The 227,159-nt window shown below is 71.8% G+C and carries 202 protein-coding genes (1 of these 202 cut by a window edge); 72 read left to right on the top strand and 130 right to left on the bottom strand.

Going from position 1 to position 227,159, the window contains the following annotated elements:
- Positions 1-39 precede the first annotated feature (39 nt).
- The 5 genes from ACJ5H2_RS05355 to ACJ5H2_RS05335 form a co-directional block, all read right to left on the bottom strand.
- A complete protein-coding gene (locus tag ACJ5H2_RS05355; RefSeq protein WP_408898538.1) occupies positions 40-3,126 on the bottom strand; it encodes a lamin tail domain-containing protein in 3,087 nt (1,028 codons plus the stop codon).
- A 135-nt stretch (positions 3,127-3,261) separates the two neighbouring features.
- On the bottom strand, positions 3,262-3,747 hold the full coding sequence (locus ACJ5H2_RS05350; RefSeq protein ID WP_408898537.1) for a TspO/MBR family protein: 486 nt from the start codon (positions 3,745-3,747) through the stop codon (positions 3,262-3,264).
- Positions 3,748-3,772: 25 nt separating this feature from the next.
- Complete coding sequence (locus ACJ5H2_RS05345) at positions 3,773-5,026, bottom strand: acyl-CoA dehydrogenase family protein (RefSeq protein WP_408898536.1); 1,254 nt, start codon at positions 5,024-5,026, stop codon at positions 3,773-3,775.
- On the bottom strand, positions 5,026-6,057 hold the full coding sequence (locus ACJ5H2_RS05340; RefSeq protein ID WP_408898535.1) for a phosphotransferase family protein: 1,032 nt from the start codon (positions 6,055-6,057) through the stop codon (positions 5,026-5,028). The genes ACJ5H2_RS05345 and ACJ5H2_RS05340 overlap by 1 nt, the downstream gene beginning before the upstream one ends.
- Entirely contained in the window at positions 6,054-6,812 is a 759-nt protein-coding gene (locus ACJ5H2_RS05335) for an SDR family oxidoreductase (RefSeq protein WP_408898534.1), read from the bottom strand. Before ACJ5H2_RS05335 ends, ACJ5H2_RS05340 begins: the two co-directional genes overlap by 4 nt.
- A 139-nt stretch (positions 6,813-6,951) precedes the next feature.
- Here ACJ5H2_RS05335 and ACJ5H2_RS05330 point away from each other — a divergent pair, with 139 nt between their 5' ends.
- The gene (locus ACJ5H2_RS05330) at positions 6,952-7,542 is read left to right on the top strand and encodes a TetR/AcrR family transcriptional regulator (protein WP_408898533.1); all 591 of its coding nucleotides are present in this window, start codon (positions 6,952-6,954) and stop codon (positions 7,540-7,542) included.
- Positions 7,543-7,606: 64 nt separating this feature from the next.
- Here the strand turns inward: ACJ5H2_RS05330 and ACJ5H2_RS05325 are convergent, their stop codons facing one another.
- The 8 genes from ACJ5H2_RS05325 to ACJ5H2_RS05290 are packed head-to-tail and all read right to left on the bottom strand — an operon-like array spanning position 7,607 to position 15,642.
- On the bottom strand, positions 7,607-8,962 hold the full coding sequence (locus ACJ5H2_RS05325; RefSeq protein ID WP_408898532.1) for an aldehyde dehydrogenase family protein: 1,356 nt from the start codon (positions 8,960-8,962) through the stop codon (positions 7,607-7,609).
- Positions 8,962-9,780, bottom strand: coding sequence for an SDR family NAD(P)-dependent oxidoreductase (locus tag ACJ5H2_RS05320; RefSeq protein ID WP_408898531.1), 819 nt, complete (start codon positions 9,778-9,780; stop codon positions 8,962-8,964). The genes ACJ5H2_RS05325 and ACJ5H2_RS05320 overlap by 1 nt, the downstream gene beginning before the upstream one ends.
- Positions 9,780-10,493 (bottom strand): type 1 glutamine amidotransferase, encoded by a 714-nt coding sequence (locus tag ACJ5H2_RS05315; protein ID WP_408898530.1) that lies wholly within the window; start codon positions 10,491-10,493, stop codon positions 9,780-9,782. The genes ACJ5H2_RS05320 and ACJ5H2_RS05315 overlap by 1 nt, the downstream gene beginning before the upstream one ends.
- Positions 10,493-11,425, bottom strand: a complete 933-nt coding sequence (locus tag ACJ5H2_RS05310; RefSeq protein WP_408898529.1) for a TIGR03619 family F420-dependent LLM class oxidoreductase — start codon at positions 11,423-11,425, stop codon at positions 10,493-10,495. The genes ACJ5H2_RS05315 and ACJ5H2_RS05310 overlap by 1 nt, the downstream gene beginning before the upstream one ends.
- Positions 11,426-11,452: 27 nt before the next feature.
- Complete coding sequence (locus tag ACJ5H2_RS05305; protein ID WP_408898528.1) at positions 11,453-12,313, bottom strand: fumarylacetoacetate hydrolase family protein; 861 nt, start codon at positions 12,311-12,313, stop codon at positions 11,453-11,455.
- 23 nt (positions 12,314-12,336) lie between these two features.
- Positions 12,337-13,296, bottom strand: coding sequence for a catechol 1,2-dioxygenase (locus ACJ5H2_RS05300; RefSeq protein WP_408898527.1), 960 nt, complete (start codon positions 13,294-13,296; stop codon positions 12,337-12,339).
- Positions 13,289-14,797, bottom strand: a complete 1,509-nt coding sequence (locus tag ACJ5H2_RS05295; protein ID WP_408898526.1) for an aldehyde dehydrogenase family protein — start codon at positions 14,795-14,797, stop codon at positions 13,289-13,291. Before ACJ5H2_RS05295 ends, ACJ5H2_RS05300 begins: the two co-directional genes overlap by 8 nt.
- A complete protein-coding gene (locus tag ACJ5H2_RS05290) occupies positions 14,794-15,642 on the bottom strand; it encodes an acetoacetate decarboxylase family protein (protein WP_408898525.1) in 849 nt (282 codons plus the stop codon). The genes ACJ5H2_RS05295 and ACJ5H2_RS05290 overlap by 4 nt, the downstream gene beginning before the upstream one ends.
- A 148-nt stretch (positions 15,643-15,790) precedes the next feature.
- Between ACJ5H2_RS05290 and ACJ5H2_RS05285 the strand changes: the two genes are divergently transcribed.
- Positions 15,791-17,056: a cytochrome P450 gene (locus ACJ5H2_RS05285; protein ID WP_408898524.1), complete on the top strand. Its 1,266-nt coding sequence runs from the start codon at positions 15,791-15,793 to the stop codon at positions 17,054-17,056.
- Between the two features lie 232 nt (positions 17,057-17,288).
- Entirely contained in the window at positions 17,289-17,696 is a 408-nt protein-coding gene (locus tag ACJ5H2_RS05280; RefSeq protein WP_408898523.1) for a hypothetical protein, read from the top strand.
- A gap of 262 nt (positions 17,697-17,958) precedes the next feature.
- On the opposite strand, the gene ACJ5H2_RS05275 is transcribed toward ACJ5H2_RS05280, so the two are convergent.
- From ACJ5H2_RS05275 to ACJ5H2_RS05260, 4 genes are read right to left on the bottom strand one after another with little or no spacing between them, the layout of a single operon-like run.
- Positions 17,959-18,987 (bottom strand): Rieske 2Fe-2S domain-containing protein, encoded by a 1,029-nt coding sequence (locus tag ACJ5H2_RS05275; RefSeq protein WP_408898522.1) that lies wholly within the window; start codon positions 18,985-18,987, stop codon positions 17,959-17,961.
- Positions 18,988-19,000: 13 nt separating this feature from the next.
- Entirely contained in the window at positions 19,001-19,966 is a 966-nt protein-coding gene (locus ACJ5H2_RS05270) for a PDR/VanB family oxidoreductase (RefSeq protein ID WP_408898521.1), read from the bottom strand.
- A gap of 28 nt (positions 19,967-19,994) precedes the next feature.
- The gene (locus ACJ5H2_RS05265; RefSeq protein WP_408898520.1) at positions 19,995-21,347 is read right to left on the bottom strand and encodes a glutamine synthetase family protein; all 1,353 of its coding nucleotides are present in this window, start codon (positions 21,345-21,347) and stop codon (positions 19,995-19,997) included.
- Between the two features lie 33 nt (positions 21,348-21,380).
- Positions 21,381-22,841, bottom strand: coding sequence for an APC family permease (locus tag ACJ5H2_RS05260; RefSeq protein WP_408898519.1), 1,461 nt, complete (start codon positions 22,839-22,841; stop codon positions 21,381-21,383).
- A gap of 196 nt (positions 22,842-23,037) precedes the next feature.
- Between ACJ5H2_RS05260 and ACJ5H2_RS05255 the strand changes: the two genes are divergently transcribed.
- Positions 23,038-23,544, top strand: a complete 507-nt coding sequence (locus tag ACJ5H2_RS05255) for a MarR family winged helix-turn-helix transcriptional regulator (RefSeq protein WP_408898518.1) — start codon at positions 23,038-23,040, stop codon at positions 23,542-23,544.
- Positions 23,545-23,557: 13 nt separating this feature from the next.
- Here the strand turns inward: ACJ5H2_RS05255 and ACJ5H2_RS05250 are convergent, their stop codons facing one another.
- Entirely contained in the window at positions 23,558-24,283 is a 726-nt protein-coding gene (locus ACJ5H2_RS05250; RefSeq protein WP_408898517.1) for a gamma-glutamyl-gamma-aminobutyrate hydrolase family protein, read from the bottom strand.
- A gap of 240 nt (positions 24,284-24,523) precedes the next feature.
- On the opposite strand from ACJ5H2_RS05250, the gene ACJ5H2_RS05245 reads away from it, so the two are divergent.
- The 5 genes from ACJ5H2_RS05245 to ACJ5H2_RS05225 all read left to right on the top strand — a co-directional run bounded on the left by ACJ5H2_RS05245 (position 24,524) and on the right by ACJ5H2_RS05225 (position 30,446).
- Positions 24,524-25,606: a response regulator transcription factor gene (locus ACJ5H2_RS05245; RefSeq protein WP_408898516.1), complete on the top strand. Its 1,083-nt coding sequence runs from the start codon at positions 24,524-24,526 to the stop codon at positions 25,604-25,606.
- Between the two features lie 121 nt (positions 25,607-25,727).
- Positions 25,728-26,861 carry a class II histone deacetylase gene (locus ACJ5H2_RS05240; protein WP_408898515.1) on the top strand — a complete coding sequence of 378 codons (1,134 nt, stop codon included), beginning with the start codon at positions 25,728-25,730 and terminating at the stop codon, positions 26,859-26,861.
- Between the two features lie 26 nt (positions 26,862-26,887).
- On the top strand, positions 26,888-27,910 hold the full coding sequence (locus ACJ5H2_RS05235) for a sugar ABC transporter substrate-binding protein (protein ID WP_408898514.1): 1,023 nt from the start codon (positions 26,888-26,890) through the stop codon (positions 27,908-27,910).
- Positions 27,911-27,915: 5 nt separating this feature from the next.
- Entirely contained in the window at positions 27,916-29,421 is a 1,506-nt protein-coding gene (locus tag ACJ5H2_RS05230) for a sugar ABC transporter ATP-binding protein (protein ID WP_408898513.1), read from the top strand.
- A complete protein-coding gene (locus ACJ5H2_RS05225; protein WP_408898512.1) occupies positions 29,418-30,446 on the top strand; it encodes an ABC transporter permease in 1,029 nt (342 codons plus the stop codon). The genes ACJ5H2_RS05230 and ACJ5H2_RS05225 overlap by 4 nt, the downstream gene beginning before the upstream one ends.
- Here ACJ5H2_RS05225 and ACJ5H2_RS05220 read toward each other — a convergent pair.
- On the bottom strand, positions 30,338-30,694 hold the full coding sequence (locus ACJ5H2_RS05220) for a hypothetical protein (RefSeq protein ID WP_408898511.1): 357 nt from the start codon (positions 30,692-30,694) through the stop codon (positions 30,338-30,340). The two genes, ACJ5H2_RS05225 and ACJ5H2_RS05220, sit on opposite strands and share 109 nt — an antisense overlap.
- 173 nt (positions 30,695-30,867) lie before the next feature.
- Here ACJ5H2_RS05220 and ACJ5H2_RS05215 point away from each other — a divergent pair, with 173 nt between their 5' ends.
- The 5 genes from ACJ5H2_RS05215 (at position 30,868) to ACJ5H2_RS05195 (ending at position 34,611) form a co-directional block, all read left to right on the top strand.
- Entirely contained in the window at positions 30,868-31,575 is a 708-nt protein-coding gene (locus tag ACJ5H2_RS05215; protein WP_408898510.1) for a helix-turn-helix transcriptional regulator, read from the top strand.
- Positions 31,576-31,588: 13 nt separating this feature from the next.
- Positions 31,589-32,347, top strand: a complete 759-nt coding sequence (locus tag ACJ5H2_RS05210; protein WP_408899588.1) for a class I SAM-dependent methyltransferase — start codon at positions 31,589-31,591, stop codon at positions 32,345-32,347.
- Complete coding sequence (locus ACJ5H2_RS05205) at positions 32,337-32,504, top strand: hypothetical protein (RefSeq protein ID WP_408898509.1); 168 nt, start codon at positions 32,337-32,339, stop codon at positions 32,502-32,504. The genes ACJ5H2_RS05210 and ACJ5H2_RS05205 overlap by 11 nt, the downstream gene beginning before the upstream one ends.
- A 130-nt stretch (positions 32,505-32,634) precedes the next feature.
- Complete coding sequence (locus tag ACJ5H2_RS05200; RefSeq protein WP_408898508.1) at positions 32,635-32,907, top strand: TolB family protein; 273 nt, start codon at positions 32,635-32,637, stop codon at positions 32,905-32,907.
- 12 nt (positions 32,908-32,919) lie between these two features.
- Positions 32,920-34,611, top strand: a complete 1,692-nt coding sequence (locus tag ACJ5H2_RS05195; RefSeq protein ID WP_408898507.1) for a putative Ig domain-containing protein — start codon at positions 32,920-32,922, stop codon at positions 34,609-34,611.
- A gap of 22 nt (positions 34,612-34,633) precedes the next feature.
- Here the strand turns inward: ACJ5H2_RS05195 and ACJ5H2_RS05190 are convergent, their stop codons facing one another.
- Positions 34,634-36,067: an APC family permease gene (locus ACJ5H2_RS05190; RefSeq protein WP_408898506.1), complete on the bottom strand. Its 1,434-nt coding sequence runs from the start codon at positions 36,065-36,067 to the stop codon at positions 34,634-34,636.
- Positions 36,068-36,183: 116 nt separating this feature from the next.
- On the opposite strand from ACJ5H2_RS05190, the gene ACJ5H2_RS05185 reads away from it, so the two are divergent.
- From ACJ5H2_RS05185 to ACJ5H2_RS05165, 5 genes are all read left to right on the top strand, one after another.
- Positions 36,184-36,816 carry a TetR/AcrR family transcriptional regulator gene (locus tag ACJ5H2_RS05185; protein WP_408898505.1) on the top strand — a complete coding sequence of 211 codons (633 nt, stop codon included), beginning with the start codon at positions 36,184-36,186 and terminating at the stop codon, positions 36,814-36,816.
- A complete protein-coding gene (locus tag ACJ5H2_RS05180) occupies positions 36,806-37,915 on the top strand; it encodes a P1 family peptidase (protein WP_408898504.1) in 1,110 nt (369 codons plus the stop codon). The genes ACJ5H2_RS05185 and ACJ5H2_RS05180 overlap by 11 nt, the downstream gene beginning before the upstream one ends.
- 35 nt (positions 37,916-37,950) lie before the next feature.
- Positions 37,951-40,797: a BTAD domain-containing putative transcriptional regulator gene (locus ACJ5H2_RS05175; RefSeq protein WP_408898503.1), complete on the top strand. Its 2,847-nt coding sequence runs from the start codon at positions 37,951-37,953 to the stop codon at positions 40,795-40,797.
- 287 nt (positions 40,798-41,084) lie between these two features.
- Positions 41,085-41,600 carry a hypothetical protein gene (locus ACJ5H2_RS05170; RefSeq protein ID WP_408898502.1) on the top strand — a complete coding sequence of 172 codons (516 nt, stop codon included), beginning with the start codon at positions 41,085-41,087 and terminating at the stop codon, positions 41,598-41,600.
- A complete protein-coding gene (locus ACJ5H2_RS05165; RefSeq protein ID WP_408898501.1) occupies positions 41,597-43,384 on the top strand; it encodes a hypothetical protein in 1,788 nt (595 codons plus the stop codon). The genes ACJ5H2_RS05170 and ACJ5H2_RS05165 overlap by 4 nt, the downstream gene beginning before the upstream one ends.
- Before the next feature lie 7 nt (positions 43,385-43,391).
- Here the strand turns inward: ACJ5H2_RS05165 and ACJ5H2_RS05160 are convergent, their stop codons facing one another.
- From ACJ5H2_RS05160 to ACJ5H2_RS05110, 11 genes are all read right to left on the bottom strand, one after another.
- Positions 43,392-44,018 (bottom strand): MazG nucleotide pyrophosphohydrolase domain-containing protein, encoded by a 627-nt coding sequence (locus tag ACJ5H2_RS05160; RefSeq protein ID WP_408898500.1) that lies wholly within the window; start codon positions 44,016-44,018, stop codon positions 43,392-43,394.
- Positions 44,019-44,022: 4 nt separating this feature from the next.
- Positions 44,023-44,739 carry a hypothetical protein gene (locus tag ACJ5H2_RS05155; RefSeq protein WP_408898499.1) on the bottom strand — a complete coding sequence of 239 codons (717 nt, stop codon included), beginning with the start codon at positions 44,737-44,739 and terminating at the stop codon, positions 44,023-44,025.
- A 5-nt stretch (positions 44,740-44,744) separates the two neighbouring features.
- Positions 44,745-48,257: a transcription-repair coupling factor gene (gene mfd, locus ACJ5H2_RS05150; RefSeq protein WP_408898498.1), complete on the bottom strand. Its 3,513-nt coding sequence runs from the start codon at positions 48,255-48,257 to the stop codon at positions 44,745-44,747.
- Between the two features lie 134 nt (positions 48,258-48,391).
- Complete coding sequence (locus ACJ5H2_RS05145; RefSeq protein WP_408898497.1) at positions 48,392-49,267, bottom strand: phosphate ABC transporter ATP-binding protein; 876 nt, start codon at positions 49,265-49,267, stop codon at positions 48,392-48,394.
- Positions 49,268-49,356: 89 nt separating this feature from the next.
- Positions 49,357-50,871: a substrate-binding domain-containing protein gene (locus ACJ5H2_RS05140; RefSeq protein WP_408898496.1), complete on the bottom strand. Its 1,515-nt coding sequence runs from the start codon at positions 50,869-50,871 to the stop codon at positions 49,357-49,359.
- Between the two features lie 76 nt (positions 50,872-50,947).
- Complete coding sequence (locus ACJ5H2_RS05135; RefSeq protein ID WP_408898495.1) at positions 50,948-51,922, bottom strand: sortase; 975 nt, start codon at positions 51,920-51,922, stop codon at positions 50,948-50,950.
- Positions 51,919-54,486, bottom strand: coding sequence for a hypothetical protein (locus ACJ5H2_RS05130; protein WP_408898494.1), 2,568 nt, complete (start codon positions 54,484-54,486; stop codon positions 51,919-51,921). Before ACJ5H2_RS05130 ends, ACJ5H2_RS05135 begins: the two co-directional genes overlap by 4 nt.
- Positions 54,483-56,057, bottom strand: coding sequence for a substrate-binding domain-containing protein (locus ACJ5H2_RS05125; RefSeq protein ID WP_408898493.1), 1,575 nt, complete (start codon positions 56,055-56,057; stop codon positions 54,483-54,485). Before ACJ5H2_RS05125 ends, ACJ5H2_RS05130 begins: the two co-directional genes overlap by 4 nt.
- Entirely contained in the window at positions 56,054-57,256 is a 1,203-nt protein-coding gene (gene pstA / locus ACJ5H2_RS05120; RefSeq protein ID WP_408898492.1) for a phosphate ABC transporter permease PstA, read from the bottom strand. The genes ACJ5H2_RS05125 and pstA overlap by 4 nt, the downstream gene beginning before the upstream one ends.
- Before the next feature lies 1 nt (position 57,257).
- Positions 57,258-58,271 (bottom strand): phosphate ABC transporter permease subunit PstC, encoded by a 1,014-nt coding sequence (gene pstC / locus ACJ5H2_RS05115; RefSeq protein ID WP_408898491.1) that lies wholly within the window; start codon positions 58,269-58,271, stop codon positions 57,258-57,260.
- A gap of 159 nt (positions 58,272-58,430) precedes the next feature.
- The gene (locus ACJ5H2_RS05110; RefSeq protein WP_408898490.1) at positions 58,431-59,777 is read right to left on the bottom strand and encodes a serpin family protein; all 1,347 of its coding nucleotides are present in this window, start codon (positions 59,775-59,777) and stop codon (positions 58,431-58,433) included.
- 108 nt (positions 59,778-59,885) lie between these two features.
- Here ACJ5H2_RS05110 and ACJ5H2_RS05105 point away from each other — a divergent pair, with 108 nt between their 5' ends.
- The 3 genes from ACJ5H2_RS05105 to ACJ5H2_RS05095 are packed head-to-tail and all read left to right on the top strand — an operon-like array spanning position 59,886 to position 64,563.
- The gene (locus tag ACJ5H2_RS05105; protein WP_408898489.1) at positions 59,886-61,124 is read left to right on the top strand and encodes an ABC transporter substrate-binding protein; all 1,239 of its coding nucleotides are present in this window, start codon (positions 59,886-59,888) and stop codon (positions 61,122-61,124) included.
- Between the two features lie 5 nt (positions 61,125-61,129).
- The gene (locus ACJ5H2_RS05100; protein WP_408899587.1) at positions 61,130-61,822 is read left to right on the top strand and encodes an ABC transporter ATP-binding protein; all 693 of its coding nucleotides are present in this window, start codon (positions 61,130-61,132) and stop codon (positions 61,820-61,822) included.
- Positions 61,819-64,563, top strand: a complete 2,745-nt coding sequence (locus ACJ5H2_RS05095; RefSeq protein ID WP_408898488.1) for an ABC transporter permease subunit — start codon at positions 61,819-61,821, stop codon at positions 64,561-64,563. The genes ACJ5H2_RS05100 and ACJ5H2_RS05095 overlap by 4 nt, the downstream gene beginning before the upstream one ends.
- Here ACJ5H2_RS05095 and ACJ5H2_RS05090 read toward each other — a convergent pair.
- From ACJ5H2_RS05090 to ACJ5H2_RS05080, 3 genes are read right to left on the bottom strand one after another with little or no spacing between them, the layout of a single operon-like run.
- The gene (locus tag ACJ5H2_RS05090) at positions 64,550-65,431 is read right to left on the bottom strand and encodes a TIGR03619 family F420-dependent LLM class oxidoreductase (protein ID WP_408898487.1); all 882 of its coding nucleotides are present in this window, start codon (positions 65,429-65,431) and stop codon (positions 64,550-64,552) included. The two genes, ACJ5H2_RS05095 and ACJ5H2_RS05090, sit on opposite strands and share 14 nt — an antisense overlap.
- Before the next feature lie 60 nt (positions 65,432-65,491).
- Positions 65,492-65,941: a DUF3817 domain-containing protein gene (locus tag ACJ5H2_RS05085; protein ID WP_408898486.1), complete on the bottom strand. Its 450-nt coding sequence runs from the start codon at positions 65,939-65,941 to the stop codon at positions 65,492-65,494.
- A gap of 55 nt (positions 65,942-65,996) precedes the next feature.
- Positions 65,997-66,770 carry an isoprenyl transferase gene (locus tag ACJ5H2_RS05080; protein ID WP_408898485.1) on the bottom strand — a complete coding sequence of 258 codons (774 nt, stop codon included), beginning with the start codon at positions 66,768-66,770 and terminating at the stop codon, positions 65,997-65,999.
- Positions 66,771-66,893: 123 nt separating this feature from the next.
- Between ACJ5H2_RS05080 and ACJ5H2_RS05075 the strand changes: the two genes are divergently transcribed.
- Positions 66,894-68,000: an AIM24 family protein gene (locus ACJ5H2_RS05075; protein WP_408898484.1), complete on the top strand. Its 1,107-nt coding sequence runs from the start codon at positions 66,894-66,896 to the stop codon at positions 67,998-68,000.
- Between the two features lie 103 nt (positions 68,001-68,103).
- Entirely contained in the window at positions 68,104-68,844 is a 741-nt protein-coding gene (trhA, locus tag ACJ5H2_RS05070) for a PAQR family membrane homeostasis protein TrhA (protein ID WP_408898483.1), read from the top strand.
- Here trhA and ACJ5H2_RS05065 read toward each other — a convergent pair.
- The 3 genes from ACJ5H2_RS05065 to ACJ5H2_RS05055 are packed head-to-tail and all read right to left on the bottom strand — an operon-like array spanning position 68,829 to position 72,580.
- The gene (locus ACJ5H2_RS05065; protein WP_408898482.1) at positions 68,829-70,004 is read right to left on the bottom strand and encodes a methyltransferase domain-containing protein; all 1,176 of its coding nucleotides are present in this window, start codon (positions 70,002-70,004) and stop codon (positions 68,829-68,831) included. The two genes, trhA and ACJ5H2_RS05065, sit on opposite strands and share 16 nt — an antisense overlap.
- 33 nt (positions 70,005-70,037) lie before the next feature.
- Positions 70,038-71,465: an APC family permease gene (locus ACJ5H2_RS05060; RefSeq protein WP_408898481.1), complete on the bottom strand. Its 1,428-nt coding sequence runs from the start codon at positions 71,463-71,465 to the stop codon at positions 70,038-70,040.
- Positions 71,462-72,580, bottom strand: a complete 1,119-nt coding sequence (locus ACJ5H2_RS05055) for a P1 family peptidase (RefSeq protein ID WP_408898480.1) — start codon at positions 72,578-72,580, stop codon at positions 71,462-71,464. Before ACJ5H2_RS05055 ends, ACJ5H2_RS05060 begins: the two co-directional genes overlap by 4 nt.
- Before the next feature lie 187 nt (positions 72,581-72,767).
- On the opposite strand from ACJ5H2_RS05055, the gene ACJ5H2_RS05050 reads away from it, so the two are divergent.
- From ACJ5H2_RS05050 to ACJ5H2_RS05035, 4 genes are read left to right on the top strand one after another with little or no spacing between them, the layout of a single operon-like run.
- Positions 72,768-73,379: a TetR/AcrR family transcriptional regulator gene (locus ACJ5H2_RS05050; protein ID WP_408898479.1), complete on the top strand. Its 612-nt coding sequence runs from the start codon at positions 72,768-72,770 to the stop codon at positions 73,377-73,379.
- 29 nt (positions 73,380-73,408) lie between these two features.
- Complete coding sequence (locus ACJ5H2_RS05045) at positions 73,409-74,140, top strand: hypothetical protein (protein ID WP_408898478.1); 732 nt, start codon at positions 73,409-73,411, stop codon at positions 74,138-74,140.
- Between the two features lie 29 nt (positions 74,141-74,169).
- Positions 74,170-75,288: a PfkB family carbohydrate kinase gene (locus ACJ5H2_RS05040; protein WP_408898477.1), complete on the top strand. Its 1,119-nt coding sequence runs from the start codon at positions 74,170-74,172 to the stop codon at positions 75,286-75,288.
- On the top strand, positions 75,285-76,208 hold the full coding sequence (locus ACJ5H2_RS05035) for a pseudouridine-5'-phosphate glycosidase (RefSeq protein WP_408898476.1): 924 nt from the start codon (positions 75,285-75,287) through the stop codon (positions 76,206-76,208). The genes ACJ5H2_RS05040 and ACJ5H2_RS05035 overlap by 4 nt, the downstream gene beginning before the upstream one ends.
- Positions 76,209-76,222: 14 nt before the next feature.
- On the opposite strand, the gene ACJ5H2_RS05030 is transcribed toward ACJ5H2_RS05035, so the two are convergent.
- Together ACJ5H2_RS05030 and ACJ5H2_RS05025 are read right to left on the bottom strand one after the other, a co-directional pair.
- Positions 76,223-76,855, bottom strand: a complete 633-nt coding sequence (locus ACJ5H2_RS05030) for a UdgX family uracil-DNA binding protein (RefSeq protein WP_408898475.1) — start codon at positions 76,853-76,855, stop codon at positions 76,223-76,225.
- A 19-nt stretch (positions 76,856-76,874) separates the two neighbouring features.
- A complete protein-coding gene (locus ACJ5H2_RS05025; RefSeq protein WP_408898474.1) occupies positions 76,875-78,287 on the bottom strand; it encodes a PLP-dependent aminotransferase family protein in 1,413 nt (470 codons plus the stop codon).
- On the opposite strand from ACJ5H2_RS05025, the gene ACJ5H2_RS05020 reads away from it, so the two are divergent.
- A complete protein-coding gene (locus ACJ5H2_RS05020) occupies positions 78,286-79,257 on the top strand; it encodes a DMT family transporter (RefSeq protein ID WP_408898473.1) in 972 nt (323 codons plus the stop codon). The genes ACJ5H2_RS05025 and ACJ5H2_RS05020 overlap by 2 nt on opposite strands.
- A gap of 1,700 nt (positions 79,258-80,957) precedes the next feature.
- Here the strand turns inward: ACJ5H2_RS05020 and ACJ5H2_RS05015 are convergent.
- From ACJ5H2_RS05015 to ACJ5H2_RS04995, 5 genes are all read right to left on the bottom strand, one after another.
- On the bottom strand, positions 80,958-86,363 hold the full coding sequence (locus ACJ5H2_RS05015) for an RHS repeat-associated core domain-containing protein (protein ID WP_408898472.1): 5,406 nt from the start codon (positions 86,361-86,363) through the stop codon (positions 80,958-80,960).
- Positions 86,364-87,151: 788 nt separating this feature from the next.
- On the bottom strand, positions 87,152-88,648 hold the full coding sequence (locus ACJ5H2_RS05010; protein ID WP_408898471.1) for an aldehyde dehydrogenase family protein: 1,497 nt from the start codon (positions 88,646-88,648) through the stop codon (positions 87,152-87,154).
- Between the two features lie 20 nt (positions 88,649-88,668).
- Complete coding sequence (locus ACJ5H2_RS05005; protein WP_408898470.1) at positions 88,669-89,556, bottom strand: DUF1353 domain-containing protein; 888 nt, start codon at positions 89,554-89,556, stop codon at positions 88,669-88,671.
- Positions 89,553-90,305, bottom strand: a complete 753-nt coding sequence (locus ACJ5H2_RS05000) for a hypothetical protein (RefSeq protein ID WP_408898469.1) — start codon at positions 90,303-90,305, stop codon at positions 89,553-89,555. The genes ACJ5H2_RS05005 and ACJ5H2_RS05000 overlap by 4 nt, the downstream gene beginning before the upstream one ends.
- A complete protein-coding gene (locus ACJ5H2_RS04995) occupies positions 90,302-92,284 on the bottom strand; it encodes a thioredoxin domain-containing protein (RefSeq protein ID WP_408898468.1) in 1,983 nt (660 codons plus the stop codon). The genes ACJ5H2_RS05000 and ACJ5H2_RS04995 overlap by 4 nt, the downstream gene beginning before the upstream one ends.
- A 385-nt stretch (positions 92,285-92,669) precedes the next feature.
- Between ACJ5H2_RS04995 and ACJ5H2_RS04990 the strand changes: the two genes are divergently transcribed.
- Positions 92,670-93,857 (top strand): C39 family peptidase, encoded by a 1,188-nt coding sequence (locus ACJ5H2_RS04990; RefSeq protein ID WP_408898467.1) that lies wholly within the window; start codon positions 92,670-92,672, stop codon positions 93,855-93,857.
- Positions 93,857-94,990: a hypothetical protein gene (locus ACJ5H2_RS04985; protein WP_408898466.1), complete on the top strand. Its 1,134-nt coding sequence runs from the start codon at positions 93,857-93,859 to the stop codon at positions 94,988-94,990. Before ACJ5H2_RS04990 ends, ACJ5H2_RS04985 begins: the two co-directional genes overlap by 1 nt.
- A gap of 114 nt (positions 94,991-95,104) precedes the next feature.
- Here ACJ5H2_RS04985 and ACJ5H2_RS04980 read toward each other — a convergent pair whose 3' ends face one another.
- The 3 genes from ACJ5H2_RS04980 to ACJ5H2_RS04970 are packed head-to-tail and all read right to left on the bottom strand — an operon-like array spanning position 95,105 to position 97,261.
- The gene (locus tag ACJ5H2_RS04980) at positions 95,105-96,208 is read right to left on the bottom strand and encodes a CU044_5270 family protein (protein ID WP_408898465.1); all 1,104 of its coding nucleotides are present in this window, start codon (positions 96,206-96,208) and stop codon (positions 95,105-95,107) included.
- Complete coding sequence (locus ACJ5H2_RS04975) at positions 96,177-96,707, bottom strand: RNA polymerase sigma factor (protein WP_408898464.1); 531 nt, start codon at positions 96,705-96,707, stop codon at positions 96,177-96,179. The genes ACJ5H2_RS04980 and ACJ5H2_RS04975 overlap by 32 nt, the downstream gene beginning before the upstream one ends.
- Positions 96,708-96,763: 56 nt before the next feature.
- Positions 96,764-97,261, bottom strand: coding sequence for a peptidase inhibitor family I36 protein (locus ACJ5H2_RS04970; protein WP_408898463.1), 498 nt, complete (start codon positions 97,259-97,261; stop codon positions 96,764-96,766).
- Positions 97,262-97,476: 215 nt separating this feature from the next.
- On the opposite strand from ACJ5H2_RS04970, the gene ACJ5H2_RS04965 reads away from it, so the two are divergent.
- Entirely contained in the window at positions 97,477-97,818 is a 342-nt protein-coding gene (locus tag ACJ5H2_RS04965) for a hypothetical protein (RefSeq protein WP_408898462.1), read from the top strand.
- A gap of 51 nt (positions 97,819-97,869) precedes the next feature.
- On the opposite strand, the gene ACJ5H2_RS04960 is transcribed toward ACJ5H2_RS04965, so the two are convergent.
- From ACJ5H2_RS04960 to ACJ5H2_RS04950, 3 genes are all read right to left on the bottom strand, one after another.
- Positions 97,870-98,247 (bottom strand): hypothetical protein, encoded by a 378-nt coding sequence (locus tag ACJ5H2_RS04960; protein ID WP_408898461.1) that lies wholly within the window; start codon positions 98,245-98,247, stop codon positions 97,870-97,872.
- A gap of 456 nt (positions 98,248-98,703) precedes the next feature.
- Positions 98,704-99,483 (bottom strand): hypothetical protein, encoded by a 780-nt coding sequence (locus tag ACJ5H2_RS04955; protein ID WP_408898460.1) that lies wholly within the window; start codon positions 99,481-99,483, stop codon positions 98,704-98,706.
- A 510-nt stretch (positions 99,484-99,993) separates the two neighbouring features.
- Entirely contained in the window at positions 99,994-100,533 is a 540-nt protein-coding gene (locus tag ACJ5H2_RS04950; RefSeq protein ID WP_408898459.1) for a YaeQ family protein, read from the bottom strand.
- A gap of 229 nt (positions 100,534-100,762) precedes the next feature.
- On the opposite strand from ACJ5H2_RS04950, the gene ACJ5H2_RS04945 reads away from it, so the two are divergent.
- From ACJ5H2_RS04945 to ACJ5H2_RS04935, 3 genes are all read left to right on the top strand, one after another.
- Positions 100,763-102,256 carry a GNAT family N-acetyltransferase gene (locus tag ACJ5H2_RS04945; protein ID WP_408898458.1) on the top strand — a complete coding sequence of 498 codons (1,494 nt, stop codon included), beginning with the start codon at positions 100,763-100,765 and terminating at the stop codon, positions 102,254-102,256.
- Complete coding sequence (locus ACJ5H2_RS04940) at positions 102,229-102,726, top strand: ASCH domain-containing protein (RefSeq protein WP_408898457.1); 498 nt, start codon at positions 102,229-102,231, stop codon at positions 102,724-102,726. Before ACJ5H2_RS04945 ends, ACJ5H2_RS04940 begins: the two co-directional genes overlap by 28 nt.
- A 346-nt stretch (positions 102,727-103,072) precedes the next feature.
- Positions 103,073-103,720: a hypothetical protein gene (locus tag ACJ5H2_RS04935; protein WP_408898456.1), complete on the top strand. Its 648-nt coding sequence runs from the start codon at positions 103,073-103,075 to the stop codon at positions 103,718-103,720.
- 314 nt (positions 103,721-104,034) lie between these two features.
- Here ACJ5H2_RS04935 and ACJ5H2_RS04930 read toward each other — a convergent pair whose 3' ends face one another.
- The 4 genes from ACJ5H2_RS04930 to ACJ5H2_RS04915 form a co-directional block, all read right to left on the bottom strand.
- Positions 104,035-105,450 carry a hypothetical protein gene (locus ACJ5H2_RS04930; protein WP_408898455.1) on the bottom strand — a complete coding sequence of 472 codons (1,416 nt, stop codon included), beginning with the start codon at positions 105,448-105,450 and terminating at the stop codon, positions 104,035-104,037.
- 246 nt (positions 105,451-105,696) lie between these two features.
- On the bottom strand, positions 105,697-106,212 hold the full coding sequence (locus tag ACJ5H2_RS04925) for a hypothetical protein (protein ID WP_408898454.1): 516 nt from the start codon (positions 106,210-106,212) through the stop codon (positions 105,697-105,699).
- Positions 106,213-106,383: 171 nt separating this feature from the next.
- The gene (locus tag ACJ5H2_RS04920) at positions 106,384-107,448 is read right to left on the bottom strand and encodes a CHAT domain-containing protein (protein ID WP_408898453.1); all 1,065 of its coding nucleotides are present in this window, start codon (positions 107,446-107,448) and stop codon (positions 106,384-106,386) included.
- A gap of 226 nt (positions 107,449-107,674) precedes the next feature.
- Positions 107,675-108,598, bottom strand: a complete 924-nt coding sequence (locus ACJ5H2_RS04915; RefSeq protein ID WP_408898452.1) for a tyrosine-type recombinase/integrase — start codon at positions 108,596-108,598, stop codon at positions 107,675-107,677.
- Between the two features lie 438 nt (positions 108,599-109,036).
- Between ACJ5H2_RS04915 and ACJ5H2_RS04910 the strand changes: the two genes are divergently transcribed.
- Positions 109,037-111,172: a P-loop NTPase fold protein gene (locus tag ACJ5H2_RS04910; protein ID WP_408898451.1), complete on the top strand. Its 2,136-nt coding sequence runs from the start codon at positions 109,037-109,039 to the stop codon at positions 111,170-111,172.
- 175 nt (positions 111,173-111,347) lie between these two features.
- On the opposite strand, the gene ACJ5H2_RS04905 is transcribed toward ACJ5H2_RS04910, so the two are convergent.
- Genes ACJ5H2_RS04905 through sfnG form a run of 5 tightly spaced genes read right to left on the bottom strand, consistent with a single transcriptional unit; the run spans position 111,348 to position 115,868 of the window.
- Positions 111,348-111,734 (bottom strand): VOC family protein, encoded by a 387-nt coding sequence (locus ACJ5H2_RS04905; RefSeq protein ID WP_408898450.1) that lies wholly within the window; start codon positions 111,732-111,734, stop codon positions 111,348-111,350.
- 49 nt (positions 111,735-111,783) lie between these two features.
- Positions 111,784-112,359, bottom strand: coding sequence for a flavin reductase family protein (locus ACJ5H2_RS04900; protein WP_408898449.1), 576 nt, complete (start codon positions 112,357-112,359; stop codon positions 111,784-111,786).
- Positions 112,356-113,528 carry an LLM class flavin-dependent oxidoreductase gene (locus ACJ5H2_RS04895; RefSeq protein ID WP_408898448.1) on the bottom strand — a complete coding sequence of 391 codons (1,173 nt, stop codon included), beginning with the start codon at positions 113,526-113,528 and terminating at the stop codon, positions 112,356-112,358. The genes ACJ5H2_RS04900 and ACJ5H2_RS04895 overlap by 4 nt, the downstream gene beginning before the upstream one ends.
- 7 nt (positions 113,529-113,535) lie before the next feature.
- Positions 113,536-114,759 (bottom strand): SfnB family sulfur acquisition oxidoreductase, encoded by a 1,224-nt coding sequence (locus tag ACJ5H2_RS04890; RefSeq protein WP_408898447.1) that lies wholly within the window; start codon positions 114,757-114,759, stop codon positions 113,536-113,538.
- Positions 114,759-115,868: a dimethylsulfone monooxygenase SfnG gene (gene sfnG, locus ACJ5H2_RS04885; RefSeq protein ID WP_408898446.1), complete on the bottom strand. Its 1,110-nt coding sequence runs from the start codon at positions 115,866-115,868 to the stop codon at positions 114,759-114,761. Before sfnG ends, ACJ5H2_RS04890 begins: the two co-directional genes overlap by 1 nt.
- 152 nt (positions 115,869-116,020) lie before the next feature.
- Between sfnG and ACJ5H2_RS04880 the strand changes: the two genes are divergently transcribed.
- Positions 116,021-116,989 (top strand): LysR family transcriptional regulator, encoded by a 969-nt coding sequence (locus ACJ5H2_RS04880; protein WP_408898445.1) that lies wholly within the window; start codon positions 116,021-116,023, stop codon positions 116,987-116,989.
- On the opposite strand, the gene ACJ5H2_RS04875 is transcribed toward ACJ5H2_RS04880, so the two are convergent.
- The 6 genes from ACJ5H2_RS04875 to ACJ5H2_RS04850 form a co-directional block, all read right to left on the bottom strand.
- Positions 116,944-117,426: a hypothetical protein gene (locus tag ACJ5H2_RS04875; protein ID WP_408898444.1), complete on the bottom strand. Its 483-nt coding sequence runs from the start codon at positions 117,424-117,426 to the stop codon at positions 116,944-116,946. The genes ACJ5H2_RS04880 and ACJ5H2_RS04875 overlap by 46 nt on opposite strands.
- Complete coding sequence (locus tag ACJ5H2_RS04870; RefSeq protein WP_408898443.1) at positions 117,423-118,874, bottom strand: hypothetical protein; 1,452 nt, start codon at positions 118,872-118,874, stop codon at positions 117,423-117,425. Before ACJ5H2_RS04870 ends, ACJ5H2_RS04875 begins: the two co-directional genes overlap by 4 nt.
- Complete coding sequence (locus ACJ5H2_RS04865) at positions 118,858-119,817, bottom strand: hypothetical protein (RefSeq protein ID WP_408898442.1); 960 nt, start codon at positions 119,815-119,817, stop codon at positions 118,858-118,860. Before ACJ5H2_RS04865 ends, ACJ5H2_RS04870 begins: the two co-directional genes overlap by 17 nt.
- A complete protein-coding gene (locus ACJ5H2_RS04860; protein WP_408898441.1) occupies positions 119,817-120,326 on the bottom strand; it encodes a hypothetical protein in 510 nt (169 codons plus the stop codon). Before ACJ5H2_RS04860 ends, ACJ5H2_RS04865 begins: the two co-directional genes overlap by 1 nt.
- A gap of 113 nt (positions 120,327-120,439) precedes the next feature.
- On the bottom strand, positions 120,440-121,192 hold the full coding sequence (locus ACJ5H2_RS04855) for an enoyl-CoA hydratase-related protein (protein WP_408898440.1): 753 nt from the start codon (positions 121,190-121,192) through the stop codon (positions 120,440-120,442).
- 10 nt (positions 121,193-121,202) lie between these two features.
- Complete coding sequence (locus ACJ5H2_RS04850; RefSeq protein ID WP_408898439.1) at positions 121,203-121,595, bottom strand: MmcQ/YjbR family DNA-binding protein; 393 nt, start codon at positions 121,593-121,595, stop codon at positions 121,203-121,205.
- 169 nt (positions 121,596-121,764) lie between these two features.
- On the opposite strand from ACJ5H2_RS04850, the gene ACJ5H2_RS04845 reads away from it, so the two are divergent.
- Positions 121,765-122,202 (top strand): hypothetical protein, encoded by a 438-nt coding sequence (locus ACJ5H2_RS04845; RefSeq protein WP_408898438.1) that lies wholly within the window; start codon positions 121,765-121,767, stop codon positions 122,200-122,202.
- Between the two features lie 80 nt (positions 122,203-122,282).
- On the opposite strand, the gene ACJ5H2_RS04840 is transcribed toward ACJ5H2_RS04845, so the two are convergent.
- A complete protein-coding gene (locus ACJ5H2_RS04840; protein WP_408898437.1) occupies positions 122,283-123,554 on the bottom strand; it encodes an oxygenase MpaB family protein in 1,272 nt (423 codons plus the stop codon).
- A 62-nt stretch (positions 123,555-123,616) separates the two neighbouring features.
- Between ACJ5H2_RS04840 and ACJ5H2_RS04835 the strand changes: the two genes are divergently transcribed.
- Complete coding sequence (locus ACJ5H2_RS04835; protein WP_408898436.1) at positions 123,617-124,210, top strand: TetR/AcrR family transcriptional regulator; 594 nt, start codon at positions 123,617-123,619, stop codon at positions 124,208-124,210.
- A gap of 24 nt (positions 124,211-124,234) precedes the next feature.
- Here ACJ5H2_RS04835 and ACJ5H2_RS04830 read toward each other — a convergent pair whose 3' ends face one another.
- A complete protein-coding gene (locus tag ACJ5H2_RS04830) occupies positions 124,235-124,486 on the bottom strand; it encodes a hypothetical protein (RefSeq protein WP_408898435.1) in 252 nt (83 codons plus the stop codon).
- A gap of 28 nt (positions 124,487-124,514) precedes the next feature.
- Positions 124,515-125,414: a mycothiol conjugate amidase Mca gene (gene mca, locus ACJ5H2_RS04825; RefSeq protein ID WP_408898434.1), complete on the bottom strand. Its 900-nt coding sequence runs from the start codon at positions 125,412-125,414 to the stop codon at positions 124,515-124,517.
- A 41-nt stretch (positions 125,415-125,455) separates the two neighbouring features.
- Here mca and ACJ5H2_RS04820 point away from each other — a divergent pair, with 41 nt between their 5' ends.
- Both ACJ5H2_RS04820 and greA read left to right on the top strand, forming a co-directional pair.
- The gene (locus ACJ5H2_RS04820; RefSeq protein ID WP_408898433.1) at positions 125,456-125,878 is read left to right on the top strand and encodes a DUF4307 domain-containing protein; all 423 of its coding nucleotides are present in this window, start codon (positions 125,456-125,458) and stop codon (positions 125,876-125,878) included.
- Between the two features lie 60 nt (positions 125,879-125,938).
- Entirely contained in the window at positions 125,939-126,445 is a 507-nt protein-coding gene (gene greA, locus ACJ5H2_RS04815; RefSeq protein WP_408898432.1) for a transcription elongation factor GreA, read from the top strand.
- Here greA and ACJ5H2_RS04810 read toward each other — a convergent pair.
- The 3 genes from ACJ5H2_RS04810 to ACJ5H2_RS04800 are packed head-to-tail and all read right to left on the bottom strand — an operon-like array spanning position 126,433 to position 131,900.
- The gene (locus ACJ5H2_RS04810) at positions 126,433-127,806 is read right to left on the bottom strand and encodes an AI-2E family transporter (RefSeq protein ID WP_408898431.1); all 1,374 of its coding nucleotides are present in this window, start codon (positions 127,804-127,806) and stop codon (positions 126,433-126,435) included. The two genes, greA and ACJ5H2_RS04810, sit on opposite strands and share 13 nt — an antisense overlap.
- Before the next feature lie 24 nt (positions 127,807-127,830).
- The gene (locus tag ACJ5H2_RS04805; RefSeq protein WP_408898430.1) at positions 127,831-129,021 is read right to left on the bottom strand and encodes a cystathionine gamma-synthase; all 1,191 of its coding nucleotides are present in this window, start codon (positions 129,019-129,021) and stop codon (positions 127,831-127,833) included.
- Positions 129,018-131,900 (bottom strand): AAA family ATPase, encoded by a 2,883-nt coding sequence (locus tag ACJ5H2_RS04800; protein WP_408898429.1) that lies wholly within the window; start codon positions 131,898-131,900, stop codon positions 129,018-129,020. Before ACJ5H2_RS04800 ends, ACJ5H2_RS04805 begins: the two co-directional genes overlap by 4 nt.
- A gap of 93 nt (positions 131,901-131,993) precedes the next feature.
- On the opposite strand from ACJ5H2_RS04800, the gene ACJ5H2_RS04795 reads away from it, so the two are divergent.
- From ACJ5H2_RS04795 to ACJ5H2_RS04780, 4 genes are all read left to right on the top strand, one after another.
- Positions 131,994-132,236 (top strand): hypothetical protein, encoded by a 243-nt coding sequence (locus ACJ5H2_RS04795; RefSeq protein WP_408898428.1) that lies wholly within the window; start codon positions 131,994-131,996, stop codon positions 132,234-132,236.
- A gap of 41 nt (positions 132,237-132,277) precedes the next feature.
- Positions 132,278-132,811: a hypothetical protein gene (locus tag ACJ5H2_RS04790; protein ID WP_408898427.1), complete on the top strand. Its 534-nt coding sequence runs from the start codon at positions 132,278-132,280 to the stop codon at positions 132,809-132,811.
- Between the two features lie 99 nt (positions 132,812-132,910).
- Positions 132,911-133,552, top strand: a complete 642-nt coding sequence (msrA, locus tag ACJ5H2_RS04785) for a peptide-methionine (S)-S-oxide reductase MsrA (RefSeq protein WP_408898426.1) — start codon at positions 132,911-132,913, stop codon at positions 133,550-133,552.
- A gap of 12 nt (positions 133,553-133,564) precedes the next feature.
- On the top strand, positions 133,565-134,911 hold the full coding sequence (locus tag ACJ5H2_RS04780; protein WP_408898425.1) for an ABC1 kinase family protein: 1,347 nt from the start codon (positions 133,565-133,567) through the stop codon (positions 134,909-134,911).
- Here ACJ5H2_RS04780 and ACJ5H2_RS04775 read toward each other — a convergent pair.
- The 10 genes from ACJ5H2_RS04775 to ACJ5H2_RS04730 form a co-directional block, all read right to left on the bottom strand.
- Positions 134,908-135,399: a DinB family protein gene (locus tag ACJ5H2_RS04775; RefSeq protein ID WP_408898424.1), complete on the bottom strand. Its 492-nt coding sequence runs from the start codon at positions 135,397-135,399 to the stop codon at positions 134,908-134,910. The genes ACJ5H2_RS04780 and ACJ5H2_RS04775 overlap by 4 nt on opposite strands.
- The gene (locus tag ACJ5H2_RS04770; protein WP_408898423.1) at positions 135,396-136,106 is read right to left on the bottom strand and encodes a VOC family protein; all 711 of its coding nucleotides are present in this window, start codon (positions 136,104-136,106) and stop codon (positions 135,396-135,398) included. Before ACJ5H2_RS04770 ends, ACJ5H2_RS04775 begins: the two co-directional genes overlap by 4 nt.
- Positions 136,103-136,477, bottom strand: a complete 375-nt coding sequence (locus tag ACJ5H2_RS04765) for a pyridoxamine 5'-phosphate oxidase (RefSeq protein WP_408898422.1) — start codon at positions 136,475-136,477, stop codon at positions 136,103-136,105. The genes ACJ5H2_RS04770 and ACJ5H2_RS04765 overlap by 4 nt, the downstream gene beginning before the upstream one ends.
- 16 nt (positions 136,478-136,493) lie before the next feature.
- Positions 136,494-137,273: a TSUP family transporter gene (locus ACJ5H2_RS04760; protein ID WP_408898421.1), complete on the bottom strand. Its 780-nt coding sequence runs from the start codon at positions 137,271-137,273 to the stop codon at positions 136,494-136,496.
- Between the two features lie 11 nt (positions 137,274-137,284).
- On the bottom strand, positions 137,285-137,821 hold the full coding sequence (locus tag ACJ5H2_RS04755; protein WP_408898420.1) for a hypothetical protein: 537 nt from the start codon (positions 137,819-137,821) through the stop codon (positions 137,285-137,287).
- Position 137,822: 1 nt separating this feature from the next.
- Positions 137,823-139,613: an alpha/beta hydrolase gene (locus tag ACJ5H2_RS04750; RefSeq protein ID WP_408898419.1), complete on the bottom strand. Its 1,791-nt coding sequence runs from the start codon at positions 139,611-139,613 to the stop codon at positions 137,823-137,825.
- The gene (locus ACJ5H2_RS04745) at positions 139,610-139,945 is read right to left on the bottom strand and encodes a hypothetical protein (protein ID WP_408898418.1); all 336 of its coding nucleotides are present in this window, start codon (positions 139,943-139,945) and stop codon (positions 139,610-139,612) included. Before ACJ5H2_RS04745 ends, ACJ5H2_RS04750 begins: the two co-directional genes overlap by 4 nt.
- A gap of 91 nt (positions 139,946-140,036) precedes the next feature.
- Positions 140,037-142,088, bottom strand: coding sequence for a vWA domain-containing protein (locus ACJ5H2_RS04740; protein WP_408898417.1), 2,052 nt, complete (start codon positions 142,086-142,088; stop codon positions 140,037-140,039).
- Positions 142,085-142,486: an OsmC family protein gene (locus ACJ5H2_RS04735; protein ID WP_408898416.1), complete on the bottom strand. Its 402-nt coding sequence runs from the start codon at positions 142,484-142,486 to the stop codon at positions 142,085-142,087. Before ACJ5H2_RS04735 ends, ACJ5H2_RS04740 begins: the two co-directional genes overlap by 4 nt.
- Entirely contained in the window at positions 142,479-143,927 is a 1,449-nt protein-coding gene (locus tag ACJ5H2_RS04730) for a magnesium chelatase (protein ID WP_408898415.1), read from the bottom strand. Before ACJ5H2_RS04730 ends, ACJ5H2_RS04735 begins: the two co-directional genes overlap by 8 nt.
- Positions 143,928-143,981: 54 nt before the next feature.
- On the opposite strand from ACJ5H2_RS04730, the gene ACJ5H2_RS04725 reads away from it, so the two are divergent.
- Positions 143,982-144,818: an adenylate/guanylate cyclase domain-containing protein gene (locus ACJ5H2_RS04725; protein ID WP_408898414.1), complete on the top strand. Its 837-nt coding sequence runs from the start codon at positions 143,982-143,984 to the stop codon at positions 144,816-144,818.
- 6 nt (positions 144,819-144,824) lie between these two features.
- On the opposite strand, the gene ACJ5H2_RS04720 is transcribed toward ACJ5H2_RS04725, so the two are convergent.
- Genes ACJ5H2_RS04720 through mshB form a run of 5 tightly spaced genes read right to left on the bottom strand, consistent with a single transcriptional unit; the run spans position 144,825 to position 149,585 of the window.
- Positions 144,825-146,009 (bottom strand): lipid-transfer protein, encoded by a 1,185-nt coding sequence (locus tag ACJ5H2_RS04720; protein WP_408898413.1) that lies wholly within the window; start codon positions 146,007-146,009, stop codon positions 144,825-144,827.
- Entirely contained in the window at positions 146,006-146,464 is a 459-nt protein-coding gene (locus ACJ5H2_RS04715) for a Zn-ribbon domain-containing OB-fold protein (protein ID WP_408898412.1), read from the bottom strand. Before ACJ5H2_RS04715 ends, ACJ5H2_RS04720 begins: the two co-directional genes overlap by 4 nt.
- Positions 146,465-146,517: 53 nt before the next feature.
- The gene (locus tag ACJ5H2_RS04710; protein WP_408898411.1) at positions 146,518-148,308 is read right to left on the bottom strand and encodes a VanW family protein; all 1,791 of its coding nucleotides are present in this window, start codon (positions 148,306-148,308) and stop codon (positions 146,518-146,520) included.
- Positions 148,309-148,317: 9 nt separating this feature from the next.
- Positions 148,318-148,659, bottom strand: coding sequence for a hypothetical protein (locus ACJ5H2_RS04705; RefSeq protein ID WP_408898410.1), 342 nt, complete (start codon positions 148,657-148,659; stop codon positions 148,318-148,320).
- 2 nt (positions 148,660-148,661) lie between these two features.
- Entirely contained in the window at positions 148,662-149,585 is a 924-nt protein-coding gene (mshB, locus tag ACJ5H2_RS04700; RefSeq protein ID WP_408898409.1) for an N-acetyl-1-D-myo-inositol-2-amino-2-deoxy-alpha-D-glucopyranoside deacetylase, read from the bottom strand.
- Here mshB and ACJ5H2_RS04695 point away from each other — a divergent pair.
- Positions 149,584-150,537: a hypothetical protein gene (locus ACJ5H2_RS04695; protein ID WP_408898408.1), complete on the top strand. Its 954-nt coding sequence runs from the start codon at positions 149,584-149,586 to the stop codon at positions 150,535-150,537. The genes mshB and ACJ5H2_RS04695 overlap by 2 nt on opposite strands.
- On the opposite strand, the gene ACJ5H2_RS04690 is transcribed toward ACJ5H2_RS04695, so the two are convergent.
- Positions 150,538-150,837, bottom strand: a complete 300-nt coding sequence (locus tag ACJ5H2_RS04690) for a hypothetical protein (protein ID WP_408898407.1) — start codon at positions 150,835-150,837, stop codon at positions 150,538-150,540.
- Between the two features lie 102 nt (positions 150,838-150,939).
- Positions 150,940-152,217, bottom strand: a complete 1,278-nt coding sequence (locus ACJ5H2_RS04685; RefSeq protein WP_408898406.1) for an HNH endonuclease — start codon at positions 152,215-152,217, stop codon at positions 150,940-150,942.
- 451 nt (positions 152,218-152,668) lie between these two features.
- Here ACJ5H2_RS04685 and ACJ5H2_RS04680 point away from each other — a divergent pair, with 451 nt between their 5' ends.
- Positions 152,669-153,742: a hypothetical protein gene (locus ACJ5H2_RS04680; protein WP_408898405.1), complete on the top strand. Its 1,074-nt coding sequence runs from the start codon at positions 152,669-152,671 to the stop codon at positions 153,740-153,742.
- Here the strand turns inward: ACJ5H2_RS04680 and ACJ5H2_RS04675 are convergent.
- From ACJ5H2_RS04675 to tdh, 5 genes are all read right to left on the bottom strand, one after another.
- On the bottom strand, positions 153,739-154,821 hold the full coding sequence (locus tag ACJ5H2_RS04675; RefSeq protein WP_408898404.1) for a threonine aldolase family protein: 1,083 nt from the start codon (positions 154,819-154,821) through the stop codon (positions 153,739-153,741). The genes ACJ5H2_RS04680 and ACJ5H2_RS04675 overlap by 4 nt on opposite strands.
- On the bottom strand, positions 154,800-155,522 hold the full coding sequence (locus ACJ5H2_RS04670) for an SDR family NAD(P)-dependent oxidoreductase (RefSeq protein ID WP_408898403.1): 723 nt from the start codon (positions 155,520-155,522) through the stop codon (positions 154,800-154,802). The genes ACJ5H2_RS04675 and ACJ5H2_RS04670 overlap by 22 nt, the downstream gene beginning before the upstream one ends.
- A complete protein-coding gene (locus ACJ5H2_RS04665; RefSeq protein ID WP_408898402.1) occupies positions 155,519-156,865 on the bottom strand; it encodes a DUF6421 family protein in 1,347 nt (448 codons plus the stop codon). The genes ACJ5H2_RS04670 and ACJ5H2_RS04665 overlap by 4 nt, the downstream gene beginning before the upstream one ends.
- Before the next feature lie 72 nt (positions 156,866-156,937).
- Positions 156,938-158,131 carry a glycine C-acetyltransferase gene (locus ACJ5H2_RS04660; RefSeq protein ID WP_408898401.1) on the bottom strand — a complete coding sequence of 398 codons (1,194 nt, stop codon included), beginning with the start codon at positions 158,129-158,131 and terminating at the stop codon, positions 156,938-156,940.
- A complete protein-coding gene (tdh, locus tag ACJ5H2_RS04655) occupies positions 158,131-159,174 on the bottom strand; it encodes an L-threonine 3-dehydrogenase (protein WP_408898400.1) in 1,044 nt (347 codons plus the stop codon). The genes ACJ5H2_RS04660 and tdh overlap by 1 nt, the downstream gene beginning before the upstream one ends.
- 89 nt (positions 159,175-159,263) lie before the next feature.
- On the opposite strand from tdh, the gene ACJ5H2_RS04650 reads away from it, so the two are divergent.
- Together ACJ5H2_RS04650 and ACJ5H2_RS04645 are read left to right on the top strand one after the other, a co-directional pair.
- The gene (locus ACJ5H2_RS04650) at positions 159,264-160,208 is read left to right on the top strand and encodes a LysR family transcriptional regulator (RefSeq protein ID WP_408898399.1); all 945 of its coding nucleotides are present in this window, start codon (positions 159,264-159,266) and stop codon (positions 160,206-160,208) included.
- An 8-nt stretch (positions 160,209-160,216) separates the two neighbouring features.
- A complete protein-coding gene (locus ACJ5H2_RS04645; RefSeq protein ID WP_408898398.1) occupies positions 160,217-160,684 on the top strand; it encodes a nucleoside deaminase in 468 nt (155 codons plus the stop codon).
- A 21-nt stretch (positions 160,685-160,705) separates the two neighbouring features.
- Here the strand turns inward: ACJ5H2_RS04645 and ACJ5H2_RS04640 are convergent, their stop codons facing one another.
- Entirely contained in the window at positions 160,706-161,353 is a 648-nt protein-coding gene (locus tag ACJ5H2_RS04640) for a LysE family translocator (RefSeq protein WP_408898397.1), read from the bottom strand.
- Positions 161,354-161,399: 46 nt separating this feature from the next.
- On the bottom strand, positions 161,400-161,993 hold the full coding sequence (locus ACJ5H2_RS04635) for a TetR/AcrR family transcriptional regulator (protein ID WP_408898396.1): 594 nt from the start codon (positions 161,991-161,993) through the stop codon (positions 161,400-161,402).
- A gap of 94 nt (positions 161,994-162,087) precedes the next feature.
- Between ACJ5H2_RS04635 and ACJ5H2_RS04630 the strand changes: the two genes are divergently transcribed.
- Positions 162,088-162,555, top strand: a complete 468-nt coding sequence (locus tag ACJ5H2_RS04630; RefSeq protein WP_408898395.1) for an SRPBCC family protein — start codon at positions 162,088-162,090, stop codon at positions 162,553-162,555.
- On the opposite strand, the gene ACJ5H2_RS04625 is transcribed toward ACJ5H2_RS04630, so the two are convergent.
- A complete protein-coding gene (locus ACJ5H2_RS04625) occupies positions 162,533-163,417 on the bottom strand; it encodes an ArgP/LysG family DNA-binding transcriptional regulator (RefSeq protein WP_408898394.1) in 885 nt (294 codons plus the stop codon). The genes ACJ5H2_RS04630 and ACJ5H2_RS04625 overlap by 23 nt on opposite strands.
- A 79-nt stretch (positions 163,418-163,496) precedes the next feature.
- On the opposite strand from ACJ5H2_RS04625, the gene ACJ5H2_RS04620 reads away from it, so the two are divergent.
- A complete protein-coding gene (locus tag ACJ5H2_RS04620; protein ID WP_408898393.1) occupies positions 163,497-164,141 on the top strand; it encodes a LysE/ArgO family amino acid transporter in 645 nt (214 codons plus the stop codon).
- Positions 164,142-164,174: 33 nt separating this feature from the next.
- Here the strand turns inward: ACJ5H2_RS04620 and ACJ5H2_RS04615 are convergent, their stop codons facing one another.
- The 4 genes from ACJ5H2_RS04615 to ACJ5H2_RS04600 are packed head-to-tail and all read right to left on the bottom strand — an operon-like array spanning position 164,175 to position 167,371.
- Positions 164,175-164,531 (bottom strand): hypothetical protein, encoded by a 357-nt coding sequence (locus tag ACJ5H2_RS04615; RefSeq protein WP_408898392.1) that lies wholly within the window; start codon positions 164,529-164,531, stop codon positions 164,175-164,177.
- A gap of 32 nt (positions 164,532-164,563) precedes the next feature.
- A complete protein-coding gene (locus tag ACJ5H2_RS04610) occupies positions 164,564-165,457 on the bottom strand; it encodes a M15 family metallopeptidase (protein WP_408898391.1) in 894 nt (297 codons plus the stop codon).
- A complete protein-coding gene (locus ACJ5H2_RS04605; RefSeq protein ID WP_408898390.1) occupies positions 165,430-166,089 on the bottom strand; it encodes a LuxR C-terminal-related transcriptional regulator in 660 nt (219 codons plus the stop codon). Before ACJ5H2_RS04605 ends, ACJ5H2_RS04610 begins: the two co-directional genes overlap by 28 nt.
- On the bottom strand, positions 166,082-167,371 hold the full coding sequence (locus ACJ5H2_RS04600) for a PspC domain-containing protein (protein WP_408898389.1): 1,290 nt from the start codon (positions 167,369-167,371) through the stop codon (positions 166,082-166,084). The genes ACJ5H2_RS04605 and ACJ5H2_RS04600 overlap by 8 nt, the downstream gene beginning before the upstream one ends.
- A 144-nt stretch (positions 167,372-167,515) precedes the next feature.
- Here ACJ5H2_RS04600 and ACJ5H2_RS04595 point away from each other — a divergent pair, with 144 nt between their 5' ends.
- The 3 genes from ACJ5H2_RS04595 to ACJ5H2_RS04585 are packed head-to-tail and all read left to right on the top strand — an operon-like array spanning position 167,516 to position 169,550.
- Positions 167,516-168,706, top strand: a complete 1,191-nt coding sequence (locus tag ACJ5H2_RS04595) for a PspC domain-containing protein (protein ID WP_408898388.1) — start codon at positions 167,516-167,518, stop codon at positions 168,704-168,706.
- A complete protein-coding gene (locus tag ACJ5H2_RS04590) occupies positions 168,703-169,011 on the top strand; it encodes a hypothetical protein (protein WP_408898387.1) in 309 nt (102 codons plus the stop codon). The genes ACJ5H2_RS04595 and ACJ5H2_RS04590 overlap by 4 nt, the downstream gene beginning before the upstream one ends.
- Positions 169,008-169,550 (top strand): YbaK/EbsC family protein, encoded by a 543-nt coding sequence (locus ACJ5H2_RS04585; protein WP_408898386.1) that lies wholly within the window; start codon positions 169,008-169,010, stop codon positions 169,548-169,550. Before ACJ5H2_RS04590 ends, ACJ5H2_RS04585 begins: the two co-directional genes overlap by 4 nt.
- Positions 169,551-169,562: 12 nt before the next feature.
- On the opposite strand, the gene npdG is transcribed toward ACJ5H2_RS04585, so the two are convergent.
- Complete coding sequence (gene npdG / locus ACJ5H2_RS04580) at positions 169,563-170,264, bottom strand: NADPH-dependent F420 reductase (RefSeq protein WP_408898385.1); 702 nt, start codon at positions 170,262-170,264, stop codon at positions 169,563-169,565.
- A 156-nt stretch (positions 170,265-170,420) separates the two neighbouring features.
- On the opposite strand from npdG, the gene ACJ5H2_RS04575 reads away from it, so the two are divergent.
- The 4 genes from ACJ5H2_RS04575 (at position 170,421) to ACJ5H2_RS04560 (ending at position 177,642) form a co-directional block, all read left to right on the top strand.
- Positions 170,421-171,467, top strand: a complete 1,047-nt coding sequence (locus ACJ5H2_RS04575; protein WP_408898384.1) for an LLM class F420-dependent oxidoreductase — start codon at positions 170,421-170,423, stop codon at positions 171,465-171,467.
- The gene (locus tag ACJ5H2_RS04570) at positions 171,467-172,615 is read left to right on the top strand and encodes an acyl-CoA dehydrogenase family protein (RefSeq protein WP_408898383.1); all 1,149 of its coding nucleotides are present in this window, start codon (positions 171,467-171,469) and stop codon (positions 172,613-172,615) included. Before ACJ5H2_RS04575 ends, ACJ5H2_RS04570 begins: the two co-directional genes overlap by 1 nt.
- A gap of 188 nt (positions 172,616-172,803) precedes the next feature.
- Positions 172,804-174,939 carry an MMPL family transporter gene (locus ACJ5H2_RS04565; RefSeq protein WP_408898382.1) on the top strand — a complete coding sequence of 712 codons (2,136 nt, stop codon included), beginning with the start codon at positions 172,804-172,806 and terminating at the stop codon, positions 174,937-174,939.
- A 111-nt stretch (positions 174,940-175,050) separates the two neighbouring features.
- Complete coding sequence (locus tag ACJ5H2_RS04560; protein WP_408898381.1) at positions 175,051-177,642, top strand: bifunctional FO biosynthesis protein CofGH; 2,592 nt, start codon at positions 175,051-175,053, stop codon at positions 177,640-177,642.
- Here the strand turns inward: ACJ5H2_RS04560 and ACJ5H2_RS04555 are convergent.
- The 3 genes from ACJ5H2_RS04555 to ACJ5H2_RS04545 are packed head-to-tail and all read right to left on the bottom strand — an operon-like array spanning position 177,639 to position 180,792.
- The gene (locus tag ACJ5H2_RS04555) at positions 177,639-178,886 is read right to left on the bottom strand and encodes a sugar ABC transporter permease (RefSeq protein WP_408898380.1); all 1,248 of its coding nucleotides are present in this window, start codon (positions 178,884-178,886) and stop codon (positions 177,639-177,641) included. The genes ACJ5H2_RS04560 and ACJ5H2_RS04555 overlap by 4 nt on opposite strands.
- Complete coding sequence (locus ACJ5H2_RS04550; protein ID WP_408898379.1) at positions 178,883-179,704, bottom strand: ATP-binding cassette domain-containing protein; 822 nt, start codon at positions 179,702-179,704, stop codon at positions 178,883-178,885. The genes ACJ5H2_RS04555 and ACJ5H2_RS04550 overlap by 4 nt, the downstream gene beginning before the upstream one ends.
- Positions 179,704-180,792, bottom strand: a complete 1,089-nt coding sequence (locus tag ACJ5H2_RS04545; protein ID WP_408898378.1) for a substrate-binding domain-containing protein — start codon at positions 180,790-180,792, stop codon at positions 179,704-179,706. The genes ACJ5H2_RS04550 and ACJ5H2_RS04545 overlap by 1 nt, the downstream gene beginning before the upstream one ends.
- Positions 180,793-180,946: 154 nt before the next feature.
- Between ACJ5H2_RS04545 and ACJ5H2_RS04540 the strand changes: the two genes are divergently transcribed.
- Entirely contained in the window at positions 180,947-182,122 is a 1,176-nt protein-coding gene (locus tag ACJ5H2_RS04540) for an ROK family protein (RefSeq protein WP_408898377.1), read from the top strand.
- A gap of 30 nt (positions 182,123-182,152) precedes the next feature.
- Here the strand turns inward: ACJ5H2_RS04540 and ACJ5H2_RS04535 are convergent, their stop codons facing one another.
- Together ACJ5H2_RS04535 and ACJ5H2_RS04530 are read right to left on the bottom strand one after the other, a co-directional pair.
- Positions 182,153-183,022, bottom strand: coding sequence for an alpha/beta fold hydrolase (locus ACJ5H2_RS04535; protein ID WP_408898376.1), 870 nt, complete (start codon positions 183,020-183,022; stop codon positions 182,153-182,155).
- Positions 183,023-183,031: 9 nt separating this feature from the next.
- Complete coding sequence (locus tag ACJ5H2_RS04530; protein WP_408898375.1) at positions 183,032-183,640, bottom strand: DUF4126 domain-containing protein; 609 nt, start codon at positions 183,638-183,640, stop codon at positions 183,032-183,034.
- A 43-nt stretch (positions 183,641-183,683) separates the two neighbouring features.
- Here ACJ5H2_RS04530 and ACJ5H2_RS04525 point away from each other — a divergent pair, with 43 nt between their 5' ends.
- A complete protein-coding gene (locus ACJ5H2_RS04525; protein WP_408898374.1) occupies positions 183,684-184,175 on the top strand; it encodes a DUF5709 domain-containing protein in 492 nt (163 codons plus the stop codon).
- 16 nt (positions 184,176-184,191) lie between these two features.
- On the opposite strand, the gene ACJ5H2_RS04520 is transcribed toward ACJ5H2_RS04525, so the two are convergent.
- Positions 184,192-185,409 carry an endonuclease/exonuclease/phosphatase family protein gene (locus ACJ5H2_RS04520; RefSeq protein ID WP_408898373.1) on the bottom strand — a complete coding sequence of 406 codons (1,218 nt, stop codon included), beginning with the start codon at positions 185,407-185,409 and terminating at the stop codon, positions 184,192-184,194.
- 159 nt (positions 185,410-185,568) lie between these two features.
- Here ACJ5H2_RS04520 and ACJ5H2_RS04515 point away from each other — a divergent pair, with 159 nt between their 5' ends.
- From ACJ5H2_RS04515 to ACJ5H2_RS04500, 4 genes are all read left to right on the top strand, one after another.
- On the top strand, positions 185,569-185,712 hold the full coding sequence (locus ACJ5H2_RS04515) for a GPGG-motif small membrane protein (protein ID WP_408898372.1): 144 nt from the start codon (positions 185,569-185,571) through the stop codon (positions 185,710-185,712).
- Between the two features lie 525 nt (positions 185,713-186,237).
- Positions 186,238-187,275 carry a tyrosine-type recombinase/integrase gene (locus ACJ5H2_RS04510; RefSeq protein WP_408898371.1) on the top strand — a complete coding sequence of 346 codons (1,038 nt, stop codon included), beginning with the start codon at positions 186,238-186,240 and terminating at the stop codon, positions 187,273-187,275.
- Between the two features lie 92 nt (positions 187,276-187,367).
- Positions 187,368-188,120: a hypothetical protein gene (locus ACJ5H2_RS04505; protein WP_408898370.1), complete on the top strand. Its 753-nt coding sequence runs from the start codon at positions 187,368-187,370 to the stop codon at positions 188,118-188,120.
- A 398-nt stretch (positions 188,121-188,518) separates the two neighbouring features.
- Positions 188,519-189,103: a recombinase family protein gene (locus ACJ5H2_RS04500; RefSeq protein WP_408898369.1), complete on the top strand. Its 585-nt coding sequence runs from the start codon at positions 188,519-188,521 to the stop codon at positions 189,101-189,103.
- 4 nt (positions 189,104-189,107) lie between these two features.
- Here ACJ5H2_RS04500 and ACJ5H2_RS04495 read toward each other — a convergent pair whose 3' ends face one another.
- From ACJ5H2_RS04495 to ACJ5H2_RS04475, 5 genes are all read right to left on the bottom strand, one after another.
- A complete protein-coding gene (locus tag ACJ5H2_RS04495; RefSeq protein ID WP_408898368.1) occupies positions 189,108-190,166 on the bottom strand; it encodes a hypothetical protein in 1,059 nt (352 codons plus the stop codon).
- Positions 190,166-191,542, bottom strand: a complete 1,377-nt coding sequence (locus ACJ5H2_RS04490) for an RNA-directed DNA polymerase (RefSeq protein ID WP_408898367.1) — start codon at positions 191,540-191,542, stop codon at positions 190,166-190,168. Before ACJ5H2_RS04490 ends, ACJ5H2_RS04495 begins: the two co-directional genes overlap by 1 nt.
- 183 nt (positions 191,543-191,725) lie before the next feature.
- A complete protein-coding gene (gene guaA / locus ACJ5H2_RS04485) occupies positions 191,726-193,309 on the bottom strand; it encodes a glutamine-hydrolyzing GMP synthase (protein WP_408898366.1) in 1,584 nt (527 codons plus the stop codon).
- 292 nt (positions 193,310-193,601) lie between these two features.
- On the bottom strand, positions 193,602-195,317 hold the full coding sequence (locus ACJ5H2_RS04480) for a GMC oxidoreductase (protein WP_408898365.1): 1,716 nt from the start codon (positions 195,315-195,317) through the stop codon (positions 193,602-193,604).
- A 67-nt stretch (positions 195,318-195,384) separates the two neighbouring features.
- The gene (locus ACJ5H2_RS04475; RefSeq protein ID WP_408898364.1) at positions 195,385-197,022 is read right to left on the bottom strand and encodes a succinic semialdehyde dehydrogenase; all 1,638 of its coding nucleotides are present in this window, start codon (positions 197,020-197,022) and stop codon (positions 195,385-195,387) included.
- A gap of 132 nt (positions 197,023-197,154) precedes the next feature.
- Between ACJ5H2_RS04475 and ACJ5H2_RS04470 the strand changes: the two genes are divergently transcribed.
- Together ACJ5H2_RS04470 and ACJ5H2_RS04465 are read left to right on the top strand one after the other, a co-directional pair.
- Positions 197,155-198,477: a hypothetical protein gene (locus ACJ5H2_RS04470; RefSeq protein ID WP_408898363.1), complete on the top strand. Its 1,323-nt coding sequence runs from the start codon at positions 197,155-197,157 to the stop codon at positions 198,475-198,477.
- A complete protein-coding gene (locus ACJ5H2_RS04465; protein ID WP_408898362.1) occupies positions 198,474-199,841 on the top strand; it encodes a PQQ-binding-like beta-propeller repeat protein in 1,368 nt (455 codons plus the stop codon). Before ACJ5H2_RS04470 ends, ACJ5H2_RS04465 begins: the two co-directional genes overlap by 4 nt.
- 40 nt (positions 199,842-199,881) lie before the next feature.
- Here ACJ5H2_RS04465 and ACJ5H2_RS04460 read toward each other — a convergent pair whose 3' ends face one another.
- From ACJ5H2_RS04460 to ACJ5H2_RS04450, 3 genes are all read right to left on the bottom strand, one after another.
- On the bottom strand, positions 199,882-201,339 hold the full coding sequence (locus tag ACJ5H2_RS04460) for an aldehyde dehydrogenase (protein WP_408898361.1): 1,458 nt from the start codon (positions 201,337-201,339) through the stop codon (positions 199,882-199,884).
- Positions 201,340-201,456: 117 nt separating this feature from the next.
- Complete coding sequence (locus ACJ5H2_RS04455; protein WP_408898360.1) at positions 201,457-202,638, bottom strand: hypothetical protein; 1,182 nt, start codon at positions 202,636-202,638, stop codon at positions 201,457-201,459.
- Position 202,639: 1 nt separating this feature from the next.
- On the bottom strand, positions 202,640-203,776 hold the full coding sequence (locus ACJ5H2_RS04450; protein WP_408898359.1) for a phosphotransferase family protein: 1,137 nt from the start codon (positions 203,774-203,776) through the stop codon (positions 202,640-202,642).
- A 96-nt stretch (positions 203,777-203,872) separates the two neighbouring features.
- Between ACJ5H2_RS04450 and ACJ5H2_RS04445 the strand changes: the two genes are divergently transcribed.
- Entirely contained in the window at positions 203,873-204,466 is a 594-nt protein-coding gene (locus ACJ5H2_RS04445; RefSeq protein WP_408898358.1) for a helix-turn-helix domain-containing protein, read from the top strand.
- A gap of 166 nt (positions 204,467-204,632) precedes the next feature.
- Here ACJ5H2_RS04445 and ACJ5H2_RS04440 read toward each other — a convergent pair whose 3' ends face one another.
- From ACJ5H2_RS04440 to guaB, 3 genes are all read right to left on the bottom strand, one after another.
- Positions 204,633-205,739: a GuaB3 family IMP dehydrogenase-related protein gene (locus ACJ5H2_RS04440; protein ID WP_408898357.1), complete on the bottom strand. Its 1,107-nt coding sequence runs from the start codon at positions 205,737-205,739 to the stop codon at positions 204,633-204,635.
- Positions 205,740-205,786: 47 nt separating this feature from the next.
- Positions 205,787-206,161, bottom strand: coding sequence for a hypothetical protein (locus ACJ5H2_RS04435; RefSeq protein ID WP_408898356.1), 375 nt, complete (start codon positions 206,159-206,161; stop codon positions 205,787-205,789).
- A gap of 102 nt (positions 206,162-206,263) precedes the next feature.
- On the bottom strand, positions 206,264-207,763 hold the full coding sequence (gene guaB / locus ACJ5H2_RS04430) for an IMP dehydrogenase (protein ID WP_408898355.1): 1,500 nt from the start codon (positions 207,761-207,763) through the stop codon (positions 206,264-206,266).
- Positions 207,764-207,821: 58 nt separating this feature from the next.
- On the opposite strand from guaB, the gene zwf reads away from it, so the two are divergent.
- Positions 207,822-209,330 (top strand): glucose-6-phosphate dehydrogenase, encoded by a 1,509-nt coding sequence (gene zwf / locus ACJ5H2_RS04425; protein WP_408898354.1) that lies wholly within the window; start codon positions 207,822-207,824, stop codon positions 209,328-209,330.
- Here the strand turns inward: zwf and ACJ5H2_RS04420 are convergent.
- From ACJ5H2_RS04420 to groES, 5 genes are all read right to left on the bottom strand, one after another.
- Positions 209,293-210,300 carry a cytochrome d ubiquinol oxidase subunit II gene (locus ACJ5H2_RS04420; RefSeq protein WP_408898353.1) on the bottom strand — a complete coding sequence of 336 codons (1,008 nt, stop codon included), beginning with the start codon at positions 210,298-210,300 and terminating at the stop codon, positions 209,293-209,295. The two genes, zwf and ACJ5H2_RS04420, sit on opposite strands and share 38 nt — an antisense overlap.
- Positions 210,297-211,712: a cytochrome ubiquinol oxidase subunit I gene (locus ACJ5H2_RS04415; RefSeq protein WP_408898352.1), complete on the bottom strand. Its 1,416-nt coding sequence runs from the start codon at positions 211,710-211,712 to the stop codon at positions 210,297-210,299. Before ACJ5H2_RS04415 ends, ACJ5H2_RS04420 begins: the two co-directional genes overlap by 4 nt.
- Positions 211,713-211,787: 75 nt before the next feature.
- Positions 211,788-212,648 carry a GNAT family N-acetyltransferase gene (locus ACJ5H2_RS04410; RefSeq protein WP_408898351.1) on the bottom strand — a complete coding sequence of 287 codons (861 nt, stop codon included), beginning with the start codon at positions 212,646-212,648 and terminating at the stop codon, positions 211,788-211,790.
- A gap of 202 nt (positions 212,649-212,850) precedes the next feature.
- A complete protein-coding gene (gene groL, locus ACJ5H2_RS04405) occupies positions 212,851-214,476 on the bottom strand; it encodes a chaperonin GroEL (protein WP_408898350.1) in 1,626 nt (541 codons plus the stop codon).
- A gap of 79 nt (positions 214,477-214,555) precedes the next feature.
- Positions 214,556-214,849: a co-chaperone GroES gene (gene groES / locus ACJ5H2_RS04400; protein WP_408899586.1), complete on the bottom strand. Its 294-nt coding sequence runs from the start codon at positions 214,847-214,849 to the stop codon at positions 214,556-214,558.
- A 187-nt stretch (positions 214,850-215,036) separates the two neighbouring features.
- Here groES and ACJ5H2_RS04395 point away from each other — a divergent pair, with 187 nt between their 5' ends.
- Together ACJ5H2_RS04395 and ACJ5H2_RS04390 are read left to right on the top strand one after the other, a co-directional pair.
- Positions 215,037-217,190: an MMPL family transporter gene (locus ACJ5H2_RS04395; protein WP_408898349.1), complete on the top strand. Its 2,154-nt coding sequence runs from the start codon at positions 215,037-215,039 to the stop codon at positions 217,188-217,190.
- 13 nt (positions 217,191-217,203) lie between these two features.
- Positions 217,204-218,379 carry a THUMP-like domain-containing protein gene (locus ACJ5H2_RS04390; protein ID WP_408898348.1) on the top strand — a complete coding sequence of 392 codons (1,176 nt, stop codon included), beginning with the start codon at positions 217,204-217,206 and terminating at the stop codon, positions 218,377-218,379.
- Between the two features lie 12 nt (positions 218,380-218,391).
- On the opposite strand, the gene tsaD is transcribed toward ACJ5H2_RS04390, so the two are convergent.
- From tsaD to ACJ5H2_RS04360, 6 genes are all read right to left on the bottom strand, one after another.
- Positions 218,392-219,456, bottom strand: coding sequence for a tRNA (adenosine(37)-N6)-threonylcarbamoyltransferase complex transferase subunit TsaD (gene tsaD / locus ACJ5H2_RS04385; protein ID WP_408898347.1), 1,065 nt, complete (start codon positions 219,454-219,456; stop codon positions 218,392-218,394).
- A complete protein-coding gene (gene rimI, locus ACJ5H2_RS04380; RefSeq protein WP_408898346.1) occupies positions 219,453-219,917 on the bottom strand; it encodes a ribosomal protein S18-alanine N-acetyltransferase in 465 nt (154 codons plus the stop codon). Before rimI ends, tsaD begins: the two co-directional genes overlap by 4 nt.
- Positions 219,914-220,537 carry a tRNA (adenosine(37)-N6)-threonylcarbamoyltransferase complex dimerization subunit type 1 TsaB gene (gene tsaB / locus ACJ5H2_RS04375; RefSeq protein WP_408898345.1) on the bottom strand — a complete coding sequence of 208 codons (624 nt, stop codon included), beginning with the start codon at positions 220,535-220,537 and terminating at the stop codon, positions 219,914-219,916. The genes rimI and tsaB overlap by 4 nt, the downstream gene beginning before the upstream one ends.
- A 29-nt stretch (positions 220,538-220,566) precedes the next feature.
- The gene (locus tag ACJ5H2_RS04370; RefSeq protein ID WP_408898344.1) at positions 220,567-221,730 is read right to left on the bottom strand and encodes a family 16 glycosylhydrolase; all 1,164 of its coding nucleotides are present in this window, start codon (positions 221,728-221,730) and stop codon (positions 220,567-220,569) included.
- Positions 221,731-221,950: 220 nt separating this feature from the next.
- Positions 221,951-222,934: a hypothetical protein gene (locus ACJ5H2_RS04365; protein ID WP_408898343.1), complete on the bottom strand. Its 984-nt coding sequence runs from the start codon at positions 222,932-222,934 to the stop codon at positions 221,951-221,953.
- 224 nt (positions 222,935-223,158) lie between these two features.
- A complete protein-coding gene (locus tag ACJ5H2_RS04360) occupies positions 223,159-224,505 on the bottom strand; it encodes a threonine/serine exporter ThrE family protein (protein ID WP_408898342.1) in 1,347 nt (448 codons plus the stop codon).
- A 41-nt stretch (positions 224,506-224,546) separates the two neighbouring features.
- On the opposite strand from ACJ5H2_RS04360, the gene ACJ5H2_RS04355 reads away from it, so the two are divergent.
- Positions 224,547-225,674 carry a glutamate--cysteine ligase gene (locus tag ACJ5H2_RS04355; protein WP_408898341.1) on the top strand — a complete coding sequence of 376 codons (1,128 nt, stop codon included), beginning with the start codon at positions 224,547-224,549 and terminating at the stop codon, positions 225,672-225,674.
- Between the two features lie 93 nt (positions 225,675-225,767).
- Here ACJ5H2_RS04355 and ACJ5H2_RS04350 read toward each other — a convergent pair whose 3' ends face one another.
- On the bottom strand, positions 225,768-227,159 hold the 3' portion of the coding sequence (locus ACJ5H2_RS04350; protein ID WP_408898340.1) for an FG-GAP-like repeat-containing protein. Its footprint extends 75 nt past the window's final position; only the last 1,392 of its 1,467 coding nucleotides appear in the window; its start codon lies off the right edge, out of view — the gene reads right to left on this strand; the stop codon is at positions 225,768-225,770.

Genomic DNA, 227,159 nt, shown 5'->3' with positions numbered 1-227,159 from the left:
CCTCGCGGTGCCGGGCTCCCCACATGCGGGTACCGAAACCTACGGTCGCGCCGCCGCGGCACTCGCCGCGGCGAGCGCCCGCTTGAGCTTCCTCAGCTTCTTCTTCAGCTTCGCGAGCTTGGCCGCCAGACGCGTGACCTTGGCGGCCTGCCTCGCCTGCTTCGCCGCCTTGAGCTTCGCCTTGACGGCGGCCACCTTCTGCTTCGCGGCGGCCACCTTGGCCGCGGCGTGCGCCAGCGCGAGCTGTGCGGCCGTCGGCGGTGTCACGCCCGGAGGCGTCACCGCCGGCGGAGCCGGTACGGCGAAGTCGGCCGTCAGGTGGCCCTCACGCAGCGAGTGCCCGTCGGTGTCGCCGTCGTCGGCCCACACGACCTCGACCATGCCGCCGACCGCGGTGCTGCGCGGCTTGATCGCCATGCCCTCGTTGTTGAGGTTCGCCATCCCGGCCGGGCGGGCCAAGGAGTGCTTCACGACGAAGGCGCCGTTCTCGACGGTCAGCAGGTTCTGGATCCCGCCGCAGCTGTCGTCGCACAGCGCCCAGAGCGCCTTTCGGTCGGCGTCGTACGCGACGTCCATCGCGAACGGGAAACCAGACGCCTCCACCTTCACCTCGACCGGCGCCGCGCCGTCCGCGAGGGAGAAGAAGTGCAGCGCGCCCGTGCCCTCGACGGCCGTGACGAACAGGCCCGGCGTCGGGTACGCCGCCGCGGTGTACGGCGCTCCCCCGACCTTCCAGCCGGCACCGACCAGGAAGCTGTCCGGCACATAGGTGATCCCTTCGAGGCCCAGGTTGGTCCCGGTGGTGACGGACCCGTTGACGTCCCACTCGCTCACGGCCGTGAGGTCGGTGGTCGCGGCGGTGACGGCGGAGACGTCGTACCGCTCGACCTTGTTGGAGGAGACGCCGCTGTTCTCGTTGTCGCGCTCGGAGGTGACGTAGACCGAGCCGTCGGGGCCGACCGTCACGCCCTCGGAGTCGACCGCGCCGGCGCCGGAGGCGAAGTGCAGCCGCTTGCCGCCCTCCCACCCGTCGACCGCGACGTAGACGCCGCCCACCTTGTGCATCTTGTGCAGGGCGTTCTTGTTCTGCACGACCCACAGGACGCTCGGGTCGGTCGGGTCGAAGGCGGCGCCCGACACGTCGCCCTCCCCGTTGCCGTCGCCGTCGCCGAAGCCGTTGACCTCGTCGACGGTCGCGACCTCCGCCGGTCCGGGCCACGTCGAGGTGGACAGGCTCGGGCAGGCGTTCGCCGCGCCCCAGGTGGCGGTCGGGGTCTCCACGTAGGAGACGTCGCCGAACAGCTCGCACCGGCTGTACGACGCGATGCCGTCCTCGTACCAGGTGTGGGCGACGGCGGAGGCCTGGTCACTGGCGCGGCGCAGGGTGAGCGCGTCCTGGCTGTCGAGGCCCGTCACGTCCTCGGCGACGTAGAACGCGCCCGGGGCGAGCGAGGTGCCTGCCGGCACGGTGTGCACGACGGCAGCGGACGCGTCGAGGAGCTGCCAGCCAGCGATGTCGACGGGCTCGCTGCCGGTGTTGAGGAGCTCGACCTTGCCGTCGAGGTTCGCGATCTCGTTGACCACGACGGGAGTCGAGAGCCGGCGCGACCTCGTCCCGCAGGACTCGGTGTTGTCGCGGCCGAAGCTGCTCTCGCGCACCCGCCAGAACTCGTCGGACGCCTCGGGGCAGGCCGCGAACGCCCGCGCGTCGGAGTCGTAGTTGTCCGACACGCCCCCGTCGCCGTCGCCGTACGCCTGCTCGTCGACGAGCTGACGGGCGGCGGGGTCGGCTCCCGGGCCGTAGACGCGGACGGCGTCACCCTCGCCGGACAGTCCCTTCTTCGAGGAGAAGGCGACGTGCCCACCGGGCGGGATCGTCATGTCGGCGGCGGGCACCAGGGCGGTGCCGTTCCAGACCTTGAGGTCCGCGACGCCCAGCAACCCGGCGCCCGAGGCGGCGCCGCTGTCGACCTGGTGCCAGCCCTCGATGCTGACCGGGCTGGTGCCCGTGTTGACCAGCTCGACGGCGTCGCCGAGGCCGGGGTTGCCGTCGTCGTCGGCGTTGAGCGACGAGATCTCGTTGATCTCGATGTCGTCCCAGTTCGGGTCCAGCACCGGCGCCTCGCCCCCTCCTCCGGGGAACACGTTGGCGGCGCCGGGGGTCGCCGTCGCCCCATTGCGCCACAGACCGGTGCCGGGGTGCAGGCGGGCCCAGGTGTTCGCGTGCTCATCGGGCAGGAGGCCCTTGAACGTCGTCGAGACCAGCGTGCCGTCGGGCTTGAAGAGGAACGCCCAGTCCGACTTGCTGAGCCCGAAGCCCGACTTCGTGCCGTTGCTGGCCGGCAGGTAGGTGAAGTCGGCGGGGATCTCGGTGTCGAGCAGCTCGGTCTCGACCGCGAGGTAGCCGCCCGGCGCGAGCGTCGCCGTGGGACCGCCCAGGGTGACCCGGTCTGCCGCGGTCGGCGTCCCGGCCCCGTCGGTGACATACCAGCCGCTCAGGTCGACGGTGCTCGCCGAGGCGTTGTGGATCTCCACGAAGTCGTGCTGGCCCTCGGCGGCGGTGCCCGCGCCGTCGGTCAGCACCTCGTTGAGGCTGACCTGAGCCTCGGCGGTCGTGGCCAGCGCGTTCGGGCCGCCCGGGGTGGGCGCCGTCGTGACGGCGAACGCGCCGCTGCCGTCGGGCACCCGCGCCACGCTGGGCGTGACGTGGCTGGTCCATGCGTGGGTGTCGATGACGGTGGCGCCGTCCGGCGAGAGCAGCGTCGCCTCGTCGGAGCTGCCCAGTCCGAACGGCTTCGGCGTGGCGCCGGGCCCACCGTCGAGGTACACGACTGCGTGGCCCTGCGGGGGGATCGTGCCGTCGAGCACGATGTCGTCCTCGGCCAGCGTCTTGTTGTCCTTGAGGTGGTAGCCGGTCAGGTCGACCGGGGCCGTTCCGCGGTTGTGGAGCTCGACGAAGTCGCCGCCGGCGAAGCCGTTGGAGCTCACCTCGTTGATCACGACGGCTCCGAGTGCGCCGGCGGGGTCAGCTGCGCGGGCGGGCGCGGCGGTGGCGAGCAGGGAGAGGCCGGAGAGGCCGAGCGCGCCGGCCGCCACGACGGCGACGGCGCGGGAGTGGGATGTCACGACAGTGGGTCCTCGGATGCTGAGATGGGTCTACAAAACCCGAGGATCGCCGCGTCAGGAGAACGCTCGGTGAACCCCGCCCGGCCCTGGACCGACCAGAGGGCGGCGGTCGGGAAGCGGCAGAGGGCCGCCGGGTCAGTTGAGCGCGACGATCGCCGCGTTCAACGCCGTCGCGAAGGCCACCCACAGCAGATAGGGCACGAGCAGCCACGCGGCGGCGCGGGACGCGCGCCCGAAGAGCACGACGACCGCCACGATCGCGACCAGCAGCGCGACGATGTCGACCAGCGCCCAGCCGTAGCGCCCCGCCGCGAAGAAGAGCGGGGTCCAGGCCACGTTGAGCAGCAGCTGGACCACCCAGGCGCCGAGGGCGAGGGGCCCGGCGCCCGCACGCCACGCGAGCCAGCCCGCGACGGCGATCGCCACGTAGAGCACGGTCCAGACCGGGCCGAACAGCCAGGACGGCGGCGCGAACGCCGGCAGGTCCAGGGCGCGGTAGGTCTGCGCCGAGCCCCTGGCGGCGAGGCCGCCGAGCACGGCGACGACCGCCACCGCGCCCGCGAAGGGCAGCAGGCCGAGCCAGCGTCGGGTGGGGCCGGGGACCGCGGTGGTCGTCGCCATGTCCTCCAGTGTGCGTCGGTGCCGGTCAGCGCCCCTCGCGCGCGGCGGCCTGGCGCCGGATCTCGGCCTTGGCGAGGGCGTTGCGGTGGACCTCGTCGGGGCCGTCCGCGAAGCGCAGGGTGCGGATGCCGGCGTACATGTTCGCGAGCGGGAAGTCCTGCGAGAGACCGCCCGCGCCGTGGACCTGGATCGCCTTGTCGAGGATCCACTGCACGGTCTCGGGGGTGGCGATCTTGATGGCCTGGATCTCGGTGTGCGCGCCCTTGTTGCCGACCGTGTCCATCAGCCACGCCGTCTTGAGCACCAGCAGCCGCAGCTGCTCGAGCCGGACCCGGGACTCCGCGATCCAGGCCCGTACGACGCCCTGGTCGGCGATCGGTCGCCCGAACGCGACCCGGGACTCGGCGCGCTCGCACATCAGCTCGATCGCGCGCTCGGCGATGCCGATCGAGCGCATGCAGTGGTGGATGCGCCCCGGGCCCAGGCGGGCCTGGGCGATCCCGAACCCGTAGCCCTCCTCCCCGATCAGGTGGGCGGCCGGGACCCGGACGTCGGTGAAGCGCAGCTCGGCGTGCCCGCCGTGCTCGTGGTCGTCGTAGCCCATGACGTGCATGGGCCGCACGACCTCCAGACCGGGTGTGTCGCGCGGGACGAGGATCATCGACTGCTGACGGTGCCGGTCCGCGGTCGGGTCGGTCTTGCCCATGACGATGAAGATCCGGCAGTTGGGGTTCATCGCCCCGGTGATCCACCACTTGCGGCCGTTGAGGACGTACTCGTCGCCGTCGCGGACGATCGACATGGCGATGTTGGTCGCGTCGGAGGAGGCCACGTCGGGCTCGGTCATGGCGAACGCGGAGCGGATCTCGCCGTTCAGCAGCGGCTCGAGCCACTGCTCCTTCTGCTCGGGCGTGCCGAAGAGGTGCAGGACCTCCATGTTCCCCGTGTCGGGCGCGGCGCAGTTCATCGCCGCCGGGGCGAGATGGCCGCTGCGTCCGGAGATCTCCGCGAGGGCGGCGTACTGGACGTTGGTCAGGCCCGCGCCCTCGACGCCGGGGTGCTCACCGGGCAGGAAGAGGTTCCACAGCCCGCGCTGGCGCGCCTCGGCCCGCAGCTCCTTGACCACCGGCGTGGAGTCCCACGCCCACCGGTCCCCCGACTGCTCGAGCTGGGCGAGCTGGTCGTGGAACACCGACTCGGCCGGGTAGACCGCCTCGTCCATGAAGGCGAGCATCGTGGCCCGCAGCTCCTCGGTGCGCGCGTCGTATCCGAAGTCCATCAGTTCTCCTTGATTGCGGTGAGGCCGGCGTCGAGCAAGGGGTGGATCGCGGCGCCGACCTGGTCGAAGCCCTCCCCGACCGTCTGGCCGGCGAGGAAGCGGTAGTGGATGCCCTCGAGGATCGCGGCCAGCTTGAAGGCCGCCAGCCCCAGGTACCAGCCGAAGCCGGACAGGTCGCGCTCGCTCGCCGCGGCGTAGCGGGCCACGATCTCCTCCTCGGTGAGGAAGCCCCGCGCGGACGAGGCGTCGGCGACCGCCGCACCCAGGGTGTCCGCGAGGCGGTGGTAGGTGAGCATGAGCGCGAGGTCGGTGAGCGGGTCCCCGAGCGTCGCCATCTCCCAGTCCAGGACGGCGGTCGCCTGGTCGGCTCCGTCGGTGGTGTCCACCAGCACGTTGTCGAGGCGGTAGTCGCCGTGCACGATGCCCACGGCCGACCCGGTCGGCACCGAGGCCGCCAACAGGCGGTGCAGCTCGTCGGCGGCCGGCAGGTCCCTCGTGTACGACGCGTCCAGCTGCTTGCGCCACCGCGCGACCTGGCGCGCCAGGAAGCCGTCGGCACGGCCGAAGTCGCCCAGGCCGACCTCGTCGGGCGCCAGCGCGTGCAGCGCCGCGAGGATGTCGACGAGCCGCTCCGAGATCGCCCTGGTGCGCTCGGGTCCGAGCACCTCGAGGTCCGCGGCGCGACGGTAGGGCGTCCCGGCGCACCGCTCCATCACGTAGAACTCCGCACCGAGCACGGCCGGGTCGGAGCACAGCGCGAAGGTGCGCGGCACCGGGACCGCGGTGCCCTGCAGCGCGGACATGACCCGGTACTCGCGCCCCATGTCGTGGGCGGTCGCCAGCACGTGGCCGAGCGGCGGTCGCCGTACGATCCACTCCGCGCTGCCGTCGGTGACCACGAAGGTGAGATTGGACTTGCCGCCCGCGACCAGCTCGGCGCTCAGTGACGACCCGGCGCCCGGGACGGCCGTCGGCAGCCAGGCGCCGAGCGCGGCGAGGTCGAGACCCGGCGGGTGCTCCCGCTCGCTCACTCGACGCCACCGGTGAGCGTGACCCCGCCGTCGACGACGACCGTCTGCCCGGTCATCCAGGCAGCGTCGTCGGAGAGCAGGAAGGCGACGACGCCGCCGATGTCCTCGGGCTCGCCGAGCCGCTTGAGCGGGTACTGCTCCGCGACCTGGTCCTCCCGCCCCTCGTAGAGCGCGGTGGCGAACCTGGTCTTCACCACCGCCGGAGCGACCGCGTTGACCCGGACGTGGGGGCCCAGCTCGACGGCGAGGAGCTCGGTCATGGAGATCATCATCGCCTTGCTGGCGCCGTAGATCCCGATGTTCGGCGCGGGCCTGACGCCGGAGACCGACGAGACGTTGACGACCGCGCCGCCGTGCTCGCGCATCCAGGCGTCGTGGACGCGCTGGGTCCACGCCAGCGCCGCCAGCACGTTGACGTCGACGACCTTGCGCGCGACGTCGAGGTCGAGGTCGATCATCGGCCCGTAGGTCGGGTTGATGCCGGTGTTGTTGACGAGCAGGTCGGCGCTGCCGAAGGTCTCGACCGTCCGCCGTACGACGTCCGCCTGGTGCGCCGCATCGTCCGCGCGGCCCGCGATTCCGAGCGCCTTCGACGGCCCGCCGAGCTCGGCGACCGCCTCGTCGAGCGCCTCCTTGCCGCGACCCGTGACCACGACGCGGGCGCCGTCCGCGACGAGGCGCCGCGCGATGCCGAGGCCGATGCCCCGGCTCGCTCCGGTGACGATCGCCGTCTTCCCCTCGAACCTCGTGCCCACGTGCGTCCGCTCCGATCATCGGGTTACTAAGCGCTTGCTTAGCGTGTAGCCTAAGGGTCACCCGCCCCCACCCGTCAAGGCCCCTCTCGCGAGCCTGTCTCGCGAGCCCGTCGCCGAGGCACCAGCCGGAGGTAGCCCGATGTCCACTGCGCCCTCTCGCGCCGAGGCCACCCGCGCGCGGCTGCTCGACGCGGCGGTGACGGCGTTCTCCGCGAAGGGCTTCCATGGCACGACCACCCGCGACATCGCGAGCGCGGCCGGGATGAGTCCGGCGGCGGTCTACGTCCACCACCGGTCCAAGGAGGACCTGCTCTTCCTCATCTCGCGCGCCGGACACCAGCAGGCGCTGGACGTCGTACGCGAGGCGCGCGCCTCGTCCGCCGACCCGGTCGCGCAGGTCGCCGCGGTCGGGCGCGCGTTCGCGGAGTTCCACGCCCACCACCACACGGTCGCGCGGATCCTCAACTACGAGCTGGCGGCGCTCAGCCCGGAGCACCGCGCGGCGATCGACGAGCTGCGCACCGGCATCGACCGCGAGCTGCGGGCGCTGGTCGCGGACGGCGTGGCGGCGGGCGCCTTCGACACGCCGGACCCGGCCCTGGCCGCGACCGCGCTCGCCTCGATGGGCATCGACATCGCCCGCTGGTACCGCGAGGACGGCGAGTGGTCGCCGGCGCAGATCGGCGACTACTACGCCGACCTGGCCCTGCGTCTGGTCGGAGCCCGCTGAGGCGGCTGGGCGCCCCACACCTCACACCTCGAGGCCCCAGAACTCACACCTCGCGCCCCGGAGGTCAGCGGGCGATGCGGATCATCTTCTTGTTGACGAACTCCTCGATGCCGAGGCGCCCCAGCTCCCGGCCGTAGCCCGAGCGGCGCACGCCGCCGAACGGCAGCTCGACCGCCTCGAGGCCGACCCCGTTGACGAAGACCATGCCCGCCTCGAGGGCGCTCGCGACCCGGTCCGCCTGCTCCGGGTCGGTCGTGTAGACGTAGGACCCGAGCCCGTACGGGGTGTCGTTCGCGATGCGCACCGCGTCCGCCTCGTCGGCGGCGCGGAAGACCATCGCCACCGGCCCGAAGAACTCCTGGTGGTAGGCGGGGTTGTCGGGGGTGACCCCGGTGAGGACCCCGACGGGATGGAAGGCGCCCTCCCGCTCCCCCGCCGACTCCAGGACCGCGCCCGCGGCCACGGCCGCCTCGACCTGGGCGGCGAGCTCCTCGGCCGCGCCGACCGAGGACAGCGGGGCGCCGGTGCCGGCGGAGGCGATCCGCTCCCGCAGCAGGTCGACGAAGGCGTCGTACAGCTCGTCGACGACCACGAACCGCTTCGCACCGTTGCACGCCTGGCCGACGTTGCCGACCCGGGCGGCGAGCGCGTCGTCGACGGCAGCGGCGAGGTCGTCGGTGGAGAGCAGCACGAAGGGGTCCGAGCCCCCGAGCTCGAGCACGCACTTCTTCAGGTGGCGACCGGCCAGCTCGCCGATGATCGAGCCGGCCCGCTCCGAGCCGGTCAGCGAGACGCCCTGGACGCGCGGGTCGGCGATCACCGCGGCGACCTGGTCACTGGTCGCGTAGACGTTCACGTAGGCCCCCGCGGGCAGGCCGGCGTCGAGGAGGATCTCGGCCTGGAGGGCCGCCGAGCGCGGGCACTGCGCGGCGTGCTTGAGGACGATCGTGTTGCCGAGGAGCAGGTTGGGCGCCGCGAACCGGGCGACCTGGTAGACCGGGTAGTTCCACGGCATGATCCCCAGCAGCGGGCCGACCGACTGCCGACGGAGCAGGGCGCGCCCCTCGCCGCCCAGCAGCTCGATCTCCTCGTCGGCGAGGAGCTCCTCGGCGCGGTCGGCGTAGAACTGGTAGATGTCGGCCGAGAACGCGACCTCCCCCTCGGCGGCCGGCAGCGCCTTGCCCATCTCGAGATGGATCGCCTTGGCCAGCTCGCCGGACCGCTCGCGGTGCAGCTCCGCGACCCGCCGGATGACCACGGCCCGCTCGGCCCCGGAGGCGCCGCGGCCCCACCGCTCGTGCGCGGCGGCCGCCGCGTCCACGGCCGCGGCGACCTCGGCGTCGGTGGCGGTCGGGAAGTTCTCGAGCACCTCCCCGGTCGCGGGGTTGCGGACGGCGTACTTGCTGACGGGCTGGGTCATCAGGACTCCTGGGTGAGGGCGATCGAGACGCGGGGGTCGAGGGCGAAGGTGCCGGGGTCGACGACGCAGGAGCCGCCGTCCACGGGCAGCACCACGCCGTTGACGTACGACGCGGCGTCGGAGAGCAGCCAGCCCACCGCGGCCGCGATCTCGTCGGGCTGGGCCGCGCGGCGCTGCGGGACCACGGCGGTGGCCAGCCGGTAGGCGTCGTCGGTCGAGAGACCGCGCTCCCTGCCGAGCTCGGCCATCTCCATGTCCCCCATCTCGGTGGCGGTCCACCCGGGGCAGATCGCGTTGGCGCGCAGCCCGTCGCGACCGTGGTCGACCGCGAGGGACTGGGTGAGCAGGAGCAGCCCGGCCTTGCTGGCGGAGTACGCCGCCATCCCGTCGCTCGCGCGCAGGGCGGCGACCGACGATACCGCGACGACCGCGCCGCGTGCGGCCAGCAGGTGCGGCAGCGCGGCGCGGACGAGGAGGAAGGGCGAGGTGAGGTTCACCCGCACGGTCTCGTCCCACTGCGCGGGCGTGACCTCGTCGACCCGGCCGACGTGGATGATCCCGTGGTTGAGGACCAGGCCGTCGAGCCGGCCGAAGGTCGCGACCGTCTCGGTGACGACCCGCTCGACGCCATCCGGCTCGCTGACGTCGGCGACGATCGCGTGGGCGCCGGTCTCGCCGGCGACCGCGCGCAGCGGCGCCTCCCGGCGGCCGCAGACGACGACCTGGTCGCCGCACGCGGCGAGCCGGCGGGCGACAGCGGCGCCGATCCCGGTGCCGCCGCCGGTGACCACGACGACCCTGCCGGTCGCTGCGGCCATCAGCTCACCGCCACCTGGTCGAGGAAGTAGTCGACGAGCGTCCCGGCGCGCCGCCGTACGTCGGCGTCGAGGGAGCGGATGTGCTCCAGCAGCACGTCGGGGTCCAGCCCGCGGTTGCGGGCCTGCTGGGCGCCCCCGTCGTCGAGCCATGCCTGCACGCTGTCCGCGTCCACCTCGGGATGGAACTGGACGGCGAGGTTGCGGCGCAGCACGAACGCCTGCGGCGCCGCCGCGTTGACGCCGACGACCGTCGCCTCCGGCGGAGGGACGAACCGGTCGTAGTGCCACTGCGTCCAGATGCCCGCCACCGCCGGCACCCCGGACACCACGTGCGGGCCGATCTCTGGCGCCGGCGAGGCGACGACCTCGCCCCCGTGGGCCTGGGCGAGCATCTGTCCGCCGAAGCAGATCCCGAGGACGGGCACGCCCGCCTCGTCGGCCGTGCGCAGCAGCTCGAGCTCGGGCTTCACCCACGACGCGACCTCGTCGTCGTAGACGCTCCACCGGGCGCCGAGCACCAGGACGGCGTCGTACGCGCGCGGGTCGGGGAGGTCGACGTCCACGCCCGGGTCGCCGAAGCGGTCGGGCGGCACGACCTGCATGCGCTCGGCACCGTAGCCGCGGTCGAGGAAGCGCTGCTCGATCCCGCCGGCCGCGAGGTAGTCGTGGCCGAGGACCAGCAGCCGCCTGCCCGCGCTGTCACGGTCGGCCATCAGGCCATCGCCTCCGCCCGCCTCATGACGTCCTTGCAGAACGTCTCCATCTCCCGCTGGTCGTCGATGTACATCGACGGCTTGATGCAGATGGTGGTGAAGCCCTGCTCGAGCTGCTCGGGGATCGAGTCCATCGACTCCCCCAGGTCGGCGAGCGAGTGGTCGTCGGGGAAGGAGTACCGCACGCCGCCCACCATCTCGAGCTCGGCCATGTCGCGCCCGGCCGCGGCCATGGCGTCCCGGATCACCTGCAGGTCCTCGGCCGTCGGGCGGCCGAACGGGTGGAAGCCGTGCCCGTACCTCACGATCCGCTCCACGACCGCGCCGTGCGCCTTCTGCCCGCCGAACCACATCCGCGGGCCCTCGGGCCGGAAGGCCTTGGGCTCGAGGTAGATGTCCTCGAAGTCGAAGTACCGGCCGTGGTGCGTCGCCGGCGACTGCCCGAACACGAGCCGCAGCACCTCGAGCTGCTCGCTGAGGATCCTGCCGCGCTCTCCGAACGGGACGCCCAGGGCGGCGTACTCGTCCTTGCTCCAGCTCACGCTCGGCTGGACCACGAGCCGGCCCTCGGAGATCAGGTCCAGCGTCCCCAGCTCGCGGGCGAGGAGCAGGGGGTGACGCAGCGGGGCGAGCACCGCCGCGCCGACCAGCCGGATCCGCTCGGTCACGCTGGCGATCGCGGAGAACAGCATCAGCGAGTTCGGCCAGGGCGTCAGCGGGTCCTGGTTGCCGGGCGCCGCATAGTCGCGAGGGTTGCCCATCACCCCCTTGTCGCTGGCGTCGGGGCCCAGCACGACGTGCTCGGAGATCATCACCGCGTCGAAGCCGGTGTCCTCGGCGATCCGGGACCAGGTGACGAGGTCGTTGAGGTTGCGGCCGTCGGTGAGCGTCCAGTTCTCGCTGAGGATCATCAGCATGCGGGGTGCGGGCACGGCACGTCCTTCCAGGGCTGCGCGGGCTCAGTGGGTGTTCGAGAGGTCGGGCTTGCGGATCCCGCGGAACTCCCAGTCGCCGCCCTGGGCGGTCGAGAGGACCTCCTCGCTCTCGGTCGGCTGCGCGCCGACGTCGCCGCGGATCGGGGTCGGGCCCTCCACGATGTGGTTGCGCAGGATGCCGAGGCCCTCGACCTCGACCTCGACGACGTCCCCGGGGTAGACGGTGCGCGAGATGGCCGGCGTACCGGACATGAGGATGTCGCCGGGCTGCAGCGTGATGGTGCGCGCGATGTCGGCGACGAGGTAGTGCATGTCCCACTTCATCTCGCTGGTGCTGCCGTCCTGGCGCACCTCGCCGTTGACGATCGTGCGGATCCGCTTGTCGCGGAAGTCCCAGCCCTCGACGATGCCGGGGCCGACCGGGCACAGCGTGTCGGCACCCTTGACCCGCAGCATCGAGCCGGAGTCGGTGTCGCGGAAGTCGTGCAGGCCGTAGTCGTTGCCGATCGAGTAGCCACGGATGTAGTCGCCGGCCTCCTCGGGCGCGATGTTGCGCGCGGTCCTGCCGATGACGATCGCGATCTCGCCCTCGTAGTTGAGCCACTTACAGCCCTGCGGGCGCACCACCGCGGACTCGTGGGCGTTGAGCGCGGAGACCGGCTTGTGGAAGTACGTGGGCGCCGGCGGGAGCTTGGTCATCATCTCCTCGACCCGGGAGGAGTAGTTGAGGTGGACGCAGACGATCTTGCTCGGCGTCACCGGCGGCAGGTGGACGGCGTCGGCGACGGCGACGGTGCGCCCGTCGCCGGCGACGAGGGTGTCGCCCTCGCGGCGGACATCGACGGCGTTGCCGTCGAGCAGGATCCGGCGGTACTCGGTGGTCATGTCTCGGAGATCCTCTCGGTGGCTCAGCCGGCGGCCGGTACGTCGGCACCGGGGCCGCGCGTCTGGCGGACGTAGTCGGGGTCGGTGGGCGTGGCCCGGGGAGCAGGGAAGCCGCCCTCCGGGCGGTCGAACCACAGGTGCACCTGGCCGGTGCCGACGGAGTTCTCGTACTCGCCGTACTGGCGGCCGGGAGCGGTGCAGTCGCCCTCGCCGAGGGCGCCGATCATCATCAGATAGTGCTGGAAGCGGGCCTCGGGCTTGAACCGGTAGAACTCGTCCATCGTGTCGAGCACACGCGCGTGCTCGCCGCGCTTGAACCAGTCGATCCGCTCGGCGTCGGCGGCAGCGGCCTCCGGGGTGAAGATGTGCTCCACGCCCGCGGCCTCGTGGTCGCGCAGCTTCCGCAGCGGCCAGAAGGTGTGGGACATGGCGCCGGAGGCGACCAGCAGGACCTTGCGGTCCGACGCGGCGATCGCCGTACCGAGGGCGCGGCCCAGGCGCAGGGCGTCCTCCTGGTCGGCGGTCTGGCACACGCCGATCGAGATCCACCGCTTGTCGGGCAGGCCCTGGCCGAGGTACTCCCACACGTTGGTGGTCGCGTAGAAGATCGGCAGCGCGTCGTCGTCGATCGCGGTGATCCACGTGCTGTGCTCGGGCGCCTTGCTGGCGACCAGGTGCGCCAGCTCAGGGTCCCCGGCGAAGTCGTAGGGCCGCTGGCTCATCCCGCGCGGCAGCTCCTCGGAGGTGAACAAGCCGCTGCGGCGCTCCTGCGCGGTCACGACCCACTCGACCGTCGTGGCCCAGTGCGAGTCGAGCACGACCACGGTGTCGTAGTCCACGACGTCGAAGACCTCGCGACGCAGCTGCTGGAGCCCCGAGACGAGGGTGCTGTCCTCCCCGCCGTTGAGCTCGCGCCGGATCGCCTCCGGCAGCACGATCGTGGGGACGTGCGCGACCAGGCCCGCGCCGACGACCTCACCCATCGGACCCACCTTCCTGTCCTGCCTGCTCCGCCCAGCCGCTCGGCGCGAACACGCTGTTCTTGATGTCGGTGTAGAAGTCGAAGGACCAGATGCCGCCCTCCCGGCCGATGCCGGAGCGACCGCTGCCGCCGAAGGGCGCGTTGAGGTCGCGGACGAAGAAGCAGTTGACCCAGACGGTGCCCGCGCGCAGCTGCCGCGAGACCCGCTCGGCACGGGCAGGATCGCCCGTCGCGAGCGTCGCGGCGAGGCCGAAGCGCGTGTCGTTGGCCTTCGCGACCGCCTCCTCCTCGGTGTCGAAGGTCTCGATCGTGACGACCGGTCCGAAGACCTCCTCGGTGAGGATCTCCGAGCCCGGCGGGGCGTCGACGAGGACGGTCGGACGGAAGTAGAGCCCGCCCAGCTCGTCGTTGGGGCCACCGCCGAGCAGCGGACGGGCCCCGTCGGCGACGGCTCGCTCGACGAAGCCGCAGATCTGCTCGAAGTGCCGGCGCGACACCAGGGCGGACACGTCCGTCGCCTCGTCGCGCGGGTCGCCCTGCACCAGGGTGCTCGCCTTCGCCACCACCCGCTGCGTGAACTCCTCGGCGAGCGAGGAGTGCACGAGCATCCGGGCCGCCTTGAGGCAGACCTGGCCGGCGTTGTCGAACTGCTCGACCGCGAGGTCGACGGCCAGGTCGAGGTCGGCGTCCTCGAAGACGAGCAGCGGTGACTTGCCGCCGAGCTCGTAGGAGAGCGGGACGATGTTGGCGGCCGCCGCCTTCGAGATCACCCCGGCGGTCGGCACCGAGCCCGTGAACGCCAGCCGGTTGATGTCGGGGTGCGCGGTGAGCGGGGCGCCCGCGTCGACCCCGGTGCCCTGGACGACGTTGAAGACCCCGGCGGGTACGCCGGCCTCGTGCATGATGTCCGCGAGCAGGCTCGCGGTCAGCGGCGCCCACTCGGGCGGCTTGACGACGACCGTGTTGCCGGCGGCGAGGGCCGGCCCGATCCGCCAGGTGGCGAGCATGAGCGGCGCGTTCCAGGGCGTGATGATCGCGACGACGCCGGCCGGGTCGTAGCTGATCCGCTCCCGATGGCCGCGGACCTCCAGGTCCGGGTGCCCCAGCTGCTGCTCGGCGAAGTCGGCGAAGGCGCGGAAGTTCATCGCCACGCGCGGCATCACGCCACGGCGGTGCGAGCGCAGCAGGGAGCCGTTGTCCCGGGTCTCGACGACGGCGAGATCCTCGATCCGAGCCTCGATGCCGTCGGCGACGGCGCGCAGGATGTCGCTGCGCTCCTTGACCGACAGCGCGGCCCAGGCGGGGAAGGCGGCGCGCGCCGCGGCGACGGCGGCGTCGACCTCGGTCGTCGTACCGGCGTGGATCTCGGCGAGCGGCTGCTCGTCGATCGGCGAGACGTCGGTGAAGGTGGTGGTGGAGGCGACCCGGTGGCCGCCGATCCAGTGGCGGGTGTCGACCTCGACGCCCTCCACCACGGCCGTGTGCGCCTGGTGCGCGCTCATCGGGTGGCTCCCTCGGGCTGGCGGTCGGGCTGGCGGTCGGGCTGGCGGTCGGTCAGGTGCGCGAGCGTGGTGCCGCCGTCCCAGACGACGCCGACCTGGCGGTAGTAGCCGCCGATGATCTCCTGCACCTCGAGCCGGTGCAGCTCCTCGGTCGGCGACGCGAAGAGCTCGAGCTCGACGTCGCCGGTCCAGGCCGGGCCCGCCTCGAAGGAGCTCGCGCCCGAGGCGATGAGCTCGGCGTACGCGTCCGGCCCGTCCTTCTCGATGCCCGGGTAGACGCGGTGATGGGCCATGGGATGGCCGTTGACGAAGCCGTTGGTCGCCGACTCCTCGCGGAGGGTCAGCACGGCCTGCGCGAGGCGGCGGTCACCGGCCGCGAGGGTCGCCCCGAAGACACCCCCGGCCGCGACCTGCGGGGCGGCGTGGGAGAACGGGTGCGGCCGGGTCTGCCACATGGAGCCGAGCTTCTTCGGGTAGCCCTGGTGCAGGCCGCGAGCGATCGCGAAGTCCTTGTCGACCCAGATGTAGACGCAGCGCGAGTAGGTGACGCCCTCGAAGGAGCACCGGACGACGACGAAGGCCTCCTTGTACTGCGAGCGCACCGGGTCCAGCAGCTCCTCGCGGCTCGACGAGCAGGACTGCCAGTCGGCCCAGATCAGCGCGACGGCGCCGGGGTCCTCAGGGGCGAGCTCGAGCGGAGCGGGCAGCAGCTCCGCGACGCGCGCCGGGTCGGTGCGGTACTCGACGGTGAGCAGGTCGCCCGAGTAGTGCCACGGCGGCGGCGGGATCAGGGATGACTGGCCGGTCGCGGTGCGGGGGAAGAAGAACCCCTTCAGGTCGTTCATCGGGCCTCAGCTCGGGTCGCGGATGTGCAGGTCGTTCGGATCCGTACGATAACCACCTCCGCAGTGAAAGACCACCCTTGCGAGGAAAGTTCTTCGGAGATATTGTTCGGATCCGAACGATTGCCCTGGACTGGATGGAGACACGCCCGTGGAGAAGCCGCCGTACGTCCCGCTGGACGAGGTCGACCTCGTCGACCTCGACCGCTTCACCGGCCCCCAGGCGTGGGGCATGCTCGACACCCTGCGCCGGGAGTCACCGGTCCACTTCCAGCGCGAGACCGACGGTGGGAGCGGCTTCTGGGCCGTGACCCGGCACGCCGACATCTGCGAGGTGGACAAGGACCCGGAGACGTTCACGTCGACGAACTTCGTGAACCTCGAGGAGGTCGACGACGACCTGCAGGAGGCCCGTCGGTCCATGCTGGAGACGGACGGCACGCGACACCGGGCCCTGCGGAAGCTGATCGCTCGCGAGTTCAGCCGTCCCAACCTCATGCGCAACTACGAGGACTTCCTGCGCGACCTCACCAAGCAGACGATCGACGCCGCGCTGCAGAAGTCGGAGTTCGACTTCGTGAAGGAGATCAGCGCGGACTTCCCGATCCAGGTGCTCGCGCGCCTGCTCGACGTACCTCAGGAGCGGACGGGGCAGCTCATCGACTGGGGCAACGAGATCATCGGCTTCTCCGACCCGGAGTACGCGAAGGTCCTCATCTCCGACGCGGAGAGCGAGCGCTACAAGCACCTGCCCTTCCGCTCCCCCGTGTCCCAGGAGGTCTTCGACTACGGCCGCCAGCTCGCCGCCGAGCGCAAGGGCGGCTCCGGCAGCGACCTGGTCAGCATGCTGGTCAACAAGATCCCCGAGGACGGCCAGGCGCTGTCGGCCTCCGAGTTCGACAGCTACTTCCTGCTGCTCGTCGTGGCCGGCAACGAGACCACTCGCCACACCATCACGCACAGCATGCTCGCGCTGCTCGAGCACCCCGAGCAGCTCGCGAAGCTGCAGGCGAACCCGGAGCTGATCCCGGACGCCGTGGAGGAGTTCCTGCGCTGGGCGTCGCCGGTCTACCACTTCCGTCGTACGGCGACCCGCGACGTCGAGCTCGGCGGCCAGCAGATCAAGGAGGGTGACAAGGTCGTCATGTGGTTCGCCTCGGGCAACCGCGACGAGGAGGTCTTCGACGACCCCTACGACTTCGACGTCACCCGCAAGGACATCGACCACGTCACCTTCGGCAAGGGCAGCCCGCACCTGTGCCTGGGCAACAACCTGGCCCGCATGGAGATCCGGCTCATGTTCGAGGAGCTGATCCCCCGCCTGAAGACCATCGAGCTCAACGGCGAGGTCCGCCGGGTCCGCAGCAACTTCGTCAACGGCATCAAGACCCTCCCCGTCCGCGTCACCACCCACTGACCACGCCCCGCGAGGTGTGCCTCATGGGGGCGCGAGGTGTGAGTTGTGGGGCCTCGAGGTGTGCCTCGTGGGGTCGCCCAGCCTTCGGGACGCAACACAAGACCCAGCCACGCCTGATCGGGTGGCAGCGACCTCACCGGATTCCTGCGCCCACGTTCATCGGGAATGACGTACGCCGGTGGCTCGTCGATATTCGGAGGCGGCGGCGTGTGCGGCATGCGACTGTCCTGGGGTGAACCACGACGAGCTATGGATCTCGGACATCCCGCGGCACGGCGTCGTACGCACTGTCGTCCGGGAAGGCCCCCACGCCGCTCGGTTCGACGACCTCAACGGCGACGGACGTGAGGTCGAGCTCACCGTCTTCGTCCGCGCGGCGGACGGATGGGTGCCGATCGCAGGTCACGACGACGCCAACTACCCCGACCTCGGCGAATCTGCGATCCGCGGCTGGTCCGACGACTCCGTTTGGGCAGTCGGACGCGCCGATCCGGGTTCGGAGATCACGGTGGAGGTCGATGACCAGTCGCACATGTTCCGGGCTGACGCCGACGGGTGGTGGCTGGCCGTCGTCGAGGTCGGTGACATCGACAGCCTCGACGTGTGGGACAGCTCCAGGGTGAGGATCAAGTACGCCTGACTTCGACCTGGGCTGCCAGCGAAAGCGGCCGCACGTACGGCGGGATCGGATCTACCTCTTGGCTGGTCCGATCCCTGCCGACACGACTTGACCGGAGTGTGACGCTCCTGAAGAGCGAGCTCGCCTCGGCGACGTCGGTACATGCCCCGCGCGAGGTGTGAGATCTGGGGCCGACCTCACACCGCGCATCCCCACAACTCACACCTCGCGGCCCCACATGGCACACCTCGCGGCCCCACACCTCACACCTCGCGGGGCGGGGTCAGCCTTCGTCGGCGACCAGGCGGCGGAGGATCTTGCGGACCTGGAGGGCGGCGAGGTCGGCGGCGACGTTGACGTCCTCGCCGTAGCCGTCGCGGTCGATGACCTGCTGCATGGTCTCGAGGATCTCGCGGACCTTGAGGTAGTAGGACTCGAAGATCGGGCGGAGGACGTCGGTCGCCGCGGCGCCCGGGGCGAAGTTGCGGCTGACCCGCCACAGGTGGCGCGTACGGCGGTCGTCCACGGGCGTCACGGCGTGGGTGAAGCGGAGGGTCTGGGGTCCGCCCTCGGCGTCCGGCAGCAGCACGTCCCAGCGGTCCGCCCACAGGCCGGGAGCCAGGAACGCCCCCTCCTCGCGTTGCGGGTACGACGCCGACGGGGACGCCCCCGAGACCTTGGCCTGCCACTCGGGCATCGGCGCGGCGGGCCAGTCGCGGTGGAAGTGGACCGTCGTCTCGGTCAGCTCGACCTCGAGTGCGGGCGCGACGCCGGCGAGCACCGGCGGCGAGATCACCGGGTCGACGACGGCCACGTGGGTGATGTCGGCGAAGTTGTCGTGGAGCAGGCGCACGTGGGCCGCGGTCTCCCACTGCCCGCCGAAGGTCTCCCAGGAGAGGTCCGTCAGCCAGGGGGTCGCGACCGGCGGACGCCGGGCGGCCAGCGACGGCTCGCCCAGCCAGACCCAGACCAGCCCGCCTTCCTCGCGCACCGGGTACGACGGGACGCGGGCGCCGTACGGGACCTGCTCCTGGGAGGGGACCCGCACGCACGCGCCGGTGCGGTCGTACGCGAAGCCGGAGTAGCCCGACACGATGGTGTCGCCGTCGACGTGGCCGAGGCTCAGCGGGTAGGGCCGGTGGGCGTCGCGGTCGCGCAGCGCGACCACGCCGCCGTCGGGTCCGGGGACCCGGAACAGCACGACGGGGGTGTCCAGCGCCCGCGTCCCGAAGGGCTCGCCCGCGATCTCGTCCGACGCGGCGAGGGCGTACCAGGCGTTGCGCGGGTAGCCCGTGGTGCCGTGCTCTCTCATCCCTGCGTCTCCCTCACAGGTCCAGCGTCAGCCGGTCGGAGCGGCACCGGGAGACGCAGATCATCATGAACTCGTTGGACTCCTTCTCCTCCTCGTTCAGGACGGAGTCGCGGTGGTCGACGTCCCCGTCGACCACCTCGGTCTCGCAGGTCCCGCACACGCCCTCGAGGCAGGAGCCGACCACGCTGACGCCGGCGGCCTTGCAGACCTCGAAGACCGAACGGTCCGCCGGCACCGTGAGGGTCAGTCCCGAGCGCTGGAGCACCAGCTCGAAGGCGGTGTCCTCGTCCTCGCCCGACGCCGCCCGCGGCGCGAACCGCTCCAGGTGGAGGCTGCCGGCCGGCCACGACGAGCAGCGGGCCTCGACCGCGTCCAGCAGCCCGCTGGGCCCGCACGTGTAGACCAGCGTGTCCGGCTGCGGTACGCCGAGCAGGGCGTCGAGGTCGGGCAGGCCCGCCTCGTCCTGCGGGAGCAGGGTGACCCGGTCGCCGTAGGCCGCCAGCTCGTCGAGGAAGGCCATCGACGCGCGCGAGCGACCGCCGTACACGAGACGCCAGTCGGCTCCCGAGGCCTCCGCCTCGGCGATCATCGGCAGCATCGGGGTGATGCCGATGCCTCCGGCGAGGAAGAGATAGCGCGGCGAGGCGACCATCGGGAAGTGGTTGCGCGGGCCGCGGACCCGCACCGTGGCGCCCTCCCCCAGCTCGGCGTGCACCGCCTTCGAGCCGCCGCGGCTGTCGGGCGTGCGCAGGACGCCGATGCGCCAGCGGTCGGCGTCGGCGGGACTGCCGCACAGCGAGTACTGGCGGACCAGGTCGTCGCCGAGCACGAGGTCGATGTGGGCGCCGGGCGTCCACGGCGGCAGCGCCGAGCCGTCGGCCGCGGCCAGAGTCAGGGTCACCACGTCGGTCGCCGCCTCGACGGCGGAGACGACCCTCAGGTCCGCCTCGAACTCACGGACGATGGGCTGCGTCGTCACGAGATCTCTCCCCCTCTCGCCGGCCACCTCACAGGTGGTAGGCGTACTCCCGGAACTCCCAGTCCGTCACGAACTGGCCGAACCGCTCGAGCTCGTTGCGCTTGTAGGCGACGAAGGTGTCGACGAACGCGGGGCCGAGAATGTCGGCGAGGTCCTTGTCCTCCTCCAGGGCGTCGATCGCGGCGCCGAGGTCGCCGGGCAGCCGGTCGGCCTTCGCGGTGTCGTAGCCGTAGCCCTCGAGCTTGGCGGGCGGGGCGAGCCTGTCGCGGATCCCGAGATAGGCGGCCGCGAGCAGGCCGGCGATCGCGAGATAGGGGTTCGCGGACGCGTCGCCGAGCCGCAGCTCCAGCCGGGAGGCACGGCCCCGCTCGGGCGGGATCCGGACCATGGCGCTGCGGTTGTCGAGCCCCCAGTCGACCAGCCACGGGGCGAGCGTGTCGGGACCGAACCGCTTGTAGGAGTTGACCGTGGGATTGTTGATCGCCGCCAGCGCCGGCGCGTGCGCGAGGACGCCGGCGATCGCGGAGCGGCCGACGTCGGACAGGCCGTCCACGCCGTCCGGGTCGTCGAACAGCGGCCTGCCCTCGGCGTCGAGGGTGCTGAAGTGCAGGTGGAAGCCGGACCCGCCCTCGTCGTTGAACGGCTTGGCCATGAAGGTCGCCATCTTGCCGCGCCGCCGGGCGAGCTCCTGCACGGCCGCCTTGAACCGGAACGCCCGGTCCGCGGCGTCGAGGGCCTCGGAGTGCCAGAGGTTGATCTCGAACTGGCCGCCGGAGAACTCGTGGTTGGCGGCGACGACGTCGAGGCCGTACGCCGCCAGCTCGCGCAGGGACGCGAGCAGGGTGTTCTCCGGGTCGCCCTTGAAGCCGGCGACGTACACGTTGCCGGTGGCGTCGCCGTACCGCCGCCAGCCGTGGGGCGCGGACTCGTCGGGCTCGAGCACGTAGAACTCCAGCTCGGGCCCGACGATGGGGCGCATGCCGAGCTCGGCGAACCGGTCGACGACCCGCTTCAGCACCTGGCGCGGGCTCTCCTCCGACGGCGAGCCGTCGGGGTTGTAGACGTCGCCGATGACGTGGGCGACCCCGGGCTCCCACGGCACGGGTCGCGCCGTGGCGAGGTCGGGGACGACGACGATGTCGGGCAGGCCGGCCGAGAGCCCGCCGGCGATGTCGACGACGTCCCCCATCGGCGAGGTGCCGTAGACCGAGCGGCAGAACGCGACGCCGTCCCCGACGGTGCGGTCGAACCGCTCCGCCAGGATGTCCCGGCCGCGCTCGGTGCCGATCAGGTCGCTGTAGCCCAGCCGGACGACGTCGATGCCGTCCTCGCCGAACTGCCGAGCGGCCTCGCGCAGCGCGTTCTCGTCGATGTGCTCCACGGTGTCTCCGTTCGTCTTTCTCTCAGTGATCCATCATCGGCCGGCGACGGGAGCGCTGGGGAGTCCTTCGTCGAAGCGCTCGAGGTCCGCGTTGAGCCCGTCGTAGACCGCGGGCCGGCTGCGGCGCAGGTACGCCGCCTGGGCGAGGCCGACGGCGAGCGCGAGCACCAGCAGCCAGGGCAGGCTGGTGATGGCCCTCTCCGTCGAGCCGGCGACGACGTCGAAGTGCGTCACGGCCATGACGACGATGAACGACAGGCCGACGAAGCCGATGGCGGGAGCCACGAAGGTGCTCCCGATGCGGGGGTCTGCGCCGCGGCGGAAGTGCACCACGATCGAGAGCGCGGCCAGCGCCTGGAGCACGACGATGGCCAGCGTCCCGAAGCCCAGCATGGCGGGCACCACCTGCAGGATCGGGTCGAGCCCGGCGATCCGGAACGCGGCGGCGACCAGCAGGGCGAAGCCCGCCTGGAGGGTGCCGGCGAGGATCGGCGAGCCCCCGTCGCTGGTGCGCGACAGCGCCTGCGGCAGGACCCGGGCCCGGCCGAGCGAGAAGAGATAGCGCGTCGCGGAGTTGTGGAAGGCGAGCATCGCGGCGAAGAGGCTGACGAGGAGCAGCGCCATCATCACCTTCATCATCGGCTCCCCGAGGTACTCGGCGCCGAGGCTGAACACGAGGTCGCCGCCCTCGAGGTGGTCGATGCTCGCCTGCTGTGCGCGGGCGACGCCCGTGGCGCTGACCACCGCCCACGTGGTGACGGCCAGGAGCAGGCCGATGATGGTGATGGCCAGGTAGGTCGCCCGGGGGATCGTCCGCAGGGGGTTGCGCGCCTCCTCGCTGAACAGCGAGGTCGCCTCGAAGCCGAGGAAGCCCGTGGCCGCGAGGAGGAGGCCGATCGACAGCGAGCCCGAGGTGATCGCGTCGCCGGAGAAGGCGGAGAGGTCGTAGCCCTCCTGGAAGAGCACGGCGACGTCGAAGACGACCAGGATGGCGGTCTCCAGGACGAGGGAGACGCCCAGCACCTTGGAGCTGAAGTCGATGCCCCTCACCGCCATCAGGTAGGCCACGACCATCGAGGCGCCGCCCCACACGAACCAGTCGAGGTGGATGCCGAAGAGGAAGTCGATGAGCACCATCATGAAGAAGCCGCTGGTGCCGATGGTCCCGACGACGAAGAAGTTGTAGCCCAGCGTGGCGACATACCCGGCGGCGAGGCCTGCCGGTCGTCCGAGCCCCTTGACCACGAAGGCGTAGAACCCGCCCGCGTTGACGAGCTGGCTCGACATCTTGCCGTAGCCGATCGCGAAGAGGAGGAGGATCACGGCCACCGCGAGGAACGAGAACGGCGCGCCGCCGCCGTTGCCGAACGCGATGGCGAGTGCGGCCACCACGACCATGCCGGTCAGTGGCGCTACGGCCGCGAGCACCAGGAAGACGATCGCCCCGACGCCGAGCGCATTCCTGCGGAGAGTGGTGTTGACGGTGTCCGGCATCGGGACTCCTTCGCTGTCGCGCGCGGCCGGGGCCGGCGGTCACCGGCACTCTGTCGCCGGATCGTTCGGATCCGTACGATAACCACACTGTGACCCAGGGCACCATCCCTTCGGTCCAGCTTTTCGGAAAAATGTTTGTTTCCGAACGATCTCGGCTGCGCCGATCGCCGGCGAGCCGCGCGGCTACGCTGACCGCATGCCGGACCGCCACACGCTCGAGGAGACCGAGCGCGCCATGAAGGACCACGTGGGCGAGCTCCCCCTGGACTTCGCCGCAGCGAACGCCCTGTCCAACCTGTTCCGCGCGGCCAACGCCGTGCGCAGCGAGCTGACCAACCGGGTGCTGCGCCAGCACGACATGACCTGGACCGGCTTCGTGGTGCTCTGGGTCGTCTGGATCTGGGACGGCATGGAGACCCGACACGTCGCCGAGTCGGCGGACATCTCGAAGGCCACCCTGACCGGCGTCGTGAAGACCCTCGAGGGCCGCGGCCTGATCGCTCGCGAGGGCGACGAGCAGGACCGGCGCCTGGTCCGGCTGCGCCTCACCCCCGACGGGGTCCGGCTGATGGAGCAGCTCTACCCGGAGTTCAACGCCGTGGAGTCGGAGATCATCAGCCAGCTCTCCGAGCGCAAGGTCAGCGCCTTCACCAAGACCCTGCGCGACGTGGTCAACGCCGTGGAGGGCAACGACGAGGCGTAGACCGGGCCGCCCCTCACGCCCGGGAGCAGGCCCGCAGGCGCGCCTGCTCCACCAGCGCCCCGAAGAGGCCGGCCTGTGCCGAGTCCGTCGCCGCCGTGTCCTCCGGATGCCACTGGACGCCGAGATACCAGCCCCGGGCGCCGTCGAGCTCGACCGCCTCGACGACCCCGTCGGCGGCGTGCGCGACGGCGCGGAGGCCGCGCCCGGGGCGCCCGATGCCCTGGTGGTGGTAGCACGAGATGGTCGGCGTCGTGCCGACGATCCCGGCCAGGACCGAGTCCGGCGCGACGGCGATCTCCTGGACGACGTGACGGTGGGTGCGCTCGCCCAGGTCCTGGACCAGGTCCCCGCCGAGGGCGACGTTGACGACCTGGTTGCCCCGACAGATGGCGAGCAGCGGCAGGCCGACACCGAGCGCGTGGCGGGCCACCGCGAGGTCGAAGGCGTCCTGCTCCTCGTCGACGTCGTACTCGGTCGCGTGCGCCCGCTGCCCCGCCCACCGCGCGGCCAGGTCGCCACCGCCGGGCAGCAGCACGCCGTCGGCGTACCAGAGGCGGGCGGCGACCTCCGTCGCGTCGACCTCCGCACCGGGCGCGACCGGGTGCACCGCGAGCGGCTCTCCGCCGGCGGCGTACACCGCGTGCGCCAGGGCGCGGGCGGTGACGTCCGCGGCATAGCGCAGGGCCGACGCGGACGCCGAGAAGCGCGCGGGGATCGCGATCAGCGGCCGGCGGGTCACGGCGCCACCATCGACGTCGCGCCGTCCGCCCGGACAGCGGTCATGAGAGCCCCCTCGACGAGCCGGCGACCAAGATCGTTTTGATCCAAACGATTTCATTCGCATCCGAACGTACGGCCTCTGCGGCCACCTTCGCAAGACGGTGAGCGGAAAATCCCAGGATCCGCCACGGCTCTTGTCGCGGCCGTCGCCGGTCCCTACGGTGAGTGACCTCAACCCTGTCCGCCCGCTGGGGGAAGCATGCACGCAGCCGACCGGGTGAGCACCCGGCACCCCGTCTCGGACCGCCTGATCGACCTCCTCGGCGACCTGGCCTCTCTCGACGCGCCCGACGAGGCCGCGACCGCGGCGCCACAGCTGTTGGAGCGCCTGGCCGAGGACGGCGGCGCCGCCGCCTGCCAGCTCGACACCGCGCTGACCCATGCCGACGACCTGCAGGCCCCCGCCTTCCAGACCGTCGCCAGCGTCGGCTACTCCCCCGAGGTCTCCAGCCATCTCCGCGCCGAGCTGGCCCCCTCGCCGCACGGGCGCCGGGTCCTCGCCGCCACCGGCGGGCTGCGCATCGACGAGGACGACCCGTTCCACTTCCGCGGCTCCGATCACTACCGCGAGGTCCTCCACCCCGCCGGCTACGACGACGGCATCTCGATCGCGCTGCGCGACCCGGGCGCGCGCCTGGTCGGCCTGCTGCACCTGTCGGCGCGGAGCACCCGCGACTTCGCGCCCGAGCTCGTCGGCGCCCTGGCGCCGCTGGGCCGCGCCTTCGCGCGCCTGACCACGGTCGCCACCTGCTCCTCGCCCGATGTCACCCTCCCGCCCGAGTACGCCGCCGTACGGCTCGACGCCGCAGGGCGGGCGACGCCGGTCGTCGGGCGGGCTCCGCTGCACGCCGCCCTCGACACGGAGCTGCTGGGCATCGTCCGCTCGATCCTCGGCTCGGGCACCAGGTTCGCCACCTTCCTGCACCAGCAGGCCGGGCGGCTGGTGGAGGTCCGCGTGCACTGCCCGTCCGGGCGTGCCGCGACCCATCAACCGTGCACGGTCGCGACCCGTCCCGCGGCGTCCACGCTCGGCCTGACCCTGCGCCAGCTCGAGGTGCTCACCGCGGTCGCGACCGGGGCGGGCAACCGCGAGATCGCCGACGAGCTCTGCCTCACCCAACGCACGGTCGCGGCCCACGTCGAGGCCATCCTCGCCCGGCTGGACACCCCGTCGCGGGCCGGCGCCGCCGCGAAGGCGACCGCCGCCGGAGTCCTGCTCCCCTCGGCCGACCCGGAGTCGGTGCGCTCCCTCGCCCGCGTCCTCGGCCGGCCGGTCACCTGAGCGTCAGCGGAGCCGGATCGGCGCCAAGACTGGCAGATCTGCCCATGACCCAGGTCACATCGCGGTCCCACGATGGCGGGACCGCGCCGGAACCACCGGCGCCACACCCCCGGGAGGCGCGATGGCGACCGGCTACCTGTACCACGAGCTCTTCGGCTGGCACGACACCGGAACCAACGCGGGCCTGTTCCCCGCCGACCACCGCGCCGGCATCCAGCCGCTCCAGCATTTCGAGAACGCCGAGACCAAGCGACGCATCCACGAGCTGGTCGTCGTCTCGGGGGTCATCGACCGGCTGACCCGGCTCGCGCCCCGCAAGGCCACCGACGAGGAGATCCTCGCAGTCCACACCGAGGAGCACCTCGCGCGGATCAAGGCCGGCAGCGAGGCACCCAAGGGCGGGGACTCCGGCGACGGTCTCAGCCCCTTCGGGCCCGGCGGGATCGAGATCGGGCGGCTCGCCGCGGGCGGCATGATCGAGGCGACGGCGGCGGTCGTCGAGGGCAGGGTCGACAACGCCTACGCGCTGATCCGCCCGCCCGGCCACCACGCCGAGCCCGAGACCGGCATGGGCTTCTGCATGTTCGGCAACCTCGCCATCGCGGCGCGCGCCGTGCGCCGTACCCACGGCGTCGAGCGGATCGCGGTCCTCGACTGGGACGTCCACCACGGCAACGGCACCCAGAAGGCCTTCTACGACGACCCCGACACGCTGACCATCTCGCTGCACCAGGACCGCGTCTTCCCGCCCGACTCCGGCGACGTCACCGAGCGCGGCACCGGCGCCGGCCACGGGTACGCCGTCAACGTGCCGCTCCCCCCGGGGACCGGGGCGGGCGGCTACCTCTCCGCGTTCGACCGCGTGGTGACGCCCGCCATCGACCGCTTCCGGCCGGACCTGATCCTGGTCGCGAGCGGCTTCGACGCCAACGCGGCAGACCCGCTCGCCCGGCAGGCGCTGACCAGCGGCACCTACCGCCAGATGACCGAGCGCCTGCTCGACCTCGCCGCCCGGCACTGCGAGGGCCGCCTCGCGATGAGCCACGAGGGCGGCTACAACCCGGTGTACGTCCCCTTCTGCGGCCTCGCCGTCATCGAGGCGCTGGCCGGCGTGACCGACCCACTGCCCGACCCCTACGAGCCGATCTTCGCGGGGATGGCCGGCCTGGAGCTGCAGCCGCACCAGACGGCGGTGATCGACCAGGTCGTGCCCCTCCTCGACGACATCCAGGCCGGCGTCCCCGCCGCGTCGTGACCCCTCCACCCGAACGGAGCAGCACCATGAGCACCACCGCGAAGCACCCCCTCGACCGGCGGACCTTCCTCTCCTGGACCGGCGGCATCGGGGCCGCCGTCCTCGCCTCGGCCTGCACGGCCCCCGCCACCACGAAGTCCTCCGGCGACCGGGTCGCCGGGTCCAGCAAGGACGTCGACACCGTCGCCTGGGACTACCCCTTCACCTTCCTGCCGGTCTACGCAGGGGTCGCCCGCTTCGCCAAGGCGCGGGCGAAGGAGCGGGGCGTCTCCCTCGAGCAGACCAACGACAACGGCAAGCCGGACGTGCAGGCCACGAACCTCGACACGCTGATCGCCAAGAAGGTGCCCGCGATCGTTTCCTTCCCCATGGTCTTCGAGGCGCTCGAGGCCCAGGCCGCGCGGGCCCTGTCCGCGGGCATCATCTGGGTGACCTACGGCGGCACCCTGGAGAACCAGAGCGCGTCGATCACGTTCAGCTTCGAGGAGGGCGGGCGCCAGCTCGGCGCCGATGCGGCGGCCTGGGCCCAGGAGCAGCTCGGCGGCCGCGGCAAGGTCGCCTTCCTCGTCGACGACACCATCCAGCTCGGCCGCGAGCGGACGGCGGGCATGATCGAGGCGTTCACCCAGGCCGCACCCGACATGGAGGTCGTCGGCCGTGAGCAGGCGATCGACCCGGACACCGCGCTCTCCAAGACCAAGGCGATCCTCGCCAAGCACCCGGACGTCCAGGTGGTCCTCGGCATCACCGACGGCGCCGCCTTCGGCGCCTACAAGGCGCTCGTGGAGTCGGGTCGCGCGGAGGACGACGCGCGGACCTACGTCGGCGGGCAGGACGGCGACCTCGGCTCGCTCGAGCTGATCCGGAGGGGCACCTTCTACCGCGCCTCCGCGGCCCTGCAGCTGCGCGACATCGGCAACGCGGTGATCGACGTACCGCTCGCCGTCGCGGACGGCAAGAGCGACGCCGAGGCCAGCGCCGACGTGCCGATCACCCTGGTCAAGCAGGGTGACGCGCTGCTCGACGAGATCATCGCGCAGTACGGCTGAGCGCGGTGACACTGCAGATCACCGGGCTGCGCAAGTCGTTCGGCGGCGTGCACGCCCTGCGCGGCGTGGACCTGACCATCGCCTCGGGCGAGGTGCATGCCCTCCTGGGCCACAACGGGGCCGGGAAGTCGACGCTGATCAAGGCGCTCGGCGGCGCGTTCAGCCCGGACGGCGGGACGATCGAGGTCGCGGGCCGCAGCTACGCCGGGCTCTCCCCGCGCCAGTCCATCGACGCGGGGATCGCGATCATCTACCAGCACCTCAGCCTGGTCGACTCGCTGTCGGTGGTCGACAACATCTTCCTCGGCCAGGAGCACCGGCGGCGCGGCGTCGTCGACCGCGCGGGCCAGCGCGCGGCCGCACGGGCCCTGCTGGACCGCCTCGGCGCCACCTGTGCGGTCGACCGCCGGGTCGGCGAGCTCCCGATGGGCCAGCGCCAGCTCGTGGAGATCGCCAAGGCTCTCAGCCGGGACCCCGTCGCGCTGATCCTGGACGAGCCGACGGCCGCCCTGTCGTCGCACGAGATCGGCGCCCTGGAGCGGACCGTCGGCGCGCTCCAGGAGCAGGGCCTCGCGATCTGCTACGTCACGCACCTGCTCGGCGAGGTCGAGCGGCTGGCCGACCGGATGACGGTCCTGCGCGACGGCCGGGTGCACGTGAGCACCTCGCTGCACGGCAAGTCCCGACGCGACATCATCGAGGCGATCGCCGAGCCGCCGGCGGACCTCCCACCGCGCGGCCCGGTCCATCCGGCCGATCCCCCGCAGCTGCAGGTGCGCGGGCTCACCGGGGCGGGCGTCGGTCCGGTCGACCTGGACGTCCGGCCGGGCGAGATCGTCGGCCTCTACGGCCTGATCGGTTCCGGCCGCACGCGCACCCTGGAGATGCTGTTCGGCCGCCGGGCCCGGCAGGGATCCGTCACCGTGGGCGGGCGGCGTCTCACCCGTGCCGCGCCCCGCGCCTCCCTCGCGGCCGGTCTCGCTCTCGTGCCGGGCGACCGGGCCGGCCAGGGGCTGTTCGGCTCGCTCTCGGCCCTCGACAACGCACTCCTGCCCGCCCAGGGCGCCCTCGCCCGCCTCGGGGTACGCCGGCGCGGAGCGGAGCGGCGCGCGTTCAGCGCCCTCGCGGCCTCTCTGTCCGTCCATCCGAGCACGCCCGAGGCGCCCGCACGCGCCTTCTCCGGCGGCAACCAGCAGAAGCTGCTGCTCGGCCGGTGGGTGAACGGCCTGCTGCCGACCACGGTGCTCCTGCTCGACGAGCCCACGCAGGGCGTCGACGTCCGGGCGCGCCACGAGATCTACCAGGTCGTGCGCGCCATCGCGAGCGAGCGTCGTACGGCGGTCCTCTTCGCGTCCACGGACCCCGAGGAGGTCGTCGCGCTCGCCGACCGCGCGCTGGTCATGCAGGACGGCCGGGTCGTGAGCGAGCTCGCCGGCGACGCGCTCGACGAGGACGCCCTGCTGCGCGCGGTCCACCAGTCCGACTCCGACCTCCAGGAGCACCTGTCATGAACGCATCCGCCCACCCACGCCAGCTCGCACGCTATCCGCTCATCCCGGTCATCGTCCTGATGGCCGTGGGCTTCGAGCTCGCGACCGGCAGCTTCGTCGGCAGCCAGAACCTGCTGGGCATCGCCACCGACAGCGCCACCCTCGCGATCGTCGCGGTCCCGTCCGCGCTGCTGGTCATCAGCGGCTATCTCGACCTGTCGGTCGGCTCGACGTACGCGCTCGGCGCGGTCGCCGCCGGCTGGCTCGCCTCCGAGCACGGCGGCAGCCTGCTGACCTGCGTGCTGCTCTCCCTCGTCGCGGGCCTCGCGGTCGGCGCCGTCAACGGCTTCCTGTGCTGCGTGGTCGGGCTCTCGCCGTTCATCGTCACGCTCGGCACCCTCACGGCGGTGCGCGGCCTCGCCCAGCAGTTCGCGCCGCTGCCGCTCACCAGCTTCGGCGACTCCTTCGCCTGGCTCGGCGGGGCCGAGGTCGCCGGGCTCCCCTCCCCGGTCGCGATCGCGCTGCTGGTCGTCCTCGTCGCCGGCGCCGTGCTCGCGCTCACCCCCGTGGGCCGCCACATCTACGCGATCGGCGTCTCCCGCGAGGCGGCCTACCTGTCGGGTGTCCGGGTGCGCACCGTGCCGTTCGCGCTCTTCCTCGCGACCGGCGCTTGCGCTGCGCTCGCCGGCGCGATCAAGGCCTCGGTGCTCGGCGCCGTGCAGTCCGGTACGGCGGGCACCGGCTTCGAGCTCGCCGTGCTCACCGCCGTCCTGGTCGGCGGCGTCGCCCTGACCGGTGGCTCGGGCACCCTGTTCGGCGTCGTGCTCGGCGTGGCCTTCCTCGGCATCCTGCAGAACGGGCTGACCCTGGTCGGCGTGCCGACCTTCTGGCAGCAGGTCGCCCAGGGCCTCGCGCTCGTCGTCGCCGCCGGGCTGGCCTATCTCGCGCCGCGGCTGGAGGCGCTGTCCGCCGTCCGGCCCCAGGCGAGCAGGGTCAGCGCGAGCGCTGCCGAGAGCAGCCCGGCGTCGCGCAGCGCGATGTCGTAGTACTCCCCCGTGCTCACGAGGTCGACGATGATGCCGGCCAGCCAGAGGGCGACCAGCGGGCCGCCGTAGCGCGGGGCGAAGGCGACGACGAGGCCCGCGACGACCTCGACCACCCCCACGGCGTACATCGCCTGGTCGGCACTGCCCGGCACCAGGTCGTCGACCCACGGGGCGAGGTAGACGTCCCAGTCGACGAGGACGTCGGCGAACTTGTCGAGGCCGAAGACGATCGGCGCGACGGTGAACACGGAGCGGAGCAGCAGGAACGCTCCGTCCGGACCGGTGAGGCCGCTGCGGCCGGTCGTCGTGAGGGGGCGTGGTCGGTGGTCATGGCGACCCCTTTCTCTAAAATTGAAGTTCCTTCTATTTAGACTCCTCCGACCCCTCTTGTGTCAAGTGGAGTCTGTTTTAGACTCGCCCCGTGGACGTCGACGGCCTGGGCTCCGGCGCCGCCGCGATCGGGGCGCTCGCCGACCCGACCCGGCGCGCGCTCTACGAGTACGTCGCCCGGCAGCCCGACGCGGTCGGACGCGACGCCACGGCCGCGGCCCTGGGCATCGCCAAGCACACGGTGAGCTTCCACCTCGACCGCCTCGCCGAGCAGGGGCTCCTCGAGGTCGAGTTCCGCCGGCTGAGCGGGCGCAGCGGGCCGGGCGCGGGGCGCCCGAGCAAGCTCTACCGGCGCTCGCCGCGCGAGTTCGCGGTCACCCTGCCGCCCCGGCGCTACGACCTGGTCGGCGACATCCTCGCCGGCGCCGTGGGCCGGGCCGGCGCGGGAGCGGACCTCGACGCCGCGCTCGCGGAGTCCGCCCACGCCGAGGGCCGCTCCGTGGCCGAGGAGGCGGCCGGCGTACCGTCGCCCGCCGGGCTGCCCGAGCTCGCGACGGTGCTGGCCGGGCAGGGCTACGAGCCGTCCGTCAGTCCCGACGCCGTGGCCCTGGAGAACTGTCCCTTCGACGCACTCGCCCAGAAGCACACCGCCCTGGTCTGCGGCCTCAACCGGTCCTTCGTGCAAGGCGTCGCCGACGGGCTCGGGTGCGCCGGGGTCACGGCCCGCCTCGAGCCCGACCCGGGACGCTGCTGCGTGACGGTCCGGACCGATGGACAAGCCGCCGGTCGCGGAGAATGATCGCGGCGTGGCCATGTTCGAGGTGGCGGACGCCTATGTCAGCTTCATGGGGAGGTTCTCCACTCCCCTCGCGCCGCTGTTCGCGGACCTCGGGCTGGCCGGCATCGCCCCGTCCTCGCCGGTCCTCGACGTGGGCTGCGGCCCGGGGATGCTGACCTCCGAGCTGGTACGACGCCAGGGCGCCTCGCTCGTCGCCGCCGTGGATCCCGTCGCCACCTTCGTGTCGGCCGCCGCTGCGGCCCACCCGGGGGCCGACGTCCGCCAGGCCGCGGCGGAGGACCTCCCGTTCCCCGACGAGGCCTTCGGCGCGACCCTGGCCCAGCTGGTCGTGCACTTCATGTCCGATCCCGCGGCCGGGCTGGCCGAGATGCGGCGGGTGACCCGTCCCGGCGGCCGGGTCAGCGCCTGCGTGTGGGACCACGGCGGCGGCAGCGGCGCCCTGTCGGACTTCTGGCGGGCGGTCCTGGCGGTCGACCCCTCGGTGACCGACGAGACCGGCCTTCCCGGCTCGCACGCGGGCGACCTCACCCGGCTGCTCTCCGCCGCCGGTCTCCGCGAGGTCTCCGAGGTCCCGTTGACGGTCGCCGTCGACTTCGCGTCCTTCGACGCGTGGTGGGAGCCGTACACGCTCGGCGTCGGCACCGCCGGCGTCGCCTTCGCCGCCCTCGACGCGGACCAGCAGGAGCGCGTGGTCGCGCTGCTCCGGGCCGAGCTCGGCGCCGGCCCGTTCACGGTCACCGCCACCGCCTGGGCGGCGTCCGGTGTCCGCTGAGGCCGGCGCCGCCCTCGACCGCTGGATCGCCTCCGGCGGCCACTGGGAGGTGGTCGGCGAGCGGGACGGCCTGGCGACCGTGGCCCTGATGACCTGCGACGGCGGGGAGGAGATGGACCGGGTCGTCGTACCGGTCGGCGCGCTGCCGACCTGCTGATGCCCGGCGCCCGATCGAGGTTTTCCTGCGCCTCAGCAGGACGTGTGGGAGGCTGCGGACCATCCGAAGCAGGGGCCGCTCCCGAGGGCTCGTTAGGAAATGGGGTACACACGATGGGTGGCGAGCTCTGATGAGGTGGACGCGTGTTCTGACCGGAGTGGCGCTCGCTTGCACCGGGCTGGTCGTGGTCGCCCCGGCTCCAGCCCACGCCGCCTCATGCAGCGCCCGCAACGGTCTGATCGCCTTCACCAGCGACCGCGGCGGGGTGTGGGCGATCTACGCGATGAATCCCGACGGCACCGGCTCAACCCGGCTCACAGACGTCACGGATGACGACCATCCCGCCTGGTCACCCGACGGAACCAAGATCGCCTTCGCGAGCGCCCGCGACACTCGCAACTGAGAGATCTATGTCATGAACGCCGACGGCACCGGACAGACTCGCCTCACCGAGAACTCGCACATCAGTTGGCAGCCGACCTGGTCGCCCGACGGAACGCGGATCGCGTTCGCCAGCGAGAGGGACGGGGACAGCGAGATCTATGTGATGAACGCCGACGGCACCGGACAGACCCGCCTCACCGACACCCCCTCGGTCGACTATTACCCGTCATGGTCGCCCGACGGCACGAAGATCGCGTTCGCCAGCGGCCGGGACTTCTGGGCCAGTAACGACATCTACGTCATGAACGCCGACGGCACCGGGCAGACGCGCCTGACGACGAACAGCAGCCTCGATGACATGCCCTCCTGGTCACCCGACGGAACCAAGATCGCGTTCATCAACGACCGCACCGGCAACAATCAGATCTACGTCATGAATGCCGACGGCACCGGGCAGACGCGCCTGACGACTGACGAATTCGTGAACACCTTCCCGACCTGGTCACCGGATGGCTCGAAGATCGCCTACGCCCGCTCCGCTATCGGTGGGCACTGGATCGTCAGCATGAACGCCGACGGCACCGGTCAGGCCGACCTCAACAGCTCGGGCAGCGCAAGTCGATCGTGGGCCCCCTCGTGGCAGGCGCTCCCACCAGCGTCGAGCGACGGCACCGATCCGGCCGAGTCGGCGGTTCGCACCTCTGACGTGCCCTTGCCTCCCGCTGCCATCAGCAAGCCGTACACCGCGCGGCTGGTCGCGTCGGGCGGCACCGCGCCCTACAGCTGGGCGGTGACCGACGGCGAGTTGCCCGAAGGGCTCTCCCTGACCGAGGCTGGCACTGTCTCCGGGACGCCGACCGCGCTCGGCTCCTCCTGGTTCGGGGTCACGGTGACCGACGCGAAGGGCGAAGTGGCGGAGGCCACGTACTGCATCGCGGTCTCCCCCATGGCGGTGTCGACCTTGAGCCTGCCCGACGCGTATGCCGGCAAGAGCTACGCGCAGACGCTCACGGCCGTCGGAGCATCGGGGCAGGTGAGCTGGTCGGCGACCGGATCGCTGCCGCCCGGGCTGCGCCTGGGGCCCTACGGCAACCTGGCAGGCACTCCGGCCGTCGCTGGGACCTACACATTCACGGTGAAGGCCAGGGATGCGGCCGGCAAGACGGCGGCACAGCGGTTGACCCTGCGGACGCATCCGATGACGGTCGTCACCGGCTCCTTCCCCGATGGGCTGGCCGGCGCCCCCTACCCGACAACGCGCCTTCAGGTCCTGGGCGGCCGGGCGACCCATACCTGGTCGGTCGTCTCGGGCTCACTCCCAGCGGGCCTCCGGCTCAGCGCGGGCGGCTACGTCACAGGCACCCCGGCGGGGCCCGGCTCATCGACGTTTACCGTGAAAGTGACGGACGCCAGTGTTCCGAAGCGCGAGGCGACGCGCACTCTCTCGATCGATGTCGCCCCGATGACAGTCACCACGACAGCGTTGCCGATCTCTCGCAAGGGTGTCTGGTACTCGACCTACCTCAAGGCCACGGGCGGCAGGGCGACCCGGACCTGGTCGCTGGTCGCCGGGACCCTGCCCCCAGGGCTTCGGCTCACGCTGGGCGGTGCCATCACCGGCAGGCCGACCACCTCGGGCAGCTACGGCTTCACAGTGCAGGTCGCTGATGCAAGTGTGCCGAAGAACGTCGCGCGCCAGGAGCTCTCGATTCTCGTCGAGTGACGGAGCGGGGGCTACCTGACTCTCACTCCTCCTCGATGGGCTCAGGCAGGGTCCACCGGTCGCCGCGGCGCGGGTGGATGAAGCCGAAGTAGTACGCGATGCCCACGGCCATCGTCACCAGGCTGACCGCGAGCTGCGACGGCGCGTCTCGGCCCACCTGGACGCAGACGTAGACCATGCCGGCGATCAGCAGCACGGGCGCGACCGGCCAGCCGGGCATGCGGTAGCCCCGCGAGGGTGCGATCCCCGGCCGGCGCAGGCGCAGGGCGCACGCGCCCACGACCAGGTAGACGACCGCGACGGATGCGCCGGTCGCCGTGATCAGCCACGACAGGGGAACGAACGCGGCCGCCGTCGCGGCGACGGCGCCGACGAGGAAGGTGGCGTTCATCGGCGAGCGGAAGCGTGGATGGACCCTTCCGAGGACGTCGTCCACCGGGCCGGGCCACGAGCGGTCCCGCGCCGAGGCGTACACGAGCCGCGCGATCTGGATGATGATCGCGATCACCGCGTTCACGATCGCGAGCGCGATGCCCACGCTGATCACCGTGTTGAGGGCCGAGCCGCCCCGTTCGACCAGGAAGTAGCTCATCGGCGCATCGCTGCCCAGGAGGGCGGTCATGCTCGGGGCGCCCATCACGACAGCGGCGAGCGGGACGATCTCGACGAGCGCCGTCACGGCGAGGGAGACCAGGATGACGCGGCCGATGGTGCGGTTGGCGTCCTTGGTCTCCTCCACGTAGTAGACGGCCGCGCCGTAGCCGTTGAACGCGAACAGCGCCACCGGCAGCAGGGTGATGACCGCCGCGACCCCGACGGAGTCCAGGCCGTGCTCCCCCATCGTCTGGGGAGAGAGGAAGACGCCCGGCCCGCGCTCGGCGTGCACGAAGCCGAGCACGGCGAGGACGACCAGCGCGAGCAGCTCGGTCGCGAGGAAGACGCCGGTGACCCAGGCGTTCGTGCGGATGTCGAGCGCCGCGACCACCGTCGTCGCGACGATCACCGCGACGCCGACCCACTTCCCGTCCAGCCCGGACCAGGCGGCGCCCAGGTAGTCGCCCGTGCCGAGCGCGATCACCGCGATGATCAGGATCCCGCTCACCAGCGCCAGCAGGAAGGTCGCGAAGCCGAGCGGCCGGCCGAGCAGGCGCGCGGCCCAGGTGTACTCGCCGCCCGTGACCGGATAGGTCGCGGACAGCTCGGCGTAGCAGAGGCCCACCAGCACGGCGGCGAGCGCAGCCAGGACGAGGGTGAGCACCGACGCTCCACCGACGCCGAGCAGCACCGCCGGGACGATGATGAAGACGCTCGACGCCGGCGTGACCGACGAGAGCGTGATGAGGATGTTCTCGCGCATCGTCAGCGACCGGGCGAGCTGCTGCTCGTACCGGTCCACGGACGCTGCCGGTGCGACCGGCGCCTCGATGGGCGTGCCGTGGGGGTTCAGCTCGGACATGGGTCCCCTTTCTTTGACTCCGAATCAAAGAACTGCTTCGATACCGTTGTCAATAGGCAATCTGTACCCTCGGAATTCGCTGATGGGTCGTCAGATTCGAGTGCCGAGGAGGACGGGTGGCACGGTTCAAGGACCAGGAGCGGCGGCGCGACGAGATCGTGACCGCGGCGCTCCAGGTGCTCCGCGAGTCGGGCGCCGCCGGCCTGCGGATCCGGGACGTCGCCGCCCGGGCGGGCGTCTCCTCGGGGACCGTCCACTACTACTTCGACGACGTGGAGGGGCTCCTCAACGAGGTCCACGCACGCGCGCGGAAGCGCTTCTACGACGACCGCCTCGCCCTGGTGACCCAGTACCCGGACGCTCGCGACAAGCTCGTCGCCACCATCCGCGGCGGGCTCCCGGCGACCGCCGAGGACGACCTGGTCGCCGCCCTCTACCAGCTCGACGGCCACCTGCGCCTGCGCGAGACGAACGCGGAGCTGTTCACCGCGCTGTACGACACCCAGGTCGCGATCTACGTCGGCATCCTCGAGGTCGGGGTCGCCCAGGGCCACTTCCGGCTCGCGGCCGACCCGACCGACCTCGCCCAGAACCTGGTCGCGCTCGAGGACGCCTACGGCGAGCACATCGTCGTCGGCATCCGCTCGCTGCACTACGACCGCGTCGTCGACCTGATCTGCGGCTACGCCCGCCTGGCGACGGCCTGCGCCGACATCGTCCCCGACCGAGAGGTGACCCGTGCCCACTGACCCCCGAGCCCGCGACCTGCTCGACCTGCCCGGCGAGACGGGCCCGGCCAACGCGATCACCGACGTCCCCGGCGTGACGGTCGGCGTCGAGACGCTGGTGCGCGGCACCGACGTGCGCACCGGTGTCACCGCGATCCTGCCGCGGGGACGCGACGGCGTCGGTGAGCCGTGCGCGGCCGGCTGGTACTCGCTCAACGGCAACGGCGAGCTGACCGGCACCACCTGGATCGAGGAGTCCGGCGCCCTGACGATGCCGGTCACCCTGTCCAACACCCACGCCGTCGGCGCCTGCCACACCGGCGTGGTCGCCTGGGTCAACGAGGTCCACCCCCGCCTCGCCGCCCAGTGGCTGCTCCCCGTGTGCGGGGAGACCTGGGACGGCTATCTCAACGACATCAACGGCGACCACGTGCGGCCCGAGCACGCGCGGGCGGCCCTGGACGCCGCCACCTCGGGCCCAGTGCCGGAGGGCTCGGTCGGCGGCGGCACGGGCATGAACTGCTACGCCTTCAAGGGCGGGACGGGGACCTCGTCGCGACGGGTGCGCTTCGGCGGCACGTCGTACACGGTGGGGGTGCTGGTCCAGGCGAACTTCGGCTCCCGGGAGGAGCTCGTCGTACGGGGCACCCCACTCGGGCGGACGCTGCGCGAGGACAACCCGATGGAGGACACGACCTGGTTCGAGCGCGACCTGGTGCCCGCCGGCGCCGGGTCGGTCATCGTCGTGGTCGCCACCGACGCGCCCCTGCTGCCCCACCAGTGCAAGGCCCTCGCCCGGCGGGTGCCTCTGGGACTGGCGCGGACCGGGACCGCCGGCGGCCACTTCTCCGGCGACATCTTCCTGGCCTTCTCCACCGCGCCGGCGCCGGGCCTGCGCAGCCAGCTCGCGCCGGTCCCCACGGAGCTGGCCGACCAGCAGCTGGTGCCCTGGGGAGCGATCGACCCCTTCTACACCGCCGTCGTCGAGGCGGTCGAGGAGTCGGTGCTCAACGCGCTCGTCGTCAACCGGGAGATGGTGGGCCGCGACGGCCACCGCAGCCCGGCCCTCCCCCACTCCGCGCTGCGGGCCGTCCCCGCGGCCAGGAACCCCCGGAACTGACCGCGCGCGTCGCGCGATCCCTCTACCCTTGCCCGGTGCCAGACCCCCGGGACCACGTACCGCTGCGCCTGCTGGGCCCGCTCGAGGTGCTCGACGCCGCAGGTGCGCCGGTCGATGTCGGCTCCCCGCGACACCGCGAGACCCTCGCGGCCCTGGCGGTCGACGCCGGCCGGGTGGTGTCCACCGACACCCTGCTCGACCGGGTGTGGGGCGAGAGCGCGCGCGGCGGAACCCTGGCCAACCTCCAGGCCGTCATCTCCCGGCTGCGGGCGCGCCTGCGGGCCGCCGGCGTGCCCGCGGAGATCGCGACGGCACCACCCGGCTACCGGCTCGACCTGCCGCCCGGCGCCGTCGACGCGGACCGCCTCGCCTCCGGCATCGAGGCCGCCCGCGCCGCCCGGGCCGCGGACGGCCCGCAGGCGGCCCAGGCGCACCTGGCCGAGGCGCTCGGCTGGTGGCGCGGCACCCCCCTCGCCGACGTACCGCAGCCGTTCGCCCAGACCGAGGCGCTGCGCCTGGAGGGCCTGCGGCTCACCGGTGAGGAGCTCGCCGCGGAGCTGGACATCGAGCTCGGCGGGCCGGACGCGGCGGTCGCCCGGCTGACCGGCCTGGCGCGCCAGCACCCGCTGCGGGAGTCGCTGCGCGGACGGCTCATGCGCGCCCTCTACCTCGCCGGCCGGCAGGCCGACGCGCTCGAGGAGTACGCCGACCTCCGCGCCCAGCTCGTCGACGAGCTCGGTGTCGACCCGGGCCCGGCCGTGCAGCGCCTGCACCAGCAGATCCTCGAGCAGGATCCCGCCCTCCGCCCCGCGGCCGCCTCCGCGCCCGCGGCCGTCCCACCGCCCCGCCAGGCGTCCCGCCCCAGCGCGATCCCCTCGACCGACCTGCTCGGCCCGCTGATCGGGCGCGAGCGCGACGTCGCCCACCTGGTCGACGTACTGCGCTCCCCGACCTCGCGGCTCGTCACCGTGACCGGGGTGGGCGGCTGCGGGAAGACCCGGCTCGCACTCGCCGTCGCCGCCGCCGCGGAGTCGTCCTTCGCCGACGGCGTGACGCTCGTGCCACTGGCGCCGCTGCACGACCCGTCGGCGGTGATCCCCGCCATCGCGCACGCAGTCGGCGTCGCCGAGGGCGGCGACCCGTTCACCGCGCTGCTCGACCTGCTCCGCGACGACCGCGAGCGGCTGCTGCTCCTCGACAACGCCGAGCACCTCCTCGACGCGTGGCCCGAGGTCGCCACGCTCGCCGCCGCCTGCCCGGGCCTGCGGATCCTGGTGACGAGCCGGACCCCGCTGCGGGTCCGCGGCGAGGTGCTCTTCCCGCTGCCCCCGCTCGACCTTCCCGCCGCCAGCGAGCTGTTCGCGACCCGGGCGGCCGCGACGGGAGCCGACGCACCGAGCGCGGCGGACCCGGTGGTCGCCCAGCTGTGCCAGCGCCTTGCCGGCATCCCGCTCGCCATCGAGCTCGCCGCCGCCCGGGTCCGGCTGCTCCCGCCCGCGGAGATCCTGGCCCGGCTCGACGAGGTGATGGCCGCCGAGGGCGCCCGCGACCTGCCACCGCGGCAGCGCACCATGCGCTCGGCGATCGACTGGAGCTTCGAGCTGCTCTCCCCCGTCGAGCAGGCGGCCTTCCCGCGGCTCGCCGTGTTCAGCGGTGGCTTCGGAATCGAGGCCGCGGTCGCCGTACTGGAGGGCGTGGTGGCGCGCGCCGACGTCCTCGCCCTGCTGGAGTCGCTGGTCGACCAGTCGCTGGTCGCGGTGGCCCCGGGGCCGCGCTTCCGCCTGCTGGAGCCGGTGGCGCAGTACGCCGTCACCCGGCTGACGCCCGACGCCGAGCGCGCTGCGCGCAACGCCCACCTGCGCCACTTCGGCGCCCTGGCCGCTCATTGCGAGCCGTCGCTGCGCGGCGAGGGCACGGTCGAGACGCTCGGCCGGATCGAGCAGGAGCACGCCAACCTGGTCGCCGCGATCGAGTGGTCGATCGCCTCGGGGCAGGCCGACCTCGGGGGCTGGCTGGGCTGGCACCTGTGGCTGTTCTGGTGGATCCGCGGGGCGCTGCGCGAGGGGCGGCGGCTGATGGAGGGCGTCCTCGCCGCGGACGTCGACGACCGGGTCCGCGTGCGCGCCGGGTCCGTCGTCGCCGCGCTCTCCTTCGCCCAGGGGGACCTGACGGCGGCCGCGTTGTGGGAGCAGAGCGCCGCCCTCGCGCGCCGGATCGGCGACGCCGAGGGTCTGCCCTATGCCCACGGCGGGATCGGGCTGGTCGCGCTCGCCCAGGACGACCTCGACCGCGCGGCCGCCGTCTTCGGCGAGACGATCGAGCTGTGCGAGGTCGCCGGCCTCGGCGACGACTGGCTGTGGACGCTGTCCCACGTGTGGCTCGGCACGGTCGAGCTCCTGCGCGGCGACGCCGAGGGCGCCGGTGCGCTGGTCGACCGGGCGCTCGTCGCCGCCCGGCGTCGTAGCGACCCGCTCGCGGTGTACATCGCGCTGTTCACCGCGATCCAGGTGTCGATGGCCCAGGGCGACCCCGGTCGCGCCCGCCGGCAGATCGCCGAGGGCGTGCGGCTCAGCCACGACACCGGCGACCACGCCAACCTCGCCTACCTGCTCGACGCCCTCGCCGTCGTCGAGGCGTTCTCCGCGGAGTCCACCAGCGGCGCCGGTGCGCTCGGGCGGGTCGGCGTCCTCCGCGGCGCGGCCGCGCAGCTGCGCGCGGGCTCCGGCGGCAACGTCTACGGCTACTACCGCCCCGACGAGGACCTGATCGCCCGCGCCGCCGACGCCGCCCGCGCCGCCCGCGGCGATGCCCAGTACGACGCCGACGTCGCCGCTGGGTGGGCCCTCACCGTGGACGCGATGGTGGAGCTGGCGACGGCGTGACGGATTCCTGCTGCGGGCGGGGGGCGGCGGTGCTGGGCGGGTGTCGCCGGGGGCGGATTCACCACGGGATGTAGCCCGATCCGCACTTCCCCGGTGGAGTTCCGCACGGGAACCTCGGATTCGCCTACATCCCGTGGTGAATCCGCAAGCCCCAGGCCCCGACCCCCGCGGCCAGAACTGACCACTCGACACGTCACAACTGACGACTCGACGGGTCACAACTGACGACTCAACCCCAGCAAGCGACCCACAAGCCGGCCGCAAGCGCCGGGGCCGATCCTCGACCCATGACCACTCCGCGCTCCTGGCTGCCCCCGTCGTGGGCCCACCCGACCCGGGTCGCCGTCACCGGTGACCACCACCTGCGCCCGATGGGCCCCGACGACGTCGACCTCGACCTCCCGGCGGTGCGCGCGTCGCGCGACCGCCTGTGGGGGATCTACGGCCAGGCCTGGGGATGGCCGCCGGTGGAGCTGACCCGGGAGGCCGACATCGAGGACCTCGCCCACCACGCGGCCGAGATCGACGCCCACGAGTCCTTCCTCTACGGCCTCTTCGACGCCGCTGAGACCGCGCTCCTCGGCTGCGTGTACGTCGACCCGCCGGCCAAGGTCGGCGCGGACGCGGACATCTCGTGGTGGGTCGTGGAGAGTGCCGTCGGCAGCGAGCTCGAGGCGACGCTCGACGCCTTCGTGCCGGCGTGGATCACCGCGGCGTGGCCGCTCGAGCAGCCCCGCTACGTGGGCCGCGACCTGACCTGGCAGCAGTGGCTCGCCCTGCCCGACCTCCTGGAGAACGCATGAACGCCCGCACGCTCGCCCGCCTGGCCCTCGGCGCCCTCGCCGCGCTCCTGGGTCTGGCCCCGCTCGCCCTTCCGTCCGCCGCCCACGCCGGCCAGGTGGCCGTCGCGCTGAGCATCACCGGCGCGGGCCGGGTGGACGTGGTGGAGGGATCGCTCGAGGACGGCGGCTCGTACTCCTGCGACCGCACGCACAACCTGGACCACCGGGTGACCCTCACCTGTCCGCGCATCCGCAACGAGGAGCCGCTGGAGGCGTGGATCTGGCTGCGGCCCGCGCGGTTCGGCGCTCCGGCCGGCTTCGAGTTCGTCGAGTGGCAGGGCTGCGACGAGACCCGGACCAACTCCATCGGCACCCGGGACTGCGCCGTCCACTCGGGTGCGTTCAACTCCGTGGAGAAGTACCCCCACGCGATCTTCCGTGACACCGAGCCACCGACGGTGACCGGCTTCACCGCGACCCAGCAGGTCAACGTGCAGGGCCAGTTCCGGTTCGCCTGGACGGCGAGCGGGGCGCTGCGCAGCGAGTGCCAGCTCGCCGCCGGTGACTGGGAGCCCTGTACGTCGCCGCGGATCCTCACGCTGCCCGTGGGCGCGCACACCTTCGCCGTCCGCGCGGTCGACACCTCCGGGAACCTGAGCCACACCTTCTCGACCCAGGTGTTCTCGCTCGACACGCGCTTCACGGCCACCCCGCCGAAGCTCACCAACAGCCGCGGCGCGGACTTCGCCTTCACGTCCGAGGGGAGCACCTCCTCCGACTGCACCCTCGACGGCCAGCCGGTCGTCTGCGCCAACGGCAAGGCCCATCTGCGCGACCTCCCGGACGGGACCCACACGCTGACCGTCGCCGGCCGCAACGGGAGCTGGGTCGACCCCGTCCCCGCCGGCTGGGAGTGGACGGTCGACACGACCGCACCGGACGCCGCGCTCGTCGGCGGTCCCGTCGAGGGCTCCACGACCACCGCGACCACGGCCGAGTTCACCCTGCTCGCGCCGAGCGCCGTGGCCTTCGCCTGCACGATCGACGGGCGCCCGATGGCGTGTCACAGCGGGGTCGTCCGGGTCGACGGGCTCACCCCGGGTCGGCACGTCCTCGAGGCCTCCGCACGCGACGAGGCCGGCAACTGGGACCCGAGCCCGGCGGTGAGGACCTGGACGGTGCGAGCGGTCGACACCACCGCGCCGGACACGACGGTCACCGGCGGTCCCGAGGAAGGCTCGATCGCGGTCTCGCCCGACGCCACCTTCGGGATCGGTACGACGGAGACCGGTGCGCGCGTCACGTGCACGTTGGACGGAGCCGCGCTGCCGTGCGCGCCGGGACCGCTCGCCCTGGCCGGCCTCGCGCCGGGCACGCACACGCTGTCGGTCTCCTCGACCGACGCCGCCGGCAACGCCGACCCGACCGCGGCCACGCGGACCTGGACGGTGCCCGCCCCCGCCTCCGCGCTGAAGGGCAAGAAGGGGTGGAAGCTCCGCTCCGTGGCCGGCAGCTTCGCCGGCAGCGCGCTCACGGCGAAGCGCACGGGCGCCACCGCGACCTACGCCGTCACCGATGCCCGCCGACTCGCGCTGGTCGTCAGCAAGGGGAAGGCACACGGCAAGATCAAGGTGTACGCCGGCAAGCGGCTCCTGCGCACGGTGTCGCTCAAGGGTCCCGCCGGCACTCGTCAGGTCGTCCCGGTGACGACCTTCGGCGCCCCGTACACCGGAGCCGTCCGCATCGTCGTCGCCTCGCGCGGCAGGACGGTCCGGGTCGAGGGGATCGCGGCCCCCACCCGCTGATCGCCCCTCAGGCCGGGGAGTCCCGGCCGGGCAGCCGGCGCACGGCGTCGCGCAGCGCCTGCTCGGGGTCGGTACCCGAGGCACGAGCCTCGGCGACCAGCCCGAGCAGGCGCTCGCCGATGTCCTGGCCGGGTCCGGAGGGCGGGGGCGTCGTCAGCCCCGCCCGCTCCCGGCGCGCGAGCGCCTTGTCCGCGTACAGGAGGGCGGGCAGCGCGGAGGGCAGCTCGTCGACGGTGGACGCGCCGCCGCGCTCGCCCGCCTTGATCCGCTGCCAGCGCTCGTCGACCTGCGCCGCCGTCAGCCCCTCCTCGCCGACCTCGCCACCGAAGACATGGGGGTTGCGGCGCCTCATCTTCGCGGTGATCCCGCGGGCGACGTCGTCGAGGCCGAAGTCGCCTCGCTCCTCCGCGATCACGGCGTGGAACACGACCTGGAGCAGGAGGTCGCCGAGCTCCTCGGCGAGATGGCCGTAGTCACCGCTCGTCTCGGCGTCGTCGATGGCGTCGACGGTCTCGTAGGCCTCCTCGATCAGGTAGCGCACGAGCGAGCGGTGGGTCTGCTCCTGCTTCCACGGGCACTCCGCCCGCAGCCGGCGCATCACCGCGACGAACTCGGCCACCGCGTCGTCGGCCACCGGGTCAGCCCTGGGGCGCGACCGGCGGTGCCACCGCGGGACCGCAGCGCTGCTCGGCGGGGAGCTTCGCGACCTGCTCGGGCGTGAGCGCGGCCAGGTCGTCGCCCCCCTTGGCCTCACTGCTCACCGGCACGGAGAGCGGGTCGCCACCGAAGACGCCGGCCTCCGCGTCATAGGAGCCGAAGACGGGGTTGAACGCGACGTCGTGGTCGGCGAGCCAGTCGGTGACGTGGTCGACCCCGGCGTCGATCGCCGCCTGCGGGTCCTCGCCCGACGCCTCGGACTGACCGAGCTCGGCCACCGGGTCGCCGAGACGCCGCTGGATCCAGGTCAGCCACTCGAAGGTCTCGTAGTTGTCGTCGTCGATCGTGCCGAGCCGCTCCCAGCTCTCCTCGACGGCGGTGCGGTCGATGGTCTCCGACGGCAGGGTCACGCCCTGCTCGTCGGCCAGCTCGCCGACCGCGACCGCCTGGGTCCAGCCGACGACGAACTGGGCACGGATCAACGCCGTCGGCGCGGGCGGAGCCTGCGGGTTCGCCGAGCGCAGGGCGCAGTAGTCCTCCACGGCCCGGTCCACCTTGCTCAGCGCCAGCTGACGCCCCTCCACCTCGGCGGCCACCCCGGGCCTGAGCTCGTTGTCGCTCACGCCGCACCCGCTGGCGAGCAGCGCCACGGACGCGAGGCTCACGGACAGGAACGCCGGCACGATGGATGGGCGCACAGTGCTCACTCCTTGGGGTCGATGACCGAGTCGATGACGAGTCGGGCCCATTCAAGCAGGGCAACCCCCTCGAGCGGGGTTCCCGTCCTGCCGGGGATGCCGGGGCGGGGAACCAGGATCGACTCCAGCTGGTGCTTCACGATCGACTTCGGGTAGAGCCGGTTGAGCCGGATCGTGCGCGACTCGGGCAGCACGACCGGGTGGAAGCGCACGTTCTTGCCGACGGTCGTGATCTCCTTGACCCCGGCCTGCCGCGCGCGGGCGCGGAAGCGGGCGACGAGGAGCAGCGCGGCGACGGGCTCCGGGGGCTCGCCGTACCGGTCGTCGAGCTCGGCGGCGATCTCGTCGACGTCCGCGTCGGAGCGGACCTCCGCGAGGCGCTTGTACATCTCCAGCCGCAGCCGCTCGCTCGGGATGTAGTCGTGCGGCAGGTGGGCCTCGACGGGCAGCTCGATGCGCACCTCGTCGAGCTGCTCGGGGACGGCGCCGTCGCTGCGGAAGTCGCGCACCGCCTCGCCGACGAGCCGGACGTAGAGGTCGAAGCCGACGTCGGCGATGTGGCCGGACTGCTCGCCGCCGAGCAGGTTGCCGGCGCCGCGGATCTCGAGGTCCTTCATGGCGATGGCCATGCCGCCGCCCAGGTCGGAGTGCTGGGCCAGGGTGGCGAGCCGCTCGTGCGCGGTCTCGGTCAGCGGCTTCTCGGTCGGGTAGAGGAAGTAGGCGTAGGCGCGCTCGCGCGAGCGGCCCACGCGGCCGCGCAGCTGGTGCAGCTGGGAGAGGCCGAGGGTGTCGGAGCGCTCGATGATCATCGTGTTGGCGTTGGAGACGTCGATGCCGGACTCGACGATGGTGGTGCAGACGAGCACGTCGAAGTTCTTCTCCCAGAAGTCGAGCATGACCTGCTCGAGCTGGTGCTCGCCCATCTGGCCGTGGGCCGTGGCCACCCGCGCCTCGGGCACGAGCTCGCGGATCTTCGCCGCGGCCTTCTCGATCGAGCTCACCCGGTTGTGGATGTAGAACACCTGCCCGTCGCGCAGCAGCTCGCGACGAATCGCCGCGACCACCTGGCGGTCCTCGTAGCCGCCGACGTAGGTCAGCACCGGGTGCCGCTCCTCGGGCGGCGTGGTGATCGTGGACATCTCGCGGATGCCGGTGATCGCCATCTCGAGAGTGCGCGGGATCGGGGTGGCGCTCATGGAGAGGACGTCGACGGAGGTCCGCAGCCGCTTCATCGCCTCCTTGTGCTCGACGCCGAAGCGCTGCTCCTCGTCGACGATGATCAGGCCGAGGTCCTTGAACTTCGTGTCGGCGTTGAAGAGGCGGTGGGTGCCGACCACGATGTCGACGGTGCCGTCGGCGAGCCCGGCGATGGTCTCGGCCGCCTCCTTGTCGGTCTGGAAGCGGCTCAGCGCCTTGAGGACGACCGGGAAGCCGCTCATCCGCTCGCTGAAGGTGTCGAGGTGCTGGTTGACGAGCAGCGTCGTCGGGACGAGGACGGCGACCTGCTTGCCCTCCTGCACGGCCTTGAACGCCGCACGCACCGCGATCTCGGTCTTGCCGTAGCCGACGTCGCCGCAGATGAGGCGGTCCATCGGGACCGTCCGCTCCATGTCGGCCTTGACCTCGTCGACGGTGGTGAGCTGGTCGGGGGTCTCGTGGAACGGGAAGGCGTCCTCGAGCTCCCGCTGCCAGGGGGTGTCGGGGCCGAAGGCGTGGCCCTGGGTGGCCTGGCGGGCGGCGTACAGCTTGATCAGCTCGGCCGCGATCTCGCGGACCGCCTTGCGGGCCTTGTTCTTGCGCTTGGTCCAGTCGCCGCCGCCGAGCCGGTCGAGGCTCGGCTGCTCGCCGCCGACGTAGCGGGTGACCTGGTCGAGCGTGTCGGCCGGCACGAAGAGCCGGTCCGGCGGGCCGCCGCGCTTGGACGGGCCGTACTCCAGGACGAGGTACTCCCGCACCGCGCCCTGCACCTCGCGCTGCTTCATCTCGACGAAGCGGCCGACGCCGTGCTGCTCGTGGACGACATAGTCGCCGGCCTTGAGCTCGAGCGGGTCGATCTGCCGCTTGCGGCGCACGGGCATGGCGCCCTTGTCCCGCGTGGACGCCTTGGCGCCGACGATGTCCTCACCGGTGAGGACCACGAGTCCCCGGTCGGTGTCGACCAGGCCGTGGCCCAGGTTGCCGCAGGTGATGGTGACGACGGCCGGGTCGAGCACGTGCCCGGACGGCAGGTCGTCGACCAGCCGCGCCGGCACGTCCTGCTCGCCGAGCGCCTCGACCATGCGCTGCGCCGGTCCGTGGCCGACGTGCACGACGGCGACGGCGTGCCCCTCGGCGCGCCATCGGGCGATGTCGGCGAAGGCCTTCGCCACGTCGCCGCGGTACGTCGGGGCCGGCTGTGCCGAGCTCGGCACCTCGTCGTCGAGGCCGAAGGGGCTGAAGGTCCACCAGCTCTGGCCGAGCTCGCGGGCGTGGGCGCGGACGTCGCCGAGCGACTGGTACGACGCCGCCTGCAGGTCGACCGGCGCCTGACCGCCGCTGGCCGCGGTCGCCCACGACGCGGCGAGGAACTCCTCGCTCGTCGCCACCAGGTCGTGGGCCCGCGCGCGGGCGCGCTCGGGGTCGAGGACGAGCACGCGGGTGTCCGCGGGCATCAGGTCGACGAGCAGCTCGAGCTCGTCGACGAGCGCGGGGATGAGCGCCTCCATCCCCTCGACGGCGATGCCCTGGGCGAGCTTGTCGGTGATCTCGAGGAGCTGCGGATGGGTGCGGCCCAGCTCGGCAGCCCGGGCCCGGACCTCGTCGGTGAGCAGCAGCTCACGGCACGGCGGCGCCCAGAGCCGGTCGACCTTCTCGATGGTGCGCTGGTCGGCGACGGCGAAGCTCCGGATCTCGTCGACCTCGTCGCCGAAGAACTCCACGCGCAGCGGGTGCTCCTCGGTGGGCGGGAAGACGTCGACGATGCCGCCGCGGACGGCGAACTCGCCCCGCTTCTCGACCAGGTCGACCCGGGAGTACGCCGCGCCGACGAGTCCCGCGACGACCTCCTCGATCTCGGCCGTCGTACCGGTCGCGAGCTCGACGGGGGCGAGGTCGCCGAGGCCCTTCACCTGCGGCTGCAGGACGCTGCGGACCGGGGCGACGACGACCTGGACCGGCCCGGTCGACGCGTCGCTGCCCGGGTGGCACAGCCGACGGAGGACGGCGAGCCGACGACCGACGGTGTCACTGCGCGGGCTGAGCCGCTCGTGGGGCAGGGTCTCCCAGCTCGGGTAGTAGGCCACGCCGGAAGGGTCGAGCAGGTCGCCGAGCTCGGCGACCAGCTGCTCGGCCTCGCGGGTCGTCGCGGTGACGACGAGCACCGGGCGCCCGGCGCGCGCCAGGCCGGTCACCAGGAACGGGCGCAGCGCCTCCGGTCCGGTCAGCTCCCCGGTGGGCTGGGTGCCGTCGACGGCACCGGCCAAGGCGGCGGACAGGGTCGGGTCGGCGAGGACGGCGTCGGCGAGGCCGGCGAGACTCACGGGGGCACACCTTCGGTCGAGGGACAGCACGAGCGCCCCCGGTCGACGGAGGACCGGGGGTGCGGGATCAGCCTACGCCGGGGCGCCGACAGCGCGGCCGGGTGATCGGCGGGCCCGGTCCGCGAGGGGTCGGCTCAGCCGAACCGTCCGTTGACGTAGTCGTAGGTCCGCGGGTCCTGCGGGCTCTGGAACATGGCCGGGGTGTCGCCGTGCTCGACGATCACGCCCGGCTGTCCCTGGGCGGCGAGGAAGAACGCGCACTGGTCGGACACGCGCGCGGCCTGCTGCATGTTGTGGGTGACGATCACGATGGTGACCTCGCGGGCGAGCTCGAGCATGGTCTCCTCGATCACCCGCGTCGAGGTCGGGTCGAGTGCCGAGCAGGGCTCGTCCATGAGCAGCACGCGCGGCCGGATCGCGAGGGACCGGGCGATGCACAGCCGCTGCTGCTGGCCCCCGGACAGGCCGCCGCCCGGCGCGTCGAGACGGTCCTTGACCTCGTTCCACAGCCCCCCCTTGACCAGGCAGGACTCGACGAGGTCGTCCTTGTCGCTCTTGCGCATCCGGGTGCCGGTGAGCTTGAGCCCGGCGAGGACGTTCTCCCGGATCGACATCGCCGGGAACGGGTTGGGCTTCTGGAAGACCATCCCGATGGCACGGCGGGCGTCGATGAGGCGCTTGCCGGGGTCGTAGATGTCCTCGCCGTCGAGGAGTACCTCACCGGCCAGCTGGGCCGAGGGGACCAGCTCGTGCATCCGGTTGAGGATGCGCAGGAAGGTGGACTTCCCGCAGCCGGAGGGACCGATCAGGGCGGTCACTCCCCCGGCCGGCATGGTGAGGGAGACCCGGTCGAGCACCTTGTGGTCGCCGAACCATGCGGTGATGTCCCGGGCCTCGAGCTGGGCCAGGCCCGCCGGGTCGGGGGCGTCGACGGGGACGGCGGGGTCGAGCCGGGGTACGTCGGCGCCGACCGCCGGGATGACGGTCGTGTGGTCGGCGTTGAGGTCCATGGTGGTTCTTCCTGTCGGAGCGCGGTGCCGGGCGGCGCGCAGGCCGCCCGGCACCGGTGCTGCGTGGTGCGGAGCCGTCGAGCGAGGCGTCAGGACGCCGCGGCGACCGCGGCGGTGGCGGCGGCGACGGCCTGCTTGGCCTTCTTCAGCTTCTTCTTGAGCTTGACCTTCTTCGCGCCGGTCGCCTTCTTGATCTTCTTCTTCAGCGTCGCGACCTTGGCCTTCGCCGCGTCGAGCTGCGCCTGCGCGGCGACGAGGGCCGGCGAGGGGCCGGCAGCCGGCGGGGCGTAGCTCACCGAGACGGTGGCCTCGGAGCCCAGGAACTTCGCGTTGTTCGGCGTGAACACGGCCTTGTAGGTGTGCGCTCCGGGCGTCGGGCTCGGGACCACGAAGGTCGCCTGGCCGGACACGACCGGGCTGGTCTTCAGCAGCGTCGCACCCTCGTAGAACGAGACCGAGCCGCTCGGCTGCGACGAGCCGGAGACCTTGGCGACGAGCTGCACGCCGGCGGCCACGCTGGTCCCGGTCAGGGTCGTGGTGCTGGCGACGACCTCGTTGGTCGTGAAGTTGCTCGTGGTGTCGGCGGCCGTGCCGCACACGCCGCCGTTCGCCGGGGTGGCGAGCTGGGTCAGGCCGCCGGCAGCGATCGCCCCCGCGGCGGCCGCGGAGCACAGGAAGCCGTTCTCGCCGAAGAAGGCCTGGATCTCGGGCTTGCTGATGTCGGTGGCGCGGACCGCGTTGTAGACCGCGCGCTTGAACGCGAGCTCGCCGGTCAGGAGGCGGACGGTGTTGCCCGAAAGGAGCGCGGCGCGGCCCTGCGAGATCGGGACGATGGCGTTCGCGTCGGCCTTGACCGCGGCGTCGTCGTGCTCCTGGACGCTGCTCTCGCCCGCGTCCTTGGTGCCGTTGCCGTTGGCGTCGACGTAGTCCTTGACGCAGGAGCCGTAGCTGGCGATGCCGAGCTGGGACTTGAAGAACTTCTCCGTGCCCGAGCCGCTCTGGGGCACCAGCGGCTTGATCGTGCCGGCGCTGCCGCCGAAGCTGGACCAGTCCGTGGCGCCCGCCTCGCACAGGTAGATCGACTTGAGCTGGGCCTTGGTCAACGACGCGGGGGCGTGGGACGGCGTGCTGTTGGAGACCGCCGAGACGACGGTGTCGAGAGCGAAGGGGATGCCCTCGAGCGCCTCGCCCTCGGCCTCCTTGCCCGTCCCGCCGATCCGGTCGGACGACCGGGCGAAGTCGAGGTCGCTGTACTGCGCGCCGTTCAGCAGGGCCGCCTTGCCGGCGCTGGAGCCGTTCGGCCGGGCCTGGGCGCCGTTCGTGGGAAGGTTGACCTCGCCGCCCCCGAGAGCGCTGAAGGTCGCGACGTCGTTGGACTGGCCGTGGCTCGTCCTCGCCCCGCCGTTCCAGAGCAGGGCCGCCTTGTGGAGGGCCAGCATGGTCGTGTCGGAGCCCACCCCGATCAGGTCGGCGGCGACCGGGGTCGCCTTGCTGTCCTCGGGCTGGGGGTTGTAGGCGGCGTGCGCCGGAGAGGCGACCAGCGTCACCGCCGACGTGGCGACCGCGGCCGCGAAGGTGGCCGTGAGGGTCTTGCGTACGGACATTGCGTTGCTCGACTTTCTGTGAGAGGCGTGCGGCTGCGGGCGCAGCCACGGGGAGACGCCGCCGACGGCGGCGCGTTCAGGTCAGGTTGGGCAGGAGCCGCATCACTCCGTCGGTCGTTGCCCACGCCAGGGCGATCGCGAGGGGGGCCGCGACCACCCACACGTGCACCAGCGACCATCGCTGACGGGCGGCGATGACCCCGAGCGTCAACGCCAGGAGCAGCGCGAGGTCGAGAGCCAGCAGGGGCAGCACCCCTGTGTCGAGGCCCATCGGCTCCTCCGACTCGGGCACCGTCCGTGGCAGGCCGGGCGGTGCGGGGAACGCCGAGTCCGCCTCGGCGTCGACGGACAGGACGTCGCCCGGGGCGATCGCCCGCAGCCGTCCCGCTCCCTCCGCGGTCACCAGCGTCAGCCGCGAGCGCCCGGCAGCCAGCGGCTGGGGCAGCGGGTCGCCGGTCCGGCGCAGGGCCTGCACGGTGAACACCGCGCGTCCCTGGCCGACGGTCACCTCGATCCGGTCCCCCGGCTCGAGCTCGGCGAGGTCGGCGAAGGGCGCCCCGTAGGTCGCGGCGCGGCCGAACACGACGGACGTGCCGGCCTGGCCCGGCAGCACCGTGTTGCGCAGGTGGCCCGGACCGGCGAGCAGGTCGCCCGATGCGGTGCCCTCGACGACCACCTGCTGCAGTCCGAGACGGGGGATCTCGAGCAGGGCCACCGGGGCGCCGGGCTCCGTGACCGGTCCGACCGGTGCCGTCGCGGCGGCGAGCTGCGCGCGGAGCTCGGCGTACAGCAGCGACTGGCTGCGCTCTTGGGAGACCCCGCCGAGCACCAGCAGCTGCAGCGCCATCCAGGCGGCCACGATCGCCACCATCGTGCCCGCGGCGCTGACCAGCGAGCCGGTCGTCTCCGCCCGCGTCGGCGGGGCGGCCGGCCCGGGTGCGCGCGGCGGGCGCGGGGCGCGCCGCTGCGGCGGGCGCCGTCGCAGCCGAGACAGCCGACGCGGGGCGGGCGTCTCGTCCGGGCGCACCTGCGGCTCGTCGAGGGCGGTCACCGACGGCTCCGCATCGTGACCACGCGGGAGACCGCCGTGACCAGGGAGGCGGCGAAGGCCAGCAGGATGAGCAGCGGCAGCAGGCGGCCACTGAGCTGGGAGGAGACCGCCTCGGTGGGCGGCATCGCCACGGCGCCGGCCCCGGCGGGCCCCGCCGCCGGCCCGCCGGCGGCCGGCTCACCGGCCGGCACGGCCGCCGCGGCGCCGGGGGTCACGGTCGCCCCGCCTCCCTCGGCCGGTGACGCGGGCACGCGCTGCCTCTCGATGGCCCGGGCGACGGCCTGTGCCCGGTCGAAGAGCCTCCGCGTGGCGCCCGCGTCCCGGATCGGCACGAAGCCTCCGGGCAGCTGCCCGTTGCCGCTGCCGGGGCGCTGGCCCTCGCTGGTCGCGATCCGGATGAACTGGGCGACCTTCGCCGCGTCCTCCTCGGGCAGGTTGCGCAGGCGTGCCGCGGCGTAGACGAGCATCGTCCCGGGATAGGCGTCGCCGGCCTTGCGGATCCTCGCCATGTCGAGCTCGTAGGGCGTGCGCTTGCCCTTGGCCTCCGCGAGCTCGACGGCAGCCGTGAGCGACGCCGCGGTGGGCGTGACGTAGCGGCCGGAACGGGTCTCCAGGCCGGCGGTGCGCAGGCCGTAGCGCTGGGCGTCGCCGAGGCTGACGATGCCGAGCATGAACCGCTCGCCGTAGTGCTGGCGCTCGGTGCGGCCCACCTTGTAGACCGGTGGGCTCACGCTGAGGTCGGTGTCGCAGCGGGTCTGCACGTTCGGCCAGGAGTCGAGCAGCGCCTCGGCGATCTTGCGCATCGTCGAGACCGGCGCGGCGACGGCGCTCAAGTATGTCAGGGGGTTCTTGGCGCGGCAGTCCGTGCCACCCTGCGGCACGTAGGTGTCGAGCAGCGGCCACTCGTCGCGCGGCAGCTTGACCTTCCTGTACGACGGGTTCACCCGCATCCCCCACGGATCCGGCTTGCCCTTGACGAAGTCCATCGCCGCCTTGTCGCGCGCGATGTACTCGGTGACCCGGCGGATCACGTCGGAGGAGTTGGACAGGGAGAGCAGCGTGGCTCCGGCCTCCTGGGCCTCCTGCGACAGACCCGGGTTGAGCCCGATGAACTCCGGGTCCTTCATGATCGCCCAGGGGTTCTGCTCCATCCCGGGATGTCCCGCACCGAAGCTGGAGCCCGTGTAGGACTGGGTCAGCAGCTTGGCCAGCAGGCGCGCGTTGAGGCGCAGGGTGGTGTACTCCCCCGCGTTGCCCGGCCGGTCGATGATGTAGCCGATGCCGAACCCGGTGAGCGCCACCGGCGCGTAGCCGACCGGGTCGCCGGGGCTCTCGTACTCCGACGAGACCAGTGCCGCCGCTCCCCCGCCCGACGCCATGAGCGAGAAGCCCGCCTTGTCGGGCATCTGGTTGTGCTGGAACTTGAAGCGCTTCTTGTTCAGGCAGTACGCCGGGGCCCACTGCAGCGCGGCCTGCGCCATCAGCTCCGAGCCGTAGAAGCCCGTCGGGGCCCGCGGGTCGAGGATGTCGCAGGTGTCCGGCGGGTCGCCGAAGGTCACCGGGATCACGAAGCGGTTGCGCCAGTTGGACTGGGCCCACCACAGCGCCGGCGACACGGCCTGGTCGACACCGGCGCCCGTGCTGTTGCTCGATCCCGGAGCGAACTGTCCGGTGCGGCGGCAGGACTTCTCCGCGACGGTGAGGTCTCGCTCCAGCTCCGACGACGCGGCCTCGCAGCTGATCCCGACGATGGGGATGACGACGATCGAGCACGCGACCGTCTTGCTGCACCCCAGCGACTCGTTCTCGACGTCGGTGCGGATCTCGAACTGGACGGAGCCCTTGCCGTCGGCGTCGGTGAAGGCGGCGATCTCGTTCGCGGGCAGGGCCGCGTCCGCGGCGGCCTCCGGGGGCATGGTCTTCTCGTCGCACGCCGGGAAGACCTGCCCCTTGGCGCTGACGAAGGGGACCAGCCGCGTGTAGAGCAGGCCGGTGCGGTCGACGGTCGGGCACCGGTCGGCACCGGGCACCTCGCCGGCGCTGCTGGTGACCTGCTCGGTCGCGGAGGCCAGCGCGTACAGGTCCTCGGTCCAGGTCGCGTCGCTGGCCGACTTGGAGACCTGCGAGCGCTGGCCGAAGGAGGAGGTCCAGCAGGTCTCGGGCCGTACGTCGTCGCCGGTGCCGCGGCACTGGAGGATGACGACCGGGTACTCCTGGTTGAGCCCGCCGGGTCCGAACGGGTCGTTCGCCCGTCCGCCGCTGGGCTGGGCCCCGGTCCAGGTGATGCCGACCCGCTCGCGCCCGCGCAGGTTGGCGGTGTGGTCGGCGCTCACGGTGACCCGCCACGGACCGCCGGTGGCGGGGTCGGAGATGGCGGTCGACGAGCCGTCGGCCGCGACCAGCTCGCGCTCCATCGCCTTGGTCTGGCTCCAGGCGTCGCCGGGCGCCGTCGCCCGCGGCGTCACCGGCTGCGCCCGGTCCGCCGTCGCCGGCGGGGTCAGGCCGGTGCTGGCGCTCGCCGCGACGACCAGTGCGACCAGCCCGAGCCGGAGGCCGCGCCTCATCGCAGCGTCCCGCGGGCGGCGAGCCGGCGCCGCAGGGTCGCGGCGAGCAGCCCGGGCAGGAGCACCAGGGCGAGCAGCTCGACGACGACGAGCCAGCCGAAGGGGCGGCGGTCGCCGTCCCGCTGCGCCGAGAGCGTGTCGGGTGAGGCGTAGACCGCCTGCGTCGCGTCCCCCGCGACCGGAGCGGCCACCGGCACGTCCTGCCCGGTGACCGGGTCGACCGCGGCCGGCGGCGGCGCGGCGACGGCGCCCCCGGGCGCGGCCGCGGTGTCCTCCGTCGCCGGCTCGCCCGTGCCCGTGTCGTAGCCGCACGGGCCGGCGCCCTCCTTGTCGCACTCCGGCGGCTTGGGCGCCTTCTCCGCGAGCAGGTTGCGGTTGAGGTCCTTGCCGTCGAAGGTCGGGTTGTTGCAGCTCTTGACGTCGCGGTCGGTGAGCTCGACGGCCGGGTCGGCGGCCTTCAGCTTCGCGATCTGGTCGAAGCCGGCCTGGACCAGGTTGAGCGGCAGCGAGGAGTAGCCGTAGGCGCCGGCCTTCGTCTGGCCGGTGCACAACGAGTAGTACATGAAGTCCGCGAGCGTCTGCCGCTTGGCGGTGGACATCCGGCGGTCGCCCGCGCCGGTCGGCAGGATCATGTAGGAGTACGACGAGATCGGGTACGACCGCGGGTCCTTGTGCGTGTACACCCCGTCGAGGTTCTGGGTCAGGTACAGCTGGGACGTGGTGTCCATGTTGATCTTGGCCTGGGTGAGCGCGACGGCGGTGTTGTACTGCGTCGGCTCGACGAAGTAGCCGGCCGCGTTCTTCACCTTGACCACGGGGTAGTCGGCGTTGATCGCGTAGGAGTACTCGACGTAGCCGATCATCCCGTTCCCGGAGAAGCCCTTGATCGTGTTCATGACCTGGTCCGAGCCGGCCTGGCTCACCATCCGCGACCCGGACTTCTTCGGGTAGTACGACGTCAGGCCCGACCGCCCGAAGTAGGGGCGCCAGATGTCCGGGTGCTGCTTGTCCATCCAGGTCGTGAACTGCGCCGTCGTCCCCGATCCGTCGGAGCGCACGACGGGGATGATCGGCACGGCGGGGAACTTCCGGCCGTTGTTGTCCTTGGCGATGGCCTTGTCGTCCCAGCTGGTGATCTGGTTGGTGAAGATCTTCGCGAGGGTCTCGCCCGAGAGCCGCAGGTTCTTGACCTGCTGGTTGCCCACCTTGAGCTGGTAGGTGAACGCGGTGCCGCCGGCCACGATCGGCAGGTACGAGAACTCGCGCCCCTGGCTGGTGTCGGACTGGCCCTGCTCGTCGGTGCCCTGGTAGGGAATCTCGGAGATCGCGAAGTCGACGCTGTTGTTGGCGAAGTCCTTGCGTCCCTTGGTGGAGCCGCCGCCGGTGTAGACGACCTTCATGCCGTTGGCGTTCACGTCGGCGATCCACTGCTGGACGATCAGCTCCGACCAGGTCGATCCGGTCCCCTCGATCTGTGCGTAGGGCACCGCGCCGAACGCGGCCAGGGGCAGGCTGACGCCGCACACCAGGGCCAGCAGGGCGGAGGTCAGGGCGCGTCCTCGGCGCTTCACGGGTTCTCCTTCACGGTGCGGGTCGCGGGCGCGACAGCCGTCGTCGGTCTGGTCCTCTTCGTGCTCTTCGTCCGCTTCGTCCGGGTCGGCCGCTTCGGCCGCGCCACCAGGCGCGCGAGGACGAACAGGAGCAGGACGAGGCCGAGCAGCACCGTCGCGGCGGCGAAGGCGCGGGTGATCGCCTGGGGCTCACCGCTGCGGACGGTCGTGTAGATGTAGAGCGGCAGGGAGTTCATGACCCCGTCGGTCGGCCCGACGACCATGAACGCGGCCGCCCCCGACGTCAGCAGCACCGGCGAGGTCTCCCCCACGCCGCGCGCGACGCCCAGGATCACCGCGGTCGCGAGACCGGGCCGGGCGGTCGGCAGGACGACATGCCACACCGTGCGCCACCGGCTCGCGCCCAGCGCCAGGCTGGCCTCGCGCAGGTTGCCGGGCACCACCCTCAGGACCACGTCGGCGGCACGGGCCACGATCGGCAGCATCATCACGGCCAGGGCGAGCGCGGCCGCCAGGCCCGAGCGCGGCCAGCCGGCCACCACGATCACGGTGGTGTAGACGAAGAGCCCGGCGACGACGGACGGCAGCGCGGTCATCGCCTCGACGATCGTGCGGACGAGCACGGCGAACCGGCCCCCGACCTCGGTCATGAAGATCGCGGTGCCGATGCCGAGCGGGAGCACGATCGCCAGCGCGATGCCGATCTCGATGACCGAGCCGACCGTGGCGTGGGCGATGCCGCCCATGTCGAACGGGTCCTTGGGTCCGACGCCGGCCATGTCGTCGACGAAGAAGTTGCCGTGCAGCAGGGGGCGCCAGCCCCGCAGCACGATGAACACCAGGGTGCTGACCAGCGCGGCCCCCACGACGAGGGCGCCGCCGGTGACGACGGCCGCGACCACCCGGTCGCGCACCTCCACCAGGGGCAGCGTCAGGGCGGAGAGGACGGCGGTCACCACGAGCCCGAGCACGAACCACGTGATGAGGAACCAGGCCGGGCCGGGCATCGGCAGCAGCCGCTGGGTGACCAGCCATGCCATCCCGAGCGCCGAGGCCCACGCGCCCCAGCGGACGAACCGTTCGTCGAGGCTCGGCCGGCCGAGCGCGGGTCGCGGCAGCGGCGGCGGCGCGTCCTCGTCGTACGACGGCAGCACGGTCGTGCCGCGCTGCTGGATGCCCGTGGCGGTGGAGGTGGTCATCTCAGGCCTCCGCCCCGGCGCCCGAGCGGCTGCGGCTGACGACCACGGCAGCCAGCGTGTTGACGCCGAGGGTGATGACGAAGAGCACGAAGCCTGCCGCGAGCAGCGCGGAGAGCTGGCTCGCGCTGGCGTCGCCGAAGCGGCCGGCGATGAGGGCGCTGACGCTGTTCGTGCCGATCTCGAGCGGGCGCACCTTCAGGTCGAACGCCGGCGAGATGATCAGGAGCACGGCGATCGTCTCGCCGAGCGCCCGACCGAGGGCGAGCATCGTCCCGCCGATGATGCCGCCGCGGCCGAAGGGCAGCACCACGGTGCGGATCATCCCCCAGCGCGTCGCGCCGAGCGCGAGGGCCGCCTCCTTCTCGCCGGGCGGGGTCTGGCTGAAGACCTGGCGCATCACCGCGCACGCCATCGGCAGCACCATCATCGCCACCGCGATGCCGGCGCAGAAGGCGCTGGCGGTGTAGCGGCTGGCGTCCCAGATCGCCGCGTCGGGGTCGGTGTCCCGCACGTCGAAGACGGGGATCCAGCCGAGATGACGCTGCAGGAAGGTGGCGAGCTCGGCGGCGTGCGGCATGACCAGGAAGAAGCCCCACAGCCCGTAGACGATCGACGGGACCGCTGCCATCAGGTCGACCAGGGACACGAGCGTGCCGCGCAGTCGGGCCGGGGCGTACTCGGCGATGTACAGGGCCGTGAGGAGCGCCAGGGGGAAGGCGATGACCATGGCGACCACGGCGATCTGGACCGTGCCCACCAGCACCGCGGCGATGCCGAGGACGTCGGCCTCGGGCTGCCACTGGGACTCGGTGAAGAAGCGCCAGCCGTAGCGCCGCAGGGTCGGGTAGGCCTGCCAGCCGAGGAAGAGGCCCACGCCTCCGGTGATCACGAGCACGGAGGCGCCGACCGCGCCTGAGGCGTTCACGAAGACCGCGTCGGCGCCGGTGGCTCGGCGGGAGATCCGGCGCGGCCGCGCCTCGGGCGCGCCCGGATCAACGAGGGGCAGGCTGGTCACACGTCGTCCTAGGTCGAGGCCACCCGAGAAGGCCGGTCTCGTGGCAGCGCGGAGAGGCGCGGCCTCCCGAACGTTGACGGGGGTCCGCGACCAGCCGGCGTGGAGCCGGTGAACGGGACGGGAACGGTGGAGGACGGCTCGCCGCCGTCCCGCCCTGGGCTACCCGACGCCCTGGCTGGGGTCGCTCACCCGGCCGACGAAGAGAGGCGTGCGGTGCTCGACGTCGTGGATGACGAAGAGGAAGGGACGGTCGAGCACGAGCTCCTCGGTGACGACGGCGCTCTCGACGCGCATGACCACCGCGGTCGCCGCGGCCGCCTCGGTGCCGTCCTCGTCGACGGCGATGAAGCCCTGGTGCAGCACCTCGTCGATGAGCAGGTCGAGGTCCTCGTCGGTCATCGGCGTGAAGTCGGCCGCGCCCTCGGTGAACGCGGTGGGCATGCCCAGCGCCTTCAGCACGTCCTTGAGCGGCGCTGCGGTGCGGAAGCTCCACCTCGGCATCGTCAGGTCGAGGGCGGTCGGCGTGGCCGGGCCGAGCACGGCCGCGAAGCCGTCCCGGGTGAGGCCGGCCTCGACGCGCCCGAAGGCCCCGTCGTCGGGCAGCACCACGGTCATCGCGAGCCGCTGGCCGGCGTACGGCAGCACCGCGGCCCGCCAGCCCTCACCGGTCACCAGACCTGCGCTGAGATCGGGCCTGCGCATCAGGTCGACCTCGACCTCCGAGCCGTCGGCCCGACGGAACGGGCCGCGCGCGGTCAGCTCCTTCTCGAACGGCTGCTCCCAGGGCGCCTCGAGGTAGATCGCGTTCACCAGCACCAGCCGGGTCAGCACGTCGAGCGCACCCTCGGGAACGAGGTCGACGATCCGGTCGCGGGTCTGCTCCTCGACCCACGCGTTGACCAGCTCCCGGGACCTCTTGGTCGCCCCGACGAAGTCGACGGCCCGCATCGGCGCGCCGTACTCCTTGGCCAGCAGGTCGAGGAAGTCCGCCGACCACCCGGTCTCCCGCTGCCCGAACAGCTGGTTGGCGCTCGCCAGCATCAGCTCCACCTGCGAGCCGTCGGTGCGCTCCTGCCTGCCGGCGAGCCCCTCCACGTGGGCGGTCAGCGCATTGACGCCGCGGTGCCAGCGCTCGCCGAGCGCGCCGACGCCGAGCACGTCGCGCATCTCCTCCGCCGTCGTGCCGGCGGCACCCGTCAGCGTCATGCCCAGCGCCACCAGCACCGAGTACGGCGAGAGCACCAGGTTGCCGTCGCTCGGGGCGAGCTCGCCGTACAGGCCGCCCGCGAGCCGGTCGAGCCCGCCGACGACGGCGCCGACCAGGCTCGGGTCGCCCGCCGCACGGCGTACGTCGGAGGCGACCAGCTCGATGTCGTCGGGGTCCACCGGCGGAGATCCGCCGTGCCTGCGCCCGCCGCCGGCGTCGTCGGCGCAGGCCGCGAGGAGGCCGGTGCCGAGAGCGGCGAGGGCGAGCTGGAGGGCGGTACGACGGGCCAGGGCGGTCATGCCCCTCCGACGGGCCGCGACGCCCGCCGGTTCCCCCGGGATGTGACCTGTCGCACTGAGTGGGACAGGTCACATTTGGCGAGCGCTCCCGCTCCTACCTTCCGCGCCATGACCGACCAGACCACCCGTCGCCGCCTCGGCGGCCTCGCGGCCACCTCCGTCCTGCTCGTCAGCCTCACCGCCTGCGGCGGTGGGGACGAGGAGGCCGACGGCTTCGACAAGCCCACCCAGAACGCCGACGTCACCTTCTCGGGTGACCCGATCAAGGTCATGACGTTCACGCCCTACGACACCGAGACCATCAACTTCAAGGCCGCCCTGGACGTGGCCGAGGGCGCGATGGTCGCCATCAACAATGCCGGCGGCATCGACGGCCACGAGCTGCAGGTCGTCACGTGCAACGAGGGCGCCGACCCGAACAAGGCGGCCGCGTGCGCCCGCCAGGCGGTCGACGAGGGCGTCTCCGCCGTCGTCGGGGGGTTCAGCGCCAACGGCGACACCCTCGTCCCGATCCTGGAGAAGGCCGGCATCCCCTGGATCGCACCGCCGGTCATCAGCGCCGCCGAGCTGTCCAGCGCCTACAGCTACCCGATCGTGCCGGGCGTCATCGCCCAAGCCGGCCTGGGCGCCCGAGCCGCCGAGGACGGTTGCGACAGCGTCGCCAACGTCATGTACGACACGCCCGCCACCGAGGCCGTCGAGCGCCTCGGCGACGTCGGCCTGGCCAGCCAGGGCCACGCGCCGGGGACCATCATCAAGGTGCCGCCGACGACGACCGACTTCAGCAGCATCGCGCAGGAGATCAGCGAGCACGACTGCGCGATCATGTCGATCCCGTCGGGTCCGCTCGCCGGCGTCGCCGCCGCCGGCGCGAGCCTCGGCAGCGAGACGAAGTACTACGCCTTCCCCGGCACGCTGACCGACTCGGCGATCGCCCAGGCCGGTGGGGCGCTCGACAGCGCGATCACCCTCTCGCCGTTCCCGCCGGCCGGCGACGACGTCTGGGACGACGCCCGGAAGGCCGTCGGCCCGATGACCGACGAGGAGAACGGCGGCTGGTCGTACATGTCGTACCAGAGCACCTGGGTCGGCTACCAGCTGCTCGCCACCGTCCTCGAGGGCAGCGAGGACGTGTCCGCGGCCGGCGTCAAGGCGGCCTTCGACGCGGCGAGCGCCGTCGACGGCAAGGACTTCACCCCCGACCTGGACTTCACCCGGGAGTTCCCGGCGCCAGGGCTGAACAGGGTGTTCAACCACCAGGTCGTGTTCCACGCCATCGAGGACGGCGAGCTCACCCAGGACGGTGACTACGTCGACCTCGCCGCCACCCTCACGCCCGCCGGGTGACCGCGATGGTGCAGGCGCTGGAGGCCACCGGCCTCACGGCGGGCTACGCCGGGACGCCGGCCGTGCACGGCATCGACCTGTCGGTCCGTGCCGGGGAGATCGTCGCCCTGCTGGGCGCGAACGGAGCGGGGAAGACCACGACCCTGCTCTCCCTCGCGGGCGAGCTGACCCCGATCGCGGGCTCGGTGGCCTTCCTCGGCGACGCGCGCCGGCGGCGCCTGCACCAACGGGCCCGTGCCGGCCTGGGCTTCCTCACCGAGGAGCGCTGCGTCTTCATGCAGCTGACCGGCTGGCAGAACCTGCGGATCGGCCGGGGCCGGCCGGAGAGGGCCCTCGAGCTCTTCCCCGAGCTCGAGCCGCACCTGTCCAAGAAGGTCGGCCTGCTCTCCGGCGGGCAGCAGCAGATGCTCGCGCTCGGGCGGATCCTCGCCGCCGAGCCGCGGGTGCTGCTCGCCGACGAGCTCTCCCTGGGCCTGGCCCCGCTCGTCGTGGAGCGCCTGCTGGCCGCCGTACGGCAGGCGGCGGACTCCGGCGTCGCCGTCGTCCTGGTCGAGCAGCACGTCCGCCAGGCCCTGGCGGTGGCCGACCACGTGCACGTGATGCGGCGCGGCCGCATCGTCCTCTCGGGCCCCGCAGCCGAACTCCGCGACGACGCCGAGCGCATCGCCGCCACCTACCTGAGCGAGAACCCCTCATGACCGAGCTCCTCCGCTACGCCCTGCTCGGCCTCGGCACGGGCGGCATCTACGCCCTCCTGGGCCTCGGACTCGTGGTGATCTACCGCGGCTCCGGCGTCATCAACTTCGCGCACGCGGGCTTCGCCCTCGTGGGCGCCTATCTCACCTACGAGCTGCAGACCGTGCGCGACCTGGGGCTGGGCGTCGCGCTCGGGATCGCCGTCCTGGCAACCGCACTGCTCGGCGTCCTCACCCATCACCTGGTCCTGCGACCGCTCCGCCACGCCAGCCCGCTGGCCCGGGTGATCGCGACCCTGGGCGTGCTCACCCTGCTGACCGAGGCGGTACAGCTGAAGTACGGCGCCCAGCAGCTGCAGTCCGCCTCACCCCTGCCGAACGAGGCGGTCACGGTGACCGGGGACGTCGTCGTCGGCCAGTACGCCTTCTGGCTGGCCGGCATCGCCGCGGCCGCCGCGCTGCTGCTCACCGTGGCCGGCACCCGCACCCGGGTCGGCCACGCGATCTCGGCGGCGGCGGAGAACCCGCGGGGAGCCGCCGCGCTGGGCTGGGCACCGGACCTGCTGGCGAGCATCACGTGGGCGATCGGCGGCGGACTCGCCGCACTGGCCGGCGGACTCTTCCCGTCGACCACCTTCAGCTTCGTCTCACCCACGCCCTTCGGCGTCCTCATCATCGGCGCGCTGGCGACGGCGCTGCTCGGCGGCTTCCGCTCGTACCCGCTCGCCGTCCTGGGCGGCCTCCTCCTCGGCGCGGCGCAGTCCGCGACGCGCCACTGGACCGACCAGACGGGCGTCTCGGACGCCGTGCCGTTCCTCGCGATCATCGTGGTCCTCGTGGTGCGCGGCCGCGGCCTCCCGCTGCGCGGCACCCTCACCGACCGCCTCCCCCGCGTCGGCACCGGGCGGGTCCGGCCCGGCCTGGTCGTGCTGCTGGCGGGCAGTGCGCTGCTGTGGGTCGGGCTCGGCGCCTCCGCGGACTGGTACGCGCCGACGATCATCAGCGCCACCTTCGCGCTCATCGGCCTCTCGATCGTCCTGCTCACCGGCTATGCCGGACAGCTCTCCATCGCCCAGTTCGCCCTGGCGGGCATCGGCGCGTTCGCCGCCGGCCGGTTCGCGGTCTTCCACGGCTGGCCCTTCGAGCTGGCCTTGGTGGGCGGGGTGCTGGTGGCGATGGCGGTCGGCCTGCTGTTCGGCCTCCCCGCGCTGCGCACCCGCGGCGTCAACCTGGCGGTGGTCACCTTCGGCCTGGGCTTCGCCGTGCACCAGATCGTGTTCAGCAACAGCGACTACACCGAAGGGGTGCGACCGGGCGAGGTCCGGCTGCTCGGCCTCGACATCGAGCCGATCGGGCACGCCCGCAACTACGCGCTGGTCTGCCTCGTCGCCGTCGTCCTGGCCGCGCTCGTGGTCGCCAACGTGCGGCGCGGGCGCAGCGGCCGGCGCCTGCTCGCCGTCCGCACCAACGAGCGGGCCGCGGCGGCGATCGGCGTCAACGTGTTCGAGGCGAAGCTCTACGCCTTCACCCTCTCCGCCGGGCTCGCGGGCCTCGGCGGCGTGCTGCTCGGCTTCAGCTACGCGACGATCCTCTACCCGCAGCTCTTCCAGCCCGGTGCGTCGATCTCCGTCCTGGTTCTCGTCGTCATCGGCGGCACGGGCTATCTCGCCGGTCCCTTCATCGGCGCGATCTCCGCGCCCGGCGGGCTCATCACGCTGCTCGGGTCGCACGGCCCCGCCGCGACCACCGCGGTCCAGGACGGCCTGACCTGGCAGTCCTACCTGCCGCTCGCCTCGGCGGTGCTGCTCATCGTCACCCTCATCGCGAGCCAGCACGGCGTCGCGGAGTCGGTCGAGGCGTCGACCCGCCGTCTGCGTGCCCGCATCCCCGGGCTGCGTCCCGAACGGAGCCGACGCCTGCCGGCGACCGGGCACGGCGGCGTACGGTCCGGCGTGCCGCCGCGCCGGCTCGAGGTCAGCGACCTCACCCAGCGCTTCGGCGGATTCGTCGCCCTCGACGAGGTGTCCCTGAGCGTGGCCCCGGGCCAGGTCGTCGGGCTGCTGGGACCCAACGGCGCCGGGAAGACGACATTGATCGACTGCATCAGCGGCAACAACCGGGTCAGCTCCGGCACGATCACCTGGGACGGACGGGATGTGACCCGCTGGGCGCCGTACCGCCGCGCGCGGGCGGGCCTGTCCCGCTCCTTCCAGTCGCTCGAGCTCTTCGACGACCTCACCGTCCGGGAGAACCTCCTCGCGGCCGCCGACCGGCGCGACCGCCTGGCCTACCTGACCGATCTCGTCCACCCGGGTCGCTCCCGGATGCCGGCGACGGTCGCCGCCGCGGTCGAGGAGCTCGGGCTCGAGCCCATGCTCGACCTGCGCGCCGAGGACCTCTCCTACGGTCAGCGCCGGCTGGTCGCCATCGCCCGCGCGGTCGCCAGCAGCCCCTCGGTGCTCATGCTCGACGAGCCCGCGGCCGGACTGGACGAGACCGAGAGCGCCGAGCTCGGCCGGCTCGTCCGGCGCCTCGCCGACGAGTGGGGCATGGGCATCCTGCTCATCGAGCACGACGTGGCGCTGGTCCTCGAGAACGCCGACCGGGTCGTCGTCCTCGACTTCGGACACCGGATCGCCGAGGGGACGCCGGCCGAGGTCCGCGCCGACCCCGCGGTCCGGCGGGCCTACCTGGGCGAGGAGACCGAGCCGGACACGCGGGCCGAGACGCTCAGCGTCGGATGAAGTCGGCCGCGAAGCCGCGGACGCAGTCGAGCCGGGTCTCCCGGCCCGGCTGCGGGTGACCGCGGAAGCGCCAGGGGTTCAGCCACACGTCGGTGGCTCCGGACGCGGCGAGCTGGTCGAACCCGGCGGCGTCGGCGACGCCGACGGGTGAGACGCAGACCGAGAACGGTCCGTCGGCCCTCCCCTCCTCGGCCCGCAGCTCCTCGAGCCGGGCGATGACGGGTGGCAGGTCGGCGGCGGGGAGGTTCGCCGAGATCCAGCCGTCGCCGAGGCGAGCCGCCCGGCGCAGAGCGGGCTCGGTGTGCCCGCCGACCAGGATGGGCAGCGGCCGCTGCGGCGCCGGGGCGACGATCAGCCGGTCGAAGTCGTAGTGCCGGCCGTGGAACTCGGCCCACTGCGGCCCACCGCCGGGGCAGATCGCCCGCAGGATCGCGATCGCCTCGTCGGTGCGCGCGCCGCGGGTGCGCATCTCGGTGCCGGTGAACCGGAACTCCTCGGGCATCCAGGACAGGCCGACGCCCAGCTCGAGCCGCTCGCCGGTGAGGACGGCGAGCGTCGCGAGCTGCTTGGCCAGCAGCAGCGGCTCGCGGATCGGCAGCTTGAGGACCGAGACCCGGAACCGGATCCGCTCGGTGACCGCGGCCAGCGCGGCGATGGTCACGAGGGGGTCCGGCATCTCGGTCTCGGGCGCCCACATCCGCTTGCCGTCGCCCGAGTAGGGATAGTCGGCCGAGACGTGCTCCGGGAAGAAGACCGAGTCGGGGAGGCTGATCGCGTCCCAGCCCTCCGCCTCGGCCACGCGGGCCAGCTCGGGGAGGTCGCCGGTCGGCACCATCCCCACGGACAGGGTCCAGTCGAGGTCGCTCATGGGCCGAGCCTCACGGCGGTACGACGCGGCGGGCGGCGTGCTCCCGCTGATCGGGATCGCTCAGGAGGTCGGCGGACCCACGACCAGGGCCAGGCCGGTCAGCGCGGCGACGGCAACCAGGCCGACGCCCAGACCACGCACCGGGTTCGTCAGCAGCCAGCCGACGGCACGGTCGGGCACAGAGCGGGTGGCGCCGGCCGGGAGCCGCCACTCCTCGCCCAGCCAGCCCTTGCGGACCGCCCACCACTCCAGCGGCAGGGTGGCCAGCGGCGGCACCGCGGCCACCAGTGCGAGCAGGCCGCGCCCGGCCGACCAGCGCCGGTCCACCCAGACCACGACGGTGGTCACGACGTAGGCGACGAACACGACGCCGTGGAGCATCCCGAAGACGCGGACGCCGAGCTCGGTGGTCTCGGTGCCGTACTTGAGGAACATGCCGACCAGCAGGCCGGTCCAGGTGACGGCCTCGGCGAACGCGACGGTGCGGAACAGGCGGGTCGGGGTGCTCACGGCGGTGACGCTACCCCTGTGACCCAGGGCACCCGCGGCCGGACCGGCGACCCGCTCAGGCGCCGAAGCGGCGCTCGCGCTGGGCGTAGGCCCGGATCGCGCGCAGGAAGTCGACGCGGCGGAAGTCGGGCCAGTAGGCCTCGCAGAAGTAGAACTCCGACTTGGCGCTCTGCCAGAGCAGGAAGCCGCCCAGCCGCTGCTCGCCGGAGGTGCGGATGACCAGGTCCGGGTCGGGCTGGCCCTTGGTGTAGAGGTGCTCCTCGATGTGCTCGATGTCGATCTGCTGGGCGAGCACCTCGAGCGGGGTGCCCAGCGCGGCGTGCTCGGTCAGCAGCGACCGGACGGCGTCGGCGATCTCGCGGCGCCCGCCGTACGCGACGGCGACGTTGACGATCATCCCGTCGACGTCGGCGGTCGCCTCGGCCGCCGCCTTCAGCCGCTTCGCCGCCGCGTCGGGGAGCAGGTCGAGGGCGCCCACCGGGTGCAGCCGCCAGCGGCGCTGGTCGGCCAGCGAGTCGACGGCGTCGCCGATGATCTCCAGGAGCGGCTCGAGCTCCGCGGCGGGCCGGTTGAGGTTGTCGGTGGAGAGCAGCCACAGGGTGACCACCTCGATGCCGACCTCGTCGCACCAGCCCAGCAGCGGCTCGATGTTCGCCGCCCCGGCGCGGTGGCCGTGCGCGGTGTCGCGGCCGACCGCGCGCGCCCACCGCCGGTTGCCGTCGAGCATCACCCCGATGTGCTTGGGGAGGTTGCCGGGCATCCGGCGAAGCATGCGCGCCTCGTACGCCGGGTAGAGCACCCTGCGCACACCGCGCTTCCAGTCCGCCACATCTCGATCCTAGATGAGTCCGGGCGGGCTTCCGGCGCATCCACCCGACTGACACGATGGGCGGCACACCCGCCGCCCCCGGGGTCGAGCGGACCTGAGATCCCCCGAGAGTAAGGACCACCGATGACTGCTGCCGCCTGGCACCCGGACCCGACCGGCCGCCACGAGCTCCGCTACTGGGACGGGTCCCAGTGGACCGACCACGTGTCCGACCAGGGCGTCCAGTCGACCTCGCCGCTCTACCCCACGGCCGACCCCTCCGCGGACTCCGCCGCGAACGACTCCGCCGACTCCACCGACTCCACCGACTCCGACGGCACCGCGGGCGACGCCGGTCAGGAGCAGCCGGCCGAGGAGTCCTTCTCCTTCGACGCGGCCACCGCCGTGGCGCCGCGGGCCGAGGAGCCGAGCTCGACGCAGGCACCGGCCCAGCCCTACCAGCCGGCCCAGCCGTACCAGGCGGCCCCGCAGGCCCAGCCCTTCCCCGCCGGCCAGCCGCCGGCGGGCCAGCCGCCGGCTGCGGCGTACGGCGCCCAGGCGGTCCCGTCCGACGCCTTCGCCGGCATCAGCGGCGAGCTGATCGACGGCCGCTTCAGTGAGATCAGCGGCGCCGGGGCGAGCCTGCAGAACAAGCGCCTGCTGCGGGTGCGGATCAACGAGCCGTTCATGGCCAAGCAGGGCGCGATGGTCGCCTACCAGGGCAACGTCAACTTCGCCTTCCAGGGCGGCGGGGCGGCCAAGTTCCTCAAGAAGGCCTTCACCGGCGAGGGTCTCTCGCTGATGCGCGTCGAGGGTCAGGGCGACGTCTTCCTCGCCGACGCCGCGCACGAGGTGCACATCCTGCACCTCAACAACAGCGGCCTGTCGGTCAACGGACAGAACGTGCTCGCGTTCTCCGCGTCGCTGGACTGGAACGTCGAGCGGGTCAAGGGCGGCAGCATCGCCGCCGGCGGGCTGTTCAACACCACCCTGCGCGGCACCGGGTGGGTCGCGATCACCACCGACGGCGACCCGGTCGTGCTCAACCCGGGCGAGGCGCCGACCTTCGCCGACGCGAACGCGCTGGTCGCCTGGTCCACCCACCTGCAGACCTCGATCCGGTCGACGTTCACCGCCGGCGCGCTCATCGGGCGCGGCTCCGGCGAGGCCTTCCAGGTCGCCTTCCAGGGCCAGGGCTTCGTGATCGTGCAGCCGTCGGAGGGCGGCGTCGTACCCCCGCACACGCACTGAGCGAGCGTCCTCAACGGACGGCTCGACGACGGCGGCCGGATGAGCGTGAGATCACGCTCGTCCGGCCGTCGTTGCGTCACGGTGTCGTGGGTACCCTTCCGGCATGAACCAGGCCCTCCACCACGCGAACGACAAGGTCCGCGCTCGGCTGGACGACCTCGGGGAGCAGATCAGCGACAAGGTCGCGGAGATCAAGCCGAAGCTCCGTGGCTGGATCCACCTCGTGTCGACCCCACTCGTCCTGGCCGCCGGCATCGTCCTCATCTGCCTCTCGCCGACCGCGACCACCCGGGTCGGGTCGGCCCTGTACGCCGGCTCCGCGCTGCTGCTCTTCGGCACCTCCGCGCTCTACCACCGCGGTACCTGGTCGCCGAAGGTCTGGACGATCCTCAACCGGTTCGACCACTCGAACATCTTCTTGTTCATCGCCGGCTCCTACACGCCCTTCGCGCTGATTCTGCTCGAGGGCACCTCCCGCGTCGTGATGCTCGCGACGGTGTGGACCGGCGCGCTGCTCGGCATCGCGTTCAAGCTCTTCTGGCCCGGCGCGCCGCGCTGGCTCTCGGCGCCGATCTACATCGCGCTCGGCTGGGCGGCGATCTTCTTCATCCCCGCCTTCTTCGAGGGCGCGACCGCGCTCGGCCTCGGCATCGGGATCGCCGTCTTCGTGCTCATCGCGGTGGGCGGAGCGCTCTACACGATGGGCGGCCTCGTCTACGGCTTCAAGTGGCCCGACCCCTCGCCCCGGGTCTTCGGCTTCCACGAGATCTTCCACGGCTTCACCATCGCCGCGTTCGTCGCCCACTACGTCGGCGTCTCGCTGGCGACCTACTCGCTGCGCTGAGCCGTCCGCTCGAGGAGGACCAGCACCTCGGCGTGCCCGGTCTGCGGGAACATGTCGAACAGCCGCCCCCGCACCGGCCGGTACGACACCAGGTCGGCCAGGTCGCGCGCCAGCGTCTCCGGGTTGCAGCTGGAGTAGAGCAGGTGGGCCGCCCCGGTTTCCTCGAGGCGGCGCGCCAGGTCGGTGCCGAGACCGCGGCGGGGCGGGTTCACCACAACCAGGTCGGCCTCCGCGAGGAGGCCGGCGTGCTCGGGCGCGGTCGCGTCGCCGGCGACGAAGTCGACCGCGGCGCTGGGGAGGCCGGCCTCGGCACGTGAGCGCTCGGCGCTGGCGACCGCGTCGGCGCTGATCTCGATGCCGGAGACCCGACGTCCCGGAGCAACCAGATGCAGGGCGAACCCGCCGACTCCGCAGTAGAGGTCGACGACGCGGCGCGGCCCGATCGCCGCGACCCACTGCGCGGCCTCGGCGTAGAGGGCGGTGGCAACCGGCGTGTTGGTCTGGAAGAAGCTGCGCGGACGCAGGTGCAGGGCCACGGCGCCGAGCCTCATCGGCAGCGTGTCGTCGTCGGTCAGCACGACCTCGCGGTCGCCCTCGAGGACGGCGCGGTGCTCGGGCTGCACGTTGAGGGTCACCACGCGCACGGCGGGCAGGCTCGCGCGCAGCCACGGCAGGTGCTTGCGCACCCGCGCCTCGATGGCCGTGGAGCGCACCACCAGGCGGACCATCAGCTCGCCGTCCGGCGACTCGGTCACCAGCAGGTGCTTGAGCTCGCCCCGCTGGCGCACCGGGGACGCCGACGCCACGTCGTACGGCGTCAGGTCGGCGCGCCGGACGAGCTCGGCGAGCACCGGCAGCGCCGCCACGATCCCCGGCGTGTGCAGCGCGCAGTCGCGCAGGTCGACCCCGGCGCCGTCCGGGCCGAGGATGCCGAGGGTGGGGGTCGCGGCGGTCCCGGCGACGACCATCTTGGCCTTGTTGCGGAAGCCGGCCGGCGGGCTCGTGACGGGCGGGAGCCAGCGCATGCCGGGTGCGTCGACGAGCGCTCGCGCCGACGCCTCCTTGGCGGCCACCTGGTCGTCGTAGGCCCGTCCCAGCCAGGTGCAGGACCGGCACTCCCCCGCCGCGAAGTGGGCGCAGTCGAGCACGGCGAGAGCCATGGACCCATCGTAGGGCGGCTCCCGGACGCGGCCTCAGTCCGCGGGCAGCGCCGAGGGCCGGCGGCCCCCCGCCAGGTACCCGAGGACCAGCCCCGCAACCGGGATCGTGGCCAGGACGGCGCTGAGCGCCGCGCTGCCGCCGGTCACCAGGGTGAAGTTCGACAGCACCAGCCAGCCCGAGGCGACCAGCCCGACGCTGGCCAGGGCCGGCGCGACCCGGGTCTGCCAGGTGCGCCCGCGGCGCAGGCCGGGGTGGCGAGCGAAGAACGCCAGGACGGCGAGCGAGGTCGTCAGCATCAAGATCACCATGCCGACCGTCGCGACGCCCGCCATCGAGCCGAACACGCCGACCAGCGGGTCCACCCCGGCCAGGGCGAGCACCCCCACGATGAGGGCCGCGGTCAGGCTCTGCACGAGTGACGACGCCGACGGGGAGCGGTGCCGGTCGTGGACCGTCGCCAGCCGGGCCGGCAGCAGCCCGCGGCCACCCAGCACGAACTGGTAGCGCGCGATCACGTTGTGGAAGGACAGGACGCAGGCGAAGAGGCTGCTGAGCAGCAGCACGTTGACCACGTCGCGCCCCGCCGAGCCGAGCGCCTCGCCGGTGACGTCGAGGAGCATGTTGCCCTCTCCGTCGAGCGTCCGCTGCGCGACCGCGGACACCTGGTCGGGGCCGACGGCGACCACGAAGACCCAGGTCGTGAGCGCGTAGAAACCGCCGATGATGAGGACGGCGGCGTACGTCGCGCGGGGGATGGTGCGCTGCGGGTCCCGCGCCTCGTCGCGGAACACCGCGGTGGCCTCGAAGCCGATGAAGCCGGTCAGGGCGAAGAGCACGGCCACGCCCAGGGATCCGGCGAGGAAGGTAGCCGGCGCGAAGGAGGTCATGCTGACCGCCGACGGACCGGGGTCGTGGCCGAGGACCACCAGGTCGAGCAGGAGGACGACGCCGATCTCCAGGACGAGCGCGACGCCGAGGACCCGGGCGCTGAGGTCGATGTGGCGGTAGCCGAGGACCGCGACGACGAGGAGCACGGCGAAGGCGTAGAGATACCAGGGGGCGCCGGGCCCGCCGTAGTGGCGGACGGTGTCGTCGATCGCCCAGCCGATGTAGCCGTAGATGCCGACCTGGATCGCGGTGTACGCGATCAGCGCCACGGCCGCGATGCCGGTGCCGGGCCGTCGGCCGAGTCCTCGGGTGACATAGGCGAAGAAGGCCCCCGCCTCGGGCACGTGGGGCGTCATCGCGATGAAGCCGACGCTGAACAGCAGCATCACGACCGAGGCGACGACGAAGCCGACCGGTGCCCCCGCTCCGTTGCCCAGGCCCATGGCCAGGGGCATGTTCCCGCCGATGACGGTCAGGGGCGCCGCGGCGGCGACCACCATGAAGGCGATCGCCACCGGGCCGAGCCGGCCCGTCAGGTGCCGCGGCGGTGCCGCGATGGACTCTTCCTTCATGAACGCTCTCCTCGGTGCGGCGACATGGCCTGTCGCAGTAGGTCGTGATCCAGGGCGTGGACCGTGAGACCACGCCGTCCCGTGACGGTCGTCGCAGCCACCAGCGCGTTGACGATCGCCTCCTCGGTCGCCTCGACCACGAGGTCGAAGAGACGAGTCATGAGCTGCGGGACCGCCATCCGGACGGCGAGATCGGCCCGCGGGACACCGGCGTCCTCGTCCCAGGAGTACGGCGGCAGCCCGCGGTTGGCCGTCGAGAAGGCGATCATGAGGTCGCCGCTGTACTGCTCGCCGGTGCCGCCCATGCGACCGACGGCGAGCGCGGCGCGCTGGGCCAGCCGGGTGCACTGGTGCGGCAGCAGCGGCGCGTCCGTGGCGACCACGACGACGATCGACCCGGACCCGGCCTCGTAGCCGTCGGGGAGGTCCGGGAGCGGGACGACGTCCGGCCCGATCCGCTCGCCCACGGGGACCCCGTCGACCCGCAGCCGGTCCCGGCGTCCGTAGTTGGCCTGGACCAGGACGCCGACGGTCCAGGTCTCGGGGCCCGCCGCGGTGGTGCGTGACGACGTGCCGATGCCGCCCTTGAGCTCGTGGCAGATCATCCCCGTACCACCGCCGACGTTCCCCTCGGCGACCCGGCCCGGAGCCGCGGCCGCCAGCGCTGCGCGGACGTGCTCCGCGCGGACGTGATGGCCGTTGATGTCGCTGAGCAGGCCGTCGTAGGTCTCCGCCACGACGGGCAGCGACCAGTAGGCGCCGTCCCCGCGGACCCGGACCTGCTCCTGGACCAGGGCGTCGCGCACGACGCCGACGCTGTGCGTGTTGGTGAGCCCGATGGCGGTCGTGAGCTCGCCGGACTCGCGCACCCACTCCAGGCCGGTCATCTCGCCGCTGCCGTTGAGGCGGTGGGCGCCGGCGAACACCGGCTCGGTCCAGATGTCGCGGTGCGGGAGGACCACGGTGACGCCCGTGTGCACAGCGGGATCCTCCCGCTGCAGGGTGACCTGGCCGACGAGAACCCCGGGCACGTCCGTGATCGCGTTGGCCGCGCCCACGGGGTGCGACCCGATCGTGATCCCGAGGTCCCTGGCCCGGCGCCGTCCGTCGCTCATCGTGCTGCTCAACCTGTCCGTCGGAGTTTTTTTCCGTCGACGCAAAGAATGCTCCTCGGCCTCTGTTGGCGCAAGGCCCTCGGGTGATCTGGGGCACATCCGGGTCGGGCGGACCGGCTCGCGCGGCTCGGGCACAATGGCCCCGGACCGACGCGGCCCGCGCGTCGACGAACAGGAGGGGGAGGCGATGGCACGCCCCGTCCGCCGTGCCGAGCGCCGCGAGGACATCCTCGCAGCGGCCATCGCCTTCATCGAGCGCCACGACCCGGCCACCCTGCGCCTGACGGACATCGCCGCGGAGCTCGGAGTCACGGCCAACGCCGTGCGCTACTACTTCAAGGACGTCGAGGCACTGGTCCTCGAGCTCGCCCTGCGCTCCGACGTACGGTTCAACGAGGACCGCCGCGCCACCGCCGCTACCATCGCGGACCCTCGGGAGCGGCTGGTGCGCGTGATCGAGGCGGGCCTCCCCCAGGGGCGCGAGGACGCGGAGTGGCGGGCGATCTGGCGCGCCTTCCTGGCCGCCGGCTTCGAGCTGGACCAGCGGCTCGAGGTGGCGGGCATCTTCCACCGCCAGGTCGACCTGTACGCCGAGCTGCTCGAGGACGGCGCCGTCGCCGGGGTGTTCACCCTGGCCGCCCCGGCGCACGACGTCGCCACGACCATCATGGCGATGGAGGACTACCTCGGCTACCGGATCGTCGCCCGGGACCCGGCCGTCGACCGGTCCTCGGCCCTGCGCCTGATGCACTCCTACGCCGAGCTGGCCGTCGGCACGCCGCTTCCGACGCCGGGCTGAGGGCGCGACGAGGGCCTATGCTGCGGCCCGTGGCGTCCTCCTTCGAGAAGGTCCAGGCCGCACCGGTGCTCGCCACGGTGCGCCGTCTCGAACAGCGGATCGACGCCCGCTTCCCCGGCCGCGGACTGCACCGCGTCGCCGGCGAGCTGGCCGCCCTGGTCGAGGAGGTGGCCAGCTCCACCGCCACCGCCCGCGGGCGACGGTCGTGGCTGCGCCCGCTCTCGCGGGTCGGGATCGCCGCGGTCCTTGCCGTCACCGGGACGGTGCTCGTGCTCGCGGTCCGTGCCGCCGCGGAGGACGCGCCTGACGACGGGCTGGCCTGGATCCCGCTGCTGGAGAGCGCGGTCAACGACCTCGTGTTCGCGGCCCTGGCGATCTGGTTCCTCTACTCGGTGCCCGAGCGGCTCCAGCGCGCCCGGCTGCTCGAGCTGCTCCACCGGCTGCGGTCCCTGGCCCACATCGTCGACATGCACCAGCTCACCAAGGACCCCGAGCGGCTGCGCGCGGGATTCACGCCCACCGACGCCAGCGTCGCGATGGACCTCACTCCCGACCAGCTCGAGCACTATCTCGACTACTGCTCGGAGCTGCTCAGCCTGGTCGGCAAGGCGGCGGCGCTCTGCGCCGAGGCCTCGCGCGACCCCGTCGTCCTCGACACGGTCAGCACGGTCGAGACGCTCACCGTGTCGCTGGAGCGGAAGATCTGGCAGAAGATCGCGGTCCTCAACCACGACCGCACGAGCCGCGACCCGTTTGCTTAGTCATATAAGTGTCGTTTAGTTTTCTAACTATGACGACGCTGACGCCTCGCGAGCGCGAGGTCCTGGAGCTGGTGCGCGTGCAGCCGCTCCTCGACGCGCAGGCGATCGCCGAGCGCCTCGGCAGCACCCGCGCCTCGGTCGCCATGGCGCTGTCCTCGCTCACGCGCAAGGGCGCGATCGCCGGACGCGGCTACATCGTGCGGGACGAGCCGCAGGTCGTCGTGCTCGGCGGCGCCGTGATGGACGTCAAGGCCGTCACCGACCGGGCCGCGGCCCTGCACACCAGCAACCCGTCCACGATCCACACCTCCCCCGGGGGCGTCGGGCGCAACATCGCCGAGGGGCTGGCCCGGCTGGGTCGCCGTACCTTCCTCGTCGCGGCGGTCGGCGACGACGTCTTCGGCCGCGAGCTCCTCGCGCACACCGCCGACGCCGGCGTGTACGTCGACCACGTCGTGCGCGGCCCGCAGCCCACCGGCACCTATCTCGCCACGCTCGACCACGACGGCGAGCTCGTGGTCGGGGCCTCCGACCTGCGCGCCACCGACGCGCTCACGGTGGAAGCCCTGGGGCGGGCCCGCGACCTGGTCCCCCGCGCCGACTTCCTCGTCGTCGACGGCAACCTCCCGGCCGAGGTCGTGCGCTGGGCGCTGCGGGCGGCCGCGCAGCAGGAGGTCCCTGTCCTCGTCGACCCCGTGAGCGTCGCGAAGGCCGACCGGCTGGTCCCCCTCCTCGACGGCTCCCCCGTCGACACGCTCACGCCGAACCTGGCCGAGCTCGCCGCGCTCACCGGCGCCCCGGTCGCGAACAACCGGCCCGCCATCGCCCGCGCCGCAGCGCTGCTGCACGAGCGCGGGGTACGCCGGGTGTGGGTCCGCCGCGGCGCGCGCGGCAGCCTGCTCAGCGACGAGGGGACCGTGACGACGCTCGACGCCCGGCCCGCCGAGGTCGTCGACGTGACCGGCGCCGGAGACGCCATGACCGCCGCGTACGTCGACGCGCGCACCGCCGGCGCCTCGCCGGTCGAGGCGGCGGAGCTCGGCCATCTCGCCGCCGCGCTCACCGTCGCCCATGCCGACAACGTCCGCCCCGACCTCGCCGCCGCGATCCACGGCGCCCGCACCGCCCGAACGGAGACCGCCCCGTGACCCCCCACCCCCTGCTGTCCGTCGCCCCCGAGGTCCGCGAGGCCCTGGCCGAGGGCCGTCCCGTCGTCGCGCTGGAGTCGACGATCATCAGCCACGGGATGCCGTACCCGCGCAACGTCGAGATGGCGCGCGAGGTCGAGCAGATCGTGCGGGACGGCGGCGCCACGCCCGCCACGATCGCGGTGCTCGACGGCGTCCCGCGCATCGGCCTGTCCGCGGCCGAGCTGGACGTCCTCGCCTCCGACCCCTCGGTCAGCAAGGTCAGCATCCGCGACCTCGGCTACGTCGCGGCCCGTCGCGCGCACGGCGCGACGACGGTGGCCGCGACCATGCGCCTCGCCGCCCTCGCGGGCATCCCGGTGTTCGTGACCGGCGGTCTCGGCGGCGTGCACCGCGGGGCAGAGTCCTCGATGGACGTCTCCGCCGACCTGACCGAGATGAGCCGCACCGACGTCGCCATCGTCAGCGCCGGCGTGAAGTCGCTGCTCGACATCGGGCGCACCCTCGAGGTCCTCGAGACGCTCGGCGTCCCCGTCGTGGCCTACCGCTCCGACGAGTTCCCCTCCTTCTTCTCACGGTCCAGCGGCTTCGCCGCCCCCATGCGCCTCGACGAGCCCGCCGAGATCGCCGCGATGATGCGGGCCAAGTGGGAGCTCGGGCTGGAGGGAGCGGTCTCGGTCGCCAACCCCGTGCCCGTCGAGGACGAGATCCCGCAGGCCGAGATCGAGCGGACCATCCGGCAGGCGCTCGCGGACGCGGACGCCCGGGGCGTGCACGGCAAGGACATCACGCCCTACCTGCTCGGCCGGATCGTCGAGCTGTCCGGCGGCGCCTCGCTCGAGACCAACATCGCGCTCGTACGCGACAACGCCCGCCTGGGCGCGGCGATCGCGGTGGCCTACGCCGCCCTCGTCCGCTGAGATCGGCCGGCAGGTCACCCGAGCAGCTCGGCCGCCGTCCGCAGGTCGGCCACCAGGGCGTCGTACGCCGCCTGGCGCTCGTCACGCGCCCGCAGCACCGCCGAGGGGTGGGTGGTCGCCAACACCCACCGCGGCGGCACGGCGACGGGTCGGTCCTCGGGCCAGGCGAGCTGACGACCCCGCGCCTCCCCGACCTTGAAGGACGGCCCGTAGAGCGCCTTGCCCGCCGTGCCGCCGAGCAGCACGACGCCGCGCGGGCGCAGCATGCGCAGCTCCGCGTCGAGCCAGGGCCGGCAGGCCGCGACGTGCGCCTGCTTCGGCGACTGGTGGATGCGCCGCTTGCCGCGCATCCCGGACCACCGGAAGTGCTTGACGACATTCGTCGTGTAGACCCGCTCCGGTCCGATGCCCGCGTCCGCGAGGGCGTCGTCGAGCACCCGCCCGGCCGGACCGACGAAGGGCTCTCCGGCCTGGTCCTCCTGGTCGCCGGGCTGCTCGCCGAGCAGGACCAGCTCGGCCTCGGGGTCCCCGTCGCCCATCACGCCCTGGGTGGCGTCGCGATACAGCTCGCACCCACGACACTCCTGGACCGCGGCACGCAGCCGCGGCAGCGTCGGCCGCTCCGGCACCCACTCCTCGGCTCCCACCCCCGGGGCGGTACCCCGGTCAGCCGTGCTGCAGTCCGACAGCGCGCTCGACGACCGCGGCGGCGGTCGGGTAGCCGGCCGGGTCGGGTCCGATGAAGGTCAGCCGCAGGTACGCCGCGGCCGGCTCGGCCGGGAACCACTCGTCGCCGGCCGCCACCCACACGCCCTCGGCCGCGCAGTCGCGGACCAGCCGGGCGGTGTCGGTGCCGTCGGGCAGGCGTCCCCACAGGTGCAGCCCGCCGCGCGGCACGACGTCCAGCGCGAGCGACGGGGCGTGCTCGCGCAGGGCGGCGACGAGCAGGTCGCGCCGCTCGCGCAGCTGCCCGCCCAGCCGGCGCAGGTGGGTGCGCCAGCCCGGGTCGCTGACCACCTCGAGCGCGGCCTGCTGCAGCAGGCCGCTGACGTACATCGACTCCGCGGCGCGGTCGCCGAGGATCCGGTCGCGGGCAGGCCCGCGGGCGATCACGGCCGCGACCCGCAGGGCCGGTGACACGCTCTTGGTGAGCGAGCGCAGGTAGACCACGTGGCCGCCGTCGTCGTGCGCCGCGAGGGGCCGTACCTCCGCGTCGATGCCGAAGTCGTGGGCCCAGTCGTCCTCGACCAGGAAGGCTCCGTGGGCGCGGACCGCCGCGAGGACCTGTTCGGCCCGGTCGACGTCCCAGTGGGCGCCGGTCGGGTTCGCGAAGCTCGGCTGGGCGTAGAACGCGCGGGCGCCGGTCTCGCGCAGCGAGCGGTCGACGACGTCCGGGTCCGGCCCGTCGGCGCCGCTCGGGACGGGGACGAGCTCGACGCCTGCCTGGTGCGCGGCCTGGAGCGCCCCCCAGTAGGTGGGCGACTCGATGAGCAGGGGACGTCCGGGCGCGACCAGCGCCCGGAAGATCGAGGCGAGCGCACTCTGCGAGCCGGGCGCCACGACGACGTCCCTCGCGGTCACCGCACTGAGGTGGCCGGGGGTGGCGTCGGCCAGCTCGCTCGCGAACCACGAGCGGAGCTCGGGCATCCCGGCCGCGGGCGGACGCGCGGTGGCCGCGGCGCCCCGGGCCGCCCGGCCGAGCGCGGTGCGCACGAGCCGCTCGGGCAGCAGGTCCGGGCCGGGATAGCCGGCGTGCAGGGCCTGCACCTCCGGCGGCGCCGTCTGCAGCGGACCGGCGACCCGCGCGAGCTCGGCGCGCGGCGTGCGCAGCGCGGCGGTCTGCCAGCCGAAGTCGGGCCCGCGGGCCGGCCGCACCGCGCGCACGAAGGTCCCGACCCCGGGGCGGCTCTCGACGAGCCCCTCGGCAGCCAGCCGGCGCAGCGCCCGCTGCACGGTGACCGGGCTCGCGCCGTACTCACGGACGAGGGAGCGCGTCGCGGGGAGCTGGGCGCCGGGCGCGGCGTCCCGGATCCAGGCACGCAGGCCCGTCGCGATCCGGGCACTGCTATCGTTGCTCATGTCAGCACAGAGTAGCGCTATCGTCTCCCCGCCGGAGCTGCTATCCCCGCCGCGGCGCACTGCCGGACTGGCCTGGGGCCTGCTCGGCGTCCTCGCCTTCTCCTTCACCGTCCCGCTCACCCGGGTCGCCGTCGACGGCCTCGACCCGCTCTTCATCGGCGCCGGGCGTGCCGTCGTCGCGGCGGCACTCGCGGCGACGGCGCTCGCGCTGACGCGGCAGCGCCTGCCACGCGGCGGGCAGTGGTGGCGGCTCGCCGTCGTCGCGGGCGGCGTGGTCGCTGGCTTCCCGCTGCTGACGTCCTATGCCCTGACCGAGGTGCCCGCCAGCCACGGGGCCGTCGTGATCGCGATGCTGCCCGCGACGACCGCCGTGATCGTCGTGCTCCGGACCCGGGAGCGCGTGAGCCCGCGGTTCTGGGCCTTCGCCGCGCTCGGCGCGGTGGCCGCCGTCGGCTTCGCCGTGGTCCAGGGCGGGGGCGCGGGACGGCTGCACCAGGCGGATCTCCTGCTGGTGCTCGCCGTCGTGGCCTGTGCGACCGGGTACGCCGAGGGCGGCGTGATCTCGCGCGAGCTCGGCTCGTGGCAGACCATCTCGTGGGCGCTGGTGCTCGCCGCCCCGGCGATGGCCACACTCACCGCGGTGAGCGCGGTCCGCGAGCCGCCGTCGGCCGGCCCGACGCCGTGGCTGTGCTTCGCCTATCTCGCGGGCGTGAGCATGTTCCTCGGCTTCTTCGCCTGGTACCGCGGGCTGGCCATCGGCCCGATGGCGCAGGTCAGCCAGGTCCAGCTCGTGCAGCCGGTGCTCTCCATCGCCTGGGCCGGGCTGCTCCTCGGCGAGGAGATCACCTGGCTGACCGTCGTCGGCGGCCTCGCCGTGGTCGCCTGCGCCGCGAGCGCCGTCCGCGCCCGGACCGCGCCCACGGGGCCGCCTGGCGGGGCGATCTCTGGTGCGGGCGGCGGCGTGCGCTGACGGCGCGCTGTAACTAACTGTTCGTGTCACCACCTGATCCGTCTACGGGTGGCATCATCGAGGACCTGGCGTAGATCTGGTCGCTGTGCGAGCTGAGATTCTGGAAGTTGCCGTCCTCGTCGAGGAGAAAGACCCCGCACGGCACGCTGTCGTCGTTGGGGCCATGACGTGTCGGATCAGGCGCTGGGGCGTGGCGAGGGAGTCGGCGTCGCTGTGCCAGGCCGTGAAGAGCGCGACAGCATCCGGGTCGCGTCGTCGTACCTGGCTCGCGATGTCCTCGACGAAGTTGAGCATCCCGCCGCCGCGATCGAGCCCGGGACTATGAACGATGTGGACCCGCTCCCCTCGCTTGGCCTCGTAGACCAGCCCCATGCTGTAGTTTCACGCCGCCGTTGACACGGAAGTCGAGCAGGTAGCGCTCGACCTCGACGAACGGTGCGAGTAGAGCGAGGTCGACCTCCACAGTCAGCGGATCGACCTCAGCGTTATTGCGCCTGGCGATGGCCACATAGGTTCCCCTCCCGAGATGTGAGCCAGGGCCTGCTCTCCATGAACGATGGTCCCGGAGACTGTGGCAGCGACGGATGCGATTGCAGCCGTTGAGACCGCGGGGCCCTTCAACGTGCTTGGGTCAAGGTCTCACTCGGCGGCGTCTGGGCGGAGGTCACATCGAGTTCCCGGTGATGGGGTGGGGTGGCTCGCCGCCGAAGAGACGCTGTGCCAGCGGCCGGATCGGTCGGACCGGCTGCCGGCCGGTCCGAACCAGAAGCGCTCCAAGGCCCTGTCGTCGTCCTCGACGAGGCTGCACATGTCCTGGCCGAACATGAGGATGTCGGCCGCGAGTACCTCTCGATCAGTCCGGCGGGCTTGAGGGTTGCGAGCATGGTGCGGCCGGCGGCGATGGTGTACGTGTACTCGCTGCACAGCGATGCGGCCGACCCGGCTCCGTCGGGGTCTGGGCCACACACAGCCGTGAGCTTGCTGCGGTGCAGGTGTAGTTGGCCAGAACCTTGGTCGAGACCGCGCCGGGGGTGGCGGCACCGATGACACGCTCAACGGTGGATCCCCTGGTCGGAGGTGCCGTGCCTGTGTAGGCCGCCTTGAGCGCCCTGCAGCCCTCGGTCTGGGTGGTGGTGTTACAGGTGGCCCGATCTCCCCGCTGCTCGCCGCGAGACCCCGACCCCGCGACCCGCTATCCAGAAGCCTGGAACGGGACAAGTACGACACCCGGACGATGACCCCTGGGAATGCTGCCGTGGTGTGTGGCTGTGCACTAATTCAGGTCGATGGATTCATCGTCTCGCAGCCAAAACACCCAGAATGTGAATATCACGCCGAGGACATTGAGAAGACCGAGGGCGCCATCCAGCCACCAGTTCCTGAAAGCGGTTAGACTTGCGACAAGGCCTATTCCAGCGGGAATAACCCCAAAGGGGTTTCTGAAGCCCACCGCGAAAATGGTAAGGATCGCTCCGAGCAGACAAATCCAAGGAGAACCGGCGTCCTCGCGGATGGAAACGCCGGCCAGCAGGGTGAAGACGACTAGCAGGAACAGCGATCCTCCGATGACTCTCGGTGGTCGACGCCTATAACGCCTGCCTGTCCACAGCGGTCCGCTGCTGCCAGCGTGACGAGGTTCCCCGTGCGAGCTCATCGAAAGGCCCTCTTCTGACGGTGGCTTCTGGTGACGTCAGCGACGATCATGCTAGGCGTCGGGCAAGACTGGTGGTAAACGAGTTCCACATATCCCAGACGTATCCGGCAATCACACCCAAGCCTACTCCGCCGAGTTTTCGTTTGACCGTTTCGATCATGTGCTTTCCAGTGCCAAGGCCGAGGATTTTCTTCAGAATCTTGACCACCCCGGAGCTAAAGTACCCGCCGCCGATACTCGACAAGGCGCCATTTAGTGCAGCGGTCCCTGCGCCCGACCAGCTCACGGAGGCCTTCTTCACATAGAGCTGCTCGGCTAGGTACCTGATGCCGCCGGAGATGCCGCCAGCCAAAATATCGCACCCGACCTTGAGAGTGGTGGCGGCCGCGCATGCAGCACCGAGGGCCACGTCGAGGATCTTCATCCCGACCGAGACCACCTTTCCTCTGCACCATTCGTTGCACAAGTTCGGCCACTTGCCCGAAAGGTCAGAGCCGTTCAGAGGATCTCGCGGGTAGGTGTACAAGGTGGCGTTACCGCCTGGGATGGGATCGGGTGTGAGGAACGATCCGCTCGCGGGGTTGTAGAGCCGGACGCCCATGAGGATGAGTCCGCCGAGAGCATCGGCGGATCGCTGGTCAGCGCCGTGCCACCCGTAGGGCGCCTTGGCGGAGGAGGCATCACGGGGGATGCCGTATTCGGTGGTCTCGGTGTAGTTGGTGATGCTCGAGGCGGTGCCGTCTGCGGGCGTCGTGGCGACGATGTCGCCGTGGAGGTTGGCGATTAGCACTGTCGCAGTGCCCGTTGTAGACGTGCCCGTGCCGGTCACCGTCACGCCGAGCCCGCCGAGTCCTGACACGTTGCGTGACCACGTGGTCGTGGTGCCGTCGTCACTCGTCGACCAGGAAGGGCTGTCTCCAGGACCGCCGTAGTGGTTCGACATCGTTGTCGTGATCGGGAGCGCGGGTGCGTCCGCTACCACTGTGGTGGCTTGGGTGGCGATCCGGTGGCCCGCGGGGTCGAGGGTGAAGGTGGTGGTCTGCTGATCGCCGCCGGTGCCTTGGTCGAGGGAGGCGACCATGTCGTTGGCGTGGTACTTGACGCTGAGCTGACCGGTGGCGGTGGTGTGCGTGGCGGTGCCTTGGGCGTCGCTGCCCGGAACGGTAAGCGTGCGTCCCGCAGCGTCGTAGGTGTAGGTGCCGTTGGTGATGTTGGACTGGTTGGTGATGCGGTCGGAGGCGTCGTAGGTGGAGGTCACTGTGGTGCCGCCGCTGGTTGCGCACGCTCCGTCGGCGCCCGGGCCGCGTGTGGTCAGGGTGGTGCGGTTCGAGTGGTTGTCGAACCCGTAGAGCCTGGTTGTGCACGCGGCGCTGCTACCGGCGCCGAGAGTGTCCTTGACCTGGGTCAGTCGGCCGGCGGGGTCGAAGGTGTAGTCCTGTGTCGAGGCGATAGTGCCGTTGACCTCGTTCATCGCACCTGTCACTCGGCCGAAGGCTCCGATGGTGTTGGTGAACGTGGCCCAGGTGGCCGTGCCCTTCGTGTAGGTCAGGCTTATGGGGTTGCCGGCGTTGTCGTAGGTGGTGGTTGCATCCAGTCCGCCGGGGAGACCTTGGGTGACCAGCCCTCCGCCGCTGTTGTAGCTGCCGGTGAAGGTCAAGACGCCCGAGGCGCCGGCCAAGTCAAGGTGTCCGCCGCCGTCTGTTGAGCCGCTCGAGCCGAGGGTGTCGGTGGAAGTCGGTGCGGAGGCCGCGCGCTTGGTGGTGACGAGGTCGCGGTGTTCGTCGATGGCCCCGTAGGACATGGTGGTGGCGCCCTTGGGGTCGACCGTCGATGCGAGACGGCCTGACTTGTCGTAGCCGTAGTACGTCACCGCGCCGGTGGAGTCGGTGTAGGACCTGATCTGACCGACCGCGTCGTAGCTGGTGGTGAGCACCTTCTGGCTGTCACCCGTGCCGGTGGTCTCGGTGAGGAGGGCACCGGTGGTGGGCGAGTACGCGTAGGTCACCGGTTCGACAGGGGTCTGGTTCGGAAGGTCCTGGGCGGCTCCTGCGTTGGTCGTGATCGCCTTCTTGGTCAGGCGTCCCGCCGCGTCGTAGTCGAGGGTCGTTACCCGCAGCGGACCCAGTGACGTGAAGTTCTCGACGGTCCCGGTCACCTGGCCGTACGTGTTGTAGGTGTAGGCCGTGGACGGATACTCGGTGCCCGCCTTGGTGCGGCACGGCAGCCCGGCCCACTTCAGCCCTGCGCAGGTCGTCGCGCTGTTGGTCGCTCCCCAGTAGAGGGTCTTGGTGGTCCGAGGCGTGGTGCCGGTGGTGTCGCCGGGCAGACGTTCCTCGAGAACGCGGCCCTCCGCGTCGTACACCATGGTGGTGACGAGGTCGCTCGAGGAGGCTGCGTTGTTCATCTGGGTGGTCGTAGTCGTCGCCTGGCCCAGGTTCCAGCCGTTCAAGGGCACGTCAGCGCCGGTGGGCGCCTCGGGCCACTTGGTGCCTGCGATGGTCTGGTCTCTCATCGACCCTGTGGCGTCATATCCGTAGCGGGTGATGCTGACCGCCCCGGCGGCGACGTCGCCGGTATCGGTGTTGGCCTCGACGTCGTAGGGCGCGGTCTTGACCGTGGTCGGGAGCCGATAGGGGCCTCCCGCGGGAGAGATGTTGTTGTGGGGTGCGCCTTGGTCGTAGGTGGTGGTGGTGTGCTCGCGGGCGTGGATCGTTGTGCCCGAGGGGAGTTGGACGGGATGGGTCGGGCCGTAGGTGTCGGTGACCTTGACCGGGTCCAAGGGGTCGTAGACGGTGAGGGAGGCGAGAAGGTCGGCCCGCTCAGCGCTGGCTGCCTTGCCTGCGACATAGGAGTCCGTGTCCGCGGAGGGGGCCAAGGCGTGGGCGCGGCTGCGGGCGTCGAGTGACCAGAACGTCGCACCTTGCGGTGTGTACTGGACGGAGTCGACGAGCCATTTGCCGCCTGCGCCGTTGACGGCGGTGTTGGTGATGCGGCCGTTGACGCCGAGGTAGCTGATAGTGGCGTGCTTCCAGTCGCCCTCGGCCACGGTGGCCGGTGTGGTGCCGGCCGGTTCGTGCGAGGGCGGGAAGATCGCGGTGGCCTCGCCGTTGATCGGGCGCGAGGTGGTCTGGCCCCAGGTCGCGGTGGCGGCAGCGGTCAGCGACGGCAGGCCGTTGCCGGAGTTTGGCACTCCGTAGACGACGGTGGTGGTCGCGGTCTGGTTGGTGACCCCGCTGACCGGGTTGCCGACCGGCACGGTGCGCTGCAGCTTCGAGACGCGGTGCTCGGAGTCGTAGACGAGCGTCCATGGGTTCTCACCCGGCGGCTCGATGGTCTTGAGCCTGCCGACCTGGTCTCCGGATGCGTAGTAGGAGTACTTGGTCTTGAGGGCGGGTTCGACCTGGGTGTTCCACGCCTCGACCAGACGGCCCTCGGACCCGGCGTAGGCGAAGGAAGCGATCTGGGTCTTGTTCGTGGCGCCGCTGGTGGTTGCTGCGGAGAGCTCGATCTTCATCAGCCGTCGCTGCCCCGCGTCCGCACCGCCACCTGGGTGGTCGTAGGTGAGGATCAGCGAGCGGCACCCTGGAGTGGTGTCCACGACGGACTCCTCGCACGAAGCGACTCCCTTGCCGCGCGGAGCCACGATCCGGTCGATCCGGCCATCCTGATTGGGGTCGCGGTAGGTCGTGGTCGCGACTGCCCCGAGTTCGACGACCGATGCGATCTGCCAGTCGGGATCGTCCTCTTCAGAGGCTGGCGCAGGCCGCGTCCAAGTCGTCCTGACCCCGCTGGCGTCGGTCATCACGATCTCGGTCGACGAGGTGCGGGTGACTACCGTGCCGTCGCCACCGGTGTCACCGGTGCCGGTGTAGGTGATCGGATACGCGCTGGTGGGTGACACTGCTTGGTACACCAGGATCGAGCCGTCACCAGTGCTGAACTTCAGGTAAGCAGGGGCCTGGTCGTCGTCGACGGTGAGGCCCGCTGCGCCGGCGTCGGGACCGGAGAGGTCCGCGACCCAGCCTGGTCCGAAGATGCTGTTCGCGGTCTGGTCTGGCATCGCGTTCGGTGACATAGCTGCCAGCGAGCGACCCACCGAAAGCTGGCCGAGCGCGGTAGTGATCGACGCGTCGGCCGCACCGAGCTGGAAGTTCCCCGTCGACAGCGACAGCGAACCCGGTCCCAGAGGCGCCGACGCCGTCGTGTACGCGAACTCGCCGGTGCTCAACGTCACGGACCACGGCGCACCACAGATGGTGGACGGCGCCGTTGCTGTCTCGCCATAGCAGGCCCGCACGAGGACTGTCTTGGTCGATGACGCCGCACCCAGGGTGGCGCGCATGTCCCAGGTATAGGTGACGAAGCTCGAACCGCTGGCCTGGACCGGCCATTCCCCGTCGGGTTTAGTCGACTGGTTCGGGCGTTGATCGTTGGCGTCCGTCGCGTGAGCGGGCGGGACCTCCACATACCCGTCCCCTGGGGCCTTGTACTGGTACCGCACCCACGGCCGCCCAGCCGCCGCCCCCACGTTCGAGGCCCGCAGAGCCACAGCACGGGAGGTGACGGACTGCCCGCCGACCACGACCGCATCCGGCGCCGAGTACCAGCCCTGGACGTCGAAGTACACCTGGATCGGCGCGGTGCTCGCGTTGTAGATCTTCACGCCGCCGCCATCACCGATCCGAAGAGTTGCGAAGTTCGATCGGATCCCGGCTCCGGAGTAGTTGAGGAGCGAGGTGGTGGTGTCGGCCAGATCGTCGGACCACATCTCGACGTGTCCATCGACCTGACTCGGCTGCACGACTTGGACGTTCGCAGCCACTGCATCGATGCCGGTGCCCAATGCCGGCACTCCACCGACGCCGGCGATCACCAGAGGCCGTTCCTGACCAGCGGGCACGACGAGCCCGCTCGCCAGACGAGCCGAGGCGGTGGTGAACCCAGCGACGCCGTTCGCCTCGGTGGGCGGGGTGTAGTAGCCGACGACATCGATCAGGATGTCGATCGGCTGCGCTCCCCCTCCTCCGGCGTAGACCTTGATCTTCCCAGCGTGGGCTCCGGAAGCCGCCAACGCGACCGTCGCGCCGATCGCGGTCGGTTTGCTAGCGGCGTAGTTCAGGCTCGACGCGGGCCGGGGCAGGTCGGCCGCGTACGCGGTCACGAAACCTTCGGGGGCGCCAGCGTTGGGCACGACGGTGAGGTTCAAGAAGACCGCGGTTGCGTCGGCTGGGATCCCACCGGATCCCGCGATCGGGACAGTCGTGGTTGTTCCCGGAGCCAACTTCGCCTGCGGAATCCCCTGCCCTGTCCGTGAGTCGACAACCCGTGCGGGCTCAAGCAGCGGGATGAAGCCACCTGCGGCCGTCTGTCCGGCCGTGAAATACCCCTGGATGTCGACGATGTAGTGGACGTTCGTCTCGGTCTTGACGTCGAACTTGCCGTCAGCGCTCAACCCGACGATCGCCGTGTTCGTTGCCGTGCTGCTGGTTCCAGACCCGTAGAGCAGTGCCGTGTAGGACGACGCCCCCCCCAGTGGGCCTGACGTTGACGGCGCCGGCGGAGTTCGGGGTGATCACAGTCAGGCTGATCTGGACGGCCTTGACCCCGGACGCGGGTACTCCCGCGATCCCAAGCGGCGAGTAGGGGCGCCAGGACGTCGAGTCCCAGAACGGGCCGTTGTTCCGGGTGTCAGCGAGCCGCCCGGCGGTCGGCACGAACAGCCCACCCGTGCCCGGAGGCACAGCAGCAACTGTCGCCGACGCAGTCCTGGCTGGCGGAGCCACCCGCGAGGGGGGTGTGGAAGACCCGACCGCGGGCCCCGCGACGGCAAGACCTAGGGCCGGCAGCAAGGCAGCTACCAGCGACAGCACAGTCAAACGGACAAGACGCGACATGCGACAGACACCCTCGTTCTCGAGCTCCCCGAGACGTGGCGCACGTCCCACCCGTGAGCGAGACGGTAGCGGCAGCGACGTGACCCCGCCACATGTTTGGTGACATGAGCTGTCGGCTCTCACCATCGAGAGAGGTCATCCGCCAACGCGCCGGGGGCGTTTGAGCTGAGAGCACGGCCCAGTCCTCGCGTTCGCGGAACGGCCGCACTCGCTGCGAGTGGGAGTCCATTGCGGTTAGTCGCCAAGCCGTGGAACGGGATGTCGGCGGCGTCGTGGCGCCCGACTAGCCACCGCGCCGTGCACTCGAACGGGCGACGCCATCGACCGGTCGCGGCGACCTGGCCCCCTAGCGCCTCCCGCGCCCGTACAGCGCCCGCACGACCTTCGTGAGCTGCTTCTCCTCCTTCGCCGTGCGGCGGAAGGTGGTCAGCGCGATGGCGGGCTTGAACCGCTGGCGGGCGATGGCGTGCGGGTAGGTGAACTCGCGCAGGCCGTCCGGGCCGTGGATCCGGCCGAAGCCGGAGTCGCCGACCCCGCCAAACGGCAGGGTGGGGATGCCGGCGAAGGAGATGACGCCGTTGATGGCGGTCATGCCGGCGCGCAGCCGCTCGGCGATCTCCATGCCGTGCTCCTTGGAGAAGACCGTCGAGCCGAGGGCGTAGCGGGTGCCGTTGGCGCGCTCCACGGCCTCGTCCATGCTCGCCACCCGGGTCACGGTCACAGTCGGGCCGAAGGTCTCCTCCTGCACCGCCGCCGAGTCCTCCGGTACGTCGACCAGGACGGTCGGCTGCACGAAGCGCGCACCCTCCGGCACGGGGCCCCCGACCAGGGCGCGCCCACCGCGGGCGAGGGCGTCGTCCACGTGGCGGCGGATGATGTCGACCTGCGAGGGCATGGTGATCGGGCCGACCTGCCCGCCGGGGCGGGCCTCGAGCTGGCGGGCCTGGGCGACCAGCTCGTCGACGAACTCGTCGTACACGCGGTCGTGGACGTAGACGCGCTCGACGCCGGCGCAGGTCTGCCCGGCGTTGGCGGCCGCTCCCCACAGCGCCGCCTCGGCGGCCTCGGCCACGTCGGCGTCGTCGGCGACGATCAGCGCGTCCTTGCCGCCGGCCTCGATCACGACGGGCGTGAGCGTCTCGGCGCAGGCGGCCATCACCCGCTTGCCGGTGGCGGTCGAGCCGGTGAAGGCCACCTTGTCGACACCGGCCTTGGTGAGGGCGGCGCCGGTCTCGCCGTACCCCGTCACGACCTGGAGCACGGGCCGACCGACGGCCTCCCGGAAGGTCGCGGCGAGCCACTCCCCGACGCCGGGGGTGTACTCGGAGGGCTTGAAGACGACGGCGTTGCCGGCGGCCAGGGCGTAGGCGATCGAGCCCATCGGGGTGAAGACGGGGTAGTTCCAGGGGCCGATCACGCCGATCACGCCGAGCGGCCGGTACTCCACGCTGGCCGCCTGGTTGACCATGAGCAGTCCCGGGGACACGCTGCGCCGCTTGAGGACCTTCTCGGCGTGGCTGGCGGCCCACGCGAGGTGGTCGACGGCGAGCGCGGTCTCGAGGAGCGCGTCACCGCTGGGCTTGCCCGTCTCGCGCGACATGAGCGCGGCGAGCTCCTCCATCCGGCGCGCCATCAGCTTGCGCCAGCGCGCCAGCGCCTTCCGGCGGCCGTCGAAGCCCAGCGCGCGCCACCACTCGGCCTGCCGGCGAGCCGTCGCGACCGCCGCGGCGACGTCCTCGGCGGTGTGGATCGGGTGGGTCCCGACGACCGCGCCGGTCGCGGGGTCGAGCGAGGTGAAGGTCTGCGCGGCGGGAGCGGCGGGAGCGGCGTCGGTGCTGGTCACGCTCCGAACCTACTGCGCGCTCAGGTGGATCGGAATGGGCCCAGGAACAACAGGATCAGCACCACATGGGCGGCGACCACGACGCCCGCGATCACGATGGCCGCGACCGGGCGGCGGCGCGCGACCCACTCCGCCGCCTGGTAGGCGAGCGTGATGAGGAGGAGCGCGGCGCTGACGTGGAGCAGTACGGCGAGGGCGACGCCGGTCACGACGCCGGCCACCGCGAACCGCCCCCAGGTGAGGCCGAGCAGGAAGGGTACGACGACCGCGCCGGCCAGGCCGCCGAGGAGCTCCATCGCGAAGGAGCGATGCCCCATCCAGGGCACCCCGTCGAGGACGTCGAAGAGGTCCAGGGTGGCCAGCACCCCGAGGACGGCGACCGCCACGACCGTAGCCAGCGCCGGGAGCCGGTAGCGCAGGTGGCGGGCGGGGCTCCAGGACGCCGAGCCGTGCCAGATGGTCGACAGCGTGACGGCCGACCAGATCAGCCAGCTGAGCACCGGCCCGGTGTCGGTGTCGCGCATCGCCGCCCGGAACACCCGGTCCGCCGCGACCCGGTCGAGCACGTGCCCCTCTACCGAGACATAGCTCGCCGGCTCGTCCGGCCCGTGCACGAGCCCGTCGTGCAGCAGGGCCGGCGGCAGGTGCCGCCCGGTGCGCGGCACCAGCCAGGTGAAGATCGTCGGCACCGACGTCAGGTCGCTCTCGAACGTCCCGAGGTCGGCGGGCACCAGCAGGTCGCCGTACTCCCGGTCGCGGTAGGCGATGCGGTGCATCATCCGGAACCGCTCGGTGCGCCGGTGCAGGTCGCCCGACTCGATCCGCTCCAGCACGATGCGCGGCGGGTCGTCGCTCCCCTCGTCGTGGAAGCGGCCGGGCTCGGGCCGCACGGACCGCCAGGGGCTCATCGGCACCGCCCGCGGCCGAGTGCGGCGAGACCGTTGAGGTCCCCTAACCCGAACTCGCGCTGGCCGACGCTGTCGGCGTACATCAACTCGGCGGGCGAGTCGACGTGACCGAGGCCGACGACGTGCCCGAGCTCGTGGAGCAGGATCGCCCGGCGCTCGGCCAGGCCGTCGGGCCCGTCGGCGAGGCGGTCGAAGGCCTGCACGTCGAGGGTGACGCCGCCGGTGACGAACCACAGCCATGCGTCGCCGTCGTACGAGCGAGCGGTGGCGCCGCCGACTCCGGCGACGTCGCCGTCCAGCTCGTCGACCTCGTCGTCGTCGGCCCACGCCACCAGCACCGGGTCGGGGCGAGCGGTGAGGAGGACGTCGCCCTGCGGGTCGGGGCGGCGGTCGCTGAGCCCCTCGTAGCTGAAGGTCAGCCCGGTGACGGCGGCGACCTCCTCGACCGCGTCCCGGACGAACGCGACGGTCTCGTCGGCGTCGTCGGGCGCCTGGTCGGGGTTGACCTCGTAGCGGATCTCCCGGCACGGGTCCCAGGTCACCGGCTCGTCGGGCCGGCCGGGCTGGTGCTCGAGGAAGGCGTGCACGCCGCCGGGCGGCACGTCGGCGGGCCGGCCGAGCGGGTCGTTGCCGAGGCCGAGGATCCGTCGCAGCGCGGCCATCTCGCTGCCGGGACCGATGACCAGTACGACGACGAACAGCACCGCGCTGAGCGCCAGCACGGCCACCGACCGGGTGCGCTCGGTCACCCGATCCCCTCGGGCTCGGTCACCGGCCGCTCGCAGACGAAGCCGCGGCAGACGTACGCCGCCGGGCGACCGTCGACCGGTGTGCGACCGCTGAGCAGCGGGATGGCGTCGGTGGCGTCGTTCGCGGCGACCACCACGGCACCGGGCAGCTCGAGCGCCCGGGCCACGAGGGCGTCGCGCTGGTCCCCCGGCGGCCCGACGACGGCGACCTCCAGCGGCCCGTCGAGCATGGTGACGGCGGCGGCCAGGGACCAGCCCGCGAACCGGGGCGCCTTGTCGGCGATCACGGCGACGGTGGCCAGCGCTGCTTCGGCCGCGTCGCGGTAGCGGCCCTCGCCGGTGAGGGCGTGGGCCTCGACCAGCGCGTGCACGAGACTGCTGAGCCCGCTCGGCGAGGCGTTGTCGCCCGGATCGCGCGGGCGCGCCACGAGCGCCTCGGCGTCCGCGATGGTGTCGAAGAAGCCGCCGTCCGGGGCGGCGAAGCCGTCGAGAGCGGTGTCGAGGAGCCCGGTCGCGAGCCGCAGCCAACGCGGGTCGGCGGTGGCCTGGGTGAGCGCGAGGAGCCCGGAGGCCACGCAGCCGTAGTCCTCCAGCACGCCCGCGTGGGCGCCCGCCACGCCGTCGCGGGAGACCCGGAGGATCCGCCCGTCGCGCACGTGCAGGCGCTCGAGCAGCTCCCCCACCTCGACGGCGGCCGCGAGATAGTCGGGCCGGCCGAGCCGGCGCGCCGCGTCGACCAGTCCGGAGAGGGCGAGCCCGTTCCAGGCCGCGACGACCTTGTCGTCGCGGGCGGGGCGCGGGCGCTCCTCGCGGGCGGCGAGCAGGCGGCGGCGGATCTCGGCGAGGCGGGTGCGCTCCACCTCGTCCTGGGGGAAGTGGCGCAGCTGCAGGGTCGACGTACCGTGCTCGAAGGTGCCCTCGGCGGTGACGCCGAAGATCTCGGCCGCCCAGGCGCCGTCGTCGGGCCCGAGCACCGCCACCAGCTGGGTCGGCGTCCAGACGTAGAACGTGCCCTCCTCCGCGTGCCCGCCCGGCTCGGCCGGGCTGTCGGCGTCGAGCGCCGAGGCGAAGCCGCCCTCGGCGGTGCGCAGCTCGCGCAGCAGGAAGTCGGCCGTCTCGGTCGCGACCCGGTCGCCCAGCTCGGTGCCGAGGCGCGCGTAGAGACCGAGCAGCTGGGCGTTGTCGTAGAGCATCTTCTCGAAGTGCGGCACCACCCAGCCCCGGTCGACCGCGTAGCGCGCGAACCCGCCGCCGACCTGGTCGTACATGCCGCTGCCCGCCATCGCGGCGGCCGTGCGCGCCAGCATGTGCCGCGCCTGCTGCTCCGACTCGCCCCGGTAGCGGCGCAGGAACTCCAGCACCATCGTCGGCGGGAACTTCGGCGCGTCACCGAACCCGCCCGCCATCGGGTCGAACTCCTGCGCCAGGCCCGCGACCGCGCTGTCGATCCGCTCGGCGGTCAGCGCGTACGACGGCATGCTGGCGTCACGACGCAGGTGCTCCGCGACGCTCGCCGCGGTGCGTCGTACGTCGTCGGCGCGGTCGGCCCACGCCCCGCTCAGCGCCTGCAGCACCTGCGTGAACGACGGCGAGCCGTGCCGCGGCTGGTCGGGGAAGTAGGTGCCCGCGAAGAACGGCGCCCCGTCGTGGTCCATCACCACCGTCATCGGCCACCCGCCCTGCCCGGTCATCGCGGTGGTCGCCTGCATGTAGACCGCGTCGACGTCCGGCCGCTCCTCCCGGTCCACCTTGATGCTGACGAAGTGCGCGTTGAGATATTCCGCCGTGGCCCGGTCCTCGAAGGACTCATGCGCCATCACGTGGCACCAGTGGCAGGCGGCGTAGCCGACACTCAGCAGGATCGGGACGTTGCGTCGCCTCGCCTCCTCGAACGCCTCCGGCCCCCACTCCCACCAGTCGACGGGGTTGTCGGCGTGCTGGAGGAGGTACGGGCTGGTCGCGGCACCGAGACGGTTCACCCTGCCATCATCCAGCAACCCGCAACGCCCGCCCCTCCTTCCGTGGTTGAGGCGCGAGTCCCTCAGTGGTTGAGGCGCGAGGAGCGCCAGCGACGAGCCTCGAAACCACCCCACGCCGGTGGTTGAGGCGCGAGGAGCGCCAGCGACGAGCCTCGAAACCACCACTCCGCCTCTCCCGGCGCCCTGGGACAGCGGCGCAGCGGTCGCCGGAGTCCCACGCTCTGAGATCGCGCCGTTAGTTTCCGATGCTTAGGTGACATCTCCCTAGCGAGGCACCCAACCGTGGTGGCTTCCCACGCAGGAGCGGGGGCAGTCTCGGCAGCGATCAGGTCGCGCTGTGACCGTCTGTCGTGGTGTGTCCGGTTCTTCACGAAGGAGACGCTTGATGCGCCTACATTCCCTTCCCTCCGCTGCGGCGGCCGCGGCGGCTCTCGCGATGACCTTCTCGGTCGCCGCGGTCCCGCCGCCTGCGGGCGCCGACGAAGCTGTCGATGCCCCCTCGCTCGCCGCGGAGCGACCGAGCAATGCTGCGGTCCGCGCGGAGATCGACCGTGTCGTCAGCGAGTCGTCGGCCGCGAGCCTCGCCAAGACCTCCGGCACCGATCCCAGCCAGCAGGTGGCCGCGACCTTCAGGTGCGCGGAGTTCCTGGAGAGTGCCCGCTACTGCCTCGGCTACGGATGGACTCGCTCGAGTGAAGCCGCCATTCAGGCCGAGATGACCTCGAAGATCGTCGACACGCGATCGCTCCGGGCAGCTGGGGCCGAGGAGACCGGTGACCTGTCGCTCGACGGCATCATCGCCCGCGCCGCGGCGATGAGTCCTGACGAGCGAGCAGCGGCCGAGCGGCGTGAGCTCGAGGACGCGGCCGCCGGCATCGACAAGTTCATCGCGCTCGAGGAGCTCCGCCTGGGCCCAGACCCGGTGTCGGTCAAGGCCGTTCGCAAGAAGGACAAGGGTGGCGTTCTCGCGAACGCCGTCATCGGCGGGACCACCTTTCCCGAGCAAGGGGCGATCTTGCAGGATCGCGTGGAGGACCAGCACCAGAAGTACTGGTGCGGGCCGACAACCATGCAGATGATGGCGTGGAACTACGGCAACAACCCCAAGGTCTCGCAGGCAACCTGGGCGTCGCGTCTGGGCACCACCACCAGTGGGACGGCCATCACCGACATGGTGCGGGTCGCCAACAACTACGCCGACCCCGCTCGATGGGTCACCCAGCAGGACGCCGCCTACGTCACGAAGGACATCGGTGGCTACACCTACGCCCAGTGGTACAAGCTGAACGTCAACCACTACTCGACGTGGCGCACCCCCGTCATCCTGCATCCGGTGTTGCTCAAGAAGTTCTTCCCGTATCTCGACGGCGACGGATCCGGTCACTTCCAGCTCGGGCGTGGGTGGGACTTCGAATCAGCCAAGACCGACTCGTGGCAGCTGCTCTACTACGAGCCGTGGAACCCGCAGTACTTCAGCCCGACCCGGCCCTACGTCGACCGCAAGCAGCGGCGCTGGGCCAAGAACTCATATCTGGCCAACCTGGACCACTTCCAGCACAACATCGGGGTCTGATGCGCCTGCGTCACCTTGCGGTCGGTCTGGCTGTCGCGGCTACGGTCGCGGCAGCCGGCTGTTCCGCCGACGACGGCGGCAGGCCGACGGGCGCACCTGACGGCTCCCCCACCCAGGCCACGAGCGGTGCCGCCACCGGAACCCCTGGTCCTGCACCGGACGCCACGGATCTGGCGTGGACAGCCCTCCCGGAGCTACCTGATGACGAGAGCCCTCAAGCAGCATCGAGTGCGTACGTCGTGTCGCGAACCGCCGACAGGAAGTCGGTCGTCGTGCGCAATGGGACGGCGACGAAGGAGCTGGGTCGGTACCCGGCACCTGCCGGGTTCGAGGTGAGCAACGTCGTCCTGGCTCCGCCCTACCTGGTGATCGCCAGCGCCGACCCGGTCAACATGTCCGACGAACGCATGTCGCTGATCGACCTGGAATCGGGAACCACTCGGCGCCTCGGCCCCGATGCACCCGACCTGTGGGAAGGTCTCTGGTCGATCGGGCATGGCGTCCTGACGTACGGCGCGCACGGTGAGCGCCGATCGTTCTGCATCACCGAGGCAGACCTCACGAACCTTCGCGGCACACCCGTGGACTGCGTTCCCCGAGGCCAAGGGATGCACCAGGTCAAGCAGTCGCCCTGGGGATACGGGTACGTCCGGTTCGAGAACAACGACGAGGGATCGTGCGGCACCGCCCGGGTCCGGCGGGGCGACGACGAGCCTGTCGACGTCGACGGCCCGGGTCCGTGCCGGGTCTGGGAAGCGATGCCGCTCGCGGGCGACGGCGCCATCTGGAGCGAGGTTCCCGACCCTCAGCAGATCGAGGTCGCCGAGGTCTTCCTCCGCGAGGACGGCGGCGAGCAGCAGTCCCTGGGCTATGGGACCACCGGCTCGCTAACCTGGTGCGGCGATGCCCTGTGGATCCTGCGCCAGATGGAGAGCACCCTCATGCGCTGGACACCCGGCAAGGGGCTCGAGAAGGCCTACCGGATCGACATGGAGGTCGATCCAGAGAAGGTCTCCGTCCTGTCCACCCCCATCTGCGCCGGCGACGCCATCTCGATCAGCGAGCTCATCGCCGCGCCCGGCCATGGGAACAGGGAGATCCTCCACGTCGCTCGCGTCGCCGGCGACAGCTGAGGGATCCGGGTCGTGGCCCTGCTCTCTCGGGGGGCCACGACCCGCTCGACGCATCCGCTCCGGGAAATGCCTTGTCTGACGGCTGATCCCGAACCACCGAGCAGTTCGGATCGGTCAGCGACCGGGTGGCAGGGATGTCGTACCGACCCGCTCGGACTCGACCAGCGCGCTGAATGAAACGACGGCCGGCGGCCGGAAGTCATACAGGTCCGACGGCTCTGTCAGGACGACTTCCTCGCCCAGATAGGCACCCGTGGTCGGCGAGATGAGCAACAGCCTCTGACTCACGCCGTCCTCTCCCGGGGTCGAGAACACATCGGCGGGCCGTCCCAGCCGGTCGCGCGACTCTCCCAGGTAGGTGATGGTGGGATCGGTGGACAGCACCCGCCAGAGGGCACTCGTGAGCTGCGGCGAGATGACGTAGTTGTGGAACAGGTCGACCACGTCGCTCATGAGGCATGCCCCCGACGTCTGCGAGCACGAAGAAGGGTCGTGTGCAGTCGCGAGCCTCGTCGCGAGCGCGTCGGGCTCGACGGGGAGGCTGTCGGCGTACCCGGGTCCGGGATCCATGCTTGCGAAGGACTCGTCGGCGATCGTCTCGCCTTCGCCCTCGGCCTCCAGGCGTCCCTCCACGAGGGGGGCGCCGCGGCGTTCGATGGATCGCATCGTTCCATCGGGTTGGAAGTACGAGTCTCGTTCGACCGGTTCCAGCACGCTGGTGGTCGTGCCGTCGGCCTCCTCACCAGTCGCTGCCCACCACGCCTCGACGGATACATGCTGCACGGGCAGCGGTGCTGGAGGCGTCTGCTGATCGGCGAGCGATGCCAACCGCTGGAGCGCGGCGGCGGCAGGGGCGCCATCGGTGGGAATGCTGCCGGGGTCGGTGTTCTCGAAGGCGAGCAGAGGAGGAGTGGCCGCATGGATGGGGGGCACGGCTTGCTGTGGCTGCGCGACGACCAGCGCCACGGCGGCCGCCGCAGCCGCGGCAGTCAACAGGGTCCCTCGGATGACTCGCTGGTGGGTTCGGGGACGTTGGTGGCGCGGGGGCGGGATCCTCTGAGGGGGCTGTTCCTGCGGAACGGCGATGATCCGCTGGAGCGCTTGTTCGGCCCGCTCGGCCTGGCCGGGCAGAGGGGTGAGCTCGCGCGGGACGGCTCCGACTTCCAGCAGCTCGCGACGGAGCTCGTCAGCGACGGTCTCCGGATCGTTCCTCTTCATGACGCGTCACCTCCCTCATCCAGAGTCGGCGGGCGTTCTTCTTGGCACGTTGCAGTCGCATCGTCACGGCGGCCGGCGTGCAACCGAGAATGACGGCGATCTCGGCGACCCGGTAGCCGTCGACCAGCAAGTCAAGCACCTCGCGGTCGGTCAGTGACAGCGGCGTGGCCCATTCTGGCCAGCTCTCGCCACTCACCTCGTCGGCGACGTCGGGCACCGCGGTGGCCGCGTGACCACTGAGCTTCTCCACGAGCCCTCGAGATGCGCGGTCCTTGCGCCACGCATTCCGTGAGAGACCGTCGACAACCCGGTAGGCCAAGCTCTGGAGCTGTCGTTCCTCGACCTCGTCTCGACATGAGGGGAGGTTCTTCACCCAGATCGTCTGCAGTGCGGTGGCCGCGAGATCCTCGGCTTGTTCCGGGTCGACTCGCCGCTGGGCATAACGCACGAGCTTGGGGAACATGCTGCGGAAGAACGCCTCGAACTCAGACGCCTCCATCCACGCCTCTCCCCGTCGTCACGCCCCGAGGCTACGACAGGCGGGAGAGGCAGAGCTCAGCAACTCGCAGTACTCGACAGGAACACCTTGTCTGGCGAGTAGTAGCTCGACCCGATGGTCGCCCGATCCTGTCCAGGCGTGAAGCACACCGACGATGAGCCCGTGCTGTCGTAGAGGCGCGCCCCCTGGGCACGGTTGTTGGAGTAGGACCGGGCTGTCCAACTGAGCGTCTTGGTCACCCCCGTCCCTGTTGTGTAGTAGAAGCTGCCGGAGTAGTTCGACTGGGCCCATCCGCAGAACCTGCCGCTGGTGCACTGGGAGAGCGAGAACGTTCCTGCTTCGACCGCGACGAACGTCTCGCCCGTCGAGTAGCGGATCTCGTTGCCTCTCACCACTCCACCCGGATGCCGCTCCAGCTCAGCACTCAACAGCCGGGCTACCTCGCCGTTCGACCGCTCGAGCTCAACGGCGCCAGCCCCGCTCGCGAGGAGGCCAGAGATTGCCATCGTGGTGGCCACAGCTGTGGTCGCGATCAGCGAACGCCAGTACGTCATGCCAGGTACTGTCCGCAACACGCGAGAATCTAACGCGGCGCTCAACATCAGTAGGCATGCCGTGGGACGCAGAGTCAACCGCGCCGAAACCCCTCTCGATTTGCCGGGTTGGGTGAGCGACTAGGCGCCGAGGGTTCGCTGCCGTGCTCACGACTTCGGTTGCTGGGATGCATTGCCCACACCTGGCCAGAATGAGCGACGCCTATGCTCGGGGCATGGATCTCTCGCGTCTCAACGAGCGATGGGCTGAGTGGGCCGTCCACTCCTGGGCCGCGGGCCAACTTGTGCTGATTGCCGACAACGACCTGACCTATCACCACGAGGTCGAGGTGCGCTTCGACGAGGTCGAGTTCGCCGTGATCGGAGACCACTTCAACTGGCCCGTGTTCAGGCCAGTGCTGCCCGAGGAGGAGGCCAGTGCTCGGCCCTACTTAGACGCCCCAGAGCACGCCCGAATGTGGGCCTGGGACGCGGAGGTTGGCAGTGCTCAGAGTTCGATGCTCGTAGCTGCACGTTCCGCGACCGTGATCGAAGAGCGCGTCCTTCACGACCGGTAGCGCACATGCGCCAGGCATGAACAACCGCATCGGCGGATCTTGCTAGCCGCTCTACAAACCGTAGCCGGGCGGCAGAGGAGCCGGGGTGAAACGCTCCGGCCTGTCCTTCTCCGGGCGCCGCCGGTTACGGGCGAGCGGTCGAAGGTGGCCCTCGAAATAGGTGATGGCCGCTAGGGCGCAGACGTGATTGTGACTGATCCGCTGCCCCTCTACTGGGAGCGGGTACAAAGGGCTCTCGTAGTGGGCCGCGATCGCCTGGATACGTTCCAGGTCAGCGTCGCTCATCTGCAAGGCGCGCTCGGCCAGTTCGTCCTCCGCGTAGTCCCACAGACTGGCAGCGGCCTGACTCTTCGAGAAACGCACCTTGACCTGAGACCGCCCGCGCAACAGCCTTTCGCGTTCACGAGCCTCTCTGCGTACTTTCCACATGATTGCAGGCTTGCATAGTCAGCCGCTCCTCGGCATGACCGGAGCGGATCATGGAAGAGCCGTGCTCGTCCAACCTGGATGGCTCGACCATCCGCCTGCCAGAATCCTTCCCGTGGACGAGTGGGCGCGGCTGCGAGCACGGCTCGCGGAGGCTGGCGTCGAGGGAGGCGAGGACCTCGGACGGTTCGTCAGCAAGCCCGAATTCTTCGGTCAGTCTCGCTTCGATGAACGGGCGGCCATGCCTGTCCTCATCGAGGCGCTACCGACGCTCACCGACCCGGACCTGGTGAGTGCTGTGGCGGGTCATCTCCAGCGCCCCTGGGCTCGGCCAGCGGCGTTTTATGCGCTCTTGGCTGCCTTTGAGAGGTGGGCCATCCGAGAAGGGCCGCAGCTGGGTGGCATCTGGGGGACGCCTAACTGGCCGTCAGACCGGAACCAGCCTCCGTCCGACCCAGATCAGTCCGGCACGTAGTTGTGGTCCGGCCAGACAAGGTCACAGTCGTACTTGTTGAGCAGTGTTGGCGCCACGGCGTTGACCGCAGCAGCCGCCTTGTTCAGTTGATCGACGTCGGACCACTCGTCGTACTTCATTGCCTCCAACTTCAGCGCGAAGTCGTACATCTCGGTCTCGGAAGCTTCAGCCACGCCGTCTAGCACTCGCGCCATCTGGAAAGCGAGCGCAACTTCCTGTGCCGTCGCGAGCCATCCGTCCCATGACTGGCCCTCGTCATCGTCGATCTTCTCGGGCTGGCCGAGGCTGTCATTCAGCCGCTCCATCTGATCGCAAAAGTCCTCGCGGGTCCGGACCATAACAACTGCGTTGCCGATCTCCGTCTCAGGCTTGAAGTCGTTCTTCTCCAGTTCCTTGCGGGACCATGCCTCGCTCGATTCGTCGCCGACCCGCACTGTGTAGAACTTGGCGTCGGGAACTTCCTCGATCTTGAACGACAGCACGCATGGGTCATCGATCCCGATGGCGATGGACGGGATCGACTCCTGAGTTTTGAAGCCGGCGAGGAGGTTGGTGCCGGTCTCACCAGTGGCGATTACCTCGCTCGACTCGTTGAAGAGCTGAACCTGGTCGTTCTCGATGCTCTGCTCCGAGAAGCCGCAGTAGTCGGCGCTGGCGACGATCCGCCCGTTCATAGTGATGCCACTGGCTTCGGGCTCGTCTTCTCCGCAGGCAGTCACGCCGAGACTGAGCAGCACCACCGCCGGTGCGACAAGGAACCTCATGCCGGAGAGGCTAGACGGCGATAGCGGTCTCTGGCTCCGGTAGCTACTTTCTTGCGCGGAGGTCACCGCGGTGCGCGAGGGCTGAGAAGTTATCGTGCCGAAGGCCGTCTACGACGCCGATGTCGCTCTTCGCGAGGACTAAGAACGCATCGAGGCAACGTAGCGATTCAGGTCATGACTGAAGCGCATTCCTCGGGTCCTACAGCGCGATGAGGGCCGCTCGGGCCGGGTGTTCGACCCAATCTAGGCCGCCAGCGAGTCGCGTGGGGAACCGTCGTCCAGGCTCACGCTGCCCCGGGCGTCAGTGACGGCGAACCTCAACTCGTCCACGAGGTGAATGATCGCACGCACCGGAGTCAGCAATCCCGGGCAGATTCCGCCGTCCTCGACGACTGCGGACCGCACTGACATCGGCATGGGGCGGGCTCTCCGCCGCTTCTGTCCCAGACGCGGCGCATTGACGCGCGTCGGAAGTCGCGCATCCGGATCAGCGACGGGACGTCGCCCCCGCTAGCTGATCGGGTGGTCGTGGACCGCCGAGGAGAGGTGCACGCCGTTCAGTTCCAGGTAGAGCTGCCGCTCCGTCACGGTGAGCGTGATCGTGTTGCGGCGCTCCATCGTGTCCACTGCTGAATCGATGAACCCGGGATCGAAGCTATGCAGCACGATCTCGGCGGCGCGGTGGATCCTCGCCCCTGACCACTGAGCGAGCACCTTGGCCGGGTCGCGGTGCGTGTAGATCGTGGTGCGCTCGGCAACCTTGCTGCCCGCGTGAAGCCGCGCAGCATCCGGTGCGCCGACCTCGATCCAGGCGAGCAGCTTCCCGCTCAGGTCACGCACCAGCACCGCCGGGGCGTCGGTCGCCGAGATGCCCTCGCTGAAGGTGATGCCCTCTTCGTGCTCGAGGCAATAGGCGAGCACGCGCGTCACGAGGTACGCCTCGGTCTCTGAAGGATGCCGCGCCGCGCGCAGCGTGAACTCCTCGTAGACGCCGCGGTCTGTGTCGGCCAACTCGACTTCAAACGTGTGCATCGTCGCGCCGGCTGCCATGGGGCTCAGCCTAGTCCGGGAACGGGGACCTCCGAGCCGCCATGACCGTCGCCTGATGGCGGCGGTATGACGCAGGCCCTCGAGCGCGTGGTTCGCCGCTGATCCGGGGCGACGCCTTGCGAGCAATCCCCATGGAACACATCACCTTGGCGGAGGGTCGAACAAGTTCTTCAGGGCCCGTATGTCGCGAATGCCCGAAATCGGGCGTTGAGCAGTGCACGCTTCGGGTGTGCTGTTTCTGATCGACAGCAACATCGCGATCGCGAGCGACCCGCTGAGCCACAAACTGGAGGCGGGCGCAGAGTCGGCCGTGCAGTTCATGCGGTTGGCGACGACGCATCACCATGATGTCCGCACCCATGAGGGATCTCGCACTGACTTTGCTCGCATCGGCGACCCGGAGAGACGCCGAGCGCGGCTGACCTTGTTCGAGCGCTACACGCCACTGGTGTCGCCTCCGGCGATATCGGCCCAACAGGAAAGCCTGCTAGGCAGGCCAGCGCCAGCCTCGAACGACGAAGTTGACCAGATGCTGCTCGCAGCGGTGGTCGGTGATGCGGCGGAGTATCTGATCACCCAGGACGACGGCTTGCATCGCAAGGCACGCCGGATGGGTGTGGCTGACCGGGTGTTGACCCTGTCAGATGCCATCGCGATGCTCCGCGCCCTTCACGCGGACCTGCCCAACCCGCCGCCTGCGGTGCGGCGCGTCAAGACTCACGAGCTGAACCTCGGCGACCCGATCTTCGATGGCCTCAAGGAGGACTACGGGCATTCGGTTTTCACCGAGTGGTTCAGGAGGGCTGCGCGGGGGCAGCGGGATGCGCTTGTAATCGATGGCGACGGCGAGCACGCGGCGGTCTCAATCTTGAAGCGGGAGCCGACTGGCGAGCACGGCCTGCCGGGACCGCAGTTGAAGGTGTGCACGTTCAAGGTTGCGGATGGTTACAGCGGCCAGAAGTACGGCGAACTGCTCCTCAAGGCGATCTTCGAGCAGGCTCACGCCGAGCAGTACGCCGGTCTATTCGTGACAGTGCTAGAGAAACAGGAGGCGTTGATCGCACTCCTGGAGGACTTCGGGTTCCGAGCGATTCCTGACGTGCGCACCGCAGTAGGCGAGCTCATCTTCGAGAAGCCCCACAGACCGGTTGAGGACCCCTCGATATCGGCCTTGGAGTACCACGTGAGGTACGGGCCGCCGGCGCTGCGGCTGACCGGGCAGAACAGCTTCGTGATCCCGATCGAGCCTCGATGGCATAGGGTGCTGTTTCCGGACGCGGAGCCGGTCGAGGAGGACACCTTGTTCCCCGCGACCCTAGGTCTCGCAACGCAGCCGTTCGGAAACGCTCTCCGGAAGGCGTACTTGTGCAACGCGCCGTCGCGCCTCCTGCAGCCCGGCGACCCGTTGCTGTTCTATCGGAGTAGCGACGAGAAGGCGGTGCATGTTGTCGGAGTCTGCGAGGACACCCTGGTCAGCCGTGATCCGGCGCAGATCGTCGCAGCGGTCGGGCGCCGGACCGTTTACTCGCTGCAGGAGATTGACGACCTCGCGAGCAGGAACGAAGTCTTGGTCGTGATGTTCAGACAGGATCGAATCCTCCGCATGGATCCGATACCACTATCTGAACTCATGGGCGGGCGCGTCCTCAACTCGTGGCCACAGTCCATCACTCAGACCCGGCGGGAAGGGACAGCATGGTTGGCACAGCGGTTGGGCGTGTAGCGCTCTTCTCCATCCACCCCAACTACGCTCGCGCCATCCTCGATGGGTCCAAGCAGGTCGAGTTCCGCCGGCAGGGCCTCCCCGCCGATGTGACCCACGTCGTCATCTATGCGACCTCTCCAGTTCAGCAGGTCATTGGGATGTTCGAGGTCGCAGGCGTAGACAAGATGTCGCCCAGGCAGGCATGGAAGCAGTACGGAAGAGTCGGCTGCATCGAAAGGACCGCGTTCGAGCGGTACTACACCGACGCCGACCATGCTTTCGTGATCCGGGTTCGAAACGCCCGGACGTTTCCGACGCCGTTTCTGCTCGCTGACCTGGACGAGAATCTGCGCCCCCCACAGTCCTACATGTACCTGCGCGCCCATCTCCTCGACCGCACACGCGTTCTCGCGGCCGATCCGCAGCCGGTTGTCCGGAGGCTGCTCACTGGCCTCACGTCGAAGGTGCTCGCTCCGGCCGCGCGATAGCTCCGCCGGTCGGTCGCACGCCGGCGCGTAGCGGCACTTGGCCGGCCCCCTGGTCCCGCTCTTCAACATGACGAGGCGGGCGGATCGAGGCGCTGGCTGGCGGCGGTGCGGCGCGGGCATCCCCGGCACGACGCGGGAGGGGCGATTGCGGCGGTTGGACGCAGGTGGCTTCGCGCGAACACCTACAGCAGCTGTCACCGGGTCAACCAAGATCGCCGCTTGGCTCAACGTTCGTGATCAGCAAGTCCATCCGAGTGTCGGTGCCGGATGAAACGCTTCGAAGGTGCCCAACGTCGGTAACAAACCTAGCCAGCATGCTCGCCTGCAACGACGGGTAGGACAGCATGTGTTCATTGACCTCGTCGATGCGTGTCGAAATCGTCTCCGCTGGAATGACCTGAGCGTCCGGAGACGCACCGCCGTCACGTGGCTGGGGTACGCGACGCTTGGCGGCGCTGCGTGCACCGTCGTGTTCATGGGAGGGGACCGCGCCGTAGATGCTGGTCCTTTCGCCGGGCTCACGCTCGTTCTCGCGGTCGCCGCGGCATCTGCTCACGTCACGCTTCTCAAACTCCGACGCCGAAGTCATTGCGTTCTGTACGGCGTCGGCGCCGTCGGCGGTTCTGTTGCATTCGTGATTGCGGCCATGACGGCGCGCACGTCCTCAGACGTCGCATCCGCGCTCGCTCTCATACCGCCGCTGCTCGGGAGTTGGGTTGCCGTCCAGTGGGTGGCGCGACTGACCGCGCGAGGGCTCGATGGCACCGATCTCGCCGACGCAACGACCACCATTCGCGGCACCGCCGCGATCTGGTTCGTTGTCCTGGTACTGGTAGTCGCTGGCGCGCCATTCGCCAGTGAGCACACGCCCTCCGTGGTTGCGGAGTTGACCGAAGGCGTTACCGGCCTCTTCAGTGTCGCGGCCATCTTCACCTACGTCGGGCCTGGCTGGACCGAGTACCAGCGCGGGCTAGCTGTTTCGGGCGCCGCTTGACGACTTATCCTGCCCTTGAGACGACTAATCGTTAGCGGCTAGCGGAGAAATCCGCGGGGCAGTCTGACCTTGTCTATGCATTGCCGCACGCCGGCCGAGTGCCTCGGCCTCCTGCCCCCTACCTCGGGCCTTGCGCTCGCCCGGCGGGCCACACCTCGCGGGCTCGGCCGACGGTGTGAACGGCCACGAAGCATGGGTTCCTCGGGAATCACTGGTCCTTGAATGGAAGACCATTCGCCCGACTCCTCGAGGATCAACGGCTGTTCACGGAACGTTCGCGGCGAAGTGACGCATCCCGCGCATGCGTCCTTGCGCTAGAGCGCAGCAGTGCTTTGCCCAATCTCGAAGTCAATGCTCATCGCCACAAACTCCTGAAGCGGCCGCGACCAGGACTGGCCGGGTGTAGCAGCCGCCGAGCGCACTGCGAATTGATACCAGGATTGCGTCATCTGGCCCGGGTCACCCACGACCAACCGTCCGTGGTGACCCGTAGCATTCCGGCGTGCGTACCAAACCCGCACCGCCTCGTAGAGGTCGGTGGCTGGCGCGACCACCGACTGCTCATCGATCTGCTTGTGCGACAGGATGACCGCCAAGTACTGGTAGACGCGTGGGGTGGCCGTTCGGGTCGTGTTAGCCCCTGGATTCGGCCAAGGCGATCCATCCCTGAGGGTGACCACAACATTTGAGGGCATCCGCGCACCAGAGAGAAGCTCTAGGATCGACCAGAAGCGGAGGTAGCGCGCATCCTCGGACCGTTCGCTCAGGGCCTCTCCGTACAGGTCGCAGCACAACTTCAAGAGCGGGTCGTGCTCAACGGCACGCGTCTGCCGCAGTAGGTCGTACTGACTCTCACCCGAGATGAAGCCGCCGGCGAGATTCCCTACATAGTGCTCACTCTCGAGGGCCCACTTGGAGACGACCGCGTTGCCCGACTGTCTCTGCTCAATCACGATGCAGAGCGGCCGGCCAGTTGCGCTTCGGTTCACGGCCATGAGCGCGATGACCCGATCTCGTAGGTCTCTTGCCAACTCTCCGGCCGCCTCGTAGGTCGGGGCCCACACCTCAGGGAAGATCATCACGGTAAGCGGGCTTCGTGCTTCTGCCTGACTTCGCCAGATGGCTTCTGGTAACTGGGTTGCGAATCTCTCTTTCTGTAGGAGGCCGTTGATTATTAATCGCTCCTCCGACGCGCCAGGTCGTTCAAGCACGGGAACGATGACTGCCCCGGGCAAGCGCATTCGCGTCGTCATGTAGAGGCCCTCGATGACGCAAAGCACACGATGCTCAAGACTCTCCGCCGCCTGGCGGTCGCCAAGAGGCTGGAGGTAGAGGGCAGCTTGCTCGTCGAGGAGACGCTCATGAACGACCAGCGCGTCTGCCGGGCCGGCGATCGCCGATGCGGGGTTCATGACGCTGACCGCAACCTGAGGAAACACATGTGTCGTGCCGTCCTGCGCGGCAATGCCCCAGACGTAGATCGAAGCTTCCCTCCCGAGGGAGAGCCCTGAGGCAACGGGCGCGGTACCTCTCCCGGCGGCGTCTATCGACACCGGAACCGAAGCTATCCAGCTCGATTCGATTGCAGTCGTCGCGTGCAGAATCAGGGTGACGGTTTCACCTGCGACGGAGTCGAGGCCGTTCACCTCAAGCGAGATCGCGTTACCGTCGCAGAAGGCCAGCGGTCGGACATGGGCCTCAGCCTTGGGTGGAAGCACTTGACTCGACACGGGTTGACCATATGGCTTCGGCCGCATGGTGGTAGGTCCATAGAGCACTCGATGCGTAGTCGATGTTCTTGCCAGACGATGGCCGCCGGTACGCGGCGGTATGGGCTGCATCCGCTACCACCGATTCGTGCACGGCTCGACGTCGCCGCGTCGCCCCTTTGCGGGATGGCTCTGCCTGCCTTCAACCCCCTGATGGGCCGTGACGACTCCGTCGTCCTGCATCGAAGGTCACCGAAATCGATCCCGTCAGAGGTTGCTGCTGAACCAGTCGGACTCGTCGGCGAGAGCCTCACGTGTCATGAGGTCATCCAGGCTCGACAACGTCGGATCCGCCTCGACCAGCATTTCGCCGATCTTGTTGTAGATCTGAAGGAGCATCATGAAGCCGGGAACGCCGTGGCGCTTCACGAGATCACGGACTGGCGCGCCGTCTGTCATGCCGTGGTCGATTATCTGCTCGACCAGATGGAGACAGTCCGGCACGGCCCCCTTGCGGAGGCGGAAGCTGCGCAGGAGCTCCTCCTTGGGAAACACCATCACCTCACGCGCACCGGCGATGCGGGCGTCGTTGAGCTGTTCGAAGCGCCGGACGGAGATTAGTGCAGCCATTCCGACCGCGAGGTCCGGCCCGCGGGAGAACGCGCCAACGCTGAGTTCGAAGTTGCGCGCGAACGCCCCGGGCCCGCCGATCGTCAACGAGGTCGCTACGCCCCGGATCTCGGCAAGCAGATTGTGCACGTCACGGACGAAGTCTTCAGTCACTCTCGCACGGTAACTGCGCAGTCCGACGCAACGCGTCAGAAGCGGCCGTCCGTGCGCCTGCTGCTGGTGCATCGACATCGATCAGCCCTCGGCCTCGCAGATGTTGAACTGATAGCCGGTGAGCTTGTGCCAGGCAGTGGCCTCGCTCCTACCAGCACCCATTTCACAGGGCTAGCCCCCAACCTGAACCAGGACTAGGTCGTCGACGTCGAGATCGTTGCGTGAGAGCAGGGTTGGCTTCCAACCCTCGTCCAGCCCCATGAGGTCCAGCACGACCGCGCCTTGGCGTAGCGCCGGCCCGATCGGCTGCGCTGAGGCAATCGCGGCGTAGAACCTGGCGGCGAAGGCACTAGCAGCCAAGTCACTGATCTCGGTCGCCATCGCAATGATCACGGGGGTTGCCCCAAGCAAGACTTCGGCTCCCTCAAGCGTGTCGCAGCCGTTCAGGACCAGCAGCGCGGGCGGTTCAGAGGTCGCGCCAAGAGCACGAGCCAGCAGATCGAATGGAACGTCGCGCCCCTCAGGATCTTCAACGTTGGCATTATCGAACAAGATCGCAGCATCGCCGGCGTGACCGGAAAAATGGACAACGTGCGGTCGGACGTCGTTCAGACCGTCGAGTAGGTCTTTAGGGGTCGCTGCGGGCCGGTACTGAATGTCGATGAGATCTCGGTGCAGCGCACGCTTGACGGCCTGCTGAACGTCACGGACCTCGACTTCGGTTCGGAGATCCATTTCAGGGTTAGCGGTCAAGTAGAGGACTCGGAGAATCTCTGGCGTCGGCGGCTGCACTGTCACGTAGTGCACTGTCGGGCTGGAGAGCCGGGCGATCTCACGGGCATGACTCTTCTCCTTCTGCCGACGCCGTGCATCGGCCTGTTCCCTAGTTCGAGCCTCAGCCTTCTTCTTATCCTCCTCCTTTTTCGCCGTGTTCTTGATCTCCCGAGCGAGGTACTCCTCAGCCGTTGCCAGGTCTCCTGCTGACTTGCCGAGTTTGACCGACAGGGCGGTCACCTTCTTGTCCTCCGCCTGAGCTCTCTTCTCCAGATTTTCGGCGTTGCGCTGGTAGGTCCGGGCCATGGTGGCGCTGGTGCGCGGCGTGATCTTCTGAAGTTCCTTTGCCGCGTCGGCGCGAAGTTTGCTGGCGGCGACCCGTGCCTTCCCGCGGTTCGTCTCATCAGTGGCCTGCTGCTTTTTGATCGCCACGATCTTGTCGCGGTACTGCTTCTCCGACATCGCGTTCCCCTCTCGACCGGCAGGCGGCTTTGGGCTCGGGTCGTGCATGAGCCCCGGCGGTTCTAGCATGAGGATAGAAATCAGGTCCGACAGATCCGCCCGATGACAACGTCGATGCGACAGTCAGGTAGTCGAGCAACTGGTCTGTGGCAGGAATCTAGTGACTTGCTGACCTGCCTATGGAGGGCGAAGCTGGGCCCCCAGTGTGGGCGGCGTGCCGCGGAAGCTATATGCCTGCGACGTAGGCGGTGAGGAAGTGGACGCCGTGGCGGTCGAGGTTTCCTCGGGCACGGTCGTAGTGTTCGGTGGTTCGCGGGTCGGCGTGCCGGGCGAGAATCTGGGCGTCCCGCAGCGGGACGCCAGCGTCGAGGGCGTTGGTGATCGCGGCGTGGCGCAGCGAGTGAGGGCTGATGTGTCGGGGGATCGCTGCGGCCCGGGCGATGCGCTGGACCATCCGGTACACGTCACGTCGATCAACCGGCTTGCCGGTGAGCGGGCGCAGGATGAGGGGTCCGATACTTCGCTCGCCTCGGCCTGCCTCAAGGACTCGTAGGACCGGGACTGTGATTGGCATGGTGGCGGGCTTGTTGCCCTTGCCGACTAGGTGCAGGACGCGGTGGCCGCGCAGCGTCTCGGCGTGGTCCTCGATCCGGACCGCCGCCGCCTCCGAGGCTCGTAGAGCGTTGATACCGAGGAGATACGCGAGAGCGCCGTGGTGGACGGTGATCGTCTGAGCGACCTGAAGGAATCGGATGAGCTCGAGCCGGTCGAGCCCTTGGGTACGCGATTCATCGCAATGCACCTCGGGTAGTCGGGCGTAGACCGCTGGGTCGGTCGGCGTGAGTCCGTCGGTGTGGGCGAAGCGGAAGTATCCGCGTACGCCATGCATCATCGTGACCACCGATGAGGCCATCAGGCCGCTTTCGGTCAATGAGCGGATGTAGAGCTCGACGTGGGCACGCTCGACGCCGATTAAGGCGTCGATCCCGTTGGTCTCGCACCAGGCGAACCACCGGCGCAGCTGGGAGGCGTACAGGTGGTGGGTCGGTCCGGAATAGCGGGCGAGGAATGAGACGGCGGCAAGTTGCGCGGGCGTCATGTGGGCTGGCTGGAACGGCATCAGCTCGCGAGGCGCGTCTTGGTTGGTCATGGAGTTCTCCGCGGCGATGCCGGGGTGACCTGGCGTGCTCGCCGTCGACACGACGAGGTCAGGGGACCGACGCTACGCGCGGCGAGGGCGACGGGTGGTGTTGAGTGATCGGCTGCGCCAAGCCCTGCAAGGGGCGCTATGGGGCAGGCCCAGTGCGTCAACTGAAGAAGGGAAGGGAGCGACCTAACCGCCGATGGGGTTGCCTGATGGCGCCGCCGTCGATCCGGGCAGGAGCCTCCCTGGCGCTGGTGCGGCCGTCTGTTCGCGGAACCGGCCAACTGTCATCCCCGATGCAGTGATGTCCCGCGTCCGGGAAACTACCCGGCACTCGCCAGCGCCGATGGCGCTACGTCTGGGGCAGACTCTTCATGTGGCCATCAGGTTCGTCAGAGTCTCCCGGCGCCTACCGCCGGGGCCATTGCCTTGCAGGAGGATTCCATGTCTGCCCCTTGGAACGACGACGCGATTGCCTCGGCCGACGAGGATAGGTTCGGACGCGCTGGTTGGGCTCTGAAACAGTCTGGCCTCATCGACGCCAACCACGCTATCGATTCGAGCCTTGTGTATGGCCTGGAAGGGCCTTGGGGCAGCGGTAAGTCGTCGGTGCTGTCGATGATCGAGGATGCGCTCGGGGAACTCGGGCGCAACTGGCACGTCGTTTACTTCACACCGTGGGCAACTTCCACTCAGGAGGAACTGTTCTCAGAGTTCTTTGCCGCCTTGTCCTCTGCGATACCTCCGGATGACGAGGGCAACAAGAGAGTTCACGAGAGACTTGGCGCTTACGGGAAGGTGGCTATTCCGCTGCTGGGGGCCGTGCCGATTGTGGGGGGCGCACTAGCGGAGTCGGCCGACAGGCTAAGCGCCAAACTTGAGAAGCCGTGGAAGTCGGTGTTTGAGGAGCTCGCACAGTCCCTGAAGGAGGCGGAGCTAAGGATTCTCGTCGTCGTCGACGACATCGACCGACTCTCTCCCGACGAGTTGCTCACGTTATTGAAGGTCGTGCGCCTGATCGGGAGGCTCCCGGGGATTGACTACCTCCTGGCTTATGACGAGAAGACTCTCGCTGAGACCCTGACGGCCGCACGGCTAACGAACGCGATCTCGACAGCCCACGCCCGGCAGTTCATGGAAAAGATCGTTCAGTATCCATTGCAACTGCCCCCTTTGCTGGAGTCCGTGGTCATACGGCTTCTCCTGGAGGGGCTGAACGCCCTGCCGCTGCACGAGAGGTCGATTGACTCCCTCAACACTGACGTGTTCCACGAAGTGGTCACTGACGTGATGATTCAACGCTTGTCCACTCCCCGCGCGATGGGTCGCTACCTCGCCCAACTGCGCCATGTCTTCGACATTGTTGATCAGGGCGAATTCGATGCTTGCGACCTCGTGCTTGTCACGTTCATGCGACTGCATTTTCCGGACATGCACCGCGCACTGAGACGATGGCGAGCAGAACTCACAGGTGAGGGATCGGCTCGAACGTTGGCGGCCGCGCTCTCGAGTGACGGCGCAGCAAAGGAGGCGTGGAAGCAGGAGTTCTTCGCAATCGTCGACGAATCTGATCGGGAAGATGCGGCGAGGTTGGCGATTGCGATCTTCTCGAGGCTGGAGCCGAACAGCGCCACCAGGGTGCGTTTCAACGGTGAGGAGCGGACTGTGAACGACGCCCCGAACCGCATGGAAAACAGCACGTACTTCGACCGCTACGTCGTGTTTGAGGTTCCCGATGGTGACGTGGCGGATGGCGAACTAACTGACGCCTTGGTTAGGGCGTCAAGGGGTGACATCGAGCCTCTGAGATCGCTGGTGCTGACCGAGGAGGATGACAAGTCTCTGCTGGTCATCACGCGCATCAACAGGAGGTACGGCGAACTGGCGCCTGACGCCGAGTCGAGCCGCACTGATGCGCCAGTTTCAATCAACCTGGTGAGGGCCGGCGCATCCATGCTGGATGCCGTTCACGAAGGCCGTCAAGAGTTCGTCTCGCGGAGAAGGTACCTAGTTAAGTGGATCGCTACGCTTGTGCGCGCATTAGCCGGGGCGTCTTCATATGAGGACCTCCAGGATGCCTTGGATTCGTGTACGAGCTACGCGACGCGTATCGAAGTGCTCTGGAAGTCGAAAAATGAAGGGCCCCTGCCCGAGGCGGCAGCAGCGCTGCGCAACAAGCTGTTCGACAAGGAGGGCGAAAGAGCCGCAGTTCTGGTGTTGGAGCACCTCACCGCTGGGGACTCGGCCGACGTCAACGTGCCAACACAGATGTTGATCTCAGTGATCTTGGAGTCAACGGCGGCAGAATCATTCTGCGAGGAGATCAAGAGCCGTCTCGCTTCAGGGAGCCTCGACTTGGCGACCGTCGCGTCACGCTGCGTCGTGCTCGACCCTGCGCGTGAACAGTATGTCCTCGCTAACAGCTCATTTCAGCAAGTCACCGGCGAATACCTAGAGCAAGCCGCGGAATACGTCGGTTCTGACGACGACTCGCCGCTGCCCGTGTGGTCGCTTCAACAGCGACGCGAGTGGATTGCGGAGCACATCTCCGCCTCGGCTTCGCTTGCAGGGTCGAACTAGGTACGCCGCTGGTCCGCGGCGGACCCCCTGCAGGTGGTAGTCCCACTCAGGCGGCGACACCTGCGTCTAAGTGGGCGGATCGACGCGGCGGCCGACAGGTTGCGGTGGGCTAGGCCAGCCACGACCGAGGCCTTCGAACCTGCGCCGGCGCCGCAGCACTTCACGTGCTGCCACCTCAGCCGAGACCCTCCGGGGTGACCAGGCAGAACGGATGCCCCACCGGGTCGGCGTACACGCGATAGCCGATCGGCTTGTCCGAGCCCTCCAGGAGCACGGCCCCGAGCGCGAGGACCTTCTCCTGGGCTTGGTCGAGGTCGTCGACCAGGACGTCGAGGTGCAGCTGTTGCGGGGGCTGGCCAGTCGTCCAGTCGGGCGCGCTGAAGCGGTCGTTCCGCTGGAGGGAAACGGTCGGCAGGCCGGGTCCGGCGTCGAGGGTCACCCAGTCGGCCGAGTCGTGGACTCGAGACGCGCCCAGGAGCGGCTCGTAGAACGCCGCGAGGGCGGTCGGGTCGGGACAGTCGATGACGATCCCACTGATGCGTCCGATCACAGCGTCAGTCATAGCAGCAACGGAGGATTAGACGCCCACACCGCCGGCGGCTCCACCCGCCTCAGCCCGGCGTCCGCTCCCCACGCCCGAGCCGCTCGAACCCGGACCGGTGGAAGACCAGCGGCCCGTCGGCGGGTGCGGCGGCGTCGTGGTCGATGCCCTCGACGCGCAGCAGCACGATGACGTGGTCGCCGGCCTCGACCTCGCGGTGGATGGAGGTGTCGAAGCGGGCGAGGCCGTCGTCGAGGGTGGCCGCGCCGCGGTCGCTGACCGAGACGGGGAGGCCGGTGAAGCGGTCGGCGACGGCGCCCGCCAACTGGCGGCAGACGGCGCCGTGGTGGTCGGCGAGGACGGTGACGCCGAGGCGCTCGGCGCGGCGCAGGTCCGGCCAGGTGCGGGAGGTCCGCGCGATGGAGAAGGAGACCAGCGGCGGGTCCAGGCTCACCGAGGTGAACGAGCTCGCCGCGAGCCCGGTGAGCCGGCCGTCGACCTCGGCGGCGACGGCGACCACGCCGCTCGGGAAGGAGCCGAACGCCGCCCGCAGCCGCGCGGGGTCGAGGTCCTGGTTGGTGGCGAAGTCCGCGGGCGCCGGCCTCCGGCCGGGCTCGGGCTCGCGCTGGAGGGCCAGGGCGCTCATGCGACCACCGCCTGACCCGCGGCCCGGAAGGGTACGGCGGCGTTGACGTGCCGCGCCGGCGCCGGGTTCTTCCACACCCCGCGCCGCTCGAGGATCGGCAGCACGCCCTCGCCGAACCAGTAGGCCCCCTCGAGATGCGGGTACGCCGACAGCACGAACTCCTCGATCCCGAGGGCGGCGTACTCCTGGATCCGGTCGGCCACCTCCTCGTGCGAGCCGACCAGCGCGGTCCCCGCTCCCCCGCGCACCAGGCCGATGCCGGCCCACACGTTGGGGTAGACCTCCAGCGCGTCGGTCGCGCCACCGTGCAGGTCGAGCATGCGGCGTTGGCCCTCCGACTCACTGAGCCGCAGGCCCGCCTGCGCCTGCTCGATCGCCTGCGGCGAGATCTGCGCGAGCAGCCGGTCCGCCTCGCGCCACGCCTCCTCGGTGGTGTCGCGCGTGATGGTGTGCATCCGGATGCCGAACCTGATCGGCCGCTCGTCCGGCCCGCGTCCCTGCTCGGCGGCCAGGCGCCGGATCCAGGCCACCTTCTCGGCGACGGCGGCGGGCGGCTCGCCCCAGGTGAGATACACGTCGGCGTGCTTCGCCGCGACGACGCCGGCGGCGGGCGAGGAGCCGCCGAAGTAGATCTCGGGCACGGGGCTCGGGACCTGGTCGAGCGACGCTCCGGCGACCGAGAGGTGCCTGCCCTCCAGGTCCACGGTCTCGCGGGCCCAGAGCCGGCGCACGATCTCGAGGAACTCGTCGCACCGCTCGTAGCGGGCGTCCTTGTCGAGGAAGTCGCCGTACATCCGCTGCTCGTGGCTCTCCCCTCCGGTCACCACGTTCAGCAGCAGCCGCCCGCCGGTGAGGTTCTGGAAGGTGCCCGCCATCTGCGCGGCGAGGAAGGGCGAGACCTGCCCGGGCCGGAAGGCGACGAGGAACTTCAGCCGCTCCGAGGTCTGGCTGAGCATGGCGGTGGTCAGCCAGGCGTCCTCGCACCACGCGCCGGTCGGCGTCAGCGCCGCCTCGAAGCCGTTGTCCTCCGCGGCGCGGGCCACCTGGGTCAGGTACGCGATGTCACCGGGGCGGCCGGGACTGCCGGCGGCGATGCCGTGGCCGCCGCCGACGACATGGCGGCCGTCGCCGCCGTTGGTGGGCAGGAACCAGTGGAATCTCAATGTCATGGGAACCTCAGATCTGGCCGTGGTTGGGCGGCGGCGTGCCGTCGAGGGCATGCCGGCCGAGGTGCTGGACCTTCCAGGCGGCGGGGTCGTGCAGGGTGTGGGTCCGGGCGTTGCGCCAGTGCCGGTCCAGCCCGAGCGCCGCCAGCGCCGAGCGGGTCCCGCCGACCTCGAAGAGCCGGCTGGCGACGTCGACGGACACCGCGGCCGAGCTGGCCCGCGCAGCTGCCACCGCGAGACTCGCGGCGCCGGCGGACTCCTCGGTCAGCGCGGCGTCCGCCGCGTCGACCTCCCGGCCCGCCTCGGCGAGGAGCGCCTCGCTCCCGCGGACGGCGAGCTCCATCTCACCGAACGCGTGGACGACCAGCGGGTCGTCGGCGGCCCGGTCGACCCCGGCGTCGGGGTAGGGCCGGCTCCTGGTCCGGACGAACTCGGCGGCGTCGGTGAGGGCCGCGCGCGCGATGCCGACGTCGATGGCGGCGTGCAGCAGCTGGGCGAAGGCGCCGTACGTCTGCGGCCGCTCGAAGGTCAGGTGGTACGGCGTGACCCGGTCCGCGGCGACGCGCACGCCGTCGAGCAGCACCCGCCCGCTCGCGGTGGTCCGCTGCCCCAGGCCGTCCCAGTCGTCGACCACCGTCACCCCGGGAGCGAGGCGCTCCACCCACGCGACGTGCAGCGGGCCGCCCTCGCCGAGATGGGCGAGCACCGGGATCCAGTGCGCGAACGCCGCCCCGGTGCAGTAGCCCTTCTCACCGTCGAGCACCCACTCCCCCGCGGCCTCCCCCGTGACTCCGGGACGCAGCGTCGTCGCGTGCTCCCGGACGTGCTTGCTCGCCAGCTCGGACTGGGCGTTGCCGAACCGCCGCCCCGCCAGCACCTCCCCGAAGAGGAACTCCTGCTGGGCGGGTGTGCCCTGCTCGCGCAGCGCGTTGACGTAGACGAAGTGGCTGTGCGGGATCTGGGCGACGCTCGGGTCGCCCGTCGCGAGCAGCCGCAGCACCTCCGCGAGCACGGCGGCCCCGAGCCCGGCGCCGCCGTACGCGCGCGGCACGGTGATCGCGAGCAGGCCCGACGCCGAGAGCTCCTCGACCTGGGCCGTCGGAAGCTGCCGGGTGCGGTCCCGCTCCGCCGCCCCGGCCGCGAAGGCGGCCGCCAGCTCGCGAGCGGTCGCGACGGCCTGCTCGCCCGACAGCACCGGGACGGCGTACGCCGCCTCGCGGGTCGCGGCGACCATCAGACCCGCTCCAGCTCGGCGGCCTCGAGCTCGCGGACGATCGGCAGGATCTCGCGGCCGAAGTACTCCACGTCCTCGTGGTAGTGCAGGAAGCCCAGCAGGAAGAGGTCGGTGCCGAGGCGCTTGTACTCCAGCATCCGGTGCGCGATCTGCTCCGGCGTGCCGATCAGGCCGGTGCGGAAGCCGTCGTTGTACTGCACCAGGTCGGCGAACTCGGAGTCCTGCCACATGCCCTTCCCGTCGCCGGTCGACCGGCCCGCCTGCCGTACGGCGGATCCGAACCCCTCGACGGCCTGCCGGTCGGCCTTGTCGACGATCTCGCGCAGGACGTCGCGCGCCTCGCTCTCGGTGTCACGGCCGATGAGGAAGCCGTTCACGCCGAAGCGCACCGAGCGTCCGTGCACCGTGGCGACGTCGGAGACGTCGCGGATCTGCTCGGCGATCCCCTCCGGGGTGTTGCCGTTGGCGAAGTACCAGTCGGCGACCCGGCCGCCCATGCCGCGAGCGTCGGTGGAGTTGCCGCCCATGAAGATCTCCGGATGGGGGCGCCCCGGCCCGGTCACCGGCTTGGGGCGCAGGTCGAAGTCGTGCAGGTTGTAGAAGTCGCCGTTGAGCTCGGCGTGCTCGGAGGTCCAGATCTCGCGCAGATAGCGGATGAACTCCTCCGAGCGCCGGTAGCGCTCGCCGTGCTCGAGCCAGGGCTCGCCGAGCTTGGTGAACTCGTCCTTGAACCAGCCGGACACGACGTTGACCGCGGCGCGGCCGCCCGTGATCTGGTCGGCGGTGGCGATCCACTTGGCGAGCACGCCCGGGTGCCACAGCCCCGGGTGCACGGCCGCGATCACCTTCAGCCGCTCCGTCGCGAGGAGCAGGGCGAGGCTGAACGACGTCGACTCGTGCTGGTAGGCGGCGCCGTACGACGCGATGTAGCGCACCTGCGACAGTGCGTACTCGAAGCCGTTGCGCTCCGCGAGGCGGGCGAGCTCGACGTTGTAGTCGTAGCCCCAGTCGGTGCGCTGCTCGATCTTGCTCACGACCAGGCCCCCACTGACGTTCGGGACCCAGTAGGCGAACTTCAGCGGCTCGACGGCGCTGTGGTTGGTGCTCATGGCGACTCCTGACTAAAGTAAAGTACTTTGATCGACTTTATCCGGCGGGCGGCGTCGGCTGAAGGCGGTCGGGCGCCGGAACGACCGAACCGGCGATCGGCCGGCCTTATCACCTCCACCCGCCCACCCGGAGGCGAGAGACGGAGAGCGGCATGCGCATCGAGCAGCTGGAGTACCTGAGCGCGGTCACCCAGCACGGGTCGCTGCGGCGCGCCAGCGAGCAGCTGCACATCTCCCAGCCGGCCCTCAGCGAGGCGATCACCCGCCTCGAGCGCGAGCTGCGCACCACGCTGCTCGACCGGACCCGCTCCGGCTCGCGGATCAGCCGCGAGGGCCAGGAGCTGCTGCCCTACATGAACGAGGTGCTGACCGCCGTCGACCGGCTGCGCGCCGCCGCCGGCGACCAGCGCAACGACCGCCGCAGCATCCGCGTCGGCACGGTGCACGCCGCGACGTCGTCCCTGCTCGTCCCCGCGGTGCAGGCCTTCCAGGCGGAGCGCCCGACGACGGTCGTCGAGGTCGTCACCCTCCAGCAGGCCCAGATCGAGGAGGCCCTGACCGAGGGCAGCCTGGACCTCGGGCTGGTCAACCTCCTCGACGGCGACGACCTCGGCGTCGGGCTCCACGACGTGCGGCTCCTGCGCGGGCGGCCGGTCGCCGTACTGCCCGCCGGCCACCGCCTGCTGGAGCAGGCCGAGGTCACGCTCGACGACCTGCGCGCCGAGCGGTTCGTGATGATGCGGGCCGGCTACCTGATGCACCGCTGGGTCCACCGCGCGCTCGGCGCGCGGCTTCCGGCCGTCGCGCAGACCACCGACGGCGCCGAGATGGGCAAGGCCCTCGTCGCGGACGGGGTCGGCATCACGGTGCTGCCGGACTACTCCGTGCACGGGGATCCCTTGCACCGCGCCGGGCTCCTGGAGACCCGGCCGATCGCCCGGGACGAGACCGTCGTCCACCTGGTGCTGCGCGAGCGCCGCACCGCCCAGGTGCCGGTGCCGGTGCGCGAGTTCCAGGCGACCCTGGTCGCCCGTGCCCGCGCGTACGCCGCCCAGCCGGCCGCCCAGCCGGGCGATCAGCCGGGCGGGAGCGTGCCCCGGTCCCCCCAGGCGTCGAGCTGAGCCGCGGAGGTCGGGCGGACCGGCGTCCCGACATAGCCGGCGTCGCGCTGCGCCGGGTCCGTGCCGGGCGTGCCGCAGTCGAGGTGGAGCGCCGCCAGCGGGCTCACCGAGGACCGCCAGGCCAGCTCGGCCGCCTGCTCCTCGAGCCGGTCGCAGCGGACGCCTGGGTCGACGACGAGCGCGCCCACGACCCGGGCGCCCGCGGTCCCCTGCTCCTCGCGGTAGCGGGCCTGGGCCACCTCGACGACGCCCGGCAGGCCGCCGAGTGCCCTCGCCAGGGCGGCGAGCTCGTCGGCGCAGGCGCTCGCCTCGCACGAGGCGACCTCCGTCTCCCGCTCGGCGAGCCGGTCGTTCAGCTCGTCCCCGGGCCGGTCCGCGCACCCCGCGAGCACCATCGCAGCGCCCGCGAGGGCCGGCAGCCACCGGTGCGGCGTCACGGCTGCCGCACGATCGTGTAGGTCGTCGTACTGGTCACGGGTCGCGGCTCGTCGGGGTCGGCGCTGACCAGGAAGCCGTCCTCGCGCAGCTGCGCGAGGCTCTCGGCGAGGGAGGGGTCGCCGGACCGGTCGACCAGTGCGGCGCCGGCGCTGTACGTCTCCAGCGCGTGGTTGCCCGCGACGCTGCCCGTCGGGTGGTCGAAGCGCACCGTGGTGCGGTTCGGCTGGTCGGGGTTGTCCTCGCCGTCCGTGAGCGGCACCAGGTCGCCCACGTTCTCCAGCGAGAGGGTCTGGATGTCGTCGTCCAGGCGCGGCACCTGGGCCGTCGGGGCCCCCGCGGTGACGACGTGCTGGACGTCGAACCGGTCGGTGAAGGCCGGGTCGCTGGCCAGGTGCACGGCCGTCATCCCGCCCTGGGAGTGGCCGACGAGCGCGACCGGCGCGTCCGCGGGGATGCCGGCACGCTCCATGGCCTCCCGGATGCCCCGCGCGTACGCCGTGTCCTCGCCGCCGATCAGCTGCAGGTTGGCCAGCGTGTCGCGGACCTCCGGCCCACCTGTCCCGAAGTCGTCGGTGCCCGGGAGGTTCACGATGTAGCGGACGTCGTCCCCCTCCCCGATGGCGACGATGTCGATCTCGCCGGAGGCGCCGTCGTTGGTCAGGCTCAGGTTGTCGACCATCTCCTGCAGCGAGGTCGGCGCGGGCAGCGAGCGCGGGTCCTGTCCACCCTCGGTCACGGACGCGCCGGTGTCCTCGAAGAGCCCGGCGAGGTCCCCGGCGATGTCGTTGGTCGTCGGATGCAGCGGGTCGAGGCCGAGCTGCGCGAGAAGGAGCTCGCGCACGCCCGGCGGGAGGTTGCCGGTCAGTCCGTCGACCAGCCCGCCGCCGCCGTTGAGGAGGTGTTGCACGGTCTCGGGGTGCTCCTCGAGGAGCTCGACGAGCTCCTCCTGCGCCACCGCCGCCAGCCGGTCGCGATGCAGGGAGGCGAGCACGGCGATCCCGGGGTTGGTCGCCACGGTGAGCACGGTGCCGGCGGCGCCGACCAGGAGCAGGCTGGGCAGCACCGCCCCGAGGGAGCGCCCCAACAGATAGTCGACCGCCTCCACGGCACCGCGCTGGAGGTCGTCGACGCCGCGGAGGATCACGACGTTGGCCTGCATCGCGAGCGCGTCGACCTCGAGGTCGAGCGCCTCGGCGGCCAGCCCTCCCGGGAGCACCGTGGCCTGGAGCACCGCGGCCTCGGCCGCGGCGAAGGTGTGCGGCGCGAGGACGGCGGACTCGAGGAGGTCGCCGTCGGTGAGGACCCCCTTGTCCTCCCAGGCCGTCGCGCGCAGGCCGTCGCCGGTGTCGTCGAACAGGCGCGCCAGCGTCTCGATGTCCGCATAGCGCGCCTCGATCCCGCCCGATCCGCCGGTGACCGAGACGATCCCGTCACCCCTGCCCATCACGCCCCCAGACCCGCGCCAGCACCGGGCCGACCTCGCGCGCCAGGTCCCGCGGTACGACGGCACGGGCGCGCGCGACCGGGACGCCGGCGACCACGTCGGGGCGCATGCTGAGCCACCGGCTCCCGACCCGCATCCACACCACCGCGCCGGCCGCGTCCCCGTGCCGGCCCGGGACGACGACCCGCAGCCGGGCGGTCAGCCGCTCCACCAGGGTGCGCACGAGCACGAGGGCCGCGCGGGCGTCGTACGGCTCACCGTCGGGGCCGGTCACCGCGCCGGGGAAGCGCGCGACGAGCGCGGGGAGGAGGTCGTCGCGATGCTGCGCGGGGCCGAGGCCGGACGCGGCGAGGACCTCGACCGGCACCGTGAAGGCAGACGGGATCTCCGGCTCGGGACGGCCCGGCGGGTCCGGCAGCCGGACCAGGTGGGCGAGGATCTCCGGCAGCGCAGCCGTCGCACCCCAGGCGAGCTCCAGCTCGGCGCCCGTCACGGTCGCGAGCGAGGCCGCGGTCTCACCGCGGACGCCGACCCAGGCACGCGCCTGGGTCGGAGGCCCGTCCTCCAGACGGGCGCCGAGCTCGACGTCGACGACGGCCTCGGCGCCGGCGAGCACCCCGACCGCCTCGACCATCGCGTCCCGCACCGCGGCGCGGTCGGGGTCCGCGGCCGACCGGCGCGCGCGGGCGGCCTGCTCGGCGAGCAGCCGGGCCAGGGCGTCCGGGGGCGCCGCCTGCGGCTCGGGCGACAGGCGCGCGAGCCAGGAGCGCCCGGCGGGGGCACCGTCTCCCACGAGGGCGGTCCCGATCGAGGAGACGTCGAAGGGCAGCCGGTGCCCTCCCTGCCGTGCCAGCTCCACGAGCTCGGCGAGCTCGACCCGGACCCGACCGGGGACGACGACGTCCCGGCCGGCGCGCGACCCGTGCCCGAGCACGACGGTCGGCATCAGACCCGGATCCCCAGCTGCTCGGGCACGTCCAGCCACGCCTTGCCGCCGGACGGGGGCCCGGCGTACTGCGCCAGGCGGACGTCGCGAGGATCGGGCTCGCTCCCGCCCGTGAGCAGGCTGCCCACGGCGCGGGCGCCGTCCTTGAGACCTTCGACGAGGGCGTGCCCTGCCGCCCGCAGCCGCTCGACGGCGCCCTCGACGAGGCTGCTCACCCGCCTCTCGATCGCGGCGATGAGCGCGGTGAGCTCGTCGACCTCGGCGGCATGCGCGCGGAGCCGCTCGGCGGCCTCCTCGTACTCCGTCGCGACGGCGCGCAACCGGGTCGCCCGGTCCCGGACCTGCACCCGCATCCGGTCCCCTCCGACCGACCACCACTGGGCCCGGTCGGCGGCGGAGACCAGCCGGTCGGCGGCGGAGACCAGCCGGTCGGCGGCGGCGCACAGCTCGACGGCGCGCTCGTCCATCCGGGTGGCGAGCCGACGGATCACCCGAGTGTCTCCGTACATGGGCACCTCCTCCGGGGGCGACTGTGCCCGGGGCGGTTGGGGAGGAAACCCGTCATCCGGCCGCCTGCCCGGCGCGACCACCGGTCGACGGCTGAGGGCGGCCCGAGCGCGGTCTAGCGTCCGGTCCAGCGCGGCTCGCGGCGCTCGAAGAACGCCGCGATCCCCTCCGCGACGTCGGCGGAGGCGAGCAGCCGCTCGTGCGCGGCATGGCTGGCCGCCCAGCTCGCGGTCTCGTCACCGTTGATCTCGTCGTACGCGAGGGCGAGCGCGGACCGTACGGCGAGCGGCGCGTTGCCGTTGATGGTCGCGGCGAGCCCGAGCGCGACGTCGAGGGTCGCGCCCGGCTGGACGAGACGGTTGACGAAGCCGAGCCGCTCGGCGCGCTCGGCGTCGATCGGCTCCCCGGTCAGCAGCATCTCCCGCGCGACATTGGCCGGCAGCACGCGCGGCGCGCGGAAGACCCCGCCGAAGTCGGGCAACAGGCCTCGCTTGACCTCGGGGAAGCCGAAGACGGCCGTGCGCGAGGCCACGACGAGGTCGCAGCACAGGACCAGCTCCAGGCCGCCGCCCAGCGCGTAGCCCTCGACCGCGGCGACCAGCGGCTTGGGTCGCGCACGCGACATGATCCCCGCGATGCCGCCGCGCGCGGTCGGCTCGCCCGGGCCCTCGGCGAGGTCGGCGCCCGCCGAGAACACCTCCGGGCCGCCGGTGAGCACGCCGCACCAGAGGTCGTCGTCGTCCTCGAGCAGGTTGAGCGCCTCGTCCAGCCCGCGGGTCGCGTCCGCGTTGATCGCGTTGCGCTTGGCCGGCCGGTTCAGGCCGATCACGAGGGTGCGCTCGACCCGGATCGTCTGCACGGCGGTCATGGCGCCGACTCTAGGACGGGGTCGAGGACGGCCGGTCCACCAGGGCGACGAGGCGCTGCGGCGCCTGCAGGCAGTAGGAGTCGGTGAGCAGCTCGCCGAGCTCGACCCAGTCCGTCTCGTCGTCGACCAGCATGCCGACGACGTTGCCTCCCCACTCGGCCTTGAAGTACGGCGTGCCGAGGTGCTGGAAGGCCATCACCTCGTCGGGCTCGGCGCGGAAGGTCACGCGGAAGAGCTGGTCCTCGCCGCCGAATACGTGCGCGACGGTGGCGGTCGTCCCGGCCACCCGCCAGCGCACGCCGACCCACGCGTCCTCCTCGCGGACCTCGGGCAGGCGGGCGAAGATCGCGCGCAGCCGAGCGAGATGGGCGCCGGGAACGTCGGGGCGGGTCTGACGAGCCACGACAGGAATCTCCCACACGGCGCCGACAGTGCACGGCGCCGGTGAGCGATAGATCACAGGGCACTCGACTGCGCGGCATTTGGGTTTGCCCCGCGGGAAGCGGGTAGGAAGGGCCGGACGAGGCCCTACGACGACGGCGCCTCGACCGACTACGGAGGGACACCCCAGAATGCGTGCACGAATTCCCGGCCTGCTCCTGGCTGCGACCATCGGACTGTCCGGGCTGCTGACCGCGTGCGGCAACGACGACGCCGACAAGCCCGACGCCGAGGACAAGACCTCGCAGAGCGCCGAGACCGAGACCGAGGCCACCGAGGAGACCGAGACCGAGGAGGCCCCCGAGGCCGACGGCGACAAGCCGTCGCGCGAGGACGTCATCGCCGGCTACAGCGACATCGTGAAGCAGACCGGCGAGCAGACCGGCATCGACATGCCCGACGACATCGTCAACAAGGTCGTCACCTGCTTCATCGACGAGGTCTACGAGGACGCCTCCCCGAAGACCCTCCAGGCGCTGGCCGACAGCGACGCGACCGGCATCGACCCGGCCGACGCCGAGCTGTTCACCGCCGCTCAGACCACCTGCCAGAAGGCGGCCATGGGCTGATCACCGACCTCGTCGGTCAGCGGCGTCGACCCCTCGGGGTCGGCGCCGCTGCTGTTTGACCTTCCCCCGGGCCCCGCCCCCTACGCCCGCAGCTCGCCGACCGCCTCCCGCTCACCCTGGAAGTAGCTGTCCAGCAGCCACCGGGCGCGGCGCGAGCCCCAGGCGGCCAGCCGGTCCCGGCCGCCGGGCAGGTGCTTGAGGACCCGGTAGCGGACCGTGTTGAGCCCGAGCAGGTAGGCGTGCGCCCAGGGCAGGCGGAGCGGCAGGCCGAACTCCCGCATGCTCTCGGGGCCGAGGAAGACGGTGAGCATCGACAGCAGGCGCTCGCGCTCGTAGCGGGCGCGCAGCGGCTGCAGGGCCGTGGGCCAGCCGGGATAGTGCCGCAGCGCCTGGGCCTCGACGACGGCGCGTGCGAGCTGCGGCCCGGCCTCGGTGAGGGGGCCCTGCGCGAGCAGCACGTGGTAGTCGATGCGGTGGCGCTCCCACTCGTCGTCGACGAGGAAGTCCTCGTGCACGCCCATCAGCCAGCCGACGTACTTCCACAGGTGCATGAGGGCCGCGGACTCCGCCTGCGAGATGGGTACGCCGAGCGCCCGCGAGCCGATGATGAGCACGCCGTCGAAGAGGCCGAGGGTCGAGGCCTGGTCGGCCTGGTTGATCGGCAGCCCCCACTGCGCGCTGTCCCAGCTGTCCTCGAAGGCGTGGTTGACCAGGGCGTGCATGAGCCGGACGTGGACCGTGAGCCGCCAGCCCTCCCCCGGCGCCCGGCCCGCGCGTGGCGCCTCCAGCGAGCCGGGGTCGGTGAGGCTGGCACCCCACTTCTGGGTCTCGGCCAGCCGTCGCAGCGTCTGGCTGCCGGTGAGACCGCCCGTGGCGACGAGCAGGTCCGTCGGACCGCCGAAGCGGTAGCCGCCGACGAGGGACAGCTGCAGCAGCACGTCCTGCGCGTTCTGCCCGAGCCGCCGGAAGACCCGGGCGCCCTCCTCGACCAGGTCGCGGTCGAGCCAGGCCGGGTCGGTCTCGACCGCGGTCATGAACTCCGCGAGCGCCGGTGGCGCGTCCGGCACGGCGGCGAGCCCGCCCTCCAGCGCCCGCCGGAACTGGTCCATCCGCACCCGCCCGGGAGCGTCCCCTCGCAACCGGATCGCGTCCGCGAGCCGCGCACCCAGCTCGTCGCGCTCGAACATCGCCCTGCCGATCCGGTCGAGCAGCGCCTCGTCGACGTCGTGGACCCTGCCCACGACCTTGAGCGCTCGTCCCAGGCGCCGGTTGCGCTCGCCGCCGGCGCGGAACCGGGTCGGATAGGGCTGCTCGCGAGGGGTGTCGGCCACGGGGGCCACGTCGGTGCTCATGGGACCATCGTGACGCGAGCATTTACTCGCATTCAACTCGCGATTCCGCTACCGTCGCCCGCATGCGCAAGGCCCCGCAGCAGGCCCGGTCCCGGGAGATGGTCGAGCGGCTGGTCGCGGCCGGTCGCACGGTGCTCGTCGAGCGCGGCTACGACGCCTTCAGCACCAACCGGGTCGCCACCGTCGCGGGCGTGAGCCCCGGATCGCTCTACCAGTACTTCCCCGACAAGGCCGCGATCCTCGACGTCGTCATCGACCGCTACTGGGAGGAGGTCGCCGAGCGGGTCGCCGCCTCCCTGGCCGACCGGATCGGCACCTTCGGCCCGGACATGGTCCGCGACACCGCCGACGCCCTCCTCAGCGCCCTCGAGGCCGACCGGGAGCTGCTGCGCGTGGTCGCGGAGGAGCTGCCTGTGCAGCGCAGCAGGGAGCGCCGTGCGGCGCTGGAGCGACGGGTGCGCGAGCTGGCGGCCACCTACCTGGCGGCGCGGCCCGAGGCCACGCGGCGGCCGGAGCCGGCCGTCGCCGCCTGGGTCGTCGTCCTCGCGATCGAGAACCTCGCGATGCGCTGGGTGCTCGACCAGCCGGCGGCCGTCGGCCGCGACCAGCTGCTCGACGAGATCGTCGCCCTGGTGGGCGGCTACCTGCTCTCCTGAGGACCCCGCGGGCCCTCAGGTGCGTCAGGAGTCCTTCGGGGAGTCGGAGTCAGTGTCGGGGTCGGCGGCCGGCTCGTCGCCGTACACGCCCGCGTCCTTCGCCCGCTGGGCCGTGCGCAGGCTGCGGGTGAGCGCCCAGCCGATGACCGCGACGGCCGCGATCAGCGCGACGAAGATCCAGAACGCCGTCCAGCCCGCCACGATGTTCGTGTCCTGGTCGACCGGCTTGTCCTTCGCGGCGAGGACGGAGACGACGGTGGCGACGGCGGCGTGCATGACGTCAGTGTCTCAGGCGGCGCGCCGGTCAGGCATCGGGGGTGATGCCGGCGAAGAGGTCGTCCTCCGGGGTCGGCGCGTCGACATGGCTGGTGACGAGCTCGAAGTCCTCGGTGGGCCAGACCTCCTGCTGCACCTCGCGCGGGATGGCGAACCAGTGCCCGTCCGGGTCGATCTGGGTCGCGTGGGCCAGCAGCGCCTGGTCGCGCACGCCGAAGTAGTCGGCGCAGGGCACCCGCGTGGTGATCCGGGCGTCCCACTCCGGCTCCGGCGTCCACTCCTTGAGCCGCTCGGCCCACGGCGACTCCAGGCCGTGCTCGAGCATCGCGTCGTGCAGCGCCTGCATCCGCGGGCGGTTGAACGAGTGGTGGTAGTAGAGCTTGAGCGGCTGCCACGGCTCGCCCGCCTCGGGGAAGCGGTCCGGGTCGCCGGCGGCCTCGAAGGCCGCCACGCTCACCTCGTGACAGCGGATGTGGTCGGGGTGCGGGTAGCCGCCGCGCTCGTCGTACGTCGTCATCACGTGCGGGCGGAACTCCCGGATGAGCCGCACCAGCCGCTCGGTCGCCTCCTCCAGCGGGACCAGCGCGAAGCAGCCCTCCGGCAGCGGCGGCTTCGGGTCGCCCTCCGGCCAGCCGGAGTCGACGAAGCCGAGCCAGGACTGCGAGATCCCGAGGATGTCGCGGGCCCGCTCCATCTCCTGGCGGCGGACCTCGCTGATGTTGGCGAGGATCTCGGGACGGTCCATCTTCGGGTTGAGGATCGAGCCGCGCTCGCCCCCGGTGCAGGTCACCACGCGGACGTCGGCGCCCTGGGCGGCGTACATCGCGGTCGACGCGGCGCCCTTGCTCGACTCGTCGTCGGGGTGGGCGTGGACGTGCATCAACCGCAGCCCGGAGCGGTCGGTGGCAGGCGCAGGGGTGGAGGGCATGCCCCCCATCGTAGGGAGCACCCGCGTGGGACCATGGATCGGTGAGCCCCACCCCTGCGTCCGAGTCGCCGTCCCTCGCCCAGCGGTACGGCGCGCCGTCCCGCGGACGCCGGACGGCACTGCTCGCCGTCGCTGGCGCGGTCTGCCTCGCCTTCCTGGCCTGGCTGGCCTGGGCGATGCTCTCCCACGCGGACCCGGCGGTCTCCTCGCAGGAGATCGGGCACGAGATCGTCGACGACCACACCGCCACCATCCGGGTCCGGGTGACCTACGGCGACGAGCCGGTCGCGGCGACCTGCACCGCACGCGCCATCTCCCACGACAAGGCGGTCGTGGGCGAGCAGAGCTTCACGCCGGACCGCGACGACTCGGTCGTCCAGGAGCTCACGGTGCGCACCGAGCGGCGCGCCACCACGGTCGAGTGGATCGGCTGCAAAGCCGACGGACAACCGCGCTATCGGTAAAGTAGTCGTTTCTGTACCCGGACGGGTACGCAAGCGAAGCGAGCTGTACAGGAGCACCCCATGACGCAGACCGACCAGAGCGGCCAGGACATCATCTGGCTGACCCAGGACGCGTACGACAAGCTGCAGGCCGAGCTGGAGTACCTCCAGGGCCCGCGGCGCGCCGAGATCGTCGCCGAGATCAGCGCGGCGCGGGACGAGGGTGACCTGAAGGAGAACGGCGGCTACCACGCCGCCCGTGAGGAGCAGGGCAAGAACGAGGCCCGGATCCTCCAGCTCAAGGACATGCTGCGCCGTGCCGAGGTCGGCGAGACCCCTCCCGACGACGGGGTCGTCGAGCCCGGCATGGTCGTGACCTACAAGTTCGAGGGCGATGACGACGACGAGGCGGAGTCCTTCCTCCTCGGCGCGCGCGAGATCGAGCCCGAGGGGCTGACCGTGTACTCGCCGCAGTCGCCGCTCGGCCAGGCCATCAGTGGCCGGAGCAAGGGCGAGACCGTGAGCTACGAGGTCAACGGCAGGCAGCAGACGGTCATCATCCTCGACGCGAAGCCCTACACCGGCTGAGGTTCCTCCTGCGAACCGCCGGCCTCCGCCTCGGGCGCCGGCGGTTCGGCCATTTCGGCCAGGTGCAGGACGACGGCGTTCGCCGCCGCCGCCAGCGGTACGGCGACGAGCGCGCCCGCGATCCCCGCGACGAGCACGCCGCAGGCGATCGCCAGGATCACGCCGAGCGGGTGCACGGAGACCCAGCGCCCCAGCAGGAACGGCTGGAGGATGTGCCCCTCGAGCTGCTGCACGCCGATGACCACGGCGAGCATCAGCAGGGCCGTGACCGGCCCCTGGTCGACGAGCGCGACCAGGATCGCCACGCTGCCGGCGATCGTGGCACCGATCATCGGGACGAAGGCGCCGAGGAACACCAGCACGCCGATCGCGAGGACGAAGGGCACGTCGAGGACGGCGGCGCCGATCGCGATGCCGATCGCGTCGACGAGCGCGACCACGACCGTGGCGCGGACGAACTGGACGAGCGAGATCCAGGCGACGCGGCCCGAGCTGTCCATGCGCTCGCGGGCCACCCGCGGGGCGAGGCGCACCACCCACGCCCAGATCCGCTCCCCGTCGGCGAGGAAGAAGTAGGTGGCGAACAGGGCGATGAAGAACCCGGCGACCACGTGGCCCAGCGCGGCGCCGACCTCGGTGACCTGGGTGATCACCTCGCCGTCGCGGGAGCGCTCCTGGATCATGTCCTGGGCGCTCTTGATGTAGTCGTTGATCTGGGAGTCGCTCGCGTTGAGCGGGCCGTCCTTGAGCCAGTCGCGGATCTCCTGCAGGCCCTGGACGGTCGAGTCGGCGAGGTCCTGCGCACCCGCGGCGACCTGCTGGCCGGCGAAGTTCAGCAGCGAGCCGACGACGACGAAGCCGAGGATGACGACCAGCAGGGCCGACAGTCCCCGCGGTACGCCGGCCTTGGCGATGAGGTCCACGAAGGGCGCGGCGAGCGCGCTGATGAGCAGGGCGACCGCGAGCGGCACCGTCACCACGGCGAAGTAGCCGACCAGCCACAGCAGCAGGTAGCCCGCGCCGGCGATCAGCAGCAGCCGCCACGCCCACCCGGCCGCGAGGTCGAGGCCGTAGGGCACCTCCGCGCGGCGCAGGTTGGACGGGCCGGTCGCGAAGGACGGCGGCACGTGCCGCCGGCCCTCGCGCTCCTCACGCAGCAGGGCCCACTGGTGGGCGAAGCGGCGGAAGAGACGCTCCTCCCGCTCGCCCTCGTCGGGTCCGAGCGGCGGCTCGTCCTCCCGTGCCTCCTGGACGGCGTGCTCCTGTGCGGCCTCGGTCTCGGCCAGAGCCGACGGCTCGGGCCCGCCCGGGCTCTCGTCGGTCCCGTTGCCGGCCTGCTCGCCGGGCTCCTGGCTGCTCACACCGGTCAGGCTAGACGGTCGGCGTCACGTCGTGGCGGCCAGCGCGCGCTCGAGATCGGCGATCTGGTCCTCGGACGTCTCGATCCCGACGCTGAGCCGGACCAGGTCGGCGGGGACCTCGAGGTCGGTGCCGGCCACGCTGGCGTGCGTCATCCGACCCGGGTGCTCGATGAGCGACTCGACGCCGCCCAGGGACTCCCCCAGCGTGAAGACCTTCGTCGCCGCGCAGAGGGCGAGCGCCTGCTCCTCGCCGCCCTTGACGCGGAAGGACACCATGCCGCCATAGCGCCGCATCTGGCGCGACGCGACCGCGTGGCCGGGGTGGTCGGCGAGACCGGGGTAGATCACCTGGCTGACGGCCGGGTGGGTCGAGAGGAATTCGGCGATCCGCTCGGCGTTGTCGCTGTGCCGCTCCATGCGGAGGGCGAGCGTCTTGAGCCCGCGCAGCACGAGCCAGGAGTCGAACGGGCCGGCGACGCCGCCGATGGAGTTCTGGTGGAAGCCGATCCGCTCGGCCAGCTCGGCGTCGTCCACGACGAGCGCTCCGCCGACGACGTCGGAGTGGCCGCCGGCGTACTTCGTCGTGGAGTGCACGACGACGTCCGCGCCCAGGGCCAGCGGCTGCTGGAGGTACGACGACGCGAAGGTGTTGTCGACGACGAGCAGCGCGCCGGCGTCGTGGGCCACGGCCGCCAGCGCCTCGATATCGCCGATGGACAGCAGCGGGTTGGTCGGCGTCTCGACCCACACCAGGCGCGTGGCGCCGGGACGGATCGCGGCCCGGACCGCGTCGACGTCGGTGACGGGGGCGGGGCTGTGCTCGACACCCCACGCGGTGGCGACCTTGTCGAAGAGGCGGAAGGTGCCGCCGTAGGCGTCGTTGGGCAGCACGACGTGGTCCCCCGGCTTGCACAGCGCGCGGATGAGGGTGTCCTCGGCCGCGAGCCCGGAGGCGAACGCGTAGCCGTGCGCGCCGCCCTCGAGCGCCGCCAGGGTGGACTCCAGCGCGGTCCGCGTCGGGTTCGCCGAGCGGCTGTACTCGTAGCCGTTGCGCAGCCCGCCGACGCCGTCCTGGGCATAGGTCGAGGTCGCGTAGATGGGCGGGATCACCGCGCCGGTGGTGGGATCGGGTCGATAGCCGGCGTGGATGGCCCGCGTCTCGAAGCCCGCTCCGTCGAAGTGCTCGTGGTGATCGTCGATGTGGTTGTCGCTCACCGCTCGAGCCTACTGGGGCGGCTCGCGCGCCACACCCGCCCGGCGTCCACCCGGGTCGTGACGTCGAGCTTGCGGAAGATGTTGCGCACGTGGGTCTCCACCGTGCGCGGGCTGAGGTAGAGGCGGTCGGCGATCTCGGGGTTGGTGCACCGCTCCGCGAGGAGCTCCGCGATCTCTCGCTCCCGCTCCGTCAGCGCGTCGACACCGCTGGTGCCGGACCCGGACCGGGTACGACGTCGCGGCCGGTGGCCGAGCTGGCCGAGCACCTGCTCCGCGCGGTCGCGGTGGCGGTGCGCCCCCATGGCGTCGAGGCGGGCCGCGGCCTCCCCGAGCACCGCGACGGCCTCCTCGGTGACCCCGGCGGCGGCCAGGGCCCGGCCCAGGAGCACGCGGAGCAACGCGGCGTCGAAGCGCCCGTCGGCCTGCTCGGCGTACGCGACCGCGGTGCGGGCGTCCTCGGCGGCGCCGAGCGCGTCGCCACGCGCAAGCCGGCACCGCGCTCGGGCCGCACCGGCCATGGCGCGCGTGTAGGGCAGCGGCACCGCGCCGGCCAGCTGCTGGGCGACGTCCGCGGTCCGCTCGGCCTCGTCGATCCGGCCGGTCTCCAGCAGGCACGCCACCGCCAGGTCCAGGTAGTGGGTGCGCCAGCCGCCCGGCAGGCCGGGCAGCTCCGGGCCGCCGCAGTGCGCGTACATGACCTCGAGCGCTCGGGCAGCGTCGCCGGTGTGGATCCGCGCCTGCGCCCAGCAGGCGGCCGCCCAGCTCACCAGCACGGAGTCGCCCAGGCCGAGGGCGATGCCCAGCGCCTCGTCCGTCGTCTCCAGGGCGGCCTCGAACGCGCCGGCCTTGGCCTGCGCGAAGCCGAGGTTGAACAGCCCCCACGCCAGCGCCTGCCGGTTGCGTGCGGCACGCGCCGACTCGACGGCCTCGTCGAGCAGCGTGACGCTGGCGTCGAGCCGGCCGGTGACCCACAGCGAGCTGCCGACCGTCGGCACCAGCAGCGGTGCGCTGGCGCTCGTCCCGGTGGCGCGACCGACGGCGAGCCCCCGCGTCCCGTGACGGACCGCGTCGCCGAACCGCTCGAGGTAGAGCTCGGCACCGGCCAGCAGGCCGATCGCGTCCAGCTGCCGCGCCAGGTCCGCGTCCGCGAGTGCGTCGACCAGGGCGCCGGCCCGGTGGGCGTGCCGCTCCGCGACGGGCACGTCCCCGGCCAGCGCGGCCCCGAAGGCGAGCGCGCCGTGCGCGCGCGCCTGGAGCACCGGGTCCCGGACCTGCTCGGCGATCTCGACGGCGCGACGCGCCAGCGCGCACATCTCGGGGACCTGGCGCCGGTAGAAGTGGGTCATCGCGAGGGCCACCAGCACCTCCACCACGGCCTCCCCGGCGTCGGCAGGCAGCTGTGCCAGGCATCGCTCGAGACGCTCACCGGCCTCGGCATGGCGGCCCAGCAGCTGCTCGACCCCGGCGCACGCGGTCGCCAGGCGGGTCTGGCGGGCCCGGTCCTCGGACCGGGTCAGGGCCAAAGCCTCGACCAGGGAGGCGTGCGCCTCGTCGACCTCACCGATCGCCAGATGGAGGGCGGCGCGGGGCTCCACCAGCCGGAGGCGCTCGTCGGCGTCCGCCTGACGAGGCAGCAGCCGGTACGCCGACCCCAGCCACCGCACCGCACTGGCGGGAGCGCGGGCGGCGACCTCGGTCGCCGCCGCCTCGAGGACGGCGACCGCCGCGAGGTCCCCGGGGCGCGCGGCGTGCTCGACGTGGTGGGCGAGCTCCACGGCAGGGGCGTCACGGGCCGACAGCGCGGCGACGCACCTCTCGTGCGTCGCCAGCCGGTTGCCCGGTCCCAGCCCGTCGTAGACGGCATGGCGCACGAGGGGGTGCCGGAACGCGAACCGGCGCGGCACCTCGGTGCGACGCACCAGCCGATGTCCGGCGAGCTCGTCGAGAGCCGCGAGCGCCTTGCCGTGCTCGAGCCCCGCGGCGGCGATCGCGAGGTCGAGGTCGAAGGGGTCACCCACCACCGCAGCGGACTCCACGAGGGCGCGCGCCGCAGCCGAGAGCGGCTCGAGCTCGCGGCCGACCACAGCGGCGAACGCGGCGGCAGGCCCGCTCTCCGGCGCCCCTACCCCCTGCCCGGCCCGGTCCATCTCCAGAAGCAGCAGCGGGTTGCCACCGCTGAGCTCGTGCCAGCGCTGCGCCTCCTGCTCCGAGCGCCCGACCAGCTCACCCGCCTCGGCGGGACTCAGCGGGGCGATCCGGCGCAGCTCGATCCGGCCCTCGGCGGCGCCGCGCTCCACGACCGCCTCGAGGTCGGGATCCACCTGGTGCTCGCGGAAGGCCGCCGCGATCAGCACCGGCTGGCGGGGCGGTCGGCGCACCAGGTGCGCCAGCAGCTCGACCGACGCGCGGTCGGCCCAGTGCAGGTCGTCGAGGAGCAGCACGACGGGATGACCCTGGGCGAGGACCTCCAGGAGGGAGCGGAGCGCGAAGTACGCCCGGACCCGGCCGTCGGCGGTCGGACGTCCCACCTCCGAGGCGGCGGCGTGGGCACGAAGGCCGGGGAAGACGAGGGTGAGCTCGGCATGGCTGGCCGGGTCGATCTCCGCCAGCGGGCTGCGCGCCAGCGAGCGGAGATAGTCGTCGAGCGCGTCGACGAAGACGCCGAAGGGGAAGGTCCGCTCGAACTCGGACGCCCGACCCCGCAGCAGCAGCGCCTCGTCGCTCACCCGCGCGGCCGCCTCGTCCAGGAGCCGCGTCTTGCCGATGCCGGGCGGTCCCGTCAGCACCGCCACCCCTCCCTCGCCGCGCGCGAGACCGTCGAGAGCGCCGGCCAGCCAGGCGATCTCGGCGTCACGGCCGACGAGGGGGAGCTCCTGCACCTGCATCCTGCCTTCTGCGCCCGAGATCTCAGGGGGCGGCTACGTAGGACCTACCGATGAGGCGACGGCACGGGCGGCCGGAGGATCGCGGCCATGCCGCGGTTCCGGATCGTCCACGGCCACGCACCCGACGAGTGTGGCGCAAGCCTCGCCTCTTGGCAGGGCTTTGCCAGTCCTTTGCGCAAGAACGCCGCCCTGGCGTCGTGCGCGGCGGGACAGCACCAGGTCTGGTGGGACGTCGAGGCACCGGACGCCGAGCAGGCCCTCGCCCTCCTGCCTGAGTTCATCCGTGCGCGCACGGATGTCCAGCGGGTCGAGGACCTCCCGGTGCCCTGACCGGCGGCGCCACCCCCCGAAGAGAGACAACAGGAGTGACGATGAAGATCCCGTTCCGCACCACCGACTCCGCGCCCCGCCGCGGCGGCAGCCGTGCCACCGTGGCCCTGGTCCTGGCATTGCTCGCCCTCGTCGCGTCGACGACCGGTGTCGCCTACGCCGCCGAGAAGGCCGCGAAGAACAGCGTCGTGTCGAAGAGCATCAAGAACGGCCAGGTGAAGAACAAGGACCTCGCCGCGGGCGCGGTGACCAGCGACAAGATCGCCGACGGTGCGGTCCGCGCGTCCGACGTGGGCATCGTGACCGTCCAGGCGACGTCCGCCCCGACGCAGGACGGCGACGGGACGACCAACGGAGGCTTCGCGGTCGGCCGCGCCGACGCCGCGGTGGCCTGCCCGGCCGGCACCAAGGTGATCGGCGGCGGCGCCCAGTGGGTGGGCACCGGGGAGCTGGACTCCAACACCTACCTCCACTCGAGCACCGTCTCGGGCAACGGCTGGAAGGCCAAGGGCATCGTCGACTTCGGAGCCCAGGGCCAGGTCCAGCTCCAGGTGACCGCGCTCTGCCTCTCCTGAGGCAACCGGGGCGCACGAACTGCTGCGGGTGGGGACGCGGCGGGCGGGGGCGGGTCGCTGCGGCGGCCCGCCCCTTGCGCGCCCGGCGACAATGGAGCCATGTTCTCCCGCCGTACGACCGAGATGGTCGACCCCGCCGAGGCGCTCCCCGGCCGCACGAGCCCGGCGTTCGCCCTTCCCGCGGTCCACGAGGTGCTCGGCACCCCGCTCGTCACCGACGACGTGCCGGACGGCCTGGAGGTCGCGATCTTCGGACTCGGCTGCTTCTGGGGCGCCGAGGAGATCTACTGGCAGGTCCCCGGCGTGTGGTCGACCTCCGTCGGGTACGCCGGCGGCGTGACGCCCCATCCGACCTACGAGGAGGTCTGCACCGGTCGCACCGGCCACACCGAGGCGGTGCGGATCGTGTTCGACCCGGAGCGGGTGACCTACGCGGACCTCGTCAAGCAGTTCTTCGAGGTCCACGACCCGACCCAGGGCATGCGCCAGGGCAACGACATCGGCACCCAGTACCGCTCCGCGATCTACTACACGACCCCGGAGCAGGAGCAGGTCGCGCGGGAGCTGACCAAGGTCTACGGCGACGAGATCGCGCGCCGCGGCTACGGCGACATCACCACCGAGATCGCGCCCGCCCCGGCGTACTACTACGCGGAGCCGCAGCACCAGCAGTACCTCCACAAGGTGCCGCACGGCTACCGCTGCCACGCCAACACGGGCGTCCCGTTCCCGCAGCACTGACAGACTGGGGCCATGGCCGACCTCCCCAAGAAGGCCGCGGCCCGCACCGCGCGGCTCGCGGCACTGCCCCTCGGGTACGCCGGCCGCACGGCCGTCGGCTTCGGGCGGCGCCTCGGCGGCGCGTCCGCCGAGGCGGTGATGAGCGACATCCAGCAGCGCACGGCCGAACAGCTGTTCCGGACCCTCGGCGAGCTCAAGGGCGGCGCCATGAAGTTCGGTCAGGCGCTGTCGGTGCTCGAGTCGGCGCTGCCGGAGGAGATGGCGGCGCCGTACCGTGAGCAGCTGACCCGGCTGCAGGACTCCGCTCCCCCGATGCCGACGCAGACCGTGCGCGACATCCTCACCGAGGACCTCGGCGCCGACTGGCGCGAGCGCCTGGTCTGGCTCGACGGGGCCCCCACCGCCGCCGCGAGCATCGGCCAGGTCCACGAGGGCACCTGGCACGACGGCCGCCGGGTCGCGGTGAAGGTGCAGTACCCGGACGCCGGCGAGGCGCTGATGGCCGACCTACGCACCCTCGCCCGCGCGGCCCGGGCGATCGGCCCGCTGATCCCGGGCGTCGACATGAAGCCGCTGGTGGAGGAGGTCCAGGCCCGGGCGCGCGAGGAGCTCGACTACGACCTCGAGGCCGAGGCCCAGCGGGAGTTCGCCCGGGCCTTCCGCGACGACCCGCACATCGTGGTGCCCGACGTGGTGGCGGTCGGGCCGCGCGTGCTGGTCACGGAATGGCTGGACTCCGCCGGCTCGCTCGCGGCGGTCATCGCCGACGGCAGCCCGGAGGAGCGCGACCACTACGGCGAGATCTTCACCCGCTTCCTGTTCTCGGGCCCGGCCCGCACCGGGCTGCTCCACGCCGACCCCCATCCCGGCAACTTCCGGATCGTGCCGAACGCCGACGGCTCACCGGGACGGATCGGCGTGCTCGACTACGGCGCGGTGGCCCGGCTGCCCCAGCGGGGGCTGCCGGAGCCGATGGGACGGCTGATCAGCCTCTGTGCCGCCGGCGACGGCGAGGCGCTCCTCGCCGGCCTGCGGGAGGAGGGCTTCCTCAAGGACCGGATCCGGATCGAGCCGCAGCTGCTGATGGACTACCTCGCGCCCTTCGTGGACCCGACGCTGGTGGAGCGGTTCCGGTTCAGCCGGGAGTGGATGCGCGAGCAGTTCCAACGGATCAACAACCCGAAGGACCCTGCCTACACGGTCAGCATCAAGCTCAACCTGCCGCCGTCGTACGTCCTCATCCACCGCACCTGGCTCGGCGGCGTCGGCGTCCTCAGCCAGCTGGAGGCCGAGGCGCCCTTCCGCGCGATCATGCAGGAGTTCCTGCCGGGCTTCACACCCGCCGGCGACCAGTCCTAGAGACCGGTCGTCCCGTCGATGCCCTCCCGGAGGAGGTCGGCGTGCCCGCAGTGGCGGGCGTACTCCTCGATCATGTGCAGCAGCAGCCAGCGCACCGTGGGCGGGGCGGCGCCACGACGCCGCCCGCGCGCGGCCCGCGCCTCGGGGTCGTCGACCGCGTCCAGCGCGGTGTCGGACCGCGCGATGCTCCGCTCGAAGAGCCGGTGCAGCTCCTCGGGGCTGTCGTCGGCCGCGGTGCGCCAGTCCCAGTCGCGGTCGGACCGCCAGTCCACCGCCTCGAAGGGCGGCGTGGGCTCCTGGTCGAGCAGGATCACGTGGAGCCAGAAGTCCTCGACATAGGCCAGGTGCTTGAGCATCCCGCCCAAGGTCATCGTCGAGGGCGCCAGGCGCTGCGCCAGCTGACCGGCGTCCAGACCGGCCACCTGGCGACGCAGGGTGTCGCGCTGCGCGTCCAGGAACGAGCGCAGCTCCCTCAGCTCCGGGTTCATCCGGCCGGGCCGTCGGTCAGGCAGTACACCCGCCCGACCGGGTCGGCGAGGACCGTCCAGTAGCGGTGCTGCGCGAGGACGCGCGCGCCCAGCGCCAGGTGCCGCTCGGTCTCCGCGGCGCGGTCGCTGGTGCCCCAGTCGAGGTGCGCGCGGATGTCGCCGTCGTCGTCGGCGCCGAGCCGCTGCAGCAGCAGGCCGAGCGGCTGACCCTCGGGCGGGCCCAGGAAGCGGAAGTCCTCGGTGACCGAGGAGGTCCGCTGCCGCCAGCCGGTGATCGCCGTCCAGAACGCCAGCTCCCGGTCGTACGCCGCCCGCGGCACGTCGATCGAGACCTGGTCGACGCGCGACCCCTGGGCGGGACACCGGGAGGAGGGGTGGTCCACGAAGCAGAACACGAAGCCCGCCGGCGACGCCATCACGATGTAGCCCCGGTCCGCCATGATCGTCGCTCCCGCCACCCGAGCGGCGTCGGCCGCGGCCAGCGGGTCGGGCACGTGCAGGTCCAGGTGGATCCGGTCGGCTCCGGCGTGCCGGCGCTGGACCTTGAGATAGGGATCGCCATCGGGCGGCAGCAGCGACGCGAACTCGTCGTGGTCGCCGCGCGGGGCCGAGACGGCGTAGCCGGTGGCCTCCTGCCAGAAGCCGACGCTCTCCTGGTGGTGGTCGGGCGCGCTGTCGAGGAACGCGGTGACCCAGAAGGGGCTCATCCGACCGGGGCGCAGTCGTGGCCGCAGCCGTCGGGCGGGAGCGGCCCGTCGGCGTGGGCGGCCGGACGGTGCAGCACCGCGCCGGAGGCGGTCACGACGACGTCGTCGCCCTCGACGACGGCGCTGCCGTCGACCAGGAGCGTGTGGCCGTGGCGCTCGCGCGGCGGGAAGACGACGGTCACCAGCGGGTTCTCGGCGAGGTTGCGCAGCGTCCCGCGCCCCGGGCCGGGGATGCGCAGGGTGCCGCCGTCGCCGGCGACCGGGTCGACGGTGACGACCTTCACCCGCGGCGAGGACGTCGTCAGGAGGTAGCCGCTGTCGAAGTCCGCCAGCGCCGCGCGCAGGTCCGCGGGGTCGACCGGGATGCTCATGACGCCAGGCTAGTGCTCACCACAGTCCGAGGACACCGCCGCCGATGCGGACCGTGAAGGCGCCGACGACGGCGATGAAGAACCACCGGACGAACCGGGACCCGCGGGCGACGGCCGTCCGGGCGCCCAGATAGCCGCCGACGAGGTTGCAGGCGCCCATCATCAGCCCGACGTCCCAGAGCACCGCTCCGGTCGGGACGAAGAGCAGCAGCGCGCCGAGGTTCGTCGCCAGGTTCGCGAGCCGGGCCTTGGCCGAAGCGTGGAGGAAGTCGTAGCCCATCAGCCCGACGAGGGCGAAGACGAAGAAGCTCCCGGTGCCGGGCCCGAGGACGCCGTCGTAGAGGCCGATCACGAACCCGACGGCCATCGCCGCGGCCAGGTGCCGGTGCCCCGCGAAGCGCAGCGCGGTCTGCTCACCCAGCTGCGGACGCAGCACGACATAGGCGCCCACGAGGACGAGAGCGACCAGGACGATCGGCTCGAAGGCCTCCCGCGGGATCCGGGAGGCGAGCAGCGCGCCGGAGAAGGCCCCCGCCAGCGCGAGCGCCATGAGCGGCACGAAGGTGCGAGGGTCGGGGCCGATCCTGCGGTAGTAGGTGACCGAGCTGGCCGCCGTACCGCACACGGAGGCGATCTTGTTGGTCGCCAGCACCTGGACCGGGCTCGCGCCGGGCAGCCCGAGGAGGAGGGCCGGCAGCTGCACCAGGCCACCCCCGCCGACCACCGCGTCGACGAACCCGGCGGTCAGGGCGGCGAGGGCGAGGAGTGCGACGACGGTCAGGCTGAGGTCTCCCATCGCGGCCGACTCTACGAGGACCACTCCACGGCGGTGGCGGGGCGGTCGTCGTACGTCCGAGCCACGTCGTCGGGCGTCTCCACGCAGGTGGACCGCAGCCCCACCTGGACGACTCCCCACGCGAGCTCGACGCGCAGCACCAGCCGGTCCTTCGTGGCCGTGAGGACCACCACCCGCTCCCCCGGCGCCGGCTCGCCGTCGCGGTCGACCGACCAGCCGGCGGCCTCGAGCACCGCCGCCGCCGCGGCACGACCCTCCCGAGGGCTCACGGTGTCGGAGGAGTCGAAGCGCACGACGGTCCGCAGGCGGACGCCACCCGGCGCGTAGCTCTCTCCGCACAGGGAGAACGACCGGCTCCCGACGGGTCCGCCGAGGCGCAACGCGGTGGCGATCTCGTGGAGCTCGCCCTCCACGAGGCCGTCGGCCGCACTGACGACCTCCTCGACCGCCGGGTGCGATCCACCGCCACCGGCGGTGCAGCCGGACGGGCCGAAGGCGAGCAGCAGGGCCGCCGGCACCAGCAGAGGGGCTCTCTCGTGAAGGCGCATGTCACGGGAGCTTCCCGAAGCGCGAGTGCGCCCAGAGCCAGGTGCCGGCCTCGGCGAGGGCGTGCCCGGCGCTGGACGCGCTCGAGGCGACCAGGAGCTCGGGCAGGGTGAGGTGCCGGCCGCCGTCGGCTCCGCGGGCCGGCTGCGGGGTGACCTCCTCGTCGGCGCCGGACACCACGTGGGCCACGTTCTCCAGCGAGGAGCCCGCGTAGTACGACGTGTGGTTGGCCAGCAGCTCCTCGGCCCGCAGCGCGCCGTCCCCCGTCTCGAACCGGTGGGCGCCGAAGCCGGCCGCGGCGGGGTCGTGACCGAGCGCGCCGATGCCGCCGCGATCCCCTCGGCCGAGCAGCGAGACCGGATCGTGGTCCTTGCTGCCGACCCACACATCGGCCGCGGTGAGGGTCGCGGCGCTCGCCGCCGGGACTCCCGGGCTGCCGGCGAGCACGACGTCGTCCACCGGGAGACCGGCGAGCAGCGCGTGGCCGACCGTGGTGGACCCGTAGCTGTGCCCGATGGAGGTGAGGTGCGCCCGCGGACCCTCGTCGGAGGCGCGCACGCCGTCGACGAAGGCGGACAACCGCTCGCCGCCCGCCTCCGCCTTGGCGGTCAGGGCGACACCGTCGAAGTCGGCCTGGCCGAGGGCGTCGAACGGGTTCAGCGGGTTGCCGCTGGGGGCGTCGTAGTCGGCCCAGTACACCGTGGCGACGCTGCCGCGCCCCTCGTCGACGGCCGCCTCGTGCAGGTCCAGCATCTTCGCGAGGTTGCCCGACAGGCTCGACGTCTCGGTGGTCAGGCCCGGGACGTTGACCGACACGTGGGCAGCGGTGTCGGGGTCCCCGAAGCTGACCGCGACCCCGCCGTCGCCGGAGTGGAGATGGGGCGCATAGGCCATCAGCTCCGCGAGATGGGTACCGTTCGCGGCGTCGAGGAGGTGGCGGTGCTCGTCGAGAGCGTCCTGGACGGCGCTGGCATTGCTCAGGATGTCGCGCTCGGGGCGGCCGAGCTGGGCGTCGTCGTCCCGCTCCGGGTAGTAGTCGAGGTCGCGGGCCAGGACGGCGCGGTTGGCCTCGTCGCGGTCGCCGACCGGGAGGCCGCCCGCCGCGCCGACGAGGCCGGGATGCTCCGTGGTGAGGGCCGCCCGCTCGGCGCGGCCGAGCCGCCGCCACCAGGCGGCGAGCGCGGCGGGACGGCCGGCGAGGGCGGTCAGCGTCGCCGCCAGGGCCGCTACGTCGGGTCGGCCGGCGTCGGCCGCTGCGCTCGCGCCCTCGCGCACGCTGTCCGCGGCCCCGAGCGCGGCCAGGAGGTCGCGCTCGGCATCCCGCTCGTCGTCGTTCCACGCCTCGATCCGCTCCCGCAGCGCGACCGCCCGCGTCGTGAGCCGCGCCGCGCGCCGCTCGAGCTCGGCCAGCCGGTCGTCGTCGCTCGCCGCGAGCACCGCGGCAGCGAGCTCGTCGATCGCGTGGTTGAGCTCGTGGCGCTGAGCGGTGAGCTCGGCCCGGCGCGCGAACAGGTGGGCGAGCCGGTCACCGAAGCGGTCGACCGCCGTGACCGCGATGTCGAGGGCCGCCGCGGCGGCGTCGAGGCGCCCGGCGAGCCGGGTGGCCGCGTGGTCGTGGGCCCGCGCCGTGTCGCCGGCCCAGTCCGGGGCCGCGACCGAGACCGTCCAGGCGCGCACGTTCTTCACCGCGACCGCGCTGGCCCGCAGGTCGGTCGCGAGGTCCTGGGCTCCGACGGGGGCGGAGTCCAGGCGCGAGCAGGCGGGCACGTGGGCGGGCACGTGGACGACGGTCACGGCCCGCTCCGCTCGCCGACCTCGGCGTCGCGCTGCGTCCACGGCAGCAGCGTGCGCAGCCGCTCGGCCTGGGCGCGGTCGACGAGCACGAGCAGGCGATGGAAGAACACGAACTCCTCGGCATAGCCCGCGGCAAGCCCCGCGATCGCCTTGACCTCGTCGACCCAGGGCTCGGCGAAGGCCTCGACGGCCGCCACCACGCCGTCGGACAGCTCAGCCGTCGAGCGGCGGGCGAGCCGGCGCCAGGCGCCGTCCAGCTCGTCGCCCGCCGCATCCCACCGCTCGCGGGCGGCGCGGAGGACGGCGTACGGGACGTCGAGGGTGACGGTCATGACGGCGGTGGAGCGGCGAGGTGGAGGTCCATGCGCGAGGGACTGCCCTCGGGGAGCCGGGCGGAAACGACCCGCGCCCGTCGTCCACAGCTCAGCCGGCCCAGAAGCCCCGCGACCCGAACCAGTCGCCGTACGAGCCCGGGCCGCCCGAGCCCGCCGCCCCTCGACGGGACCCGAGATAGGAGCCGACCACGGCCGCACCGAGGTCCCCCGCCTCGGGGGCGACCACCGAGCCCTCCACGCGGCGCGCCATCGACTCGATGAACCGCGCGAGACCGGGATCCTCGCCGAGCCGGAAGAAGGTCGTCTGCGCACCCAGCCGCCTGGCGTTGTCGAGCTCGCGCACGGCGAGCGCGATCGTCATGGGGTGCGGAGGGTAGGAGAAGAACACCTCACCGCTCGACTCCAGGTGGGAGGTCGGCTCGCCGTCGGTCACGATGAGGAGCACCGGCTGGGCGTTGGGATGCTTGCGGAAGTGGCGGTTGGCGAGCAGCAGCGCGTGGTGGAGGTTGGTGCCCTTGGCCCAGCGCGCGTCGAGGGCGGTGAGCTCCTCGATCCGCATGGTCTGGGCGTGCCGGCCGAAGCCGATCAGCTCGAGGCTGTCGCCGCGGAAGCGGGAGCCGATCAGCGTGTGCAGCGCCAGGGCGGTCTGCTTCATCGGCACCCAGCGCCCGTCCATCGCCATCGAGAAGGACGTGTCGACGCAGAGGGCGACGGCGGCCTGCGTGCGGGCCTCGGTCTCGACGACCTCGACGTCGTCGATCGACAGCAGCGGCCCGCCGTCCGAGCCCGTCGCGCCGGTGGAGGCCCGGCGCAGCACCCCGTTGAGCACCGTCCGCGGCAGGTCCCACGGCTCGGTGTCCCCGAAGGCCCACGGCCGCGTCGCACCGGAGAGGTCACCGGCGGCACCGGCCTGGCGCAGCTCGCGCTGGCCCTGCCGCCCCGACATCCTCTGGGCGACATCGCGCAGCAGCGCCTTGCCGAGCTGGCGCATCGCCTTCGGCGTGAGCCGCAGCTCGCCGTCGAACCCGCGCTCCATGGCACCGGACTCCCGCAGCGCGCGCTCGAGCTCCTGGAGCTTGCGCGCGTCGACCGCCGCCTGGTCGCCGAGCTGGCGGGCGAGCTTGTCGAGGTCGACCCAGGAGAGGTCAGGAGAGCCGAGCCGGGCGCCGCCTGGATTGCTGGCCTGGGCGAGCTGGTCGGCGAGCGCGTCGAGGTCGGCGAGGTCCTGCAGGACGCCGGTGCCGTCGCCGAGGCCGAGGCCGGTGTCGCCGGGGCCGCCGCCGAACTGCTCCGAGCCGCCCCAAGCCTCGCCCGGGCGCAACGACATCAGGTTCGCATCGAGCCGGTCCAGCTGCTCCATCAAGGCCGGGGACCCGAAGGCCTGGGCGGACAGCTGCATCAGCTCGGCGCGCTGCTCGGCGCTCATCGAGTTGAGCATCCGCTGCGCGGCGGCCGAGCGCTGGGCGAGGGCGTCGAGCAGCTCGTCGATGTCGCGGGGGTCCTCCGGGAAGTGCTGGCCGTGCTTGGCCATGAACTCCCGGAAGTCCTCGGGGGTGTCCTCGCCACGGGCGTGCTTCTCCAGCAGCTCGTTGAGGTCGCCGAGCATCTCGTTGATCGCCTGCCGGTCGGCGTCGGTCGCGTTCTCCAGCGCCTGCTTCATGCCGGCGAAGCGCTGGTCGAGCAGCTCGCGGCCGAGGAGGTCCTTGATCTGCTCGAAGGCCTCGCGGGCGTCCCGGGACTGCCAGTCGTAGTCGGCGAGCTCGGTGACCGCCGCGGCGGGCGAGTCGGGCAGGCTCTGCAGCCGCAGCTCGCGGAAGGCGCGGTCGCCGTCGTCCATCATCGCGTCCCGGGCGAGCTGCTTGCGCTCCTCGAGCACCGCCTTCTCCAGCAGCTCGCGGACCTCGTCGAGGGTGCCGTCGAGGTGGTGGCGCTGGAGCAGCTCGCGCCGCCGCTCGGCCACCCGCCGGGCGAGGTCGTCGAGGCCGGGCTGGTCCTGGCCGCCGCGCCGCAGGAACTCACGCATCGCACGCTCCGGGCTGTAGCCCGCCATGACGTCCTCGCCGATCGCGTCGAGGGCCTCGGCGATGTCGACCGGCGGCGCGAGCGGGTCGCCGCCGTCGTACCGGCGATAGCGGCTCACGTCAGCCTCCGTCGTACGTCGGCGCCGGCGCGCAGCACGCGCGGGATCTCGGCGACCTCCTCGACCACCTCGAGCAGGAGCTGGACCGTCGGGTCCGGGGCGTCGGTGTCGAGGCGGATGTCGTAGTCGATCCCGGTCGAGGCCCACACGTCGTCGAACGACCCGTCGACGCTCACCGCGACGCCGTGGACCGGGACCTCGAGCCGCTGGGCCTCGCGGTAGACGTCGTTGAGGACGCACAGTGCGACCGCGAGGTGGAGCACCTGGGCGCCGTTGGTCGCAGGCCCCGCCTGCACGCCCTCCTCGGTCCAGCGGTGCGGCAGCACGACGCCGTCCCCTCCGTCCTCACGGAGGGTGCCGGACGCGACGCGCACCCCGAACGGGGAGAGCTCAGCCATAGACGGTCTCGGCTCCCGCCTCGCCGACCTGCACGTCCTTGCCGATCTTGCGTGCGAGGAAGAGCCCCTCCAGGGCGAGCTCGACCGCCGCGGCGCGCTCGCCGTCGCTCCGGCCGCCCCCGGCTCCGTTCACGCGCTCGCAGACCTGGTCGTAGAGGTCCGACTCACCGAGGACGGGCAGGCCGGCCAGCACGTCGCGGGCCGTGACCTGGCCGCCGGTGACGACGGTGGCGCCCTCCTCGATCGCCTCGACCAGGAGCGCGAAGTCGAGGCCGCGCAGCCGCTCGCGGACGGTCTCCGCGGTCGCGGTGCGCAGCAGGTGGGTGAGGATCTCGTCCTCACGGCCCTCCTCGCCCGACTCGAACTCGATCTTGCCGCCGAGCACGTCGACCGCGGTCTCCAGGTCGACCACCCGGGCCACCGCGCGGTCCTCGCCCTGGATGGTCGCGCGCCGCAGCGCGGCCGCGGCGATGGTCTCCGCGCCGGCGATCGCGAAGCGGGCGGAGACGCCCGAGCGCTGGTCGACCGCGCTGGACTCGCGCAGGTTGCGGGTGAACCGGGCCAGGATCTCCACCAGGAAGTCCGGTACGTCGACGCGCTCGGGCTGCAGGTCCGCCTCCTGGCGGATGACGGCGATCTCCGCGCCGAGCGCCTTGGGGTAGTGGGTGCGGATCTCGGCACCGAAGCGGTCCTTGAGCGGGGTGATGATCCGCCCACGGTTGGTGTAGTCCTCGGGGTTGGCGGAGGCGACCACGAAGACGTCGAGGGGCAGGCGCAGCACATAGCCCCGGATCTGGATGTCCCGCTCCTCCATCACGTTGAGCATGGCGACCTGGATCCGCTCGGCCAGGTCGGGCAGCTCGTTGATCGCCACGATCCCCCGGTGGGAGCGCGGGATGAGCCCGAAGTGGATCGTCTCGGGGTCGCCGAGCGAGCGTCCCTCGGCGACCTTCATCGGGTCGACGTCGCCGATCAGGTCGGCGACGCTCGTGTCGGGGGTGGCCAGCTTCTCGGCGTACCGCTCCTCGCGGTGGCGCCAGGAGATCCGCAGCTCGTCGCCGTACGTCGCCGCGGCGGCCCGCGAGGTCACGGTGATCGGCTCGTAGGGGTGCTCCCCGAGCTCGGATCCGGAGATGACCGGCGACCACTCGTCGAGGAGGCCCACGAGGGTACGCAGCAGGCGGGTCTTGCCCTGTCCGCGCTCACCGAGCAGGACGACGTCGTGCCCGGCGATGATCGCCCGCTCCAGCTGGGGGACGACGGTGTCCTCGAAGCCGTGCAGGCCGGGCCAGGGGTCCTGGCCGGCGGCGAGCAGGGCGAGCAGGTTGTCGCGCAGCTCGGCGCGCAGCGGCTTGTGCTGGTGTCCGGAGGCGCGCAGCTCGCCGAGAGTGCTGATCGCCGGGGCCGTCGTCGGGGCCGTGGTGGGAGCCGGAGTGGTCACCGTCTCACGCTACTGCGGTCCGCAAGACCCGTGCGGGGCCCTAGTCTTTCGAACGTGGCGATCGTCGTCGGGGTCCTGTGCGTGCTGCTGGTGGGACTGCTCGTCCTCGTGCTGGCCTTCGCCCGCGACCGCGCCCGCCTGGAGCACGACCTCGCGGAGACCCGGGCCCGCGTCGCCCAGCTCGAGTCGGACCTCGACGCCGCCCTGCGCCCTCCCCCGCCCAGCAACTCCGCCGAGCGCGCCGTACGACGGGTCATCCGCACGGCCTCGAAGGTCCGCTCGCACGGCATCGGCGGGCTGATCCAGAGCACCGTCGAGGACCTGCAGACCTGGGCCAGCGACGACGAGCGCGCCGACATCCTCAACATGGCGGCGTCCGACGGCACGGTCACCCTCTTCTTCTCCGACATCGAGGACTCGACGCCGCTCAACGACCGGCTCGGCGACGCCACCTGGGTGAAGGTGCTCGCCGCGCACGACCGCGTGCTGCGCACCCAGATCGAGCGCTATCGCGGCCAGGTCGTCAAGACCGCGGGCGACGGCTTCATGGTCGCCTTCCGCGACACCGAGGCCGCTTGCCGCGCGGCGCTCGGCATCCAGCGGGACCTGCCGCGCGACGTGACCCTTCGCCGGTACGGGCCGATCCTGGTCCGGATCGGCATCCACACCGGCCAGGTCGTCGCCCGCGACGGCGACTACTTCGGCCGCAACGTCGCGATGGCCGCCCGGGTCGCCGACCTCGCCCGCGGCGGCGAGATCCTCGCCAGCGACGCGGTGCGCGAGGCGCTGGACGAGGACGCCGCCCTGACCCTCCTGGAGCGGGAGCCGGTGCAGCTCAAGGGGCTGGCGGGCGAGCACGTCGTCTGGGAGATCCTCCCGCCCGCGTCCTGACCGGGCTCAGACCGACAGCACCACCGAGGAGCCGTGGCCGAAGAGGCCCTGGTTGGCGGTGATGCCGACCTTCGCGCCCTCCACCTGGCGTCCCTCGGCCCGGCCCCGCAGCTGCCAGGCGAGCTCGCAGACCTGCGCGATGGCCTGGGCGGGGACGGCCTCGCCGAAGCAGGCCAGGCCGCCCGAGGGGTTGACCGGGATCCGGCCGCCGATCGCGGTGTCGCCGGCACGCAGCAGGGCCTCGGCCTCGCCCCGCTTGCACAGCTGCAGGTCCTCGATCCAGTCCAGCTCGAGCGCCGTGGAGAGGTCGTACACCTCGGCGACGTCGACGTCGGCGGGGTCGATGCCCGCCTCCTCGTACGCCGCCAGACCGATCGCCTCCTTGAACGTCCGCTCCGGCACGCCGGTCACGGCCGAGGAGTCGGTCGCCAGCAGCGGCATGTCGATGACCGTGTTCGGGAAGGTCGGCGTCACGGTCGAGACCGCCGCGACCCGCACGGGCTGGGCGATCCCGTGCCTCCTGGCGTAGTCCGCGCTCGTGAGCACCAGCGCGGCCGCGCCGTCGGAGGTCGCGCAGATGTCGAGCAGGTGCAGGGGGTCGGACACCATGGGAGAGGCGAGCACCTCGGCCACCGACGACTCCTTGCGGAAGCGCGCGTTGGGGTTGGCCAGCCCGTGCCGAGCGTTCTTCACCTTGACCTGGGCGAAGTCCTCGGACGTCGCGCCGTAGAGGTCCATCCGGCGCCGCGCGTAGAGCGCGAAGTAGGCCGGGTTGGTCATGCCGAGCAGCCGGAAGCGCAGCCAGTCCGGGTCGTTCCAGCGCTCGCCGGCGTTCGGCGCGAGGAAGCCCTTGGGGGTCGTGTCGGCACCGACGACCAGCGCGACCTCGCTCAGGCCGGCGAGGATCCGGGCGCGCGCGGTGTCGATGGCCTGCGCGCCGGTCGCGCAGGCGGCGTACGACGTGGCGATCCGCGCGCCGTTCCAGCCAAGCGCCTGGGCGAAGGTCGACCCCGCGACATAGCCGGCGTAGCCGTTGCGGACGGTCTCGCCGCCGACGACCAGGTCGACGTCACCCCAGGCGATGCCGGCGTCCTGGAGTGCCGCACGCGCCGCGTGCACGCCGTACTCGGTGAAGTTGCGGCCCCACTTGCCCCAAGGGTGCATGCCCGCACCCGCGATGACGACCCTCATGCGACCGGCCTCCAGCGGTAGATGCTGCGCTCCCCGGTCTCGTCCACGTTGAGCGTCTCGACGACCAGCTCGGCCTCCGCACCCACCCTCAGGTCGGCGACGCCGTAGCCCTGCGCCACCTGGCCCAGCACGACGATCCCCTCGGGCAGCTCGACCGCGGCCAGCGCGAACGGCTCGAAGGGGTCGCTGGCCGGGACGTAGGGCGCCGGCGGCTGGTACTGCGCATCGGTGTAGGACCAGACCCGCCCGCGCCGGGAGAGCTCGACGGTGTCCTGCTCCTGGCCGTCGCACGCGGGGTTGCGGCAGAAGAAGGAGGCCGCCCCTGCGTCGACGGAGACGGGCGGGAACACGACGTTGCTGCACGTGGTGCACCGTGAGGCGAGCAGCCGCGGCTCCTCGCCGGTCGTGAACCAGCCCTCGACCGCAGGGGTCGCGGCATCGCTCGGAACGCTCATGCGCGCATGCTACCAAGCAAATGCTTGGTGCGGTCTCGGTGACCGCAGCGGGCTCAGGTGCCCGGGTCGGGGTTGCCCGCCGGCGGCGGTGCGGGCTTCGCGCACTTGACGGTGTCGGAGGGCGTGTAGACCGTGTGGAACTTCTCGGTGTGGTCCACCGCGGACTCGCCGTGCTTGCGGAAGATGCGCGTGACGTCCACCTGGAAGCCGGACCAGCCGGTGTGCGGCTCGCAGTCGGGCGTGGTCAGCGTGCGCGTGGCGGGCGGGACCGTGGCGTACCGGTTGGACGTCTTGGACTCGATGTCCCACACCTTGGTGGACCACATCTGCACGGTCACCTTGCCCTGCCGGGACCAGGTGCTCGGCTCCACCCAGGCGTGGATGAGCACGCCGTACTCGGTGTCGTTCTGGAAGCGGAGGTCGACGCTCGGCCAGGCCACCGTCGCCTCGCGCCCGACCGGGTAGCGGTCGATGTAGAAGGAGTGCGGCTTGTGCTGGATGTCCTTGAGCCCGGCGAAGAACATCGCGTTGAAGGTCGTCGTGGCCATCTGGGAGACGCCGCCGCCGAGGTCCTTCCTCAGGATGCCGTTGCTGATGATGTAACCCTCGGTGAAGCCGTTCTCCGCGGTCCGCTCCCCCACGATCTTGTTGAGGGAGAACTCCTCGCCCGGCTTCAGGACCGTGCCGTCGATCAGCTCCGCGGCGCGGCCGATGTTCACGTTGCGGTAGTCGGCGTGCGGGTAGTACGTCGAGAACTCCGAGACCTTCTCGACGATCTTCAGGTTCTCGGCGTCCTGGGTGGTGAACTCGGCGTCGGCGACCTGGGCGGTGACCGGCCCGCTGCGCGAGCCCTCGGGCGCGGTCAGCAGCCCCAGGAAGACCTGCGCCGCCTCGGCCGGGGCGAAGGTGACGCCGGGCTTGGCCGGCACGACCTTGGGCTTGCCCTTCCGGTTCAGCTTCACCGTCGCGTCGACTGGCTCGCCGTTCGCGGTGGCGCCCTTGACGAGCTCGGTGAGCGCTGCCTCGTCGACCACCGGGACGAGCTCGCCGTTCTCGGGCTTCATGGACAGCACGCCGGCGTACTGGCGCGGGGTGAGGCGGACGTCGTTCTCGCCGAACTGCAGCGTCACGGCGTTGGCCATCGCCGGGTTGGCGAAGGACTCGAGGGCCTCCGCCACGTCCGCCGCGTCGATCTCGGGCTGCGCGGGCGCGACCTCGAGCTCGACGGCCCGCTCGCCGGCGAGGAAGGCGTCGGTGATGGCGGCGCGCGCCTTCTCTCGGTCGACCTCCTGGCCCGCCTGGGGCTGGGTGGTCTGCGGTCCGTCGGCGGTGAAGGTGACCGTGCCGTCCTTGGGCGGGGTCCCGAGGCCGGCGGAGAGCTCCGCCAGGGTGCTGTCGAGGCGGCCCTCGTCGACCTCGACGACTGCGTCGACGTCCTCGCCACCGGTGAAGTAGTCCCACTGGCGCGCGGGGCTCCACGAGTCGCCCGCACCGGCTGCGTCGACCGAGGCCTCGTAGTCGATCGCCAGGCCGATGTCGCCCGGCTCCACCTTCGCGTCGTTGGCCCGCCCCGCCTGGCCCTGCTTCGCGACGCTGACCGTGATCGGGGCGTCGGCCCGGGCGCCGAAGGTCTGCTCCAGCTTCTCGATCGCGGCCGCGCGCGTGAGCCCGCCCACCTCGACGCCGGAGATGGTGGTGCCGGTAGGGACCTTGTCGCCGGCCACGGCGTGCGCGGCGACGTAGCCGCCGCCCGCGAGCAGCACGAGCAGCACGATGACGACCACGACCACCTTGCCGCCGGGTCGCTCGGTCTTGCCGCTCGTCTCGGACTCCCAGAACGTCACCGCGTCATCCTAAGGAGGGGTCGGGACGCCGCCCGCATCCACGCGCCCGCGCAGGCCCACGAAACCGGCGCCGAGGACGACCGCTCCGGTCGCGAGGAGGAGGTAGCCGGACGCGTCCGCGGCGATCACGTAGTCGCCCTCGGGACGCTGGACCGTGGCCGCTCCGAGCAGCCCGGTCCACCCGAGAGCGAAGGCCAGGCGCGCCCACCAGCCGCCCGGGAGGGCGGCCAGCGTGGCCGCGGTCGCGGCGATCCCCAGGCCGAGACCCCAGCCGTAGCCGTGCAGCAGGACGGTGGCGAGGCCGACCCCCGCGCCGAGGAGGAGGCAGCCGAGCGCGATCAGCCCGCGCACCGCTAGCCGGGGATGCCGGCGAAGAGGTCGGTCTCCCAGCCGGTCTCCGGGTCGACCGGGCCGGGCGTCCCCTTGACGAGCCGGAACTGCTCGCGCCCGAAGGCCTGCGCCCCCACGTTGTTGGACAGCGCGAAGAAGGGGCCGTCGGTGGTGATCTGCGTGGCGTGGGCGCGCAGCGCGTCGAGCTTCTGCTCGACGTGGTCCCCCGCGTCGACCTCGCAGGAGATGTCCTCGTCGGGGCGGAACATCGGCGGCAGGTCGCCCTCGGGGTCCATGCCCTCGAAGGTCGTCGTGTCGCCGACCTCGCGCAGCCGGCGCAGGCCCTCGCGGATCCGGCTCTCGGAGATCGCGCCCCAGTAGATCTTCGCGATGTCCCAGGGCTCCCCCAGGTCGCGCCGGTACGACGGCGCGGCGGCCAGCTGCGCGCCGTACATCGCGACCCGGTGGGCCTGGATGTGGTCGGGGTGGCCGTATCCGCCGAACTCGTCGTAGGTCACCAGGACCTGTGGCCGCACCTCGCGGATGACCGCGACCAGGTGGGTCGCGGCCTCGGTGAGGTCGGCGTGCCAGAAGGCGTTCTCGTGGATGGTGTCGGCGGCGACGGCGTGGCCGTCCTCGTGCCACTTCATCCCCGAGTCGCGATAGGTGCCGAAGCCGCCCAGGAAGCGGTGGTCGCGCACGCCCAGCGCCGCCATCGCCGCGTCCAGCTCGCCCCTGCGGTGCTCGCCGAGGCGGTCCTCCTTGTCGGCGGCCAGGTGCTCCAGCTCGGGCACCAGGACCTCGCCCATCTCGCCAGCGGTGCAGGTGACCAGCGTGACGCCGCGGCCCTCGGCGACGTACTTCGCCATGGTCGCGCCCTGGCCGATCGACTCGTCGTCGGGGTGCGCGTGCACGAGGAGCAGGCGGTGGGCGGCGGATGCGGTCATGAGCACGAGCGTAATGATGGGCCCCATGCGGATCCCCGGGAGCCTCGCCCCGATCACGGGCCTGGTCGCCGTCCTCGCGTGCGCACCGCTCTCCGGCTGCGCGCTGCTGGACGGGAGCTCGCGGGTCGAGGAGGCGCTGGAGTACCTCCCGGCCGGCGCCACCACCGTCACCTTCGTCGACCGCGCCGCCCTCGCCGACCGCGGAGGCTCGGACGAGGAGGACGAGCCGGCCGACGCGTATGTCACCGAGCTGGCCCGCTGGTCGGCGGCGACGGACGCGGCGGCGTTCGGCGAGGACGACGTCGAGTGGGAGGCGACGGCGACCAGCGGGGCGGGTGTCGGACGGGTGTGGAAGATGGTCGACGATCTCGACTTCGACGCCGTCGCCGCCGACCTCGAGGACGCGGGCTACCGGCGAACCGGCCCCGACGACCGTCCCACGTTCACCGCCGACCCGGCCGCGGCGGACGGGGACCTGCTCACGCTCGCCCTCGTCCCCGACGAGGAGGTCATCCTCTCCGGATCCGACGTGCCCGCGCTGCTCGACGCCGTCGAGGACGACGCCGACTCGCTCGCCGACGCCGGCACGTTCGGCGACCTGCTGGAGCAGGCCGAGGACCAGGACGCGCTGGAGTACGCCGCGCTCACGCTGGACGCGCCGTGCGCGGCCGACGGCGTCGCGGTGTACGTCGCGAGCGACGAGCCGGTCCGCGCCGTACGGCTCTTCGCCGACGAGCGGGCGGCAGAGGACGACGCCGCGTCCGTGGACGCGCTCTTGGACGCCTGGCAGCCCTCCCCCGAGGACGGCCCGCGCGTCGAGGTCACCACCGACGGACGTGCGGTGCGGGTCGAGAGCGACTTCGCGGAGCGGTCCGCGGTCATCCAGGCCTTCGCCGGGCGCGAGGGCCCCTTCGGCTGCGCCGCGACCGACGGCCTGCCGGCGGAGGGGTGATCACTCCGGGCGCTTGATCCGCCTCGGCGCGTCGGGCAGCGGCAGCGCGAAGCCGGCCTTGCGGGGAGGGTCGGCGGAAGGGGCGGCGTCCGCGTCGTCGTAGTCGAGCCAGCCGTCGTACGTCTCGACGAGCATCTCGAGCTGGATCTCGGGGGCGTCGGTCAGCACGGCCCAGGGATGGTCCTCGTCGTCGTCCTCCCCGGCGAGGCGCTCGCGGACGACCTCGGCCGCGAAGCCGCCCCGGACCAGCGCGAGCGCAGCGGCCCTGGCGTCGTCCTCGTCGAAGAAGATCCCGCGCATGGAGCCATCATCCCCGATCGGGACATGCCGATGCGCCCCGCGGGTCGTGGTCCTGCGGGGTGCGGGTCGGAACTGACGACTCGGCGGGTGGGAGATGGCGCCTCAACCCGGGCGGATCGGGTGGGTGCCACGGTGGTCGACGCGGAAGGCGTGGCCGTTCGGGCTGGTCCAGACATAGGTGCCCGGGGTCGGGGTGTCGTAGCGCCAGGCCGAGTGGGTCTTCGCGCGGTGATGGCGTCGGCACAGCGGGACCTCGTTGCACGGGCAGGTCACTCCGCCCTGGGCATGGGGGGTCGCGTGGTCGATGTCGCAGCGGGTCGCGGGGCGGGTGCAGTGCGGGAAGCGGCAGGTGTGATCCCTGAGGGCGACCGCGCGCTTGTGGCGGTCGGGGACCTCATACCCGGTGACGGGGATGTGCTCGGCCAGGTCGATGACCGGGCGGATCGTGATGGTGGTGTCGTGGGCCTGCAGCCACTCCCGGATCTGCTCGGAGGAGATCGGGCAGCCGCCCTGCTCCCACCGACCGACCGGGTTGGCTCCGGTGAGGGTGGTGTCGGTGATGTGGACGTTGAGCTCCACCCGACGCCCCGGAACCGCGATGGCTTCTCCGGTGTCGGGGTCGGGGATGAGGAGATCGATGGCGAGGTCGGCACGGGCGAGCTCCGCGGCGGCCTTGGAGCGGCGTACGTCGAGCGAGGACTGGTCGCCGAGCCGTCCGAGTACCTCGGCGCGCCGTGCGACAGCGAGGTTGAGGTCGTGCCCGTCGGCGGCGTCCAACAACCCCGAGATGGTGACGAGGCCGTGGTCGTCGACCTGGGCGTCGATGTCGAACCGTCGCCCGTCGGCGGCCTTGGCTCGTTCGGCTTCTGCGGTGGCGGGGTCGTAGCGGAGGACGGCTTCGGTGATGAGCCGGTCGAGTTGGGCCCACCCGACCCCGGTGGCGTCGAACAGCTGACGGTCCACAAAGGCAGCGGCTTCGGAGTTGAGGCCGTGGGTGCGTTCGGCGATCCGCTCCGCGCGCCACGGCGCCAGACGCCCGGCGACCACCGCGTCGTACACATGGGGCAGGCGCCAGGCGCACTCGATCACCCGACCGACGTACGCCCGACCACCATCCGGGCTGCGGCCGAGCACCGCGACCAACTCCATCAGCCCGAACTCCGACACCAGGGGTGCACCCTCGCCGGCGATCGGGACCCCGGTGTCGAGATAGCCCTCCGTGATCGTGGCGGCACCTTCGGGACCCGCGACGACGTGGTTGCTGGCCCAGGCGACGATCGCCTCCCACTCCTCGACCACGAGCCGCTCACGAGCCCGGACACCATCGGCCACACGCGACAGCAGCTCTGCTGTCGAACGAGGCGTGGTCCCGAGATCCATGACTGGATTCTCCCACCGACGTACGACACAACGAACGGGAGAAAACCCGCCTGGGGACAGGCGAAACCCGTCCGGCAGCTGTGAATACCCACTGCAACATGACGTGGCGAAAGTGGACCGGGACCACCGCAACCACAGGGGTCAGACGGGCAGAACCTCAAACCCGAACGGGGCGTCCAGCCAACCAGCTCAACCACAGCGGCGCGCCACCACGTCAATCGAAAAATCAACCGGGCACCCAGCAAACCCGGAAGGCACACAGCACCACCCCCGCAGGCCAGAACCGACCACTCACCGGGTCAGAACCGACGACTCGGCGGGTCAGAACTGACGACTCAACCCCCCACCGCGACCACAGCGGCGCGCGACCATGTCGATCGGAGGATTCCGGCACGTAGCGAACCCGGAAGCCGAAGCGCAGCACGACCCACCACCCGCTACCGTGGCCGCCGTGTCCGGACTGCACCTGACCCGCACGGCGGAGAACGGCGCGGAGATCGAGGCGCTCGCCGCCGCGCTCGCCGCGGACGGCGGTGGCCGCGTCGGGATGACCGGCATGGCGCCGGACCTGCCCCGCCGCCTGCGCCGGAGCCGCGCCCCGCTTCACGGACTGCTCGGTCGCAAGGTGAGCCAGGCATGGACGTGGGAGGCCGAGGACCGCCGCGACCCGAACTGGTACCCGCAGGGCATCACGACCTCCGCGCGGACCGGCTTCCGCGAGCAACACGGCCACGACGTGCTCGTGACGTCCTGGTACGCCCGTACGACGGGCGGCTCACGGCTCAGCGTGGTCGACCTGGAGCGCCGGCGCTACGGGCACGTGCTCCTCGTCGTCCCCACCCTGGACGACGGGCTGCCGGGCTTCCGGCCCCTGAAGGTGCACGCGGGCGGCATCGTGTGGCACGGCGACCATCTCCACGTCGCCGCGACGGGCGCGGGCATCCACACTGCGCACGTGGGCGACGTGCTGCGCGTGCCGGCCGGCTCGGCGTACTCGACCTTCGGGCACCGCTACCTGCTGCCCGTCCGGTTCACCCAGAAGAGCGGACACGAGGAGGGCGTCGAGCGGCTGCGCTACTCGTTCCTGACGCTGGACCGCAGCCAGGACTACCCGGCCCTCGTCGTCGGGGAGTACGGCTCCCCCGCCCAGACCCGACGGATGGCGCGGTTCGCGATCGACCCCGCGAGCGGCCTGCCGCGCAGCGAGACCGACGGGCGCGCGCTCGCCGAGGTGGACGACCGCGGCGTCCCGCGGATGCAGGGCGTCGCCGCGATCGACGGGACCTACTACGTCACGCGCTCGCGCGGCCCGGTCAAGCCGGGATCCGTGTACGTCGGCCTGCCGGGCGCCTTCCGGGAGCACCGCTGGGCCACGCCGCCCGGCCCCGAGGACCTGGTGTGGTGGCCGGAGACCGACAGCCTGTGGTCGGTCAGCGAGCATCCCCGCCGCAGGTGGATCTTCGCGATGCGGCGCGGGTCCCTGCCCGGACCGGTCGGCGAGCGGGCGGGCTCGGGCGTGTCCTAGCGGCCCATCTCCTCGCGCAGCGCCGCGAGGAAGGCGTCGACGTCCTCCTCGGTGGTGTCGAACGAGCACATCCAGCGCACGTCGCCGGCGGCCTCGTCCCAGAAGTAGAAGCGGTGGCGCTCCATGAGCCGGCGGCTGACCTCGTGCGGAAGTCGGGCGAACACGCCGTTCGCCTGCACCGGGTGGAGGATCTCGACGCCGTCGACCTCGCGGACGCCGGCGGCGAGACGCTGCGCCATGGCGTTCGCGTGACCGGCGAGCCGCAGCCAGAGACCGTCGGCGAGCAGCGCCTCGAACTGGACCGAGACGAAGCGCATCTTGCTCGCCAGCTGCATGGAGAGCTTGCGCAGGTGCTTGAGGTGGCTGACGACGTCCGGGTTCAGCACGACGACGGCCTCGCCGCCCAGCGCGCCGTTCTTCGTGGCGCCGAACGAGAGCACGTCCACGCCCGCGTCCGAGGTGAAGGAGCGGACCGGTACGTCGAGCGCGGCGGCGGCGTTCGCCAGGCGGGCGCCGTCGAGATGCACCCGCAGACCCAGCCCGTGGGCGTGCTCGGCGAGGGCCCGCACCTCGTCGGGGGTGTAGAGCGTGCCGAGCTCGGTGGACTGGGTGATCGAGACGACCTGGGGCATCGCCCGGTGCTCGTCGTCGAAGCCCCAGGCGTGCCGGTCGACGAGCTCGGGGGTGAGCTTGCCGTCCGGCGTGGCGACGGTGTGCAGCTTGAGTCCGCCCATCCGCTCGGGGGCGCCGCCCTCGTCGACGTTGATGTGGGCGGTGTCGGCGCAGATCACCGCGCCCCACCGGTCGGTGAGCGCCTGGAGGCTGACGACGTTGGCACCCGTGCCGTTGAAGACGGGATAGGCCTCGACGCCGGCGCCGAAGAGCCCGGCCATCAGCTCCTGGAGGTGCTCGGTGTAGGCGTCCTCGCCGTAGGAGACCTGGTGGCCGCCGTTGGCGACCGCGAGCGCCGCGAGGACCTCGGGGTGGACGCCGGCGTAGTTGTCGCTGGCGAACTGTCGCGCCTCGGGGTCGTGCCGCCGTCGGGCGGCGGTGGTGCTCAGGGTTGCGGCGTCAGCCACAGGCGCTCTCCGTTCAGCTCGGCGGTGGGCCGGTCCCACAGTCCCGCGATCGTCACGGCCAGGTCGTCGACGTGGGTGTAGCCGTCGAACGCGGCGTCCGGGCGGGCGGCGCGCATCGCCTCGTCGAGCAGGGCCTTGACGACGAGGATCGTAGCGGCGGGGCCGGGACCGGACCGGCCGAAGGCGTGGGCGAGCGCGAGGGTCCACGCCTCCGCCGCGGCCTTCGCGGCGGAGTACGCGGCGTTGCCGGCCGTCGGCGCGCCGGCACCGGCCGCGCTGACGACGACGAACCGGCCAGCCGGCGCGGCGGCGAGCGCCTCCTGCGCCGCGAGCGTGGTGTGCTGGAGGGTGCGGACCAGCAGCGGCTCGAGCGCCGCCCAGTGGGTCAGCGCCTCCGCGGTCAGGCCCTTGCCCCCGCGCCAGCCGCCGACCAGGTGGACCAGACCGTCGAGGCGGCCGTGGCGGTCGACGACGTCGTCGACCCAGGCACGGGTCGCGTCGGCGTCGAGCAGGTCGACCACCCGACCCTCGGCGGTCGTTCCGTCGTGGGTGCCGTCGACGGCATCCTCGAGGCGGGAGGGGTCCGCGTCGGCGGCCGCGACCCGCACGCCCTGCGCCGCCAGGCGTCGTACGACGGCGCGACCGGCCGGGCCGCCCGCGCCGGCGACGGCGACGACACGGCCCTCGGGCGCCGCGCTCACGCGGCGGCCGTGATGCCGCGAGTCTCCGCGATCACGCTCTTGAGCTTCTTGGCTAGGGCCTCGAAGAACATGCTCAGGGGGAACTCGTCCGGCAGCACGTCGTCGACGAGCTCGCGCGGCTGCTTGGTGAAGTCCAGCGCCTCGTGGCCGCGCGCCCACTTGGAGGCGGGGTGCGGCGAGAGGTAGCGGCTGACGAGCTCGTAGCCGGCCTGCCAGTGCACGAGCTTCGGGCGGTCGATGCCGTCGCGGTAGAGGTCCTCGATCTCGGTGCACAGCGCGTTGGTGACCTCGCGGGCGAGGTCCCAGTCGATGCGCAGCGTGTTGTCGGTCCAGCGGAGCGCGTCGTGCTGGTGGAGATAGGCGAAGAGCAGCTGGCCGCCGAGGCCGTCGTAGTTGCGGGTGCGCTCGCCGGTGACCGGGAAGCGGAACATGCGGTCGAGAAGGATGGCGTGCTGCACGTCCTTGGCCTGCGCGAAGCCCTCGGCCTCGAGCTCGACGACGGCCTTGAACGCGGTCAGGTCGCAGCGCAGCTCCTCCAGGCCGTACATCCAGAACGGCTGGCGCTGCTTGATCATGAACGGGTCGAAGGGCAGGTCGCCGTGGCTGTGCGCGCGGTCGTGGACCATGTCCCAGAGGACGAAGGCGTCCTGGCTGCGCTGCTGGTCGTCGAGCAGGCCGCGGACCTCCTCGGGCAGCTCGACGCCGAGCAGCGACACGGCCGCCTCGCTGACGCGGCGGAAGCGGGCCGCCTCGCGGTCGCAGAAGATCCCGCCCCAGCTGAACCGCTCGGGCACCTCGCGCACGGCGACGGTCTCCGGGAAGAGGACCGCGGAGTTGGTGTCGTAGCCGCTGGTGAAGTCCTCGAACGCGATGCCGCAGAAGAGCGGGTTGTCGAAGCGGGTGGCCTCGAGCTCGGCGAGCCAGTCCGGCCAGACCATCCGGAAGACCACGGCCTCCAGGTTGCGGGCGGGGTTGCCGTTCTGGGTGTACATCGGGAAGACGACGAGGTGCTGGCGGCCGTCGGTGCGCTCCTGCGCGGGCTGGAAGGCCATCAGCGAGTCGAGGAAGTCCGGTACGCCGAACCCGGCGTCGGCCCAGCGGCGCAGGTCGGCGACGGCGGCGCGGTGGTAGGCGGCATCGTGCGGCAGCAGCGGCGAGAGGTGCTCGATCGCGTCGGCGACCGTCGCGGTCGCCGCGGCAGCGGCGTCGCGCGTGGGGGCGCCCTCGGCGTCGAAGTCGACGGAGCCGTCGGCGCGCTGCCAGGTGCGGATCTCCTCGACGGCGTCCTTCAGGGTCCGCCACGCGGGATGGGCCACCACCGCATCGCCGTGAGCACGGGTCACCGTCGAGCCAGAGTCAAGGAGAACATTCGCCATACGACCCATTCAACAGGAAATCCTCCTGTCTGATCAACCTCAGGGCGTGTTCTCGTCTGTCGCGGCCGCCCGTCCGGCGACGAACGCGGCCACGCAGCGGCGGATCTGGTCGTCGGTGTGGGCCGCGGACAGCTGCACCCGGATCCGCGCCTGGCCGCGCGGCACGACCGGGAAGCTGAAGGCGGTGACGTAGACGCCGTGGCGCTGCATCTCGTCGGCCACCCGCGCGGTGAGGGCGGCGTCGCCGAACATGACCGGGACGATCGGGTGCTCGCCGGGGAGCAGGTCGAAGCCCTCGGCGCCCATCAGCTCGCGGAACAGCCGGGCGTTGGCCCGCAGCCGCTCGCGCAGGTCGCCGGAGCCCTCCACCAGGTCGAGGGCCCGCAGCGTGCCGGCGACGATGGACGGCGCCAGGGTGTTGGAGAACAGGTACGGGCGCGAGCGCTGGCGGAGCAGGGCGACGATCTCGCGGTGCGAGGAGACGTAGCCGCCGGAGGCACCGCCGAGCGCCTTCCCGAAGGTCCCCGTGTAGATGTCGACCCGGTCGGCCACGCCGCACAGCTCGGGCGTGCCCCGGCCACCGGCGCCGATGAAGCCCACCGCGTGGGAGTCGTCGACGAGCACGAGCGCGTCGTACCGGTCCGCGAGGTCGCAGATCTCCCGCAGCGGCGCGATGTAGCCGTCCATCGAGAAGACGCCGTCGGTGACGACGACCCGGAAGCGGGCGTCGGCGGCGGCCTTCAGCTGCTCCTCGAGGTCGGCCATGTCGCGGTTCGCGTACCGCAGCCGGCGCGCCTTGGAGAGCCGGATGCCGTCGATGATCGAGGCGTGGTTGAGGGCGTCGGAGACGATCGCGTCCTCGGGGCCGAACAGGGTCTCGAAGACGCCGCCGTTGGCGTCGAAGCAGGACGAGTAGAGGATCGTGTCGTCGGTGCCGAGGAACTCCGAGAGCCGGCGCTCGAGCGCGAGGTGCTGCTCCTGGGTGCCGCAGATGAACCGGACGCTGGCCAGGCCGTAGCCCCACGTGTCGAGCGCGTCGCGCGCCGCCTCGAGCAGGCGCGGGTCGTCGGCGAGACCGAGATAGTTGTTGGCGCAGAAGTTGAGCACCTCGGCGCCGTCGGCAACGATCTCCGCCCGCTGCGGACCGCGGATGCCGCGCTCGCGCTTGGTGAGCCCCGCCTGCTCGATGCCGTCGAGCTCGGCGGCGAGGTGCTTCCTGAAGTCTCCGTACATCACAGCTCCGTCCAGTCCAGAACGACCTTGCCGACCCCGGCGGAGGCCGCGATCGAGAATCCCTGCTCCCAGTCGCGGGCGGGCAGCCGGTCGGAGATGACCGAGCCGATCGCCGTACGCAGCGTGCTGCTGGTCTGCAGCATCGCGTCCATCCCGTTCCAGGTCTCGAACATCTCGCGCCCGTAGATCCCCTTGAGCGTCAGCATGTGGGTGACGACCTTCCCCCAGTCGACCGCGAAGGGCGCGCTCGGCAGGCCGAGCATCGCGATCCGGCCGCCGTGGTTCATGTTGTCGATCATCTGCGGGAGCGCCGAGGCCGCCCCGCTCATCTCGAACCCGACGTCGAAGCCCTCACGCATGCCGAGCTCGTGCTGCACGTCGGACACCGAGCCGCTCGACACGTCCACGACCGCGTCGGCGCCCATCCGCCGGGCCAGCTCGAGCCGGGCGGCGCTGACGTCGGTCCCGACGACGTACCGCGCTCCGACGTGGCGGGCGATGGCGATCGCCATCAGCCCGATCGGGCCGCACCCGGTGACGAGGACGTCCTCGCCGACGACGGGGAACGCGAGCGCGGTGTGCACGGCGTTGCCGAGCGGGTCGAAGATCGCGCCGAGGTCGGGGTCGACCACCTCGTGGTGGACCCAGACGTTGCTGGCGGGGAGGCTGAGATACTCGGCGAAGGCGCCATCGCGCTGCACGCCGAGGCCGACGGTGCGGATGCACATCTGGCGGCGTCCCGCGCGGCAGTTGCGGCAGGTGCCGCAGACGATGTGTCCCTCGCCCGACACCCGGTCGCCGACCGCGACGTCGTCGACCAGCGGGCCGACCTCGACCACCTCGCCGTAGAACTCGTGGCCGGGGACGAGCGGCGCCCGGACGGCGCCCGCGGCCCAGTCGTCCCAGCGCAGGATGTGCAGGTCGGTGCCGCAGATGCCCGTGCGCAGGACCCGGATGACCACGTCGGCCGGGCCGCAGACCGGGTCCGGCCGGTCGGCGAGCAGCAGGCCGGGGCCGGCCTCGGCCTTGTAGAGCGCCTTCACCCACCCATTGCAGCGCCCCACGACCGTTCAGATCAACGGCCACTTCCTGCATCGTCCCTTAAGCAGACGCTTCACCGTAGGCTGACCCGGTGGAGATCCACCAGCTCACGATCCTGCGCGAGCTCGGCGCGCTGGGCAGCGTCACCGCCGTGGCCGAGGCGCTCCACGTCTCGCCGTCGGCGGTGTCCCAGCACCTCTCGGCCCTGCAGCGGCAGTTCCGCACCCCGCTGACCCGGCGCGACGGACGGACCCTGGTGCTCACCGACGCCGGCCGGGTGCTGGCCCGCGCGGGTGCCGGCGTCATCGACGCGATGGCCGCCGCCCGCGGGGCGGTCGAGCAGTTCGAGAGCTCCGCGACCGGCACCGTCACGCTGAGCAGCTTCCACAGCGCCGGGCAGGCACTGTTCGGCCCGCTCCTGCGCGAGCTGGCCCGCCCCGACCAGGGCGACCCGCCGGACCTCCGGCTGACCGACGAGGACGTCGCGCAGAGCGACTTCCCGGCACTCACCGCGCAGTACGACCTGGTGCTCGCACACCGCATGGAGCACAGCCCGCCGTGGCCGGCCGAGGACCTGCACGTCGTCACCCTGGCCCGGGAGCCGCTCGACGTCGCCCTCCCCGCGGCCCATCCGCTGGCCGCCCGTGCCCGTCTGCGTCCCCGGGACGTCGTCGGCGAGCGCTGGGTGACCAGTCGCGTGGGCTACTCCCCCGACGACGTGCTGACCGCCGTCGCCGCGCTGACCCGGCGCAGCGCCCACGTGGTCCACCGGGTCAACGACTACGGCGCCGTGGCCGCCCTCGTCGCCGCCGGCTCCGGCATCGGCCTGCTGCCGCGCTACACCGCCGCGCACCCGTACGACGACGTGGTGCTCCGGCCGCTGCACGGGCTCAGCACCAGCCGAACCATCGACGTCCTGGCCCGCCCGGAGACGCTGCGCCGCCGCTCCGCCCAGCGCGTGGTCCAGGCGCTGCGGCACGTGATGGAGCAGCTGGTCGCATCCCAGGGCCGCGACCAGCACGGCCACCAGGGTTGAATGGCGCCATGAGCGAGGAGACCTGGCTGGCCCATGCGGTGGCACTGGCGACGACCAACGTCGCCGCCGGCGGCGGTCCCTTCGGCGCGCTCGTCGTGCGGGACGGCGCCGTCGTGGCCGAGGGCCAGAACCGCGTCACGCGCGACCTCGATCCCACCGCCCACGCCGAGGTGATGGCGATCCGGGCGGCCTGCGCGGAGCTGGGGACCTTCGACCTGGGCGGATGCACGCTCTACGCGTCGTGTGAGCCGTGCCCGCTGTGCGTGTCCGCGTCGCTGTGGGCGCGCCTCGACCGTGTCGTGTACGCCGCGGACCGGGACGACGCCGCGCGCGGCGGCTTCGACGACCGGGCGTTCTACGAGCTCTTCGAGCGCCCGCGCGCGGAGTGGTCGATGCCCGTGGCCCACCTGCCGGTGCCCGACGCCGCAGCCCCCTTCGACGCCTGGCTCGCGGACGAGGCGCGCACGGCGTACTGAGGCGCCCGGCGTCTCCCCCGGTCAGTGGCTCTCGGAGGTCGCGAGCGTGATGCCGAGGCCGACCATCATCGCGCCGCCGGCGGCGCCGAGCGAGTCGAGCCGCTTCGGCTTGCGCGCGAACCAGTCCCGGGCGCGGGCGGCCAGCAGGGCCCAGCACCCGTCGGAGCAGACCGCCATCGCGCCGAAGAGCAGGCCGAGCAGCACCAGCTGCGGCGCCGCCGGCGCACCGCCGTCGATGAACTGCGGGAGGAAGGCGACGAAGAAGACGATCGTCTTCGGGTTGGTCGCCCCGACGACGAACCCGGTGCGCACCGACGCGAGGCCCTTCTCGGAGGGGCCGGGCATGCCGGCGCTCGCCGCCTCCAGCGCGGCGCGGGCGTCGGCGCGGTGCAGGATGGCGCGGACGCCGAGGTAGACGACGTAGGCCGCTCCGGCGAGCTTGAGCAGCGTGAACGCGGTCGCCGAGGCCGCCACCACCGCGCCGAGGCCGACGGCGACGAGGACGACCTGCGCCACCAGGCCGAGCGCGTTGCCGACCACGGACAGCAGCGCATCGCGACGCCCGACGGTGAGGGCGCGGCCGATGGTGAACAGCAGGCTCGGCCCCGGCACCTGGATGAACAGGAACGAGGCGATCGCGAAGGCGGCGAGCTGACTGGTCGACGGCATGGACGTGAGTATCCGCCACGAACCCCTTCGTCGGCGAGCCCTTTGCTCAGCCCCGCCCCTCGACCACCGCGCGCGCGTGGGAGCGGGCCCGGTCGAGCGCTGCGTCCTCCCCGAAGAGCTGGCGCCGGGTGTTCGCGGCCGTGAGATAGGCATCGATGCGGAAGGCGCCGTCGGCGGGGTCGGCGCAGCCCGCGGTCGCCAGCTCGGACTCGAGCAGGTCGAGCCACTCCCGCTTGAGCCGTCGTACGGCGTCGGCGACCGGGCCCTCGCGGTGGCCGAACTCCACCGCCGTCGCGGTGACGAAGCAGCCGCCCGGGAACACCCCGGCGCGCTGGTAGCCGACCCACGCGTCGAGAAGCGCCCGCAGCCGCGCGCGGCCCGGCTCGTGGTCCCAGGCGGGCGCGATCACGGCCGCGATGTAGACCCGGCGCGCCTCGGCGACGGCCGCGACCTGGATCGCCTCCCGGCTCCCGAAGACCGTCAGGATGCCGCTCTTGCTCAGACCGGTGGCCGTCGCCAGGGCGCCGACCGAGATCGAGTCGAGGCCGTGCGTGGTCGCCACGTCCGCGGCGTGCCGCGCCGCCCGCCGGCGGGTCTCGTCACCGCGGGCCCGCCGCCCGTCCCGTCGCTCCCGCGTCATGGAGGCAGCCTATACGACCGACTGGACGTAAATATCCACCGACCGCTAGGGTCACAATGCGACCGATCGGTCGTATTGATGCCGAGGAGGAACCATGACCCCGCTGGACCAGCTGCTCGAGGACTCGATCCGGGTGGCGGCGCCGCCCGCCGCGGTGTGGACGCTCGTGAGCGACGTGCGCCGGATGGCCGAGTGGAGCCCCCAGGTGACGTCGACGCGCATCGCCGACGGCGCCGAGCCCGGCGAGGGCGTCGCCTTCACCAACCGCAACCGCTACGGCGAGCTCGAGTGGACCACGCACGCGAGGATCCTGCGCTACGAGCCGGAGCGGGAGATCGCCTTCCGGATCGACGAGAACTGGGCCGTGTGGTCCTTCCTCCTCCGACCGGACGGGACCGAGGGCACCGTGCTCACCCAGCGCCGCTCCACGCCCGACGGCATCTCCGAGCTCGCGACCGAGCTGGCCGAGGGCTTCCTCGGCGGCATGGACTCCTTCACCGAGGTGCTGCGGGAGGGGATGCGCGAGACGCTCGTGGCGATCAAAGCGACCGCGGAGGCCTGACCAGCGCCCGGGCGGCGCGGCGGACGTCGTCGGTGAGGGACGCGAGCGCCGGGCTGTCGAGCCGCCAGCGCTGCCAGAACAGGGGTACGACGAGCGGCTTGGCCCCCGGTAGCCGGACCACGTCGCCGGCGGCCACGCTCTCGGCGAGCTGTGGCGCGAGCAGGAGGCCCCACCCGAGCCCGGCCCGGACCGCCTCGTGGAAGTCGGCCGTGCTGGGGACCCGGTGGACGACCGGAGGGCGCCCCGCGCCGTGGGCGGCGAGGAGCTCGTCCTGCAGGTGGTCCTTCTCGTTGAAGACCACCAGCGGCATCGCCGCCCAGTCGACGCCGCGACCGCGCCGGTGCCGATCGACGAGCCAAGGCGCCGCGGCCGGTGTGTAGCGGATCCCGCCGAGACGCTCCACCACGCAGCCCTGGACCGGGCGCGGCTCGCCGGTGACCGCCGCCAGCACCTCGCCGCGGCGGAGCAGGTCGTGGGAGTAGGCCTGGTCCTCGACATGCAGCCGGAGCGCGGTCCCCGTGCGTCGCGCCACCGCGGCGAGAACCGGGCGGAACCAGGTGGCGAGTGAGTCCGCGTTGACCGCCACCGCAAGGTCGAGGACCTCCTCCGCGCCCAGTGCGACGGCCGCCTCGGTGCCGAGCAGGCGCAGCTGTCGGCCCAGCCGCACGAGCGGCACCCCCGCCGGGGTGACCGTGGCGGGCGTCGTACGCCGGACCAGGACCTGGCCCGCGGCCTGCTCCAGCGCGCGCACCCGCTGGCTCACGGCACTGGCGGTCACGTGGAGCCGTCGCGCCGCGGCCTCGAAGGTCCCCTCCTCGGTGATGGCGACGAGGGTCTCCAGCTGGGCCGGGTCGAAGCGCATGCGCGATCTTAAGCACGGCTCATGTTCCTGAAGGAACATTCGTTGGCCTTCAGACTCCGGGCAACCTTAGGTTCGTGCCGTGCTCGCCCCCGCTCTCGCCGGTCTCCTGACGACCGCGTCGCTCATCGTCGCCATCGGCGCCCAGAACGCCTATGTCCTGCGCCAGGGTCTGCTGCGCTCCCACGTCGGCGTCGTGGTGCTGATCTGCGCCGCCTCCGACGCCGTGCTCATCGCGGCGGGCGTCGCCGGCGTCGGGGCGTTCGTCGACCGGACCGGCTGGGCACTCACCCTGGTGCGCTGGCTCGGGGTGCTCTTCCTGCTCTGGTACGCCGCGGCCTCGCTGCGCCGCGCCGCTCGGCCCGAGTCACTCGCGCCGGCGGGCGTCGACGCCGAGCGCGAGGGCGGAGGCGTCGCCACGCTCACCGAGACCCGGCGCGGCGTGGTGAGCCGGACCCTGCTGCTCACCTGGCTCAACCCGCACGTCTACCTCGACACCCTGCTCCTCATCGGGTCCGTCGCGGCCGCCCACGACGGCGGAGAGAGCGTGGGCCGCTGGTGGTTCGGCGCGGGAGCGGCGCTCGCGAGCGTGCTGTGGTTCTGCGGACTCGGCTTCGGCGCCCGCCTGCTGGCGCCGCTCCTGGCCCGGCCCCGGGCGTGGCAGGTCGTCGAGCTGTGCATCGCGGCGACGATGGTGCTCGTCGCGGTCAAGCTCGCGACGGGCTGAGCGGGTGAGCGGCCCCCGGTGACGCGCCCGGCCTCAGCTGTGCACGGGTGACCACAGGACGGCGACGCAGACCTCGGCGATCGCGAGCACGAGCAGGCCCGCCCAGAGGCCGTTCGGGATCTTGGCCTTGCGCATGTTCGCCATCACGAGCACGAGGAGCACCAGGCCGATGGCGAGCTTGACGCCGACCTTGGCGTGGTTGACCGGGTCGTCGCCGCCCTCGAGTACGCCGACGAGCAGCAGACCCGCGAGGAAGGCGGTGCCGACGCCGTCGCGCATGACGCCGGTGACCCGCTTGTCGCCGGGGCCGGCCTGCGCCAGCAGCCCGCCGATCAGGGCCGAGAAGCCCAGGATGTGCACGATGAGCAGGATCAGGCGCAGGGTCTCCATGGCTCGCACCCTATCCAGCGCGGCCCCCGCGGTCAGCGCCCGGTCGCCGAGAAGTGCTGGTAGTCCTTCAGCGAGCTCCACGAGCCGCCCCACGCCCAGCCGATCCGCGCGAACTCGCGCACCACGAGGTCGTCCGCGTGGATGATGCCCGGCTGGGCCCGGGTGCGGTCGAGGTACGCCGACGCGCGCTCCGGGAGCACCAGCTCGCCCTTGTGGTACGGGTTGAGGAAGGGGTTGACGTCGATCGCGAGACCGTAGGCGTGCGCCGACCAGGCGCTCTGCCCGCGCGCCGCCCGGCACACCAGCGCCGCGGTGTTGTTGCCGTCGCCGGTGGGAGGGGCGTCGAGGTCGGCCGTCGTCGGGAGCCGCATCTCCTCGATCGGGAAGTCGGCGGCGAAGAGGGCACGGAAGACCGAGACGACGTCCTCGGCCTCGGCGGCGGCCAGGACCAGCTCGCCGGTGTGCGCCTGACCGTCGAAGCCACGGAAGGAGACGGTGACGTAGGCCAGGTCGCGCAGAGCCACCGGGCAGGACGGCGACCAGGTCTCCCCCATCCGCTCCCGGATCTGCGCGGTCACCGGCCCGATCGAGGAGTGGAACCGCCCGTCCGCCGGCGGCGGCAGCAGGTCGGCGGTCGGGAAGCGCCGCACGCGCAACGGCTTCGGGGTCGGCCTGATCTCGCCGTACCCGCCAGGCGTGCGCGGCAGGACGTGGACGCCCAGCTGCCAGTCGGAGTAGGCCGGGCCGGGGCTCGCGGAGCCCGGCGGGGCAGGCGCCACGCCGGACGCGACCGGCACGGACGGCGCCGAGGGCGTGGACGGCATCGAGGGCGCGGCCGTCGTCCCCCCGGAGCACCCGGCCAGCAGCGCGGCGGCGAGGAGCAGCGCCGCGCCCCGCCTCACAGCAGCCGCCGGTCCGATGCCCACCGGGTCAGCTCGTGGCGCGAGGACAGCTGGAGCTTGCGCAGGACCGACGACATGTGGGTCTCGACGGTCTTGATCGAGATGAACAGCTCCTTGGCGACCTCCTTGTAGGAGTAGCCGCGCGCGATCAGCCGCATCACCTCCCGCTCGCGCTCGGTGAGGCGGTCGAGGTCCTCGTCGACGCTGGCGAGGTCGGCCGAGAGCCCGGCTCCGGCGAAGGCGTCGAGCACGAAGCCGGCCAGCCGCGGGGAGAACACGGCGTCACCGTCGGCCACCCGTCCGATCGCGTCGACCAGCTCCGGGCCGGTGATGGTCTTGGTGACATAGCCGCGGGCGCCGCCGCGGATGGTGCCGATGACGTCCTCCGCCGCGTCGGACACCGAGAGCGCGAGGAAGCGCACGTCACCGTCCTTGACCCGGCGGATCACCTCCACGCCGCCACCGCCGGGCAGGTGCACGTCGAGCAGGACGACGTCCGGCCGGTGTTGCTGCACTGCGGCCACCGCCTCGTCGACGTCCGCGGCCTCGGCCACGACCTCGACCCGGCCCGCGCCCGTGGCGCCCAGCTCGGCGCTCACGCCGCGGCGGAACATGGCGTGGTCGTCGACGACGACGACCCGCACGGGCTCAGTCATTGCTCTCCTTCGGGGTGTGGTCGAGGTGCAGCCGGACCTCGGTGCCCTCGCCGGGGGCGGACCGGATCTCGGCCCGTCCACCGTGCCGCTCCATGCGGTCGATGATGCTGCGCCGCACGCCGAGGCGGTCCTCGGGGGTGGCCTCCGGGTCGAAGCCCGCGCCGCGGTCACGCACGAAGACGTCGATGCCGGCGGGTGTGATCTCGGCGTACACGTCGACCCTCGGCACCCCGGCATGCTTGGCGGCGTTCGTGGTCGCCTCGCGCGCGGCCTGCACGATCGGGCGAGCGGACTCCTCGTAGTCGCAGTCGCCCACGGCGACGACGTCGACGGTGATGCCGTACGCGTCCTCGATCTCGGCGGCGGCGGCGCGCAGGGCGCTGGCGACCGTGGCCTCGTCGAGCGACTCCCCGGCGTACAGCCAGGCGCGCAGGTCGCGCTCCTGGGCGCGGGCGAGCCGGGCGGCGTCCGCGGGGTTCTTCTGGATCAGAGCGAGCGTCTGCAGCACCGAGTCGTGGAGGTGCGCCGCGACGTCGGCGCGCTCCTGGGTGCGGACCCGCTCGGCGCGCTCGTCGGTCAGGTCGGACATCAGCCGGTAGACGAACGGTCCGAGGACGATGGCGAGGCCGAAGAAGGCGAGCAGGATGGCCAGCGTCGCGTCGCGCGCGACCGACAGCGACCCGTCCCTCAGCGTGAACAGCACCAGGGCGACGACGACGAGGACCACGCCGGCGCCGATCCGGGCCCAGGCGGCCCAGCCGCCGCCGCCGAGCACCAGCCGGACCGGGTCGACCTTGCCGGTGGCGTCGATCCAGCGCTCGCGCTGCGCCTCGTCGGCCTGGCGCCACAGCAGGGCGACGCCGACCACCGCGATGCCCAGGGGCCAGATCCACCAGCCGGTGCCGAGCAGCGCCTCGATCGTGAGGACGGCGCCGATGCCCAGCACGGCCAGGGTGATCGTCGGGCCGACGTCGGAGAGCCGGCGGCCGCGGCGTCCCGGGCGGCGACCGTCGCGGGTCGCGCTCGCGAGGCCGGGGGCGAGGGCCTCCGCGGGTGGCCCTGCGGGCAGCAGGATCCACAGGGCGGCGTAGGCCATCACGCCCGAGCCGCCGACGACCGTCGCGATCACGAACGCCGCCCGCACCAGCAGCACGGACACGCCGAGGTGGACCGCGAGGCCCGCGGCGACGCCACCGATCATCGGCTCGCGCAGGTCGCGCCAGGCCCGGCGTACGTCGCGGGGCGGCGCGGGCGGTGCGGGCAGGGGCGCAGTCGTGCTCATGATGGCTCCATCGTCACACAGCACCTCCCGTGCCAGCAGGGGGAAGGACCCTGACCCGACCCTGATCCCGGCCCGGGGGACGCCGGTGCGGATCAGGGCTGTCCCCGATGGTCCGGACCGCACCGTGCCACCATGCTGGTGGACATGAACGCACCGACCGACACCGAGAACGAGCCTCGCCGCGAGGGGCCCCGGGTCACCCGCGACGAGGTCCGCGACCTCGCCCGGCTCCGCCGCAGCCGCGACGACCGCAAGGTCGCCGGCGTCGCGGCGGGGATCGCGCGACACCTCGACATCGACCCGCTGCTGGTGCGGATCGCGTTCGTCGTCCTCACCTTCTTCGGTGGCGGCGGCCTGATCCTGTACGCCGTGTGCTGGCTCTTCGTGCCGGAGGAGGGCACCGAGGACGCGGTGGTCCGCGTCGACGAGGGCATCCGCACGGCGGCTCTGATCATCGGCGGCGTGGTCGCCGTCGCCTCCGTCGTCGGCGACACCGTCGGGGGCTCGGACTTCCCGTGGCCGCTGCTGGCGGTCGGGCTCGTGGTCATCGCGGTGCTGGCCGGCAAGAACGCCGTCAAGCCCGGCGGCCCTCCGCACCCGTGGCTGCGCGGCGATGGCCCGACCGCTCCTCCCCCACCGCCGGAGCCGGGCGAGCCCGGCGCGACGTACTCGGCGTACCGGACCCCGGCGCCGGCGTACCGACGGCCGGCCGACCCGCGCAAGCGCGGACCGCTGCTGTTCCCGTTCACCTTCGTCCTGGCGGTCCTGGGCCTTGGCACCCTGGCGACCTTCGACCTCGCCGGTGCCGATGTCGCGGCGTCGGCGTACCCCGCGACCGTCCTCGGGATCACCGGCCTGATGCTCCTCGTCGGCGCCTTCTTCGGCCGCGCCGGCGGGCTGATCCTGGTCGGCCTGCTCGCGGCGGTGGCCACGGCTCTCACGACCGTCGTCGACAAGGTCGACACCAACGGCGGGTTCGGGCAGATCTCCCCACAGATCGACTCCGCCGCCGAGCTGAAGGACCGCTACGAGCTGGCCGGCGGCGAGATCGTCATCGACCTCGCCGACCTGGACCCGGCCCAGCTGGAGGAGCTGAACGGCCGGATCCTCGAGCTCGACGTCAACGTCGGCGAGATCCGGGTGGTCGTGCCCGACGACGGACTCCGGGTCGCCGTCGACGGCCAGATCGAGCTGGGCGAGGTGCGCCTGTTCGGCAGCAAGTCCGGCAACTCCGACAAGGCGGTGCACGGCGAGGACGGCGAGCCCCTCCTCCGCATCGACGCCGACGCAGTCCTCGGCGAGATCGAGGTCATCACCCGGAAGGACGCAGCATGAGCCACTACGACGAGACCACCGAGCTCCCCCGCGAGGAGCGTGCCGCCGACGGACGACGCTCCGGCCGGCACCCGGTCAACACCGGCCACCTGGTCATGGGCGTGGCGTTCACCGGCCTCGTGGTCGTGTGGGCGCTGGTCGTCAGCGACACCGTGCAGGTCGACGAGAACGGCTGGGTCATGGGCCTGCCGTGGCTGGCGGCGGGAGCGGCGGGACTGATCGCCTCCGTGCTCCGCGGTCGGCGCCACGACCCGGCCTGGGAGCAGCAGGGCTGGGACGGTTCGCAGATGCGGGGCTGGCAGTGACCCTCCCGCAGCTGACCGGGTTGACCTCGCTCGTCGCGCTCGATCACCCCGAGCTGGTCGCCCCGCCGGTCGCCGCCGCCCTGGCGGCGTGGCCGGGCGCCGAGCGGATCGCGGTCGTCGAGATCGACCCGGCGCACGCGGACACCGCCGCGATGAGCGCGGCCTACGACCTGCCGATGGAGACCGGCGCCAACTGCGTCCTGGTCGCCGGCAAGCGGGAGGGCGAGGAGCGGGTGGCGGCCTGCCTGGTGCGCGCCGACACCCGCGCCGACGTCAACCACACGGTGAGGCGGCTGCTCGACGTCCGCAAGCCGTCGTTCCTGCCCCTGGAGCGGGCGGTCGCCGAGTCCGGGATGGAGTACGGCGGGATCACGCCCGTCGGGCTACCGCCCGGGTGGCGGCTGCTCGTCGACGCACGGGTGCCCGCCATGGAGCTGGCCGTGCTCGGCTCCGGCCTGCGCCGCTCCAAGCTGCTCGTGCCCGGGGACCTGCTCGCGCAGGCCCCCGGCGCCGAGGTGGTGGACGGTCTGGCCGGCTAGCCCCGACCGGGGTCAGTGGTCGAGGCCGGTGACCCGGATGCCCGAGTGGGTCTTGTACTTGCGGTTGATCGAGATCAGCACGGCGGTGAACGGCTCGAGGACCCGCGCCAGGCGCAGCTTGCCCCCGTCGATGCCCGGCCGGCCGGTGACCGACGCGGCCAGGTCGATCGCGACCTGCTTGCCCTCGGCCGAGTCGCCCACGACGATGACGTCCTCGTCGAGGAAGTCCGCCTCGCCCCAGAGCGCCGGGGCGGCGACGTTGTGGAAGGCACCCACGACCGTCGCCTCGGGCGCCAGCTCGGCGGCCGACTCCGCGGCCGAGCCCTCACCGTTGTCGATCACCCGCCCGTGCGCGCCGCGCTTGTCGAAGGCGAGCGGGTTCACGCACGAGATGACGGTCTTGCCGTCCAGCGCCCCGTCGGCCGCGAGCGAGGCGACCAGCTCGTCGTGACCGTCGTACGGCACGGCCAGGAGGACGACCTCGGCGGCCGCGATCGCGTCGGCGTTGGCCGCGCCGCGGGCGCTGCCGGCACCCGCGACGCCGGTGAGTCGCTCGGTCACCTCCGCCGCCACGGCCTCGGCCTTCTCCGCGGCGCGCGAGCCGAGCACGATGTCGTGGCCGTGCCGCGCGAAGCGGTAGCCGAGGCCCTTGCCCTGGGGTCCGGTGCCACCGATGACGGCGACGGTGTAGCGGGGGCTGTCTGAAGAAGTCACGCTTCCTCCTATCACGGCGGCTCCCGGCCGCTACGAGGGCGGTCTCAGCCAGGGAGACCATTGCCATCGTGACAGTATTACTGTCACAGTTGTGCTGTCGGTGACGAATCGCCGACACGACGTCACCGTGGCCGTCAGGGCCGGAAGGGACTGCCCATGAAGCTGTCGATGCCCCTCGTCTACGCAGGCAACCCACGCGAGTCGGCCGACCAGGTCGCCGCACTCGAGCGGGCCGGCCTGGACACCATCTGGGTCGCCGAGCCGTACGGCTTCGACGCGCCCACGCTGATGGGCTATCTCGCCGCGAAGACCGAGACCGTCGAGATCGGCGCCGGCATCCTCAACGTCTACTCCCGCACACCCGGAGCCCTGCTCCAGACCGCGGCCGGCCTGGACAACGTCTCCGGCGGGCGCGCGGTCCTCGGCCTCGGCGCCTCCGGTCCCCAGGTGATCGAGGGCTTCCACGGCCTCCCCTACGACCGACCGCTCACCCGCACCCGCGAGGTGATCGAGGTGATCCGGGCCGGCCTGCGCGGCGAGCGCCTCGACTTCCAGGGCAGGACCGTCCAGGTCCCGCTCCCCGAGGGCCAGGGCCTGGGGCTGGGCAAGCCGCTCAAGCTGCTCAACCGCCCCGAGCGCGCCGACCTCCCGATCTGGGTCGCCGCGCTGGGCGACAAGAACGTCGCCATGACCGCCGAGGTCGCCGACGGCTGGCTGCCCTTCCTGTACTACCCCGAGAAGGCCCAGGAGGTCTGGGGTGAGCCGCTCGCCCGCGGCGCCGCCAAGCGCTCGGCCGACCTGGGGCCGCTCGAGATCTGCGCCGGCGGCATGGTCGCGATCGGCGAGGGCCCCGAGACCAAGGCCCTGCTGGACTTCATGCGCCCGCTCTACGCGCTGTACGTCGGCGGCATGGGCGCGCGCAACAAGAACTTCTACAACCAGCTGGCCTGCGAGTACGGCTTCGAGAAGGAGGCCAAGGAGATCCAGGACCTCTACCTCTCCGGCAAGAAGAAGGAGGCGGAGGCGCTGGTCCCCCTCGAGTGGCTCGAGGCCGGCAACCTGGTCGGTCCGGCGTCGTACGTCCAGGAGCGGATCGCCGCCTTCCGGGAGTCCGGCGTCACCAACCTGTCGGTCTCCCCGGCAGCCCCCGACAGCGCCGCCGCGGCCGCGACCATCGCACAGATCAAGGAGTGGGTGAGCTGATGCCCGAGCGTCCCAGCATCTACGAGACCGAGCACGAGGACTTCCGCGCCACCGCGCGCACCTTCCTGGAGCGGGAGGTCGTCCCGCACCACGAGCAGTGGGAGAAGGACGGCCTGATCGACCGCGAGGTCTGGCGCAAGGCGGGCCGCGCCGGCCTGCTCGGCTTCGAGGTCCCCGAGGAGTACGACGGTCCGGGGATCAAGGACTTCCGCTATCACATGGTCCTGACCGAGGAGATCGCGCGCGCCCACGCGAGCGGTCTCGGCTTCGCGCTGCACAACGACATCACGGTGCCCTACCTGGTCTCCCTCGCCAACGACGAGCAGAAGGCGCGCTGGCTGCCGGGCACGGTGTCCGGCGACATCGTCACCGCGATCGCGATGACCGAGCCCGGTGCCGGGTCGGACCTGCAGGGCATCCGCACCACCGCGGTCGACAAGGGCGACCACTACGTCCTCAACGGCTCGAAGACCTTCATCACCAACGGCATCCACTCCGACCTGGTGATCGTCGTGGCCCGCACGAACCCCGACGCCGGCGCCCACGGCATCAGCCTGCTCGTCGTCGAGGAGGGGATGGCGGGCTTCACCCGGGGCCGCAACCTCGAGAAGCTGGGCCTGAAGGCGCAGGACACCGCCGAGCTGAGCTTCGACGACGTCGAGGTCCCCAAGGCCAACCTGCTCGGCGAGGAGGGCCAGGGCTTCGTCTACCTGATGCAGAACCTGCCGCAGGAGCGGGTCTCCATCGCGACCATCGCGATCGCCGCGATCGAGCACGTCCTCGACCTGACTCTGGACTACGTCAAGAGCCGGGAGGCGTTCGGCAAGCCGATCGGGAAGTTCCAGAACACCCGGTTCGTGCTGGCGGAGATGGCCACCGAGGCCTACGTCGCGCGGACCTTCGTCAACCACTGCGTCGAGATGCTCAACGAGGGCAAGGTGGACACCTCCCTGGCCTCGATGGCGAAGTGGTGGACCACGGAGCTGCAGAAGAAGATCGTCGACCAGGGCCTGCAGATGCACGGCGGGTACGGCTACATGCTCGAGTACCCGATCGCGAAGGCGTACGCCGACACCCGGATCCAGACCATCTACGGCGGCACGACCGAGATCCAGAAGGAGATCATCGGCCGCTCCCTCGGCCTCTAGCCGGACCGGACAGCGGCCAGGACGGCCCCGGGATGTCACATCCCGGGGCCGTTGCGCGTCTTGTGGTCGGCGGGAACGAGACCGGTGGGTAAAGAGTTCCCGCTCCGCGATGAGTCAGGGGCGATCTCAGGGTCGGACCCGGAGGAATCCCGATGCCGATGTCCCCACCCAGTGGAAGGCTGCCACCCATGCACCGTCAGATCGCCGGCCGGCTGACCGGCCCCGTCACCAAGTGGATCGTCCTCGTCGCGGTCATCGTGATCGCCGGCGGCCTCGGCTCGTTCGCCGGGAAGCTCATCGACGTCCAGAACAACGAGACCGAGTCCTGGCTGCCCGAGAGCGCCGAGTCGACCAAGGCCTTCGAGAAGCTCGAGGCCTTCCAGGACCCGTACGACGTCGGCACGACCGTCGTCTACTACCGCGAGGACGGCCTCACCGACGCCGACCTCGCGGCCATCGAGGAGCACGCCGGGGAGATCGCGAAGCTCGACGGCGTGAGCGACGTGCTCACGCCCGCGGCAGCGCAGGCCGCCGGCGTACCCGCCCCCTTCGTGTCCGAGGACGGCAAGGTCGCCAAGCTCGAGTTCACCTTGAACTTCGGGGACAAGCTGTGGGAAGAGCTGCCCGACCTCAAGCCCGAGATCGACGAGATCATCGCGATCGACGGGGTGGAGTCCTATCTCGCCGGCGCGGGCGGGCAGAGCGCGGACGCGGCCACGATCTTCTCCTCGGGCGACGCGAACCTCCTGCTGATCACACTCGGCGTCGTCATCCTGATCCTGCTGGTGACCTACCGCAGCCCCATCCTGTGGCTGCTGCCGATCATCAGTGCCGTCGTCGGCCTGGGGGCCTCGATGGGCCTGCTCTACTTCCTCGCCAAGCACACCGGTCTCACCGTCAACGGCCAGACCCAGTTCATCCTGACCGTGCTGGTGATCGGCGCCGGGACCGACTACGCGCTGCTGCTGGTTGCCCGCTACCGCGAGGAGCTGCGCCGTCACGAGGACCGGCACGAGGCGATGGCCTTCGCCCTCCACCGCGCGGCGCCCGCCATCCTGGCCAGCGCGGCCACCGTCGTGGTCGGCCTGCTCTGCCTCCTCTTCGCCGACCTCAACTCCACCGCCGGCATGGGGCCGGCCAACGCCATCGGCATCGCCGTCACCTTCGTGGTCATGGTGACCCTGCTGCCGGCGCTGCTCGTGATCTTCGGTCGCTGGGTGTTCTGGCCGTTCGTCCCGCACTTCGGCACCACCGAGCCGACCGCGTCCGGCCTGTGGGCCAAGGTCGGCCGGGGCATCGCGCCTCGCCCGCGCATCGTCTGGGTCGGCACCGCCGCGGCCCTGGCCGTGCTGTGCCTGGGCTTCCTGCGCCTGGACACCAGCGGGATCCCGAGCGACGAGCAGTACACGCAGGACCAGGACTCGGTCACGGGCCAGACCATCCTGGTCGAGCACGGCCTGGTCGACGCGAGCACGCCGATCCAGGTGGTGGCCAACGCCGACGAGGCCGGCCGGGTGGTCGCGGCCATGGAGGGGGTCGACGGCATCGCCGCTCCGGTGGAGGTCGCGAGCAAGGACGGCATCGCCCTGATCGTGGCGGAGCTGCGCAGCGACCCCTACTCCGACGCGGCCTTCGACGCGGTCGAGGACGTCCGCTCCGCCGTCCATGCCGTCCCCGGCGCGGACGCGCTGACGACCGGCATGTCGGCCGTCACCGTCGACATCATGGAGGCGTCGGCACGCGACAACAAGGTGATCATCCCGATCGTCCTCGGTGCCGTGCTGCTGATCCTGATCGGCCTGCTGCGCTCGGTGCTCTCGCCGGTCCTGCTGATCGGCACGGTGATCCTGTCCTTCGGCGCGGCGCTCGGCATCTCCGGACTGGTCTTCGACCTCCTCTACGGCCGCGAGCACACCGATCCCGGGTTCCCGCTGTTCGCGTTCGTCTTCCTGGTGGCCCTGGGCATCGACTACAACATCTTCCTGATGACCCGGGTCCGCGAGGAGGCGGCCGTCCACGGCACCCGTCGCGGCTCGCTGATCGCGCTCTCCTCGACCGGCGGCGTGATCACCTCCGCAGGCCTGGTGCTGGCCGCGACCTTCGCGATGCTCGGCACGATGCCGATGACCTTCACGCTGCAGCTCGGTACGACGGTCGCGCTCGGCGTGCTGCTCGACACCATGATCGTGCGCTCGGTGCTGGTCACCGCGCTGAACCTCGACCTCGGCGGGAGGATCTGGTGGCCGAGCAGGCTCGACCGCGGCGAGGACGCGGCCGACGAGCCACCGGCGGCCGAGGAGGTCAAGGTCCCGGCCCTGGACTGACCGGCCCGCGAGCGATCCCCACGACCGATCGTTCGGTCCCCGACGGGTGGGTGTCCGACCAACGGGTAGAACTCGTTCTACTCGTGGCACCCACCCGTTAGGCTCGTCACGATGTCCGAGGTGCCCACCCCCCAGCAGATCCGTCGGGCGCTGGCCCGCGCCGAGCGCGGTGCCGCGCTCGACGTCGCGGAGTCGACCGCCCTGCTCGCCGCGACGGGCGCCGAGCTCGACCGGCTGACCGCCGCGGCGGCGAAGGTCCGCGACGCCGGCCTGGTCGCCGCCGGTCGTCCAGGGGTGGTGACCTACTCCCCGAAGGTGTTCATCCCGATCACCCGGCTGTGTCGCGACCGGTGCCACTACTGCACGTTCGTGGAGACGCCCGCCCAGGCGGCACGGGAGGGCCGGGCGCCGTACCTCTCCCCGGACGAAATCCTCGCCATCGCCCGCGAGGGCGCCGCACTCGGCTGCCTGGAGGCGCTCTTCACCCTGGGCGACCGCCCCGAGGACCGGTGGCCCGAGGCGCAGGCGTGGCTCGACGAGCAGGGCTACGACTCGACGCTGGCCTACATCCGGGCGATGGCGGTCCGGGTGCTCGAGGAGACCGGGCTGCTGCCCCATCTCAACCCCGGCGTGATGTCGTGGGAGGAGCTCAACCGGCTCAAGCCGGTGTCGCCGTCGATGGGGATGATGCTCGAGACCACCTCGCGGCGGCTGTTCGAGACCAAGGGATCGGCGCACTTCGGCTCGCCCGACAAGGACCCCGACCTACGGCTGCGGGTCCTCGACGACGCCGGACGCCACGGCATCCCGTTCACCACCGGCCTGCTGGTCGGCATCGGCGAGACCCTGGCCGAGCGGGCCGAGACGATCTTCGCGCTGCGGGCGACCGCTCGGGCCTACGGTGCCGTGCAGGAGGTCATCGTCCAGAACTTCCGCGCCAAGCCCGACACCGCGATGCGCCACGTCGACGACCTCGACCTGACGGAGTACCGGGCCGCCATCGCGGTCACCCGCCTGGTGCTCGGCCCGAAGGCCCGGATCCAGGCGCCGCCCAACCTGGTCGACCTCGCCGAGTGCCGCGCCCTGCTCGACGCCGGCGTCGACGACTGGGGCGGCGTCTCGCCGCTGACGCCCGACCACGTCAACCCCGAGCGGCCGTGGCCCTCGCTCGACCGGCTCCGGTCCGTGACCGCGGAGTGCGGCTTCGATCTCCGGGCCCGGCTCACCGTGCATCCCGAGTACGTCGTCGGCGCGCTGCAGCGCGGCGAGGCCTGGATCGACCCGCGGCTGCACGCCCACGTCGCCGCGCTCGCCGGGCCCGACGGCCTGGCGATCCCCGAGGTCCGGCCCACCGGGCTGCCATGGCAGGAGCCGGACGTCGTCCTCGAGTCCGCCGGCAGGACCGACCTCTTCGCCGCCATCGACGACGACGGCCCCGCCGGGGGTCGCACCGACGACCGGCGCAGCGACTTCGCCTCCGTGTACGGCGACTGGGACGCCGTACGGGAGCAGGCCGCCCAGACCGCCGGTGCGGTAGTCCCTCGCGAAAAGCACCTCGGTTCGGTGAATGCCGGTGCTTTTCGCGAGGGACTATCGGCAATGGCGGCCGCGGAGGCCGATCCCGGGAACCTGTCCGACGAGCACGCGCTGACCCTGATGACCGCGGAGGGCGACCTCCTGCGGGCCGTCGTACGGCTGGCCGACGACCTGCGCAGGGAGACCGTCGGAGACGACGTCACCTACGTCGTCAACCGCAACATCAACTTCACCAACGTCTGCTACGTCGGCTGCCGGTTCTGCGCGTTCGCCCAGCGGCGTACCGATGCCGACGCCTACTCCCTCTCCTACGCCGAGGTCGCCGACCGCGCCCAGGAGGCCTGGGAGCTCGGCGCGACGGAGGTCTGCATGCAGGGCGGCATCGACCCCGAGCTGCCCGCGTCGGCGTACTTCGACATCGCCGCGGCGGTCAAGCAGCGGGTCCCGGACCTGCACGTGCACGCCTTCTCCCCCATGGAGGTCGTCAACGGCACCGCCCGCACCGGCCTGTCCATCGAGGACTTCCTGATCAAGGCCCGGGAGGCGGGGCTCGGCTCGCTGCCCGGCACCGCCGCGGAGATCCTCGACGACGAGGTCCGCTGGGTGCTGACCAAGGGCAAGCTGCCCACGCGGACCTGGGTCGAGATCGTCACCACCGCCCACCGCATCGGCCTGCCGACGACGAGCACGATGATGTACGGCCACGTCGACAACCCGCGCCACTGGGTCGGCCACCTCAACGTGCTGAAGGGGATCCAGGACACCGCGGCCGAGAACGGGTCCAGCGGGTTCACCGAGTTCGTGCCGCTCCCCTTCGTGCACACCTCCGCGCCGATCTACCTCGCCGGCGTCGCCCGGCCGGGCCCCACCCTGCGCGACAACCTCGCCGTGCATGCGATGGCCCGGATCCTGCTCCACGGCCGGATCGCCAACATCCAGACCAGCTGGGTCAAGCTGGGCGTCGAGGGCACCCGCGCCATGCTCGACGCGGGTGCCAACGACCTCGGCGGCACGCTCATGGAGGAGACCATCTCCCGGATGGCCGGCTCCGAGCACGGCTCGGCGAAGACCGTCGAGGAGCTCACCGAGATCGGTGCCGGCATCGGCCGGCCCGTGCGCGAGCGCACCACGCTCTACGGCGAGCCCCCCGTGCGGACCGCCGGCTAGCCTCTGCCGCTGCTCGAACGGGCCCGGCGGGCGACGGAGTCGATCGCGACCGCGAGCAGCAGGACGGCGCCGGTGACGATCAGCCGGACGTCGGAGTCGACGTTCATCAGGTTGAGCCCGGTGCGGATCGCCTGCAGCACCAGGATCCCCAGGAGTGCGGAGTACGCCGAGCCCCGGCCGCCGAAGAGGCTGGTGCCGCCGATGACGGCGGCGGCGATCGCGGTGAGGTTGGTGTCCGTCGTACCGCTGGACTGCGAGACCGTGGTGAGCTGGCCGGCGACCAGCACGCCACCGAGGGCCGCGAAGGTCGAGCAGAGGACGAACACCGACCCGTAGACCAGGCCGACGCGGATGCCGGCGCGGCGCGCGGCCTCCTCGTTGCCGCCGACGGCGTAGACGTATCGGCCCCAGCGGGTGCGCCGCAGCAGCAGGTCCATCACGACCACCAGGCCCGCGAAGAGCACAGGCAGGTAGCCCCACCCGCGGTCGATGCCGAGGTAGTAGGTCAGCCAGCCCAGGCCCACGGCCAGGGCGGCCGCCTTGAGCGCGACACCGAGCAGGTTCGGCGGCGTGAGGCCGGCGGCGCGCTTCTGGCGCGCCGTCCACAGACGGGAGCCCAGGTAGACCGCGACCACCACCGCGACGAGGGCGTAGCCCTGGACGTCGGAGAGGAACTTCTGCCGGGTGAAGACCGGGAGGCCGGAGTCGCGGGGCAGGTTGATCGTGCCCTGGTCGCCGAGGACCCAGTAGAGCGCTCCCTCGAAGGCGAGCAGCCCGGCGAGGGTGAACACGAAGCTCGGCACGCCCACCCACACGAACAGCACGGCGTAGGCGCCGCCGATGAGCGCACCGAGCGCGACCGCGGCGAGGATCGACAGCGTCAGCGACTGGCCGTGGCTGACGAACATGACCGCCGTGGTCGCCGAGGTGAACCCGGAGACGGTGCCGACGCTGAGGTCGATCTCGCCGAGGAGCAGCACGAGCACGATGCCGAGCGCGATGATGCCCAGCGGGGCGGCGTACAGCGTCATCGTCACGAGGCTGCGCGAGGACAGGAACGTCGGCTCCTGGCTGTAGAAGAACGCGCAGATCGCGACCAGGCCGAAGATCACGGGAAGCATCCCGAGGTCGCCGCCGCGTAGGCGGCCGCCGAGCTGGCGCAGGTAGTCGACGGGCGACACGACGCGGACGAGCCGCTCGTCGGTGGCGTCGATCGGCGGCTGGCTGGTGAGCTGGTCGGTCACTGCTCCCCCTCGGAGTGGCCGGCGCGGCGGGCCGCGCGCTGGGCGACGACGTTGTCGGAGGCCCCGGTGATGGCGGCGACCAGCTGGTCCGTGGTCGCCTCCTCGGTGCGGAACTCGGCCGCGTTGCGGCCCAGCCGCAGGACGACGATCCGGTCCGAGACCGCCTGCACGTCGGCCATGTTGTGGCTGATCAGGATCACGGCCAGCCCCTGCTCGCGCAGCCGCTCGACGAGGTTGAGCACCTCCGCGGTCTGCGCGACGCCGAGCGCGGCGGTGGGCTCGTCGAGCATGACGACCTTGGGGTCGCCCACCAGCGAGCGGGCGATAGCGACCGTCTGTCGCTGCCCTCCGGAGAGACCGGCGACGGGGATCCGGACGGAGGGGATCTTCGCCGACAGGCTGCGCAGCAGGCGCCAGGCCTCGCGCTCCATCGAGACCTCGTTCATCAGCGGACCGAGGCTGTGCTCCTTGCCGAGGAAGAGGTTGGCGACGACGTCGAGGTTGTCGCACAGCGCGAGGTCCTGGAAGACCGTGGCGATGCCGAGCTGCTGGGCCCCGGCCGGGCCGGCCACCGTCACCGGTGAGCCGCCGAACCGGATCTCCCCGCCGTCGGGCTGGTAGACGCCGGCGATGGTCTTGACCAGGGTCGACTTCCCGGCTCCGTTGTCGCCCACGAGCGCGACCACCTCGCCCGCGTGGACGGTGAGGTCGACGTCGGTGAGCGCCTGGACGGCACCGAACCGCTTGGTGATCCCGGTCAGGGACAGGACGGCCTCGCCCGTGCCCCTGACCGGTACCTCGTTCTCGATGACGGACATCAGGAGACGCCGGCCTCCGTGCAGGCCTGCGCGTACTCGCCGGTGCAGATCTCCGCGGCGTCGTAGAAGCCGTCGGCGATGACGGTGTCGGCCACGTTGTCCTGGGTCACCACGATCGGGTCGAAGATGTACGACGGCACGCCCTCGAAGTCCGACTGGTCGATGCCGGTCTCCGTGGTGTCGGGGGCGTCCTCGCCCTGCGCGAGCAGCACGGCGAGCTCGGCGGCGGTCTCGGCCTCGATCTTGATCGGCTTGTAGATCGTCATCGTCTGCTCACCGGCCAGGATCCGCTGGATGGCGGCGACCTCGGCGTCCTGGCCCGTGATCGGGGGCAGCTGGTCGGCCGAGATGTGGTCGGTCAGGGCGGCGACCACGCCGCCCGCCTGGCCGTCGTTGGCGGCGTACACGCCGCCGATCTGTGCGGGCTCGTACTTGTTGAGCTGGTCGGAGGTCCACTGCTGGGCGTTCTCCGGGCTCCAGTCGGGGTTGTCGTACTCCTCGAGGATCTTCACCCCGCTGCTGTCGAGCACGCTGTGCGCGCCCGCCTTGAACTGGGCGGCGTTCGGGTCGCTGGGCGCACCGTTGAGCATGAGGATCTCGCCCTTGTCGCCCATCGCGTCGACGAGCGCCTGGGCCTGCATCTTGCCGACGGTCTCGTTGTCGAAGGACATGTAGTAGTCGGCGTTCTCGATGAAGCGGTCGTAGGCGACGACCGGGACGTCCTGACCCTGCGCCTCGTCGACCATGCCGGTCGCGCCCTCGCCGTTGACCGGGTCGAGGACGACGACGTCGGCACCCTGGTCGAGCGCCGTCGTCATCTGCTGGGCCTGCTTGGCCTCGTCCTGGTCGGCGTTGTAGTACAGCACCTTGCAGTCGCCGCACAGGTCCTTGACCTTGGCCTCGAAGATCGGCCGGTCGTGTGCCTCGTAGCGGGTGGTCTTGGACTCCGGGAGCAGCAGCGCGATGGTGCCCCCGTCGCCACCGTCGCCGCCCTTCTCGGCGTCATTGGCACCGCACGCGCTGAGCGCGGCGGCACCGAGGAACAGGGCCGCACCGGCGGCGGCAACTCGACGAGCTGAAGTGGACATGGCTCTCCTCGATCGGACGTTGAGCGGGTGGTCCGAGTGTTGTTGCTCACACGGTAGACGTCAAGACTTGAACACAAACTTCGCCATTTCTTGATCTTCGGCCGGTTTGTGGTCATTGCTTGACCATTATGGCGCCGCCGGGCACAGTGTCGCCATGACGTCGGAGCGCAGCGCGGACCGGGCCCCCGGGTCGACCGCGTCCCTGCGCGCGGCGAACCAGCGGCGGGTGCTCGACGTGCTCCGCACCAGCAGCGACGGTGGGGCCGCGACCGTCTACACCCAGGCCGAGCTCGCCCGGCTGACCGGCCTGGCCCGGGCGACGGTCTCCAACATCGTGCGCGACCTCGGGCAGGCGGGGCTGGTCGACACCGAGGCCGGCAGCGGGCGGCGCGGGTCCGCCGTACGCCTCTCGGCCGGGGCCGGCGTCGTCGCCGGCGTGGACTTCGGCCACAGCCATCTCGCCGTCGCCCTCGGCGACCTCACCGGACGGGTGCTGGCCGAGGAGCGCCGCTCCATCCCGGCCGGCCTTCCGCACGACGAGGCGCTCGCCCTCGCCGTCAGCATGACCGACGCGCTGCGCCCCGCGGGCGCGAGCCTGCGCCACGTCGGCCTCGGTCTCCCGGCGCCGGTCACCGACGGCGTGGTCCAGAGCGCGGCCATCTTCCCGGGCTGGCGCAGCGTGGACGCCCGGAGCGTGGGCTCGGCGGCCTTCGGATCCCCCGTCGACGTGGAGAACGACGCCAACCTCGGCGCCCTGGCCGAGCACCGGATCGGCGAGGGCCGCGGCACCGACAGCTCGGTGTTCGTCAAGATCTCCTCCGGTGTCGGCGCCGGGATCATCCTGCGCAACGAGCTGTTCCAGGGCACCGCCGGGAGCGCGGGCGAGATCGGCCACCTGACCTACGACGAGCAGGGCCCGCTGTGCCGCTGCGGCAGCCGCGGCTGCCTGGAGACCTACACCTCCGTCCAGGCGGTCCAGGGCCTGCTGTCCGGCCAGCTGCCGGACGCCGGCCTCGACGACATCATCGCGAGCGCGCAGACCGGCGACGTCTCGGCGCGGCGGGCGCTGGAGGACGCCGGGCTGCGTCTGGGCTGGGGGCTGGCCGCGGTGGTCAACCTGATGAACCCGTCGGTGGTCGTCATCGGCGGTGACATGGCGCGCGCGGGCGAGCTGCTGCTGGAGTCCGTGCGCATCGGGCTGCGCCGCCATGCCCTCGACACCCTCGCCCTGACCCCCGTGGTGGCGAGCCGCCTGGGCGAGCGGGCGTCCCTGCTGGGCGCGGTCCTGCTCGCCGCGGAGCGGACCGAGCTGCTCGTCGAGCCCACCTGACCGACGCGAGGCGAGCGCGGCGGGTGCGCCCTATCGCGTGCCGTCCAGGTGCTCCAGGATCGCGTCGGCGACCTCGTCGGGAGCCTCCTCGGCCTGGTGGTGCCCGGACGGGATGGTCCGGTGGCGCAAGGGCTGCGCGAGCCACGGCTCCCAGATCGGAACCGGGTCGCCGTGGATGTCGAGGTCGTCGTGCTCCGACTCGAGCAGCAGCGTGGGGCACGCGATCCGGCGGCCGGCCGCGCGGTCGGCCTCGTCGTGCTCGCGGTCGATGCCGAGGCCGGCCCGGTAGTCCTCGCACATGCCGTGGACGACCGCCGGGTCGCGCAGCGCGGCCCACACGTCGGCGTGGTTCTCCGGCCCCATCGCGGCGGGTTCCGGCGTGCGGTACCAGGCATCCGGGTCCGCGCTGATGACCCGCTCGGCCGGCTTGTCCGTCTGACCGAGGAACCACCAGTGCCACCAGGCCTGCGCGAACCGGACGTCGGTACGCTCCAGGTGCTCGACCACCGGGAGCCCGTCCATGACGACCAGGTGCGAGACCCGGTCCGGATGGTCCATGGCGGTCCGGAACGCCACCAGCGCCCCGCGGTCGTGACCGACCACGGCGAACCGCTCGTGGCCCAGGCGGGTCATCAGCGCGGCCACGTCGCCGGCCATCGCGCGCTTGCTGGACTGGGCATGGTCGGGCTCGTCCGGGGGCAGGGATGAGCCGCCGTACCCGCGCAGGTCCGGGCACACGACCGCGTGCCGGTCGGCCAGCCGGGCGGCGACCCGGTGCCACGTGGTGTGCGTGCGCGGGTGTCCGTGCAGCAGCACGACGGGGTGGCCCGCCCCGCCGGTCCGGTAGCGGATCCGTACGCCGGGCAGGTCGGCGTGGGCGAGCTCGAAGGAGTCGAACATGCAGCCTCCTCAGTCCAGCGCCGGGTCGTCGGTGCGCCGGCGCCCCTCGCGCCACGCGCGCAGGCGCGCCCAGCCCCGGCGTACCGTCCGCCAGGCGAGCCAGAGCAGCGCCAGCCCGGCGAGCAGGAGGACGCCGGCGGCACCGGCGGCGACGTAGGGATGCTTGATCGCGAACCAGACCACGGCGAGGACGACGACGTCCTCCCCCACGCTGATCCCGATGTTGGTGAACGGCTCGGGCACCGTGTTCACGGCCATCCGGGTCCCGGTCTTGACCGCATGGGCGGCGAGCGCGCTGCCGCCGCCGACCGTCCCGCCGACCAGCTCGTTGATGGCGCCGGAGTCGCCGGCGATGAGGACGCCGACCGCGCCGCCGACCACCGGCCGGATCGCGGTCGAGACGACGTCCCACGCCGAGTCGACGTACGGGACCTTGTCGGCGACGAACTCGAAGGCGTACATCAGGGCCGCGACCGTGAGAACGTCCCAGCGGGCGAGCACGTCGGGGATCTCGGCGAAGGACCCGAGCCGGTCGGCGAGACCCAGCACCAGGACGACCAGGTAGCTGTTGACCCCGCTGGCCCATCCCGAGGAGAACGCCAGGGCGAGTGATTCCACGTCACCAGCGTAGGACGCGCGCGCGCCGGGGTACCGCAGGCGCATGACGACCAACCAGCCGGACAACGACCCCGAGACCTACGAGGACTACAGCGTCGACGACGAGACCCAGCTCCAGCCCGAGGACACCCTGGCCGACGACGACGTGGCGGACGAGCTCGACCGCGGCTACTCCCCGCCCGAGCGCTACTCCGCCGCCCAGGGCTACGGCAACACCCCGTGGGAGCAGGCGCACGACCAGCCCCTCGACGACCGGCTCGCGCAGGAGATTCCCGAGCCGGACCCGCTGGGCGATGCGGACCGGGCGCGCGACGGCGAGGACGACGACGACGGGGTCCCACACGAGGCGGACGAGGACGGCGCCGAGGTGGGCGACGAGCGGGCCGGCCGCCTGGTCGACCCGGACGCGGGCTTCGGTGACGACCTCGAGAAGGACCTGGTCGCCGAGGACGTGGGCATCGACGGCGCCGGCGCCAGCGCCGAGGAGGCAGCGATGCACGTGATCCCCGACGACGAGGACGAGCTGCCGGCCTGACGGGTCAGCGCACCGGTCACCGCACGTCGAGCCAGACCAGCCGGTGGTCCGACGTCGGGAAGGGGTACACCCCGGTCAGCCGCGACAGCGGGTCACCCGCCGCCGGCCAGAACACGCCGCCGCCGACCGCGCGGAGCCGGCGCGACGGGAGGACGTAGTCGACGCGCAGGTTGCCGGGGGCGCCGTCGGCGAAGTCGGCCGTGTCGTACGCCGGGTCGCCGGTGTGGCCGGTGTTCGCGCCGCCCTGCAGGGCGGCGGCCTCCGTGCCCCCGCCGGAGGCCGGGACGAGCCGGCTGTCGACCTGAGGGTGGTCGAGGAGCTGGTGGATGGCTCCGTCCACGGAGTCGCCGTCCTCGGGGTCGGCGTTCTGGTCGCCGGCGACGACGAAGCGCGAGCCGGGGCGCAGCCCGCCGTACCGGCCCGCGTCGTCGCGGATGTAGCGAGCCCGGGCGGGAGCGCCGACGTAGTCGGCCCAGAACCGGATCTCGTCGTGGTTGCGGGCGCCGTTGCGGTCCTCGGGACCGTCGAACGTCGGCGGCGTCGGGTGGGAGACCAGGAAGTGCACCCGCTCGCCCCCGATCTCGATCGGCACGTCCCAGTGCGACTTCGAGGAGAGGCGGACGGCGTCGAGCTCCGCAGCGGAGTACCAGTCCGCCGGTGCCGGCGTCGCCGGGTCGTCGGGGAGCAGCGCGCCGGGCATGTCCCTCCAGAGGAAGGTCTGGAAGGTCCGCACGGCGTCGGTCGCGATCGGGTGCTTGGAGTAGACGACCATGCCGTACTGGCCGGGGAAGAGGCCGAAGCCGAAGGCGTCGTCGCCGCCGCCGACCCGGCCGTCGTTGTTGAGGTCGAGCCCGCTGGGCACGCCGGTGTTCGACGGGGCGACGAACGCGTAGGGGTAGCGCACCGGCGGCGCGCCGTTCTGCGACACCTCGAGGTAGTTCTCCCGGAAGAGGTCGACCGCGGCCGGCGCGAAGTCGAACTCGTTCACCAGCACGACGTCGGGGGCGACCCGCTGGATCGTCTCCGCGACGTTGCGCGCCTGTGGGTCGTCCCGCGTCGAGAGGTCGCGGACCAGGTCCCCCTCCGCGGCGCGGTTGAGGGAGGCGTTGAAGGTCGCGAAGCGCACCGGCTCGGAGCCCGCCGGACGGCCGGCGGCCCCGGGGGCCGGTCCCGCGACGGGAGCGATCGCCGCCAGCACGGCGAGCACGGACAGGACGGCAGGGGTACGGCGCACGATGATCCTCCGAGCAGGGTGTTGCGGACAGCTCGACCGTAGGCGGACGCGGCCGTCGCAGGAACCCGTCCGGGCGTGAAGGTTGGGTGAACCGTCTAGGGCGGCCGGCGAGGGGTACTTCAGGTCCGGGCCGCGAGGCCCCTGACGAAGGAGGCAACTGTGGCACTCATCTTGTGGATCCTGGCCGTGATCCTGGTGGTTTCGGGCATCTTCAGCCTCTTCCGGGGTGAGATGCTCTGGGGGATCGTGCTGATCGTCGTGGGCCTGCTGGTCGGTCCCGGAGGCGTCAGCCTCTTCACCTGACGCACCCCGCAAGACCCCTCGCTGAGCCCGGCCTACGCGGTCCGGGCTCAGCAGGTGTCTGTGCTTCTGGATGGCTCCTGGACGGCTCCCGGATGCGCCAGGACCCGGGCCGTCGCCGCCGGGCGGGTCAGCGCTCGTCCACGAAGCGCACGACGTGCGCCGGCGCCGGGTCGCCCTGGGTGTTCCACGGCGCCTCCGCGATCACCAGCCCGAAGACCAGCCAGGGAAGGCCGGCACCACCCGACGCACCTCCTGTGCTCGCCGTGACCGAGCCAGGCGGTACCCCGGGAGCGGGGTCCTAGCCCCAGGCGCCGAGGCGACGCCCGCGGGCTACTCCCACTCCACTGAGCCACGAGGACATATGAGGCACTCGTGACATGTCCCAACCTCGCGCTTGTGAGGTCCGAGAACAGCGGTTAGCGTCGCTACCTCCCGCAAGTTCGCACGAGGCTCACGGAGGCCACTTCTTCAAGGAGTGGCATGCCCCTCGACAGGAACTCTGACCCCAATCACCAGGGGTCACCAATGGCACGACGCAAGTCCCCGACTGTCCAACAGGCGGTCGATCAGTACCTCGCTCTCAGGAAGAAGAAGTTCGCTCACGACACGTGGGTGAACGACCGATCGCAGCTCATGAGATTCGCCGAAGCCGTAGGTCGGAGTCGACAGATGCACACGTTGACGCCTGAGGACGTCGAAGACTTCTTCTTCACCGGGAAGCAACCGCTCAGCGAGCAGATGGCGCCAAGCTCTTTCAACAAGGTTCGCTCTCGCGTCTCTACATGGCTCGACTTCTGTCGTCGTCGACAGATGATCGAAGGCGACCTGATGGCCGAAGTCGATCGGTTGCCCGTGATGAAACGGGAACGCCTTCGGCTGTCGCCGGTCGAGTTGCTCGACCTACCCAACTACACCGACACGGCACGAGATCGGTGCCTCATCATCCTGGCTACCAACACCGCACTCAGGGCAAGTGAGATCACCAGCCTTCGGCTACGTGACGTCGACCTGGACGGGGGATGGCTCCGGGTAGAAGTCCACAAGTCGAGGCTCGAAGACGTCATGCCAATCACGGCGGAGCTTGATGCCGCGCTCCGCACCTGGCTGACGACATACACCGATCTGGTTGGCCCTCTTCACGGCGATTGGTACCTGTTCCCTACGCGTGGTTCGGGACGCTCTCGCTACGGTCGCGACGGATCACGGACCCACGAGTACGGCCCACTCTCACCTGAGGCACCCATCAAGAAGCCCGCTGTCATCGTGCAGCGCGCACTACGGGCAAGGGGTTTGGCTATCCGTCCTGGCGAAGGGCTCCACACCGTTCGTCGCTCCGTTGCGCGTTCGTTCTTCGACAGCAACGTGCAGAGGGGCTACGACAGCGCACTCCGCGCCACCAGCGCTCTCCTGCACCACAGCAGCACGCAGGTGACTGAGCATTACCTGGGCCTGGCGTCGGAGAAGCTGCACCGAGATGACGTCCTGCGTGGCAAGCCGTTCCTGACGGCGATGATCCCCGCTCAAGGGCTGCGTCTCGCAGAGCAGACCGCGACTGGAAGCTGACGACCACCGCACCGATACGAGGCGCAGAAGTTGGCCCCCGCGCGGATGTCGGTCCGCCGGGGGCCATGGCCAACGAGACAGGAGACGCTGGCATGGCCAGTATTCGCAAGAAGGAATCACTTCACCAACGCATGAAGGCAATCCGCGCGGCAGCAGGACATCGAGATCTTCGACCGGCGGAGCGAAGCCTCCTGGTCATCCTCGTGACCTACCAGAACTTCAAGGAGGATCCGACCTTTGGTTCGGGCTGGATGGTCAGCCGCAGACGCCTCGCCGAGGACTACTACGGACGAGCCGACAAGACGGCCCTGCGGAATCTCGATCGTCTGATAGCGGCGCTCTATGACGAAGGGTTCATCACGATCCTCGGCACCGGGCGGAACGCCAATACTTATGTCGTCAACTTCGATCGACTGAGCGCCCAACAGACCGGTCAGGCACACCGACCCCAGGCTGTTCGTGCCGACCGTGCGGAAGCGGTCCAGCAAACCGGCCCCCAGAGGTTGGATGCACCGACCATAAGTACCTCTTTCAGTGCCTTTGCAGCCGAGACAACGTCTCTCCAGTCCTCAGATCCAGCCCGTCCTGGAAAGGAAGACCAAGGAGAGATCGTGGTTACACCCGAGATCATGGAACTGGTGAAGCTGTTCGGGATCACCCCCACCGACGACGACGCTGACAGCTACCTGCCTGCCCTCGTTGCCCTCGACTCCCTCAAGCACGAACTGATCGACCTCTATGGCCACACGGTTCACGAAGTAGACCAGTTCCTGTGGAACCTGGCGCGAACCTTCCCCCGCGATCCGGCGGCGGCAGCCAGCGAGTTGCAACGGCTATGCGCATAGCCGTGGATACGTCGCCCTATGTGTACTGCGTGGGACATGTCACGCCGTTGTCGACATTCGCAGCCATTCCGAACGTCATCGGTCAGGGCGAGGCCGCTATGCGTAGATACCAGGCGTCGTCCGTTACGAGCCAGCGGCGCAAACAGCTGACAACCCCGGGGGATGCCTTCGCCTGGCACCAACTCCGGCACCCACCGCGTCGTAGCGCCAGGAGGTCGGCTCAGGCACGAGCGAATCGCGAGGATGCCGCCAACAGTCGCATGTGTCGCTCTGGGGTGTACCTCAGCCTGTCGCCTCCAGGACACCGCTCCAGCGTCCGTCTGAGGTCAGTTCTCGCGATTCCTGACACCAACCCCCCAGGGCCAAGAGCCCAACCTGACACTGAATGGAGCCCTGCGATGACCGATCACGGCCAGCGCGTCGGATACGTCCGCGTCTCGACGCTCGACCAGAACACTGACCGCCAGCTCGACGGCGAGCACCTGCACCGCACCTTCACCGACAAGCTCAGCGGCAAGAACACGAACCGCCCCGAACTCGACGCCCTTCGGGCGTTCGTTCGCGATGGGGACCTGATCGTCGTGCACTCATTGGATCGGCTCGCTCGCAATCTCGATGACCTGAGGCGACTGGTCCGGGAGTTTACGGACAGAGGCGTCCGCGTCACGTTTCTGAAAGAAGGGCTGACCTTCACCGGCGACGACTCCCCGATGTCAAAGCTCTTGCTCTCCGTGATGGGAGCGTTCGCGGAGTTTGAACGGGCGTTGATTCGTGAGCGCCAAGCCGAAGGCATTGCCGCAGCCAAGGCTCGTGGCGTCTATAGGGGGCGGGCACCCGCTTTGACGAGTTCGCAGGCCGACGAATTGCAGGTGCGAGCCCACAACGGCGAGCCAATCACAGCACTGGCCCGCGAGTTCGGCGTCAGCCGCCAGACTGCCTACGTCTACCTCCGACGAAGTTCAGGTGCGCTTCCCGGGCGTTGATGACTCACACATCGTCAGGAAGGAGTGGCTTGTACGCAGCCTCGTTGCTCTCCAGCCACCTTCGCGCACCGAGATAGGTACCGCGAAGTTTGCGGTCGTGCCCGTGCACCAGGATCAGGAAGGTGGCCAGACAGGCGACTGCGGTCCAGCCAGTCAGAACTGCAGAATCGTGCACCACCGACCTGCTAGCGGACGCATAGATCGCTGAGATCAGCACCAGCGGCAACGCGAACAGTAACGCTGCGGACGGCGGATCAAGGGCGCGCCGGCCAGTCTGCTGACGGTCGCCAGCCACATATCGGACCGCCCAGTAGATGAAACACACTGCGGCGCCCACGCAAGCGGTCCTTCGCCCGCCCTCGTCTGACATCTGTCCCATCTTCGGAAAATTCACGCGGGGAACCAAGATGAGGAAGATTCCCAGCCCATAGATCAACATTGATCGATTCCGAACACGGTCCGCTACATTGCTTCCGATTCCCCGCAAGGCGTCAGCTGTCGCCTTATTTCGCTTCTCGCTCGCAACGTGAACAGCCAGCCCAGCAAGGAATACGAAAACGATTGCCAATGCTGCCACGTGACGCGACCGATCCGCGTTCTCGGTTGCCACGGTGCCATAGTTGAGGACGGCTGCGCTGAAAACGACTGCCGAACCCAAGGAGATCGCGAGGGTCATTTCGAGCCCGATCCGATACATCGATCCCATGTAGAGAGAACGGTTTCGGATATTTGCGGGCATCACCGTGTTAAGGATCAGAAGATAAGTGGTGACGAGCGCTGGCCGGCTCTTCTTTGGATACTTCTGGACTAGGAAGTCACTTGGCAGATCCCGGTTGAAAACCGCCGACCTAGCGGGAAAATCCCAGTAGTAGAGGAACAGTCCGACCACCAATGAACTTACTAGGGAAACGAAAGCTTCAGTAGCTTGCCCTGTTTCTGCATGAGGTGCCACGGTTTGAAAGACAACGATCCCAGTTCCGTAGACAATCAATCCAGGCGCGATGATACGAATGCCCTCGAAGCTGTCAAAGGTCGCACCACCAACCTCACCGAGCGATGGCATCAGAGGAGAGTGTCAGCCGACGGCTTGGCAACTGAGCCGTTCCTCAGCGCCTCAGCGGTCTGCGGAGCGCGGTCGAGGATGAAGGACGGCGCTTGGCGACCTAGATCGGCGCATGCAGCCAAGGCAGCTCGCGCGTCGAGGACAGCCCCAGGCGATTCGAGGAGTGAAACCACAGCCGGCGTCCGTTCTTGCAGGGAGAGCACTCTCAGAAGCAGGCCCCACAATGCCGGCACGCGAGTCGAGCGCGCCAACGTCTCGACCTGCGCATCGGTCTCGGAATCGAGGCGAGCGCCGCACATCAAGGGGACAAGGCGGGCGAGTCGCCAGGGATCGTTAGCTGCGCAGGCGACCAAGCCGCCTAGTTCAGATGTGACGCGCTTGTCGTCGATGAAGGTCGAGAGATAGCCGACCAATCGAGGAGCATCGAGCGTCCTCGACTGCAACGCATCTACTGCATACGCCACGGCGAAGTCGTCGCCTTGCTCCGCCAGACGCGGCAACGCGAAACGCAGCAGGCGCCGATTCTCGGTGTTGACCGCGTCAATGAAGACCGACCGCAGTGCGGCACGAACTGTCGGGCCGGACTCAGTTTCGGGATGGTAGACGCTGGTAAGCGCGCCCCCGTGCATCGTCTTCCTAAAGTGATCCGAAGGCGTGACCCGTACCTTCGACTCGTTCAGCCGCAAGCCGACACTGCGCAGGCTACGGCGCAATCGATCCAACTGGAGGAAAGCCTCTGCCTCCGAACGGACGAAGATCCGGTAGTCGTCAACCCAACGGACCCATTCCGATTCGATCCGTCGATCGACCGGCGTCAAGACCGCGTTGGCAATAAGTCGCGCGTCCCCGTAGCCGGCAGGGAGGCCGGGAACTCCTGCGCCGTGCAACTGACGAAGGTAGCCCTCGATTGGCGCCCAACACTCCTCGCCCATGGTTGCGCTCATCGACCCACGAACTTGCTCTAGGTCCACGCTGTCAAAGAAGTCGGAGACGTCGGCAGTGACGACCAGCGGGTAACAGTCGAGCATCGACTCGGTCAGCGACCGAAATCGCTGGTACTCGGTGCTGTAGTCCGAGTCACCGTCGGCACCACGACGGTATCCACAGACAGTTGGCTCCAGCAGACCATCGCTGATCAGCCGCAGGGATGCGACAGCTTGGCGCTGAGCAGCTAGAGCTTGAACTGTGAAGATCGGCGCCACCCTTGGTCCTGCGTCCCGCAAAACCGGAAAGAGAGACAGCGCGTCTGCATCGAGACTGGGAGAAACGGCCGAGGCGCCGGCGTCCGCGTCCGCGATGACGTCCGGCACCCACCGGGTGCGCAGGTCTTCGTGTAGATCGTCAACAAGTGACGCCGGAGACTGGACCATCATCATGCGAGCAGGGTATCCAAGAGCGCCGACAGAAAGGATAGGCCGAGCTCAACCAGGGAGCGTGGCGTTTGCGACGGCGCCCCTGGCCACGCATTTGATTCATGTCTACATCACCGCGACTGCGCCGAGCGCGGTCGCCCGCAGGGTACAAACCAAGCCACGTTTCCGCAGGTCAGAGCCCCTGTCTCACTCCCACTCGATGGTGCCGGGCGGCTTCGAGGTGATGTCGACGGTGACCCGGTTCACCTCGGCCACCTCGTTGGTGATCCGGGTCGAGATGCGCTCCAGGACGTCGTACGGCAGTCGCGCCCAGTCGGCGGTCATCGCGTCCTCGGAGGTGACCGGACGCAGCACGACCGGGTGGCCGTAGGTGCGCCCGTCGCCCTGGACGCCGACCGAGCGGACGTCGGCGAGCAGCACCACGGGGAACTGCCAGATGTCGCGGTCCAGGCCGGCCGCGGTCAGCTCGGCGCGGGCGATCGCGTCCGCCTCGCGGAGGATGTCGAGGCGCTCGCGGGTGACCTCGCCGATGATCCGGATGCCGAGGCCGGGGCCCGGGAAGGGGTGGCGCCACACGATCTCGGGGGGCAGGCCGAGCTGCTCGCCGACCAGGCGGACCTCGTCCTTGAACAGCGTGCGCAGCGGCTCGACCAGCTCGAACTCGAGGTCCTCGGGGAGCCCGCCGACGTTGTGGTGGGACTTGATGTTGGAGGTGCCCGCTCCCCCACCGGACTCGACGACGTCCGGGTAGAGGGTGCCCTGCACCAGGAAGGCGACCTTGGTGCCCTCCGGGGCGTCCTTGATGACGTCGATCTCGGCGGCCTCGAAGGTGCGGATGAACTCGCGGCCGATGATCTTGCGCTTGGTCTCGGGGTCGGTGACACCGGCGAGCGCGTCGAGGAACTGCTTCTCCGCGTCGACGACGACCAGCTTGGCGCCGGTGGACGCCACGAAGTCACGCTCGATCTGCTCGGTCTCCCCCTTGCGCATCAGCCCGTGGTCGACGTACACGCAGGTCAGCCGGTCGCCGATCGCCTTCTGCACGATCGCCGCGGCGACCGCGGAGTCCACGCCGCCGGACAGCCCGCAGATGGCGCGGCCGTCCGGGCCGATCTGCTCGCGGATGCGCTCGATCTGCTCCTCGGCGATGTTGCCGATCGTCCAGGTCTGGCGACAGCCGGCGATGTCCCACAGGAAGTGCTCGAGCACCTTCTGGCCGTGCTCGGAGTGCAGCACCTCGGGGTGCCACTGGACGCCGGCCAGGCCCTTGTTGACGTTCTCGAACGCCGCGACCGGGGTGACGTCGGTGGACGCGAGCACCTCGAAGCCCTCGGGCGCCTCGGTCACCGAGTCGCCGTGCGACATCCAGACGTTGTGCTCGAGCGGGATGCCGTTGAGGAGGGTGCCCGGGTGGCCGACGGAGACCCGGGTGCGGCCGTACTCCCGCGCGCCGGTCGCGGCGACCGTGCCACCCAGGTGCGCCGCCATCAGCTGGAAGCCGTAGCACATGCCGAACACCGAGGTGCCGGCGCCGAAGATGGCCGGGTCGACGCCCGGCGCGCCCTCGGCGTACACCGACGAGGGTCCGCCGGAGAGGATGATCGCCTTCGGCCTGCGGGCGACCATCTCGGACACCGGCATCGTGTGCGGCACGATCTCGGAGTACACCCGCGCCTCGCGCACACGGCGGGCGATCAGCTGGGCGTACTGCGCCCCGAAGTCCACCACCAGGACCAGGTCGTGCTCGGGCTGCGTCTCCTCGGCCGTCATGGACGAATCGTATCGGCGGTCCGCGGCCGTCCCGAACCGGCGTCCTCCCCGCAAAAACGCACCAGGGCCCGGCCGGGGAGGGAGGGTGGCCGGGCCCTGATTGTCCACGCAGCTGATGGACAGCGCCTGGACCGAGCCCGGTCTTCGGGAGGGAGCGTGAATTCCCGGGCTCGCTCGTTCAACGACCCCTGGGTGGGCGGGTTACGCCGGCTCCCGACAACTTCCGCGAAAACTGCCGGGGCGGCCCCGGACGAGTCCGGAACCGCCCCAGCAGGCACAGCAGCCTCACCCGTCAGCTGACTCCGACGATGGGCAGGCGCAGGGCGGCGGGGGCGTCCGCGGGGACCACCGGCGCCTTGGGCGAGACCGGCTCGAGCTGCCGGTAGCCCTCGCCGAGCGGCGGGCGGACGTCCTGCTCGCCCTTGTTGGGCCAGTAGGCCATCGCGCGCTCCGCCTGCGCCGTGATCGTCAGCGACGGGTTCACGCCGAGGTTGGCGGAGATCGTCGAGCCGTCCACGATGTGCAGGCCGGGATGGCCGAAGACCCGCTGGTAGGCGTCGACGACGCCCGACTCCGGGCTGTCGCCGATCGTGCAGCCGCCGATGAAGTGGGCGGTCAGCGGGCGGTTGAACGGCTCGCCGATGGTGCCGCCGGCGGTGCCGCCGCCCATGGCCGCCGCCATCCGGCGTACGGCGTCGTTGGCGGCCGGGATCCAGGTGGGGTTGGGCTGGCCGTGCCCCTGGCGCGACGACAGGATCCACTTCCCCGCGACCCGCTTCGGGAAGGTGGTGATCGAGTTGTCGACCGACTGCATGACCAGGGCGATGACGACCCGCTCGGACCAGTGCTTGACGTCGTAGAGGTCGCGCACCCGGGTGCGCTCCTTCCACAGCTCCCTGAGCCAGACCCTCCAGCGGGGGTCCGGGCCGTCGCCGTCGGTGAGCACCGTCTGCATCAGCGACATCGCGTTGCTGCCCTTGCCGTAGCGCACGGGCTCGATGTGGGTGTGCTCGTCGGGATGCCACGACGACGTGATGGCGACGCCGTCGGTGTAGTCGACGTCGGCGCCCTGCGGCGCGATCGCGCCGAGGATCGACTCGGAGTTGGTGCGGGTCAGGTGGCCCAGCCGGTCGGAGACGTTCGGCAGGTCGCCGGTCGCCTTCAGCCGGTGCAGGAGCTTCTGGGTGCCGAGGGCGGCCGCCGAGAACACCACCTGCTCGGCGGTGAACGTCCGGGTCGCCGTACGACGGCTCAGCTTGGCCTTCGTCCACCGGGTGTCGACCTGGTAGCCCCCGCCGGCCAGCGGCCGGACCCGGGTGACCGTGGTCAGCGGGTGCACCACGGCGCCGTTCTGCTCGGCGAGGTAGAGGTAGTTCTTGACCAGCGTGTTCTTCGCGTTGTGCCGGCAGCCGGTCATGCACTCGCCGCAGTCACGGCAGGTGTTCCGCGCCGGGCCCACGCCGCCGAAGTACGGGTCGGCGACCTCCGTGCCGGCCTCCTGGCCGGGGCCGCCGAAGAAGACCCCGACGGGGGTGGGGTGGAAGGTGTCGCCCACGCCCATCTCGTCGGCGACCTTCTTCATCACCTCGTCCGAGGGCGTCATCCGCGGGTACTCGACGACGCCCAGCATCCGCTTGGCCTGGTCGTAGTAGGGCGCCAGCTCGGCCTTCCAGTCGGTGATGTGGGCCCAGGAGGGGTCCCGGTAGAAGGGGTCGAGGGGCTCGTAGAGCGTGTTGGCGTAGACCAGCGAGCCGCCGCCCACGCCCGCACCCGCGAGGATCAGGCAGTCGCGGACCATGTCGATGCGCTGGATGCCGTAGCACCCGGCGGCCGGGGCGTAGAGGTACTTCTTCAGGTCCCAGGAGGTGTCGGCGAAGTCGGCGTCGGTGAACCGCGCGCCGGCCTCCAGGACGCCGACGCGGTAGCCCTTCTCGGTCAGTCGCAGCGCGGTGACGGAGCCCCCGAAGCCGGAGCCGATGACGAGGACGTCGTAGTCGAAGTCGCTCATGCCGGGGTCCCCGATCGATTGGTGGCGGAGGAGCGAAGCGCGGGAGCGAAGAATCCAGTGGGGTGGTTCATGCCCGGCCCAGCTTGTCCATGATCCGCAGGGAGGCCGACATGAGCTTGGCGTAGCTCTCGTCGGACATGCCGAGCATCGGGCCGAACCGGAGCAGCCGCTGGGTGCCGACCGACTGGGTCTCGGTGTAGCGGTGGATGCCCTCGCCGCCCTGGCGCCGCCCCATGCCGGACTCCCGCATCCCGCCCATCGGGGCGTCGATGCTGGCGAAGGTCGCACCGAACGCCTCGTTGACGTTCACCGTGCCGCACTTGATCTGGCGCGCCACCGCCCGGCCGCGCGCGGTGTCGCGGGTGTAGACCGAGCCGTTGAGGCCGTACTCGCCGTCGTTGGCCCGCGCGATCGCGTCGGCCTCGTCGTGGAAGCGGTAGACCGAGACCACGGGCCCGAAGGTCTCGTTGCCGAAGCAGGTCATCTCCGGCGTGACGCCCTCCAGGATGGTCGGCTCGTAGTAGTACGGCGCCAGGTCGGGCCGCGCCTTGCCGCCGGCCAGGACCCGCGCGCCCTTGGCCACCGCGTCCTCGACGTGGGCCGAGACCGTCTCGAGCTGGTCGCTGGAGATGAGCGTTCCCATGTCGGCGTCCCAGCCCATCGTGGCGCCGAGGCTCATCGCCTTGGTGCGAGCCACGAAGCGGTCGACGAAGCGGTCGTAGACCGCGTCGGCGACGAACATCCGCTCGGTCGACACGCACAGCTGGCCGGCGTTGGAGAAGCAGGCGCGCACGGCGCCCTCGGCCGCGCGCTCGATGTCGGCGTCGCGGAGCACGAGGATGGGGTTCTTGCCGCCGAGCTCGAGCGAGCAGCCGATCAGCCGCTCGGCGGCCTGCCTGGCGATGATCTTGCCGGTGGCCGTCGAGCCCGTGAAGCAGATGTAGTCGGCGCGCTCGATGATCGGCGTGCCGAGCTCGCGGCCGGGGCCGGCCACGACCTGCCACAGGTCGCGCGGGAAGCCGGCCTCCTCCAGCAGCTGCGCGCCCAGCAGCGCGGACAGCATGGTCTGCGCGTCGGGCTTGGTGACCACGGCGTTGCCGGCGAGCAGGGCGGGCAGGCCGTCGCACAGCGCCATCGTGAACGGGTAGTTCCACGGCGAGATGATCCCGACGACACCCTTGGGCACCCGGTTCAGCTCGACCTTCGTCAGCACCGGTACGACGCCCGGCCGGCGCTCGCTGTCGAGGTGCCGGTGCGCGGTGCGGGCGTAGTAGCGCGCGGTGAGCGCGATGTGCAGCGGCTCGTCGAAGGCGTGCTTGCGCGCCTTGCCGGACTCGAGCTGGATCAGGTCCATGATCTCGGCCTGCCGGTCGAGGACGATGTCGTGGAGCCGGTGCAGGATGCGGGCGCGCTCGTCGATCGAGACCCGCGCCCAGGCCGCCTGGGCGACCCGCGCCCGGCGGAAGGCCTCGGCGACGTCCTCGGCACTCGACTGGGGGATGTTGGCGACCGGCGCACCGTTGATCGGCGAGTGGACCTGGGCGGTGCGCCCGGTCGTCGCCCGGATGCGGTCGGTCAGCCGGGCGACGTACTCCGGCTCGAGGGCGTAGGACGCCCGCGGGTCGTGCTCGGGATCGTGCGGGCCGTCAACGACCGGCCCGTCGGGGCCGTCGGGGGCGCCGGAGCCGGAGATCGCTTCGCTCATGGCACGAGAGTAGGTGACCGCCGTCACCGAATCTACTGATCGGTAGCAGATGTGCCGCTTTACACACTCCGCCACCGTGTCAAGCGGCTCCCGGGAGGTTTCCCGGACCCCTCCGCGGGCTAGGTTCAGGCCATGTACCCCGCCTCTCTCGGGCGTCGCGCCCTGCTCCTCGGCGCCGCCGGCACCGCGCTCGCCGGCTGCGGAGGTGGCTCCGGATCGGGCCGGTCCGCCGCCACGCCGAGCCCCTCGTCCAGCGGCCCGATCATCCACGGCCAGGACGCCGGCACGGTGATCCTCGATGCGGACGTCGACGCCCTCGTGGACGGCCTGACCCGGGCCCTGGAGGCCGGCGACGTGCGGGCCATGGCCGGGCTCGTACCGGACCTCGACGAGGCCGAGTGGCGGCGCCGCCTCGACATCTTGGGCCGGTTCCCGATGCGCGAGCTGCGCTTCGACGTCGACCGCACGTTCGTCGGCCGCCAGACCAACGCCAGCGGCGGCGCCCTCACCACCGACGTGCGCCTCTTCCTGATCCACCAGCTCGAGGCCGCCGACAGCGTGCCCGTGGTGCAGGAGTACACCAGCGAGGTGACCAAGGCCGACCCGGAGGCGGAGCTCGTCTTCGGGGGCCTCTCCGGGCCGCACTCGCTCAACTTCCCCGCTCCGTGGGATCTCCCCGGCGACTGGCAGGTGCTGACCGGCCCGCACGCCGTGCTGGTCTTCCGCGCTCCGCAGCGCGCGGTCGCCGAGCGGTGGCTGGAGCCGCTGAGCGAGGGCATCGGCCAGGCCATGGCGATGGTCCCGACCCCCGCCGGCGTCACGCGGCTGCTCGTCGCCATGGACGAGCCCGACAGCCCGCTCTTCCTGCGCAACGAGCCCAACGACGTCGTCCGCGACCGCGGGGGCTTCGCCGCCCGCGCGCAGTACCTCGACCCCGACTCCCTGACGGCGGAGACCGAGCTCGACGAGGAGGACGGCCCGCGGGCCACCTCGCGGATCGTGGTCCACCCCGGCATGATCACCAGCGACGCGGACGCGGTCGAGCTCGGCTCCCACGAGGCCGCGCACGCCCTGGCCGGGCAGTGGGGACTCGGCGGCGACACCTGGGCCGTCGAGGGCTTCGCGATGTGGGTCGAGTCCGGCGGCGGGGACGGCCTGATGAGGCGCTTCGGCGGCGAGATCCGAGCGGCCTTCTCGTCGTACCGGGGACGGATGCGCAACGGCGCCGGGCTGCCCCAGGACGTCTTCCAGGAGGCGGACCCCTCGACGGTCCACGCCAACTACGTGTGCTCGGGGGCGGTGCTCGCCTACGTGGAGGCGACCCACGGCCGCGCGCAGGTCATCGACCTGGTCCGCCGCGTCTACGACCTCAGCGGCGTGAACGCCAAGGTGTTCCGCGGCGTCGGCGCCCGCGACCTCGCCGACCTCCTGGCCCGGACGGAGGCCTGGCTGTGAGGGCGCGGCGCGCGATCGCCGCGCTGGCGGCCCTCGCGCTCCTGGCCGCCGGCTGCAGCAACGGCTCCGGTCGGTCCCTCGGCGAGCCCGCCCCGGCCACGGCACGCGACGCGACCGCGGCGACCGGCCTGGACCCCGTCTGGCTCGTGCGGAGCACCGGCACCCGCGACGCCACGTCGTACGAGGCCTGGACGCAGGTGCTCTTCGTCGACGGGGACATCGCGGTCTACGCCGTCTTCGACACCGCGCTCGGCGTCGCGCTCGACGACGGCGAGACGGTCTGGTCCTCGCCCGTGGACCTCCGCGGCGAGGTCTCCGAGCACATGGGCACCGAGGCCACCGCCGAGCACCACTGGCACTTCGCCGCCTACCGGCCCTACGACGACACCGAGGCCTACGGCGACCGACTCTTCACCGTCGACGTGCGCGACGGCACCCTCGTCAACGACGTCGAGCTGCCCACCCAGCCCGACGTGCTCACCAGCATCGACGGTGCCGACTATCTCGGCATCGACGAGACCCTCTACCGGGTCACGCCCACCGGCGAGATCCAGGAGCTGTGGAGCGCACCCCGGGCGCTGGCCAAGCAGGTGACGTCGATCGACCAGATCATGCCCGTCCCGGGCACCACGACCGCGGTGCTCCGGCTGCGGACCGGCCGCAACGACATCCCGACCTTCGTCGGCTTCGACCTCGCGAGCGGCACCGAGCTGTGGCAGCGCCCGGGCCGCTCGTACGTCGTGGCCCCCGCGGGCCGGCTCGCCGAGCTGGGGCTCGTGGCCGACGGCCGCTTCCTCACCCAGCGGGTCTACCAGCGCAACGACGACGAGGAGTGGACCCACCTGTGGGTCCTCGACCCCGCCACCGGCGAGGCGCGCTCCCACCAGCTCCTCCAGGCGGGTGCCATCGAGTCGACGCCCGTGACGTCGTACCGGCTCTGGTACCAGGACGTGGGGTCCGGCAACCCCCACGCCGTCCAGGCCGTCGAGGACGACCTGATCCTGCGCGACGGGCAGACCATCGTGCGACTCGACCCGATGACCGCCGAGGTCGTGTGGAAGTACGACTACACCGCCAACTGGCACCTCGGCCCGTTGAGCGCCGACGGGCGCCACCTGTTCGTCAACGCCCCGGACGCCCGCAGCGGTTCGATCCTGATGCTCGACGCCGCCACGGGCGAGCGGAAGGCGTTGTGGGGCCTGCCGACCGAGCACGCCGAGGGCCTCACCGCCAGTCCGCTGGTCGTGCCGACCGACGACGGGCTGGTGCTCGGCCGCAACCAGGGCGTCGAGGGCGACACCACCGACGACCTGGCGCCGACCGCGGCTCTCAACGACCTCGGGTTCCTCGCGTTCCGGTACTGACGGGCCCGTACTGACGGGCCCGTACTGACCGGGCCGGTGCTCACATCGGCGGCGCCGACAGGTAGACCGACTTCGCCTCGGTGTACTGCGCCAGACCCTCGGGACCGAACTCACGGCCCAGGCCGGAGGCCTTGAAGCCGCCGAAGGGCGCGGCGAAGTCCATCGTGTAGGTGTTGACGCCGTAGGTCCCGGTGCGGACCCCGCGGGCGACCTCGAGACCGGCCTCCGGATCGGCGGTCCACACGGTGCCGGCCAGGCCGTACTCGGAGTCGTTGGCGATGCGCACCGCGTCCGCGACGTCGTCGTACGGGATCACGGCGAGGACGGGACCGAAGATCTCCTCCTGCGCGATCCGCATCCGGTTGTCCACCCCCGCGAAGACGGTCGGACGCACGTACCAGCCCCGGTCCAGGCCGTCCGGACGGCCGTTGCCTCCGGTGAGCAGACGGGCACCCTCCTCCTGGCCGAGGGCGATGTACTTCTCCACGCGCTCCTGCTGGCGCCGGGCGACCATCGGGCCGATCTCGGTCGCCGGGTCCATCGGGTCGCCGACCTTCATGGCGCCGATCGCGTCGGCCAGCGTGGCGGCGAACGCGTCGTGGCGCTCGCGGCTGACCAGCACCCTGGTCTGCGCGACGCAGGCCTGGCCGGAGTTCATCACGCCGAGGAACTTCAGTCCCTCGATCGTGGCGGCCTCGTCGGCGTCGTCGAGGACGATAGCGGCCGACTTGCCGCCCAGCTCGAGCGAGACCCGCTTGAGCTGCTCGCCGCAGATCGCGCCGATCCGGCGCCCGGCCGCGGTCGACCCGGTGAACGCGACCTTGTCGACGCCGGGGTGGCGCACGAGATGCTCCCCGACCTCGCGGCCGCCGGCGACGATGGACACCACGCCCTCGGGGACGCCGGCCTCGACGAGAAGCTCGGCCAGCAGATAGCCGTCGAGCGGGGTCTCCGGCGCCGGCTTGACGACGACCGTGCAGCCGGCCAGCAGCGCGGGGACGACCTTCGACAGGATCGTGAACTGGGGGACGTTCCACGGTGGGATCGCGGCGACCACGCCCACCGGCTCGTGACGTACGACGACGTCCGCGCCCAGCGCGCCGGGCCGGGTCGCCTCCCAGGGGAACTCCCGGGCGATGGCGAGGAAGGCCTCGATCTGCATCCACGGCGCGGGCGCCTGGGCCAGCGAGCTGAACGAGATCGGCGAGCCCATCTCGGTGGAGATGATCGTCGCCATCTCGTCCAGGCGCGCGGCGTACAGCCCGGAGAGGGCCTGCACGACCTCGATCCGCTCCGCGGGGCTCATCCGCGGCCAGGGTCCCTCGTCGAACGCGCGGCGCGCCGCGGCGACGGCGGCGTCGATGTCCGCGGCCGAGCCATCGGGCACCCGCGCCACGACCTCCTCCGAGTGCGGCGAGACCACCTCCAGCACGGCGTCGGTGGCGGGGGCGGTCCAGGTGCCGCCGATGAAGAGGGCGTCGCGGTCGAGGTTGCTCATGGGTGTTCCTTTCTGCCGGTGGTCGAGGTGCGACGAGCGCCAGCGAGGAGCCTCGAAGCCTCCGGATCGTCGAGCAGTCCGGAGGTCTCGAGGCTCGGCCGCGGGCGGCCTCGCACCTCAACCACCGGACACGTCGAACCAGTCGGTGAATCCGGAGGGGTCGTGGCGGCCGAGGGCTCCGTGCTCGAAGAGGCCCCAGCCCTCGGTGCCGTCGGGTACGCCGGCGCCGGGTCCGTGCACGGTCGCGGAGCCGACGTGGTCGATGACGCCGAACATGACGCGGCCGGCGACGGCCGGGTCGTTCATGTCGTAGGTGACCCGCTCCGTGAAGCCGGTCCCCTTCCAGGTGCCGTGGGCCCAGTCGGAGTCGCCGCCGTAGCCGCCGCCGACGTGGATCGGCGTCGGCAGGTGGGAGGTGACCTCGAAGGTGAGCGGCCTCCCGTCGGGCGTCGTACAGGCGAGGGTGGCGCCGGTGGGCACCCGGGTGCCGGGCTCGTAGCGGATCTCGACGCGCGGCCAGCCGAGCTGCTCCACGCGGCCGTCGCGCCAGACGCGGGTGCAGTCGTTGACGGTGCGATAGCCGTCGGGCGTCTCCTGGATGATCACGCACAGGCAGAACTCGTCGAAGCCGATCGGCACGTAGAGCCACCACATGCCGTCGAAGGGCGGCTCGGCGGGGCGGCCGGGGGTCACCGGCTCGCCCTGCGGCCGGATGCCCCAGGACCGGTCGCGGGAGCCGGTCCACAGCTCCGGGGTCACCGCGATCTCCTCGCCGTCGATCGCGATGCGGCCCTCCCAGCTGCCGACCTGGGCGAAGCGCTGGGCGTTGAGCACCGTCCCCGGCCCCTGGCGCATGACGTGCGGCAGCTCCTGGATGACCGGGTGCAGGCCGCGCCAGCGCAGGTCGACGGCGATCCCCTCGGTCTCCTCCAGCACCACCCGCAGCTCCCGCAGCGGCTCGACGACCTCGACCCGGTAGCCGCCCACCCGCTGCTCCATCCGGTCCCCGCCGCGCGGGTCGGCCGCGTCGGAGAGGTGCACCGCCGTCTGCACGTCGCCGCGGCGCACGAGGACGTAGGCGTCCTTGGTGCCGAGGTTGGGGTAGAAGCCGAGCCCCGTGATGAGCATGATGTCGCCGCTGCGGTCGTGGCAGTTGAAGTAGCTGCGGTCGTAGAAGTGCCGGTCGCTGCTGCCGCCCCACGCCACGGGCTGCGGGAGCTGGTGGATGGGATACTCGTCGAGGGGTCCGATGCCGACGTACTCGCCGTGCCGGCCGTGCTCCCCGGCCACTCCGGTCATCTCAGGCACCTACCTCGGCCAGCAGCCGCTCGACCAGCGGCTTGCAGTGGAAGAGCGTCTCGATGTCGTCGGGCGGCTCGATCTCGCCGAAGCGGACCTGCCGCAGGCCGGTGCGCATGAAGACCACGCACCAGATGACGGCGTTGTAGAGGTGGTACCAGGTGAGGTCGCCGAGCTCGACGCCACTCAGCTCCCGGTAGGTCGCCCGCACGGACTCCTCAGTGAGGAAGTCCGGCATGCCCGGCAGCTCGAAGACCTGGGCGATCGTCTGGAAGACCTCGTGGGCGAAGACGATCCAGGACACGTCGAGCTCCCGCGGGCCGATCGAGGCCATCTCCCAGTCCAGGACGGCGACGGGCGTGAAGTCGCGGTACATCATGTTGCCGATCCGGGCGTCCCCCCAGCACAGCACGGCCTCGTCGGTGCCGGGCAGGTTCGCCTCGAGCCACGCCAGGGCGCGGTCGACCAGCGGGGAGCGCGCGAGGTCGGCGGCGGCCCACTCGTACCAGGCACGGGTCTTCGCGAGGTTGCGCGCCAGCGGCGTCGCGCCGGCGTGGCCGGTGGCCGCCGGGTCGAGGAACGCGAAGGTGGTCTCCGGGGCCGCGATGGCGTGGAGCCTCGCGATGGTCTCGACGCTGCTGCGCTCGAGCCGCTCCTGGTCGGCAGGGTCGGCGTCGAAGAGCCAGTTGTCCCCGAAGGGGTAGGGCATGACGTCGGGCGGGACGAGGCCCTCGACCCGGTCCATGAGGAAGAAGGGGGTGCCGAGGACGGCGCCGGTCCGCTCGAACCAGCGCACGGCGGGGACGGGGACGTCGGTCAGCTCGCCGGCGAGGCGCATGGCGTCGTACTGGTCCTGGAGGCGGTACTCCCGGAAGACCGGGACGTCGGCCTGCGCGGGCGCGACCCGGGCGACGTACCCGCCGGTGCGGCGCTCGCCTCCCTCGGTCCAGGCGACGTCGAGGATCACCGTCTCGCTCGACATCCCGTTGGTGTCGATGCCGGCGTGCAGCGTGACGACGGGCTCGGAGCCGGGCGGCAGCACGTCGGCGAGCCACGCCTCCAGCCGGTCGTGCACCTCGGCCCGGTCGCGGCTCGAGCGTTGCAGCGTGAAGTCCGGCGGCACCGATGCCTCGGTCATGGGCCCTCCTCGGGTCGGGCGCCCCTCGTTCTAGAACACGTTCTAGGGGACGTGCGCGTTACGGTACCTTCGGTATCGAAAGAGGGGAAGAGGGTCATGGCAACCAGGTCGACCGGCCGCCCGCGGGACCCGCGGATCGAGCAGGCCGCGCTGGTCGCCGTACGGGAGCTGCTGGCGGAGGGCGGGTACGCCGCCGTGACCGGCGCCGCCGTGGCGTCCCGGGCCGGCACGACCAAGGCCGCGCTCTACCGCCGTTGGCCCGCGCTCCCCCATCTCGTGCACGAGGCGGTGTTCCCCGACGAGCTCGCCCTCGGCGCCGACGTCGACCGCGACACCGACCTCGGCGACGTCGCGGCCCACCTGGTCCGCGGGACCCGCGACGCCCTGTGCACCCCCGCGGCCGCGGCGGCCCTGCCGGGCCTGCTGGCCGAGGCCGGCACCTATCCCGACCTCCACGCCACGATGATCGGGCGCTTCGCGGGCGTGCTCGCGGCTCTGGACGAGCGGCTCCGACACGCGGTCGCCGACGGCGAGGCCCACCCGGACGTCCGCGCCGCCGACCTCGTGCAGGGCGTCGTCGGGACGGTCATCGCCGGCCTCCTCCTCACCCCCGGTGCCCTGGCCACCTCCCTCGACGACGCCTGGGCGGACCGGCTCACCGCCCACGTCCTCCGCTCCCTCCGCCCCTGAGATCCGTTGAGTCGTCGGTTCCGACCCGTCGAGTCGTCACTTGTGACCCGTCGAGCTGCCACCCGTCCTCCTGGCCGGGAGGTCGACGGGTCGGATCTGACGACTCGAGGGGTCAGAAGTGACGACTCGAGGGGTCAGAAGTGACGACTCAACATCCCTGCGAGGGTCAGTGGGCGACGACCTCGACGCGCTGGAACTCCTTGAGCTCGGTGTAGCCGGTGGTCGCCATCGAGCGCTTGAGGGCGCCCACCAGGTTCATGGTGCCGTCGGCGACGCGCGAAGGCCCGAACAGGATCTCCTCGAAGGTGCCGACCTGGTCGAACTGGACGCGCTGCCCGCGGGGCAGGTCCGCGTGGTGCGCCTCGGCGCCCCAGTGGAAGCCGCGGCCTGGCGCGTCCGTGGCGCGGGCGAAGGGCGAGCCGACCATCACGGCGTCGGCGCCGCAGGCGATCGCCTTGGCGAGGTCGCCGGAGGTGCCGATGGAGCCGTCGGCGATGACGTGGACGTAGCGCCCACCCGACTCGTCGAGGTAGTCGCGCCGCGCGGCGGCGACGTCGGCCACCGCGCTGGCCATCGGGACGGAGATGCCCAGGACGGTCCGGGTGGTGTGCGCCGCGCCGCCGCCGAAGCCGACGAGCACGCCCGCCGCCCCGGTGCGCATCAGGTGCAGCGCGGCCTGGTGGGTCGCGCAGCCGCCGACGATGACGGGTACGTCGAGCTCGTAGATGAACTCCTTGAGGTTCAGCGGCTCGGCCTGGCTCGAGACGTGCTCGGCCGACACCGTCGTCCCGCGGATCACGAAGAGGTCGACGCCCGCGTCGGTGACCGCCTTGGCGAACTCCTTGGTGCGCTGCGGCGAGAGCGACCCGGCGACGGTCACGCCGGCCTCGCGCACCTCGCGCAGGCGCTCGGCGACCAGCTCGGCCTTGATCGGCTCGGTGTAGATCTCCTGCAGCCGGCGGGTGGCCTCCTCGCCCTGCAGCCCCGCGACCTCCTCGAGCAGCGGCTCGGGGTCGTCGTACCGGGTCCACAGGCCCTCGAGGTTGAGTACGCCGAGCCCGCCGTACCGCCCGAACTCGATGGCGGTCCGCGGCGACATCACCGAGTCCATCGGTGCCGCCAGGATCGGCAGCGAGAACCGGTAGGCGTCGATCTGCCAGTCGACGCTGACCTCCTCGGGGTCGCGGGTACGCCGCGAGGGCACGATCGCGATGTCGTCGAAGGAGTACGCCGTCCGGGCGCGCTTGGCGCGGCCGATCTCGATGTCGCTCACCGGAGGAGGATATCGGGGCCGGCCGGAGAGCACCCGTCCGGCAGGCCTCAGCCGCGTGACTCGTGCCGGCCGGGCTCGCGCGGGTCGAGCTTGTCGGCCTCGTGCAGCCGCCGCTCCTGCTCGGCGCGCTCCCTCTCGAACCTGTTCCTCTTCTCCTCGGCCACCGCCTCGAGCCGGTCGGCCTCCGCGCGCGCCTGCTCGGACTCGGCCTCGAGCTGGCGGGCCTCGGCGTCCTTGGCCCGCAGCGCCGGCTCGTGCCGCTGCGCCTCCGTGCGGAGCTCGTGCGCCCGGTGCAGGTCCCGCTCGCGCTTCCTGCGGGCGGCGATCATCGCGAGAGCGGCCAGCAGCACCAGCGCCACCAGCACGTACACCGCGATCCAGCCCGGGTCGTTCCCGTCACGGAACCAGTCGTCGACGTCCATCGCGATCCTCCCCTGTTGGCTGGTCCAGCGGTACCGCCAGGACCGGATCGCATACGCCCCCTGCGAGCGCGCCGCCTTCGATGGACGACGCGCTCGCGCCGACTACCGGTGGTAGTTGGGGGCCTCGACGGTCATCTCGATGTCGTGGGGGTGGCTCTCCTTGAGCGAGGCGGAGGTGATCCGGATGAACCGGCCCTTCTCCTGCAGCTCGGGGATGGTCTGCGCGCCGACGTAGAACATCGACTGCGACAGCCCGCCGAGGAGCTGGTGGGCGACGCCGGCCAGCGGGCCCTTGTAGGCGACCCGGCCCTCGATGCCCTCGGGGACGATCTTGTCGTCGCTGGCGACCTCGGCCTGGAAGTAGCGGTCCTTGGAGTAGGACTTCTTGCCGCGCGAGGACATCGCGCCGAGCGAGCCCATGCCACGGTAGGCCTTGTACTGCTTGCCCTGGTGGAAGACGACCTCGCCGGGCGACTCCTCGCAGCCGGCCAGCATGGAGCCGATCATCACCGACTCCGCGCCCGCGACGATCGCCTTGGCGATGTCGCCGGACTGCTGCAGGCCCCCGTCCGCGATCACCGGTACGCCGGCCGGCTTGGCCGCGAGCGACGCCTCGTAGACCGCGGTGACCTGGGGGACGCCGCAGCCGGTGACGACGCGCGTCGTACAGATCGACCCGGGGCCGAAGCCGACCTTGACGGCGTCGGCGCCGGCGTCGACGAAGGCCTGGGCGCCCTCGCGGGTGGCGACGTTGCCGCCGATGACCTGGACGTGCCGGGTGGCCGGGTCGGACTTCAGCCGGCGGACCATGTCGAGCAGCAGGGTCACGTGGCCGTGGGCGGTGTCGGCGACGAGGACGTCGACGCCGGCCTCGATCAGTCCGGTGGCACGCTCCCAGGCGTCGCCGAAGTAGCCGATCGCCGCGCCGACCATGAGCCGGCCGTCGGCGTCCTTCGAGGCGAGGGGGAACTGCTCGGACTTCACGAAGTCCTTGACGGTGATCAGGCCGCCCAGCCGGCCGTGCTCGTCGACCAGCGGCAGGCGCTCGCGCTTGTGCTTGCGCAGCAGGGCGGTGGCGTCCTCGCGGCTGATCCCGACGGCACCGGTGACCAGGGGCATCGGCGTCATCACCTCGTCGACCTTCGTGGTCGCCCACTCCGCGACGGGGGTGAAGCGCAGGTCGCGGTTGGTGCAGATGCCGAGGAGGCGGTTCTCGCCGTCGACGACGGGAAGGCCGGAGACGCGGTACTCGCCGCAGATCCGGTCGAGCTCCTCGAGCGTCGCGTCGGGGCCGATGGTGACCGGGTTGGAGATGATGCCGGTCTGGGTCCGCTTGACGAGGTCGACCTGGTAGGCCTGCTCCTCGGCGGAGAGGTTGCGGTGCAGGATGCCGATGCCGCCCTGGCGGGCCATCGCGATCGCCATCCGGGACTCGGTCACGGTGTCCATCGCGGCGCTGATCAGCGGGGAGCGCAGCGAGATCTCGCGGGTCAGCCGCGAGGTGGTGTCGATCTCGTCCGGCACGAGGTCGGAATGACCCGGCAGGAGCAGGACGTCGTCGTAGGTGAGACCGAGTGCGGCGAACTTGTCGGGGACCTCCACTGGACCAGTGTAGGGCGTGGTGCCCGTCACCCCTTGACGGGTCCGAGAGGCTGGGGAGGTGACCTCGGACCTTCCTCCGCACGTGCTCGTCCTCTTCGGTGCGACCGGCGACCTGGCGGCGCGCAAGCTGTTCCCGGGCCTCTACCGGCTCGCCGCGGCCGGGCGTCTCCCCGACCACTTCGAGGTGATCGGGAGCGGCCGCCACGCCCCCGGCAGCGACGAGGACTTCCGCCGCCAGGTGCGTGACGCGCTGGCGGAGTTCGTGGGCGAGGTCGACGAGCGCGTGGCCGGCCCGCTGCTGGAGCGCACCCGCTTCGTGGCGTCCTCCGCGGACGACGGCAGCGAGCTCGCCCGGGCCGTCGCGGAGGCCGAGGACCGGATCCTCGCGACCTGCGGCTGCCTCCTGGGCGACGTACGCCGCCTCCTCTACCTGTCGGTGCCACCCGGGGCGGTCAAGGGCATGGTCGGGATGCTCGACCGGGAGGACCTCGTCGCCCGCTCGCGCCTGGTCACCGAGAAGCCCTTCGGCACGGACCTCGCGACCGCGCGCGAGCTCCAGGCGGTGCTGGCGACGGCGTTCGCCGGCGACCAGGTCTTCCGCATCGACCACTTCCTGGGCAAGGAGGCGGTCCAGAACATCCTCGCGCTGCGCTTCGCCAACGGGCTCTTCGAGCCGGCCTGGAACCGGCACACCATCGAGTCGGTGCAGATCGACGTCCCCGAGAGGCTGACGGTCGAGGGCCGGGGCAGCTTCTACGAGGGCACCGGCTGCCTGCGCGACATGGTGACGACCCATCTCGCCCAGCTGCTCGGGTTCGTGGCGCTCGAGGACCCGCACGCCTTCCGCGCCTCCGCGATCCGGGCCGCGAAGGCCGCGACCTTCTCCGCCGTCCGGCCGATCGACCCCGAGCGCGTCGTCTTCGGCCAGTACGACGGCTACCGCGACGAGCCCGACGTGGCGCCCGACTCCGAGGTGGAGACGTTCGTGGCGGCCGAGGTCTGGATCGACAACGACCGCTGGCGCGACGTGCCGTTCTACCTGCGCACCGGCAAGGCGCTCGCGGAGGGCAAGCGCACCATCACCGTGCGCTTCCGGGACCCACGCCACCGCTGGCTCAAGCCCGAGGACGGCGGGAACCCCGACCCCAACGAGCTGGTCATCGAGCTGACGGACCAGCCCCGGATCGCGATCGACGTGCGGGCCAAGCGTCCCGGACCGGACATGGCGCTGGTCGAGGGGGTGTTCCGCCTCGACCTCGTCGGCGACGTGCCGGGGGCCGACCCGCTCGAGGCCTACGAGCGGCTGCTGCTGGACGTCATGCGCGGCGACCAGACGCTGTTCATCAGCTCCGAGGAGGTCGACCGCCTGTGGGAGATCTTCCAGCCGGTGCTCGACCGTCGCCCGCCCACGGAGCCCTATGCCCCCGGCACGTGGGGCCCGGCGTCCGCGCTGGCGCTGCCGCTCGGCGGGTGGCGGCTGGGCAACCACCACGACCGGCCCGAGGCCCCGGAGCCCACGGGCCAGGAGGTCAGTGGTCGGGGCGGGACCACTCCTCCGTCTGCGTGAGCCGGAACAGGTAGGCCAACGGGGGTACGACGACCACCACCGCCAGGCCGACCGCGACGAGCAGCCCCTGCAGGGTGGCGGGGGCACCGGCCGCGTCCGCGATCGTGATCTCGTCGACCAGCAGCCACGGGTACTGGCCCACGCCCCACCCGGAGACGACCGCGGTCACCGCCAGGACCGCGGCGATGCGCGCGACGGCGTACCGGCGACGCCAGAGCAGCACCATCGTGGCCAGCCCGGCGAGCCCCGCGAGGACGACGAGCGGGGCGGCCCGCCCCTCCAGCCCCGCGGCGAGCGTCGGGGCGTCGTGGTCGATCGGGACCAGCGCGGCGAAGACGACGGCCCCGGTCGCGGCGCCGACGGCCAGCGCGCGGGTCCGCAGCTCCTCGGCCAGCTGCTCCTGGCCGCTGCGGCGGGCGTCGGCGACCAGGAAGCTGCCGGCGAGGAAGGCGCAGGTGCCGACGGCGATCACCCCACCGAAGAGCGAGGTCGGGTTGACCCACGACGACCAGCGGTCGCCCACCCCGTCGAGCGGGACCCGGCCCGACGCGATGCCGCCGGCGACGGTCCCGAGGAAGAACGGGGTGATGATCGACGAGGTCGCGAACACGACGCCGAAGAGACGGGCCTGGGCGAGCGTGGCGGCGTACTTGCGGAAGGCGAAGCTCGCGCCGCGGAGCACGATGCCGAGCAGGGCCAGGAGCAGCGGCAGCACCAGCGTCGACATCGCCGCGGCGAAGGACTCCGGGAAGCCGGTCCACCAGATGACCAGGACGTAGATCAGCCAGACGTGGTTGGCCTCCCAGACCGGGCCGATGCTGTGGTCGACGAGCGTGCGCAGCTCCGCGCCCCGGCGCGCGCTGCCGGCGGTGAGGTCGAAGAAGCCCGACCCGAAGTCGGCGCCGCCGAGGACGGCGTAGGCGATCACCCCGACGAAGAGCGCGGCGGCCACCGCCAGCTCGAGGCTCATCGGCCGACCTCCGAGGAGTGCTGCGCCGCCTGCTCCGGAGCGTAGGGGCTGGGCAGGTCGACCTCCCCGGCGCGCCAGCGGCGGGCCATCGAGCGCAGCACGACGACCGCGCCGACGGTCATCGCGGTGTAGACCACGGTGCTGATCCCGAGCAGCCACCACAGGCTGGCGGTGTAGTCGCCCACGGCCTCCGGGGTGCGCATGACGCCGTAGACGATCCACGGCTGGCGGCCGACCTCGGTGGCGATCCAGCCCGCCTCGAGCGCGATGACGGCGAGGGGCCCGGCGGCGGCCGCGAAGCGCAGGAACCACCGCCGCTCCAGCAGGTCGCGCCCTCGGCGTCGCTGGAACCAGAACCACACGACCGCGGCGGCGAGGAGGGTTCCGATGCCGACCATGGTCTGGAAGGCCAGGTGGGTCAGGTTGACCGGAGGGTGGTCCTCCTCCGGGATCGTGTCGAGACCCGGGACCGGCTTGTCGGGTGAGTTCATGGCGATCAGGGACCCGAGATAGGGGATGTCGATCGCACCCTTGACCTCGCCGTCGATGAGCACGCCGCCGAGACGCAGCGGCGAGGGGCTCTCGGTGGTCTCGGCGAGCTCGAACGCCGCCAGCTTGGCCGGCTGGCGCTCGTCGAGGCCGAAGCCGAGGACGTGCCCGACGAAGGGCTGGGTGACCGCGGCGACGGAGGCGAACACGAACGGGACCATGAAGCCCAGCCGGTGGTGGGCGTCGCGGCGTCCGCGGAGCATGCCGACGGCGTACACGCCGGCGATGGTGAAGCCGGCGAGCATGTAGGCGCCGACCCACATGTGGGCGAACTGGAGGAAGGCCTGCTGGTTGAACAGCACGGCCCACGGACGGACGTCGGTCACCTCGCCGTCGACGACGTCGAAGCCGACGGGCAGGTTCATCCAGGCGTTCACGGCGAGGACGCAGTAGGCACCCGCGATGCCGGTGACCGCCATCGGAAGGACCATGAGGACGTGCCGCCTGGGTGGCATCCGTCCCCAGCCGTAGAGGTAGATGCCGAGGAAGATCGCCTCCAGGAAGAAGGCGAGGCCCTCGAACGCGAAGGGGAGCCCGAGTACGTCGCCGTACGTCCCCATCAGGCCGGGCCAGAGCAGGCCCATCTCGAAGCTGAGCACGGTGCCGGAGACCGCGCCGATCGCAAACAGCACGGCGGAGACCTTCGCCCAGCGCTGCGCGAGCCCGAGCGCCACCGGGTCCCGGCGGCGGATGCCGATCAGGTGCATCGTGAAGATCATCGCCGGGAAGGCGACGCCGAAGCACGCGAGCACGATGTGCCAGCCGAGCGACAGCGCCATCTGCTGCCGGGCGGGCAGCAGGCCCGCGGGCTCGGCCTCGGCGGCGAGGTGGGTCAGGGCGGTGACGACGTCGGGGGCCAGCACACCTCGACCGTACTCCTTGTGAATGTGTTCACAAAGTCTCGGGGACTGTCATCTCCCCCACACGGGCCGGCGGCGTCAGCGGCGCAGGTCGGCCAGCGCGATCCGCACGGTCAGGGACTCCCCCGCCATCCGGATCCGGCCGCGCATGCCCGCGGCGAGCACCATCGGGAGGACCGCCTTGGTGTCCGACGGGGCGGTCAGGACGATCTCCTCCGCGCCGGCCGAGCGCGCCGCGCGGGCGATCTCCGCGAGCAGCCGGGTCCCGACGCCGCGGCGGTGCCAGGCGGGGTCCACCCAGAGGTCCACCGGCCACGGGGCCTCCCCCTCGGCCGCGGTGTACTCGGCCCGGCCGGCGACCTTGCCGCCGGCCAGCGCCGACACCACGGCGCCCTGGGCGACGAAGTCGGGGTCGCCGGCTCCCGGCTGGTGTGGCGCCGGGGGCGCCTGCGCGTCGAGCACCTCGCCGACGAGGTCGGCGAGCGCCGCGGCCCGCGCCCGCTCGGTCGAGGTGAACGGGGTGTCGCGCCGGATCTGGATGGTGGCCGAGCCGCCGACGGTCATCTCCAGGACGTCGTTCGCGTTCGCGCTCGGCGTCACGTCGGCGTCGAAGAGGTGGGCCGCCACGTCGGGGAAGCTCGCCGGCTGGGCGATGATCGCGCGCACCGCCTGGACGTAGCGCGTGGGCTGGTCCTCGAGCGCCGCCGTCGTCACCGGCACGGCGGACACCGACTCCCCGCCCGCCTGGGTCAGCAGCTCGTGGAGGCGCTCGCGGGTCCAGTCCTGCGGGACCTGGAGCACCAGCTCGTCGGTCACCGAGGCCTCCTCGGGGAAGACCTGCACGGTCTGGATGTTCACCCCCGCCCGACCGCAGGCTGCGGCCAGCTCGGCCAGCGCCCCGGGGCGGTTGGGCAGTCCGGCTCGCACGCGCCACAGCATGTCCTCACTATGCCGGACATTCGTGTCCCGGAGCGATCGTCGATGTTTCGCCTGCCGCCCCCGTGCCCCCGACCCGTCCCGAAAGGACGGGGAAAAGCCGCCGACCCGGCAGAGGCAGACCTGCGAGAGGTCAGCTTCCGCCGGGTCGGGACGCCTCCCGTGCCAGCTGGCGCCGGGTCGGCGTCAGCTGGCGCCGGGTCGGTCAGTGGCCGTGACCGTGGCCGTGGCCGTGGCCGGCCGCCTCGGGCTCCTCCTCGACGGGCTTCTCCACGACCAGCGTCTCGGTCGTCAGCAGCATGCCCGCGACGGAGACCGCGTTGGCCAGGGCCGAGCGGGTCACCTTGACCGGGTCGATGACGCCCTGCGCCAGCAGGTCGCCGTACTCGCCGGTCGCCGCGTTGTAGCCGTTGCCGACGCCCAGCTCGCGCACCTTGTTGGTGATCACGTAGCCGTTCTCGCCGCCGTTCTCGGCGATCCAGCGCAGCGGCTCGTCCGCGGCCTTGCGCACGATGCGGACACCGAACGCCTCGTCACCGGTCAGGCCGAGGTCGTCGTCGAGCACGGAGACGGCGTGGACCAAGGCGGAGCCGCCGCCGGGCACGATGCCCTCCTCGATCGCGGCGCGCGTCGCGGAGACGGCGTCCTCGATGCGGTGCTTCTTCTCCTTCAGCTCCACCTCGGTGTGCGCGCCGACCTTGATCACCACGACGCCGCCGGACAGCTTCGCCAGCCGCTCCTGCAGCTTCTCGGTGTCCCAGTCGGAGTCGGAGGCCTCGATCTCCTTCTTGATCTGCTCGACGCGAGCCGCGACCTCGGTCTCGGCGCCCGCGCCGTCGATGATCGTGGTGTTGTCCTTGGTGATCACGATGCGACGGGCCTGGCCCAGCACGTCGAGGCCGACCTGGTCGAGCTTGAGGCCCACCTCGGGCGAGATGACCTGGCCACCGGTGAGCACCGCGATGTCCTGCAGCATCGCCTTGCGGCGGTCGCCGAAGGCCGGGGCCTTGACCGCGACGGCGTTGAACGTGCCGCGGATCTTGTTGACCACCAGCGTCGAGAGCGCCTCGCCCTCGACGTCCTCGGCGAGGATGAACAGCGGCTTGCCCGCCTGGATGACCTTCTCCAGCAGCGGCAGCAGCTCGGCGATCGCCCCGATCTTGCCCTGGTGGATGAGGACGTACGGGTCGTCGAGGACCGCCTCCTGGCGCTCCGCGTCGGTGACGAAGTACGCCGAGATGTAGCCCTTGTCGAACTGCATGCCCTCGGTGAACTCGAGCTCGGTGGAGGGCGTGTTCGACTCCTCGACCGTGATCACGCCGTCCTTGCCGACCTTGCCGAAGGCCTCGGCCAGCAGGTCGCCGATGTGGCTGTCGCGCGAGGAGACCGTCGCCACCGAGGCGATGTCCTTCTCGTCGTCGACGTCGCGCGCGGCGGCCTTGAGGGCGTCGCCGACGGCCGCGGCGGCCGCGTCCATGCCGCGCTTGAGGCCCATCGGGTTGACGCCGGCCGCGACGGCGCGCAGGCCCTCGTGCACCAGCGCCTGGGCGAGGACGGTCGCGGTGGTCGTGCCGTCACCGGCGACGTCGTTGGTCTTGGTCGCGACCTCCTTGGTGAGCTGGGCACCGAGGTTCTCGAACGGGTCGTCCAGCTCGACATCGCGCGCGACGGTCACGCCGTCGTTGGTGATCGTCGGGGCGCCCCACTTCTTGTCGAGTACGACATAGCGACCCTTGGGGCCGAGGGTCACCTTGACGGTGTTGGCGAGGGCGTCGACACCGCGCTCGAGCGCGCGGCGGGCGTTCTCGTCGAACTCCAGGATCTTGGGCATTGCTACTCCTCAACGTGAACGAGCCGCGCGGGCGAGGGCGACCCGGAGGTCGCTCTCGCCCACACGGCTCGAGAAGAAATCAGGAAACGACGGCGAGGACGTCGCGGGCGGAGAGGATGAGGTACTCCTCGCCGGCGTACTTGACCTCGGTGCCGCCGTACTTGCTGTAGATGACCTTGTCACCCACGGCGACGTCGAGCGGGACCCGGTTGCCGTTGTCGTCGATACGGCCGGGGCCGATGGCCAGGACCTCGCCCTCCTGGGGCTTCTCCTTGGCCGTGTCGGGGATGACCAGACCAGAGGCGGTGGTCTGCTCGGCCTCGAGAGGCTTGACGACGATCCGGTCCTCGAGCGGCTTGATGTTGACCGACACGATGTCGACCTCCACTTTCTAAGACTGTGTCTGTGTGTCGTGCATTGGCACACTCGCGGTGAGAGTGCCAACGCTGAAACTAGCACTCTCCGCAAGGGAGTGCCAGAGGCACCCTCCCGATGGCGCTGGTGACGCCCTACCAAAGTCGGTTGACCGGGGGGTCGGGTCCGCCACTAGCGTTGCGACCATGTTCGCCGCGCTCGGTCGCTTCGTGACCCGCTTCCGCTGGTATGTCATCGCCGCCTGGGTCCTGCTCGCCGTGGTCGTCGGCGCCACCGCCCCGGCCCTGGAGTCCACCCAGGACAACTCCGAGTTCCTGCCGGACCACTACGAGTCGATCAAGGCGATGACGCTGCAGGAGGACGAGTTCTCCGACGCGTTCTCCCCCGGCGCGATCCTCGTCATCGAGCGCAAGGACGGCGAGCGGCTGACGGACGCCGACCAGGCGGAGGTCGCCGAGGTCGCCACCGCCCTCGCCCCGGAGCTGGGGAAGAAGACCTTCCAGCCCGCGGTGATCACCCAGGGCGAGTCGGGCCAGCCCAACCTCTCCGAGGACGGGACCGTGATGTTCGCGGTGGTGCCGCTGGCCGACGGCGCCACCGGCTACGACACCCGCGCGATGGACGACGCGAAGCAGATGCGCAAGGACATCGACAAGCTGACGTCCGGCACCGACCTGGAGATCCGCGCCACCGGCGCGGTCCCCCAGGGCCTGGACTCCCAGGAGTCCGGCGAGGACACCCTGGTCATCGTCGGCATCGCGACGGTGGTCCTCATCGTCGGCCTGCTCGCGCTGATCTTCCGCAGCGTGCTGATCTGCCTGCTGCCGATCGTGGTGGTCGGCCTGGTCTCCTCGATCGCGACCGGGGCGATCGCCTGGGCCAACGACATCTTCGACCTCAAGGCCGACGCGTCGGTGCAGCAGATCCTGGTCGTCGTGCTGTACGGCGTCGGCACCGACTACATCCTCTTCTTCCTGTTCCGCCACCGCGAGCGCCTGCGCCAGGGAGCCGCGGTCAAGGAGTCGGTCGTCTACAGCCTCGACCGCGCGGGCGAGGCGATCGCCTCGGCCGGTGGCGCCGTCATCGTGGCCTTCATGGCCCTGATCCTCAGCTCGCTGGGCATCTTCCGGGCGATCGGCCCCGCGCTGGCGATCGCGGTCTTCGTCACCCTCGTCGCCGCGCTCACGCTCGTCCCGGCGGTGGTCTCCCTGCTCGGCAAGGCCCTGTTCTGGCCCTCGAAGTCCTGGCAGAAGGAGCCCAAGCACGGCACCTTCATCAAGCTCGGCAACACGGTGGGCCGGCGTCCCGGCCTGACCGCCCTCGTCTCCGGCGGTGCGATGGCCGTGCTGGCCGTCTTCGCGCTGAGCTTCAACCCCTCCTTCGACTTCAACTCCAGCCTTCCGGAGGGCGTCGAGTCGACCGAGGCGATGGAGACCTTCACCGAGCACTTCTCGGCCGGTGCGGCCGAGCCGGTGCCGGTCCTGGTCGACGCCGAGGGCGCCGACGTCACGCCCGACGAGCTCTCGGCCTTCGCCTCGGCCCTGGGCGAGGCCAAGGGCGTGGACTCCGTGGCCGGGCCGCTGCCGTCGAGCGACGGCTCCGCCTACCAGTTCTACCTGACCCTGTCCGACGACCCGGTGTCCGACGCGGCCCAGGACAACGTCGCGGGGCCCATCCGCGACACCGCCCACGACGCCGCACCCGACGGCACCGACGCGTACGTCGGCGGCACACCCGGCATCTTCGCGGACATGTCCGCGGCGATGGCCCGCGACTACAAGGTCGTCTTCCCGGTCGCGGCGGTCATCATCATGCTGATCCTCGCCCTGCTGCTGCGCAGCCTGGTCGCGCCGTGGTTCCTGATGGCCGCGGTCGGGCTCGGCTTCGCCGCGACGCTCGGCACCACGGTGATCGCCTTCCAGCACATCGGCGGCGAGGCCGGGCTGATCTTCATGCTGCCGATCTACATCTACCTGTTCGTCACCGCGCTCGGGACCGACTACAACATCTTGATGATCGCCCGGCTGCGCGAGGAGGCCCGTGAGGGACGCGACCCGCACAACGCGGCGACCCAGGCGGTCACGCACGCCGGGCCGACGATCGCGGCGGCCGGCATCATCCTCGCCGGCACCTTCGCCTCGCTGATGCTCGGCGGGAACACGCTGATCGTGTCCATGGGCTTCGCCCTGGCTGTCGGCATCCTCATCGTCTCGTTCGTGATGTCGATGTTCTTCACCCCGGCGTTGACCTCGCTGCTCGGGCACGCGGCCTGGTGGCCCGGGCACGGCGACGAGAAGCGCGACGACGAGCCGGAGAAGGAGCTCGCCCCCACCACCTGACAGGATCGGGGTCGTGGACCTCGACGACTTCCAGTGGCTGCTGACCGACGAGGGGCAGGCGCTGCTCGCCGAGGCCACGACCCTGGTCGGGCAGGGCGCCACCCCGCTGGCCGCCGGCTCCGCGCTGCGTCGTACGACGACCCCGCAGCGGGCCGCGACGGCGCTGTCCCAGGTGGAGCTGCGCGAGCGCGCGGCGGCGAAGTTCGGCGACCTGGCGCCACGGATGTACTTCACGCCGGACGCGCTGGAGCAGGCCACCCGGCTGCGCGTGGCGCGGCACCGCGCCGGACGGGCCGCGGCCTTCGGCGCGCAGACCCTGATCGACCTCGGCTGCGGCATCGGGGGCGACCTGGTCGCCGCCGCGGCCGCCGGGCTGGTGTGCGCCGGAGTGGATCTCGACCCGGTCCGGGTCGCGGTCGCCGAGGCGAACCTCGCCGCGCTCGACCTGCCGGGCGCGGTGCAGGTCGCGGACGCGACCACGGTGGACCACCGCGGCTTCGACCTGGCCTTCGCCGATCCCGCCCGGCGCTCCGGCGCGGGCCGCACCTTCCGGGTGGACGACTGGACGCCGCCGTGGAGCTGGGTCGAGGAGCTGCTCGGACGCGACGCCTGCGTGAAGGTCGCGCCCGGCATCCCCCACGGGCTGGTGCCCGCGGGCGTCGAGGCCGAGTGGGTCAGCGACGAGGGCGAGGTCAAGGAGGCGGCGCTCTGGGCCGGCCGAACGGCCACCGTCGCCCGCCGGGCGACCGTCATCGGCGCCGGCGGGCTGGCGACGATCACCGACGAGGAGGACCCGGGTGCGGACGCGGTCGGCGTGCGCGCCGTCGGCGGCTACCTCTACGAGCCCGACGGCGCCGTCATCCGCGCCGGCCTGGTGACCGCCGTCGCGGCGGGCGTGGGCGGCGGGCTGGTCGACCCCAAGATCGCCTATGTCACCGCCGACCAGCCCTTCCGGACGCCGTTCGCCCGCAGCTACCGGGTCCTCGAGCCGCTGCCCTTCCGGGAGAAGCAGCTCAAGGCCGCGCTGCGCGAGCGCGGCGTCGGCCGGCTGACCATCAAGAAGCGCGGGGTCGAGGTGTCCCCCGAGGCGCTGCGCAAGCGGCTGGCACTCAGCGGCGACGCCGAGGCGACCGTGGTGCTCACCCGGGTCGCGGGCGAGGGGACCGCGTTGCTGGTCGAGCCGCTCTGAGGCCGTGCCGGCTCAGCCGGCGAGCACGTCGGTGACCGGCAGGCTGGAGTCGGCCGGCAGGTCCAGGGACGAGGGGGTCCGCCCGCGCGCGACCATCGTCGCGCCGAGCGCCGCGACCATGGCGCCGTTGTCGGTGCACAGGCCGGGGCGGGGCACCCGCACCCGGATGCCGAGCCTGCCGGCCCGCTCCTCGGCGAGGGCGCGCAGCCGGGAGTTCGCGGCGACCCCGCCGCCGATCATCAGGTCCTCGATCCCCTCGCTGCGCGCGGCGTCGAGCGCCTTGCGGACGAGCACGTCGCACACGGCCTCCTGGAAGGACGCGGCGACGTCCGCGACGGGCACGGGCTCGCCGGCTCGCTCGCGGGCCTCGACCCAGCGGGCGACGGCCGTCTTGAGGCCGGAGAACGAGAAGTCGAACCGATGACGCTCCAGGTCGCGCCGGCTGGTCAGGCCGCGCGGGAAGTCGATCGCCACCTGGTCGCCCTCGCGGGCGACCCGGTCGATGTGCGGACCGCCCGGGAACGGCAGGCCCAGGAGCCGGGCCACCTTGTCGAAGGCCTCGCCGGCGGCGTCGTCGATGGTGGCACCCATCGGGTCGACGCCGCTGTCGTGACCCGTCACGTCGGTGACGCGGAGGAGGCTGGAGTGGCCGCCCGACACGAGCAGCGCGAGGCAGGGCTCGGGCAGAGGTCCGTGCTCGAGCTGGTCGACGGCGACGTGGGCGGCGAGGTGGTTGACGCCGTACAGCGGCTTGCCCAACGACAGCGCGAGCGCCTTCGCCGAGGCCACGCCCACGAGCAGCGCGCCGGCCAGGCCGGGGCCGTGGGTCACCGCGATCGCGTCGACGTCGGAGAGCGCCACGCCGGCGGTGTCGCAGGCGCGCTGGATGGTCGGGACCATCGCCTCCAGGTGCGCCCGGCTCGCGACCTCGGGGACGACGCCGCCGAACCTGGCGTGCTCCTCGACGCTGCTCGCCACCGCGTCGGCGAGCAGCGTGTGGCCGCGGACGATGCCGACACCGGTCTCGTCGCACGAGGTCTCGATGCCGAGGACGAGGGGTGCGTCGGGGGTGCTCACGGGTCCATTGTGACGGGCGCGCTCAGCACCAGCGCGGTGGTCCCGTCGCGGTAGTAGCGCGGGCGCCGCCCGAGCTCGGCGAACCCGTGCCGCTCGTAGAACGACCGGGCCGCGGCGTTGTCCTCGCGGACCTCGAGCAGGAGGCGCTCAGCACCGCCGTGCCGGGCGACGGCGCGGACCCCGTCGAGCAGCGCCGAGGCGACCCCGGCGCGGCGCAGCGCGGGAGGTACGGCGACCCGCTGCAGCTCGGCGTCCACGTCGACGACGCTGACCACGCCGTAGCCGGCGAACGCACCGGCCCGCTCGGCGACCAGGTAGCTCACCGTCGGGAGGGCGCCCTCGACGCCCTCGCCGACGAGGTTCGCCGACCACGGGTCGAGCGGGAAGGCCTCGGCCTCCAGGGCGACGATCGCGGCGATGTCGCCGGTCGTGGCGCCCCGGACCGAGACCGGTGTGGTCATCGCGGCGACGCGACCGCGTCGGGACGGCGCAGGTAGAGCGGCTCGGGCGGCAGCACCCGGACCCGCCCCTCGACGACGCCGCGCGCCAGCCAGGCCGCCGACGGGCGCTCCGGGCCACGCGCGTCCGGGAAGGACTCCGGATAGAGCCGGGCCCCCTCTCCTACGACGGGCCCGTCGGTGGCGAGCACCGCGGGCTTGTCGACCACCGGGTCGTCGCGACGCGCCCCCTGTGCGTCGTACGACGCCACGTAGACCTCCTTGCGCCGCGCGTCCGAGGCGACCACGAAGTCGCCGGTGACGGTGCCCGCCGCGACGGCCTCGAGAGCGAGGGCGTCGAGGGAGCACACGCCGTGGACGGGGACCCCGAGCACGTGGGCCATCGTGCGGGCGGTGACCAGCCCGACCCGCAGGCCCGTGAACGGGCCGGGCCCGACGCCGACGGCGATGCCGGTGAGGTCGGCGGGACGGGCGCCGCCCTCGGCCAGCACCTGCTCGACGAGCGGCGCGAGCTGCTCGCCGTGCTTCATGCCCTGGGCGGAGGTCGCCGTGGCGACCACCTCCCGCAGGTCGTGGAGCGCGACGGTGACCGTCGGTGAGGCGGTGTCGAAGGCGAGCAGCACGCTCCGAGGCTACCGGCCGACCGGGCCGCTCACCGCCAGGCCTTCACCCAGTCGACGAGCAGGGTGGAGGTGTCCGGCATGCCCGCGGCGCGGGTGTTCCAGCCGAGGCCCCAGACCTGGGTGAGCACGACGTAGAAGGGCTTGTCGAACGGCTGGGGGGCGGTCATCCCGGTCGGCGTCCACGCGTGGCTGTAGCAGAGGTTGCCGTCGTAGTAGAACCGCATCACGGTCGGCGTCCACTCCACCGCGTAGGTGTGGAACTCCGTCGAGGACGTCGGCATCTTGCAGTTGTAGCCCGAGCTGAGCGCCGTGTTCTCGCCGGCGTAGTGCACCGACGGGTAGACGTTCGCGGACAGGCCGCTGAACCACTCGGCGATGTCCACCTCCCCGGAGCCGGGCCAGCGGCCGTAGGCCTGGTCCTGCGGGTAGAGCCAGAACGCGCTGTGGGAGCCCGCGATGCCCGCCTCCGCGGGCATCTTGATCCGCGCCTCGAACCGCCCGTAGGTCTGGGTGAACTTCGACCGCGTGGCGACCGTGGAGACCTCCGCCTTCGTCATCCAGGACCCGTACGGGCTGCGGCACAGGAACTCCTCGGCGAGGATCGTCGAGGTCAGCCGCAGCAGCCCGCCGCTCACGCCGACGGTGCGGTCGTTGTCGACGTAGCAGCCCTGGCTGCCGCCGTACATGCCGCTGAAGCGGGTCTCCTGCACCATCCACTTGGTGCGGTCGAGGGCGGTGCCGTCGAAGTCGTCGCGGAAGGTGCAGTCGTAGTAGCCCCCACCGGCACGTTCGGGGCGCACGCCGCAGGCGTCGCTCGGGGCGGGCGGCTTCGGCTTCGAGGGGGCGGGCGCCACCTTGCGGGTCTGGCTGACCTTGCCGCCGGCCACGACCCGGTACGTGCTGGTGCGGTCGGGATAGGGCACCGCGATCCGGAAGGCCCCCTTCTTCGAGGCCCGGTCCTTCCCGACGGTCGTCCAGTACGACGACCCGCGGGCCTGCAGCCTGACGACCGACCGCGGCCGGGCGCGTCCCTTGAACACGACGCCGGACGTGCCCTCGCCCGGCCGGCCGAGCTCGGGACGGCCGCCCTCGCCGGCCACGGCGGCCGAGACGGCCGTCGCGGTCACGGGGCTGACGAGGCCGACGAAGCCGGCCACCAGCACAACGACAATGAACGTGCGCACTGCGCGCATCGCGATCTCCCCACGTTTCGATTCCCTCCGTTTCAGACTAGGAATCGCGGGGTCCCTGACGCCTCGGCAACTCAGCCAGGACCGATTGGCCAGAGCTGACCCTCCCATCCGGGACGGGGCCCAGGATCTCTGGGCCCAAGGTCCCGGCCCGCGAGGTGTGAGCTGTGGCGGCGCGAGGTGTGAGCTGTGGGGGCGCGAGGTGTGAGCTGTGGGGCGCTGGTCACCGTCGGCGCGGCCGTCGCCCGGCGTACGACGGCTGGTCCGGACCGCGGGAGTAGATCCGCTTGACCCGGGCCTCGGGCGCCCGCTCCCCGATCGCCGCGGCCAGCTCGGCCAGCCAGGCCAGTCGCGCGCGGGCGCCGAGGTCGTCCTTGCCCACCACGATGACGATCCAGCCCGCCTCGCGCAGCGCGCCCCGACGCAGCCCGTCGTACTCGCGGTCGTCGTCGGAGCTGTGGAACTCCTCCCCGTCGTACTCGACAGCGATCCGCAGGTGGGGATAGGCGTTCTCCATGCGCACCTCGCCCCAGCCCGGCAGCCGTGCCCCCACCTGCGCCTCCGGCATGGGCAGCCCCTCGTCGTGGATCAGCAACCGGACCCAGGACTCCGGCTGCGAGTCGGCCCGGTCCGTCGACAGCGGGATGAGCTCGCGCAGCTGGATCACCCCGCGCTGACCGGTGAAGCGCGGCAGCATCGCGAGCAGCTGCGCCTCACTGATCCCGAACGTACGACGGAACGCGTCGAGCGCCGCGATGGCGCGCAGGCGCCCGCGCAGGCGCGCGACATCGCAGACCGTACGCAGGGGCGTGGTGACCCGGATCCCGCGAACCGTCGTGATGTCCTCGGGCAGGAGCATCCGCTTGCCGCCGAGCACTCCCCGGCGGCGGGCTCCCTCGTGGCCGTCGACGGAGACGACGTCGAGGTCCGGCACGAGGACCTGCTCGGCGAACGCGAGGAGGTCGATGCCGTGCAGCCACGCCGCGCACAGGTCGCACACCACCGCATGGTCCGGCAGGACGAGCGCAGCGGCCTGCGCCCTCAGGTCGACGCTGTCCGGGGTGGCAGTGGCGACGTACACGCCGCGGAGGACGGGACGCACCATGCCGTGCGCGCGCAGATGGCGCAGACGGTCCCGGGTGACACCGGCCGCTCGGGCGGTGGCGGCGGTGAACGGCGTACCCCCGAGGATGTCGAATGGCTCCATGAGGCCGAGGGTGGACCGGCGCCGCCCTCCGGGGGCGGCGGTCGCGCGACGCCTGTGGACGACGCAGGTCCTCCTCTGGCCTGTGGGGTCGCAACGACCTCATCGACAAGCCGTGTGACTCGTGGGAGCCCACAACGCGCACCTCGCGGCCCCACCTCTCGCACCTCGCGGCCCCACCTCTCGCACCTCGCGGCCCCACCTCTCGCACCTCGCGGCCCCAAAGCTCACACCTCGCGGCGGGTGCGGCCCCTCTTCCTGCGGACCCGGGTGACGCCGACGAGGCGAGGACCGGCCAGGCGCGCCTCGACCCGGCGGGCCTCGCGCATGACCGGCTGGGCGACGTACTCGCCGAGGATCACGCCGGAGGCGAGGGCGATCGCGATGGAGGCGGCGGTGACCATGGCGAGCAGGCCCTGGGCGGTCAGCTGGCCGCCGTCCTCGCCGAGCAGGAACAGGCCGCGGTAGATCGACAGGCCGGGCAGCAGCGGGACCACGGCGGAGACCACGACGACCAGCGGCGGCACCCGGAACCGCCGACCCACGGTGTAGCCGAACAGGCCGATCGCGAAGGCGGACAGCCCGACCGCCCAGGTCCGGCCGAAGCCGGCCTCCGACATGATCTCTGTCGCGGCGAGGGCGAGACCCCCGAGCACGCCGACGGGCAGCAGCGTGCGCAGCGGCGCGTACGACGCGAACGCGAACGCCGCCGCCGCCACCGCACCCCCGACGCCCACCGCCGTGACGCCGACCAGGTCGAAGCGAGGCAGGGTCAGACGCGGGATCTCCAGGCCCACCGCGGCGCACAGGGACAGCCCGCCGCTGACGCCGGCGATGATGCCGGCGGTCGCGAGCACCGCCTCGAGGATCCGGGCCCCGCCGGTCACGAAGAACCCGGAGAGCGCGTCCTGGATCGCGCCCATGAACCCGATGCCGGCGAGCAGCATGATGATGTTCGCCGTCACGACCAGGGACGCGTTGAGATGCCACCACGGCTCGGCGAGCCGGGTGCCGAGCGCGGCGAGGACGGTGGCGACCACCCCGCCGGCGACCTGCTGGTAGAAGGTCGGCAGCCGGCGCCGGGTCATCAGCAGCTGGAGCCGGTCGATGCAGATCGCCGCCAGCATCGCGACCAGGATGACGACCAGGCTGCCACCGAGCTGGAGGCCGACGCCCGCGCACATCAGCCCCCACCCGAGGGTCGCCGCCCAGCGCGGCCGGGCGTGCCCCGAGGACACGATCCGCGCGAGCTCGGTGCGCGCGCCCTCGAGGTCGACCTCGCCGGCGACGACGGCGCGGACCAGGTGGTCGACCCGGGTCAGGTCCTCGTAGTCGATGTCGCGCTGGGTCACGGCGCGCAGCTGGACGACGGGCGGCTCGTCCGGTCCCTGCTGGACGCTCATCGCCAGCGAGGTGAAGGTGACGTCGACTTGGGTGTGGCGTACGCCGAGGGCGCGGGCGAGCGCGCGCATCGTCGCCACCACGTCCGCGGCGCCGGCGCCGGAGGAGAGCAGCACCTCCCCGACCTTCAGCGAGAGGTCGAGCGTGCGGTGCAGGGTCCGCAGGTCGTCCATGGCGCAACTGTCTCAGGTCGCGCAGGCCCTACGCTGATCGCGTGCGCATCGACTTCCACGGCTCGGCCGAGCCGACGCTCGGGGTGGAGTGGGAGTTCGCGCTGGTCGACCGGCGGAGCCGGGACCTGCGCAACGACGCCGCCCACCTCTTCGCCCGCGCCAAGCCGCGGATGCCCACGCCCGAGAAGCTCCACAAGGAGCTGCTCAAGAACACCGTCGAGGTGGTCACCGGCGTGTGCGGCACGGTCGGGGAGGCGATGCGCGACCTGCGCGACACCCTGCAGTACGTCGCCGCGGCCGCCGACGACCTCGACCTGGACCTGTACGGCGCCGGCACCCATCCCTTCGCGGACTGGACCGGACAGCAGCTGACCGAGGGACACCGGTACGCCGAGCTGATCAACCGCACCCAGTGGTGGGGCCGGCAGATGCTCATCTGGGGGGTGCACGTGCACGTCGGGCTGCCGGAGCGGGACCGGGTGCTGCCGGTGCTCAACGGGCTGCTCACCTACTACCCCCACCTGCAGGCGCTCTCGGCCTCGTCGCCGGTCTGGATGGGCGTCGACACCGGCTATGCGTCCAACCGGGCGCTGATGTTCCAGCAGCTGCCGACCGCCGGCCTGCCCTTCCAGTTCGAGCGCTGGGAGGAGTTCGAGCACTTCGCCCACGACCAGCTGACCACCGGGGTGATCGACGAGCTCAGCGAGATCCGCTGGGACGTACGTCCCGCGATCAAGCACGGGACGCTCGAGAACCGCATCTGCGACGGGGTCTCCACCCTCGCCGACATGGAGCCGCTGGTCGCGCTCATGCACTGCCTGGTCGTGTGGCTCGACGAGCGGGTCGCGGCGGGCGAGACCCTGACGACCATGCCGCCGTGGCACGTGCAGGAGAACAAGTGGCGTGCCGCGCGGTACGGCGTCGACGCGATCGTCATCCTCGACGCCCAGTCGAACGAGCGGCTGGTGACCGACGACCTCGCCGACCTGCTCCCCCGTCTGGAGCCGGTCGCCGCCCGGCTCGGCTGCGAGGCGGCCCTGGCCTCGGTGCTCGACATCGCGACCCGCGGGCCGTCGTACGTCCGCCAGCGCGCGGTCGCCGAGCGCACCGGCAACGACCTGGTGGCGGTCGTCGACTCGGTCGTCTCGGAGCTGAAGGCCGGTCTCTGAGCGGTCTTCGGACCACGGCGCCCAGGGTGCGCAGGGCGCTCAGGGCGCCCAGGGCGCTCAGGGCGCTCAGGGCGCTCAGGGCGCTCAGGGCGCTCAGGGCGCGGGGAACTCGATCCGGCAGCTCTCGTCGGGACAGGGCGGGGTCTCGGCCCAGACCGTCGCGCGGTCGAACATCGCGCCCGTGGACAGCATCACCTGGACGCCGGTGAACTTCGCCTCGCCGCGCGCCTTGACGACGAACACCACGTCCGCGCGGCCGTCCCCGTCGACGTCGCTGAGCGCGGCCCCCTCGAGGCTGCGCTGCCCGATGGTCGAGGTGCCGGTGAAGCCGGCCTGCTCGCGCGGCTGGCCGTCGGCGAGGTCGTAGACCTTCACCTCGACCTGCTCGTCGTAGCTGCTCGCCGAGACCGCGACCAGGCTGGTGGTGCCGTCGCCGGTGACGTCGCCGACGAGATAGGCGTCGGCGTACAGGTCGTTCTCGAAGACCGCGCCGACCTCGAACTCGCGCCCGGTCGAGCTCAGCATCGCGTAGCCCTGCTTGCCGGAGTAGAAGCCGGCGTAGTCCTCGTCCGTGACCGCCTGCGCCGGCAGCCGGGTCCACAGGTCGGCGTCGCCGTCGTGGTCGAAGTCCCCGCTGCGGATCTCGGTGGAGTCGATCGTCGCGTTCGGCACCGACGCCCAGCGCACCGGCTCCGCGAAGCCGCCCGCCCCGTCGCCGAGCAGCACGTGGACGTCGACCGCGCGGTCCTGGGGGCCGGCCACCGCGAGGTCGGCCGCGCCATCGCCGTCGAAGTCGCCAGGCTGGACGAGGATCCGCACGCCGTACTCCTTGAGCGAGGAGACCGCCAGCCGGAAGGTCTGGTCGCCCGGGAACTCCTTGTCCGCGGACGACAGGGTCAGCTGGCCGGCGTCCTTGACGAAGGTCCAGGTGAGGATCTCGTTCGCCCCGTCGCCGTCCCAGTCCAGGTAGAGGTCGTTCGGCCGCTCGCCGGGCTCGACAGCGAGCTCGCTGGTGGTGAACACGGAGCCGTCGCTGGCGGCGGTGACCTTCGTGGTGCTGTCGTAGTCGGGCGAGAAGTAGAAGACGGCGTCGCCGTGGCCGTCGCCGTCGAGGTCGCCCTGGGTCGCGGCGGGGCGCTCGCCCGGGCCGCTCGCGTCGGCGGCGCTGGCGTCGCCCTCCCAGGGGCGCAGCGCCGCGAGGACGCCGGTCGCGGCGGCGAGGACCACCAGGACGAGCGCCAGCGCGACCCAGGCGCCGAGCCGCCCGCGGCGCGCCCCGGTGGGCCCGGGCGGCATCGGGGGCGGGGCAAGCGGCGGCGGGGCCAGTGGGGGCGGGGCCAGTGGGGGCGGGGCCAGCGGGGGCGGGACCAGCTGCGCCGCGGCCATCGGCGCCGCGGGTACGACGGTGCGCGGCGCGGGGGCAGAGCGCGCCCGCGTGGCCTCGTCGACCGGCGCGAAGAGTGTCGTCTGCCGACGCTCGTCGGT

It is taken from the genome of Nocardioides pymetrozini (assembly GCF_046058985.1).
In the GTDB taxonomy this organism is placed as follows: domain Bacteria; phylum Actinomycetota; class Actinomycetes; order Propionibacteriales; family Nocardioidaceae; genus Nocardioides.
Note: the sequence above shows the minus strand (reverse complement) of the source record. Positions and strands in the feature narration are given on the sequence as shown.

Excerpts from the sequence above, each read along its gene's own strand:
- ACJ5H2_RS05350 (WP_408898537.1), bottom strand. The coding sequence starts at position 3,747 with ATGGCGACGACCACCGCGGTCCCCGGCCCCACCCGACGCTGGCTCGGC.
- ACJ5H2_RS05345 (WP_408898536.1), bottom strand. The coding sequence starts at position 5,026 with ATGGACTTCGGATACGACGCGCGCACCGAGGAGCTGCGGGCCACGATG.
- ACJ5H2_RS05330 (WP_408898533.1), top strand. The coding sequence starts at position 6,952 with ATGTCCACTGCGCCCTCTCGCGCCGAGGCCACCCGCGCGCGGCTGCTC.
- ACJ5H2_RS05325 (WP_408898532.1), bottom strand. The coding sequence starts at position 8,962 with ATGACCCAGCCCGTCAGCAAGTACGCCGTCCGCAACCCCGCGACCGGG.
- ACJ5H2_RS05320 (WP_408898531.1), bottom strand. The coding sequence starts at position 9,780 with ATGGCCGCAGCGACCGGCAGGGTCGTCGTGGTCACCGGCGGCGGCACC.
- ACJ5H2_RS05315 (WP_408898530.1), bottom strand. The coding sequence starts at position 10,493 with ATGGCCGACCGTGACAGCGCGGGCAGGCGGCTGCTGGTCCTCGGCCAC.
- ACJ5H2_RS05305 (WP_408898528.1), bottom strand. The coding sequence starts at position 12,313 with ATGACCACCGAGTACCGCCGGATCCTGCTCGACGGCAACGCCGTCGAT.
- ACJ5H2_RS05300 (WP_408898527.1), bottom strand. The coding sequence starts at position 13,296 with ATGGGTGAGGTCGTCGGCGCGGGCCTGGTCGCGCACGTCCCCACGATC.
- ACJ5H2_RS05295 (WP_408898526.1), bottom strand. The coding sequence starts at position 14,797 with ATGAGCGCGCACCAGGCGCACACGGCCGTGGTGGAGGGCGTCGAGGTC.
- ACJ5H2_RS05290 (WP_408898525.1), bottom strand. The coding sequence starts at position 15,642 with ATGAACGACCTGAAGGGGTTCTTCTTCCCCCGCACCGCGACCGGCCAG.
- ACJ5H2_RS05275 (WP_408898522.1), bottom strand. The coding sequence starts at position 18,987 with ATGAGAGAGCACGGCACCACGGGCTACCCGCGCAACGCCTGGTACGCC.
- ACJ5H2_RS05260 (WP_408898519.1), bottom strand. The coding sequence starts at position 22,841 with ATGCCGGACACCGTCAACACCACTCTCCGCAGGAATGCGCTCGGCGTC.
- ACJ5H2_RS05255 (WP_408898518.1), top strand. The coding sequence starts at position 23,038 with ATGCCGGACCGCCACACGCTCGAGGAGACCGAGCGCGCCATGAAGGAC.
- ACJ5H2_RS05245 (WP_408898516.1), top strand. The coding sequence starts at position 24,524 with ATGCACGCAGCCGACCGGGTGAGCACCCGGCACCCCGTCTCGGACCGC.
- ACJ5H2_RS05240 (WP_408898515.1), top strand. The coding sequence starts at position 25,728 with ATGGCGACCGGCTACCTGTACCACGAGCTCTTCGGCTGGCACGACACC.
- ACJ5H2_RS05235 (WP_408898514.1), top strand. The coding sequence starts at position 26,888 with ATGAGCACCACCGCGAAGCACCCCCTCGACCGGCGGACCTTCCTCTCC.
- ACJ5H2_RS05225 (WP_408898512.1), top strand. The coding sequence starts at position 29,418 with ATGAACGCATCCGCCCACCCACGCCAGCTCGCACGCTATCCGCTCATC.
- ACJ5H2_RS05210 (WP_408899588.1), top strand. The coding sequence starts at position 31,589 with ATGTTCGAGGTGGCGGACGCCTATGTCAGCTTCATGGGGAGGTTCTCC.
- ACJ5H2_RS05200 (WP_408898508.1), top strand. The coding sequence starts at position 32,635 with ATGAGGTGGACGCGTGTTCTGACCGGAGTGGCGCTCGCTTGCACCGGG.
- ACJ5H2_RS05195 (WP_408898507.1), top strand. The coding sequence starts at position 32,920 with ATGAACGCCGACGGCACCGGACAGACTCGCCTCACCGAGAACTCGCAC.
- ACJ5H2_RS05190 (WP_408898506.1), bottom strand. The coding sequence starts at position 36,067 with ATGTCCGAGCTGAACCCCCACGGCACGCCCATCGAGGCGCCGGTCGCA.
- ACJ5H2_RS05170 (WP_408898502.1), top strand. The coding sequence starts at position 41,085 with ATGACCACTCCGCGCTCCTGGCTGCCCCCGTCGTGGGCCCACCCGACC.
- ACJ5H2_RS05165 (WP_408898501.1), top strand. The coding sequence starts at position 41,597 with ATGAACGCCCGCACGCTCGCCCGCCTGGCCCTCGGCGCCCTCGCCGCG.
- ACJ5H2_RS05145 (WP_408898497.1), bottom strand. The coding sequence starts at position 49,267 with ATGGACCTCAACGCCGACCACACGACCGTCATCCCGGCGGTCGGCGCC.
- ACJ5H2_RS05140 (WP_408898496.1), bottom strand. The coding sequence starts at position 50,871 with ATGTCCGTACGCAAGACCCTCACGGCCACCTTCGCGGCCGCGGTCGCC.
- ACJ5H2_RS05130 (WP_408898494.1), bottom strand. The coding sequence starts at position 54,486 with ATGAGGCGCGGCCTCCGGCTCGGGCTGGTCGCACTGGTCGTCGCGGCG.
- pstA (WP_408898492.1), bottom strand. The coding sequence starts at position 57,256 with ATGACCACCTCCACCGCCACGGGCATCCAGCAGCGCGGCACGACCGTG.
- ACJ5H2_RS05110 (WP_408898490.1), bottom strand. The coding sequence starts at position 59,777 with ATGACCGCCCTGGCCCGTCGTACCGCCCTCCAGCTCGCCCTCGCCGCT.
- ACJ5H2_RS05105 (WP_408898489.1), top strand. The coding sequence starts at position 59,886 with ATGACCGACCAGACCACCCGTCGCCGCCTCGGCGGCCTCGCGGCCACC.
- ACJ5H2_RS05100 (WP_408899587.1), top strand. The coding sequence starts at position 61,130 with ATGGTGCAGGCGCTGGAGGCCACCGGCCTCACGGCGGGCTACGCCGGG.
- ACJ5H2_RS05095 (WP_408898488.1), top strand. The coding sequence starts at position 61,819 with ATGACCGAGCTCCTCCGCTACGCCCTGCTCGGCCTCGGCACGGGCGGC.
- ACJ5H2_RS05090 (WP_408898487.1), bottom strand. The coding sequence starts at position 65,431 with ATGAGCGACCTCGACTGGACCCTGTCCGTGGGGATGGTGCCGACCGGC.
- ACJ5H2_RS05075 (WP_408898484.1), top strand. The coding sequence starts at position 66,894 with ATGACTGCTGCCGCCTGGCACCCGGACCCGACCGGCCGCCACGAGCTC.
- trhA (WP_408898483.1), top strand. The coding sequence starts at position 68,104 with ATGAACCAGGCCCTCCACCACGCGAACGACAAGGTCCGCGCTCGGCTG.
- ACJ5H2_RS05065 (WP_408898482.1), bottom strand. The coding sequence starts at position 70,004 with ATGGCTCTCGCCGTGCTCGACTGCGCCCACTTCGCGGCGGGGGAGTGC.
- ACJ5H2_RS05060 (WP_408898481.1), bottom strand. The coding sequence starts at position 71,465 with ATGAAGGAAGAGTCCATCGCGGCACCGCCGCGGCACCTGACGGGCCGG.
- ACJ5H2_RS05055 (WP_408898480.1), bottom strand. The coding sequence starts at position 72,580 with ATGAGCGACGGACGGCGCCGGGCCAGGGACCTCGGGATCACGATCGGG.
- ACJ5H2_RS05050 (WP_408898479.1), top strand. The coding sequence starts at position 72,768 with ATGGCACGCCCCGTCCGCCGTGCCGAGCGCCGCGAGGACATCCTCGCA.
- ACJ5H2_RS05040 (WP_408898477.1), top strand. The coding sequence starts at position 74,170 with ATGACGACGCTGACGCCTCGCGAGCGCGAGGTCCTGGAGCTGGTGCGC.
- ACJ5H2_RS05020 (WP_408898473.1), top strand. The coding sequence starts at position 78,286 with ATGTCAGCACAGAGTAGCGCTATCGTCTCCCCGCCGGAGCTGCTATCC.
- ACJ5H2_RS05025 (WP_408898474.1), bottom strand. The coding sequence starts at position 78,287 with ATGAGCAACGATAGCAGTGCCCGGATCGCGACGGGCCTGCGTGCCTGG.
- ACJ5H2_RS05005 (WP_408898470.1), bottom strand. The coding sequence starts at position 89,556 with ATGAGCCCCTGGCGGTCCGTGCGGCCCGAGCCCGGCCGCTTCCACGAC.
- ACJ5H2_RS04990 (WP_408898467.1), top strand. The coding sequence starts at position 92,670 with ATGCGCCTACATTCCCTTCCCTCCGCTGCGGCGGCCGCGGCGGCTCTC.
- ACJ5H2_RS04985 (WP_408898466.1), top strand. The coding sequence starts at position 93,857 with ATGCGCCTGCGTCACCTTGCGGTCGGTCTGGCTGTCGCGGCTACGGTC.
- ACJ5H2_RS04980 (WP_408898465.1), bottom strand. The coding sequence starts at position 96,208 with ATGAAGAGGAACGATCCGGAGACCGTCGCTGACGAGCTCCGTCGCGAG.
- ACJ5H2_RS04975 (WP_408898464.1), bottom strand. The coding sequence starts at position 96,707 with ATGGAGGCGTCTGAGTTCGAGGCGTTCTTCCGCAGCATGTTCCCCAAG.
- ACJ5H2_RS04970 (WP_408898463.1), bottom strand. The coding sequence starts at position 97,261 with ATGACGTACTGGCGTTCGCTGATCGCGACCACAGCTGTGGCCACCACG.
- ACJ5H2_RS04965 (WP_408898462.1), top strand. The coding sequence starts at position 97,477 with ATGGATCTCTCGCGTCTCAACGAGCGATGGGCTGAGTGGGCCGTCCAC.
- ACJ5H2_RS04960 (WP_408898461.1), bottom strand. The coding sequence starts at position 98,247 with ATGTGGAAAGTACGCAGAGAGGCTCGTGAACGCGAAAGGCTGTTGCGC.
- ACJ5H2_RS04955 (WP_408898460.1), bottom strand. The coding sequence starts at position 99,483 with ATGAGGTTCCTTGTCGCACCGGCGGTGGTGCTGCTCAGTCTCGGCGTG.
- ACJ5H2_RS04950 (WP_408898459.1), bottom strand. The coding sequence starts at position 100,533 with ATGGCAGCCGGCGCGACGATGCACACGTTTGAAGTCGAGTTGGCCGAC.
- ACJ5H2_RS04940 (WP_408898457.1), top strand. The coding sequence starts at position 102,229 with ATGGTTGGCACAGCGGTTGGGCGTGTAGCGCTCTTCTCCATCCACCCC.
- ACJ5H2_RS04920 (WP_408898453.1), bottom strand. The coding sequence starts at position 107,448 with ATGTCGGAGAAGCAGTACCGCGACAAGATCGTGGCGATCAAAAAGCAG.
- ACJ5H2_RS04915 (WP_408898452.1), bottom strand. The coding sequence starts at position 108,598 with ATGACCAACCAAGACGCGCCTCGCGAGCTGATGCCGTTCCAGCCAGCC.
- ACJ5H2_RS04910 (WP_408898451.1), top strand. The coding sequence starts at position 109,037 with ATGTCTGCCCCTTGGAACGACGACGCGATTGCCTCGGCCGACGAGGAT.
- ACJ5H2_RS04905 (WP_408898450.1), bottom strand. The coding sequence starts at position 111,734 with ATGACTGACGCTGTGATCGGACGCATCAGTGGGATCGTCATCGACTGT.
- ACJ5H2_RS04900 (WP_408898449.1), bottom strand. The coding sequence starts at position 112,359 with ATGAGCGCCCTGGCCCTCCAGCGCGAGCCCGAGCCCGGCCGGAGGCCG.
- ACJ5H2_RS04895 (WP_408898448.1), bottom strand. The coding sequence starts at position 113,528 with ATGACATTGAGATTCCACTGGTTCCTGCCCACCAACGGCGGCGACGGC.
- ACJ5H2_RS04890 (WP_408898447.1), bottom strand. The coding sequence starts at position 114,759 with ATGGTCGCCGCGACCCGCGAGGCGGCGTACGCCGTCCCGGTGCTGTCG.
- sfnG (WP_408898446.1), bottom strand. The coding sequence starts at position 115,868 with ATGAGCACCAACCACAGCGCCGTCGAGCCGCTGAAGTTCGCCTACTGG.
- ACJ5H2_RS04880 (WP_408898445.1), top strand. The coding sequence starts at position 116,021 with ATGCGCATCGAGCAGCTGGAGTACCTGAGCGCGGTCACCCAGCACGGG.
- ACJ5H2_RS04865 (WP_408898442.1), bottom strand. The coding sequence starts at position 119,817 with ATGCCGACCGTCGTGCTCGGGCACGGGTCGCGCGCCGGCCGGGACGTC.
- ACJ5H2_RS04860 (WP_408898441.1), bottom strand. The coding sequence starts at position 120,326 with ATGTACGGAGACACTCGGGTGATCCGTCGGCTCGCCACCCGGATGGAC.
- ACJ5H2_RS04855 (WP_408898440.1), bottom strand. The coding sequence starts at position 121,192 with ATGACCGCCGTGCAGACGATCCGGGTCGAGCGCACCCTCGTGATCGGC.
- ACJ5H2_RS04845 (WP_408898438.1), top strand. The coding sequence starts at position 121,765 with ATGCGTGCACGAATTCCCGGCCTGCTCCTGGCTGCGACCATCGGACTG.
- ACJ5H2_RS04840 (WP_408898437.1), bottom strand. The coding sequence starts at position 123,554 with ATGAGCACCGACGTGGCCCCCGTGGCCGACACCCCTCGCGAGCAGCCC.
- ACJ5H2_RS04835 (WP_408898436.1), top strand. The coding sequence starts at position 123,617 with ATGCGCAAGGCCCCGCAGCAGGCCCGGTCCCGGGAGATGGTCGAGCGG.
- ACJ5H2_RS04830 (WP_408898435.1), bottom strand. The coding sequence starts at position 124,486 with ATGCACGCCGCCGTCGCCACCGTCGTCTCCGTCCTCGCCGCGAAGGAC.
- mca (WP_408898434.1), bottom strand. The coding sequence starts at position 125,414 with ATGCCCTCCACCCCTGCGCCTGCCACCGACCGCTCCGGGCTGCGGTTG.
- greA (WP_408898432.1), top strand. The coding sequence starts at position 125,939 with ATGACGCAGACCGACCAGAGCGGCCAGGACATCATCTGGCTGACCCAG.
- ACJ5H2_RS04795 (WP_408898428.1), top strand. The coding sequence starts at position 131,994 with ATGCCGCGGTTCCGGATCGTCCACGGCCACGCACCCGACGAGTGTGGC.
- ACJ5H2_RS04790 (WP_408898427.1), top strand. The coding sequence starts at position 132,278 with ATGAAGATCCCGTTCCGCACCACCGACTCCGCGCCCCGCCGCGGCGGC.
- msrA (WP_408898426.1), top strand. The coding sequence starts at position 132,911 with ATGTTCTCCCGCCGTACGACCGAGATGGTCGACCCCGCCGAGGCGCTC.
- ACJ5H2_RS04780 (WP_408898425.1), top strand. The coding sequence starts at position 133,565 with ATGGCCGACCTCCCCAAGAAGGCCGCGGCCCGCACCGCGCGGCTCGCG.
- ACJ5H2_RS04775 (WP_408898424.1), bottom strand. The coding sequence starts at position 135,399 with ATGAACCCGGAGCTGAGGGAGCTGCGCTCGTTCCTGGACGCGCAGCGC.
- ACJ5H2_RS04770 (WP_408898423.1), bottom strand. The coding sequence starts at position 136,106 with ATGAGCCCCTTCTGGGTCACCGCGTTCCTCGACAGCGCGCCCGACCAC.
- ACJ5H2_RS04765 (WP_408898422.1), bottom strand. The coding sequence starts at position 136,477 with ATGAGCATCCCGGTCGACCCCGCGGACCTGCGCGCGGCGCTGGCGGAC.
- ACJ5H2_RS04760 (WP_408898421.1), bottom strand. The coding sequence starts at position 137,273 with ATGGGAGACCTCAGCCTGACCGTCGTCGCACTCCTCGCCCTCGCCGCC.
- ACJ5H2_RS04755 (WP_408898420.1), bottom strand. The coding sequence starts at position 137,821 with ATGCGCCTTCACGAGAGAGCCCCTCTGCTGGTGCCGGCGGCCCTGCTG.
- ACJ5H2_RS04745 (WP_408898418.1), bottom strand. The coding sequence starts at position 139,945 with ATGACCGTCACCCTCGACGTCCCGTACGCCGTCCTCCGCGCCGCCCGC.
- ACJ5H2_RS04735 (WP_408898416.1), bottom strand. The coding sequence starts at position 142,486 with ATGGCTGAGCTCTCCCCGTTCGGGGTGCGCGTCGCGTCCGGCACCCTC.
- ACJ5H2_RS04720 (WP_408898413.1), bottom strand. The coding sequence starts at position 146,009 with ATGAGGGTCGTCATCGCGGGTGCGGGCATGCACCCTTGGGGCAAGTGG.
- ACJ5H2_RS04715 (WP_408898412.1), bottom strand. The coding sequence starts at position 146,464 with ATGAGCGTTCCGAGCGATGCCGCGACCCCTGCGGTCGAGGGCTGGTTC.
- ACJ5H2_RS04695 (WP_408898408.1), top strand. The coding sequence starts at position 149,584 with ATGAGCACGAGCGTAATGATGGGCCCCATGCGGATCCCCGGGAGCCTC.
- mshB (WP_408898409.1), bottom strand. The coding sequence starts at position 149,585 with ATGACCGCATCCGCCGCCCACCGCCTGCTCCTCGTGCACGCGCACCCC.
- ACJ5H2_RS04690 (WP_408898407.1), bottom strand. The coding sequence starts at position 150,837 with ATGCGCGGGATCTTCTTCGACGAGGACGACGCCAGGGCCGCTGCGCTC.
- ACJ5H2_RS04685 (WP_408898406.1), bottom strand. The coding sequence starts at position 152,217 with ATGGATCTCGGGACCACGCCTCGTTCGACAGCAGAGCTGCTGTCGCGT.
- ACJ5H2_RS04660 (WP_408898401.1), bottom strand. The coding sequence starts at position 158,131 with ATGTACGGAGACTTCAGGAAGCACCTCGCCGCCGAGCTCGACGGCATC.
- ACJ5H2_RS04645 (WP_408898398.1), top strand. The coding sequence starts at position 160,217 with ATGAGCGAGGAGACCTGGCTGGCCCATGCGGTGGCACTGGCGACGACC.
- ACJ5H2_RS04640 (WP_408898397.1), bottom strand. The coding sequence starts at position 161,353 with ATGCCGTCGACCAGTCAGCTCGCCGCCTTCGCGATCGCCTCGTTCCTG.
- ACJ5H2_RS04635 (WP_408898396.1), bottom strand. The coding sequence starts at position 161,993 with ATGACGCGGGAGCGACGGGACGGGCGGCGGGCCCGCGGTGACGAGACC.
- ACJ5H2_RS04630 (WP_408898395.1), top strand. The coding sequence starts at position 162,088 with ATGACCCCGCTGGACCAGCTGCTCGAGGACTCGATCCGGGTGGCGGCG.
- ACJ5H2_RS04625 (WP_408898394.1), bottom strand. The coding sequence starts at position 163,417 with ATGCGCTTCGACCCGGCCCAGCTGGAGACCCTCGTCGCCATCACCGAG.
- ACJ5H2_RS04615 (WP_408898392.1), bottom strand. The coding sequence starts at position 164,531 with ATGGAGACCCTGCGCCTGATCCTGCTCATCGTGCACATCCTGGGCTTC.
- ACJ5H2_RS04605 (WP_408898390.1), bottom strand. The coding sequence starts at position 166,089 with ATGACTGAGCCCGTGCGGGTCGTCGTCGTCGACGACCACGCCATGTTC.
- ACJ5H2_RS04600 (WP_408898389.1), bottom strand. The coding sequence starts at position 167,371 with ATGAGCACGACTGCGCCCCTGCCCGCACCGCCCGCGCCGCCCCGCGAC.
- ACJ5H2_RS04595 (WP_408898388.1), top strand. The coding sequence starts at position 167,516 with ATGAACGCACCGACCGACACCGAGAACGAGCCTCGCCGCGAGGGGCCC.
- ACJ5H2_RS04590 (WP_408898387.1), top strand. The coding sequence starts at position 168,703 with ATGAGCCACTACGACGAGACCACCGAGCTCCCCCGCGAGGAGCGTGCC.
- ACJ5H2_RS04575 (WP_408898384.1), top strand. The coding sequence starts at position 170,421 with ATGAAGCTGTCGATGCCCCTCGTCTACGCAGGCAACCCACGCGAGTCG.
- ACJ5H2_RS04570 (WP_408898383.1), top strand. The coding sequence starts at position 171,467 with ATGCCCGAGCGTCCCAGCATCTACGAGACCGAGCACGAGGACTTCCGC.
- ACJ5H2_RS04565 (WP_408898382.1), top strand. The coding sequence starts at position 172,804 with ATGCACCGTCAGATCGCCGGCCGGCTGACCGGCCCCGTCACCAAGTGG.
- ACJ5H2_RS04560 (WP_408898381.1), top strand. The coding sequence starts at position 175,051 with ATGTCCGAGGTGCCCACCCCCCAGCAGATCCGTCGGGCGCTGGCCCGC.
- ACJ5H2_RS04550 (WP_408898379.1), bottom strand. The coding sequence starts at position 179,704 with ATGTCCGTCATCGAGAACGAGGTACCGGTCAGGGGCACGGGCGAGGCC.
- ACJ5H2_RS04545 (WP_408898378.1), bottom strand. The coding sequence starts at position 180,792 with ATGTCCACTTCAGCTCGTCGAGTTGCCGCCGCCGGTGCGGCCCTGTTC.
- ACJ5H2_RS04540 (WP_408898377.1), top strand. The coding sequence starts at position 180,947 with ATGACGTCGGAGCGCAGCGCGGACCGGGCCCCCGGGTCGACCGCGTCC.
- ACJ5H2_RS04535 (WP_408898376.1), bottom strand. The coding sequence starts at position 183,022 with ATGTTCGACTCCTTCGAGCTCGCCCACGCCGACCTGCCCGGCGTACGG.
- ACJ5H2_RS04525 (WP_408898374.1), top strand. The coding sequence starts at position 183,684 with ATGACGACCAACCAGCCGGACAACGACCCCGAGACCTACGAGGACTAC.
- ACJ5H2_RS04510 (WP_408898371.1), top strand. The coding sequence starts at position 186,238 with ATGGCACGACGCAAGTCCCCGACTGTCCAACAGGCGGTCGATCAGTAC.
- ACJ5H2_RS04505 (WP_408898370.1), top strand. The coding sequence starts at position 187,368 with ATGGCCAGTATTCGCAAGAAGGAATCACTTCACCAACGCATGAAGGCA.
- ACJ5H2_RS04500 (WP_408898369.1), top strand. The coding sequence starts at position 188,519 with ATGACCGATCACGGCCAGCGCGTCGGATACGTCCGCGTCTCGACGCTC.
- ACJ5H2_RS04495 (WP_408898368.1), bottom strand. The coding sequence starts at position 190,166 with ATGCCATCGCTCGGTGAGGTTGGTGGTGCGACCTTTGACAGCTTCGAG.
- ACJ5H2_RS04490 (WP_408898367.1), bottom strand. The coding sequence starts at position 191,542 with ATGATGATGGTCCAGTCTCCGGCGTCACTTGTTGACGATCTACACGAA.
- guaA (WP_408898366.1), bottom strand. The coding sequence starts at position 193,309 with ATGACGGCCGAGGAGACGCAGCCCGAGCACGACCTGGTCCTGGTGGTG.
- ACJ5H2_RS04480 (WP_408898365.1), bottom strand. The coding sequence starts at position 195,317 with ATGAGCGACTTCGACTACGACGTCCTCGTCATCGGCTCCGGCTTCGGG.
- ACJ5H2_RS04475 (WP_408898364.1), bottom strand. The coding sequence starts at position 197,022 with ATGAGCGAAGCGATCTCCGGCTCCGGCGCCCCCGACGGCCCCGACGGG.
- ACJ5H2_RS04470 (WP_408898363.1), top strand. The coding sequence starts at position 197,155 with ATGTACCCCGCCTCTCTCGGGCGTCGCGCCCTGCTCCTCGGCGCCGCC.
- ACJ5H2_RS04460 (WP_408898361.1), bottom strand. The coding sequence starts at position 201,339 with ATGAGCAACCTCGACCGCGACGCCCTCTTCATCGGCGGCACCTGGACC.
- ACJ5H2_RS04455 (WP_408898360.1), bottom strand. The coding sequence starts at position 202,638 with ATGACCGGAGTGGCCGGGGAGCACGGCCGGCACGGCGAGTACGTCGGC.
- ACJ5H2_RS04450 (WP_408898359.1), bottom strand. The coding sequence starts at position 203,776 with ATGACCGAGGCATCGGTGCCGCCGGACTTCACGCTGCAACGCTCGAGC.
- ACJ5H2_RS04445 (WP_408898358.1), top strand. The coding sequence starts at position 203,873 with ATGGCAACCAGGTCGACCGGCCGCCCGCGGGACCCGCGGATCGAGCAG.
- ACJ5H2_RS04435 (WP_408898356.1), bottom strand. The coding sequence starts at position 206,161 with ATGGACGTCGACGACTGGTTCCGTGACGGGAACGACCCGGGCTGGATC.
- ACJ5H2_RS04420 (WP_408898353.1), bottom strand. The coding sequence starts at position 210,300 with ATGAGCCTCGAGCTGGCGGTGGCCGCCGCGCTCTTCGTCGGGGTGATC.
- ACJ5H2_RS04410 (WP_408898351.1), bottom strand. The coding sequence starts at position 212,648 with ATGCTGTGGCGCGTGCGAGCCGGACTGCCCAACCGCCCCGGGGCGCTG.
- groL (WP_408898350.1), bottom strand. The coding sequence starts at position 214,476 with ATGCCCAAGATCCTGGAGTTCGACGAGAACGCCCGCCGCGCGCTCGAG.
- ACJ5H2_RS04395 (WP_408898349.1), top strand. The coding sequence starts at position 215,037 with ATGTTCGCCGCGCTCGGTCGCTTCGTGACCCGCTTCCGCTGGTATGTC.
- rimI (WP_408898346.1), bottom strand. The coding sequence starts at position 219,917 with ATGACCACACCGGTCTCGGTCCGGGGCGCCACGACCGGCGACATCGCC.
- ACJ5H2_RS04370 (WP_408898344.1), bottom strand. The coding sequence starts at position 221,730 with ATGCGCGCAGTGCGCACGTTCATTGTCGTTGTGCTGGTGGCCGGCTTC.
- ACJ5H2_RS04365 (WP_408898343.1), bottom strand. The coding sequence starts at position 222,934 with ATGGAGCCATTCGACATCCTCGGGGGTACGCCGTTCACCGCCGCCACC.
- ACJ5H2_RS04360 (WP_408898342.1), bottom strand. The coding sequence starts at position 224,505 with ATGGACGACCTGCGGACCCTGCACCGCACGCTCGACCTCTCGCTGAAG.